The organism is Pilimelia anulata (assembly GCF_014647895.1).
Classification (GTDB): domain Bacteria; phylum Actinomycetota; class Actinomycetes; order Mycobacteriales; family Micromonosporaceae; genus Pilimelia; species Pilimelia anulata.
In genome coordinates this window covers 856,569-1,072,017 of sequence record NZ_BMQB01000001.1, presented here as the reverse complement: position 1 = coordinate 1,072,017, position 215,449 = coordinate 856,569, and the positions used below count along the sequence as shown (strand labels likewise).

Sequence of the window (215,449 nt, the reverse complement as noted above, 5' to 3'; positions counted from 1 at the left end):
GTGCAGGCCATCCTCGTCCTCCACACCGCCGAGGCCGACCGCTACTTACGATGAAAAGGGCTCAGTTTCCCGGCCTCCTCCGCACCACCGCCGCGACCTGCCTCACTGCGGGATGCCGATGCCGGGTATGGAGGTCAGGACCTCGGCAAGAGGGGTGCGCATCGAGCATCCTTTCGATAGTTACTGGGGGCGCACTGCGCCGCCAGCGTTCGGCCGTCCCCGGGGCGGCCACGCCCCGGTCGGGGCGTGGCCGCCAGATCATCGCCGTCGTCAGGCGTCGATTTTCGCCGGGGTGCCATTGACCGCCAGAGCGGGCGGCCGCGCGGCTTCCCGCAGGTCGTAGCCGAGGGCGGCGTGGCTGGTGATGTCGATGCCGGCGACCTCGTCGCGGACCGGGATCCGGAAGCCCATTACCCGGTCGATCACTTTCGCGATCGCCCACGCGGCGCCGAAGGCGTAGAGGCCGACCGCGAGCGGCCCGAGCAGTTGCAGCCCGAGCTGCTGCAGGCCGCCGCCGTACAGGAGGCCTTGGTGCTGCTGCGGGAGGAAGGTGTACCGGGCGAGGAAGCCGAGCGAGACCGCGCCGACCAGGCCGCCGACCAGGTGGACGCCGACCACGTCGAGTGAGTCGTCGTAGCCGAGCCGGTTCTTCAGCTCAACCGCCCATGCGCAGATCGCCCCGGCCGCCGCGCCGATCACCGCTGCGGCCCACGGGTCCACGAAGCCGCAGGCCGGGGTGATCGCCACCAGCCCGGCGACGGCGCCGGAGGCGATGCCGATCGCGCTGTAGTGATCGTGCCGGTACTTGTCCACGGCCAGCCACACCCCCGCGCCGACGGCGGAGGCGACCAGGGTGTTCATGAACGCCAGGGCGGTGGTGGAGTCGACCGCCAGCTCGGAGCCGGCGTTGAAGCCGAACCAGCCGAACCAGAGCAGTCCCGCGCCGAGCAGCACCAGTGGGACATTGTGCGGCCGCTGGTGGCCGGCCCGGTGCCGTCTGCCCAGCACCAGGGTCAGGGCGAGCGCCGCGGCGCCGGCGTTGATGTGTACGACGGTCCCGCCGGCGAAGTCCTCGATGCCGAGTTCGGCGAGCCAGCCGCCGCCCCATACCCAGTGCGCGACCGGGAAGTACACCACGGTGGCGTAGACCAGGGAGAACACTACCCAGGCGGTGAACCGGGCCCGGTCGACGACCGCCCCGCTGACCAGCGCCACCGTGATCACGGCGAAGGTCAGCTGAAAGGCGGAGAAGACGAGCTGGGGCAGGTTGTCTCCGGTCTCCGCTGACAGGCCCGGGTAGACGGTGCCGACCAGCCCCTGCAACCCGAGGTGGTCGAGGCCACCGACGACCGCGTTGACCGCTGCGTCGCCGGCCTGGTCGAAGGCCAGCGAGTGGCCGAACAGCACCCATGCCACGGTGACGGTGGCGATGCTGACGAACGACATCATCATCATGTTCAGGGCGCCGCGGACGCTGGTCAGGCCGCCGTAGAAGAAGGCCAGCCCGGGCGTCATCAGCAGCACGAGCGCGGTTGCGGCGAGCATCCAGGCCGTAGCTCCGGTGTCAATGGGCATTGCTGCGCTCCTTTCGCGTGGTGGGGGCCGTGGACGCGGCCGCGGCGGCGGCGCCCGTGGGCAGTGGCGCGTCGCCGGCGGCGAGCAGCGCCAGAACCTCGGTGTGGCCGCCGCGGCGGGCGTCGTCTGCCGGGGTGCCGCCCCAGCGGTCCACCGGGGTGGGCTGCCGCACCAGGCTGAGCAGGTGCGCCACCACGTCGGGGTGCCCCTCGGCGGCGGCCAGGTGCAGGGCGGTGCGTCCGTCGTAGTCGGCGGCGTCGGGGTCCACCCCGGAAGCGATGACCGCCCGGACCTCCTCCAGGTCGCCCTCGCTGGCGGCCCAGCACAGCCGGATCACTCCGTTGATCTCTGCTTCGCGCTTGCGCAGCCGGGGGTCGCGCTTGCCGCCCCGCCCGCCGGTGACCAGGCCGTCGTAGGTGTGGAAGTTGTATCGGGCGACGAGCTGTTCGCAGAACCGCACACCGCGGACCGAGTTGCCGATCGGGTCGAGCCGCGGCGACCAGACGCACACGCCCATCACCTGCGGTACCACCACCATCACGGCGCCGGAGACGCCGCTCTTGGCGGGCAGGCCGATCGAGAAGGCGAACTCGCCGGAGTAGTCGTACATGCCGCAGGAGGACATCAGCGACAGGCAGCGCTGCACGGTGCTGGTGGCGAGCACTTGCTCGCCGGTCACCGGGCACCGCCCCCCGTTGGCCAGCGTCCCGGCGACCATGCCCAGCGACCTGGCGTTGACCTCGATGGAGCAGCACTGGAAGTAGAACTCGAGCGCCTCAACCAGGTCGGTGCCCGGCGGGAAGGCGCGGTTCTCCCGCATCGAGTAGCCGAGCGCGAAGTTGCGGTCCGCGGTGGCCCGCTCGGAGAGGTAGACGGCGTTGTTGAAGCCGACCCGGCCGCCGCCGGCCAGCCGGCGCCAGGCGTCGGCGACGAAGTCGAACCGGTCGGCGACGTTGAGGTCGGGACGGATCAGGGCGCCGGACATGATCCCACCGGCGTTGATCAACGGGTTGTGCGGCAGCCCGTCGCGGTTGAAGGTCAGCTCGTTGAAGCCCTGCCCGCTTGGCTCCCGGCCCACGTGCTTGTGTACTCCGTCCGGCCCGTGCTCCTCCAGCGCCAAGCAGTAGTTGATTGCCTTGCTGATCGACTGGACGCAGAACGCCGCGTCCGAGTCGCCGAGCGCGAGCTGCTGACCGTCCACGGTGCACAGCGCGACCGCGAACAGGTCCGGCTCGACCCGGGCCAGTTGCGGGATGTAGTCGGCGACCCGCCCCGACCGGTCCTCGCGGGCGGCCTGGAAGATCCCCGTCAGCTCCCCGGTGAAGGTGGCGAAGTCGGGGATCACCAGCTCGCCGGCGGCGGCCCGGCTGATCAGGCCGCCGTCGCTGCCGCACAGGGCCACGAACTGATCCAGAGTCAACGGTTCGTCGCTGTCCCCCACTGTCAAAGTGCTGCCGCGCAGTCGCGGGTCGTCGGCGCTGATGCCGACCCGACGCAGTTGGCCGAGGACGGCGCCACGGGTGACCGTGCCGTCGAGCCGCCGCGGGAACGACTCGTAGATCCGCCGGTACGGGCCGGACCGGTCCGGGGCGTCGGTCGCCGCCGGTGTCGCCGACAGCGCGGCGGTCGCGGTGCGGTTCCTGGTCGAGGCCATCAGGTGTCTCCGTCCGGCTCAGATGTCGAAGTAGAGGGCGAACTCGTGCGGCGTGGGGCGCAGCCGGATCGGGTCCACCTCCAGCTCGCGCTTCATCGCGATCCAGGTCTCGACCAGGTCGGGGGTGAAGACGCCGCCCTCGAGCAGGTAGTCGTGGTCGGTCTCCAGCGCGTCCAGCACCTCCGGCAGCGAGCCCGGTACCCGGCGCACCTGCCGGGCCTCGGCCGGGGCGAGCTGGTAGAGGTCCCGGTCCATCGGCTCCGGCGGCTCGGTCTTGTTCTTGATGCCGTCCAGGCCGGCGAGCAGCATGGCGGAGAACGCCAGGTACGGGTTCGCCGACGGATCGGGTACCCGAAACTCGACCCGCTTGGCCGCCGGGTCGGACCCGGTGATCGGGATGCGGGTGCAGGCGGAGCGGTTGCGCTGCGAGTAGACGAGGTTCACCGGTGCTTCGTAGCCGGGCACGAGCCGGCGGTACGAGTTGACCGTCGGGTTGGTGAAGGCCAGCAACGACGGGGCGTGCTGGAGCAGGCCGCCGATGTACCACCGGGCCGTGTCCGACAGCCCCGCGTAGCAGGACTCGTCGTAGAACAGCGGCTCTCCCGCGACCCACAGGCTCTGGTGGGTGTGCATGCCGGAACCGTTGTCGCCGAAGATCGGCTTGGGCATGAACGTGGCCGTCTTGCCGGCCGCCCAGGCCGTGTTCTTCACGACGTACTTGAACGCCATCAGGTTGTCCGCCGCCCGCAGCAGCGTGGCGAACCGGTAGTTGATCTCGCCCTGGCCGGCGGTACCGACCTCGTGGTGCGCCCGCTCCACCCGCAGCCCCACGCCGGTCAGCTGCCGGACCATCTCATCGCGCAGGTCGGCGTGCTGGTCGGTCGGGCCGACCGGGAAGTACCCGCCCTTGTACCGGGTCTTGTAGCCGCGGTTGCCGCCGGGCTCGTCGCGGCCGGTGTTCCAGGCCGCCTCGTCGGAGTCCAGGTAGTAGAACCCGGCCTGCGCGCCGGTGTCGTACCGCACGGAGTCGAAGACGTAGAACTCGGCCTCCGCGCCGAAGTAGGCGGTGTCGGCGACGCCCGTCGTGCGCAGGTGCGCCTCTGCCTTGGCGGCGATGTGCCGCGGGTCCCGGCTGTACGGCTCCCCGGTGAGCGGGTCGTGAATGAAGAAGTTCAGCGCCAACGTCTTCTGCGCCCGGAACGGGTCGACGAAAGCGGTGCTCACGTCTGGGCGCAGCAGCATGTCCGACTCGTGGATCTCTTGGAAGCCCCGGATGGAGGAGCCGTCGAAGGCCAGCCCCTCACCGAGCAGCCCGGCGGTGCAGGCCGGCGCCGGTACCGTGAAGTGCTGCATCACTCCGGGCAGGTCGCAGAAGCGGACGTCGACGAACCGGACATCCTCGTCGCGCATGTACCGGATCAGGTCCTCGTGCGATGAGAACATGAATCTTCCTCCTGTTTAGTGGGCGCAGGTCGTACCGTCGCCTGCACGGTGGTGTGGATGGGACTGGTGACCTCGTCGGCGCTTGCGCTGCGCGACCCGGGTACCGCGTCGCCCCCCATACGGACGGCACCCGGGTCCGGTTCAAAGTTTTCCGGCGCGTCATTCGTCCGGCCTACCCGACGGTCACCTCGCCGCGTATGTCAACCGGCTTCCCCGCGCCGTTGCGGCCCCTTACCGTTGGCGCCATGCAGGCCACGTTCCCGCCGCCGTCGGACCGGCAGCGGCGCCGCTTCCGGCTGTCCGCCGCCGCGCTCGCCTTCACCCTCGTCGGCGGCACCGCGGCCTGGCTCGCCCGTGTCCCGGCGCCGGACTGGCCGGACTACGTGGACATCGGCCGGGTCAACCAGCTCACCTCGGCCTGGCCCCCCACTCCAGGCGACACCACGGGCACCGGCTCCTACACCTGGTCGTGCGGACGCAACGAGATCGGCCACCGCAACAGCGCCAACGTCGTCGTCGCGCCCGGCTTCGCCGGACCCACCCACCACACCCACGAGTACGTCGGCAACACCTCCACCGACATGGACTCCACCGACGCCAGCCTCGCCGTGGCGGACACCACCTGCGGCAACGGCGACCGGTCCACGTATTACTGGCCGGTCCTGCGCCTGGCGCCGTCCGACGGTGGGCCGGACGGCCAGCACGGGGCGATCCAGACGCCCGCCGCGGTGACGCTCACCATGTACGGCAGCCCGGTCGGACCCGTGGTCGCCCCGCCCGGCGGCCTGCGGGCCGCCGTCGGCGACGCCCTGGCCGTGACCGACGGCGGCCAGCACGCCGCTGCCACCTGGACCTGTGCGGGCAGTCCCCGGCGGCGCACCGACCGCTACCCTCGCTGCGGTCCGGGCCAGCGAGTCCTGCGGATCTTCGACTTCCCGAGCTGCTGGGACGGGCGTCGCATTGACAGCCGCGACCACCGCGAGCACCTCGTGCCGACCGCGGCCGACGGCCGCTGCCCACCCCGGACGTTCCCCGTCCCCCAGCTCCAGGTCATCGTCGCCTACGACCTGCCGCCCGGCCGGCGCTTCGTCATCGACGCCTTCGCCGACCAGAACCACAGCCCCCGCACCGACCACGCGTTCGCGCTCAATCTGATGCCCGCGCCGGTCCTCGCCGAGGCGGTGTCATGCGTCAACGGTGGCCGCACCTGCCGCGGCTGACGGCCGGGAATCGAGAAATGGTGAACCGGATCCGGGCGGCGTCCGTAGTGCGGGCGACCCCCGTGTCAGCAGCGCACAGGAGGCAGCCGGATGGTCAGACTGAAGGCCCGCTCGAGTCAGCGGGCCAGGGACGAGGCCCTGGTCCGCGCCCTCCACGAGGAGCACGGCGCGGCGATCCTCGCCTACGCCGGCCGGCTCACCGGGGACCGGGCCGCGGCCGAGGACATCCTCCAGGAGACCCTCATCCGGGCCTGGCGACACGCGGGCGACCTGTCCGCCGCGGCCGGCTCCATCCGCGGCTGGATGTTCACCGTCGCCCGCAACCTGGTCGCCGACCGGGGCCGCGCCCGCGGCGCCCGCCCGACCGAGGTGGCGCAGGCGCCGACGACCGTCCCCGTCGAGCGCGACCACGCGCAGTCGGTGGTGGACTCGCTGGTCGCCCTCGACGCGCTCGAGCGGCTTTCGGCAGAGCACCGAAGCGTCCTGGTGTCCATCTACTTCCACGGCCGCAGCGTCGCCGAGACCGCCGAGGCCCTGGGCATACCTGCCGGCACCGTCAAGTCGCGCTGCCACCACGCGCTCAGACAACTGCGACACTCGTCGCTGGGGCGCGCCATCGTTCTGGAAGGGGTGGCCTGATGACCATCGCCCCGCACGACAATCCACTGCTCGGCGCGTACGCCCTCGGTGCCCTCGACCAGTCCGAGCGAACCGAGGTGGATGCCCATCTGGCCGACTGCGTCGACTGCCGGGCCGAACTCGCCGAGCTGACCGCCGTCCGGGCCGCCCTGGGCGACCTGCCGCCCGAGGCGCTGCTGCACGGGCCGCCCGACGCCGACCTCGTCCTGCAGCGCACCCTGCGCCACGTCCGTAAGGAGAACACCGCCCGCCAGCGGTGGGGACTATTTGCGGTGGCCGCCGCGGCCGTCGTCGCCCTCGCCGGAGCAGTGCTGGCCGGCGCCGCCCTGACCGACCGGTCCGCGCCGCCACCGACCGCGGCACCGCCGGTCGTGACCGCCGAACCGCAGCCGCCCGGCACCCGCATCGCCACCACCCGGGACCCGCGCACCAACGTCCGGGTCACCGCGTCCATCGTCCCGGTGGCCAATTGGGTACGCATCAACGTGGCCGTCAACGGCATCGCGCAGGGCCAGGACTGCCGCCTGATCGTCGTCGACCGGCAAGGACGGCGCATGATCGCCGGCGGCTGGATCGTCTCCGAGAAAGGCGAGCGGGACGGCACCAACCTGGACGGCACCGCCGCGGTCGCGGTCGGCCAGGTCAGCGCGGTCGAAGTCGAGAACACTGCCGGCACCCGCCTAGTGTCGCTGCGTGTTTGAACGGCTCTCACCAACCCGGAAGCCATCTAAAGAATCCCGGCGGCCGGGGCGGTGACCGGTGTTCCCTTCCACGGGACCGCGCGGACCAGCACCGACGAGCAGCGCGGATCATTGCGTTCGCACGCGCGAGTGCAATGGCCGACCCGCCGGGGTTCAGCTATGCAGTGCCTTGGATCAGGTCGCCGGTCTGCTGAAGGATGTACCCCGCCTTGATGCCGAAGCTGGGCTCGGGGGCGCCGGTGCACTCCCCGCGGTTGAGAATCGCGACGATCTTTTGGGAGTCACGGCTGATGATCGGGCCACCGGAGCCCAGGCCGGACCCGTCGCATGACCAGGCCGCCCAAGCGGGTCCGGGGGTGCGCGCCGACGTGAGAACACACGGCTTGTCGCCACCGCTGCCACGGGGGTCCTGGAAGATGCCGAGCCGCTTGTAGTTGGTCTCCTGGTCGTCCGGAACCTCGTCGTTCTGCCCGTGGGTGGGACTGTAGATCCGCTCGCCGGCCGGCAGCTGCATCCGGTCGTCCAGCATCAAGTTCCCGTACTTCGTCACCTTCGGGAAGTCCTGCTCCTTGAGGCTGAACACCGCCCAGTCGGAAGACCCGGTGCCAGCCTCACCGACCTTGAGGATCTGGCCGACGCTCACTTTGAACGGCACCTTGGGATCAGCATCGCCGCAGTCCCGGCATTCGAAGTCGAACCACACCTCGGAGGTCTTCAGGTGCGGCGTGGTGTCGGTTGCGCCACAGTGCACCGCAGTCAGCATCCGGTTCTTCTTCCCGACCCGCGCGGTCGTGCAGTACGGGATGATGTGTGCAGCCGGGTTGTACAGCGCCGCGACAGCGGCGGACTTTGCCACCTCCACCGTGAAGTCCGGATCGTCGGCGTAGCACGCCACCGGCTCCCGGCCGTCCTTGGGCCGGCAGCCCACGAGCCGGCCCGCGTTGCGGGTCCGGTACTCGGCCCGGCTGAAGTTGCGCCACACCCGATCCACCCGAGCGCCGTACCCGGCCCGGTCCAGGGCGCTCGCCGGGACGGTGCGACCACCGGTGCGGTGCAACGCGATCACGGCGACATCGTCGCTGATCGACATCGCGGCGAACCCGACGCTGCGGTGCCGGGTGTAGGAACTGTCCGCAGCCGGTGCGGTGGTCCGGGTCGGGTCGCTGTGGTAGGTGTGTACCTCCCGGCCGTCCTCGCTACTCACGGTGATGTAGTCGCCCGGTGCGAGACGCAGACTGTTGAAGTGCACCTTCACCTGCGGCGCACCGGGATGACGGATGACGGTGCGCGGGTTCCGGTAGTCGACGGCGAGGTCAACGGCGACTTCCTCGGCCGCCCGCGGCTGACCCGCCGCCGGCGGCGGACCGAGGTCCACGCCGACGTCCATAGCGGATGCGGCGATGGACGGAGTAGGTGTGAGCAGCGCAGCGGCAAGGATGCCCGCGCCGATGGCAGCAAAATGCATGTGGGTCCCCCATGACATGAGATCGAGGTGCCCTACCCCGCTGGGTGGGTGCCCGTAAGGTAGCCAGCACCATCGACGCAGCTCCATGACATTGTCAGGAACCCGACTGGTCGACATCGCTCCACGGGTGAATCTTCGAGTGCACTGATCGGTTCCCGCCGCTCGAGGCAGGGCTCGCGTCTCGACAGTTCGTCAGGTGCCCAACACCGACACGTCGGACCACGGCGTCGTTGAAGCCCTGCATGCTCGTCGCCGCCGTCGCCGGCACGGACCTGGAGCTGACGGTGGAAAGCCAAATGCTGAAGGTACGCAAGCCGATATCTCGCGGTCCTTGGGCTCACAGCGGTCACAGACTTTCGAAAGAATGCTTGAGCGCGGCGAACGCAGTACGGTGCCGGAATCGCAACCTCCTCGACGGCGACATCTCGATACACGCCCTGCCGTGCCGCTCAGAACGGCAACCGACACATGGTCACGTACGCCCCGGTGCGGTCCGGCGCCTGACCGGTCGCCCTACGCCGTACGGCGCGCCCGCCAGGCGCGCCACCCCATCGCGACGAACCAGGCGTGGACATGCAGAACGCCAAGGCGCTGCACAAGGCCGGCGATGCCGTGTTCGGCCCCGTCGGGGGTGGGCCGGAACGTCAGGAAGTACGCGACCAGCAGGACAAGGGCCAGCGGACCGCCGAGCCGGAGCCACGTGCCGAACCGGTGCCACGACGGCACGGTGCGAAAATAGTGTCCGGCCACCGGGAAGCCGATGACGGGCGTCCCCACGGCCAGGAGGAAGCCCAGTAGGTGCGGCAGGAACGCCTCGAGGGTGAACAGGCCGCACAGGATCTGGCCCAGCCCGGTACAGGCCAGCAGCGTCAGGGCGCTGCGGCGCAGTGCCCGCGACCGCGGCGGAGTCGTCCGGGTCCCCCGTGCTGGCGCCTCCTCGTCGGTGAGTTGCACGACCCGGAAAACAGCGACCAGACCGACGACGAGGACCACGCCCGTCACGACGAACGCCGTGTTCATGTACGCGGCCGTGCCGCCCATGCCGAGCCCACTGATGGACTGGCTGATCGGCGAGTATTCGGTGAACTCGTGGCCGAACAGGGTATATCCGGTGCTCACGAAGCCCAGGACGAGCCAGGCGAGAGTGAAGGCGACCGGTCCCAGCACGGTGCCCAGGGACAGCCCGAAAGCCGGGTCCTCTGCGGGCTTCCGGCTGCCTCGGGCAGGCTGCGGTACAGTTATAGTCATATTATGACTATAACTGTACCGCCCTCCTCCCAGTCAAGCCCTAAGCTGGGCTAATGCCCGCACCACGCCGCTCGGTACTCGCCCTGGCCGTGCTGTCGATGCTCACCGAGGAGCCGATGCACGCTTACCGGATGCATCAGTTGATCAAAGAACGCCGCAAGGACGACGTGGTCAATGTCAGTCAGCGCAACAGCGTCTACCAGACGATCCAGCGACTGGTCCGCGACGGCCTCGCCGAAATCGCCGCCACCGAGCGGGCGGAGAACCGGCCGGAGCGGACCACCTACCGCATTACCGACCACGGCCGAACCACCCTCGAAGAATGGCTGCGCGCCATGCTCGCCACGCCCGCGCAGGAGTACAACGAGTTCCCCGCTGCGCTGTCATTCCTGCCCACCCTCACCCCGGCAGCTACGCTGACCGCCCTCGCCGAACGCTGTACCCGACTGGACGATCGCCTGGCCGCGCTCGACGCCGAGATCGCCGAGGTGACGAGCTTCCTCCCCCGGCTATTTGCCATCGAATCCGAGTTCCAGCGCCAGGTGGTCACGGCCGAACTCAGCTACGTCCGCAGTCTGATCGACGACCTTCGCACCGACCGGATCACCTGGCCTCAGGTGACCCCTAACAGCCGGGCACCCTCAAAGTCTGTCAACGACTCGTAGTGGATCTTCTCGTAGGTGTCGGGGCTGAGGTTATCCAGGCGGCTGTGCCGTCGGCGTGGGTTGTAGAAGCCCTCGATACAGGAGAACACCTCCAGCCCAACCGCCGCCGACACCAGCCCCGGCGCTCCCTCGTCGCCGGGGCCCAGCGTCTCCAGGAGTTCCCCGACGCCGTACTGTGCTGGCCACCTGCCTGTCACTGGGAGCTGGCTGTGCTGGTCGGGCTGCGGGACGGGCGGCTGATTCCCGGGCGCATGCCCGGCCCGGGCCGGCAAACTCGAAACTGCGCCACGACAGCCGACCGGCCCACCGGCCGACGACCAGCAGGAGGTAGCCATGCCGGCATCCCTGGACCGCAGCGCGATGATGGTCAAGCCCACCGCCCGCGACAAGGGCCTACAGCTCACCCTCAACGTCGTCGCCTACGACAACGGCATCATCCAGGTGGACGGCATCCCCATCGACGCAGGCGAGGGCTGGCTCGGCGCCACCGAAGTAATCATGACGACCCTCAACGAGTTCCACCGGCAGATCCGGGCCAGGCGAAACACAGCCCAGGTGCCCCCAACGGAAACGCCGGCCCAATCAGGGATGCCCTCCTGACGACCGCGGACGTTCCCGGGTGACCGTCGCCGCCGCTGCCGAACCGCCACGGTGGCCGCCGGGCCCGCGGCCGGCACCGACGAGCACATAGCCGGGCGGGTTGCTGGCACTCGGTACGCTGCCGAGCGTGCGGGAGCAGCAGCGCCCAGTAGCGTGGCCGCAGCCGGTGCACGCCGTACTGTCCCTCTTCTCGACGCTCGGCGGTCTCTTCATCTGGAGCGTCCTGCTCGGTCGGACCAGCGCCGGCTGGTCCGACCTGATCGACGCGTTCGTACTGTCGCCGCTGCTCAACGCAGCCGTCGGGTTCATGGCAACCGTCGCCGCGATCATTCTGATCCTCACGCCGAAGAAGCTGCGTGCACGTGCGTTCGCGCCGCTGGTGTCGATGCTGCGGGTACTACTCGCCGTGGTGGGGTCGATAGTGCTGCTGGCGGTCGGGGTGCCCGCCGCGGTTCTGGCCGGAGTTTGGTTCTGCAAGTGGTTGTGGGGCGTGAGCTGGTTAGCGGTGCTCGTTGTGATCGTCCTATGGGTACCGGTCGCTGCCTTCGTGGTTTACCTGCATGTGGTGAGCCTGGTGGTGCTGACCGGGACGTACGTCCGCGATCAGCTTCGGAGCTGGTTCGGCGCGGCTGACGTCCACCCGCTGCTGCCGGTCCACGCCAAGGCGCTGCTGGCGGTCATGCAGGTCGTTGTCGGTGCCGTCGCCATCCTCGGTGGTAAAGGTGGCGGCAACGTGTTCCTGGTGTGGCTGCTGGTCCTGGCGGTTGCGGGTCACTCCGGCATGTTCGCCCTCATGATGGTGGAGCTGCGCCAGCGTCTCTCCGGCCGGCTGCCGATCGATGGACGGACGCCGCCGCCACAGCCGTTGCGACCGCGGGAGAACCCGTTCACGTGGATTTGGGGCACTTCGGAAGACCATCGATACCGGTGACACCTGCGCGCCCCGGATGACCGGGGCGTGGATCTGTCGTCCGGAAAAGATTCGGTATCCGACCACCGCCTATCAGCACCGGCTCCGTCGCACCTCCGGGTGAATGTCCAAGCTCCCAACTAATGCCACGACCCGAGGTGCTCGACGCGCCCGGTCGACGGCCGACGCGACCGAACCGGGCGCTTCTATGGCCGCTACCTGCGCCGAAGCCAACAGGCGTCTGCCAAGGTCCCCGCCGGTGGCTCTGCCGACGCACCGGCACCGGGTCCCATGGGCTCAACGTTCCGGCCTGACGCTCGGCGCCGTCGTGTGCGGTCACGACCACGGCAAGGCCAGGCAGGGCTCGGCACCGTAGGGCTCGGCACGGCAGGGCAACGCTCGGCACCGCAGGGCAGGGGCTCGGCACCGCAGGGCTCGGCACGGCAGGGCGAGGCAGGGGCGCCGTACGGCGCAAGTAGCACAATCAGCCGGCCACAACGAGCACGCCGGAAACGACACCGCGGCCCCATCCCACACCAGGGATGGGGCCGCAGCGTTGTCCGTCAGGACGACTTACGGAGCACCTCGATCGCCTCCACCGGCGCCGGCCATGTCTGCACCCGGTACAACTCCGGCTCCCGACCCGCACTGACCACCACCCGGTACGTACGTACGTACCCGGACCGGCGGCGGCGAGGTTCGGCATGTCGTCGACCAGGTCGCCCATCAGGCCACAGACGGTCAGCTCGCCGTCGGACGTGATCGAGAACGCGACCGCCTCATCCCAGCCGTCCAGGTCGACCGGCTGCGCCTCGGTTGTTGGTTGCACGTCCACCTGGACCGTGCCGATCTGCGTCGCGGTGTACACAGTCGCCTGATCATCGGCGACGGCTACCAGCGAGCCGGGCTCGCGGTAGATGTCGTCCTCGGGTCCCGTACCGATATCGCGGATGATGAACTGGCTGTACGACAGCCCACACACCGAAGGTGCTCAATCCCAGCCTCCCCCTGCCGGTCAGGGCCGTCGGGTCAGATCGACCGCGACGTAAAACGGATCCTTCTCGATGATCCGGTCGGCGAGATAGAACGCGTTGAGTTCCTGACCGGCGATCTCGTTGTTGTCCTTGTCGATCATCCTGCGCGAGAAACTTACCGTGATAGCAGCGCCCTGCCAGGTCGACGCCATCGGGTACTCGTCGCACTGCTGCCCCGGCGGTCGGGGCAAGCTGGACGGGCACGCCACCCTGCTGTTCTCCGCCTGCTTGTCCTTGTCAGTGAGACGCGTCAACGGCGTCTTACCGACCGCTCCGGCAGTCCGGCCGCCTGCGCGTCGTACACGTGACGCACGTAGTCCGGCAGGGTCAGCTCTCGTACACGACCGCCGGCGTCCACTTGCATCGACTACTTCACGCAGTCAGATAGACACACGGAATTGCGGCCCGGATAGCTCGGCCAGCCGATTCGATCGTTGACTCTGCGGTGGCGGAAGCGCCCACCGAGGTGCGGGACAGCAGCACGCTCGGGTACCTCCGCGGCGCCACGGACGGGGCCGGCACGGCTCGGCGACGTTGAGCAGGCCAAGGGCTGGGAACCGATCGGCGAGCCAGTGCCACGGCCGCGCCCATACGGCACTGGGCGTCCCGGGACACCCGCGGAGTACCGGAAGCTGACCGCCTGCGACGCCCCGGACCGGCGAGCAGCCGCGACGACACTGCCGTGACCCGCCCGGCCGATGGTCGACTGCCACGACGCCGCACATCCACCTCTACCCGCGACGCGATCCCGGCCGACGACCGTGCAGTGCGGCGCGAGCCGCCCGCAGCCGTGAACCCGGTGGACCGTCGAGCAGGTACCAAGAAACTTCGGCCTGCACCCCTTGGTGACAGTCGCCCACAGCTCCACCCTCCCACGCGCCGTCGGGCGGCCGTAACGGACTATCCGGTCAGGATGATGGCGGTGCTCTCGGCGAGGCTGAGCATGGTGCGATGGGAATGGATTCGCCGAGGCGACCCGAGCCGCCGGACGGAGGCGCACAGTGACGACGCGCGACACCGAGTTCGAGCTGATCCTCCGGGGGCGGCCGGATCCGCTGATGCTCGCGCTCATCGCCGAATACGATCTGTTCGACTCCACGGCGGAGATGATCCTGCACAAGATCATTGTTGACCGCGAGACGCTCGACGGCATCCTGGTACGGGCGCAGGCCCTCGGCGTGGACATCGCCCGGCTCCGGATCCGGCAGCCGCGGCCGCACGCGGTGGGCGTCGGCGAACCCGCCGCGCAGCCGGCGCACGGGTAGGCCGCCTCGGTCGGCGGCGGCCCACCCGTGCCAGGGGCCGGCTCGGCCCCACCCGACCCGGCGCCACGAGTGTTCATCGGCGGGCTCCGCGGGCGCCTCATCCGGGGCGGGTGAACCGCGGCCGGGCCGGTCGCGCGGTGGCCGACGGCGGACGCCGCTCACCGAGCAAACTCCGCGAGGCGGCCGGCAGCCGCGCCGAGCCGTCCGCCCGGCGGTACCGGTGCAGTACCGCCGGGCGGACGGCTACCGCTTCCAGGCGGTCGGCTGGAACGGACCCAGCACGTCGAGGCCCCCGCGCACCACGCCGTACGTCGCCTCCGGCATCGGCCGCCACGCCCCGCGCAACGCCCCGACCGGCTCCGACACCACCACCCGCGTCTCGTCGGACAGCGTGCTCAGGCGGGCGTTGTCCGGGTGGGTCGCGCGCAGCGTGGCCACGTCCGCGCTGTAGTACAGGGACCGGCTGCGGCCCTCGCTGGAGTACCGGAAGATCCAGATGTCGCGGCCGGTCGTCGTCGCCACCGTCATCTGCAGCGGGTGCGCGATGCCGCGGGCGCGGGCCGTCGACTCGACGAAGCCGGCCATCCGCTCCACCGCCGCGACCGGGTCGTCGTCCAGGCCGAACGTCAGGGCAAGATAGAACATCAGCTCCGAGTCGGTCGAGCCCTCGATGCCCTCGTACAGCGCGGGGTCGACGCCCAGCATCAGGTCCCGCTTCAGCCGGCCGAAGCCCCGGATCGCGCCGTTGTGCATCCACAGCCAGGGGCCGTGCCGGAACGGGTGGCAGTTCGACTGCTGTACCGGCGTGCCCGTGCTCGCCCGGATGTGCGCCAGGAAGAGCGGCGAGCGGACCGCCAGGGCCACTTCCCGCAGGTTCACGTCGCTCCAGGCCGGACCGACCCCGCGCAGCAGCGCGGGCGGGTGGCCCGCGGTGCCGTCGTACCAGCCCAGCCCGAAGCCGTCACCGTTGGTCGTCTCGACCCCCTCGCGGCTGTGCAGCGCCTGATCGATGAGCGAGTGCTCGGGCCGGTACAGCAGCTCGTCCGGCTCGATCGGCGCACCCGAGTAGGCCAACCATCGGCACATCGCCGCCCCCTCTCCTCCGCCGCGCGACATCGTGCGGCCTCCATCCGATCAGCGTGGGCCACGCCGCCCGGCCGTACCTCATTCGCGGCGGACGAGGCGCGCACCCCGGCCCGACACGACGCTCGACAGCAGGCAATCACTGACCGGAAGGAGCACGGCATATGCTCACCGTGGGTGTCGAGGAAGAGTTCCTCCTGCTCGAACGGGACGGCGCGGTCGCGCCGGTGGCCGCCGAGGCGGTTCGCCGCGGCGGGGGCGAGGAGGGTGAACTCCAGCCGGAGTTCATGTCGTACCAGCTCGAGACGGCGACGCCGGTGTGCCGGAGTCTCGACGAACTGCGCGACCACCTGGGCCGGCTGCGCCGGCTCGCGGCGCGCGGCGCCGACCGGGCCGGCGCGCGGCTGGTGTCGGTCGGGGTGCCGCCGTTCCACAGCGGCCGGTACGACGAGGTGTCGGCGCAGCCGCGGTATCTGGAGCTGGCGCGGCGCTATCCGTTCGGCCCGCGGATGGGTGCCGCGTGCGCCTGCCAGGTCCACGTCGGCGTGCCCGACCCGGACGTCCGGGTGCAGGTGCTGGCGCGGCTGCGGCCGTGGCTGCCGACGCTGCTCGCGATGACGGCCAACTCGGTGATCAGCAACGGGGCGGACACGGGCTGGAGCAGCGACCGGTACCGGTCGCTGCTGCGCTGGCCGAGCTTTCGGCCGCCGCGCAACTGGCACGGTCAGCGCGGGTACGACCGGGCCGTGCGGCGGCTCATCAACCGCGGCGCCGCGATGGACCCGGCGAGCGTGTACCTGCTGGCGCGGCTCTCGGACCGGTACCCCACCGTGGAGGTGCGCGTCGCGGACGCCTGCCTGACCGTCGACGACGCGGTGTTGCTCGCCGCCCTGGTGCGCGGGCTGGTGACCAGCCTCGTCGAGGAGAGCCCCCAGCGACCGGAGCCGCAGCCGCGGCCGGCGGACGCGCGGCGGACCGGGGTCCGGTCCGGGCTCCTGCACGCCGCGCAGTACGGGCTGGGCGCCGGTGGCAAGCAGGTGGCGCTGGAGCGGCTCTACGCGAAGGTCCGCCCGGCGCTGGGCCCGGACGAGCTGCGGGAGGTCGAGCGGCGCCTCGACATCGTACGGCGGGAGGGCAACGGCGCCGACCGCCAGCGGAAGCTGTGGGCCGGCACCGGCCGCCCGAGCGACTTCGTCGAGGCGCTGGCCGACAGCGCGGTGGCCCTGGCCCCCGCCGCTTGACGCGATGGTCACCCGCCGGGGAGGAGGCGCCTGTCCGCGCCCCGGTGCGACCGTCGTCACGGAGGGGGCCACATGTTCGCGATCACGATCGACACCGTTCCCGGTTTCGACATCCTGCGGGTCGTCGGGGAGGTGCTCGGTACCACCGCCCGGAAGCAGAATCCGTTCATGGACGGGCTCGTCCGGGAGGGCGACGGTCCCGCGCTGCGGAAGTGGCGCGAGGACGCCATCGCGCGGATGGTCGCGCTGGCCCACGAGCGGGGGGCCAATGCTGTCGTGGGGGTCCGGTTCGACCACCGCGAGATCGGCCCGGAGTGGACCGAGATCTGCGCGTACGGCACGGCGGTGTTCATCGTGCCGGCCGCGGCGTGAGCCGGGCGGGCCCGATTTCCGAATCAGTGATCATGCCCTCACAAAGCGCACGGTGCCCGGGCACCCTAGAGTGGGCGCGCCTACCCCGTAACGAAATGACGCCGTCGCCGTGTGTGAGTCCGGGCGGACGTACGAAGCCGCTCAGCGCCGCACGTCAACCGCCTATTGTGGACAGAGGGTGATGGGGCTGCGCTCCGCCGTCGCACGGCCGACCGATCCCGCGCACGCAGTCGCCGGCGGCCCGGCAGGTCCCGCGCTGCCGCACGTGCCACCGACCAAGCTCGCGGTGCCGCCGCTGCCGCCGACGCACGGGCCCCGCCGCCGGTTGGCGGGCCTGTTCGCCGCAGCGGCGGGCCGCCGAGCGACCACGGTCCTCGGGCCGCCGGGGTCCGGTAAGACCACCGCGGTCGCCCACTGGGTCCACGGCGGCGGGGCGCCGGGCCCGGTCGCCTGGCTCACCCTCGACGAGGAGGACAACCGGTCGCCGACGTTCTGGACGCACGTACTCGCCGCGCTGCGCGGCCACCTCCCGGACGCGGTCCCGGCCCGGCCGGCCGCGGGGGACGTCGACGGGACGATCGCGGGCAGGCTGGCGACCGCGCTCTGCCACCGCGCCACCCCGGTGGTGCTGGTGCTGGACCGCGTCGACTTCATCACCGATCCCGCCGTGGCCCGCGAGCTGGACCTGCTGGTGGCATACGCCGGGCCCGGCCTGCATCTGGTCGTCTGCGGCCGCAGCGGCAGCGTGCCGTGGCTGCACCGGCACCGCCTGGCCGGGGACGTCGCGGAGATCGGGCCCGCCGACCTCGCGCTGGACGCCGACGAGTTGCCGGGGATCCTGCACGCGCACGGCGTGGACGTGCCGGAGGCCGACCTGCGCGCCCTGCACCGGTGCACAGAGGGCTGGCTCACCGGGGTGTGCCTGCACGCGCTCGCGCTGCGGTCCGGCGTGGGACCGGCGAGCCTGCCCCATCCGCTCGGCCGGCAGGCGGTCACCGACTTCCTACGGACCGAGGTGCTGGACGCGCAGCCGGCCCGGGTGCGCCACCTGCTCCTGCGGACGAGCCTGTTGGACCGGGTCCACCCCGACCTGGCGGACCGGCTCACCGGCCGGTCGGACGCCCGGGCGATCCTCGGCCGGCTGGCCGGGGCGAACAGCTTCGTCGCCCACGCCGACCCGACGCACTTCCGCTACCGGGAACCGTTCCGGGCCATGCTCCGCGACGCCCTCGTCGGCGACCGCCCCGACCTCGTCGGGCGATTGCACGCGATCGCCGCCCGCTGGTACGCGGACCGGGGCAGCGGCGGCACGGCGGTCGCGCACGCCGTCCGGGCCGGTGACTGGGCGTTCGCCTGCGCCGTCGCCATCGACCGCATCGGGGTGGCGGCGCTGCTCACCGCGCCCCGCGCGGGACCGGTGCGCGAGCGGCTGGCAGCGCTGCCCGACGCGCCGCGGGACGGCGCCGCCGAGCTGGTCCGCTGCGTCCTGGCGCTGGCCCGCCACGACGCCCCGCCGGCCCGGGCGGCACTGGAGCGGGCCGGCCGGGCAGCCGCTGGCCGCCCGCGCCGCCTCGCCGCCCTCGAGGTCGCCCGGGTGGCCCTGGCCCGGCTGACCGGGGACGCCGACGCCGCCGGGGCCGCGGCCGCCCGGTACGCGCAGACCCGGCCGGAGGCGCGGGTGGACGCGGTGCGCACCCAGCGCTTCGTCGACAGCAACGTCGGGGTGGCGGAGCTGTGGGCCGGTCGCCTGGACGCCGCCCGGAACACCCTCACCCGGGCCGCGACGGCGCCCGGCGCGGACGCCGAGTTCGGCGCCCACGACGCCCTCGGGCACCTCGGGCTGCTCAGCATGTACGAGGGGAACACCGCCGACGCCGACCTGCTGGCCGGGCAGGCGATCGCGCTGGCGGAGCGGGCCGGCGTCCGGCCGGCCGAGCGGATCGGGGCGGCGAGCGTGACGCTGGCGGCCACGGCGCTGGTGCGCAACGACCTGGCGGCGGTGCGGCAGCACGCCGCCGACGCCATGGCGACCGCGGGCGGGCGGCACGACCCGCCCACCGCGACGACGCTCGCGCTGATCCGCGCCTGGGCCGCGTGCGCGCGCAGGGACGGCCCGGCGGCGATCGCCGCCACCCGGGCCGCCCGGGCGCACCTGCGTCGGGCCCGGCCGCCGCGGCTGTTCAGCGACCGCATCGAGCTCACCGCGCTGTGGGCGTACCTGATCGTGGGCGATCTCGACGAGGCCCGCGGCTGCGTGGACCGGATCCAGGACCGCGCCGAGCGGACGGTCGCCGAGGGCTACCTGCTGGAGGCCCGCGGCGAGTACGCCGCGGCCCGGGCGACGCTGGCCCGGGTGGCCGGGCCGGACGCCAGCCCGAGCGCCCTGCAGTACGCCGCGCTGGCGCTCGGTCGGCTCGCCGCCGCGGCCGGCGACGTGGCGACCGCCACCCGGGCCCTCGGCGACGCGCTCGACTACGGCCGCCCCGACCGCCGGCGGCGCGCCGTGTCGGACTCGGGCAAGTGGGCGCCGCTGCTGCTGCGGGAGAACGCGACGATCGCGCGCGAGCACGGGTGGCTGACGGCGCGGGAGGCCGACCGCCCCGCGGCCGCTGACGGACCGCCGCGGCCACTGACCGACCGGGAGGCACAGGTGCTGCGCCACCTCGCCGACGCGGTGGCGATCCGCGACATCGCCGTTGCCATGGGCCTGTCGGTCAACACCGTGAAGACCCACCTCAAGAACATCTACCGCAAGCTCGGCACGTCCGGCCGCAGCGCCACGGCCCGGCGGGCGCGGGAGCTGAACCTGCTCGCGGACGGCCCCGAACCTGCGCCGTAGGGGGCCGCGTGGCGGGGGATCGGCCCATCATCACCCGTTATGGGTGAGCGGGGAGGCCGGCTCCTCGTTGACGCGCTCGGGGCGCCGTCCCTATAAAGCTCGCATGGCGGTCGAAAACAGCGAACGGGGCGCACCGATCGACCGGCTGGCGCCCCGCGCCAAGTTTCCGGGTCATCCACCCAGAGCGCAAGCGACATGCCGATATACCACGCCGGGGAGGCGAGCCGACGGCGACGGCCCTGCCGACGTCGATCCGGGCGGCGGGCTGATCTCGGCGAAGCTCGCCGTCCCGGACCTCCCCCGGGTGATGGTCGCCCGCCCGGAGCTGACCGCGCGGCTCCGCGCGGCCGAGCGCACCCCGGTGGTCGCCGTGACGGGCCCCGCGGGCTACGGCAAGACGACGCTCGTCGCGCACTGGACCCGGACGGCCGGCGCCGCCGCCCCGGTGTCCTGGCTCAGCCTGGACGAGCAGGACAACGCACCGGCGACCTTCTGGGCCTACCTCAGCCGGGCGCTCGGCGCCGGCCGCCCCGGCCCGCCGGGCGGCCCGACGCCGCTGGGCCGGATCGACCGGGCCGCGCTGCGGCGCCTGGCCGCCGAACTCGTGGCGGGCCGCGGCCGGCCGCCGACGGTGGTCCTCGACCGCGCGGAGGTCATCACCAACCGCGCGGTCGCGGCACAGCTCGACACGCTGCTCCGGTACGCGGCGCCGGGGCTGCGGGTCATCGTCGTCGGGCGGAGCGCGCCGCTGCTCCCGCTGTACCGGTACCGGCTCGCCGGGGAGCTGGTCGAGATCGGGGCGGAGGACCTGACCCTCACCGCCGGGGAGACCGCGGACATCGTGGCGGCGCACGGGCTGGACCTCTCCCCCGAGGACACCGCGGCGCTGCACGCCCGTACGGAGGGGTGGGTGACCGGCGTCCGCCTGCACGCCCTCGCCTCGCCCGACCCCGACTCCCACGCCGCCCCCGACGGTGCCCGCGGGGCCGGCGGGCGCGCGATGGCCGACTACCTGCGCGGCGGGGTCCTCGACGTGCAGGAGCCGCGGGCGCGGGAGGTGCTGCTGCGCACCAGCATCGTCGAGTGGATCGACGCCGACCTGGCGATCCGGCTCAGCCGCCGCGACGACGCGCGGGTCATCTTGGACGAGCTGGTGCGCGCCAACGCCTTCGTCCAGACCGTCGACGTCGGCGCGTTCCGCTGCCGGGCTCCGCTGCGGGCCATGCTGCACGAGGAGCTGACGACCCGGCACCCGGAGCTGGTCCGCCCGCTGCACCTCGACGCCGCGCGCTGGTACCGGGAGCAGGGCCGGGTCGCCGAGTCCCTGGAACACGCCGGCCGGGCCGGGGCATGGGCGCTGGCCGCGGACATCGCCGTGGTGGACATCGGCGTGCCCCGGCTGGTCGGGCCCGCGGGGGCGCCGTACCGGTCGGTGCTGGCCGGGCTGCCCGACGGCGAGGCGACGCCCGCCGCGCGGGTGCTGCGCCCGGTCCTCGCGCTGGCCGCGGGCGACCTCCCGGCCGCCCGGGCGGCGGCCGCCGCGGCCGGCTCGTGCGGCGACCCGGCCGGGGGCGGCGCCGCGCAGGTCGCGCTGCTCGCCGTCGAGGTCGTGCTGGCCCGCCACGCCGGCGACGCCGCGGCCGCGGGCCGGGCGGCGGCGGCCGCCGACCTGCTGCGCGGCCAGCTTCCCCCCGGCCGGGTGTCCGCCGACGCGGAGCTGCGGGCGCTGCTGCTGTGCCACACCGGCGTCGCGGAGCTGTGGCACGGCCGGTTCGGCGAGGCGCGGGCGACCCTCGGCCGCGCGGCCGCCATGGCCGAACCCGGCGCGGCGTACGTGGCGCACGACGCGCTGGCGCACCTGGCGCTACTGCACCTCGTGGACGGCACCCTGGAACAGACGGAGGCGTACGCCGAGCGGGCGCTGGCCGTGGCCGACGCGGCCGACCCGGTCCGGGCGGGCGCGGCCAGCGTCGCCCTCGCCGGCGCCGCGCTCGCCCGCAACGAGCTGCCCGCCGTCAGCCAGCACCTGGCGCGGGCGGCAGCGGCCGCCGCCGCCCGCGACGACCCGCCGACGGCCACCGCGCTCGACCTGCTGCGCGCGTGGACCGCGGCGGGGCGCGGCGACGTCCGCCGGGCCCTCGCGTCGGTGACGCACGCCCGGGACAACCTGCGCCGGTGGTGCGCGTCGCGGCCCGCCCGGGACTCGGTCGACCTCATGGCGGCGCGGGTGCACCTCGTGCGGGGCGACGGCGCGGCGGCCCGGCGGGAGCTGGCGGCGGTGTCCCACGGCCCGGAGCGGAGCCTCCTGCTCGCCTGCGCGCAGGCGGCCGACGGCGACCGGGCGGGCGCCCGCCGCGCTCTGGCCGAGCTGCGCGACGTCGCCGCCCGGCCGGCCCTGAAGCAGTGGGTCGCCCTGGCGTGCGGCCGGCTCGCGTTCGCCGCCGGCGACGTCGTGGCCGCGGCCCGCGCCCTGCGCGAGGCCCTGGACCACGGCCGGCCCGAGCAGCGGCGGCGGCCGGTCGTCGAGGAGGGCAACTGGGTGCGGCGGTTGCTCCAGGTCCGGCCGGACCTCCTGGCGGGGCACGGCTGGCTGGCCCTGCCCCGCCCCGACGCGGCCGCCGGCTCCGGCCCCGCGCCCATGATCGAGGCGCTCACCGAGCGGGAGACCGAGGTGCTGGACCGACTCGCGGCGGGCCTGTCCTCGGGCGACATCGCCGACGACATGTACCTGTCGGTCAACACCGTCAAGACCCACCTGAAGAACATCTACCGCAAGCTCGGTACGCCGGGGCGCAGCGCGGCGGCCCGGCGCGCGCGCGAGCTGAACCTGCTCTCCCGCCGGTGACGCGGCGCCCGGCCCGCCCCGGCCCGGGCGGCTCCCGCCGCGGCGTCAGTCGGCGATCCGGGCGAGTCGCACCAGCACGCCCGGGTCCTCGGCCGTCGGGCCGGACATCGCGCCGCGCTCGGCGACGCCGCCGGTCGGCTCCACCGGGTGGTCGGCGGGTGCCGCGGTCGCGTGGCCGGCGTCGTCCGCGGCGTCGGCGAGCAGCCGGAGCCGCCCCGGCGTACAGAGTCGGCGGACGCCCGGCGGCGGCGCCGCAGCGGCGGCGGAAACGGTCCCGGTGGGCGTCCGGTCGGACAGCAGCATCATCGTTCCTCCTCGGCAGGTGACGGAAATGTCGTACTGGTGACATCGTGGCTCGCGGCCGCGGCCGCACCATCATCCGGAGAGGGTGAGCGGTGCGGGGTGCCGCAACGACGAGGGCGGGTGGGTCGCCGCATCCCCGACGCCCCACCCGCCCAACCGGCACCCCCTCCGGTGCGCCAACTGTCCACCGGGGACGCCGCCGGCACCTCATCCGCCAGGGAGGAGAAGCGGCGCCGGCTCATCCGGCCGGGGTGATGAGCCGCCCCCGCGCGGGCCCGACGATGGAGCCCATGACGACATCCCCACTCGCCGACGCCCGGACCGCCGACATGGTCTGGATACCGGGCGGCACCTACCTGATGGGGGCCGACGATCACTACCCCGAGGAGGCGCCGGCGCACCCGGTGACCGTCGACGGGTTCTGGATCGACCGGCACCCGGTCACCAATCGCGACTTCGACCGGTTCGTCCGGGCGACCGCCTACCGGACGCTCGCCGAGCGGACGCCGGAGCGGGCCGCACCGGGGGTGCCCGCGGCGCTGAACGTCGCCGGGTCGGCGGTGTTCGTCCCCCCACCGGGGTCTGTCGACCTGGACGACATCGGCCGCTGGTGGCGGTACGTCCCCGGCGCGGACTGGCGGCACCCGGGCGGCCCCGGCTCGTCGGCGGCGGCGCTCCCCGAGCACCCCGTGGTGCACCTGGCGTGGGCCGACGTGGCCGCGTTCGCCACCCTGACCGGCAAGCAGCTGCCCACGGAGGCCGAGTGGGAGTTCGCCGCCCGCGGGGGCCTGGACGGCGCGACGTACGCGTGGGGCGCGGAGTTCGCCCCCGGCGGGGTCCACCTGGCGAACACCTGGCAGGGCGAGTTCCCGGTCGAGAACACCGCGGCGGACGGCTTCGTGGGGACCTCGCCGGTCGGCGCGTTCCCGCCGAACGACCACGGCCTCCACGACATGATCGGCAACGTCTGGGAGTGGACCGCCGACTGGTACGCCGGGTACGCGCCGGCCCGGGGGTGCTGCGCGGTGCGCAACCCGCGCGGCGGCGGCCCGGCCGACAGCCGGGACGTGGCCGACCCGCGGGACCCGGTGCCCCGCAAGGTGGTCAAGGGCGGCTCGCATCTGTGCGCGCCGAACTACTGCCGCCGCTACCGGCCGGCCGCCCGCATGCCGCACGCGGTCGACACCTCGACGTCGAACCTCGGATTCCGCTGCGTGGTGCGGCCCGGTCACCCCGCGGGGTGACCGGGCCGTCCGGGGTGGCGGCCGACGCGGGTGGCGGGCCGACCGGGGTGACCGCGCCGGCCCGGGGTGGGCCGGGCCGGCGCGGCGATCAGGCGGCCGCGGCCGGGCCGGACCTCGCCCCCGGCATCCCGGCGGCGTGCCGCGCCGTCGGGGCGAGGGGCGTGACGCCGCCGCTGTCCGGGGCCGCCCGGTTCACCCGCGGCGCCGCCGGCCGGTCGCCGCCGCTCCGGCTCGCGGTGATCGCGCCGGCCGCCGCGAGCACCGCGTCCGCCAGCTTGCGCCCGCCGCCCGGCCCGCCCTCCGGCCCGCGGCGGGCCACCCGGACGATCGTGCCGACCGCCGCCGCGGCCGCCAGTCCGACGACGACGCCGGCGGTCCCGTACTCCACCGGCGGGCGGGCGCAGGCGTAGCGCTCGCCCCGGTAGACGCGGAGGGCCACGTACGCCCGGCGACCCGAGTCGACCACGCCCTCCCAGGCGCGCCAGCCGATGTGGAGGCTGTGGTTCGCGATCCCCCGGCCCGCCGTGTACAGGCCCTCGCCGGCCCGACTGGCCGCCGTCTCCACCGCAGCGACGAGCCCGCGGAAAGCGCTCTGCCTCCTCCGGCGCATCATCGGGACCCCACTCGCACCGCCTCGGTGGCGATGGCCTCACCGTGCAGCGCCTCCTGCAACTCGGCCTCGACCTCGGTGGACAGCGAGGAGGTCAGCACCGTGCCGCCGAAGCGGCCCAGGCTCGCGATGGCCTTGTCCGGCGTGGCCCGCTCGATCACGAGGAACAGCGCCGAGGTACCGGGCTCCATCATCTCCTGCACCCGGCTCTCGAACTCGCGGTCGGTCACCCCCTTGCTCATCTTCCCCATCAGGGCGCCGAGCCCCGCTCCGACGGCCATGCCCAGAAACGGCACGAAGAACAGGATGCCGAACAGGAACCCCCAGAACATCCCCCACATGCTCCCGCTGCCGACCTCGTGGTGGCTCGTCGTCACATGGAACTTGCCCTCCCGGTCGCGGACGATGGACGCGATGGCGTCCGGCTCGATGATGAGGTCCTTCGCCAGCCGATGCGCCTCCGCGGCGGCCGTGGCGGCCGTGTGCTCATCGGGGTATCCGATGGCGACCAGCGTTGCCATTGTCTGCCTTCCCTTCGCAGTGCGGCCCGTGCTCTGCGGCACGCGCCGACGTCCCTCCCATTAGGTGCCGCGGGCCTGCCGCCGGGCCTCATCCCGGTCGGGTGAGCCGGGCCGGGCCCCCCGCCGCGATGGTGGTGGGGCACGCGATTCCCGCCGCCAACGCCGAGGAGCGACCATGCCCAGTCCCCCGCCGCCGGCCGACGCGGAACTCGAACGGCTGCGCCGCGAGGTCGCGGCCCTGCGCGTCCGGCTCGGGGCCCGCGGCCGCCGGACCGCGTTCGTCGGCGGGCTGCGCCGGGCGGCCGCCGCGGTCCTCGCCCCGGCGGTCGCGCTGGCCATCGTGGCCGGCACGGTCGGGCTGTGGGCGGCGGCGACGGCCCTCGACACCGACCGCTGGGTCCGGGCGGTGGCCCCGCTGCCGCGGCAGCCGGCGGTCGCCACCGCGGTCTCCCACTACGCCACCGCCGAGCTGTTCGGCGTGCTCGACGTGGAGCGGCGGCTGCGCGCGGTACTGCCCGACCGGGCCGCCTTCGTCGCCGGCCCGTTGACGTCGAAGGTGCGCGAGTCCGTCGCCGGTACCGTCGACGAGGTCGTCCGCAGCGACGCGTTCCAGCCGATCTGGGTGGGGGCGAACCGGCGGGTGCACGCGCACGCGATGGCGGTGCTGAACGGCACCAGCACGGTGGTGACGGCGGACGGCGACCGCGTCCGGATCGACCTCCTGCCGTTGATCAACCAGGTGCTGCGGCAGCTCAGTGCGCGGATGCCGACGCTGTTCGGCCACCGGCTCACGCTGCCGGACCTGGCCAGCGGCGAGGTACCCGAGAACCTGCGTCGGCGCGTCGAGGCCGCGCTCGGCATCTCGCTGCCGGCGAACTTCGCGCAGTTCACCGTGTACGACGCCGGGCGGCTGCGCGCCGCGCAGGAGGCGCTGGTGACACTGCGCCGCTCCGTCGCGGGGCTGGGCGTGGCTGCGGCCGGGCTGCTCGCGCTCGCCCTGCTGGTGTCCCCGGCGCGGCGCCGGACCCTCGCGCAGCTCGGCATCTGGCTGGTGCTGGCCGCCGTGGCGGTGACCGCCGGGCTGCGGGCCGTCCGGGGCGAGCTGCTGGCGGCCGTACCGGCCGGGATCTACCGGGACGGCGTCGCGGCCGCGCTCACCACGGTGACCGCGCTGCTGCGCGCGCGCGGCGAGCAGCTCGTCTGGCTGGGTGCCGGGCTGGCCCTGTGCATGTACGTCGTGGGGCCGGGCCGCGGGCCGGTCCGGCTGCGGCGCGCGGCGGTGCGCGGCGGCCGCGCGGTCGGCCGGAGCGGCCGGGCCGCCGGGCGCCGGCTGGCGGCGCACGGCCCGGGCTGGGTCCGGGGGCACCTCGACGCGCTGCGGGTCGGGGGCGTCGTCGCCGCCGCGATCGGGGCGCTGCTGCTCGGGTCCGGGCCCGCGCTGCTCGCGGTGGCTGCCGCGCTGCTCGCCTACGAGGTCGGGGTCACGGCCGTCGGGCGGGCCGGCCGGGCCTGAGCGGTCACGGGAGGACGCCGAGGGCGCGCGCCCGGTCGACGGCGTTGCGCCGCCGGGACACGTCCAGCTTGCGGTAGATCGAGCGGAGGTGGGCCTTCACGGTGTTCACCGATACGTGCAGCTCCCCCGCGATCTCGGCGGCGCTGAACATCGTCGGCAGGTACCCGAGGACCTCGCGCTCCCGCTCGCTCAGCTCCGGGCCCGCCGGCGGCGTCGCGCCGGCCGCCGGCGGCGCCGGCGCCAGCACCGCCACCAGCTCGGCGGCGAGGCCGTGGCCGGCCGGGCGCTGGACCAGGTGCCGCTCCAGCAGCGCCAGGACGTCCCGCCGGTCCGGGCCGAGGAACGGGCGGCGCAGGTCCTCGGAGGCGGCCAGCTCGACCGCGTTCGCGATGGCCTCCGCCGCCGCCCCGGTACGCCGCTGCCGGTGCGCCAGCAGGGCGTGGACGACCCACGCCCCGACGGTGGCCACCACGTCCGTCGCGGCGGCGCGGACCGGGGCGAGCAGCTCCTCCGCCCGGCTCCACCGGCCCAGCGCGGCCGCCGCCCGGGCGAGGCACACCCGCTCCCGCTGACCCGGCTCGCCCGGCCCGGCCGCGGTGAGGATCGCGGCCGCGCGCTCGGGTTCGCCGGTGCCGAGGTACAACTCCGCCTCGACCTGGGTCAGCCACCGGTCCAGCAGCCGCGGCAGCGGAGCGCCCGCGGCGCGGTGCCGGGTACGGGCGATCGCGGTCCGCGCCGCCGGCCACTCCCGGCGGGCCAGCAGCAACCGGATCCGGGCGACCCGCAGGGCGGTGCGCAGGGCCGGCTCCGGGGCGTCCCGGTGGGCGCCGCACGCCCGCTCCAGCGCGTCCCCGGCCTCGGCGAGCCGGTGCTGCTCCACCGCGACCAGCGCCAGGGCGAGGTGGGCCGGTACGGCGTGCCGGGTGCCGGCGACGCCCCGCCCATCGGCCAGCTCCAGCGCGGCGCCCGCCTGCTGCCGGCTCTCCCGCGGCGCGCCCCGGGCGAACTCGACGACGGCCAGGTGGCCGACCGCGTTCGCCGCCAGGACGTCCAGCTCCGCGGAGCGTGCGGTCATGGCCGCCGACCACAGGTACCGGTCGGCGCGCCCGGGGTCGTCGTTCCACAGCAGGCCGACGCCCCGGTTGTTCAGCGTGATGGCCCGGTGCTCCTGCGCCGCCGGCAGCCGCCGCGGCGCCGGGTCGGCCAGCCGGCCGAGCAGGTCCGTGGCCGCCGCCTCCAGGGCGGGCGCATCCCCCCGCAGGCGCGCCAGCTCGACCTCCAGGCCGCGCACCGCCATCTCGACGGTCTCGCGGTCGGCGGGCGGGCGGGCCGCGGCGAGCCGCCGCGCGTCGGCGAGCCACGGCGGCACCGCCTCCGGGTCGCCCCCGTGCAGGGCGCGCAGCGCGCCGCAGACCGCCAGCTCGGCGCTGCCCGGTAGCCGGTCGGCCGGGATCCGGGCCAGCACCGCGGCGTGGGCCGGCGCGTCGGCCGTGAGCCGCAGCGACGCGGCCGGCGCGGCCATCGCGAGCCGGCCGACGAGCGGCCAGTCGCCGGCGGCGGCGGCGTGCTCCGCCGCCGCCGGCCCCCGGCCGGGGCCGCGGGCGTACCACGCGGCCGCGCGGCGGTGCAGCCCGGGCACGGCGGCCGGGTCCTCGACCGCGAGCCGATGGCGCAGCAGGTCCCGCAGCAGCGGGTGGTACCGGAACCAGCCCGGGTCGTCCGGCAGGGCGACGACGAGCGCGTTGGCGCGCTGGAGCCGTTCGAGCACCGCCCGCCCGGTGCTGCCGCCGACGATCGCGTCGGCCAGCTCGCCGCTGACCCGCTCCGCGATGCTGGTGTACAGCAGGAAGCGGCGCACCGCGGGGGGCTGCCCGGCGAGCACCTCGCCGACCAGGTACTCCGCCACCGCCCCGCGGTCCCCGGCGAAGCCGTCCACGCCGCCCCGCCCCGCCCCGCGCAGGTGCAGCGCGGCGAGGGTCAGGCCGGCGGCCCACCCCTCGGTGCGCGCGACCAGGGTGCGCAGCTCGGCCGGGCCGGCGGCGACGCCGTGCAGCGCGAGCAGGGTCGCTGCCTCCTCGTCGGTGAACGCCAGGGCGTCGGAGTTGATCTCGCGGAGCAGGCCGTCCGCGCGCAGCCGGTGCAGGGGCAGCGTCGGGTCGGCGCGCGCGGCCAGCACGACCCGCAGCCCGTCCGACACGCACCGCAGCAGCAGGCCGACGCCGGCGAGCACGTCCGGGTCGGCCACCGCGTTCACGTTGTCCAGCACGAGGGCGACGGGCGGGGACAGCCGCTCGGTTGCCGCGAGGAGGCGCCGGATCCCGGCGGCGTCCGCCGCGGCGGCGGCGGGGGCAGCCGGGATGCCGGGCGTGCCGGCCCGGCGCAGGGCGGCCGCTACGTCGGACCAGAACCGGGCGGCGGTGTCTTCCTCGCGGTCGAGGCTCAGCCAGGCGACCGGCCCCGGCGCCCGGCCGCTGGCGGCCCACTCGGCGAGCAGCGCGGTCTTCCCGCTGCCGGCCGCCGCGCTGAGCAGGGTGACCGGGTACCGCAGGGCGGCGTCGAGCGTGCGCACCAGCCGCGGCCGCGGCAGGTGTGGCTCGGGCAGGCGCGGCCGGCCGAACCGGCTGCCGGGAGCAGCCGCCGCCGGTGCCGGCGGCTCGGCCGCCCCGCCGACGCCGGCCGGCCAGCCGGCGACCGATCCGCCGGGAGTCCCACCTGTTGCTGTGGCCACGCGTTCATGCACCCTGCATCTCCTTCGCTCACCGCCGCCCCGGCCTTCCCGGCGGGTCGGCCGATGTCGGTGGCCGGGCGCGGTCCGCCGCACCCGCACCTACGGAGCGAAGCCGTCCGCATCGGACAGCTCCGCTCCGTACGGCGTCGATCAGCGGTCGGACCCCTGCATCTCCCGTCCGTGGGCGGCGAGGGCGTACACCGTCAGCACGTCGATGGCGATCACGATGGCCGCCCACAGCGGGTACGCCGCGAAGAACGCCAGGTTCGCCGCGGCGCTGAGCACGGCGACGCAGATGCCCACCACCCGGGCCCAGGTCCGGCCCGACAGGACGCCGACACCGGTGGCGAGCGCCAGCGCGCCGAAGGCGAGGTGGATCCAGCCCCAGGCCGTGTAGTCGATCGAGATGGCCAGGCCACCCCCGGTGACCAGGTAGTAGCCCGGGTCGAGGATCGCTACCAGGCCCATGATGACGTGGAACGCCCCCAGCATCACGAACAGCGCCCCGGCGAACACGATCATGCCCGCCCACCCCGAGGACCGCTGCTCGACCGGATTCACGTAACCCGCGTCGAAGCGCCCTGTCGTTTTCATGTTCGGCGTATTCGTCATGTCCCGCTTCCCCATCGCATCGGTGTTGATCCTCATCGGCTCCAGGAAACGCCGCGCCCGGCGGCGGGGCGTCACCCCGGACGGATGAGCCGGCCCGGCGGGCGCGGCCGGGCCGCGCCGGCGGTCACTCCGGCCGGACGAGGCCGGCGCGGTACCAGCGGCCGACGCTGGTGGGGTACGCACCGTACGAGCCGAGGAGGAGGAGAGCATGGCCATCGGGCCTGTCCAGCTCGTCGTACTGGGGTTCAGGAATCCCGGGTTCACCGGGGAGGTCATCGCGGAACTGGAGCGGCTGCGCGAGAACAACGCGGTACGCGTCATCGACGCCCTCGCTGTCTACAAGGACGCGACCGGCCACATGGAGGTGGAGCACATGAGCAACCTCACCACCGCGGAGGCGGTCGAGTTGGGGAGCAAGGTCGGCGCGCTCGTCGGACTGGGCGTCAACGGCGAGGAGGGGGCGCTCGCGGGCGCCCGGGCCGGCGCCGAGGCGGCGGCGGGCGGCATCACCGTCTTCGACGAGAAGCAGGCGTGGGACGTCGTCGGCGAGATGCCGGACGACTCGGCCGCGGCCCTGCTGCTGCTGGAGCACCACTGGGCGGTACCGCTGCGCGACGCCATCGCCCGCGCGGGCGGCTGGCGCGTGGACGACGCGTTCGTCAGCCCGGTCGACCTCGTCGAGGTCGGGCTGCTGAGCGCCGACGACGCGGCGCGGCTGAACCGGTTCGAGACCGCCGGCGCGCGGTAGGGGGGAGGAGACGATGTTCAGGACCCGCAGGATCGCCCGGCGTAGCGGACGCCGGGCAGCCCGGCGCGTGGCTCGCCGCCGCGGCTGAATAGGGCGGCAGCGGTATCACCGGCTCCGGGCCGGTGATACCGCTGCCGCTTGCGCTACGCCCGACGCGGGCTCACAGCAGGCCGAGTTCGCGGGCCCGGCGGACCGCCTCGGTGCGCCGGGACGCCGCCAACTTGCGCAGGATGCTGCGCACATGGGTCTTCACGGTGTTGACCGACACGTACAGTGCGCCGGCGATCTCCTCGGTGGGCAGCATCGCCTCGACGTGGCGCAGCACCTCCAGTTCCCGGGCGCTCAGCTTCTCCACCAGCACCGCGGGCGGCCGGGCCGGCCGCACGGCCTCCGCGAGCGCGGTGCCGCCGCCGGCGCGGCGCCCCGCCGGCGGCCCGTCGCGCATCAACTTGCGAAGCTGCGGCCCGGCCTCGTGCAGCTGCCGCCGCAGCGCCTCGGGCTCCGCCAGCCGCAGCGCCCGCCGCAGCGCGCCCGAGGCGGCCTCCGCGTCGCCGTCGTCGGCGGCCAGCCCGGCCAGGGTCAGCCAGCCGTCGACCCGCACCGGCACGATCGCCCCCGCCCCGTCGATGACCGCCGCGGCCAGCCGGCGCGCGCCGTCCCGGTCGCCGCCCACCCGCAGCGCGCCGGCGCGCACGACGGCGCAGTCCGGCAGCTCGGGGTCCGACAGCTCGGCGACCGTCGCGGCGGCGTCGTCCGCCCGCCCCGCCGTGGCGAGGATGCGGGCGCGGCTCAGCGCCGCCTCCCGCCGCGCCCACTGCGGTACCCCGAGCTGTTCCAGGCTCGCCAGCGCGGCGAGCGCCTCCCGCGGTTCGCCGCGCGCGCGCAGCAGCCGCGACCGCACCAGCGCGGCCGCCGCGCCGGTGACGTCGAGGCCCGCCGCCGCGCCGGCCGGCTCGGCCGCCCGCAGGTGGCGCCAGCCGCGCTCGACGTCGTAGCGCTCGGTCGCCACCCAGGCGCGCACGATCTCGGCCAGCGCCGCGCCGCCGTCAGCCGCCGCCGGTACCGCCGGGGCGCCGGCCGCCATCTCGGCCGCTTCGTCGACCAGCCCGATCGCGGCGCTCAACCGCCCCCGGTGCGCGTGCAGCAGGGCCAGGTGGCGCAGGCACTCGGGGCGCAGCGCCGGCCACGCCTCCGTGGCGGCCGCCGCCTCGGTCAGCGTCGCCGCCGCGTCCTCGGCCGCGCCCGTCCAGCTCTGCCCGATGCCCGCCAGCAGCAGCGCGAGGGCGCGCGCCTCGACCGGCCGGTCGGCGGCCGGCAGGTCGTCGAGCAGCGCCCGCATCGTCGCGGCGGCCCGCTGCATCCGCGGGGCGTCCCCGGCCGCGCGGGCGAGCAGGCCGTCGAGCGCGGCCGCGCCGATCCGCAGCGCGGGCGTCGCTGCCGCGCCCGACCGCGCCCGGACGGCCACCGCCAGCCGGCCGGCTGCCGCGGCGGTCTCGGACCGGGCGTGGGCGAGGGCCGCCGCCGTCAGCGCGGCGGCCGGCGCGGCGGCGTCCGCCGGCTGGTCCCGGAACAGGTCGCGAAGGCGCTCGCCGGGGCCGCCCGCCAGCAGCCGCAGGACGGCGTGGCTGTCGACGGCGAGGCCGGCCGCCGCGTCCCAGTCCCCCGCCGCGGCCGCGTGACCCGCCGCCGCCAGCGGGTGGCCGGCGGCGGCGAGCCCGCGCGCCGCGCGCCGGTGCAGATCCGGCAGCCGGTCGGGCTGGTCGGCGGCCAGCGAGGCGCGCAGATACTCGCCGAACAGGCGGTGATAGCGGTACCCGGCGGGCTGCTCGGTGACCTGCTCCACGAACGCGCCCTCCCCGGCCAGCCGGGCGAGGAGGTTCCCGGCGTCGGGCCGGTCGGTGAGCTGCCGGGCCAGCTCGGAGGTCACGGCAGCCGGGATGCTGGTCCGGCGGAGGAACTCCCGAACCTCCCCGTCGTGCGCCCGCAGCACCTCCCGGGCGAAGTACTCGGCGATGCTGGGCTGGTCGCCCCGCGGCAGCGGCATGGTGCCGGTCCGGCCCTGCCACGCCAGCGCGGACAGCCGCAGCCCGACCGCCCACCCCTCGGTTCGGTGGACCAGTGACGCCAGCGCGCCCGGCGCCGGGGCGATCCCGTGCAGCGCGAGCAGCTCCGCTGCCTCCGGCTCGGTGAACGCGAGGTCGGCGCCGCGGATCGTGCTGAGCGTCCCCGCCAGCCGGTAGCGGTGCAGCGGCAGCGGCGGGTCGCCGCGACCGATCAGCACGACGCGCAGCAGCCCGTCGGCGTGCCGGATGAGGAAGTCGAGCCCGTCCGCCCAGGCGGTCCCCGCCCTGGCCGCGCCGTCGAGGACGAGGGTGACCGGCCGCGGCTGGCCGGACAGGTCGGCGGCGAGGCGCGCCACGGCCGTCGGGTGGCCATCCGCGGTGCCGAGCAGGTCCGTCGGCGTGCGGCGCAGCGTCAGCCCGGCCCGGCGCAGGCTCTCCACCAGGTACGTCCAGAAGACCGCGGGGTGGCTGTCGTCCTCCTCGAACGTCACCCACGCCGCGGGGTGGTCACCCGCGCCGGCGCGCACCCAGGCGGCGACGGCCTCGGTCTTGCCGCTGCCGGCGGGGCCGGTCACGACGGTGATCGGGCCGCCGGCGCAGCGGCCCACCCGCTCCACCACGCGCGGTCGTTTGACCAGCGGGCGCGGCGGCGCGGGAACGGCGAACGTGGCCGGCAGCACGGGCTGCCCCCCGGCCAGGGTCGGCTCCCCGGCCGGTTCGGCCCGGTCGGCGGAGCGAGTCGGGAGTGGAAGCGTACTGGTCACAGCAGACCCCGAGACAATAGGAAGCGATCCGAGGTCCACAGCTTGGCCGGCCGCGCCCCGCCCGCGCATCGCCCGAATCGGACGAGACAGCACGCATGTCGCGGACGCATACAGGTCAGCAATCTCACCCGATAAGGATGACGGTGGACGGTCACCCCGCCGCCGACCATGGGTGAACGCCGCGTCCACCCGGGACGGCGGCGGACACCCGACAGGTACGGGAGACTGCCATGTACTGGACGTTCGGCGACTTCTTCTGGGCGACGATCGTGTTCTTCTTCTGGGTGAGCGTGCTCTGGATGTTCATCGCGCTCTTCGTCAGCATCGTCCGCCGCGACGACATGTCCGGCTGGGCGAAGGCGGGGTGGATCGCCCTGATGGTCCTGTTGCCGCTGCTCGGCGTCCTCATCTACCTCATCGCCGCGCCGCGCGACGCCGCCTTCGAGATCGGCGAGTCGGCCGGCTACCCCGACGCCGAACGGCGCGCCGGACCCGGTCCCCGGCCGGCCGACGACATCGCTACCGCGGCCGTACTGCACGACCAGGGCCGGATCTCGGCCGACGAGTTCGAGCAGCTCAAGCAGCGGGCGCTGCGCAACTGAACCGCCGAGCCCATCGGAGCCGCGGCCGCAGCCGGCGCGTGGCCCGATGGGCTCGCGGCCCGCCGGTCAATGCAGGTGCGTCTTCAGCCCGACCAGGACGACGCCGAGCCCGCCCACGACCGCGGCGGCCGCCGCCCGCTCCGCCGTGCTGAGCCGGCCGGCGCCGCCGATCCGCCACCCCGCCCAACCCAGCAGAAGGGTGCTGCATGCCAGCGCGGCCGTCACCGCGGTCGCGACGGCGGCCCCCAGCAGCCGTACGGTCACCAGCACCGCGACCGGCAGCGCGGAGGCGGTGAGCAACTCCCAGCCGGTCGACAGCTGCGCCCGGATCACCGGCCACCGCGGTCGCCGGCCCTCGTGTATCCGGGCCGCCACGATCCGGGCGAACCGCTCCGCGGCCCAGTAGATGATCAGCGTCACGACCACCGACGCGACGACCGTCCGGGCCGAGTCCTGCGGGGCGGCCGCCATCACCGCGGCGCCGACGATGACGCCGTAGATGGCCGCCGCCGTGCCCTCCGCGCCGGCGTCCGGCCCCGTCACCGCGCGCCGGCCGCGGTCGCCGGGGCCGGCCGCGGCAGGAACAGGGCCGTCCCCAGCCCCGCCAGGCCCACGGCGCCGACGGCGGCCATCGCCACCGCGTACGAGGCGCCGGACGCCGACGGGCCGACGACGATGATCGTGCTGGCGAGAGCGGCGCCGAGGGACGAGCCGAGGTTCGACACGCTGCGCGACAGGCCGGAGATCTCCCCCTGCAGCCCCTCGCCGAAGCTCGACTGCACGAGATTCACCGACGGGGTCAGCATGGCGCCGATGCCCAGCCCGATGAGGAACAGGCCGCCCAGCATCGCCCACGTTGCGCTCGCCGCGGCGGCCAGCAGGAGCAGCACGGCGATGCCTGCGACGGTGGTGGCGAAGCCGGCCAGGACCAGCGTGCGCTGCGGTCGCCGCTTCGCCAGCCGCTCGGCGGCGAGCGAGGCGATCAGCAGGCCCACGGTCGCCGCCGTCATGATCAGCCCGGTCTCGATCGCGCTGCGGCCGAGGACGACCTGGAGGTATGCGGCGACGACGAAGGAGATGCCCATCAGCATCAGCCACTGGAGGTTCTGGGTGACCATGCCGAGGTTGGCGGTGCGGCTGCGGAACAGCGCGGTCGACAGCAGCGCCGCCCGCCCGGACCGCTCCCGGGCCCGGATCCGGACCACGAACGCCGCCAGCACCGCCGACCCGCAGCCCACGAGGGCCAGCGCCAGCCAGCCGCTGTCGTCGGCCGCCAGGATCCCCATGACGAGCAGCAGCAGGCCGAGCGCCGACAGCACCGCCCCGCCGGTGTCGAACGGCCGGTCCGGCTCCGCCGGCAGCGGGTCGCGGACGAAGCGCCGGCTGAGCCCGATGATGACCGCGACGATGAGCGCCTGGAACGCGAAGGCCCACCGCCAGCCGAGCGCGGAGGTGATGAAGCCGCCGATCAGCGGCCCGGCGGCGGCGCCGATGCCGGCCATGGCGCTGATCGCGCCGAACGCCCGGGCCCGCGACGCCACATCGGTGAACAGCAGCGTCGTGAGGATGTACACGGGCGGGATCAGCAGCGCCGTACCGACGCCCTGCAGGATGGAGTTGCCGAAGATCAGCAGCGGCAGCCCCGGCGCCACGACGCTCAGCAGCGTCCCGATCCCGTAGATCACCAGGCCCAGGGTGAAGCACCGCTTCCGGCCGTACCGGTCGGTGAGCTTCCCGCCCGGGATCATCAGCGCCGCCATCACCAGCAGGAAGATCGTGATCGCGAGCTGCACGCCCTGCACGGTCGTGTCGAGGTCGCGGCTGATGTCATTGATCATGACGTTCATGTTCGAGCCGGCGAAGCTGCAGACGAACTGCGCGAGCGCCAGCGGGAGGAGGGCCTTGCGCAGCGCCCGCGGGGGTCGCGCCGGGTCGTTCGTCGCCATGGGGAACTCCAACCTGCTGGCCGGGCGCGAGCCCGGTTCCGTGGTGGCGGGGCGTGCGTGGCCCCGGCGGCTCCGCCGGCCGCCGGGGCCACGCCTTTCCGGTGTGGTCCGTGCGCTCACGCCGCGCGGGCGGCCGGCGCGGGCATCGACCGGGCGACCTCGACCCGGCCGCGGCCGAAGGCGTCGACGCGCCCCCACCGGCCCGGGATGTCGAGCAGCTCCAGCCGGCCGATCCCCGTCGGCAGGGCCGGGTCCACGACGAGGTGCTCGCCGACCGGCTCCAGGCCGAGCATGGTGCGCAGCAGCAGCAGCGGCGCGCCGGTGGACCAGGCCTGGGGGCTACAGGCGGTGGGGTACTGCACCGGGTACCGGGTCAGCTCGCGGTCGTACCCGCCGAACGCCTCGGGCAGCCGGCCGTCGAAGAACTGGGTCGCGTCGAGGATGCCCGCGGCGATCCGCGCCGCCTCCTCCTTGAACCCGTAGCGGCGCAGCCCCCAGGCGATGATCGAGTTGTCGAACGGCCACACCGTGCCGACGTGGTACCCGATGGGGTTGTACCGGCCCTCCCCCCGGGCCAGCGTCCGCACGCCCCAGCCCGAGAACAGCTCCGGCCCGAGCAGGTGCTCCGCCACCGCCGCCGCCCGGTCCAGCGGCACGATGCCGCTCCACAGCAGGTGGCCGATGTTGGACGCGAGCGCGTCCACCCGGCTGCCGTCGGCGTCCAGGGCCAGCGCGTAGTACCCGCGGTCGGCGATCCAGAAGTCCCGGTTGAACCGCTCCTTCAGCGCCGCCGCCTCCCGCTCCAGCCGGTCCGCCCAGGCCGGGTCGCCCCAGACCGTGCGGGCCAGCCGCGCGCCGCGCATCTTGGCGTCGTAGGCGTAGCCCTGCAACTCGGCGGTCGCCCGCGGGAAGCCGGGCAGCCGGCCGTCCCGATACGAGATGGAGTCCCATGAGTCCTTCCAGCACTGGTTCTCCAGCCCGGTCTCCGCGTTCCGTCGCTCGTAGGCCACGTAGCCGCGGCCGGTCGGGTCGCCGTAGTCGTCGATCCAGTCGAGCGCGGCGCGGGCCACCCCCCGGAGCCGGTGGACCAGCGCCGTGTCGCCGGTCCACCGCTCGTACTCGTCGAGCAGGACCACGTACAGCGGCGTGGCGTCGGCCGTGCCGTAGTACGGCGTGTGCGGGCGCTCCTCGAAGGCGCTCAGCTCGCCGTAGCGCATCTCGTGCAGGATCCGCCCCGGGTCCTCGTCGCGGAAGTCGTCCCGCCGGCTGCCCTGCCAGTGGCCGAGCACCTCCAGCGTGGTGGCGGCCAGCTCCGGCGTGAACGGCAGCGCCTGGAGGCTGGTGAGGATGCTGTCCCGGCCGAACATCGTCATGAACCACGGCAGGCCCGCCGCCGGCAGGCTCCGCCCGCCGGCGATCACCGGGGAGAAGCGCAGCGCCGCCAGGTCCACGATGCTCTGCCGGTACGCCGCCTCCAGCGGGCCCCAGTCGCAGCTCACCTGCGGCGCACTGGCCTGCCACTCGCGCAGGTCCCGGCGCATCCGCTCGGCGTCGCGCACCGGCCGGTCGACGACGATCGGCTCGCCGTCCGCCCGGAGCATCCGGGGCACCACGTCGAGTTCGGTGCTCCACTCCTCCTGCGGCTCCAGCCGGACCTCGAACGTGAGGGCGTCGTCGGCGAGCACGGCCGGCTCGCTGGACGAGATCCGCACCTCCCGGCGGAAGGTCTCGCGCACGTAGCCGAGGACGAGCCGCCCCGACTCCGTGCGCGCGTAGTGGTCGCCGGCCTTCGGCAGCGCGTCCTTGATCTCGAACAGGTCGGCGAAGTCGCTGCCGACCTCCACCCGCACGGTGAACGTCACGGCGTCCCGGTCGTGGTTGAGTAGGGTCAGCCGCTCCCGGAAGCCGTCCGCGACGATCCGGTGCCGGATGACGGACAGCTTCGCGTCCACGTACACGGTCTGCGAGGACGGCACGAGGAAGAACCGGGTCTCGAAGTACTGCATGTCGTCGGTCGACAGCGGGCTGAGACGCCGCCCGTCGACCGTCAGGACCCACCGGGACAGGAACCGGGTGTCGTAGGAGAAGAGCCCGGCGGTGCTGGTCGGCGACGCGACGATGTCGCCGCTGCCGTCGCTGACCACGAAGGTGCTCCCGTCCAGGATGCGGACCTCCGCGGTCATGCGGCGGCCCCCACCGGCTCGGACGGCGGGCCGGGAAACAGCCGCTGCACGGCGACCAGCAGCTCCATGTCCCCGGTGATCGCGACCTGGCCGCGCAGGACCGCCGCCAGGGCGTTGGCGCGCCCGGTCAGCAGTGCGCGCAGGACCGGCTCGGACGCGGTGATGACGCAGCCGATGCCGTCCCGCGACGGCGGCGGCACCCACTGCCCGCAGTCTGCCCGGACGAGCCAGGTGCGCTCGCCGCCGGGGCCGGGAACCACGAACCGCACGGTCGTGCTCCGGCTGCCGGGCGCTGGCCGCAGCCGCCGGCGGCTCAGCTCCTGGAGGCTGGCTACCTTCGGCGGGCCGACTTCCCTCGGCGGGCCGGCTTCGTCCGGCAGGGCGGTGGCGCGGTTCTGCAGGGCGGTTTCGGGGTCCATCTGGTCGGCTCCACTCGGGTCGGGGCCGGACGGACTGTCCCGGCCGGGTCCCGATTGGATCCGACGCCGGCGGCGCCGGGCGCCATCCGCGGCGGATGGTTCACCCGCCTCGGCCCCGCGGGGCGGCCGATCGCCCGTGGCGGATGACGCGCGCCCCGCCGCGGGTGCCGAAGCTGGGGACCCGTGGTCGGTCCCATTCGACAACCGCCGCCCGGCGACGCCGGGTCCGCGCCCGCACCGAGGAGCAGTTGATGGCCATCGTCCAACCCATCGATCGCCCGCCGTCCCGCCCGCTGCGCATCGCCATGGTGGCGCCGCCGTGGTACGAGCTGCCGCCCGCCGGCTACGGCGGCATCGAGGCCATGTGTGCCGTACTGATCGACCGGCTCAGCGCGCGCGGGCACGACGTCGTCGTCCTCGGCGCCGGGAGCAGGTGCGGCACCGCGGGCACGTTCGTGAGCCTGCTGGGCGAGCCGCAGCACCCCCGGCTGGGCGAGGCCATGCCCGCCGCCCTGTACGCCGCCCGGGTGGGCGAGGTGCTGCGCCGCGGCGCCTTCGACGTGGTGCACGACCACTCCCCGGTCGGGCCGCTGACCGCGTACCAGTACGCGAGCCCGACGGTCGTGACGGTCCACGGTTCGCCGGTCGGCGAACTGGGCGACTTCCTCGCCGCCCTCGGCGAGCGCGTCCGGCCCGTCGCGATCTCCCGGTCCCAGCGGCAGTCGCGGCCGGACCTGGACTGGCTGGCGACCGTGCACAACGCGGTCGACCCGGCCGCGTTCACGCCGAGCCCGGCCACCGACGGGCCGGCCCTGTGGCTCGCCCGCATGTCGCCGGACAAGGGCGCCGACCTGGCGATCGAGGCGTGCCGCCGGGCCGGGGTACCGCTGGTCCTGGCGGGCAAGTGCAGCGAGCCCGGCGAGCGGCGGTACTTCGACTCCGTCATCCGGCCGATGCTGGGCGACGACGTCGAGGTGGTGCTGGACGCCGATCGCGAGACCAGCCTCCGGCTGCTCGCGCGGTCGCGCTGCCTGATCCTGCCGATCCGCTGGGAGGAGCCGTTCGGCATGGTGATGATCGAGGCGATGGCCTCCGGGCGGCCGGTCGTCGCGCTGCGCCGCGGCTCGGTCCCCGAGGTGGTGGTCGACGGCGTCACCGGCTGGATCTGCGACACGGCCGACGACCTACCCGCGGCCCTGCACCGCACAGCCGAACTGGACCCCGCGGCCTGCGTCGCCCGAGTGCGGGCCGCCTTCGGCGCCGACCTCATGGCCCACCGGTACGAGGCGGTCTACCGCCGAGCGATGGACCGGACCCGCCGCTTCGGCCCGCGGCGCCCGGCGATCGGCCGCGCGCCGATGCCGGCGGCGCACACGGTGCCGATCCAGTCCGCCTGAGCACCCCATCCCGTGGCAGCAATACCTGCACCCCGGTCATATTTCGTACGTACCTCCGCCTTTGGGTAAGGATTGATGTGCGTTGAAGTAATTCAATTTCTTGGGAAGGGTCTCCTCGGCCGGACTCGACTCGATCGAGGAGACCCCATGAAAGTCACTGAGGCAGCCTCCGCACCGGGCGTGCGGGTACAGGTGGTGGCTGGCCAGGGTGACCCGCGCCGTATTCGACAGGCCGGACTTGTCGGGCCGCGCGGCTACGGTGCGCAGATGGTCGCGCGTTCCCCGCGGCGCGGCGCCACGCGTTGGCAGCCGCCGCTCCAGCCCAGCATCCCCCTGTCCTACGCCCCTGCGGTGCTCCCGGAGCACGACCCGGATCATGAGGTGTCCTTCGACCGGGTCGACTTCGACGGCCTGGACCTGACCGGCCGCCGCGCCGGCAGCCACGACCTGATCGCCCTCTCCCACGCCCTCGCCGGCGCGCTCGGGATCCAGATCCGCGACTGACCGGCTCCGCCGCCCGCGACCGGGACCCTGCCATGTCACCTCGCGGGTCGGGGCTGGTCCCGGCCGCGGGGAGCCGGCCAATGGGTTCCAGGACAGGCGGGCGCACCTGTGCGGCTCAGCGTTGACCGACACCACGAGCCGCCGTAGTCGTCCGGCCGCGCGCAGGGTTCCTCGGGGTACGCCGTCGTTGGGGGCGGCATCGCGGCCCTCGCCGCGCCGGTGCCGGGCACCCTAACCTGGAAGCGTGATTCGAGACGCGTACCTCGCCGCCGCGGCCATCCTCACCGACTTCCTCGACGACCCGGCGATCGAGGCCGCGTGGAACGCGCCGAGCCGGCTGGCGAAGATGACCGTCGGGGGCGTCGCGGCGCATCTGGGCAGTGCGATCGGCCGGGTGCCGCTCACCCTCGACGCGCCGCTGCGGGACGTGGCGCCGATCTCGCTGGTGGAGCACTACACCCGGGCGACGTGGCGGGGCGGGAACATCGACAACGACGCGAACCGGATGCTCCGCGACGACGGCGAGGCCGCGGCGGGCGCGGGCGCGCAGGCCCTGGTCAAGCAGTGCCGCGGGCAGTTGGCCGCGCTGCGGGAGCGGCTTCCCGCCGAGCCGGCGGACCGGCTGGTGCACCACACCAGGGGCCCGTGGACGCTGACCCTGGACGACTTCCTGGTCACCCGGCTGGTGGAGATCGCGGTACACCTCGACGACCTGGCCGTCAGCGTCGGGCGGCAGGCGCCGGACCTGCCGGAGGCGGCACTCGCGCCGGTGTTCACCGTGCTGACCCGGCTCGCCGTGCACGAGCACGGCCCGACCGCGGTGCTGCGGGCGCTGACCCGCGCCGAGCGCGCGCCGGCCAGCATCGCGGTGCTGTGAAGACCGGCCTGGTCATTCCGGTACCCGAGGCGGATCCGCTGCTCGACCGGCTGCGCAGGCAGTTCCCGGCCCTGGTGCGGGAGATCCCGGCACACGTCTCGCTGCTGTACCCGTTCGTCCCGCTGGACGACGCGACCGTCGTGGCCGTCCAGCGGCTGGTTACCGGCACGCCGGCCTTCGAGCTGACGCTGGGGGCGCCGGAGGTCCGCGGCGACCTCGGCTACGCGCCGGTCGACTCACCGGGGCTGGCGCGCCTGGTCGGCCGGGTCCGCGAGCGCTGGCCCGACGTCGTGCCGTACGGCGGCCGGTTCGGCGAGGTGCCGCCGCACCTGACCCTCGCCATGGGTGCGGCGCGCCTGGACGCGCCCGAGTTGCCGCTGACGGTGACGGCGCGGGAGGCGTGGCTGGTCGCGTTCACCGAACGGTGGACGGTGCCAGCGCGCTTCCCCTTCGCGCCGCCGCCTGCGCCCACGCCCCACGATCTGCCCCGGTAACTCGACCGCGCCACGCCGCAATCCCGCGCGGCGCCGACGGGCGCCACCGGCCGCGCCGCCGGCACCGAGACGCCGACCGAGTGGCGTGGGCCTCCTGGTCACGCTGATGGGCTTCGTCCTTGTCGGTGGTGTCATCACCTGGCTCGTCCAGGACGTGGTGGAGCGGCGGCCGGCAGCGTGAAATGGAAGCGGCTGCCGCCGCCGGGGTTCTCGTCGACGAAGATACGGCCGCCATGCTTCTGGATGATGCGTTGGCAGATCGCCAGGCCCAGGCCTGTGCCGCGGTATCGACCGCTTCTGTGGGCACGGTGAAAGGAGTCGAAAACCCTCGCGCGCTGGTCGGCCGGAATGCCGATACCGCGATCAGCGATCACCACCTCGACAAGATCTTCCGTTGTGGATGGGGTCGTGATCTCCACGTGGGCGGGACGGTCGGGTGCGGTGTATTTCAGGGCGTTGCCCACGAGGTTGTCGAGGAGTTGGCGCAGCATGGCCCGATCGGCTCGTACGTCGTCGAGATTCTCGTGGGCGCTGATGGTGGGCACGCTGTGGGCTGCCTCCGTGATCGCCCCGGCGTGCAGGTGGGCGGTTCGTTCGCTGATCACGTCCTCGACCATGGCTCGGAGGTTCACGGTTTCGGGGTGCAGTGGGGCGTCCCTGGCGGTCGCGTAGCTGAGTAGGTCGTGGATGAGCCGCTGCATGCGGTCCACGCCGTTGAGGATCGATCTGGCGCTGGAGCGTCCGTCGCGCGGTTCGGTCCCATCCGGGGAGGAAGAAATGTCCTCCAGGAGCAGTTCGGCGTAGCCGGCCACTGACGCCAGCGGCGCCTGCAGGTCGTGTGCGACCACGCCGGCGAAGGCGTTCAGCTCATCGGTCTGCTCCAGCAGTTTGGCTTCTGTCCGCTTGCGCTGTTCCAACTCCTGTTCCAGGAGTGCGGTGGCCAGGGCGATCTGCGCTTCGTACTGCTTGCGTGCGGTGATGTCCCGCAGAACGACGACGGCGCCGCGGCGGGCGGACCTCCCGTGCAGTGGGCGGGCGCTCACACTCAGCACCGGCCCGCTGGCCGCGCCGCTCGGTCCGATGGTCATCTCCTCTCCGTCCACTGCCGTGCCGTCGCGGGCGGCGAGCGTCCAGGGCAGATCGTCCGGCGCGAACAGTGAGCCGTCGGGACGGCGGGCCGGCTGGTCGGCGAGCCACGGGGTGTCCCCGCTCCCGGCACCGGTGGTGGTCAGTGATGCTGCGGCGCTGTTGTAGTGCAGCAGCTTCCCGGTGCGGTCGACCACGACCACGGCCTCGCTGAGGCTGTCCATGATGACAGCGAGCAGATTGGCTTGCTCTCGGGCCGCGCGCTCGTGTGTTTGAAGTTCGGCGGTGGCGTCGGCGACCCGTTTCAGCGCTCGTGCCCGGGCGGTGAGCAGCATGAACGCCAGGAGCGCCAGCAGCGCGGCGATAGCGGACCCGGCCACGATCGCCCCGACCGCCAGGGACCGCCCGCCCCCTGGCATGCGCGTCGACGAGGCGGTTGTTCGCAGGGTCCATTGTTGCTGCGCGACGGGGATGTCGACCGAACGCTGCAGGTCCGCGGCGGGCACTTCCCCCAGGGAGGCCACGGCCACCTGTTCGCCGTTGTCACCGGTTGCCACGAGGGTTGCCCCGAGTCAAGGCAAAGCTCTCAGCCCCCAAGGGTCGGGCCACCTCCGGCTGATCCGAATTGGACGATCAACATTACGTAGAGTAGTGCTACTGTCGGGTAGCTGACACTTGCTTTTCCCTCCTTCATTCGCTGCCTAGCATCCCGCAAGTATGTCAGCAGCTCAGGAGAGGTAGGAACACGGTGAGAAGCGTGCGCGGGGTTCAGCTCGGCTGCATATCTGTACTGGGTCTAGGACTCACGGCGTCGGCCGCGCCAGCATCTGGCAGTGGCGCCGCCCATGGTGGTGGCCGAGTGCTGGTCCAGCAGTCGATGCCGTCCAAGTTGACGACCGATGACGATCCAGCTCATACGTCGGCGGGGTTCGTCCTCAGCGGCGTCCTGGTCGATGAGGGCGGCGCCCCCGTGCCTGGCGTACCATTGGCGTTCGCGCTGGACCCGAGCCCGGAGATGCAAATCGCGGCGGAGCAGGGCAAGGACGCGATCGGCTTCGAACTGGCCTCGGCTACGACCGACGGTGATGGCCGCTTCGCTGCCCCCATCCCCGCGCTCAAGGACACCAGCCAGTACGCCGACGAAAACGGCGCCAACCGGCTGTGGGTGAGCGGGTCGGGAACGAACCATGCCATCTCCCACCGGTTTGAGCTGATCTTCCCCAAGGATGAGGGGCAGCGACCGCGCACCACGTACAAGGATGAGCACACGGTGACCGCTGGCCGAGCCCGCAGCGCGGCGGAGGAGCGCCCCGAGGTGCTGAGCGTAAAGGTACCGGCTCACCCCGCCAAGGCCCTGCCCGTGGCTCTCCGCCCCGGCGACAACCCACACACGGCCTGTGTGATGTCGTGGCCGAAGCGCGAGTACACCCAGCAGTACAAGTGGAAGCAAATGGGCGGCGGCGTCAAGTCGATGGTCAACATCCAGACTTTGTGGACCAAGGGCAAGTCCAAGGCCAAGTTCGAGTGGTCCAACACCAAGGAGACACGGGTGTCGGTGGGTGTAGACGCCGCCTACCGGGACGCGAAGTTCAAGGCGAGTAGGGAGAAGGCGGCGAAGACCTCGTCCGGCGTCAACTTCTCCATCGACGCCAAGAAGAAGCTCGAAGCGCAGGTTCAGTACGAGTTCCGCGAGTATCGCGTGTACTGCCACTACCGCTCCGAGGGCTGGGACCTCGCTTTCTACACCGAGGTCAAGCCTTACATGTTCACCGGTGGTAACAAGAAGGGCAAGTCCTCAGCAAGGTTCGGATGCGCCAAGAGTGTGCCCCTGGAGAATGAGCTTTGGGTGTCGCGGGAGACTTCGCACACCGGTTCGCTGAGTGTCAGCCTATTCGGCGCTCTGGACTCGTCGCAGATCAACACAAAGATCCACAAGAAGACTTATACAGCTATCAAGCCCACGACGCTGTGTGGCGTCAAGGAATACCCAGTGATCGAAGACCGCGTTAGGGAAAAGTGATCAAGAAAACTTGCGCTCTCGGAGTCTTGTTGATTTTGACTTTGGGCGCCGTGACAGCGTGCGGACTCTTCGGTAAACAAGACCGTACCGAACCCGATGATGCACTAGACAACAGTGGTGGCTATGGTTTCAAGATTTCGAAGGATGCTGGATTCACGTTCACAAACGGTCTGACCGTTTTGAAGGTTCGCAAGGGTCCACTCACCATCAAGAAGGTAGAGCCGGTGATTGTTGGATCCACCCTGAGAATGCTCGGTGTGAAAGTTCGCCACATCCCACCCGAAGCACAGGGTGCCGTGTTTCAGACGAATCCTGGCTGGCCTTCGGTCAGAAGAAAGGACGAAACACCACGCGGAGCCTGGCAAACGCTCGCCGATCCGGGGGCCTTCCAGGTACCCGCTCCTGATCCTGCCAAGACCGATTCATCGTCGCCAGTGGTGCAGGTTTTGGTCGGATACGAGATCACCGGCAATGGCCGTGGGGTGATGCGTGGTATGCATGTGACGTTCAGCTATGAGGGCGACACACGGCGGGTTTTCGTCGGGAGCTACCTGGCGGTGTGCTCGCCCAGTACGGTGAAGTGCCAGCAAGAAGATCAAGACGGACCTGTAGCGGAGACGAACTAGGTAGGGGCTGGCGCGTACGGGGGCACGCCGCCCTGCTCAGTGGCGGTCACAACAAGCGGGAACCTCACGGAACTCCCATCAATCCAGCTCCAACGTGGGCTCTGTGCTTAGCGGCCCGACGGCGCGAAGCATTGAAGTGGGAGCGCGCAGCTTTCCGCCGGAGTGGATGATTGAGCCTAGCCAACCTCTTCGATTCTGCGACTTTCAACTTTCGTGCACGCGACGCATTAAGTGAAGTAAATTCACCGAGGACTACTGTGGTCCCGAGCGCCACTAAGAATGCCTTTTTTGTAGAGACCGAGCGTTCCAAGTGGGAATCCGACACCTGGAACAAATAGGTCCGTCATAGACGCGACAACAAATATGATAATTGACGCCATCAAGATATATGAGCGCCGCTGCGATCAAGTTTGCCAAAACATTAGCGAAGACTTCTCGACTGAACCGAACCGGCACGCCAATGCTGACGGCCTCATCCCCGTGCGGGACAACCCCGCCATTCGCGTGCCCAAACCTCGCCGTCATACCAACTCCCGACGAGCCCTCCTGGACAGCCAGCTTGCCCAGATCAACGCCGTCGTCCGCACCACCGGGGACGACCCCGATCTCGACACCCTCCTCCTGCGTCTCCACCTGGAGACGGCCTGTCGCCGCGGCGGAGCCTCCAGGCCCTGACCAGCGACAACGTCAAAGTCCTGGTGGAGAAGGCTACCAAGGAGCCGGCGGCACCATCCGGAGCCCGTTCAAACGCCGCACCAACCGCGGCGTCTGTCCCGACGGCAGAAGGCCGTCAACCGCTCCTACGCCCGTCACGTCAGCACCGAGCGCCAACTGAGCGCCGAGCACGGCAGCTACCGCAAGCGCGTCGATGCCGAAGCCGGGCGAACATCTCCCGGCAGCACCCAACGCTCGGGCCACCTACCCCCAGTGACGCCCACGATCGGCGGTCCACATGGCAACGGAACGCGTATGTCACGGCGAGGACTACACCCCTCAACGGGACCTGCTGGAGCTGTGACACTCCCGGCCGAAACAGCAGCAGGACGGTCGCCATCACAGCACCGACGACGAGGAGCAAGTAAAACGGCAGACGGACAGCCAGCGTCAGCCGGGGACCCGCGGCAATGAGCGCGAGCCGGTCGTCGGCAGGTCACCGGGCGCCGTGATCGGGCGCCGGTCGGCACGATCATGGGGACGGCGGCGAGGCTGGTGGTCACTGTGACCACCCCACGTCAGCGACCGCCGGCATCAGCCCGGAGGGCCCACCCCGAGCGGCCGTGTTCAAGTAGCCGATTTGAGGGGATTTGATAGGGCACAGATGCCACGTGTGAGTGTCCGAGGGGGGACTTGAACCCCCACGCCCTATACGGGCACTAGCACCTCAAGCTAGCGCGTCTGCCATTCCGCCACCCGGACCTGCTCCGACAGTCTACGACCGCCGCACGGGGGATCACACTACACCCCACCCGCGGGCGGGGAGGCGCGACATACCGGGGTGGCGCCGGGCCCGGTTCGGCGGCAGCATGGCGGCGTGTCCGAGCCGTACCGTGTCGATGCCGCAACCCTGGCCGCTGCCCGCGATCGGGCGCGTGAGCTGTACGGGCAGGGGGACGTGGCCGGGGCGACCGAGCTGCTGGCCGCCGCGACCGCCGCCGCCGGTGACGACTGGGGGCCGGGCCACCCGGACGTGCTGGACTGTGCCCGCGAGCTGGTGGGGATGTACCGGGCGGCGGACGAGCCGGTGGCCGCCCGGCGGGTGCTGGAGGAGCAGCTCGCCGAGGCGGTTCGGGTGCGCGGGGAGGCCGACGCCCTGGTCCTGCTGCTGACGGCCGACCTGGCCGACGTTGCGGAGGAGCTGGGAAACCGGCACGAAGCACGTAAACAGCACAGTACGGTACTCCGCCACGGACCGGCGGCACTCGGGCCGAGCCACCCGGCGGTGACCACGGCAGCGGCATACCTGGACGCTGCCGTCCCGCACGCGGTGCCGCCTTCCCCGACCGCGGGCGCGTCGCGGCCGCCCCACCCGGTCCCCCCGCTTGCCGCGCCGACGCCGGCGGAGCCGCCCGCACAGCGAGGAAACGATCGGGCCCTCCCGGCTGCCGCACCGCGCGACCGTCCCCTCGCTCCCGAAGGTGCTGAGGAACCCGCCCCGAGCGGCATCCCCTCAACCCTCACGTCGGCCGCACCGCCGACCACCACACCGACCGGCGCTCCTCCCGAATGGCCCCTCCCCTCCCTCGACGCCGCCCCATCCGCGCCAGCGCGGGCAGCAAGACATCGCGTACCTCTCACGGCCCCCGATACGTACGGGACCTCTTGGTCGGCTCCGGAACGCGAGCCGGCGCACGGGGAAGCAGTGCACGAGCCCGTCCCGCTCCGACCCACGACTCCACCGGCCGAGGTCGGGAGTGCAGCGGGGCTGCCGTCGGAACCCGCCCCCTCGACAGCCGCCTGGGCGACCCCCGATACCCCGGATCACCCCGCCCCGGAGCCGGATCCCCACACCTCGGCGGAGGTACCGAACCGAACCACCCGCATCGCCCCGGACCAGCCCGCGCCCCACCGCCCCACGCCCCCCAAGCCCGCCGCCCCACCCACCGGCAGCACTCCGCCATGGCTCCCGGCACCCCCCACTGCCCCCGCAGCAGGAACAGCACCGACTCCGGCCCAACCCGCCCGACACCCGACCGGACCGGCCAACGACCCTCACCCCGCCCGGCCGCCGGAGCCGAAGCCCAAGCCGGGGCCGGAGTCGAGGCCGGAGCCGGCGTGGCAGGCCGTACCCACCGCGCCCGTCGACCCGCTGCCGGACCTGACCGAACCACCCGCCGGCACCCCCGCCACCCCCCGCCGCGCCCGCGCCGGCGCCGGCTGGATCGTCGCCGCCGTCGCCGCCGCCCTGGCCCTGTGCGCCGCCGGCGTCGCCACCGTCGCCCTCCTCCGCCCGACCGCCCGCCCTGCTCCGTCGCCCACGGCCGCGCCCGTCCGGCTCACCGGTGCGCCCCCGACCGACGTACGGGTGGCCCGCGAGCCGGGCGCCGTCGTGCTGACCTGGGCTGACCCGTCCGGTGGGCGGGCGACGTACGTCGTCACCGGCGGGCAGGCCGGCGGGGAGTTGCGGCTGCTCGCGCAGTTGCCGGCCGGGTCGCCGGCGCGGTACACCGCGGCCGGGTTCCGGCCCGGCGTGGCCTACTGCTTCCAGGTGTCCGCCGTCTACTCCACGAGCGAGTTCGGGGTGGCGCCGCCGGTGTGCACCGACCGGGAGTGATCCGTCCGGTACCGACAGTCCGGGATCGACAGTGTTCGGGGGGTCGATGCGTACGGGGATTTTCCCTATGATGGCCAGGACCGCCCGCCCATCGACGATCGTGGCCCGCACGCGGGGTCCGGGTCGGCGAGCGGCGGGGCGGTCGGCAGTGACCGTCCGGCCCGGACCGCCCCGCGGGGCGCGCCCGGACGCATTCCCGGGGAGGCGAGGTGGCCATCGAGCGCGCCGCCCTGCGCGCCGTCGGGCGCGCCCTGCGGCGGCTGCGGCCGCGCAGCCGGTCGGGGGTCGTCACCGGGGTGACCGCCGCCGGGACCGTCGCCGCGATGAGCCTCACGCTGCTCGGGCTGAGCGCCGCGGACAACGCGGTGGCCAACTACGACGTCAGCTCCTGGCTGTGGAGCACGATGAAGGGCGAGGTCGCCCGGGTGAACGGGCTGACCGGGCGGATCGACACCCGGCTGGACGTCCGCGGCGGCGCCGGGCACGCGATGCAGGTGACCCAGACCGATCGGCTGCTGCTGCTGCGCGACCGCAGTACCGGGCTGGTCAGCGCGCTGGACCTGGCCACGCTGCGGGCGACCGCGACCACCCCGACCACCGCCGGGCTCGGCGTGACCGTGGCGCTGCGCGACGACGCGGCGTTCGTCGTCGACACCGTGCAGGGGCTGGTCCGGCAGCTCGACCCGCGGACGCTGCAGGGCGTGGGCGAGCCGGTGCGGTTCCCGCCGGGGATCACCGGCGGGGTGTTCGACGGGGACGGGCGGCTGTGGGTCGGGGTGCCGACCGAGGGCACGGTGGCCGCGGTCACCGCCGGCGACCCGGCCGGCGGGGCGGCGGGGCCGGTGCGGGTCCGGACGGCGGCCGTCGCCGAGCCGCAGCACGACCTGGCCGTGGCGGCGCTCGACGACGGGGTCGCCGTCCTCGACCGGACCGCGGCGCGGCTGACCACGATGCGCGGCGACCGGACGCACACCGCGGAGCTGCCCGGCGCCGGCGGCGGGCTGCTGCCGGGGCGGGTGGTCGGCGGCGAGGTGCCGGTGACGCTGCCGGACCGGCGGCAGGTGCTCGTCGTCGGTACCGGCGGGGACGTGCGCGCCCTCGACGTGCCCGGCGCCGGCGTGCTGGAGCAGCCGGCCGTGGCCTGGTCGGGGCGGTTCTACTGCGCCGACGGCGCCGGCAGCGTCCGGGTGATCGACGGCGCGGGGCGGTCGGCGGACAGCATCCGGCTGCCGGGCGGCGGCGGCGCGCTCGAGCTGGAGGTGCGGGAGAACCGGCTGTTCATCAACGCGCCCGGCTCGTCCGCGGCGCGGGTGGTCGACGACCGGCACGGGGTCCGGGCGGTGGACAAGTACGCCGACGGGGTCCTCGGCGGCGACCCGCCGCCGGCGCCGCCCCCGCCGCCGCGGCCGCGGGTCGGCCCGCCGGGCGCGCCGTTCGGGGTGTTCGCCACGGCCGGGAAGGCGCAGGCGCGGATCTCCTGGCGCGGCGCGCCGGAGCACGGCTCGCCGATCACGAGGTACGTCGTCACCGGCGCCGACCGGACGTTCACCGTCGGTGCCCGGCAGCGGCAGGTCACGGTGCCGGGGCTGACCAACGGGCGGACATACCGGTTCAGCGTGCACGCCGTCAACGCCAAGGGCGCCGGGCCGCCGACGCGCAGCAACCCGGTCGTCCCGACCGCGGACGTGCCGGCCGCGCCGACCGCCGTCACCGCCGTGCCGAAGCCGGACGGGACCGTCCACGTGAGCTGGCCGCGGGCCAACGGGCTGGGGCGGCGGATCATCCGGTACCAGGTCACCGCCACCAGCGAGGGCGAGTCGACCGCCGCCGGCACCAGCAAGGGCACCGCGCTCGTGGTGCGCGAGCTGGAGTACGGGCGGGCGTACGCGTTCACCGTCGTCGCCGTCAACGACCGTGGGGCCGGGTCGGTCCCGTCGCCGGTCAGCGAGTCGGTGACGCCGTTCACCGCGCCCGGCAAGCCGGTCGGCCTGAAGGCGGTCACCGCCACCGACAAGGCGGGTACGGTCCGGGTGAGCTGGCAGCCGGCCCCGGAGAACGGGCGGCCCGTCGACCGGTACCTGCTGGTCGCCAACGGCCGCACGTCCGAGGCGGAGCGGGCCGGGACCGTCGACATCGGCGGGTTCGGCGCCGGCGAGTCGGTGACCGTCCAGGTCCGCGCCCGCAACGCCGCGGGTCCGGGCGCGCCGGCCGCCGCCCGCGCCCGGACCGTGCCGAAGCCGGCGATGACCGCCGTGCGGACGACGACGACGTACAGCACGATGACCGTGGCGCTGCGGGCCACCGACGCCGCCCGCTGCGAGATCAGCGTCAACGGTGGCAAGCGGTCCCGGTTCCGCTGCACCGGCGACACGATCAAGAACCTGACGCCGGACACCGGGTACGCGTACACGGCGTACGCCGTCAACGCGGCCGGCGAGGCCAGCGACAAGGGCAGCGGCACCACCCGGCGGCTGGACGGCCGGGTGTCCTGCACCGACGACAACGGGCCCGACCGCGGGTACTGCGGCCGCGGCATCGGCGTCTACTCCGGCGTCCGGCAGCAGGAAGCCGAGGCGGTCGGGACGGCCCGGGCGGGGCAGACGTACAAGGCGTTCTGCAAGCGCAAGGGCAGCGACGGCGACCAGAGCAGCGGCGCGGTCCTGGACGCCACCACGTACAACAACAAGAAGCGCAGCGACATGTGGGTACAGATCACCTTCGGCGGCAAGCAGCGCTACATCCCGTTCATCTGGCTGAACCTCGCCAACGGCGACAAGATCAACGATCTCCCGAACTGCTGAAACAGGGGTACCACCGTGCACAACCCAGCCCCGGACACCGACCCCGCGGAGGCCGTCGCCGCCATCGGCAACCGCATTGCCGCCGAGGTGTCCCGCGTCGTGCTCGGCAAGCCGGCGGTCGTCCGGCTCGCCGTGACCGCGCTGCTCGCCGAGGGCCACCTGCTGCTGGAGGACGTACCCGGCGTCGGCAAGACCACGCTCGCCCGGGCGCTCGCGGCGACCGTGCGCGGCGCCTGGCGGCGGATCCAGTTCACCCCGGACCTGCTGCCCGCCGACGTCACCGGCGTCACGGTGTTCCACCAGGGGACGGGGGCGTTCGAGTTCCACCCGGGGCCGGTGTTCGGCAACATCGTCATCGCCGACGAGATCAACCGGGCGTCGCCGAAGACCCAGTCGGCGCTGCTGGAGGTCATGGAGGAGCGGCACGTCACCGTCGACGGCACCCGGCACCCCGTGCCGCGGCCGTTCCTCGTCGTGGCCACCCAGAACCCGATCGAGATGGACGGCACGTACCGGCTGCCCGAGGCGCAGCTAGACCGGTTCCTCATGCGGCTCGCGGTCGGCTACCCGGACGAGGACGTCGAGGTGGAGGTGCTGCGCGGCGCCGCCGCCCGCTCCCCCGACGACCTCGCCCCGGTCACCGACACCGCCGCGGTGGCCGAGGTGATCGCGCTGGCCCGGACCACGTACATCGCGGACCCGCTGTACACGTACGCGGTCCGGGTCGCCGCCGCCACCCGCACGCACCCGCGGGTGCGGCTCGGGGTGAGCCCGCGCGGGGTGATCGCGCTGACCCGGGCCGCGTCGGCGTACGCGCTGCTGGCCGGGCGGCGGTACGTCATCCCCGAGGACCTGCGCGACCTCATGCCGGCGGTGTTCACCCACCGGCTGATCCTCAGCCCGGAGGCGGAGCTGCGCGGGATCACCGCCGCCGCCGTACTGGCCGAGGCGATCGAGTCCGTGCCGGTGCCCGTGCCGGCGGCGGCGTAGCCGGCGTGCGGCTGACCGGCCGCGGGTACGGGCTCGCCGGCGCGGCCGCCGCGGCGGCCGGGGCGGGGCTCGGGCTGCGGTACCCCGAGCTGGTGCTGGTCGGGGCGGTGGCGGCGGCGCTGCTGCTGTACGGGCTGGTGAGCTGCCGAATCCGGCCGGCGCTGGCGGTCCGCCGGGAGATCGAACCGGACCGGGTGGACCGCGGGGACCCGTGCGCGGTGACGCTGCACGTGGCGAACCCGAGCCGGTGGCGCGGCGCGAACCTCGTCGCCACCGACCGGTGCGGCGCCGGCCGGGCCGAGGTGCCGGTGCGCAACCTGCGGCCGGGCGGCCGGACCGCGGTGCGGTACCCGGTGCCGACCGACCGGCGCGGCGTCGTCCCCGTCGGGCCGCTGCGGGTGCGCCGGCGGGACCCGTTCGACCTGGTCCGGGCCGACCGGGAGCACGGCGGGACCGGGCGGGTGCGGGTGTACCCGCGGCGGCACCCGCTGGCCGGCGGGCCGCCGGGGGTGACCCGCAGCCCGGACGGGCGGTTCGACCGGGTGCCCGCGGGGACCATCACGTTCGACGCGCTGCGCGGGTACGTCGTCGGCGACGACCTGCGCCGGGTGCACTGGCGGGCCAGCGCCCGGGCCGGCGAGCTGCTGGTCCGCGAGCACGTCGACACGAGCGTGCCGCACCCGGTGCTGCTGCTGGACGACCGGGCGGCCGCGTACGGCGACCCGGCGGACTTCGAGACGGCCTGCGAGGCGGTCGCGTCGATCGTCGCCGCCGCCTGCGCCGCCGGGCTGCCGATCACGCTGGCGCTGGTCGGCGGGGCGGGCGTGGACAGCGGGCCCCGGCGGCCGGCGGGCGCGGGGCCGTACCTGGACCTGCTCACCGAGGCGGCGCCCACCGCGGCGGGGCCGCTGACCGACGCGGCGCGGCGGGCCCGGGCGCTGCGGTACGGGGACACGCTGGTGCTGGTCACCGGCGGCGCGGCGCGCGGCGAGCTGGCGGAGGTGACGGCGCTGCGCGGGCGGTACGCGGCGGTGGCGTGCGTGGTGTGCGCGGCGGACGGCGCGGCCGGGCCGCCGGGCGTGCTGGTGGCCAGGGACGGGGCGGACTTCGCCGCGCAGTGGTCGGCGGTGCGCTGGTGAGCCCCCCGGACCCGCCGGCGGCGCACGGCGGGGTGGTCCTCGGCGGGGTCGGCGGGGTGGTGCGGCGGGTGCTCGTACCCGTGCTGCTCGTCGTGGTCGCCGGGGTCGTCGCCGACCGGATCTTCGACGGGACCGTCCTCACCCGGCTCGTGGCCGGCGCGGCCGGCGGCGCCGCGGCGATCAGCCTGCTGCTGGCGCGCGGGCGGGGCACGCTCGTCGCGCCGCTGTCCGTGGTGGCGCTGGCCGGGTACCTCGGCGGGGCGGTCGCGCTAACCGCGCACCGGGCCGGGCTGCCGGGGCCGCTGCCGCCGGTCGCCGCCGACGCGCTGGCCAACGGGCTGCCGCGGCTGCTCGGGGCGATGATCCCGGTCGAGCCGCAGCCGGACACCGTCGTGGTCCCGCTCGCGGCGGCGTGGCTGGCCACGATGGTCGCCGTCGAGGTGGCGCTGCGGACCGGGCGGATGCTGCTGGCGTACGCGGCGCCGGCGGCGCTGTTCGTGGGTGCGCTGTACCTCGTGGGGCCCAACGCCGGCCCGGCCGCGGGGGCGACCGTGGCGTTCCTGGTGGTCGCCGCGGCGGGCCTGGTCACGGTCCCGGGCCCGCGCCGCCCGGCCGACGCCGCACCGGGGGCCGCGGCCGGCGGGCCCGCCGCGGCCGGTGCGGGTGCGGCCGCCGTCGACACAGCGGGTGCGGCCGCCGGCGAGTCGGGGTGGGCGGGGCTGCGGCGGCTCGGCGCGGCCGGCGCCGCGGTGGCCGTCACCGGCGTCGTCGCGCTCGCCGGGGCGGCCGCGCTGGCGCCCGTCCTCACCGGGCGCCCGGCCGACCCGCGGGCCCACCTGATCCCGCCGCAGCTCGACACCCTGGACGAGAACCCGCTGGTCCGGCTGTCCGGGTGGGCGTTGCAGCCGCGGCAGAAGCTGTTCGACGTGCGGCTCGCCGGGAACCCGGTCGGGGCGCGGCTACGGCTGGCCGTGCTGTCGGCGTACGACGGGGTGACCTGGCGGGTCGGCGCCACCTACCGCAGCGCCGGCCGGGCCCTGCCCGCGGGCGCTCCCGCGCCGGGGGCGCGCCGGCCGGTGCGGCAGGAGGTGACGGTGGCCGGGCTGTCCGGGCGGCTGCTGCCCGCCGCCGACCGGGCGCGGCGGGTCGCCGGGGTGCGGGTGGCGTACGACCCGGACGGCGGGACGCTGCTCGGCCGCGAGCCGCTGCGGCCCGGCCTGCGGTACGCCGTCGACTCCACCGCCGCCGAGGAGCCGGCGAACCTGCTGGTCGACGCCGAGGTGCCCAGCGGCGCCGGCGTCGCCCGGCTGCTGGACACCGGGCCGGAGCCGCCCGCCGCGCTGGCGGGGCTGGCCGAGCGGCTGGCCGGGGAGGCGGTCGGCGCGTACGACCGGGCGGCCGCGTTGGAGGAGTACCTGCGCGCGCACTACCGGCTGGTCGCCGACGCGCCGAGCGGGCACGCGTACCCGAACCTGCGGTTCTTCCTGTTCGGCGCGCCGGGCGCCGGCGGGCAGCGGGGGACGTCCGAGCAGTTCGCCGCCGCGTACGCGGTGCTGGGCCGGCTGCTCGGCCTGCCCACCCGGATCGTCGTCGGGTTCCGGGTCGGCGCCGGCGGCGGGGCGGTCCGGGCCGGCGACGCGCTGGCCTGGCCCGAGGTGCTGTTCCGGGACCTGGGCTGGGTCGCGTTCGACCCGCTGCCGCGCGCCGACCAGCAGCCGCAGCCGATCGAGCCGGACGCCCGGCCCCGGCCGGACCCGTCGACGCCGCCGCCGGTCGTACCGGACGAGCCGACGCCGGGGCCGACCGCGACGCCGGCGGCCGTCGGCCCGCCCGCCGCGGCGCCCGGCCGGCGGGCGGGCACCGTGCTGCCGCTGGTCGCGGCCGCCGCGGTCCTGCTGCTGGCCGGCCCGGTGGCCGCGCTGGCGCTCGCCCGCCGGCGGCTGGACCGGCGGCGGCGCACCGCTCCGGAGCCGGCGCGGCGGATCGCCGGGGCGTGGCACGCGGTCCGGGACGCCCGCCGGCTGGCCGGGCGCCCGCTGCCGGCCCACCTGACCGCCACCGCCGTCGCCGACGCCGCCCGGGCGGAGGGGGCGCCGCCGCTGGACGCGCTCGCCGCGGCGGTGAACGCCGCCGCGTTCGCCCCCGCGGCCCCCGATCCCGCCGCCCCGGACACCGCCGCCGCGGACGCGGCGGTCGCCGCCGCCGGGGCGTACGCCGCCCACCTGCGGGCCGGGCGGGGCCGGTGGGGCCGCTGGTCGTGGCCGGTGCACCCGGGGCCGCTGCGCTGGGCGGCCGCCGACCGGACACCGCCGCGCCGGCCGCCGGGCCCGGGATTGTCGCACCCCGGTGGTAGACCGGGGGTATCAGTCGCGTCCCCCGGCGCACCTGTTCCCGAGGACCGCGCGACCGGGGCCTGACCCCGGCGGCGGGGCCGGGGGCGCGCCGGCTCTCCCCGCCGGCGGGCGCGACCGGGAACGTCGATCGGGGGTTCGGCGATGACGACCATGACGATCACCATCGAGGAGACCCGGGTCGAGGCGCTGTTCGCCTCACCCGTCCAGCGGTCGGAGCACCCGGCGGCCGACGCCGTCCGGGACGCGGTCGAGCACACGCTCGCCCGGCACGGCGAGCGCGGCTGCGCGGCGCTGATGGCCCGCGAGTTCGGCGAGCACCCGGAGACGGCGGTACCCCGGATGCGCTGGGCGCTGGCGATGATCCGGGACGTGTACCGGCCGTAAGACCGCCGCCGAACCGGGCCCGCGGACCGGTTCCTTAGCTGTGCCTTATCGATCGCCGAGAATTCTTGCGCCGGTCGTCCGGGGCGGCATACGTTCTGCGGGCTCCACTCCTCGCGGACGGGGGCAGCGGTCACGTGGGCCCGATGCGGCGCGCGCCCAGCGATCAGTGCAGTCATCGCCCCGGCCGGGTGCAGCGGCCGGGGACCGGCAGGTCCCCATGCCGGCGGCGCGCAGCCGCGCCCGCGACCGCTCCCCCGCCGCGCCCGGTACCGCCCTCGCCGAAACAGCGGCCCCGCCGCCGTCCCACCGACGGTCACCCCGGCGGGTGGGCGAGCCCGCGCCGGACAGCGACCGGTCCGACGCCCGGCGGTGCCGGGCGCCCCCGCGCCCTCCCCCGGGGCGCGGGGGCGGGGAGTGGCTTCAGCGGGCCAGTAGCGGGGCGTAGTCCGCCCTGGTCAGCGGCCCCTGGGACAGCGACGCGTCGGCCAGCGGCACGGCGATCGGGCGGCCGGCGCTGACGAACACCACCCCGCGCACGTCCGGGCGGGCGGTCAGCGTGCAGACGATCTGCGCGTACGCCAGCGTCTCGTCGCCCGGATTGCCCTCCACCGCCGCCCGGACCCGCACCTCCACGGTGGCCCGGCCGTTCTGCAGCCTGACGTCCCCGATCAGGTCGGTGCCGGCCAGCGGGCTGGACAGCCCGGCCGTGCTCTCAGCGTCGGTGGGCCCGGCGACCAGGCCGGCGAGCAGCGCGCGCGGCGCCGCCGTGGGCGGCACCCGCCGGTCCACGGCCACCAGCATCCCGTCCCGGACCAGGTACAGCAGGGCCGCGTCCGCGCCCGCGCTCGGCGTGGCGGCGGCCGGCGCGGGCAGCGCGAGCGGCGGCCGGATCGGGCGCGGCTCGCTCTCGGGCGGCACCCCGCACCCGCCGGCCAGCAGCACCCCGGCCAACGCCCCGGCCAGCAACGCCGCGGCCCGGCTCACGGCGCCGCCCCGGTCGGCGCGGCGGCGTCGGCGGGCCGGCGCGGCAGGATCACCCGGAAGCGGGCGCCGCCGCCGGGCCGGTCCACCACGTCCGCCCGGCCGCCGTGCGCCGCCACGTGCGCCGCGACCAGGGCCAGGCCCAGCCCCGTACCGTCGGTGTCGCCGCGCGCGGACGCCGCCCGGCCGCGCACGAACCGGTCGAACACCCGGCCCCGGTCCCCCGGCCGCACGCCGGGCCCGGCGTCGTCGATCTCGATCGTCCGCGCGTCGGCGGCGCTGCGCACGGTGATCGCGACCGGGCCGCCGCCGTGCCGGACGGCGTTCTCCAGCAGGTTGACCAGCACCCGCTCGAACCGCCGCGGGTCGACCTCCCACCGGTCGTCGCCGCCGGTGTCAGCGGCCACCAGGCCGGGGTCGACGGCGGCGTGGCCGCAGGCGTGCCGGGCCAGCGCCACCACGTCGGTCGGCGCGCACCGCGGCGCGGTGTCGCCGCGGGACAGGTCCAGCAGGTCGGTGACCAGCCGGCGGAACCGGTCCGACTCGGCCACCACGAGGTCCAGGGCGCGGCGGCTGCGCTCGTCCAGCGCGTCCCGGCGGCGGTTCAGCACGTCCACGGCGGCGACCAGCGTCTGCAACGGCGAGCGCAGCTCGTGGCTGACGTCGGCGGCGAACCGGCGGTCCAGCTCCATCCGGCGGGCGAGCTGGCCGACCATGTCGTTGAACGCCGTGGCCAGCTCCTCCACGTCCGGCTCGGTGGCCGGGTCCAGCCGGGCGGTCGGCTCGCCGGCCGCGATCTCCCGGGCCGCCGCGGTCACCCGGGCCAGTGGCCGGGTCACCCGCCGCGCGGCGTACGCGCCGACGCCGGCGCCGGCCACGGTGGTGCCGGCGGCCACCAGCGCGATGATCCAGGACAGGCCGCGCAGCGTACGGTCCAGCTCGCGCAGCGACTCGACCACGTAGAGCTGGTCGCCGTTGGGCAGCGGTACCCCGACGACCAGGCCGGGCGCGGCGGTCAGCCGCACCCGCTGGACGCTCGCCGTACCGTCGGCGACCCGGCGTTGCAGCGGCCGCGGCACGGCGGACGTCAGGCCGGTGTCGGCGCTGCGCGAGTACCAGCGGCCGTCCCGGCGCAGCAGCACCCGCCGGCTGCCGCCGGTGTCCAGCCAGCGCAGCACCTCGACCAGGTCCGGGTCCTCGGTGGACAGCCGGGCCACCACCACCCGGGCGTCGACCTGCGCGGCCCGGACCGCCACCCGCTCCCGGGCGGCGAGCTGGGTGCGCCGGGTCAGCTCGTACGACAGCGCGGCCATCGTGGCGCAGCTCGCCAGCGCGCCCACGCCGAACATCGCGACGATCCGGGTGCGCAGGCTGAGCCGGCTCATCGCTGCATCTTGTACCCGAGGCCGCGGACCGTGACCAGCAGCCGCGGGTCCGACGGGTCGTCCTCGATCTTCTGCCGGAGCCGGCCGACGTGGACGTCGACCAGCCGCTCGTCGCCGTGGGTGTACTGCCACACCCGCTCCAGCAACTGCTGCCGGGACAGCACCATGCCGGCGTGCTCGGCCAGCTCGCAGAGCAGCCGGAACTCCGTCCGCGTCACCGGTACGGCCAGTCCATCCCGGGTGACCTCGCCCGCGGCCGGCTTGATCGTGATCGCCCCGCAGACGATCTCGACGCCGCCGGTGCCGGCCACCCGGGCGGTGCGCCGGCGCAGCGCCCGCAGCCGGGCGCTCAGCTCCTTGACCTGGACCGGCTTGACCAGGTAGTCGTCGGCGCCGGCCTCCAGCGCGGCGACGATGTCGTGGGTGTCGGCGCGGGCGCTGATCACCACGATGGGCACGCCGTCGCGGCGGCGCAGCTCGCGGATCGCGTCGAAGCCGTCCAGGCCGGGCAGCATCAGGTCGATGAGGACGACGTCCGCCGGGATCCGGAACTGCTCGCGCAGGCCGTCCTCCGCGGTGGCCGCGCCGCGCGGCGCGTACCCCTCGTCCTCCAGTGCCAGCAGCAGGGACGCGCGGATGCGATCGTCGTCGTCGATTACCAGCACCGAGGTCACCCCGTCATGATGACGCACGCCGGACCGTTGTCACAGGACTGTCACGTCGCTGTGCGCGGGCTGCCATGACCGACAGCGACTGTGGTGTACCGGAAGGTGAGGTGAGCGTGCCATGGACCCACAGCAGTCCGCCCATCGGATTCCCGTCGTCGAGGTGGTCCTCGTCGAGGCGTACGGCGGCCCGCAGGCCGACCGGCTGCGCCGCCTGCTGGACGAGGCGCTCTCGCTGCGCCCCGGCCGCCTCGTCGTGGACCTGGCGCGCTGCCCGTCGCTGGACGCCGCCGCGATCGACGTCCTGCTCGACGCGCACCGCCGGGCCCGCCGGATGTCCGGCGCGCTGATCCTGCGCGGCCCGTCCGAGCGGCTGCGCCGCAACCTGGCCCTGGCGCACGCCGCCCGGGTACTCGAGGTGTGGCCGACCCGATCCGCCGCCGGCGCCCCCGCTGCCTGACCCCGCCGCCCGACCCGCCGGCCACCCGGCGGCGCCGCCCGACGGTTCCGGCCGGCGGCGCCGCCGGGCGCTCGGCCCCGGCCCGCGGTGATCGGCGTCCCCGTCCGCCGCGGGGCGCGCCGCCGCCGGGTGCGGTTGCGGCGGACGCCGTCCTCGACCGCGCCCGCGCGCTGGCCCCGCGCGGCGGCCGTCCGGCCAGGGTGGGCTTCCGGCCAGGGTGGGCGTCCGGTCAGGACAGTGTGACGATCACCCGGTCGACCGCGCCCGGCGCGGCCAGCGCCATCGCCGCGAGCAGCGAGGCCAGCACGAACAGCCCGCGCAGCGCCACCTCGCCCGGCCCGCCCGCGCGGACCGCGACCCCCTTCGGCAGCCCGATCATCCGCCAGGTCCGCCCGCCCAGCGGCAGCGGCCACAGAATGGGGATGCCGGCGCTGGTGATCAGGTCGCCGAGCAGGTGCACCAGGCAGCCGACGGCGACGGCGAACCCCAGCTCCGGGTACGAGCGCGCCCCCGGCAGCGTCAGGTACGCCGCGTACGCCCCGCCGGCGGCGATGACCGTCACGCCGAGCCACCCGGTCCGGTCGGCCCACCGGTCGAACAGGCCGCGCAGCGCCAGCCCGATCATGACGAACAGGATGCCGAGCACCGCCCACTTGCCGTACCGCACGCACAGCCACGTCGTACCCCAGCCGACCAGCGCGACGAACGGCAGCGTGTGGGTGAACGTCCGGTGCCCGTTGCGCCGCGACGGGTCCCGGCGCAGCTTGGTGGCGTGGTACACGAACAGGCTGAGCTTCTCGATCACCTCGGCGAGGAACAGCGTCGCGATGCCGAACGTCCGGGCCACGGTCGCCCCGCCCCTGTTGGCGGTGACCTTCCCGGACATGTCCAGATCGGGCAGCAGCGCCCCGCCCGCGCAGACGGCGGTGCCGATCGCCAGCGCGGCGGGCGTCTGGGCGTAGCCGTACCCGTGGTCGGCGATCCACGAGCCCACCAGCCAGACGGCCGCCCCGGACAGTGCGTGCGACGGGCCCATCATCCGGATCATCCACTCCCGAGGATCGAGCGGCGCCCCGCGCGCCGCGCGGGGGAACCCTCGCAGACGCCCGCCCCACGATCAACAACCGCCACGCCGCCGAACGCACCTCACCCAACACCGAACGCCCACCCACCCGACACCGACTCGACAAGCGAGCGACGCACGCCCCGACCCCCACGCGAAATCGCGTGACACCACCCGTGATCACAGGGTGATGCACCTTTCGCATGCCGCATCAGGTGTCTGATCCCATGATCGCTGGGGCCGGGCGCGCGCCGGCGGCGGGAGGTGTGGGAGTTATTGCGGGTCGGTGCGGGAGAGTTCCCAGAACGCCACCGCCGCCGCGGCCGCCGCGTTGAGCGAGTCCACGCCCCGGCGCATCGGGATCACCACCCGCCGGTCGCTCCCCCGCAGCGCCGCCTCGCTCAGCCCCGGCCCCTCCGCGCCGATCAGCAGCGCGGTCCGCTCCCGGTCCGCCGCCGGCAGCTCCTGGATCGGTACCGCGTCCGGCGCCGGCGTCATCGCCAGCGCGGTGAACCCCGCGTCCCGAACGGTCGCCAGCCCGGCGGGCCAGGCGTCGAGGGTGGCGTACGGGACGGCGAACACCTCGCCCATGCTCACCCGGACCGAGCGCCGGTACAGCGGGTCGGCGCAGCGCGGGGTGAGCAGCACCCCATCCACGCCGAGGGCCGCCGCGGCGCGGAAGACCGCGCCGATGTTGGTGTGGTTGACCAGGTCCTCCAGGACCACCACGCGCCGGCAGTCGGCGAGCAGCCGCGCGGCGGCGGGCAGCGGGCGGCGGTGGAAGGAGGCGAGGACGCCGCGGTGGACGTGGAAGCCGGTGACCGCCTCGAGGACGTCCGGCGGCGCGGTGTAGACCGGGGCGCCGGCGGCGTACAGGTCGGGGAATTGGTCGGCCCGCTTGGCGTCGAGCAGGAAGGAACGGGGGCGGTACCCGGCGCGCAGCGCCCGGCGCAGGACCAGCTCGCCCTCGGCGATGAACAGGCCGTGCGGCTGCTCCCACCGGGTGCGCAGGGCGACGTCGGTCAGCTCGCGGTAGTCGGCGAGCCGCTCGTCGTCCGCCCCGACCGGTACCGGTCCCCCGTGCTCCGCCACCCCGCCAGTCTCCCCGGCCGCGCGCGGCGACCGGCGGCCGGGGTACGGCCGCCGGTCGTGTCCCGGCCGCGGCGGCGGGGCCGCCCGGCCGGGCCGGTCAGATCGCCGGCGGGGCCGCCGGGCGGTTCGACGAGACCTGCGCCTCGGCCGCGCGGACCTCGGCGTTGACCTGCTGCGCCGCCCGGGTCGCCTCCTCCGCGGCCCGGGCCGCCTCGGCGGCGACGTCGGCGTCGGTGAGCGGCTCGACCGGGGCGTCGCCGACCATGTTGGCCAGCCCGCCGAGCGCGCCACCGATGCCCTCCAGCGCCCTGGACAGCTCCGCCGGCACGATCCAGACCTTGTTGGCCTGGCCGTTGGCGATCTGCGGGAGGGCCTGCAGGTACTGGTACGCCAGCACCTTCTGGCTCGGGTTCGCGGTGTGGATGGCGTCGAACACCGTCCGGATCGCCTTGGCCTGGCCCTCGGCCTGCAGGATGCGGGCCTGCCGGTCGCCGTCGGCGCGCAGTACCGCGGCCTGCTTCTCGCCCTCGGCGGTGAGGATCTGCGACTGCTTGAGTCCCTCGGCGTTGAGGATCGCGGCGCGGCGGTCCCGCTCGGCGCGCATCTGCTTCTCCATCGAGTCGCGGATGCTCGGCGGCGGCTCGATCGCCTTGATCTCCACCCGGGTGACCTTGATGCCCCACCGGCCGGTGGTCTCGTCGAGCACGCCGGACAGGTGCTGGTTGATCTGGTCCCGGCTGGTCAGCGCCCGCTCCAGGTCCAGCGAGCCGATGACGTTGCGCAGCGTGGTGACCGTGAGCTGCTCGATGGCCTGGAGGAAGTGGGCGATCTCGTACGTCGCCCGGACCGGGTCCACCACCTTGAAGTACAGGACCGTGTCGATGGAGACCACCAGGTTGTCCGAGGTGATCACGGGCTGCGGTTCGAAGCTGACGACCTGCTCGCGCATGTCCACCTTGGTGCGGACGGCCTCGATGAACGGGACCAGCAGGTTGAGCCCCGGCCCCAGCGTGCGCTGGTAGCGGCCGAGCCGCTCCACGACGTCCATCCGCTGCTGCGGCACGATCCGTACGGACCGGGCCAGGACGACGATCACGATCAGCGCGATGGCGCCGACGACGATGGCAGTAGTCACCGCTCCCCCTCTTCCCCCTCGGCCGCGTCCACCCATACGGTGGCTCCGTCGACCCCGACGACCCGGACCCGGGTTCCCGGCTCGTACCGGGCGGCCGCGGCCCTGGCGGACCACAGCTCGCCGTCGATCCGCACCTGGCCGGCCGCCTCGTTCACCACGGCGACGACGGCCGCCGTGGAGCCGACCAGGCTGTCCATGCCGATCCCCCGGTTGGGCTGCGGCGCGGGCCGCAGCCGCCGCCGCAGCAGCGGCCGGATGGCCACCAGGCTCAGCAGCGACACCAGGATGAACACCGCAATTTGGACGGGTACCGAGGCGCCGAGCCCCGCCGCCAGCGCCCCCGAGAACGCGCCCACCGAGAACATGGCGAGCACCAGTGTCACCGTCAGTACCTCGGCCACCGCCAGCACCACGCCCGCGGCCACCCAGATCAGCACGCTCATGCCACTGATCGTGACACGGCGGTTCCACCCCGGGGAAGCTACGGAACTGTCGGGTACGTGTCCGAGATCACGGTACGGTGACGAAATCGATCAACCGCTCCACGGCGCCGAGGAGCGGGGTCTCGACGTCCCGGTACGAATCCACACGGGACAGGATGTGCCGCCACATCGCCGCCGGCTCGGCGACGCCGAGCGCGGCGCACACCCCCTCCTTCCAGGGCTGCCCGCGCGGCACCACCGGCCAGGCGGCGATGCCCAGCCGCTCGGGCCTGACCGCCTGCCAGATGTCCACGTACGGGTGGCCGGTCACCAGGACGTGCGGCGAGGTCACCGCCGCGACCAGCCGGCTCTCCTTGCTGCCCGGCACGAGGTGGTCGACCAGCACGCCCAGCCGGGCGTCCGGGCCGGGCCCGAACGCGGCGACCTCGCCGGCCAGCGCGTCGACGCCGTCCAGCGGCTCCACCACCACGCCCTCGACCCGCAGGTCGTCGCCCCAGATCCGCTCGACCAGCGCCGCGTCGTGCAGCCCCTCGACCCAGATCCGGCTGGTCCGGGCCACCCGGGCGCGCTGCCCGGCGACCGCCACCGAGCCGGACGCGGTGCGCCGCCGGGCGGCGGGCGCGGCCGGCGCCGCGGGGCGGCGGAGGGTGACCGGGGCGCCGTCGAGCAGGAACGCCGCCGGCAGCAGCGGGAAGTGCCGCCGGCCGCCGTGCCGGTCCTCCAGCACGACCGCGCCGCCGGCCACGCCGACCACCGCGCCGCAGTAGCCGGAGTCGGCGTCCTCGACCACGAGGCCCGGCTCGGCGTCCACCTCCGGGACGCTGCGCCGCCGCCGGGCGCCGCCGGCCAGCACGTCGTCCGGGTACCGCTGGCTGCTCATCCCCGCACCCTACCGCCGGCGGGTGCACCCGCCGGCCACCCCGGTGTGGCGCGCGGGCCGTGGGCAGACAAGGGCGGTGCCGGGACGTACCCTAGCGGGCATGCCGGAACCCGCGGATCCCCCGGAGGTCGTCGGCGAGCGCTCGATCCGCTTCGTCGGCTGGGCCCGCGCGTGGCGGGCCGGGCTGGCGGCGTACGACGACATCGCCGACGCGATCGCCGACGGCGAGGAGCACCTCGTCGCCGACGCGCCGGGCACCTGGCGGGACGTCCCGCTGCGGCAGGGGCTGGCGATGCTCTCCAAAGTGGCCTGCGACGAGATCCGGCTGGTGCTGCCGGTGCCCGGCGACCCGATCGGGCTGCCCGGCCCCGGCGCCTTCACCACGGCCGCGGTGGCCGCCCGGGAGGCGGTGGTGGCCGGCGACTACGGGCTGGTGCCGGACGTCCGGGCGCACACCTCCGGCTCCGGCGACGAGTTCCACACGGTCGTCTGGCGGGCGCACCAGCTCCCCGGCGCGCGGCCGCCGGCGCCGCTGACCGCCGCGGACGCCGAGGCCGAACTGTCGACCGTGCTGGCCGACACGACCGTCCAGCTCACCCGGCTGGACATCGCCCGCTGGCGGCCGGGCCTGGCCAGCGCGCTGGAGCAGCTCCGCCGGCCGGGCAACGGGCACGACCTGCCGCCGGGATTCACCCCGCGCTCGCGCCGGCTGTACGCCAGGGCCAGGGTGCTGCACTCGGTGCTGGCGCTGGCCGCGGAGGACGCGCCGGGCGGGGCGGTGAACGCGTACGAGGCACAGCAGCGGGACGCGGCGCTGCGCCCGCTGACGACGGCCTGCCGGCGCGCCCTGGTCGCCGCCTGCAACGCCCCCCTCGCCACCTGAGGCCCCGGCCGGGCCCCGCCGGCCAGCGGTGGGTGGCGCCGCGCCGCCGCTGACAGGGCGGCCGGCGCCGCAGCGGCGCCGGTCAGCCCGCGCCCGCGGGGGCCGGGCGGCGTGGGGGTGGGCAGCAGCCGGCCGGGCAGTCCTGCCAGCCGGCCAGCGACCCCAGCCGGCACATCGGCGCCCCGCTCAGCCGCTCCACCACCAGCTCCCGGACCAGCGCGACAAACCGCGGGTCCGTCCCCGGGGTCGCCGCCCTGGCCCAGCCGAGGCCCAGGTCGCGGGCGGTGTCGGCGGCCTCGGTGTCCAGGTCCCAGACCACCTCCAGGTGGTCGGAGACGAAGCCGATCGGGCTCGCCACGACCGCCGGCACGCCCTCCTTGGCCAGGACCCGCAGGTGGTCGTTGACGTCCGGTTCCAGCCACGGCACGTGCGCCGGGCCGGACCGGGACTGCCACACCAGGTCGTACGCCAGCCCCGGCGCCGCCGCGGCGGCCACCAGCGCGGCGGTCTGCCGGAGCTGCGCCTCGTACAGCCCGCCGTCGGGGCCGGCGGTCGCCGCCATCGACACCGGGATGGAGTGCGCGGTGAACACCAGCCGCGCGGCCGCCCGGTCGGCCGGGTCCAGCGTCGCCAGCGCCGCCCGGACGGCGTCGGCGTGCGGCGCGACGAAGCCCGGGTGGTCGCCGAAGTGGCGCAGCTTCTCCACCACCGGGGCGTCGGCGCCGACCGCGGCGCGGGCGGCGTCGATGTCCTCGCGGTACTGCCGGCAGGAGGAGTAGCCGCCGTACGCGCTGGTGGCGAACGCCACCGCCCGGCGCACCCCGTCGTCGCGCATCCGGGCCAGCGTGTCGGTGAGCATCGGGTGCCAGTTGCGGTTGCCCCAGTACAGCGGCAGGTCCACCCCGTGCGCGGCGAAGTCGGCGCCGATCGCGGCGAGCAGCGCCCGGCACTGGTCGTTGATCGGCGAGACGCCGCCGAAGTGGTGGTAGTGCTCGGCGACGGCGGCGAGCCGCGGTTCGGGCACCCCCCGGCCCCGGACGACGTTGCGCAGGAACGGCAGCACGTCGTCGGGGCCCTCGGGGCCGCCGAAGGAGAGCAGCAGGAACGCGTCGTACGCCAACCGGCTACGCCCCCACCGCGTGGTATCCGCCGTCCACGTGCACGATCTCGCCCGTGGTGGCGGGGAACCAGTCCGAGAGCAGCGCCACGCAGGCTCGGGCCGCCGGCTCCGTGTCGGTCAGCTTCCAGCCCAGCGGCGCCCGCTGCACCCACGAGTCCTCGAACTGCTCGAAGCCCGGGATCGACTTGGCGGCCATCGTGCGCAGCGGCCCGGCCGAGACCAGGTTGCTGCGGATGCCGCGGCCGCCCAGGTGCAGGGCGAGGTACCGGGACGTCGACTCGAGCCCGGCCTTGGCCACGCCCATCCAGTCGTACACCGGCCAGGCCACGGTCGCGTCGAACGTCAGCCCGACCACCGCGCCGCCGGAGCGCAGCAGCGGCAGCGCGGCCATGGCCAGCGACTTGTACGAGTACGTGGAGACGTGCAGCGCGGTGGCCACGTCCTCCCACGGCGCGTCGAGGAACCCGCCGCCCAGGCAGCTCTGCGGGGCGAAGCCGACGGAGTGGACCACGCCGTCGAGGCCGTCCACGTGCTCGCGGACCCGGTCGGCCAGGCCGTCGAGCTGCGCGGCGTCGGTGACGTCCAGCTCGATCACCGGGGCGCCGGCGGGCAGCCGCTTGGCGATCCGCTCGACCAGGGACAGCCGCCCGTACCCGGTGAGGACGACCGTCGCGCCCTCCTCCTGGGCCAGCCTCGCGACCGCGAACGCGATCGACTGGTCGGTGATCACGCCCGTGATCAGCAGCCGCTTGCCGGCCAGCAGTCCAGACACAAGATTCTCCTTGTCGTGAGCCGTCAGTGTCCCATGCCCAGGCCGCCGTCCACCGGGATCACGGCGCCGGTGACGTACGCCGCGGCGTCGCCGGCCAGCCAGGTCACCACGCCGGCGACCTCGTCCGGCTCGGCGAACCGGCCGGCGGGGACGGACTTGCGGTACTGCGCGCGCAGCTCGTCGGTGAGCCCGGCGGTCATGTCGGTCTCGATGAAGCCCGGCGCGACCACGTTCGCGGTGATGTTGCGGCTGCCCAGCTCGCGGCTCATCGACCGGGCCAGGCCGATCAGCCCGGCCTTGCTGGCGGCGTAGTTGACCTGGCCGGTCTGGCCGGTCATCGCGACCACGGACGAGATGAGGATCACCCGCCCCCACCGGCCGCGGACCATCTTCGCGGTGGCCCGGCGGGCGCACCGCCAGGCGCCGGTGAGGTTGGTGTCCAGGACGCTGGTGAACTGCTCCTCGGACATCCGCATGAGCAGCGTGTCCGCGGTGATCCCGGCGTTGGCCACGAGCACCTCGACCGGGCCCAGCTCGGCCTCCACCGCGGTGAAGGCGGCGTCGACGGAGTCGGCGTCGGTGACGTCGCAGCGGACGCCGTACAGGCCCTCGGGGGCGTCGCCGGACCGGTGCGTCACGGCCACCCGGTCGCCCTGCTTCGCGAACGCGCGGGCTACCGCCAGCCCGATCCCCCGGTTACCGCCGGTAACCAGCACCGTGCGCGACATGGCGACCCCTCTCGTCCGCGATCCGCCGCAAAGCGTATGCGGCGCTCGCGGGCGAACCCGGCGCGGGGTCCGGCCCGGTCAGGGCAGCCGGGAGCCCGCGACCAGCGCCAGCGCGGCGGCGAGCAGGCCGAGCAGCAGGCCGGCGCCGGCGTACCAGCGGGTCAGGTCGCGGACCGCGGGCACGCTGCCCAGCGAGCTGCCCAGGTCCGCGTACACCCGGCCGAGGTCGGCTCCGGTGGCCGCCTCGTAGAAGTGGCCGCCGGTGGTGGCGGCCACCTCGGCCAGCGACCGGCGGTCCACCGAGACCGGCTGCGGGCGGCCCTCGATCTCGACCACTCCGGCGTCGGTGCCGAACGCGATCGTCGACACCGGCACGTTCGCCGCCGCGGCGGCGCTGGCGGCGCCGTCGACCGGTCGGCCGACGGTCCGGAAGCCGTCCGAGAGCAGCACGATCCGGGCCGGCGGGGCGCCCCCGGCGACGGCCGGGATGGCGGCGATGGCGTCCAGGCAGGTGTACACGGCCTCGCCGGTCGCGGTGGCCTCGGCCAGCCGCAGGCCGGCGACCGCGCGGGCGACGGCGTCCCGGTCCCGGCCGGGCGGGACGAGCACGTTCGCGGTCCCGGCGAACGACACCAGCCCCAGGTTGTACCGGGCCGGCAGCTCGGCGATGAACTGCGCCGCCGCGTCCTGCGCCGCGCGCAGCCGGGTCGGGCGGACGTCGTCGGCGGCCATCGACAGCGACGTGTCGACGGCCAGCATGACGGTGGCCCGCTCGAGCTTCGCGGTGCTGTCCAGCGCCGGCTTCGCCAGCGCCAGCGCCAGCACGGCCAGGCAGCCGAGCAGCGCGGCCGGGGCGAGGTGGCGGCGGGCGCCCAGGCCGCCGGGGATGAGGGTGCGCAGCAGGGCCACGTTGGTGAACCGGACCGCGGTGTCCGTGCGCCGGCGCTGCCGCCAGACGTACCCGGCGGCGACGGCCGCGACCGGCAGCAGCGCGAGCAGCCACCACGGCTCGAGGAAGCGGATCACCGGGCCACCCCGCGGGCCAGCGCGTGCCGCCGGCCGGCGACGTACCCGACCAGGTCGCGCAGCCAGTCGGAGTCGGTGCGCAGCCGCAGGTGCCCGCCGCCGGCCGCGCGGATCGCCGCGGCCACGGCCGTGCGGTGCGCGGCGGCCGCCTCGGCGTACCGGCGGCGCAGCCGGGCGCTGCCGGTCGGCACCTCGTGCCGGCGGCCGGTCTCCGGGTCGACCACGGTGAGGTCGCCGACGTCCGGCAGCTCCAGCTCCCGCGGGTCGAGGATCTCGACGACCAGCAGGTCGTGCCGGGTGCCGACGAGCCGCAGCGGCCGGGCCCACTCCGCCGGCGGGGCGAGCAGGTCGGCGACGAGCACGGCCAGCCCGCGCCGCCGGGCGGGCCGGTGCAGCGCGTCGACCAGCGCCGCGAGGTCGCCCGGCCCGGCGGGCACCGCGGCCGCGACGCGGCGCAGCAGCGCCTCCGCGCCCGGCCGGCCGGCCCGGGCCGGCAGCCGGACCAGCGGTCCGCCGACGTCCAGCACGGCGCCGACCCGGTTGCCGCCGCGCCCGGCCAGGTGGGCGACCGCGGCGGTCGCGGCGACGGCCAGCTCCCGCTTGGTCCGCAGCGCGGTGCCGAAGTCCAGGCTGGCGGTCAGGTCGACGGCGATCCGGGTCTCCAGCTCCCGGTCGGCGATGGTCTCCCGGACGTGCGGGACGGTGGTCCGGGCGGTCACCGGCCAGTCCATCCGGCGCACGTCGTCGCCGGGGGCGTACGGGCGGGCCTCGCCGGCCTCGCTGCCGGGGCCGGGCAGCAGGCCGGCGTGGTCGCCGTGCAGCAGCCCGTCCAGCCGCCGGGTGACCTGGAGGCGCAGCCGGGCCAGGACGGCCTCGATGCCGGGGTCGCCGGCCGCGCTCACCGCCCCGGCTCCCCGCCGCCCCACGCGCCGCCGCCGGCCGCGGCGCCGGGCTGGGCGCCGCCGTGGGGCGGGGCGGGCGGTGGCCCGCCGGCCGTCGGCGCCGGCCCGGCGGGGTACGGCGGGGCGTGGTGCAGCGGAGGGTGGTGCGGCGCGGTGGCGTGCGGCGCGGTGGCGTGCGGCGTCGTCGCGGTCGGCGGGGCGGTCGGGAGCGGTCCGGCGGCCTCCTGGCGCGGGGTCACGGTCGGCGGCGGTACCGCGGCCAGCAGCCGGGACACCAGGTACTCCGGCGGCACGTCGTCGGCCAGCGCCCCGTAGCTGAGCACCAGCCGGTGCCGCAGCACGTCCGGCGCGATGTCCTGCAGGTCGCCCGGCAGGACGTAGTCCCGGCCGCGCAGCAGCGCCAGCGCCCGGGCCGCCCGGACCAGGCCGAGCGAGGCGCGCGGCCCGGCGCCGTACTGGAGCAGCCCGGCGATGTCGGGCAGCCCGTGCGCCGCCGGCTCGCGGGTGGCGACCACCAGCCGGACGGCGAAGTCGACGAGTGCGTTGTGGACGAACACCCCGTCCGCCCGGGCCCGCAGCCCCACCACGTCGTCCGGGGTGAGCACCGGCTGCGGCCGGGGCGCGGCGGCGCCCATCCGGTAGACGATGTCGCGCTCCTCGGCGGCGCTCGGGTACCCGACGACCACCTTCAGCAGGAACCGGTCCCGCTGCGCCTCCGGCAGCGGGTACACGCCCTCCTGCTCGATCGGGTTCTGGGTGGCGAGCACGAGGTACGGGTCCGGCACCGGGTACGTGTGCCCGCCGATCGACACGTGCCCCTCCCCCATGACCTCCAGCAGCGCCGACTGCACCTTGGCCGGCGCCCGGTTGATCTCGTCGGCGAGCAGCACATTGACGAAGACCGGCCCCAGCTCCACGTCGAACCGCTCGGCGCCGGTCCGGTACACCCGGGTACCGACCAGGTCGGACGGCACCAGGTCCGGGGTGAACTGGATCCGGGCGAAGCTGCCGCCGACCACCGTGGCCAGCGTCTGTGCGGCCAGCGTCTTGGCCACGCCGGGCACGCCCTCGAGCAGGCAGTGGCCGCGGGCCAGGACGGCGACGAGCATCCGCTCGATCAGCTTGTCCTGCCCGACGATGACCCGCTTGACCTCGAACAACGCCCGTTCCAGGCCGGCGGCGTCGACGGCCGGCGGGACGGCGGCGGGGGCGGCGGGCGTGCTCAACGGGCTCCTCCTCGGCGCGGCGGCGGACCCGCCCAGCCTGTCACGCCGCGGGCGCCCGCGGAGCCGTCCCGGCCGAACGCCGGGCGGCCGGGGAACGGCCGCGGGGACCCGCACGGGGGGTGCGAAACCGCCGCACGGGGCCGTACCCGGCGATTCGGACTCCGTGATCCGTACAAACGGGCTACCCCGGGCGGCTGGACATTACCGCCCCGATGATGGGTACGATTTGGTCGTCGCCGGGCGGCTTCCCCCGTGGTCGCCCGGCGACCCATCGCCCGCATCCCCTTGCGGCACAGGCGAATCCGCGCCGGCCGATGCGCCCGCCCCGCCGCCGGCGCGGAGGCCGGGCCGGCGCGGTCGGGCGGTTCGAGCCCTCGCGATGATCTTCTAGACTCGTCGTCGTGCATGTGGAACCAGCAATCTGTTCAGCGAAGGGCTGCCGCGCCCTCGCCTGCTGGGAGTTGCGCTGGAACAACCCGAGGCTGCACGATCCGGGCCGGCGCAAGTCCTGGCTGGCGTGCGACGACCACCGGGTGTCCCTCGGCGACTTCCTGACCGCGCGCGGCTTCCTGCGCGAGGTCGCGCCGTACACCGAGAGCGTCCGGCACCGGTAGCGTCCGGCGCCGGGCGGCGGGTCGGCCGGGCAGCGGGTGGGGTGGGCGGCGGCGGACTAGGCTCGATGCGTGACCGTCGACGCACAGGACCCGTTCGCGCCCGGTGCGCTGACCTGGCGGCCCGTCTCCCCGCGCATGGTCTGGGTCTGCCTGACCCACCTCTGGCTCGGCGCGCTGCCGGTGCTGGCCGTCGCGATCGGGCTGCTGCTGATCCTCCCGGCCGGGCCGCTGGCCACCGTCCTGCTCGTCGCGGGCTGGGCGGTCCTCGGCGGGACGCTGGTGCGGACCTGGTCCACCTTCCGGGCCGTCCGCGCCTGGGGGTACGCCGAGCGCGAGCACGACCTGCTCGTCCGGCACGGCCTGCTGGTCCGCCGACTGTCCATCGTGCCCTACTCGCGGATGCAGTTCGTGGACGTCGCCGCCGGCCCGGTCGAGCGGGCGTTCGACCTCGCCACCGTCACCCTGCACACCGCCTCGGCGGCCAGCGACGCCCGGATCCCCGGCCTGCCGCCGGCCGAGGCGCGCCGGCTGCGCGACCGGCTGGCCGCGCTCGGCGCCGACCCGTCGGCGGGCCTGTGACCGCGCCCTGGCCACCACCACCGCCGCCGCCAGCGGCGCCCGCGGGGCCGCCCGGCGGCGGCGACCGGCGGCACCGGCTGCACCCGCTGAGCCCGCTGCTGCACAGCGCCAAGGCCCTCGCGGTGATCGTCGCCGCGCTCTCCTGGCAGGGGTACGCCCAGCTCGGCACCCTGCGCTGGCTGGTCGTCGTCGCGGCGCTGGTGGCGCTGGCCGGCGTCTGGTCGGTGATCAGTTGGTTCAGCACCGGGTACCGGCTCGCCGGCCGCGAGCTGCGCATCGACGAGGGCGTGCTGTGGCGGCGCAGCCGGGCGATCCCGCTGGAGCGGCTGCAGAGCGTCGAGGTCCGCCGCCCGCTGCTGGCCCAGCTCGCCGGCCTGGCCGAGCTGCGGCTGGAGGTCGCGGGCGGGGCGAAGACGGAGGCGCCGCTGGCGTACCTCGGGGTGGCCGAGGCGCACACACTGCGCGACCGGCTGCTCGCGATCAGCCACGCCGGCACGCCGGCCGCCGCGGCGGCCCCGCCGCCGGCGGCCGTCCTGCACACCGTGCGCAACGAGGACCTCGTGGTCGCCCAGCTCCTCAGCCCCGAGGTGTGGGCGGTGCCGCTGGGCGTGGCGGTGGTGCTGTACCAGGCGGTCGCCGGCCACGACTGGGGGTTCCTGGCGCTGGCCAGTACCGGGACCGCGATGCTCGCCGTATTCGCCCAGCCGATCCGGCGGGCGCTGCGGCACTGGCGGTTCACGGTCGCGTGGGCGCCGGTCGGGCTCGCGGTCACCCACGGGCTGCTGGACCACCGGCAGCAGGTCGTCCCGCTGGACCGGGTGCAGTCCGTCCGGGTGGTCTGGCCGCTGCTGTGGCGGCGCCGCCGCTGGCTGCGGCTGCACCTGGACGTCGCCGGGTACAGCCCCGGCGAGAACGGCGAGCAGACCGCCGACACGCTGCTGCCCGTCGGCACGGCGGACGTCGCCCGGCGGCTGCTGCCGGTGGTCCTGCCGGGTACCGACTGGGCCGCGCTGCCGAGCACGCCGCCGCCGGCCCGGGCCCGCTGGCTGGCCCCGCTGGCCGCGCCGTACCTCGGGGTGGGGGTCACGCCGTACGTCGTGGCGGTCCGCAGCGGGGTCCTCACCCGGCGGCTGACGCTGGTCGGCCGGGCCCGGATCCAGAGCGTGCGGGTCACCGCCGGACCGGTGCAGCGGCTGCTCGACCTGGCCACCGTGCACGTCGACACGGCCGCCGGCAGCGTCGCGATCGCGCACCGGTGCAGCGCCGACGCGCGGGCGCTGGTCACCGCCCTGGCCATGGTCCTGCCGTCCGGCCGGGTGGTGGCCCGCGGGGGTGCCGCCGAGTAATCTTCGGAGATGGACGAGCAGCCAGTTTCCGGACACTCCGCTCCGCCGTCCGGGCCGCCGCCCGCGGCCCCCGCCGACCGGCCCCCCGCCCCGCCCCGCGGCAACCGCGCCGCCCGCGGCCGGGTCTACCGGGCCGGCGGCTCCGTCGCCCCGTTCGAGGTCGGCCTCCAGGCCCGGGTGGGGCTCACGGTGAGCGACCGGGACACCGCGCAGGCGATCGGCTCCGGCGACGTGCCGGTGCTCGGTACCCCGCAGTTGCTGGCGCTCGCCGAGACCGCGACGGTGGCCGCCACCGCCCGGCAGCTCCCGTCGGGGATGACCACGGTCGGCGCCCGGGTGAGCATCGAGCACCTCGCGCCCGTGCCCGTCGGCCGGACGATCTCCGCGCACGCCAGCCTCACCGCCGTCCGGGGGCGGCGGCTGGACTTCGACGTGTCGGTGACGGCGGAGGCCACGGTGGTGGCCCGCGGCCGGATCGAGCGGGTCCTGCTGGACCGGCAGAGCTTCGTGGCCAGCGCCTTCGACCCCGACTGAGCACGCGGTCGCCCGGCGGCCTCGGGCTCAGCCCCCGGCGGCCGCGGCCGCCGCGTCGGCGCCGGCCGTGGCTGTCGCCGTGCCGTCCGCGGTGCCGTCGCCGTCCGGGGCGGTCCCGCCGCCGTCGGAGGGCGGGTCGGTCGGCTCGTCACCGGGCGGGGTCGACCCGGTCGGGGTGGCGTCCGGCGGCGGGGTGGAGTCGGTCGGGCTCGGGTCGTCCGTCGGGGCGGGCGCGGTCGGCGGCGCGCTGCCGGTCGGCGACGGGTCGCCGGTGGGCGTCGGCCCGGCGGTCGGGGTCGGGCCGCCACCGCCGCCGCAGGCCGGCTCGCCGCCGGCCGCCGGCACGCTGACCGCCGTCCACGCCTTCTTCACGGTGTCGCACTCCGGCCCGCCGGGGAACAGCTCCGCGGCCGCCGCGACCGACGCGGCGCGGGCCTTGGCGTGGTTCCAGCCGGACGTCTTGCGGTTCAGCGCGCCCATGAAGATCTTGCCGGCCTTCTGGATCCCGATCCCGGTGACCGTGCTGTTGTCGCAGGTCGGGGACTTCGGCTGGCCGCTGGTCGGGTTCGAGCCCTCGGCCAGCAGGTAGAACCAGTGGTTCTGCGGACCGGCCGCGGCGTGCACCTCGGTGTTCGGGATCTTGCTGGAGAAGCAGTTCGGGTCGCCGACCCTCGACGGGTCGCTCATCACCCGGATCGGGCCGCGCCCGGACAGGTTGCCCAGCTCGCCGACGTCGTAGTCCGGCTTGTCCCGGCTGTCGTTGGCGAAGAACTCGGTCAGCGCGCCGAAGATGTCGCCGGTGGACTCGTTCAGGCCGCCGGCCTCGTTGCCGCCGCCGGAGCCGCCCGGCGTGTTCTGGAAGATGCCGTGGCCGAACTCGTGCCCGACGATGTCGATGACGGTGAGCTGGCGCTTGTTGTCCGAGGAGTGGCCGAAGTTGGTGAACTGGCCGTTCCAGAACGCGTTCACCTGGTTCAGCCCGACCCGGATCGGGAAGCCGCGGCCCTTGCCGTCGATGCCGTCGCGGCCGAGCCACGCCTTGAGCATGTCCCACTCCTTGCCGGCGGCGTACATCGCGTCGACGCAGGCGGTCGGCAGGTCGGTGCCCGAGCCGGTGCCGATCGAGCCGCCGGAGACCCGCATCGGGCTGCCGTCCTGCCCGCCGCACTGGATGCCCTGCCGGGTGGTGTCGACCAGCGTCTCCTTGACCGGCAGGTCGACGTCGCCGTAGTAGAAGCCCTTGCCGGTGGCCTCGCGCACGTCGTCGTACGACATGCCCCTGACCGGCCGGCCGGAGGTCGCGTCGACGAACACGTGCTGCCGGCTCGGCCGCGGCCCGCCCTCGCCGTCGGCGACGCCGCTGAGCACCACCTCGTACGCGAGCCGCCCGCGCCCGGCGGCCACCACCAGCAGATTGGCGGACTCGACCGCGTCCACCCGGCTGAACCGCCGCCGGGCGACGGCGGTGGCGTCGACCGCGCTGATCCGCGGCGCGGTCGGCGCGTCGAGGCTGAGCCGCTGGGCGACGCTGGTGCTGCGCACGGCGCCGGAGCTGTCGGTGACGACGACGAAGTCGCCGCCCCACACCGGCATCCCCTTGTGCGTGCGGGTGTACGCGACGTACTGCAGGTCGTCCTGGAGAACGACGCTCGGCTCGCCGACGGCGTCGGCCGGGCCGAGGTGGAACCGGGTGGGCTCCGCCGCGACCAGCGAGTCGGCGGCGAACCGGGCGGTCGCGACCCGGGCGTTGGCCCGGTTGGCGGCCCGCTCGGCGACCGAGTCGCTGGCGGCGATGCTCACCGGCACGACGACGGCGGTCGCCAGTACGACGATGACCGCCGCGCCGAGCGCGACGCTGATGTTCTTCTGCAAACTGTGCTCCCTGGCTGTCCGCGACGACCACGACACCGTCGCCGGCACCCGGAGGCACGCGGGGTGGGCCGGGAGCAGTTCACCAAGGGATGTGGGCTGATCGTGCAGTTCCCGCCGCCGTTCGGCCGGCCGGGCGGGTCCGCGGCGCCGACACCGGGCGCCGCGGATCGCCCGGGCGGGCTCAAGCGACCATCGAGCCGACCACCGGCTTGGTGAGCAGGGCGCTGGCGTTGCGGCCGATGCCGGGGTCCAGCGTCCGGGCCACGAAGATGGCGTGCCAGACGCAGAACACCAGCACGGTCCAGACCTTGCGCGAGTGGTCGGCCTCGCCGCGCTGGTGGGCGTCCAGCAGCCGCAGCGCGTAGTCCAGGTCGAGCAGGTCGCCGGCGCCGGAGTCGCCGATGATCGACCGCGCCCACTGGTGCATCGGCCCGGCCAGCCATACCCGGGTCGGGGTGGGGAAGCCAAGCTTGGGCCGGTTCACGATGGGCGGCGGGACGACCTCGCGCAGCGCCTGGCGCAGCGCGTACTTGGTGGCGTCGGAGCGCGGCGGCAGGCGCAGCTCGACCGGGATCCGGGAGGCGACCGCGAACACCTCCCGGTCCAGGAACGGCACCCGCAGCTCCAGCGAGTGCGCCATCGACATCCGGTCGGCCTTGACCAGGATGTCGCCGCGCAGCCAGGTGAACAGGTCGATGTACTGCATCCGGGTCACCGGGTCGAGGTCGTCGCACTCGGCGAAGATCGAGGCGGTGACGTCGGTGTACCGGACGGACTCGTCGTACCGGCGCAGCAGCGCCCGCTTGTCCGCCTCGGTGAAGATCCGCGCATTGCCGAAGTACCGCTCCTCCAGCGGCGTGGTACCCCGCTCCAGGAAGCTCTTGCCCTTGACCCCCTCGGGGATGACCCTGGAGACCGCGCGCAGGCCGCGCTGGAGCGAGCCGGGCAGCCCGTTGACGGCGGCCAGCGACAGCGGCTCGCGGTAGATCGTGTACCCGCCGAAGAACTCGTCCGCGCCCTCGCCGGAGAGCACCACGGTGACGTGCTCGGCGGCCTTCTTCGCGACGAAGTACAGCGGCACCAGCGACGGGTCGGCCACCGGGTCGTCCAGGTGCCAGACGATCCGGGGCAGCGCCGCCATCATGTCCGCCGGCCCGATCTTGGTCGGGATCGTGGTGACGCCGAGGTGCCGGGCGGAGTCGCGGGCCACGTCGATCTCGGAGTAACCGGGCACGTCGAAGCCGACGGTGAAGGTCAGGATGTCCGGGTTGAACCTACGGGCCAGCGCCACCACCGCGGTGGAGTCGATGCCGGAGGACAGGAAGCAGCCCACCGGCACGTCGGCGCGCATGTGCATCCGGACGCTCTCCCGCAGCGTCTCCCGGATCTCCACGAACAGCTTCTCCGGGTCGGCCACCGGCGCCGGCCGGAACTCCGGCCGGAACCAGCGGCGGATCGCCATCCCGCCGGCCGGCGTCCAGGTGAAGCACTCGCCCGAGCCGATCCGGGAGATGCCCCGGTGCAGGGTGGTCGGCTCGGGCACGTACTGCATGGTCAGGTAGTGCGAGAGGTTGTCGGTGGCCACGCCCGCGTCGCCCGCGGTGGCCGACTCGGCGAACGGCAGCAGCGCCTTCTTCTCCGACGCCAGGTACACCCCGTCGGCGGTGGCCAGCCAGTGCAGCGGCTTGATCCCGAAGTGGTCCCGGGCGCCGAACGCCGTCCGGGTCTCGCGATCCCAGATGACGAACGCGAACATGCCGCGCAGCCGGTCCAGGACCGCCTCGCCCCAGTGGTGGTACCCGGCGACGATCGCCTCGCCGTCGCCGTCGGTGGCGAAGGCGGCGCCGAGCGCGGCCAGCTCCTCGCGCAGCTCCTTGTAGTTGTAGATCTCGCCGTTGAAGGTCAGCAGGTACCGGCCGTCGGCGTACGGCAGCGGCTCGTGGCTGCTCGGCACGTCGATGATCGCCAGCCGCTTGTGCGCGAACACCCCGTCGGCGGTGCCGCCCTCGCCGTGCACCAGCTCGGCGCCGGTGTCGTCCGGGCCGCGGTGGTGCAGGCATTCGAGGGCGTCGGTGATGGCGCCGAGCTGCTCGTCGGCCGCGCCCCGGCTGCTGAAGTACGCAAGGAGTCCGCACATGGTCACAAATTCTTCCACGGCGCCGAAACCCCGCCGCCGGCCGTGCGGCCGGCCGGGTCGGACCTCCGGGCCGACCCGCTCCTTCATCCGGGCCCGGTGCAGTGCTCGGCGGTGACGATCCACCGCGGGTGGATGAGCGCGGCGGCGGCGAGGTGGTGGGAGAGTGGCAGGACGAGGGCCCTCCTTCGGGACCTTTTGCATCGATGCTAATCCATATGTGATTTGAACTGTCGGTGTGTGAATGTCCCCGGTTGGGTCCCGTCGGCCGAGCCCCGCGACACCGGCGGGTGTGCCCGCGGCCCGCAGGCGGTACGGTCGTCGAGTACGACGACCGGGCGAACTGGGGAGGGGCGCAATGGCGGAGCAGCAGGACGCGGGGCGGGCCGGGGGCGACGGTACGGAGTCGCACGATCCGGCGTTCCCGAAGGCGTACCTGGAGTTCATGCGGACCGGCTGGGCGGACGCCGGGACCGCCCGCAACCCGCTCCCCCAGACCCCGCACTACGCCAAGCGCCGGGCCGCCCTGTCCGCCGCCTTCGCCGGCGAGACGCTGGTCATCCCCACCGGCGGGGAGAAGGTCCGGTCCAACGACACCGACCACCGGTTCCGGCCGGGCAGCGACTTCGCGTACCTGACCGGCGAGCACAGCCCCGAGGCCGTGCTGATCCTGCGGCCGTCCGCCAACGGCCACGACGCCGTCCTGTACGTGCTACCGCCCACCCCGCGCGACTCCGACGCCTTCTTCCGCAGCCGCAACGGCGAGCTGTGGGTCGGCCCGCGGATGTCGCTGCGCGAGCGCGCCGACCTGCTCGGCGCCGAGACCGCCGACCTGGCCGACCTGCCGGCCGCGCTCGCCGACTGCGCCCCCGGCCGGACCCGGGTGCTGCGCGGCTTCGACGCCGCCGTCGACCGCGACATCCGCGCGGTCAGCGCCGAGCGGGACGCCGAGCTGGCCCGGTTCCTGGCCGAGCTGAAGCTGGTCAAGGACGAGTGGGAGATCGCCCAGCTCCAGGACGCCGTCGACGCGACCGTCCGCGGCTTCGAGGACGTGGCCCGGGTGCTGCCGGCCGACCGGCCGGTCTCCGAGCGGCTGCTGGAGGGCGTGTTCGGGCTGCGCGCGCGGCACGACGGCAACGACGTCGGCTACTCGTCCATCGTGGGCGCCGGCGCGCACGCGACGATCCTGCACTGGGTGCACAACCACGGCCGGACCGCGCCCGGCGAGCTGCTGCTGATGGACATGGGCGTCGAGGGCGACCACCTCTACACCGCCGACGTCACCCGGGTCGTCCCGGTCAGCGGCACGTTCACGCCGTTGCAGCGCCAGGTGTACGACATCGTGTACCGGTCGCAGCAGGCGGGCATCGACGCGATCCGCCCCGGCGTGGCCTTCGACGACGTGCACCGGACCTGCATGCGGGTGCTCGCCGAGGGCCTGCACGACCTCGGCGTGCTGCCGGTGAGCGTCGACGAGGCGATGGACGCCGAGTCGCAGATCTACCGGCGCTGGAGCCTGCACGGCTTCGGCCACATGCTCGGCATCGACGTGCACGACTGCGCGCACGCCCGCAAGGACAAGTACCGCGAGGGCGAGCTGGGCGAGGGGTACGTGCTGACCGTCGAGCCGGGCCTGTACTTCCAGCCCGAGGACGAGCTGGTCCCGGCCGAGCTGCGCGGCATCGGCATCCGGATCGAGGACGACATCCTGGTCACCGCCGACGGCGCCCGCAACCTCTCGGCCGGGCTGCCGCGGACCGCCGACGAGGTGGAGACCTGGCTGGCCGCCCAGCGTGAGGCGGGTCCGCGACTGCCCGAACTGGACTGAGCCGCTGTCGGCCGCCCGGCCACCGGTGATCACCGGAACGGGCAGCTCAGCGGCCGCGCGTGGGACGCCGGTCGATGGCGGGTTCGGGTACGCTTCCCCGGTCGGCCGTCGCCCGGCGGCACCCCCCGGTGCCTGCGGTGGTCGGCCGGAAGGACGAGTCGTGTCTGCTCTGCCCCCCGCGCGCTGGCGCGCCGCGCTCGCCGGCGGCCTGCTCCTGGCCGTCACCGGCCTGCCGAGCCCGGCGTCGGCAGCCGCCCCGGACCCCGAGGGCGGCACCGCCAAGCTGCGCAAGGTGCTCGATGCCGCGAACAAGGGCTACGTCACCGCGAAGAACCAGCTCGACAACTCCAAGAAGCGCCAGCTCGCGCTCCAGCAGGACCTGCGTACCCTGGCCCGGCAGCAGGAGCGGCTGGCCGGCACGGTCAAGCAGGTGGCCGCCCGGTCGTACCGGTCCGGGCCGCTGACCAGCGTGTCGATGATGCTGGAGAGCGACACCGCGGACTCGTTCTGGGTCCGGGCGGCGGCGATGGACCGGCTGTACCAGCTCGACGCCGGCCGGCTCGACGACCTCACCGACTCCCGCCGGCGGATCGTCAACACCCGGGCCCAGCTCGACGCCGAGGTGGTCGCCCAGACCAAGCACGTGGCCCAGATGAAGCAGCGGGCCACCGACGCCGAGCGGGCGCTGATCGAGGCCGGCGGCGGTACGGCCACCGGCGGGTTCGTCTCGGCCAACTCGCCGCTGGCCAAGCCCGCCCCGCGCAACTCCGACGGCTCGTGGCCGAACGAGTCCTGCTCGGTCGACGACCCGACCACCGGCGGCTGCGTCAGCCCGCGCACGCTGCACGCGATGCGCCAGGCGCAGTCCGCCGGGTTCAACCACCACGTCTCGTGCCACCGCAGCGGCGGGGGCGGCGAGCACCCGAAGGGCCGGGCCTGCGACTTCGCCGCGGCGAAGAACGGCTTCGAGAACGTGGACGCCAGCGGCGCGGACAAGGGGTACGGCGACCGGCTGGCCGGCTACTTCATCAAGAACGCCGACCGGCTCGGCGTGATGTACGTGATCTGGTACCGGCAGATCTGGATGCCCAGCACGGGCTGGCGCTCGTACAGCGGCGGGGGCGGCCCGTCGGCCACCCACACCAACCACGTCCACCTGTCGATGCAGTAGCCCCCCGCGCAGCAGCGGCTCAGGCGCTGGCCGGGCGGTCGGCGAGCGCGCGGTAGCCGAGCCCGGCGACGGCCGCGCCGACCAGCGGCGCCACCCAGAACAGCCAGAGCTGGGACAGCGCCGCCCCGCCGGCGAACAGTGCCGGCCCGGTGGACCGGGCCGGGTTCACCGAGGTGTTGGTGACCGGGATGCTGACCAGGTGGATCAGCGTCAGCGCGAGGCCGATGGCCAGCGGCGCCAGCCCGGCCGGGGCGCGCAGGTCGGTGCTGCCGAGGATGACCAGCAGGAACAGGGCGGTCAGCACGACCTCGGTGACGAGCGCGGCGGCCAGCCCGTACCCGGCCGGCGAGTGCTCGCCCCAGCCGTTGGTGGCGAAGCCGGCGTCGGTGCTGAAGCCGGGGCGCCCGCCGGCGATGAGCCGCAGCACGCCGGCGCCCGCGACGCCGCCGACGAGCTGGGCGAGGACGAACGGCAGGATCTCGGTCGCCGGGACGCGGCCGGCGAGGTACGCGCCGAGGGTCACCGCCGGGTTGAAGTGGCCGCCGGAGATGTGCCCGACGGCGTACGCCATGGTGACGACGCTGAGGCCGAAGGCGAGCGCGACGCCGAGCGGGCCGATGCCGGTGCCGCCGAAGGAGGCGGCCAGCACGGCGGCGCCGCAGCCGCCGAGGACCAGCCAGAACGTACCGATGACCTCCGCCGCCAGCTTGCGCCCCAGCTCCATGCCCGCCCCCGCTCGCCCCGGCGCCACCGCGCGCGACGCCAGTCGATGTTAGGCAGATGATCAACTGGAATGGGACGGAATGCCCCGATCCTCCCCCGGCCACCCGGCCGACTTGCGATCTCAGCAAGACGGACGTACGGTTTGTAAGGAAGGCAGTACGCGACGGGTAAGGCTGGCCTAACCGAAACCGGGGCCCACCCGCTGCGCGAGACTGCACCACGAGGCCCCGCGGCGGGCCACCCCGCGCCGACGCGGCGGCACGGGCCAGACGTGAGGGAGTGGGTTGTGGCGAGCCTCGACACCTTCGGTGCCAAGAGTCAGCTTCGCGTCGGCGATGCCGGCTACGAGATCTTCCGGATCGACGCCGTGCCCGGGCACGAGCGGCTGCCGTACAGCCTGAAGATCCTCCTGGAGAACCTGCTGCGGACCGAGGACGGCGCCAACATCACGGCCGACCACATCCGCGCCCTGGGCTCCTGGGACCCGACCGCCGAGCCGAGCGTGGAGATCCAGTTCACCCCGGCCCGGGTACTCATGCAGGACTTCACCGGCGTCCCCTGCGTCGTCGACCTGGCCACCATGCGCGAGGCCGTGCGCGACCTGGGCGGCGACGCCGACCGGGTCAACCCGCTCGCCCCCGCCGAGCTGGTCATCGACCACTCGGTCATCGCCGACATCTTCGGCCGCGGCGACGCGCTGGCCCGCAACGTCGAGCTGGAGTACCAGCGCAACCGGGAGCGGTACCAGTTCCTGCGCTGGGGGCAGTCGGCGTTCGACGAGTTCAAGGTGGTCCCGCCGGGCACCGGCATCGTGCACCAGGTCAACATCGAGTACCTGGCCCGGACGATCATGGAGCGCAACGGGCAGGCGTACCCCGACACCGTCGTCGGCACCGACTCGCACACCACGATGGTCAACGGCCTCGGCGTGCTCGGCTGGGGCGTCGGCGGCATCGAGGCCGAGGCCGCGATGCTCGGCCAGCCGGTGTCGATGCTGATCCCCCGGGTGGTCGGCTTCAAGCTGAACGGCACGCTGCCGACCGGCGCGACCGCCACCGACCTGGTGCTGGTGATCACCGAGATGCTGCGCCAGCACGGCGTGGTCGGCAAGATCGTCGAGTTCTACGGCCCCGGCGTCGGCGCGGTGCCGCTGGCCAACCGGGCCACCATCGGCAACATGTCGCCGGAGTACGGCTCGACCGCGGCGATGTTCCCGATCGACGCCGAGACGATCACGTACCTGCGGCTCACCGGGCGCAGCGACCGGCAGGTCGCGCTCGTCGAGGCGTACGCCAGGGCCCAGGGCCTGTGGCACGACCCGGCCGGCGACCCGCAGTACTCGGAGCGGCTCGAGCTGGACCTGTCCACGGTGGAGCCGTCACTCGCCGGCCCGAAGCGCCCGCAGGACCGGGTCCCGCTGAGCGCGGCGAAGCCCATGTTCCGGGCCGCGCTCGGCAGCTACGTCGGCGGCGGCGTCGTCGGGCACGCCGACGAGGCCAGCGCCGAGTCGTTCCCGGCCAGCGACCCGCCCGCGGCCAACGCCGACGGCACCAACGGCGCCGGCGACCCGGCCGACAAGCCGCACGTGCTGATCTCCGCCGCCGCGGGCGCGCGCGGCCGCCCGTCCAAGCCGGTCCACGTCACCTGCGACGGGGCGGAGTTCGAGCTGGACCACGGCGCCGTGGTGATCGCCGCGATCACCTCGTGCACGAACACCTCGAACCCGCAGGTCATGATCGGCGCCGCGCTGCTGGCCCGCAACGCGGTCGAGCGGGGCCTGACCCGCAAGCCGTGGGTCAAGACCACGCTGGCGCCGGGCTCGAAGGTCGTCACCGGCTACTACGAGCGGTCGGGGCTGACGCCGTACCTGGAGAAGCTGGGCTTCCACACCGTCGGCTACGGCTGCACCACCTGCATCGGCAACTCCGGGCCGCTCCAGGACGAGATCTCGGCGGCGGTCAACGAGCACGACCTGACGGCCGTGTCGGTGCTGTCCGGCAACCGGAACTTCGAGGGCCGGATCAACCCCGACGTGAAGATGAACTACCTGGCCTCGCCGCCGCTGGTCGTGGCGTACGCGATCGCCGGCACGATGGACATCGACCTGGCCACCGAGCCGATCGGGATCGGCAGCGACGGGCAGCCGGTGTACCTGCGCGACATCTGGCCGGACAGCGAGGAGATCGACCGGGTCATCGGCAAGTCGATCGCCCGGGACATGTTCGCGGCCGACTACGCCGACGTCTTCGCCGGCGACGAGAACTGGCGGACGCTGCCGACGCCGACCGGGAACACCTTCGACTGGGACGCCGGGTCGACGTACGTGCGCAAGCCCCCGTACTTCGAGGGCATGGCCCGCACGCCCGAGCCGGTGACCGACATCGCCGACGCCCGGGTGCTGGCGAAGCTGGGCGACTCGGTGACCACCGACCACATCTCGCCGGCCGGCGCGATCAAGGCCGACTCCCCCGCCGGCCGGTACCTGGCGGAGCACGGGGTGGAGCGCCGGGACTTCAACTCGTACGGGTCGCGGCGCGGCAACCACGAGATCATGATCCGCGGCACGTTCGCCAACATCCGGCTGCGCAACCAGCTCGTGCCGGGCGTCGAGGGCGGGTTCACCGTCGACCACCGCACCGGCGAGCAGACGACGATCTACGACGCCTCGATGGCGTACCAGGCCGACGGGGTGCCGCTGGTCATCCTCGCCGGCAAGGAGTACGGGTCCGGCTCGTCCCGGGACTGGGCGGCCAAGGGCACGAAGCTGCTCGGGGTGCGCGCGGTGATCGCCGAGTCGTACGAGCGGATCCACCGGTCCAACCTCATCGGCATGGGCGTGCTGCCGTTGCAGTACCCGGCCGGGCAGAACGCGGAGACGCTGGGCCTGACCGGCACGGAGACGTTCGCGTTCGCCGGCGTGACCGAGCTGAACGAGGGGCGCACGCCGCGCACGGTCCGGGTCAGCACCGACAGCGGGGTGGCGTTCGACGCGGTCGTCCGCATCGACACGCCCGGCGAGGCGGACTACTACCGGCACGGCGGGATCCTCCAGTACGTGCTGCGGCGCATGCTCGACTCCTGACCCGCGTCGTTCGTGCGGGGCGGGCCCATGCCGGGCCCGCCCCGTTCTGTTCTGCACCGCTCATGCGGGGCGGACCCGGACCGGGCCCGCCCCGTTCCGCATCGCTCGTGCGGGGCGGACCCGGACCGGGCCCGCCCCGTTCCGTTCCACCGCGCCGGGGCGCGGCACCGGTCAGCGGGCGCAGCGCGGTTCGCGGGCGGCGACCGCCGGCGGTACCCCGTCGTCGCAGACCCGGGCGGTGCCGGCGTTGACCGCGCGCCAGGCGGCGCCGTCGGCCCGGAACACCGCGAACGCGCCGCCGTCGAGGTCGGCGAAGGCGTACCGGTCGACGCAGTGCACCGCGCCGACCCGGTCCGGGTTGCCGAACGCCGCCGCCAGGCCGGGGTTGCCGCGCAGCGCCGCGAGCAGCGCGTCGGCGCCAGGGCAGCCCGCGCCGGCGGCGGCGAGCCGGTCCGGGACGCCGCCGCTGCCGTCCCCCGCGGGCTCCCCGGCGCCCGCCGGGTCGCTCGCCGCCGGGTCGCCGGCCGCCGGGGGTGCCGGGGCGTCGCCCGGCAGGAGCCGGGCGGTGTCGTCGGTCGGGGCGTCCGCCGGCAGCGAGGCGCCCGCCGGCACCGGCAGGTCGCCGCGGCCGGGATCCGGCTCGCCGCCCACCTGCCCGCACCCGGCCGCCGCGGCCAGCCCGGCCGCCGCCAGCACCCACCCGGCCCGCCGCCGGCCGCCGCGCGGGGCCGGCGCACCCGGACCGGTCGCACCGCCCGCGCCGGCCGCCGGTGGGGCGGTCGGGACGGGTGTCGGGGCCGCCGTCACCGGGTGCCGCCGGGGCTCAGCGCGCGCGGGCGCTTGAACAGCGGGCGCCCCCACAGCGGCGCGATCCGCACGCCGCGGTAGTCGCCGGTGTGCACCACCCGGCCGCCGCCGAGGTAGATGCCGACGTGGTACACGTACCCGCCGGCCGACCAGAACACCAGGTCGTCGCGGCGCACCTGCGCCCGGCTGACCCGGCGCAGCCCGGCGCTGTGGTACATCGCGTCCGCGGTCCGCGGCAGCGCCAGCCCGTGCCGCCGGTACACCGTCCGGACCAGGCCCGAGCAGTCGAAGGCGTAGGGCCCCGCGGCGCCCCACACGTAGGGTCTGCCCTTGTACCGCAGCGCCAGCAGCGCCGACCCGTGCCGCACAGCCCCCGCCGCCGCCCGCACCGGGGTCACCGCGCCCACACAGGCCAGTGTCGCGGCCAGCACCGTCCACAGCAGTCGCCTCGTCATCGCTGTCTCTCCTCGCAGTCGTCCGACCGGACCCGCGCGCCGGGCGGTCGTCCGATCCGGACGGCCGCGCGGCGGCGGGCAACGCGGGACGACGCGCCGGGATCGACGCGCGTCGCCGCACTGGGAGAGGAAGCTAGGCGATGAATTGATCAAGTAGATAGATCAAAGTGAGCAGATCGCGGCCGGCAGCGGAACAGCTCATGCCGGGGAAAGCGTCCGACCAGGACTTTCAGCGGGTTACGGGTGACTCTTGTCTCAGCCGTCCGCGTCCGTCGCCGGGCCCGCCGGGCCCGCCTCCCGGGGCGGTTCGATGCCCAGGACGCTGTTGATCGCGCCGGGCAGGTCGACGGCCACCCGGGTCGGCGTGTACCGCCACTCCGACCACCAGCCGCCGCGGGACACCCACACGCTGCGCACCCCGAGCGTGACCGCCGCGGCGATGTCCAGCTCCGGGCTGGCGCCGATCACCCAGGCGTCGTCCAGCGACAGCCCCAGCCGGGTGGCGGCGGTGATGAAGATCCGCGGGTTGGGCTTGCTGACGCCCACCTCGTCGGCGATCACCCAGTCGGTCAGCAGGTAGTCCAGGCCGGTCCGGCGGATCACCTCGTCGATCTCCCGACCGACGCCGTTCTCCACCACCACCGGCGTGCAGCCGGCGTCGCGGGCCAGCCGCAGCGCGTCCGCCACCGCCGGGTCGAGTTGCAGCCGCAGCTGGGTGTTCGCGCGCATGTCGGCGGCGAGCACATCCGGCTGCGCGGCCAGGCCGTACCGGGCCACGAGCTGCTCCGCGACGTACTCCCGCGGGGTGAGCCCGTCGGCGTCCAGGCCGCAGACCCAGTACAGCTCGTCCGGGTCGACGAGGACCTCGCCGAGGAACTGCTCCGCCCAGGCACGGAAGGCCGCCGTCCGGTCCAGGACGGTGTTGTCCAGCGCGAGGAGCAGTAGGGGCACCGACGCACGATATGCCCGGGGATGGAACGGGCGGAAGCGGTCACGACCACGTCGATCCCGCCGGTCGAGGGACGCTCCGCCGAGGGGCCGAGCCGATTGCACGCGACCACGGACAACTGAGACGATCCTCCCGTGCCGAAAATCAGCCCCGACCAGCTCGACGCCCGCCGCCGCGACATCCTGCGTGCGGCGCGTGTCTGTTTCGCCCGGTACGGCTACGAAGGGGCCACGGTGCGGCGGTTGGAGGAGGCCACCGGCCTCTCCCGCGGGGCGATCTTCCACCACTTCCGGGACAAGGACTCGCTGTTCCTCGCCGTCGCCGAGGACGACGCCGCGACGATGGTCACCACCGTCGCCGCCAACGGACTCGTCCAGGTGATGCGCGACCTGCTCGACCGGGCCGCCGACCCGGCCTCGGAGACCGCCGGCTGGCTGGGCACCCAGCTCGAGGTGTCCCGCCGGCTGCGCACCGACCCCGACTTCGCGAAGCGGTGGGCGCAGCGCGCCGGCGCGGTCGGCGCGGCCACCCGGGACCGGCTGTCCCGGCAGCGGGAGGCGGGCGTACTGCGGGAGGACATCCCGCTGCCGGTGCTGGCGCAGTTCCTGGAGCTGGCGTACGACGGGCTGGTCCGCCAGCTCGCCGTCGGCCGCCCGGTCGACGACCTCGGTCGGGTACTCGACGTCATCGAGGAGGCGGTCCGCCGACCGGCCGGCTGACACCCCTTGCCCCGGTCCGGCACACTGGCCCGACACGGGGCGAACAAGGGGGTTGCCATGGTCGGGGCAGCGGTACTGGCGAGTGAGCGCGGCGGCGGCGCCGCGGGCCCGGTGATTCTCGGCCTGCTGGTGCTGCTCGTGGTGGGCGTCCTGGCCCACCGGCGGGCGGTACTGCGCCGGATCGACACCCCGGCGACGCTGCCGGACCCCGGCACGCTGGCCATGGTCGGCGGCGGCCCGCGCCGCGCGCTCGCCGCCGCGCTGGCCCGGCTGCGGGTGGACGGCGCGATCGGCGCCTCCGATGACGACGGCCGGCTGGGCACGTTCGGCGCGACCCCGGTCGGGCTGAGCGCGGTCGAGCGGGCGGTGCACGCCGCCGCCGGACGCGGCACGCGGATCGGCGAGCTGTGGCGCGACCCGGCCGTCGCCGCCGCGCTGGAGCAGAGCCGGCAGCGGGTGTACGAGCAGGGCCTGCTCCTCGACCCGCCCACCCGGCGCCGGCTGCGGCTCGCCGCCGCCCTGCCGATCGCCGCCGGGGTCGCCGCGGTCGCGGTGGCCGTCGCCACCGCCGGTGGCGGCCTGGCCACCGTCGGCCTGGTGCTGGCCGGCGCCCTGACGGCGATCGTCGGCGTCGTCCTGGTCGCCGGTACGCCCCGGGTCACCCGGGCCGGCCGGGAGCTGCTCGCCCGGGCCCGGACGAGCAACACGCACCTGCGGCCGGCGCTCACGCCGGCGTTCGACACCTACGGCGGCGCGGCGGCCGCCGTCGCGGTCGGCCTGTACGGCCCGGCCGCCCTGGTCGCCATCGACCCGACACTGGTGGGATTGGTGCCCCGGCAGGGCGCCGCCAACCCCGGCTACACCTACGGCGGTACCGGTTCGGGCTGCGGCGTGAGTAGCTGCGGCAGCTCGTCCGGCGGCGGCCACTCCGGCGGTCACTCCGGCGGCTGCGGGGGCGGCAGTAGCTGCGGCGGCGGGAGCTGCGGGGGCGGCGGCGGGTGCGGGGGCGGCGGGTCGTGACCGGCCCGGGCGTGCCGGGGTACGGGGTCGGCATCGGCTGGCGGCCCCCCATCGCCGGCTTCGTCGACGCGCTGCCCGGCCTGCGGATGGTCGAGGTGATCGCCGAGTCCGTCGACCCGGCCGCGCCGCCCGAGCCGCTGCTGGCCCTGCGCGGGCGCGGGGTGGCCGTCGTACCGCACGGCGTCCGGCTGTCGCTGGGCGGCGCCGAGCCGATCGACCCGAACCGGCTGCGCCGGTTCGCCGCGGTCGCCGCCGCGCTGGACGCGCCGTACGTCAGCGAGCACATCGCGTTCGTCCGGGCCGGCGGCGTCGAGGCCGGGCACCTGCTGCCGCTGCCGCGCAGCCGGGCCGCCGTCGCGGCGGTCGCGGCGAACGTGGCCCGGCTGCGCGCCGCGGTGGCGGTACCGGTGGCACTCGAACCCATCGCCGCGCTGCTGGACTGGCCGGACGACGAGCTGTCCGAGGCAGAGTTCCTCACCGCGATCCTGGCGGCGACCGACGCGCTGCTGCTGCTCGACATCGCCAACGTGTACGCCAACTGCCGCAACCGCGGCACCGACCCGCTGGCCCTGCTGGACGCACTGCCGCTGGACCGGGTGGCGTACGTGCACGTGGCGGGCGGGTCGGCCCACGACGGCGTGTACCACGACACGCACACCGACCCGGTCCCGGCGGAGGTGCTGGCGCTGCTGGCCGAGCTGCGCGCCCGGCGGCAGCCGCCGACGGTCCTGCTGGAGCGCGACGGCCACTACCCGCCGGCGGCCGCGCTGCGCACCGAGCTGGACGCGATCGCCGCCGCGGCCGGCCATCCGGCGATCACATGACTCCCCCGACCCCACCGGAGCCGGTCGCGGACCTGTTGGACGCGGACCCGATGGACGCCGAGCCGCCGGGGCTGCCCGACGCGGGGTCGGTCGACGCGGGGTCGGCGAACATGGGGCCGGCGGGCACCGGGCCGGCGGATACGGGGTGGGCGGATGCCGGGGCGGATGTCGGGTTGGTGGGCTCGGGGTTGGCGGCGCGGCAGGCCGCGCTGGTGGCCGCGCTGACCGGTACCGGGCCCGATCCGGCCGGCTTCGATCCCGCCCGGCTGGCCGCCGCCCGGGCCGCGCTGCTCGCCAAGCGGGCCGGCGAGGTCGCGCACGCCTGGCCGGCGCTGGCCCGCGAGTGCGGCGCCGACTGGCGGGCGACGTTCGCCGCGTGGGCCGCCGGCCGGGCGCCCGCGGGCGGGTACGCCGACGGCCTCGCCCTGGCCCGGCACCGGCTCGCGGCCGGCGCGCTGGGCCCGGCCGCGGCGGCCGAGCTGGCGCTCGCCCTGGCCCACGCCCGCCGCGGCCCGATCGGCGTCGGCCGCGCGGGCCGGGCACTCGCCCTCCGCCTCGGCCCCCACTCCCGCCTCCTCCGCCCCTGAACGCCCCGAGCCGCACCGGGCACCGGGCACCGGGCACCGGGCACCGGGCACCGGGCACCGGCGATGATGGGCGGATGGATCTCGGACTGCGCGACCGCGTGTACCTGCTCACCGGCGCCACCCGCGGCCTCGGTGCCGCCACCGCCCGCTGCCTCGCCGACGACGGCGCCAAGCTGCTCGTCGCCGGCCGCGACCCCGACCGGGCGGCGGCCGCCGCGGCCGCGCTCGGCGGCCCGGACCGCGCCGTCGGCGAAGCCGCCGACCTCGCCGACCCGGCCGCGCCGCAGCGCCTGGTCGACCGTGCGCTGGCGGCATTCGGCCGGCTGGACGGCGCGCTCGTCTCCGTCGGCGGCCCGCCGCCCGGCCCGGCCGGCGCCGCGGACGACGACGCGTGGCGGGCGGCGTTCGAGACGGTGTTCCTCGGCATGCTGCGCTGCGTCCGGACGGTCGCCGCGGCGCTGCCCGACGGCGGCGCGGTCGGGCTGGTGCTGTCCAGCTCGGCCCGCACCCCGATCCCGGGCCTGGGCATCTCCAACGGCCTGCGGCCGGGCCTCGCCGGCGTGGCCAAGGAGCTGGCCGACGCGTACGCCCCCCGCGGCGTGCGGGTGTTCAGCCTGCTGCCGCACCGGATCATGACCGACCGGAACCGGGACCTGTTCGCCGCGACCGGCGACCCCGAGCGGGCCCGGGCCGAGGCGGAGGCGGCGATCCCGCTGGGCCGGCTGGGCGAGCCGGCCGAGTTCGGCCGGGTGGCGGCGTTCCTGCTGTCGCCGGCGGCGAGCTACCTGACCGGGCTGGCCGTACCCGTGGACGGGGGCGCGCTGCGCTCCTGGTGAGCACCGCCGCCGGGCGGCGGGGAGTCGGTGTCGGCGAACTGGGTGCGGTACAGCTCCGCGTACGGGCCGCCGGCGGCCAGCAGCTCGGCGTGCGTACCGCGCTGGACGATCCGGCCGCGGTCCAGCACGAGGATCAGGTCGGCGTCGCGGACCGTGGCCAGCCGGTGCGCGATCACGAGCGCCGTCCGGCCGACCAGCGCCCCGGCCAGCGCCCGCTGCACGGCCGCCTCGGACTCCGAGTCCAGGTGCGCGGTCGCCTCGTCGAGCACCACGATCGACGGCGCCTTGAGCAGCAGCCGGGCCAGCGCGATGCGCTGCTTCTCGCCGCCGGAGAACCGGTACCCGCGCTCCCCCACCACGGTCGCCAGGCCGTCGGGCAGCGCCCGGACGACCTCGCCGACCCGGGCGGCGTCCAGCGCCGCCCAGAGCTGGGCGTCGGTGGCGTCGGGCTTGGCGTACCGCAGGTTCTCGGCCAGCGACTCGTGGAACAGGTGCGGGTCCTGGGCGACCACGCCGATCGTGTCCCGCAGCGACGCGGCCGTGGCGTCGCGCACGTCCACCCCGCCGACCCGGACGGCGCCGGCGGTCACGTCGTAGATGCGGTTGAGCAGCAGCGACGCCGTCGACTTGCCGGCGCCGGACGCGCCGACCAGCGCCACCACCCGCCCCGGCTCGACGGTGAAGGACAGCCCGCGCAGCACCGGCGCGGACGCCGCCCGGTCGAGGGCGGCCACCCCCTCCAGCGAGGCGAGCGAGGTCTCGCTGGCGGCCGGGTACCGGAAGTGCACGTCCTCGAACTCGATCCGCCCCGCGCCGGCCGGGATCGGCGTCGCGCCCGGCTTCTCGGTGATCGCCGGCACGAGGTCGAGCACCTCGAAGACCCGGTCGAACGACACCAGGGCGCTCATCACGTCGACCCGGACGTTGGACAGCGCGGTCAGCGGCCCGTACAGGCGGGTGAGCAGCAGCGCCAGCGTGACGACGGTGCCGGCGCTGACCGAGCCGGTGACCGCGAGCCAGCCGCCCACCCCGTACGTCAGGGCCTGGGCCAGCGCCGCGACCAGCACCATGGCGACGAAGAACACCCGCGAGTACATCGCCTGCCGGATGCCGATGTCCCGGATCCGCTCGGCCCGGTCGCCGAACCTGCGTGCCTCGGCCGCGGGCTGCCCGAACAGCTTGACCAGCAGCGCCCCGCTGACGCCGAACCGCTCGGTCATCGTCGCGTTCAGCTCGGCGTCCAGCCGGAACGACTCCTGCGTCATCGCGGCCAGCCGCCGCCCCACCCGCCGCGCCGGCAGGATGAACACCGGCAGCAGGACCAGCGACAGCGCGGTGATCTGCCAGGACAGCGTGAACATCACCACCGCGGTGAGGACGAGCTGGATCACGTTGCTGACCACGCCGGACAGCGTGGTGGTGAACGCCCGCTGCGCGCCGAGCACGTCGCCGTTGAGCCGGCTGACCAGGGCGCCGGTGCGGGTCCGGGTGAAGAACTGGAGCGGCATCCGCTGCACGTGGTCGTACACCCGGGTACGCAGCGTGAGGATGATGCCCTCGCCGATCCGGGACGAGTACCACCGCTGGACCAGCGACAGCCCGGCGTCGACGACCGCCAGCCCAGCGATGATCAGGGCAATCCGGACGATCGTGCCGGTGGCGCCCGGGCCGCCGCGGGTGATCGTGTTGACGACGTCGCCGGCGAGGACCGGGGTGGCGACGCCGATCACCGCGGCGACGACGACCGCGGCGAGGAACACGCTCATCTCGCGCCGGTACGGCCGGGCGAACGCGACGATGCGCCTGGCCGTGCCCCGGCTGAGCCGGTGCTCGCCCAGCTCGGCCTCGCGGCCCATCGCGCGCAGCATGCTCCAGCTTCCGCCCATGCCCATCGGGCTCGTCATCGGCGCCTCCCCCACTCGTCCGCCGGTCGCACCCGGCCGGGGTCACCCGCCGGCCGCTGCCGCGGTCAACGCCGCCGCCGGCCGATCTGTTCCCCGCCGCGCTCACGCAGCGTATGCGGCCGCGCGGCCGGATCGGGGCCGGGCGGCGTCGACCACCCTGCCCCGGGGGTACGACAGGCGGGGGTGCGGTGGGCGGGGGTGCGGCGGGTGGGTCAGTCGGCGCCGGCGAAGCGGTGGAAGAGGAGGCGGGCCTGGGCCTCGCGCTCGGCGCGCAACTGCGCGTCCGGGGACCGGTCCAGCGCGCCCGCGAGCAGCGCCTTCAGCTCGCCGGTCACGCCCCGGTCGGCCGCCAGCACGGCGGCGACGAGGTCGGCGGCGGCGGCGTCGAGTGCGTCCGGCGGGACGACGAGGGTGGCCAGGCCCAGCCGGTCGGCCTCGGCGGCGTCCACCCGCCGGCCGGTGAGGCACAGCTCCAGCGCCCGGCCGTACCCGACCAGCTCGACGAGCCGGCGGGTGCCGCCGAGGTCCGGGACGATGCCGTGGGTGACCTCGGCCATCGCCAGCACGGCGTCGGTGGCGAGCACCCGGAGGTCACACTGGAGGGCGAGCTGGAAGCCCGCGCCGAACGCGGGTCCGTGGACGGCCGCGACGCTGACCAGGTCGGGCCGGCGCAGCCAGGAGAACGCCTCCTGGAAGCCGGCGATCCGATCAGCACAGTCGTCCGGGCCGCCTGCGGTCAGCTCCGCGAGCAGCCCGGACGTACCGTCGAGCAGGCGCAGGTCGAGGCCGGAGCTGAACGCCCGGCCGGCGCCCCGCAGCACCACCACCCGGACGGCGCCGGGAAGGTCCCGCCCGATGTGCCGGAGCCGGGACCACGTCCGGGTGGTCTGTGCGTTGAGGACATCGGGGCGGTCCAGGGTGACCGTGGCAACCGCCCCGTCCACCCGCAGCCCCACGCCGTCCTGCGTCATATGCCGAGCCTAGCGGGGGATCTCAGACCTTCTTGCGGCGCCGCGCCCCGCCGCGCTGGCGGAGCTGGACGCCCGATTCGCTGAGCACGCGGTGCACGAAGCCGTACGACCGCCCGGTGGCGGCCGCGAGGGCGCGGATGCTCTCCCCGGAGGTGTACCTCTTGACGAGATCCTTGGAGAGCGACTGGCGCTCTGCTCCGACGATGCGACGACCCTTCTCCGTGGTGCTGGCTGAGGCGGTGGCTGCCATGTGGAATCCTCACGTCCGAGACTGCGGTTACCGAAATGCTGTGCCCTGGACTGCCGTGACGCGGGATCCCCGAAGGCTGACCGGCATCGGCGGGCGATGAACCGGGGCGGTCCCAGCCAGGGGGTCCGTGCCAGGCGCGGTGCCGTGGTCGTGCGTGGAGCGGACTGTCATGTGGACGGCGATCCCCGACGCGACACCGGTGGCACACTGCACCGCCGTGGCCCGGTGGCGCGGTGTGCCGTCGTGGCGCGGTGCCGCGCGACGACCCCACCCATTAGACCGTCTCGAACGATCATGCGCCAGGGATTGAATGTTCGCCAACCGACACGCACGCGTCTGTCAATTACCCGACGTTTGTCTGGCCAATTCAGGAAATCGCAGTTATACAGCGGCGCCGCTAGGCCAACTCGACCAACTCGAGCAGGTCGTCGCTCCAGGCGTCCTCGTCCCCGTCCGGCAGCAGGATCGCGCGGTCCGGACGCAGCGCCGCGACCGCCCCCGGATCGTGGCTGACCAGCACGATCGCCCCGGGATACCGAGAGATCGCCGCCAATACCTGCTCCCGGCTGACCGGGTCCAGATTGTTCGTCGGCTCATCGAGCAGAATGAGGTTCGCGCCGGAGCAGACCAGGGTCGCCAGGGCCAGCCGGGTCTTCTCCCCGCCCGATAGGACGCCCGCGGGCTTGTTCACGTCGTCACCCGAGAAGAGGAACGCGCCGAGGACCGTGCGCAGTTCGGTGTCACTCTGCTCGGTGGCGGCGGTGCGCATGTTCTCCAGTACCGTGCGGTCCAGGTCGAGCTGCTCGTGCTCCTGGGCGAAGTACCCCAGCCGCAGGCCGTGCCCCGGCCGCACCTCGCCGGTGTCCGCCGGGAGCAGCCCGCAGAGGATGCGCAGCAGCGTCGTCTTGCCGGCGCCGTTCAGGCCGAGGATGGCCACCCGGGAGCCGCGGTCCACCGCGAGGTCCACATCGGTGAAGACCTCGAGCGAGCCGTACGATTTGGACAGTGCGTGCGCGGTCAGCGGCGTCTTCCCGCACGGCGCGGGCTGCGGGAAGCGGACCTTCGCCGTCCGGTCGCCGGCGTGCTCGGCCTCCAGCCCGGACAGCAGCCGCTCGGCCCGCCGGGCCATGTTCTGCGCGGCGACCGTCTTGGTGGCCTTCGCCCGCATCTTGTCCGCCTGGGCCATCAGCGCGCCGGCCTTCTTCTCGGCGTTCGCCCGCTCCCGCTTGCGCCGCCGCTCGTCGGTCTCCCGCTGGGCGAGGTACGCGGTCCAGCCGAGGCTGTACATGTCGGCGACGGCCCGGTTGGCGTCCAGGTACCAGACCCGGTTCACCACCGCCTCCAGCAGCCCGGCGTCGTGGCTGATCACGATCAGGCCGCCCTTGTGCCCGGCCAGGAAGCCGCGCAGCCAGGCGATCGAGTCGGCGTCGAGGTGGTTGGTCGGCTCGTCCAGCAGCAGCGTCCCGCCGCCGTCGTCGGCGGTCTCCCGGAACAGCAGCCGGGCCAGCTCGACCCGCCGCCGCTGCCCGCCGGACAGCGTGCCGATCGACTGGGCGAGCACCCGGTCCGGCAGGCCGAGGTTGGCGCAGATGCGGGCCGCCTCGGCCTCGGCGCCGTACCCGCCGAGGGCCGCGAACCGGTCCTCCAGCGCCCCGTACCGGCGGATCAGCCGGTCCTCCGGTGACACGGCCAGCTCGCCCTCGACGGCCTTCATCTCGCTCAGCAGGTCGGCCAGCCCGCGCGCGGACAGCACCCGGTCACGCGCGGTGACGCTGAGGTCGCCGGTGCGCGGGTCCTGCGGCAGGTAGCCGACGGCCCCGCGCCGCTCGATCCGCCCGGCGTACGGCAGGCTCTCGCCGGCCAGCGCCCGCATCGTGGTGGTCTTGCCGGCGCCGTTGCGGCCGACCAGGCCGATCCGGTCGCCCGGCTGCACCCGCAGGGTGGTCTCGGACAGCAGGATCCGGGCGCCGGCGCGCAGTTCGAGCCCCGTGGCGGTGATCATGGAGGAGGTGCTCACTCTCGGCTGGCCGACCCGCCGGGGCGGGCCGCGCCGCCGCGGGCGCCGGTCGGGGTCGCGGTGCCCGCCCGTACGCTGCCCCCGGCACGACAGGCCGCGCGGGGCGCACCCGTACGGCGGGCGCGGAATCGCCCCCAGCTTACCCGCGCCCCGCGCCGACCCCGGGGTTGGCGCCCGGGCCGCCCGGGTACGACGACGGCGAACCGACGGATCGACAGGGATGGCCATGGAGCTGAACGACAAGGCGGAGATCGACACCAGCCAGGTGACGGACCAGCGCGGGTCCGGCGGCGGCGGGTCGCTGGCCGGCATCCCGCTGCCGAGCGGGCGGGGCGGCTGGGTCGGCCTGCTGATCGCCGTACTGGTGACGCTGGTCGGCGGCGGGACCTTCGGATACTCCCAGCTCGCCGACGACCCCGGCGGCACCGCGGCCGACGCGCCCGCGCTGCGGGAGCGGTGCAGCCAGCCGGACCGGCTGAAGAACCTCGACTGCCGCAACGCCCTCTACGTGAACTCGGTCCAGGACTACTGGCGCGACGCCCTGCCGCAGCGCTTCGGCCGCCCGTACAAGGCGGCGCAGACCACGTTCTTCAGCAGCGGCGTCCGCACCGGCTGCGGCGCCGCCGACTCCGGCGTCGGCCCGTTCTACTGCCCCGCCGACCAGCGCATCTACATCGACCTGACCTTCTACCGGACGCTCGCCGACCAGCTCGGGGCGCGCGGGGAGTTCGCCCAACCGTACGTGCTCGCCCACGAGTACGGCCACCACGTCCAGACCCTGCTCGGTACCGAGGGCCAGATGCGCCGGGCGCAGCAGCGCGACCCGGGCAACGCCAACCGATACTCGGTCATGCTGGAACTCCAGGCCGACTGCTACGCCGGGGCGTGGGCGCGCAACGCCACCGGTACCGACGACCGGGCCGGCCAGCCGCTGTTCACCAGCATCACCGCCACCGACATCCAGGAGGGCCTGGACACCGCGGCCCGGATCGGCGACGACGCGATCCAGCAGCGGATGGGCGGCCGGGTCAACGAATCGGCGTTCACCCACGGCTCGTCGGCGGACCGGCAGCGATGGTTCCGGACCGGCTACGACGCGGGCGACCCGACCCGCTGCGACACGTTCGCCGGCGCCCTCTGACCAAAGCCTGCGGCCCGCGGCCCGCGCGGCCGGCGTTGCCTCCGCCAGCGACGAGTTTTCGTCGGCGCCGGCCGAGGTTCGGCCCGCCGCATAGGGTGCGGATGCGAGTTCGGCTCAGGCTCCGGCGGGTGCCGCGGGGTCGGCCGACGCCGGCCGGGGCGCGTCATCCGACGGTTCCGGGCCGATCGGTGCCGGCGGCGGGTCGGTGACGCGGATGCGCACCGCGCGCGCCGCCGCCAGCGCCGCGACCAGCACCGCGTGCCGCGGCTCCGGGACATCCAGCCGCCGCGGGTGCCGCAGGGCCGCCAGGGCAGTCAGCCGCCGGTCCCGCATGATCCGGTCGAGCAGCTCCCGGTCGCCGCCGCAGACCACCGCAGCCAGTCGCGGCGCCTCCGGTACGAGCAGCCGCGCCACCACCTCCACCGCCGCCTCCACGACGGCGGTCGTCTGGTTGGCGCGACGGCGGGCGAACCGCTGCTGCGACCAACCGCCGGCGGCGGTGCGCCCCTGCACGTACCGGGTGTCGACCTTGGTTCGAGTGAGTGCGTCCCCGTCGGCTACCGCGACGGCGACCGCGCCCCGCCGGGCCAGGACCAGGCCGAGCGGACCCGGCGCGCGCAGCGCGGCGGAGAGGGCGTCGACGTCGGTCGGTACGGCGATGCCGGGCGGCGGGTACAGGGCGGCGGCGGCGCCGTCGGGGGCGCGCAGCAGCAGGGCGTCGGGGTCGGCAGCCGCGGCGGGGTCGGCGGGCGTCGCGGCGCCGCCGGTCGCAGCGACGTCGACAGGCATGGCGGGGTCGGCGGGCGTGATCGGGGTGCCGTGTCGGGCAGCGAAGCCGGCCAGCCAGCGGTCGAGGCGTGCGGGCGGAACCTCGACCCAGCGACTGCCGTCGGCGCCTGACTTTGCGGACATGCCCGCCACGCTACCGGCCGGGCCCGTTCCGAATGACTGTCGGGCGCTCGCGCGGCGGCGAACAGATGGACCGGCGTGTTGGGCGTTCGGGCCGGGTTCCGGGTGGGCGGGCGAGCCGGTCGACCAGCGCCCGGGGGCGGCGCGATGAGCGGCCGGGAGCCCAAGCGGAGCGCGGCCGGCGAGGTCCGGTTGGGTTGCGCCGCCCGGCGGACGATCCGATCCGGCCGGTCCCGGCCGTTACGAAGACGGGCCCGGCGACCATCCCCCGATCGCCGAGCCCGTCGCCCCGTACGGCCGCCCCATCCGGTTCAATGACGGCTCCATCGACGCTCATCGAAGAGTAAAAGTGATGCCGATCACTCGCGCAATAACCACATCGGCAAACCGGCAACGGTCGGTCCGTTCCGCGGACGGTGCTGCCCGATGGGCGTCAGCGGACCAGCCGGACGGCCAATACCACGATGACCACCACCGACAATCCCATCGCCCGGCTGGCGCCACCGCACCTGCTCATCGTGCGGTTCATGAGGGGTTCTCACCAACAGGTTCCGCAGTTGGGTCGCGGAACGGCCGTGTCGTCGTCAAAAGGCGGCCGCAGGCCCACCTGGCCGATCGGGACGGCGCGGGTCCCACCGCCCGCTACCGAGCGCGTGACTACGTACCAACAGTCGAGGGCCACCATCTCGGCGTGCAGGCACAATAGTTCATGTCCGGGCGTTCTCGAGGTATCGAAGACCAGGGTGAACCGCCGTACGAAGCGCTGACCCGGCGGGTATGCAGGGCTCATCGGTTCGACTCCGGAGACGCCCGGAAACTCGCGCATGTTGTGCCAGCCGAATGCCCAAGGTCGCGCACCCTCCGGTCCCGGCACTGAACGGCAGCGGCGCACCCAGCCCGAAAACTCCAGGTCATCGTTCCGGACCCGCACGTTGAGCTGGCCCGAGTTGCCCTCGCCGAGTCGACAGGGGGGCAACTCGGCAGCACTGGCGGGCATCGGTGCCACCGCCGACAGGAACATGACCACGATCACGGTCAAGGGCATGAGGATGCAGCGTTGTCCCATAAACATATGATATCGGTCGACGCCAATAGCGGCCTGCGGTCCACCGTGTCGACGCAGGTCGGATAGCCGACACTCCGTCCCGCCAACGCTCCCGCCCGATGCAAGCGGACCGAACTATCGGACCAGCCGGACGGCAAGCACCACGATAACTATGGCGGAGATCAGCCCGGTCGCGAGCCGCCCGCGCGGTCCGGACAGCGCCCGACCGACGAGGACTCCCCCACCGGCGAGCAGCAACTGCCAGCTCGCCGATGCCGCCGCCGCCCCTCCCACGAATGTCGCCGCAGCGGCGCCCGAGATGTCCTGCTCAGCCCGGCGCCCGAGGACCAACGCGGCGAAGTACACCACCGTTGCCGGGTTGAGTAGCGTCAGCGCCAGCACCCCGAGGTAGGCCCGCCCGAATGTCGTGAGACCGCCCCGCGTCACGGCAACGCGAGCGGCTACGACGCGGTCGCGCCAGGCCACCCATCCCGTACGAAGGCCGATAGCAGCGAGGACGGCGGCGGCCACCCAGCGGGTCGCGCCGGCAACAGGGGCGATGAGCGCGGCCAGAGCTGCGCCGCCGAGGACGGCGAGGACAGCGTACAGAGCATCAGCGGTGGCAGCTCCCAGTGCGGCGCCGGCGCCCACGCGGGGGGACTGTCGGGCGCTCAGACCGATGATCAGGACACCGATCGCGCCCACCGGCACCGCGACGCCGTAACCGGCGACGACACCCTCCCACAACGCACTCCACATCCCGCCAGTCTGGGTCCGACCGCCCTGGAGCGATACAGGTTTTCGGTACTCCCGTGGCCAGCACGGTCACCAACACGTGCCGCAGTTGGGGCGTGGATGATGCGTGTCTTTGTCATAGGGCGGACGCAGCCACATGCGCCCAACAGACATCACTTCTGGCTTGCCCTGAGCCGAGCGCATGACGATGTACCAGCAATCCAGGGTGACATTTCCGGCATGCAGACACACCAGACCCTTGGACCAGAATCCGTAGACGCCGACGTTGACCCCGGCGAACTTTCGGGCGAACTTCTTGCCCGGCGGGTAGGCCGGACTGGAGCTCGTCACCCAGCTTTCCCCGCTGCCGTCCATGGAGTGCACCACGAGAGCCGAGAGCAGTCGATCAGCCGGGCCGGGCAGGGGCCGGCAGCGACGCACCCAGCCCGCCACCGTCACGGTGTACGCCCGCTCACCACGTACCAGCGCGAGCTTGCCCGAGTTGCCCTCCCCCGGACGGCACGCGGCCAAACCCGTCGCCGCAGCCGAGGCGGGAACCGGCAGCGTGAAGCTCAACACAGCAAACAGGATCATGGCCAAGGCAAAGCAGCGGCGAGGTCGCATGCTGGAAGCATATCGGTCTGATGTCCACCGAGGACGCCGCTTGTGTCCGTAATCCGACAGCGACGAGGCGAAGCCGGCTGACCGGATTGGACTTGCGGGCAACCCGACCCGCCAGGGGCGCGCGCCACCGACGATCTGTGATACGAGCTACAGGATGGGCGGGCTCGACATGGAACGACCGCACCGGCCCCGAGTCGGGTCGATGCGGTCGCCCGCGTGTAAACCATCAGATCAGACGGTCTCCATGTTGGCCGGCGCCTGACCGCCGAGCTCCTTGATCGCATTCAGAACCTCGGTGCGCACAGCGGTAAGCTCAGCATAGTGACCGGGATAGTTGGGCCGCGCGCAACCCTCACCCCAACTCGTCATTCCCACGAGCACCCACTCGTCCGGCTTAACGTCCATCGAGCCGTTCTTCGGCGACAGCAGCGGGCCACCGGAGTCGCCTTGGCAGGTGTCGATGCCGCCCTTCTTAAGATCGCCTGCGCAGATTTCCGTGCTCGGCGACTTGCTGCAGGACCTGTCGGTGTCCGGAACGAGCGGGACATCGACGTAGAGCAGCGTCTTCGAGCCGGAGCCGCCCTCCTTGGTGGCTCCCCAGCCGGCCGCGCGGAACGTGGGTACCGCGTTGTACTTATCGGTCGCCGGGAAGACCGGGAACTGAGTCACCCCGCTGTACGGCTGATCCAGCTTCAACACTGCCCAGTCCTTGGGAGTCGGCTTGTTCGGCGGCGTTCCGATACGGAACTTGGTCGACTGGTTCTTCTGGCCCTTGGACCACTCGATGTCGCCATTGTATGTCGTCACCGACTTGGTCGAGGGCGAGAAACAGTGGGCAGCACTGATGACGATGTCCGGGGATACGAGCGTTCCACCGCAGCCCATGCTCAGCCGGACCATCCACGGGAACTGGCCCTGGGTGGCGGGCTTGCCGCCGACGATGCGGTTCTGACCGGGGGTGGGGTCGACCTCGGCGGCGTTCGCGACGAACGGGACGGAGGTGAGGGCAACGGTGACTGCGGCAGCGGCGGCGAGAAGGGTGGATCGCCTGGTCATGTGGATCTCCTCGGGTGCGTCGGCGCACACCGGCCACAGGATGATCGGGGGATCCCCGGGCGGCCGATCGCGCAGATATCGTCGACCTGGGTATCGACGAATCGAGACCAGTAGATGTGACAGCAGACACATCCGCAAGGTCTCCCGGCAAATTTGCCGGTCGGTGACGCGAAGTTCCACAAGATGCGACCAGCCGGTCACCCGAGGTCGCTACGGCCATCCGGCCGGGCCTGCTGGCCCGGCCGGATGATCAGACGTTGAAGCCGAGGGCGCGGAGTTGGTCCCGCCCCTCGTCCGAGATCTTGTCCGGGCCCCACGGCGGCAGCCACACCCAGTTGATCCGGATGTCCGACACCAGGCCGCCGCCCGGCCCCGTCGTCAGCGCCTGCCGCGTCTGGTCCTCGATGACGTCCGTCAGCGGGCAGGCCGCCGACGTCAGCGTCATGTCCAGCGTCGCCACGTGGTCGTCGTCGATGTGCACCCCATACAGCAGGCCGAGGTCCACGACGTTGATCCCCAGCTCGGGGTCGACGACGTCCTTCATCGCCTCCTCGACATCGCCGACGCTGGCCTTCGGCCGGTCGCCGACCGGGCCGGCCGCCGCGCCGCCGGCCGACGCCGACCCGTCGCCGGCCGCCGCACGCACCTCGGCGTCGGCGTCCACGTCCGAAGCCACCACCGCGTCCGAAGCCGCCGCGTCCGAAGCCACCACAGTGCCCGCAGCCACCGGATCCACCACAGCATCCGAAGCCGCCGCAGCGCCCGCAGCCGCCACCGCAGCCGCCGAGTTCACCGCAGCGTCCGCGTCGGCGGCAGCCGCCGCACCCGGCTCGTCGGGGCGCAGGTACGCCGCCGACCCCGTCCGCGCCGGCGCCGTCTCCGTCGACTCGCTCATCACATCGCCTCCCGCTCGTTCGTCGCCAGCGCCAGCCCCGACTCCCCCGCCGCGCGCAGCGCGGCGTCCTTGAACGCCATCCAGGACAGCAGCGCGCACTTCACCCGGGCCGGGTACCGCGCCACCCCCGCGAACGCCACCGCGTCGCCGAGGACGTCCTCGTCCGGCTCGACCGCCCCCCGGCCGGCCATCAGCTCGACGAACGCCGCGTGCACCGCCAGCGCGCCGTCCAGCGGGCGCCCGCTGCACAGCTCGTGCAGCACGCTCGCCGCCGCCTGGCTGATCGAGCAGCCCTGACCGTCGTACGAGACGTCCGCCAGCCGGTCGCCGTCCAGCGCGACCCGCAGCGTGATCTCGTCGCCGCACGTCGGGTTGACGTGGTGCACCTCGGCCGCGTACGGCTCGCGCAGCCCGCGGCCCTGTGGGTGCTTGTAGTGGTCCAGGATGATCTCCTGGTACAGCGTGTCGAGCTGCATCAGGCGAACACCTTCCGGACGTGCTCCAGGCCGCGCACCAGCGCGTCGACCTCCTCGGCGGTCGAGTAGAGGTGGAGCGAGGCGCGGGTCATCGCCGGCACGCCGTAGCGGACCATCAGCGGCCGGGCGCAGTGGTGCCCGACCCGGACCTGGACGCCGAGCGAGTCGAGCACCTGGCCGACGTCGTGCGGGTGGATGCCGTCCAGGGCGAACGACAGCGTGCCGCCGCGGCCGACCGGGGTGGCCGGGCCGAACAGCCGCAGGCCGGGCACGGTGCCCAGGGCGTCCAGGGCGTACGCCGTCAGCTCCTTCTCGTGCCAGGCCACGGCGTCCATGCCGACCGCGGACAGGTAGTCCACGGCGGCGCCGAGGCCGACGGCCTCGGCGATCGGCGGGGTGCCGGCCTCGAACCGGGCCGGCGGGGCGGCGAACGTGGTCCGCTCCAGCGTCACCGTCTCGATCATCGAGCCGCCGGCGAGGAACGGCGGCATCGCCGCCAGCAGCTCGCCGCGGCCCCAGAGCACGCCGATGCCGGTCGGGCCGCACATCTTGTGGCCGGTGAACGCCAGGAAGTCGGCGCCCAGGTCGGCCAGGTCGGTGGGCCGGTGCGGAACGGCCTGGGAGGCGTCCAGCAGGACCAGCGCGCCGACCTCGCGCGCCCGCGCGGTGATCGCCGAGGTCGGGTTGATCGTGCCGAGCACGTTGGACACCGCCGTATAGGCGATGATCTTCGTCCGCTCGTTGATCAGATCGTCGAGGTCGTCCAGGTGCAGCCGGCCGGCGTCGGTGACGCCGAACCAGCGCAGGGTCGCGCCCGTGCGCTCGCAGAGCAACTGCCACGGCACGATGTTGGAGTGGTGCTCCATTTCGGAGATCACCACCTCGTCGCCGGGGCCGAGCCGGAACCGCGGGTCGCCGTCCGGCCCGGGGTGGCCGAAGGCGTACGCCACCAGGTTGATCGCCTCGGTGGCGTTCTTGGTGAACACGATCTCGTCGGGGGTCGCGGCGCCGATGAACGCGGCCACCTTCGCCCGCGCCCCCTCGTACGCCTCGGTCGCCTCGGTGCCGAGGGTGTGCACGGAGCGGGCCACGTTGGCGTTGTGCTGCTCCAGGTGCTCGCGGATCGCGTCGATGACCTGCCGGGGCTTCTGCGCGGTGTTCGCGCTGTCCAGGTAGACCATCGGCTGCCCGTTGACCTCGCGGTCCAGGATCGGGAAGTCGGCGCGCAGGGCGTACGGGTCGAGTCGGGGCCGGTCGGCGTACTGCGGCATGCCCCGGGGGATCTCGATGGCGGTCATCGTCACTGCCCTCCGGCCTCAGTCGCGGGTGGCGGCGGCCGTGGTGTAGCGCTCGTACCCGTCGGCCTCCAGCTTGTCCGCCAGCTCCGGCCCGCCCTCCTCGACGATCCGGCCGCCGACGAAGACGTGCACGAAGTCCGGCTTGATGTAGCGCAGGATCCGGGTGTAGTGGGTGATCAGCAGCAGGCCGGTCTCGCCGGTGTCGCGGACCCGGTTCACGCCCTCGCTGACCACCCGCAGCGCGTCCACGTCGAGGCCGGAGTCGGTCTCGTCGAGGATCGCCACCTTCGGCTTGAGCAGCTCCATCTGGACGATCTCGTGCCGCTTCTTCTCGCCGCCGGAGAAGCCCTCGTTGACGTTGCGCTGGGCGAACGCCGGGTCCATGTGCAGCCGCTCCATGGCGCCGCGCAGCTCGCCGGCCCAGGTGCGCAGCTTCGGCGCCTCGCCGTCGATCGCGGTCTTCGCGGTCCGCAGGAAGTTCGCCACCGACACGCCCGGCACCTCGACCGGGTACTGCATCGCCAGGAACAGCCCGGCCCGGGCCCGCTCGTCCACGGCCAGTTCGAGCAGGTCCTGGCCGTCGAGCAGGACCTGGCCGCCGGTGATCTCGTACCGCGGGTGCCCGGCGATCGAGTAGGCGAGGGTGGACTTGCCGGAGCCGTTCGGCCCCATGATCGCGTGGGTCTCGCCGGACCGCACGGTGAGCGTGACCCCGGCCAGGATCGGCTTCGACTCACCCTCGGGCAGCCTCACCGACACCTGTAGGTCGCGGATCTCCAAGGTGCTCATGCGGTCACTCCGTTGCTCGGTGTCAGGTCGATGTACAGGTCGCCGTCGCGGATCTCGACGGGGTAGGTCGGTACCGGCGTGAGGGCCGGCGGGCCGCTCGGTGCCCCGGTGCGCAGGTCGAAGCGGGAGCCGTGCAGCCAGCACTCGATGGTGCAGCCGTCCACCTCGCCCTCGGACAGCGCGATCGCGGCGTGCGAGCACTCGTCGTGGATGGCGTAGAAGCCGTCGTCGTCGGCGTGCACGATGGCGACCGCGGTGCCGTCGATGTCGGCGGCCACCGCGGTGCCCTTCGCCACGTCGGCCGCGGCGCAGACCTTGATCATTGCGCCCCGGCCAGCCCCTCGGCCCGGGCCAGCCGGGCCTCGATGACCGCGCCGAGCCGGTCGCGCAGCTCCTCGACCGGGATCTTGCCGAGCAGCTCGGCGAAGAACCCGCGGACGACCAGCTTGCGCGCCTGGTCCTCGGGGATGCCCCGGGACATCAGGTAGAACAGGTGCTCGTCGTCGAACCGGCCGGTCGCGCTGGCGTGGCCGGCGCCGGCCACCTCGCCGGTCTCGATCTCCAGGTTCGGCACCGAGTCGGCCCGGGCGCCGTCGGTGAGCAGCAGGTTGCGGTTGATCTCGTACGTGTCGGTGCCGGTGGCCGCCGCCCGGATCAGCACGTCGCCGACCCAGACGGTGTGCGCGCCGGCGCCCTGCAGCGCCCCGCGGTAGCCGACGTTGCTGCGGCAGTCCGGCACCGTGTGGTCGACGAGCTGCCGGTGCTCCAGGTGCTGCCCGGCGTCGGCGAAGTACAGGCCGAACAGGTCGGCCTCGCCGCCGCGGCCCGCGTACGTCACGGTGGTGTACTGGCGGACCAGGTCCCCGCCCAGGGTGACCTGGACGTGGATGACCCGGGCGTCGCGGCCGACCTCGATCGCGACGCGCTGGGCCTGGACCGCGTCGGGCGCCCACTCGGCGACGGTGACCAGGGTGAGCTGCGCGCCGTCGGCCACCCGGACCTCGACGTTGTCGGCGAGCGTGGTCGAGCCGACCGACTCGAGCACCAGGGTGGCCCGGGCGAACCGGCCCACCTCGACGAACGTGTGCCCGAACGCGGCGCCGTCGGCGCCGGCCCCGGCCAGCCGCAGCAGCGCCGGCCCGGCCACGTCGGCGTCCGGCGCGACGCTGATCAGCGCGGCCTTGTCGAACCGCCCGTACGCCAGCGCGCTGACCCGGTCGGTCGGGGTGAGCACGCTGCCGATCCGCGGGTCGGCCCGGTCGATCGTGCCGACGGCGACCCCGGCGGGCAGCGCGTCATGGGTCAGCTCGGGGGCGGCGCCCAGCGGGCCGCCGTCCCCGGCGGCCAGGCCGCGCAGGCGCTTGAGCGGGGTGAACCGCCAGTCCTCCTCGCGGCCGGTCAGCGCCGGGAAGTCGGCCACGTCGTACGAGCGCAGCGCCTCGGCCTTCGTGCTGGCGGGGACCGTCGGAGTGGTCAGGGTATCGGTGGTCATGGGTCAGCCGACCGCGCCTTCCATCTGCAGTTCGATGAGCCGGTTGAGTTCGAGGGCGTACTCCATCGGCAGCTCCTTGGCGATCGGCTCGATGAAGCCCCGGACGATCATGGCCATCGCCTCGTCCTCGCTCAGACCGCGGCTCATCAGGTAGAAGAGCTGGTCGTCGCTCACCTTGGAGACCGTGGCCTCGTGGCCCATGTTGACGTCGTCCTCGCGGATGTCGACGTACGGGTAGGTGTCGGACCGGGAGATGGTATCGACCAGCAGCGCGTCGCACTTCACCGTGCTGGCGCTGTGGTGCGAGCCCTCCAGCACCTGCACCAGCCCCCGGTACGAGGTCCGGCCGCCGCCGCGGGCGATCGACTTGCTGACGATGGTCGAGGAGGTGTGCGGGGCGGCGTGCACCATCTTGGCGCCGGCGTCCTGGTGCTGGCCCTCGCCGGCCATGGCGACGCTGAGCACCTCGCCCTTGGCGTGCTCGCCGGTCATGAACACGGCCGGGTACTTCATCGTGACCTTGGAGCCGATGTTGCCGTCGATCCACTCCATCGTCGCGCCCTCGTGGCAGACCGCGCGCTTGGTGACGAGGTTGTAGACGTTGTTCGACCAGTTCTGGATGGTCGTGTACCGGCAGCGCGCGTTCTTCCGCACGATGATCTCGACGACCGCGCTGTGCAGCGAGTCGGACGAGTAGATCGGGGCGGTGCAGCCCTCGACGTAGTGCACGTACGCGCCCTCGTCGACGATGATCAGGGTCCGCTCGAACTGGCCCATGTTCTCGGTGTTGATCCGGAAGTACGCCTGGAGCGGGATCTCCACGTTGACGCCCTTGGGCACGTAGATGAACGAGCCGCCGGACCAGACCGCGGTGTTCAGCGCGGCGAACTTGTTGTCGCCGACCGGGATCACGGTGCCGAAGTACTCCCGGAAGATCTCCGGGTGCTCCTTGAGGGCGGTGTCGGTGTCGAGGAAGACGACGCCCTGCTCCTCCAGGTCCTCGCGGATCTTGTGGTAGACGACCTCGGACTCGTACTGGGCCGCCACGCCCGCGACCAGCCGCTGCTTCTCCGCCTCGGGGATGCCCAGCCGGTCGTAGGTGTTCTTGATGTCCTCGGGCAGGTCCTCCCACGAGGCCGCCTGCTTCTCGGTGGACCGGACGAAGTACTTGATGTTGTCGAAGTCGATCCCGGACAGGTCGGAGCCCCAGGTCGGCATCGGCTTGCGGCCGAACAGCCGCAGGCCCTTGAGCCGCAGGTCGAGCATCCACTCGGGCTCGCTCTTCTTGGCGGAGATGTCCCGGACGACGGCCTCGGACAGGCCGCGCTGGGCCGCGGCGCCGGCGATGTCGGCGTCGGCCCAGCCGTACTCGTACTTGCCCAGGGCGGCGAGCTGCTCCTCCTGCGTGGGCGGCACGATCTGCTCGGTCATCTCTCGGTCCTCACAGTGGTGACGGTGTCGATCCGTGCGCGCGGGCCGGTCGGCCCGGGCGCCGGGATGTGTGTCGTACACACCCCATCCCCGTGTGCGATGGTCGCCAACCGCTGCACGTGGGTGCCGATCAGTCGGGCGATGACCGCGGTCTCGGCCTCGCAGAGTTGGGGGAACTCCGCGGCCACCTGCGCGACCGGGCAGTGGTGCTGGCAGAGCTGCCCGCCGGAGGTGATGGCGGACGCGCTCGCAGCGTAACCCTCGGCCGTCAGCGCCCCGGCAAGAGCCTCCGCCCGGGCGATGAGGTCGTCGCCGGCGTCGTCCAGCGCGGTCCGGCACCGCTGCTCCAGGCCGACCACCTGGGCCGCGGCGAACGCCGTGACGGCGGCCGGCCCGCCCCGGGCGGCGATCCAGCGCAGGGCCGCGGCGGCGAGGTCGTCGTACATGTGCGGGCTCATCGCCTCGTGGCCCACGTCGGTGAGCGCGAACCGCCGCGCCGGCCGCCCCCGGCCCCGCTGGACCGTGCGGACGTCGTCACGCTGCGTGATCAAGCCGTCGGCGAGCAGGGCGTCGAGGTGCCGGCGGACGCCGGCCGGGCCGATCCCGAGCGCCGCGGCCAGTTCGGCGGCGGTGGCCGGGCCGCGGTCGCGCAGCAGCCGGGCGACCCGCTCCCGGGTCGGCCCGTCGGGCTCGCCGGGCAGCCCGCCGGTGCCCGGGATCGGGCCGACCGGGCGCGCGGGCGGGCCGGCCGCCGGGCCGCCGGAGCGCCGGGTGGCACCGGCCGGGAGCTCGTCGGGGCGCGCCGGATCGCCGGCCCGAAGGCCGACCACCAGCGCCACCGCGTTTTTCACTACACCAGTGTGACGTATTTCTTGACCCATCGGCAAACCGGGGTCGCGCACGTCACGGTCCGCCGGCCGTCAAGATCGACTCGCCGCGTACCATGGCCCGCGACCGAGCGAAGCGAGGTGCGCCCGATGACGACCGGTACGACCGTGGCGGCCCCCGCCGCGCCCCCCGCGCCGCCGCCCCCGCCGGACCGGCTGCGCCGCGTGCGCCGGTGGGCATGGGCGTCGATCGCCGTGAACGCCGGCATCGTCGTCACGGGCGGTGCCGTCCGGCTCACCAACTCCGGCCTCGGCTGCCCGACCTGGCCGCGCTGCACCGACGCCTCGTACGTCACCACTCCCGAGATGGGCATCCACGGGGCGATCGAGTTCGGCAACCGGACCCTGACCTTCGTCGTCGGCCTGGTCGCGCTCGGCGGGCTGATCGCCGCCTGGCGGCTGCGCCCGCGCCCGCGCGGGCTGCTCGGGCTGGCGCTGGCCGTCCTGGTCGGGATCGGCGTGCAGGGCGTGGTCGGCGGGATCACCGTGCACCTGGAGCTGCACCCGCTGGTCGTCGGCGGGCACTTCCTGCTGTCGATGGGGCTGCTGGCGCTGACGTACGCGTTCTGGTGGCGCAGCCGGCCGCCGGGGGCGGCGCCGGCCGGGGTGGGCACCGGCGCCCGCCGGCTGGGTGGTGCGCTCGCCGCCGCGACCCTGCTCGCGCTCGCGGTCGGCACGCTGGTGACCGGCAGCGGCCCGCACTCCGGCGACGCCGACGCCGCCCGCAACGGGCTCGACCCCGAGCTGATCTCCAAGGTGCACGCGGCGTCGGTGTACCTGCTGGTCGCGCTGACCGTGGCGCTGCTCGCGCTGCTGCGCCGGCGCGGCGCGCCGGCGGGCGCCGTCCGGGCCGCGTGGGCGCTGCTCGCCGTCGAGCTGGCGCAGGGCGTGCTGGGCTTCGTGCAGTACTACACCGGCCTGCCGGAGCTGCTGGTCGGGGCCCACCTGCTCGGCGCCTGCCTGGTCTGGCTGGCCGCCCTGCACGCGCGCGCGCACACCCGCACCGCCTGACCGGCGCCCGCCGGGTTCACTGTCCGGTTGCCGACAGTTCGCTGCCGGCCGCCCGCGACGGTGGAAGCCTTCCCACTACGCAGTGGGAGGAGACCACATGGGACCCGCACGAGTCCGCGCCGCCGCCGTCCTGGCCGGGACCGCCCTCGCCGTACCCGGCGTCGCCGCCGCGGCCCCCGCCCCGCCGGCCGCCCCGGCCGTGTCCGCCGCCGGGGCGCCCGGGTCGACCGCGTACCTGCGCGCGCGGTACGGCGTCAGCGAGCGGGAGGCCCTGCGCCGGCTGGCGTTGCAGGGCACCGCGCCGGCGCTCGACGCCGAGCTGCGCCGCCGCTTCCCCGACTCGTACGCCGGGCACCGGCTCGACCAGGCCGGCGGCGGGGTGCTGGTGGTCCACTCGACCGACCCGGCCGGCGCCCGGGCCGCGCTCGCCGGGCGCCCCGGCGTGCGGGTGGACCCGGCCCGCTGGTCGCACGCGGCGCTCGACCGCGAGCGGGACCGGCTGGACCGGGCGGTCAACGCGCGCGGCCGGGCGGCCGAGGTCGGCGTCGACGTCGCCGCCAACCGGGTCCTGCTGCTGACCCGCCCGGACACCCCCGCCGGGCAGCGGCTGGCCGCCCCCGCGGTCGACCCGGCGCTCGTCGCGGTCGGACGTTTCGACGCCGGCGCGCCGCGCTCGGCGGCGGCCGGGCCGCCGCTGTGCGAGGTGCGGGCCTGCCCGGCGCCGCTGCGCGGGGGGATGCGGCTGGACGTCAAGCGCAACCGCCCGGCGCCGGCGTACCCGCAGGACCCGACCTCGCCGCGGGCCAACCCCGACTGGGGGCAGTGCACGGTGGGCTTCCTGGGGTACGCGGCGAGGACGGCGACCGAGTACGTGCTGACGGCGGGCCACTGCACCGTCGGCCCGTACCTCAACGACGGCGGCAACCCGACGCTGACCTTCCGCCGGGACCTGCGGGACAAGCCGATCGGCACGGAGAAGGGCAGCTTCGAGAACGGCCCGGTCGGGCAGACGTCGTACCCGGCCGACTACGCCTTCCTCCCGTTCGCCGACAAGTCCGCCCGCGACTACTGGGTGAAGGGCCCGCGCAACCTGGTGCTCTCCCGCTGCGTGCCGTCGTCGGGCCCGTGCGCCCCGCGGGACGTGCCGATCCGCAGCGTCCGGCCGTTCTCCGCGATGGCCGTCGGCACGGTGGTGTGCGGTACCGGCACCGGCGACGACAGCCCGTCCTCGGGGTACGTGGTCAACACCGGGGTGGTGCCCGGCACCCGGTGCGGCGAGATCATCGCCCTGGACACGGGCATCAAGAGCAACATCTGTAGCCGGCCGGGCGACAGCGGCGGCCCGCTGTTCACCGAGGCCGACGGCGCGGCGCTCGGCCTGCTGAACAACGGCACCGTGACGCCCCACGACGGCAGGCCGCACCCCTGCCCGACCGACGGCACCGAGTGGACGATCTACAGCCCGCTGAGCACCGTGCTGGAGCACGTCAAGCGGCAGACCGCGGCGGAGCTGGGCGAGGACTACGGCTTCCGGGTGCTGACCGAGAAGTAGCCGCCCACGGCGACGGCGGCGGCCGCCCGGCACTCCGGGGGCCGCCGCCGTTCGACACGGGTGGGCGGGGTTCAGTGGGCCAGCAGCCGCCGGGACATCGAGCGCCACAGGTCGTTGGTCGGGGTCATCGACTCGACCAGCTCCCGCTCCCAACTGTTCTCGATCGGTACCTCGGCCAACTCGCAGGCCCGGCGGGCGACGTCGGTGTCGTCGGCGAACTGGTCGCCCCACACGCCGTCCTTGCCCACCAGCACGATCCGGGCGCCCCGGCGGCCGACGTACTCCACGACCGCGGTCGCGCCGCCGTGCCCGGCGGCGAACGCCTTGAGTGCGCTGACGATCCGATCCGGCGCCTCGATGGCCGGCGCATCGACCGTCAGCGTGCTACTGGAACCTTCAGTCATGACCGAAGAGTAAGGGGAACGCCGGGCGGCCAGGGGCGTATCACGGGGTGAATGTGATCCCAATTACTTCATGATTCCGCAACGTCACCAAACCGATACTGCCCTATTTCAGACCGATTTATCAGTACATATCTAGAAGCTTTTTCGCCCAACAGGACAGGAAGCGACTCGGTCGATTACGAATTGTCGGATATGACTACTCTATCGGACCGGTCCGGAAATAAGCGTGCTTCGATCAGAGGAGCGCGTCGACCGCGACCGCGATGAAGACCAGCGTCAGGTACGTGGTCGACCAGTGGAATAGCCGCATCGGCCGCAGCGCCTCACCCCGGCGGGCCCGCCGGTACAGGCCGTGCGCCTCCCAGACGAACAGGCCGCCCGTCACCGCGGCCGTCACCAGGTACACCGGGCCGGCGCCGACGGCGCCGAGCGCCAGCGAGGCGGCCAGCGTCAGCCACGCGTACACGACGCTCTCCGCGCCCACCCGGCGGGCGGAGGCGACCACCGGCAGCATGGGGATGCCGGCCCGGGCGTAGTCGTCCCGGAACTTGATCGCCAGCGCGTAGAAGTGCGGCGGCTGCCAGAGGAAGACCACCGCGAACAGCACCCACGCCGCGGGCGCCAGCCCGCCGGTGACGGCGGCCCAGCCGATCAGCACGGGCATCGCGCCGCAGACCCCGCCCCAGACGGTGTTCTGCCAGGTGGTCCGCTTGAGCCACAGCGTGTACACGACGTCGTAATAGACGATCGCCGCCGCGGTCAGCCCGGCCGCCAGCAGGTTGGTGAACGCCGCCATCAGCGCCACCGACGTCACGGCCAGCACCAGCCCGAAGCGCAGCGCGGCCACCGGCGAGACGGTGTGCGCGGGCAGCGGGCGGCGGGACGTGCGCTTCATGACCTGGTCGATGTCGCGGTCGATGTAGCAGTTCAGCGCGTTCGCCGCGCCGGCCGCCAGGGTGCCGCCGACCAGGACGACGGCGACCAGCCACAGCGACGGCAGCCGCCCGGCGGCCAGCACCATCGCCGGCACGGTGGTCACCAGCAGCAGTTCGATGATCCGGGGCTTGGTGAGGGCCACGTACGCCCGGAGCACGGCGCCCGCGCCGGTCCGGCGGCGGGGCTGCGCGTACGACCGCGGCGGGCGCGGCGTCAGGCGCGGCGCGGGCGCCGCCGGGCGGTCGCTGACCGTACTGGCAGTCGGCGTCACGGCGATGGGTCACCTTCCGGCGTCACGCGGGGCTCCGCGAGCGGGCGCCGCGCCGCGGGCCGGTGCCGCTCCCCCCGGGAGCGGCACGGACGGCACCGCCATCACCCGTCCGGGTCGCCGGGGGCAGACGCTCCGGCGGGCGGTTCACTCCGCGGCGCGCGGCCGGTCGGCCGGGCGCGCTCCCACAGGGTACGCGGCAGCCCGGCCGCAGCCCCGCACGGCCCGACCATCGCGTGCGCGGGCCCCGCGACCGGCCCGAACGGGCGGGCCGCGGCGGCCGCCCCGCCGGGCCCCGCGCGCGACGCGCCGGGACCACGTCCGCACCTGGTGATCCACCGCACGCCGTTCATGCCGGCTCGGTAATGTCATGCCTGCTGACGCCTTTTGCGCCCGCCGGGCGCCCCGCGTCGCTCCGGGATTACCGACTGTGGGGAGCACACCACCGTGTCCGACACCGCCAACGCCCTCAATTGGTCTGACCTCGACCGCCGGGCCGTGGACACCGTCCGGGTCCTGGCCATGGACGCCGTCGAGCACGCCGGCAACGGCCACCCCGGGACCGCGATGAGCCTCGCCCCCGCCGCGTACCTGCTGTTCCAGCGGGCCATGCGGCACGACCCCACCGACCCGCACTGGGCCGGGCGGGACCGGTTCGTGCTCTCCTGCGGCCACTCCAGCCTCACCCTGTACCTCCAGCTCTACCTGTCGGGGTACGGCCTGAGCCTGTCCGACCTGCAGCACCTGCGGCAGTGGGACTCGCAGACCCCCGGCCACCCCGAGCACGGCCACACCCCCGGCGTCGAGACCACCACCGGCCCGCTCGGGCAGGGCATCGGCAACGCGGTCGGGATGGCGATGGCCGCCCGCCGCGAGCGCGGCCTGTTCGACCCGGACGCCGCCGCCGGCGAGTCGATCTTCGACCACCACATCTGGTGCCTGGCCTCCGACGGCGACATCGAGGAGGGGATCAGCCACGAGGCGAGCGCGCTCGCCGGCCACCAGCGGCTGGGCAACCTCACGCTGATCTGGGACGACAACGAGATCTCGATCGAGGACGACACCCGGATCGCCAAGAGCGAGGACGTGGTGGCCCGGTACGCCGCGTACGGCTGGCACACCGAGGTCGTCGACTGGCGCGGCAACTACCGCGACGACAAGCAGTACGCCGAGGACATCGAGGCGCTGCACGCCGCGTTCGAGCGGGCCCGGGCCAGCACGGACCGGCCGACGTTCGTCGCGCTGCGCACGGTGATCGGCTGGCCGGCGCCGAAGAAGCAGAACACCGGCAAGATCCACGGCTCGGCGCTGGGCGCCGAGGAGGTCGCGGCGACCAAGAAGATCCTCGGCTTCGACGCGGCGGCGTCGTTCGCCGTCGAGGACACCGTGCTCAAACACGCCCGCCAGGTCGTCGACCGGGGCCGCGAGGCGCGGGCCAAGTGGCAGGCGGCGTTCGACGGCTGGGCGGCGGCGAACCCGCAGCGCAGGGCGCTGTTCGACCGGCTGGCCAGCCGCACCCTGCCGGCGGACTGGGCGGACGCGCTGCCGACGTTCCCGCCCGACGCCAAGGGCCTGGCCACCCGGGCGGCGTCCGGGCAGGTACTCAACGCGCTCGCCCCGGTGCTGCCGGAGCTGTGGGGCGGCTCGGCCGACCTGGCCGAGAGCAACAACACGACGATGAAGGGCGAGCCGTCGTTCATCCCGAGCGAGTTCGCCACGAAGGAGTTCCCCGGCAACCCGTACGGGCGGACCCTGCACTTCGGCATCCGCGAGCACGCGATGGGCGCGATCTGCAACGGCATCGCGCTGCACGGCGGCACCCGCCCGTACGGCGGCACCTTCCTGGTCTTCTCCGACTACATGCGCCCGGCCGTCCGGCTGGCCGCGCTGATGAAGCTGCCGGTGGTCTACGTCTGGACGCACGACTCGATCGGGCTCGGCGAGGACGGCCCGACCCACCAGCCGGTCGAGCACCTGACCGCGCTGCGGGCGATCCCCGGCCTGGACGTCGTCCGGCCGGCGGACGCCAACGAGACGGCGTGGGCGTGGCGGGCCGCGCTGGAGCACACCGACCGGCCGACCGCGCTGTGCCTCACCCGGCAGGCGCTGCCGACCGTGGACCGGGACAGCCACGGCGCGGCCGCGGGCACCCGGCGCGGCGGGTACGTGCTCGCCGACGCGGAGAACGGCCAGCCCAAGGTCATTCTCATCGGGACGGGCTCGGAGGTGGCGACCTGCCTCACCGCCCGGGCGCGTTTGGAGGCCGACGGGGTGCCCACCCGGGTAGTGTCGATGCCGTGCCTGGAGTGGTTCCTCGCCCAGGACGAGGCGTACCGCGAGGAGGTCATCCCGCGCGGCATCGCCGCCCGGGTGAGCGTGGAGGCCGGGGTGGGTATGTCCTGGCACCGGATCGTCGGCGAGTACGGCGAGTGCGTGAGCCTGGAGCACTTCGGGGCGAGCGCGCCGTACCAGGTGCTGTTCGAGCAGTTCGGGTTCACGCCGGACCACGTGATCGCCGCGGCGCGCGCGTCGCTCTCGCGGACCGGCGACATCAAGGGCACGACCACGGGCAACTGAATCCTAGGGAGCCGGTATGACCGACAGACTCGCTGCGCTGCAGTCCGCCGGAGTGGCGGTGTGGCTCGACGACCTATCCCGCGAGCGCCTCACGTCGGGCGGTCTCGACCGGCTGCGCCGGGAGCAGCACGTCGTCGGCGTCACCAGCAACCCGACGATCTTCGCCAAGGCCCTGTCCGACGCCGCGAGCTACGACCAGCAGGTCCGCGACCTCGCGACCCGCGGCGTCAGCGTGGACGAGGCGGCGCGGATGCTGACGACGTACGACGTGCGCTGGGCGTGTGACGTCATGCGCCCGGCGTACGACGCGTCGCAGGGCGTGGACGGGCGGGTGTCGATCGAGGTCGACCCCCGCCTGGCCCACGACACCGAGCAGACCGTCGCCGAGGCGAAGGCGCTGTGGTGGCTGGTGGACCGGCCGAACCTGTACATCAAGATCCCGGCGACCGAGCCCGGCCTGCCGGCGATCACCCGGACGCTCGGCGAGGGGATCAGCGTCAACGTCACGCTGATCTTCTCGCTGGACCGGTACGCCGCCGTGATGGAGGCGTTCCTGGCCGGGCTGGAGCAGGCGCGGGCGAACGGGCACGACCTGACCAAGATCGGCTCGGTGGCGTCGTTCTTCGTCTCCCGGGTGGACACCGAGGTGGACGCCCGGCTGGACAAGATCGGCTCGCCGGAGGCCGTGGCGCTGCGCGGGAAGGCGGCGGTCGCCAACGCCCGGCTGGCGTACCAGCTCTACGGCGAGGTGTTCAGCAGCGACCGGTGGCAGCGGCTCGCCGACGCCGGCGCGTTCCCGCAGCGCCCGCTGTGGGCGTCCACGTCGACCAAGAACCCCGACTACCGGGACGTGATCTACGTCGAGGAGCTGATCGCCCCCGGCATCGTCAACACGATGCCGGAGCCGGTCATCCACGCGTTCGCCGACCACGGCGAGGTCCCCGGCGACACCATCACCGGCACGTACACCGAGGCCCGGAAGGTCCTCGACGACCTGGGCAAGCTCGGCATCGGGTACGCCGACGTCGTCCGCGTGCTGGAGGAGGAGGGCGTCGAGAAGTTCGAGGCCAGCTACGCCGAGCTGCTCAGCGGCGTCGCGGAGCAACTGGGGGTCGGCCGATGAGCGACCTGCTGGACGACGTCGAGGCCGCGGGCGGCCTCACCGTGTACGGCGCCGGCGCGACCGCCGCCCGCGACGAACTGGTCGCCGACAACGTCGCCGGCCTGCTCGCCGCCAAGGACCCGACCCTGTGGGGGACGGACGCCGAGGACGTGGCGAAGATCCGGCTGGGCTGGGTGGACACGTTCCGGCGCAGCCGCGAACTCCTCCCCCAGCTCGCCGAGCTGCGCAGCGAGATCGCCGACCTGGACCGGGTGGTGCTGTGCGGCATGGGCGGCTCGTCGCTCGCGCCCGAGGTCATCTGCCGGACGCTGGGCGTGCCGCTGGCGGTGCTCGACACCACCGACCCGCAGCAGGTCCGGGCCACCGTGTACGGCGGCCACCCCGAGGGCTCGCCCGAGGCCACGGCGCTGCTGCGCCGCACGGTCGTGGTGGTGGCCAGCAAGTCCGGGTCGACGGTGGAGACCGACAGCCACCGGCGGGCGTTCGGCGCGGCGCTGCGCGGCGCCGGCCTGACCGACGCCGAGGCGGCCCGGCACTTCGTGGTCGTCACCGACCCCGGCTCGCCGCTGGAGGCGTCCGCCCGGGCCGACGGCATCGTCGTCATCCCGGCCGACCCGGAGGTGGGCGGCCGGTACTCGGCGCTGACCGCGTTCGGGCTGGTGCCGTCGGCGCTGGCCGGCGTGGACGTCGCCGAGCTGATCGACCAGGCCGAGGCGCTCGCGCACAGCCTGGGCGGGGACAAGGACAACCCGGCGCTCGCGCTGGGCGCCGCGCTCGGCGCCGCCGCGGCCGCCGGGCGGGACAAGCTGGCCCTGATCGACGACGGCACCGGCGTGGTCGGGCTGGGCGACTGGGCCGAGCAGCTCATCGCCGAGTCCACCGGCAAGGCCGGCGCCGGCATCCTGCCGGTCGTGCTGGAGCGCCCGGACGCCCCCGGCGGCACCGGCCCCGACGTGCTCGCCGCGAGCACCGGCGGGTCGCTGACCGCCGGCGCGGTGCCCGGCGGCGGCCGGCCGGTCGACCTGGCCGTCAACGGGCCGCTCGGCGCGCACTTCCTGGCCTGGGAGTTCGCCACCCCGGTGGCCAGCCGGGTCATCGGCGTGGAGCCGTTCGACCAGCCCAACGTCGCCGAGTCCAAGGACAACACCAACCGGATCCTCGCGGCCGGGCTGCCCGACGAGCGGCCCGCGTTCACCGAGGGGCCGCTGGACGTGTACGCCCCGGCGGACGCGGGCGGCAGTGCCGCCGAGGTGCTGCGCTGGCTGCTCGGCCGGATCGGCGACCGCGGGTACCTGGCCGTCATGGCGTACCTGGACCGGTTCGGCGACGCCGACGTCGCCGGCCTGCGCGCCCGGCTCGCCCTCGACTCCGGGCGGCCGGTCACGTTCGGCTGGGGGCCGCGGTTCCTGCACTCGACCGGCCAGTACCACAAGGGCGGGCCGCAGGTCGGCGCGTTCCTGCAGGTCACCGGCGCCGTGACCGCCGACCTGGCGATCCCGGGCCGGGACTACACGTTCGGGCAGCTCATCGCCGCCCAGGCCGCCGGCGACCGCAAGGCCATCGCCGACCGCGGCCGACCGCTCGTGCACATCCACCTCACCGACCGCGCCGCCGGCGTACCCGCGCTGCTGGCCGCGGCCGGGGGCCCGGCGAGCTGAGGAGGGCCATGCCCGATCCCGTGAGCGCGACCGCGGCGCCGGCCACCACCGGCGCCGCGCGGACCGGCAACCCGTTGCGCGACCCGCGGGACCGGCGACTGCCGCGCATTCCCGAGCCGTGCGCCGTGGTGATCTTCGGCGTGACCGGCGACCTGGCCCGGCGCAAACTCATCCCGGCCGTGTACGACCTGGCCAACCGCGGCCTGCTGCCGCCGCACTTCGCCCTGCTCGGGTTCGCCCGGCGGGACTGGGGCGACGGCGAGTTCCTGCCGATCGCCCGCGACGCCGCCCGCAACGGCGCCCGGACGGCGTGGCGGGAGGAGGTGTGGCAGCGGCTGGCCGACGGGTTCCGCTTCGTCGGCGGGTCGTTCGAGGACGACGGCGCGTTCGACGAGCTGGCCGCCGAGATGCGCAAGCTGCGCGCCGAGCGCGGCATCGGCGGCAACGCCGCGTTCTACTTCTCCATCCCGCCGGCGGCGTTCCCCGTCGTGCTCAAGCAGTTGGAGCGCACCGGGCTCGCCGACGGCGCCCGGGAGGGCGGCTGGCGCCGGGTCGTGGTGGAGAAGCCGTTCGGCAACGACCTGCCGTCGGCCCGGGCGCTGAACGAGCTGGTCGACTCGGTGTTCACGCCGGAGGGCGTGTTCCGGATCGACCACTACCTCGGCAAGGAGACCGTCCAGAACATCCTGGCGCTGCGCTTCGCGAACACGCTGTTCGAGCCGGTGTGGAGCGCCCGGTACGTCGACTCGGTGCAGATCACCATGGCCGAGGACCTGGGCATCGGCAGCCGGGCCGGCTTCTACGACGCCGCCGGCGCCGCCCGCGACGTGCTCCAGAACCACCTGCTGCAACTCCTCGCGCTGGTGGCGATGGAGGAGCCGACGTCGTTCGACGCCGAGGAGATCCGGGCCGAGAAGCTCAAGGTACTCAAGGCGATCAAGATGCCCGCCGACATCACCGCCGGGACCGTCCGCGGGCAGTACCTGGCCGGCTGGGTGGCCGGCGAGCGGGTCGGCGGGTACCTGGAGGAGCCCAAGGTGCCCGGCGACTCCACCACCGAGACGTACGTGGCCGTGGACCTCGCCATCCAGAACCGGCGCTGGGCCGGCGTGCCGTTCCACGTGCGCTGCGGCAAGCGGCTGCCGCGCCGGGTCACCGAGGTGGCGATCCTGTTCAAAAAGGCGCCGCACCTGCCGTTCCACCCCACCGACGTGGAGATGCTCGGCCACAACCAGCTCGTCATCCGGGTCCAGCCCGACGAGGGCGTGGTGCTCAAGTTCGGCTCCAAGGTGCCGGGCTCGACGATGGAGCTGCGGGACATCGCCATGGACTTCGGGTACGGCGAGACGTTCACCGAGACCAGCCCCGAGGCGTACGAGCGGCTCGTCCTGGACGTGCTGCTCGGCGACCGGACGCTGTTCCCGGACGCCGCCGAGGTCGAGGAGAGCTGGCGGGTCGTCGACCCGCTGGAGGAGGCGTGGGCGGGGACCAAGCCGGAGCCGTACCGGGCCGGCGAGTGGGGCCCGCACGCCGCCGACGAGATGCTGCGCCGCACCGGGCGGTCCTGGCGCCGCGCGTGAAGTGGCGTACGCCGCAATCGCCCCACCCCGCTGCCGGGCCCGACCCGGCCGGGCCGACCATCAGGAGGTGCGGATGATCTCCCTCTGGGACACCAGCGGCGCCCGGGTCGTCACGGCGCTCGCCGCCGAGCGGCGCAGCGCCGGCGGCGTGGCCAGCGGCATGGCCCTGTCGCTCATCGTCGTCGTGGACGAGGCCCAGGTACACGAGGCCGAGGCGGCGGCGACCATCGCGGCGGCGGCGCACCCGTGCCGGCTGCTCATGGTCGTGCGCTCGGACATCGAGCGGCCGACCAGCCGGCTGGACGCCGAGATCGTCGTCGGCGGCCGGCTGGGGCCGTGCGAGGCGATCGTCATGCGGATGTACGGCCGGCTGGCCCTGCACGCCGAGTCGGTGGTGATGCCGCTGCTCGTCCCGGACGTGCCGGTGGTCACCTGGTGGCACCGGGAGGCGCCGGAGCAGATCGCCACGGACTTCCTCGGCGTCGTCGCCGACCGGCGGATCACCGACGCTGCCCAGGCCAGCGACCCGACCGCGGCGCTGCGCCAGCGGGCGGCCGACTACGCCCCCGGCGACACCGACCTGATCTGGACCCGGATCACCCCGTGGCGCACGCTGGTCGCCGGGGCGCTGGACGCCCGCCCGGCCACCGTGATCGGCGCCCGGATCGTCGCGCCGATGGCCGACCCGACCGCCGCGGTGATGAGCGGCTGGCTGGGCGCCCGGCTGGGCGTGACCCCGACGCTGGAGCCGGCGGCGGACGCGCCGCGGATGCGTACGGTCGCGCTGACCTGCGCCAACGGCGACGAGCTGGTGCTCACCCGGGACGGCGACCGGGCGGTGTTCAGCCGCACCGGCCAGGCCGACCAGCACCTGCCGCTGACCCGCCGCCCGCTCGGCGAGGAGCTGGCCGAGGAACTGCGCCGGCTCGACGCCGACCAGGTGTACGCCGACGCGCTCGGCGCGCTGTCCGGGATCACCGGCCTGGACGACCGGGCCGGCCACCGGGTGCACGTCTGGCGCGACCCGGTCGCGCTGTCGGCCTCGGCGGTGGGGGCGTGAGCGTCGCCCCGATCAACGCCAACGGCACCGAGGCCGCCGTCGTCGTGCACGCCGACGCCGACGTGCTCGCCGAGGCGGCCGCGGCGCGGCTGGCCGTCCGGCTGGTCGACGCCCAGGCCGCCCGCGGCGCCGCCTGCGTGGTGCTGACCGGCGGCGGCGTGGCCGACCGGGTGTACCGGGCGCTGGGCCGCAGCCCGGCCCGCGAGGCCGTGGACTGGGCCCGGGTCGACGTGTGGTGGGGCGACGAGCGGTTCCTGCCCGCCGGCGACCCGGACCGCAACGAGACGCAGGCCCGGGCGGCGCTGCTGGACAGCCTGCCGCTGGACCCGGACCGGGTGCACCCCATGCCGGCCAGCGACGGCCCCGACGGCAACGACCCCGAGGCGGCCGCCGCCCGGTACGCCGCCGAGCTGGCCGCCGCGGCCGGGCCGGGGCACGCCACCCTCCCCCACTTCGACGTGCTGCTGCTCGGCATCGGCCCGGACGCGCACGTCGCCTCGGTGTTCCCCGAGCACCCGGTCACCTACGAGACGCGGCCGGTCAGCGCGGTGCGGGGCAGCCCGAAGCCGCCGCCGAACCGGATCACGCTGACCCTGCCGGCGCTGAACACCGCCGAGGAGATCTGGCTGATCGCCGCCGGGCGGGAGAAGGCCGCGGCGGTGCGGCTGGGGCTGTCGGGGGCCGGGCCGGTGCAGGTACCGGCGGCCGGCGTGCACGGGCTCAGCCGCACGCTGTGGCTGCTGGACCGGCACGCGGCGGCCGACGTGCCGCCGCGCCTGCGCAGCCTGCGCTGACCACCGCGCCGCGGTTCTCCCGCGGGTACGGATGGCGAACCAGCGGCGCGGCCGCGGCCCGACCAGCGAATCCGCGGCGCTGGCTCACGCCGGCGACGGACGCGCGAGCACCCGGCGCCGCGGGCGGCGGGCCGGGTGCGCGGGTGCGGCGGTCAGGAGATGTCGGCGAGCTTCAGCCAGAAGCCCAGGCCCACCACGCAGGCGAACCAGACCACGCCGACGAGGATCGTGTACCGGTCGAGGTTGCGCTCCGCCACCGAGGACCCGGCCAGGCTGGTGCTCACGCCGCCGCCGAACATGCTGGACATGCCGCCGCCCTTGCCGCGGTGCAGCAGGACCAGCAGGGTGAGCAGGATGCTGCTGAGCAGCAGCAGGCCCACCAGGATGTATGCGAACCAGATCGGCATGGCGTACGACGTCCTCTCAGCGAAAAGCACCGCAAGAATACCGGCCACCGGCGTGCCGCGGTTGCCCGGGCGCCACCTTACCGGCCGATGATCCCCGGATCGCGCCGAGGCGGGCACCGGGCACCGATCCGGGCGGAATCCCCCGGCGCCCCGGCGCGCCGCCCGGCGCCGCGCCGGGCCGACCCGATGTGCCCGGGCCGGCCCGACGGCGGTCAGCGGGTGATGTGCTCCGGGAACCGGGCGATCGTGGCGAACTCCTCGGCGTCGAGGCTGGCCCCGCCGACCAGCGCGCCGTCGATGTCCGGCTCGGCCATGATGGCCGCGATGTTGCCGGCCTTGACCGAGCCGCCGTACAGCAGCCGCACCCCGCCGGCGACGTCCGCGCCGTGCACCTCGGCCAGCCGGGCGCGCAGCGCCCCGATGACCTCCTGGGCGTCCGCCGGGGTGGCGGTGCGGCCGGTGCCGATGGCCCAGACCGGCTCGTACGCGACGACCAGCTTCGCCACCTGCGCCGCCGACAGCCCGGCGAGCGCCCCGTCGAGCTGGGCGACCGTGTGCGCGACGTGTTCGCCGGCCTCGCGGACGGACAGGCCCTCGCCGACGCAGACGATCGGCGTCAGCTCGTGCGTCAGCGCCGCCTTGATCTTGGCGTTGACCAGGGCGTCGTCCTCGGCGTGGTACTGCCGCCGCTCCGAGTGCCCGACCACCACGTACGCGCAGCCGAGCTTGGCCAGCAGCGCGCCGCTGACCTCGCCGGTGTACGCGCCGCCGGCGTGCGCCGACAGGTCCTGCGCGCCGTAGCCGAGCAGCAGCTTGTCGCCGTCGACCAGGGTCTGCACGCTGCGCAGGTCCACGTACGGCGGCAGCACCACGACCTCGACGTCGGTGAGCTGCTTCTCGCTGAGGCTGAAGGCCAGCTTCTGCACCAGCGCGATCGCCTCGAGGTGGTTGAGGTTCATCTTCCAGTTGCCGGCCATCAGCGGCCGGCGGGTCGGCGCGGTCACCGCTGCCCCTCCTCGTCGAGCACGGCCACGCCGGGCAGTACCCGGCCCTCCAGGTACTCCAGCGACGCACCGCCGCCGGTGGAGATGTGCCCGAACCGGTCCTCGCCGATGCCCAGCGCCCGGACCGCGGCGGCGGAGTCGCCGCCGCCGACCACGGTGAACGCGTCCAGCCCGGCGATGGCCTCGGCCACCCCGCGGGTGCCGGCCGCGAACGGGGCCAGCTCGAACACGCCCATCGGGCCGTTCCAGAACACCGTCCGGCTGCCGGCCAGCGCCGCCGCGAAGGCGGCCACGCTGGCGGGGCCGATGTCCAGGCCGAGCCGGTCGTCCGGGATCGCGTCGGCCGGTACGACGGCGTGCGCGGCGTCGGCGACGAACGCGGTGGCGGCGACGATGTCGGTGGGCAGCACGAGCTTGTCGCCGGCGCTGGCCAGCAGCTCGCGGCAGGTGTCCACCATCTCGTCCTCGACCAGCGACCTCCCGATGCCGTGACCCTGCGCGCGCAGGAACGTGAAGCACATCCCGCCGCCGACCAGCAGCTTGTCGACCCGGGGCAGCAGCGCCCGGATCACGGCCAGCTTGTCGGAGACCTTCGACCCGCCGAGCACGACCGCGTACGGCTGGGCCACGTCGGCGGTGAGCCGGCGCAGCACGGCCAGCTCGGTCAGCACCAGCCGGCCCGCGGCGGCCGGGCGGCGCCGGGCGACGTCCACCACGCTGGCGTGCTCGCGGTGCACGGCGCCGAACGCGTCGTCGACGTACCGGTCGGCGAGCGCGGCCAGGGCGTCGGCGAACGCGCCCCGCTCGGCGGCGTCCTTGCTGGTCTCGCCGGGGTTGAAGCGCAGGTTCTCCAGCAGCGCGACGCCGCCGGGGGCCAGCCCGGCGGCCGCCGCCCGGGCGGCCGGGCCGACGGTGTCGGCCGCGAACGCCACCTCGGCGTCGAGCAGCTCGCCGAGCCGCGCGGCCACCGGCGCGAGCGTGTACGCCGGGTCCGGCGCGCCCTTCGGCCGCCCCAGGTGGGAGCAGACGAGGACGGCGGCGCCCGCGGCGCGCAGCGCGTCGATGGTCGGCACGGCGGCGCGGATCCGGCCGTCGTCGGCGATGGCCCGGCTGCCGTCGGCGCCCTCGCGCAGCGGGACGTTCAGGTCGGCGCGCACGAGTACGCGCTGGCCCTTCACGCCCTCGGCGAGCAGGTCGTCGACCGAGCGCATCAGGCGCCGACCAGCTTGACCAGGTCGACGAGGCGGTTGCTGTAGCCCCACTCGTTGTCGTACCAGCCGACGACCTTGACCTGGTCGCCGATGACCTTGGTCAGCGGCGCGTCGAAGATGCAGGACGCCGGGTCGGTGACGATGTCGGTGGAGACGATCGGGTCCTCGCTGTACTGGAGGATGCCGCGCAGCGGGCCGTCGGCGGCGGCCCGGACCGCGGCGTTGACCTCCTCGATCGACGTCTCGCGGGACGCGGTGAACGTCAGGTCGGTGGCGGAGCCGGTCGGGATCGGCACGCGCAGGGCGAAGCCGTCCAGCTTGCCCTTCAGCTCCGGCAGGACCAGGCCGATCGCCTTGGCGGCGCCGGTCGAGGTCGGGACGATGTTCAGCGCGGCGGCGCGGGCCCGGCGCAGGTCGCTGTGCGGGCCGTCCTGCAGGTTCTGGTCCTGGGTGTACGCGTGGATCGTGGTCATCAGGCCGCGCTCGATGCCGATCGCGTCGTGCAGGGCCTTGGCCATCGGGGCGAGGCAGTTGGTGGTGCAGGACGCGTTCGAGATGATCGTGTGCCGCGCCGGGTCGTACGCGTCGTCGTTGACGCCGAGGACGATCGTGACGTCCTCGTTCTTGGCCGGGGCGGAGATGATGACCTTCTTGGCGCCGCCGTCGACGTGCGCCCGGGCCTTGTTCGCGTCGGTGAAGATGCCGGTGGACTCGATCACGATGTCGGCGCCCAGGTCGCCCCACGGCAGGGCGGCCGGGTTCCGCTCCGCGAGTGCCTTGAACGTCTGGCCGCCGACGCTGATCTCGTCGGCGCTGGCCTTCACGTCCTGGCCGAGCCGGCCGAGGATGCTGTCGTACTTGAGCAGGTGGGCGAGGGTCGCGTTGTCGGTGAGGTCGTTCACCCCGACGATCCGGATGTCCGCGCCCGACGCCAGTACGGCCCGGAAGAAGTTCCGCCCGATACGGCCGAAGCCGTTGATGCCAACCCGGATGGTCACAGATCCGTCTCCTCGCTCGTGGTCCGCCCGGCCCGTGGCCGGCCTCACCGCGACCCTATCGGAGCCGCCCCGCCGCAGCGCGCCGGAGGAGGACCGGCGTGCGGCCGGTCACCCGCGGGCGCCCGCCCGGTTCAGCAGGTGAGCATCTCCGGGGTGACGGCGGCCTCCGTGTCCGGGATGCCCAGCTCGCGGGCGCGCTTGTCGGCGAGCGCGAGCAGCCGCCGGATCCGGCCGGCGATGGCGTCCTTGGTCAGCGGCGGGTCGGCCAGCGCGCCCAGCTCCTCCAGCGACGCCTGCCGGTGCTCCAGCCGCAGCGCGCCCGCGGTGGTGAGGTGGCCGGGGGCCTCGTCGGCGAGGATCTCCAGCGCCCGGGTGACCCGGGCGGCGGCGGCCACGGCGGCCCGGGCGGACCGGCGCAGGTTCGCGTCGTCGAAGTTGGCCAGCCGGTTCGCCGTCGCCCGCACCTCGCGGCGGACCCGCCGCTCCTCCCAGGACAGCACCGAGGAGTGGGCGCCGATGCGGGTGAGCAGGGCGCTGATCGCGTCGCCGTCCTTGACCACCACCCGGTCGACGCCGCGGACCTCGCGGGCCTTGGCGGTGATGCCGATCCGCCGGGCGGAGCCGACGAGCGCGAGCGCCGCCTCCGGGCCGGGGCAGGTGATCTCCAGCGCGCAGGAGCGGCCGGGCTCGGTGAGCGAGCCGTGCGCGGTGAACGCGCCGCGCCAGGCGGCGACGGCGCAGCACACGTTCGCGGCCACGACGTGCGGCGGCAGTCCGCGCACGGGGCGCCCGCGGACGTCGAGCAGGCCGGTCTGCCGGGCCAGCGCTTCGCCGTCCTTGACCACCCGGACGATGTAGTGGCTGCCCTTGCGCAGCCCGCCGGAGGCGAGCACGTGGATCTCGCTGGAGTAGCCGTACACCTCGGCGATCTCCCGGCGCAGCCGTCGGGCGACCGCGCCGGTGTCCAGCTCGGCCTCGACGACCACGCGGCCGGAGACGATGTGCAGGCCGCCGGCGAAGCGCAGCAGGGCGGTCATCTCGGACTTGCGACAGCAGGGTTTGGGTACGTCGACCCTGCTCAACTCGTCCTTGACCGCAGCGGTCATCGCCATCTGGTAGTTCACCTCGCGGGGCCGGTGGGGATGCGGTTCACAGTCTTAACGAGCGGAAGCGAGCAGGGGAACCAGCGCGGCCCCCAGAGCGGCGGGATCGTGCCGCGGGTCACCGTCGGCGACCGCCACGGACGCGGTCACGAGCCGGGCGCCGAGCGACGCCGCGGCCCGGGCCACCGGGTCGGGGTCGCCGACCGCGCGGGTGTCGGCGAGGACGGTGTCGACCCGCAGCGCGGGCAGGTAGTGGCGCAGCGCGGCCAGGTGCCCGGCCAGCGACAGGCCGTCGGTCTCCCGGTCCGGGGCGAGGTTCAGCGTGACGATCCGGGCGGCCGGGCTGGCCACGATCGCCGCGGCCAGGTCCGGCACGAGCAGGTGCGGCAGCACGCTGGTGTACCAGCTCCCGGGGCCGAAGATCAGCACGTCGGCGGCGCGGACCGCGGCGACCGCCTCCGGGCAGGCGGCCGGGCCGGGCGGGGCCAGCCGCAGCGCGACCACCCGGCCGGGGGTGACGGCGACGGCGTGCTGGCCGCGGACGGTGGCGATCCGCTCCGGCTCGGCCGGGTCCCGGCCGACCACGTCGGCCTCGATCCCGACCGGCTCGCAGGACATCGGCAGCACCCGACCCTGCGCCCCGACCATGGCGCCGACGTGCTCCAGCGCGGCGACCGGGTCGCCGAGCATCTCCATCAGCCCGCACAGCACCAGGTTGCCGACGGCGTGGCCGGTGAGCGGGCCGGGGTCGCCGCCGTACCGGTACTCGAACAGGTCGATCGTGCGGGCGCTGTCCGGGTCGTCGGCGGCCAGCGCGGCCAGCGCCTTGCGCAGGTCGCCGGGGGGCAGGCCGCCGCGCTCGTCGCGCAGCCGGCCGCTGGACCCGCCGTCGTCGCCGACGGTGACCACCGCGGTGAGGTCGAGTTCGAGCTTGGCGGCGCTGGTGCGCAGTGCGCGCAGCGACGCGGACAGGCCGCGGCCGCCGCCGAAGGCGACCACCCGGCAGGGTGCGCCGCTCACTCGCGCCCCAGGTCCCGGTGCTGGGTGTGGGCGACCAGGCCGACCTGCTGGAGCCGGGTGGCCAGCTCCTCGGCCAGCGCCACGCTGCGGTGCTTGCCGCCGGTGCAGCCGACCGCGACGGTCACGTACCGCTTGCCCTCGCGGGCGAAGCCCGGCGCGGTCGCGTTGACCATCCGGGCGTACGTCTCGATGAACGAGCCGGCGCCGCGCTGGGTCAGCACGTACCGGCTCACCTCGGCCCGCTGGCCGGTGAAGTCGCGCAGCTCGGGCACCCAGTACGGGTTCGGCAGGAAGCGCGCGTCGACGACGAAGTCGGCGTCCTGCGGGATGCCGTACTTGAAGCCGAACGACAGGACGGTCACCTGCAGCGCCCGCGCCTCCTCGGCGCCGAACATCTCCTCCACCCGGGCGCGGAGCTGGTTGGGGTTCAGGTGGGTGGTGTCGATGAGGACGTCGGCCAGCTCGCGCGCCTCGGCGAGCATCGTGCGCTCGGTGGCGATGCCGTCGGAGAGCCGGCCGGAGCCCTGCAGCGGGTGCGCCCGGCGGACGCTCTCGAACCGGCGGATGAGCGTGTCGTCGGCGGCGTCCACGAAGACGACCTTGGGCTGGAAGCCGCGGGCCCGGAGCTGCCGGATCGCGCCGGTCATGTCGGTGGAGAAGGCGCTGCTGCGCACGTCCAGGACCATGGCGGTGTGCCGGGCGTTGCCGCCGGCGGCGTACGCCAGCTCGGCCATCTCCACCATCAGCGCCTGCGGGAGGTTGTCGACGACGTAGTAGCCGACGTTCTCCAGCGCCCGCGCCACGGTGCTGCGCCCGCCGCCGGAGAGCCCGGTGACCACGAGCAGCGCCATCGCCGACCGGGGCGGGACCCCGGCCGGGGGTACGTCACTGGACACGTGCTGGCTCCTCCCTCGGCCGGCGAGCGGCCACTGTTGGCGATCCTATGCGCTGGCCCCGGCGGGCGCCGGGCGGTGACGGGCCCGGCTAACCGGGGCCGGCGGCGACGGGCTCGGTGGGCGCGATGTCCGATTCGGCGGGCGGGGCGGACCCGGCGTGGCCGTCCGGGCCGGCGGGCGGGGCGGGGTCCGGTTCGGCGAGGACAGCGAGGATCGCCTCGGCGGTGCGGCGGCCGACGCCGGGCACCTCCATGATCTCCTCGGCGCCGGCCGCGGCCAGCCGCTTCAGCGAGCCGAAGTGCCGCAGCAGCGCCTTGCGCCGCGCGTCGCCCAGCCCGGCGATGCCGTCCAGCGCCGACTCGGTCATCCGGCGCGAACGCCGCTTGCGGTGGAACCGGATCGCGAAGTCGTGCGCCTCGTCGCGCAGGTGCTGGAGCAGGTACAGCGCGCCGGAGGTCCGCGGCAGGATCACCGGGAACGCCTCGCCCGGCAGCCACAGCTCCTCCATCCGCTTGGCCAGCCCGACCACGGTCAGGTCGGTCACGCCCCGCTCGGCCAGCGCGGCGGCGACGGCGTTGACCTGCGGCTGCCCGCCGTCGACGACGAAGAGCTGCGGCGGGTACGCGAACCGCCGCGGCCGCCCCACCGGCGCGGCACCGGCGGCCGGCTCGGCGGCCGCGGCGGCCTCCTCGGCGTCGCCCCGGGCGAACCGCCGCCGGACCACCTCGGCGAGCGCGGCGAGGTCGTCCACGCCGGCGTCGCCGCGGACGGCGAACGTGCGGTAGTCACTCCTGCGGGGGGCGCCGTCCTCGAACACGACCAGGCTGGCGACCACGTCGGTGCCGTGGAGCTGGGACACGTCCACGCACTCGATCCGCAGCGGCCCGCTGGCCATGCCCAGCGCCTCGGCCAGCTCCTCCAGCGCCCGGCTGCGGGCGGTCAGGTCGCCGACCCGGCGCAGCTTGTGCTGGGCGAGGGTCTGGCCGGCGTTGCGGGCGACGGTGTCCAGCAGCGCCCGCTTGGCGCCGCGCTGCGGCACCCGCAGGCCGACCCGGGAGCCGCGGTGCTCGCTCAGCCAGTCGGCGAGCGCGTCGGCGTCGCCGGGCAGCGCCGGGACGAGCAGCTCCCGGGGTACGTCGCCCTCGCCGGACCGCCCGCCGTACACCTGGGAGCAAAAGTGGTGCACCAGGTCGCCGGTGGTCAGCTCCTCGGTCTTCTCCACCACCCAGCCGCGCTGGCCGCGGACCCGCCCGTCCCGGACGTGGAAGACCTGGACGGCGGCCTGCAACTCGTCCTCGGCGAACGCGACCACGTCGGCCTCGGTGCCGTCGGTGAGCACGACCGCCTGCTTGGCCAGCGCCCGGCGCAGCGCGGCGAGGTCGTCGCGCAGCCGGGCGGCCCGCTCGAACTCCAGCTCGGCGGAGGCGGCCTGCATCTCGCGTTCGAGCCGCTTCTCCAGGCCGTGCGTGCGGCCCGCCATGAAGTCGACGAAGTCCTCGACGATCCCCCGGTGCTCGGCGGCGGACACCCGGTCGACGCAGGGCGCGGCGCACTTGCCGATGTCGCCGAGCAGGCAGGGGCGGCCGATCTGCCGCATCCGCCGGAACACCCCGGTCGAGCAGGTGCGGGCGGGGAAGACGCGCAGCAGCAGGTCCAGCGTCTCGCGGATGGCCCAGGCGTGCGAGTACGGCCCGAAGTAGCGGACGCCGGGCTTCTTCTCCCCCCGCATGACCTGTAGCCGCGGGTACTCCTCGAACAGCGTGACCGCGAGGTACGGGTAGGACTTGTCGTCCCGGTAGCGGACGTTGAACCGCGGGTCGTGCTCCTTGATCCAGGTGTACTCCAACTGGAGCGCCTCGACCTCGCTGGCCACGGTCACCCAGTCGACCCGGACGGCGGTGGTGACCATCTGCCGGGTGCGCTGGTGCAGGCCGGCGAGGTCGGCGAAGTACGAGTTCAGGCGGCTGCGCAGGCTCTTGGCCTTGCCCACGTAGATGACCCGGCCCGCGGCGTCGTGGAACCGGTACACCCCGGGCGCGTCCGGGATGGTGCCCGACGCGGGTCGGTAGGTCGCGGGGTCCGCCATACCGACAAGCGTACGCACGGGTACGACATCGACGGTCCGCCCCGATCCGGGCGGATGCCCGATTCCCGGCCGGGCGCGGCGGTAAGTGGTACCTTACGGTTCGTGGCCACTTACCGAGGACCCGGCGCGCGCCGGGTCGGCCCGCGCTCCCCCGCCGGCACGCACCACACCGTGCTGGAGGCCCTCGCCGACCCCACCCGCCGCGACGTCCTGGCCGCGCTGCGCGCCGGGCCGGCGTCGGTGGGCGAGCTGGCCCGGCGGCTGCCGGTCAGCCGGCCGGCGGTCTCCCAGCACCTGCGGGTGCTGCGCGACAGCGGCCTGGTCCGGTACGAGCCGGCCGGGACCCGCAACGTGTACCGCCTCGACCCCACCGGCCTCGGCCCGCTGCACTCGTGGCTGGACGGTTTCCGGTGCACCCCGTCCGCGCGGGAAGGGACATCGACATGACCCCTCGGCACACCCCGACGGCGCTCGCGCCGCTGCTGCACACGGTCCTGCTGCCGGTGCCGCCGGCCCGGGCGTTCCGGCTGTTCACGGCCGAGTACGGCGGCTGGTGGCCGCTGCGCACCCACTCCGTCGGCGGCGAGCGCAGCGGCGGCGTGCACTTCGGCGGCGCCGCCGGCGAGCAGATCATCGAGCAGCTCGCCGACGCCGAGCCGGTCACCTGGGGCACGCTCACGGTCTGGGACCCGCCGTACCGGGTGGCGTTCACCTGGCACCCCGGCCGCCCCGAGCCGGAGGCGACCCGGATCGAGGTCACGTTCATCGGCGTGGACGACCGCACCGAGGTGACGCTGCGGCACACCGGCTGGGTGAACCGCCCGGACGGCGACGCGGCCCGCGAGCGGTACGCCCGGGACTGGCCGGCGGTCCTCGACGCGTACGCCGCCAGCACCGACTGACCCGCCCGCGGCTGCCGCACCCGGCCGGGCCGAATCCGGCCGACCATCGGGCCACCCCGCGGTGCGGCCCGCGAGCTGCCGGCCGCACCGCGGCCGGGTCGGGTCGCTAGAGGCCGCCGGCCACCCGCAGGACCGCCCCGGTGGTGTACGACGCGCCGGGGTGGAGCAGGTGGGCGATGGCGTCCGCGACCTCCTCGACCAGCCCGGCGCGGCCCATCGGGATGCGCCCGGCGAGCCGGTCCGGCCGCCCCGGGTCGCCGGAGGCGGCGTGGATGTCGGTGCGGATGATGCCCGGCGCCACCGCGTTCACCCGGACCCCCTCGACGGCCAGCTCCCTGGCCAGGCCGAGGGTGAGCGCGTCGATGGCGGCCTTGGTGGCCGCGTAGTGCACGTACTCCCCCGGGCTGCCCAGCGTGGCCGCGACCGAGGAGACGTTGACGATCGCGCCGCCGGCGGTCAGCCGCCGGGCCGCCTCGCGGGCGCAGTACAGGTACCCGAGCAGGTTGACCTCCACCACCCGGCGCAGGTCGGCCAGGTCGGCGTCGGCCAGCCGGCCCATCGGCGAGGTGACGCCCGCGTTGTTGACCAGCCCGGCCAGCGGGCCGAGGGCGTCGGCGGCGGCGAACAGCGCGGCCACCCGGTCCGGGTCGGCGGTGTCGACGGCGCACGTCTCGGCCCGGCCGCCGGCGTCCCGGACGGCGTCGGCCACCGCGGCGGCCGCGGCGGCGTCCCGGCGGTACCCCAGCAGCAGGACCCGGTCGGGCGCGGCGAGGCGCAGCGCGGTCGCGGCGCCGATGCCGCGGCTGGCGCCGGTGATGATCGTGACGGGCGCGGACGACATCCCCGCAGCCTAGGCGCCGCTCCCCCGCGCGGGCTGTCGCCCGCGTCACTACTGAGCATGACTCACTATGTAGTATGCTCACTATCCCGACGGGAGGAGCGGCGATGGACAAGAGCGCACGCGCAGGGCAGGAGGAGGCGCGGTACCGCGCGCTGGACCGGCTGCTGGAGCTGGTGGTCCTGCTCAACGAGGACATGACCGGCCGGCTCGCCGCCGACGGCCTGACCGAGTCCCGCGCCCGGCTGCTCTGGGTCCTGCGGGCCGCCGGCCCGAGCACCCAGCGGGCGCTCGCCGACGCCCTCGGCGTCAGCGCCCGCACGGTCACCGGCCTGGTCGACGGGCTCGCCGGCACCGGGTTCGTCACCCGCGAGCCGCACCCCACCGACCGGCGGGCCGCGCTGGTCACGTTCACCGCGCGCGGCGCGGACGCGGTCGCGGCGCTGGAACGGGAGCGGGGCGGGTTCGCGGCGCTGCTGTTCGACGGCATGGCCCCGGACCGGTTCGCCGGCCTGCTCGCCGGCCTGGGGGAGCTGCTGGACCGGCTCCGCCCCCACCTGCCGGTGCGGTCGTGAGCGGGCGGCGCGGCCGGGCCGGTGCGGTCGCGAGGGGGCAGCGCGGCCGGGGCGGGGCGGTCGTGCGGGCGGTGTGGCGGGTGGCCGTCGCCGTCGTCCGGTACGAGCTGGCGCTCTGGCGCAACCTGTGGCGCTGGGCGCGGCGCCGGCCGCCGCTGCTGCCCGCGGGCGCGCACGGCTTCGGGTACGCGGCGGGCGTCGCCCCGACCCTGCGCGCCTTCGTGATCATCTCGGCGGTGGAGCTGCCGATCGTCCACTTCGTCGTACCGTGGTCCGGCGCCCGGCTCGCGCTCGACGTGCTCGGGGTGTACGGGCTGGTCTGGATGGTCGGGCTGCTCGCCACCACCCGGCAGGAGCCGCACCTGGTCGGCCCGGCCGGCATCCGCGTCCGGTACGGCATGACCGGGCGGCTGGCGATCCCCGCGGCGGACATCGCGTCGATCACCGCGCGCACCCGGACGCTGCCGCCCGGCACCGTGCTGGTCGAGGACGAGCCCGACGGCGGCCGGGCCGCGCACCTGGCGGTGGTCGGCCAGACCAACGTGGACGTCGTGCTGCGCGGGCCGCGGGTGCTGCCGCTGCGCCGCGCCGCCGGGCGCCCGCTCACGGCCGTCCGGTTCTACGCCGACGACCCGGCGGCCCTGGTCGCCCGGGCGCGGGAGCTGCTGGCCGACCGCCCGGCCGCCTGACCCCGCGCCGCCCGCCATGGGGCGCGTCGCGGGTCGCGGGCGGCCGCGGCGGGTGCGCGGCTCGACCCGGACGCCGGGCGCGGGCGGCTACGGCGCCGGGACGATCTCGTCGCCGTCCTTCTTCACCGTGCGCTCCGGCAGCGCCGCCCGGGCCGGGCCGCCCAGCACCGAGCCGTCGGTGATGGAGAAGTCGCTGTTGTGGCAGGCACAGTGGATCTTGCCGGCGGTGACCGCCTGGACCGTGCAGCCCTGGTGCGTGCACTTGGCGCTGAAGCCCTTGTACACGCCCGCCGTCGGCTGGGTCACCACGACCTCGCGGTCCTTGAGCACCACGCCGCCGCCGACCGGCACCTCGGCCGCCTTCACCAGCGCCGTCGGCGCCGCGGTCGTCGGCGCGCCGGTCGCCGGCCCGCCCTGCGTCGCGGTCGGCTCGGCCGCCGTGTCCTTGTCGCCGTCGCCGCAGCCGGCGAGCACCGTCGTCGCGCCGACCGCCCCCGCGCTGAACAGGACGGCCCGCCGGCCCGTCCGCGGGCTGGTCGCCGTGGTGTCCTCGGTCATCATCGGCCCCTCTCTCCGGTACGCCGGGCGCGGCGCCGGGCAGCGCCACCGCCACACGGTATGCGGTACGGCACAGACATACCTCCCGATCGAGGAGGTAAGGGCAGCCTATTCAGGCTTCCGGGCCTTCGTCCGGGTCGCCCGCGCCGGGCGCCGGGCGCCGTCCGCGCCGGCCGCCGCCGGGGCCACCCCGGCCAGTACCGGGCCGAGGAACCGGCCGGTGTGGCTGGCCGGGTTCGCCGCCACCTGCTCCGGGGTGCCGGCGGCGACGACCGTACCGCCCTTGTGGCCGCCCTCCGGGCCCATGTCGATGACCCAGTCCGCGGACTTCACGACGTCCAGGTTGTGCTCGATGACGATGACCGTGTTGCCCTTGTCGACCAGGCCGCCCAGCACCAGCAGGAGCTTGCGGATGTCCTCGAAGTGCAGGCCGGTGGTCGGCTCGTCGAGCACGTACACCGTCCGGCCGCTGGACCGCTTCTGCAGCTCGCTGGCCAGCTTCACCCGCTGCGCCTCGCCGCCGGACAGCGTCGGCGCCGGCTGGCCGAGCCGCACGTACCCGAGGCCGACGTCGTTGAGCGTGCGCAGGTGCCGGTGGATGCCGGGGATCGCGGCGAAGAAGTCGGCCGCCTCCTCGATCGGCATCTCCAGCACGTCCGAGATCGTCCGGCCCTTGTAGTGCACCTCCAGCGTCTCCCGGTTGTACCGGGCGCCCTTGCACACCTCGCACGGGACGTACACGTCCGGCAGGAAGTTCATCTCGATCTTGATGGTGCCGTCGCCGGAGCAGTTGTCGCAGCGGCCGCCCTTGACGTTGAACGAGAACCGGCCCGGCCCGTACCCGCGGACCTTCGCCTCGGTCGTCTCGGCGAACAGCCGCCGGACGTGGTCGAACACGCCCGTGTACGTCGCCGGGTTGGACCGCGGCGTGCGGCCGATCGGCGACTGGTCGACGCCGACGACCTTGTCCACATGGTCCAGCCCGCGCACCCGGGTGTGCCGGCCGGGGACCATCCGGGCGCCGTTGAGCTGGTTGGCCAGCACGGTGTACAGGATGTCGTTGACCAGCGTGGACTTGCCCGAGCCGCTCACCCCGGTGACCGCGACGAACTGGCCCAGCGGGAAGGCGACGCTGAGGTTGCGCAGGTTGTGCTCGCGCGCCCCCTCGACCACCAGCTCCCTGCCCTTCTCCCGCGGCCGCCGCTGCGCCGGCGTGGGGATGCGGGAGCGCCCGGACAGGTACGCGCCGGTCACCGACTCCTTGCTGCGCAGCAGGTCCCGGTACGTGCCGCTGTGCACGATCCGGCCGCCGTGCTCGCCGGCCCCCGGCCCGATGTCGACGATCCAGTCGGCGGTGCGGATCGTGTCCTCGTCGTGCTCGACGACGATCAGCGTGTTGCCGAGGTTCTTCAGCCGGACCAGCGTCTCGATCAGCCGGTGGTTGTCCCGCTGGTGCAGGCCGATCGACGGCTCGTCCAGCACGTACAGCACGCCGACCAGGCCCGAGCCGATCTGGGTGGCCAGCCGGATCCGCTGCGCCTCGCCGCCGGACAGCGTGCCCGCGGCCCGGTCCAGCGACAGGTAGTCCAGGCCGACATCGACGAGGAAGCGCAGCCGGGCGTTGATCTCCTTGAGCACCCGCTCGGCGATCATCCGCTGCCGGTCGTCGAGCTGCATCCCGGCCAGCAGCTCGGCGCACTCGCCGATGCTCAGCCCGCAGACCTCGGCGATGTTGCGCCCGTGCAGGGTGACCGCCAGCACCTCGGGCTTGAGCCGGGCGCCGCCGCAGGCCGGGCAGGGCACCTCGCGCATGTACCCCTCGTACTTCTCCCGCGACCACTCCGACTCGGTGTCGCCGTGCCGGCGCTCGATCCACTGCACCACGCCCTCGAAGCCGGTGTAGTAGGAGCGGCTGCGGCCGTACTTGTTGCGGTAGCGCACGTGCACCTGGTCGGCCGCGCCGTACAGGATCGTCTTCTGCGCCTTGCTCGGCAGCTTGCGCCACGGCGTGTCCAGGTCGAAGCCGGCGGCCTCGCCCAGCGCCTCCAGCAGGTGCAGGAAGTACTCCAGCGTGTGCCCGCCCGACCACGGGGCGATCGCGCCCTCGCGCAGCGACCGCTCGGGGTCGGGGATGATCAGCTCGGCGTCGACCTCCTTGCGGGTGCCGAGGCCGGTGCAGTCGACGCAGGCGCCGTACGGGGAGTTGAAGGAGAAGACCCGCGGCTCCAGGTCCTCGATGGCGAGCGGGTGGTCGTTCGGGCAGGCCAGGTGCTCGGAGAAGCGCCGCTCCCGGGTGCCCTCGGCGGTGGCGGTGGCGCCGGGGATCTCGACGCCGGCCGGGACGTCGACGAACTCGACAGTGATGATGCCGGCCGCGAGCGCCAGCGCCGACTCGACCGAGTCGGTGAGCCGCTGCTTGGACCCGGCCTTGACGGCGAGCCGGTCGACCACCACCTCGATGGTGTGCTTCTCCTGCTTCTTCAGCTTCGGCGGCTCGGTCAGCGGGTGCACCACGCCGTCGACCCGGACCCGGGCGTAGCCCTTGGTCTGGAGGTCGGCGAACAGGTCGACGTACTCGCCCTTGCGGCCGCGGACGACCGGCGCGAGCACCATGAACTTGGTGCCCTCGGGCGCGGCCAGCACCCGGTCGACGATCTGCTGCGGGCTCTGCCGGGAGATCCGCTCGCCGCAGGCCGGGCAGTGCGGCTCGCCGGCGCGGGCGAACAGCAGCCGCAGGTAGTCGTACACCTCGGTGATCGTGCCGACGGTCGAGCGCGGGTTGCGGGAGGTCGACTTCTGGTCGATCGAGACCGCCGGGGACAGGCCCTCGATGAAGTCGACGTCGGGCTTGTCCATCTGGCCGAGGAACTGCCGGGCGTACGCCGACAGCGACTCGACGTAGCGGCGCTGGCCCTCGGCGAAGATCGTGTCGAACGCGAGGCTGGACTTGCCCGAGCCGGACAGCCCGGTGAACACCACGAACGCGTCGCGCGGCAGGTCGAGGTGCACGTCGCGCAGGTTGTGCTCGCGCGCGCCACGGATGATCAGTCGGTCGCCCACTTGCCGTCCTCACCGGGTCGGGTCTGTGGTGGCCGGGAATCGTCTGCCGGGTTTGCGGGGGAATGCGCACCCAGCGGGGCCACCGCCGGCAACTGTAGCCCCGACCCCCGACACTTCTCATCCACCGAGCCCGCGCGGCGCGCGGCGGCACCGCGCCCGCCGGCCGACGTGCGGCGCGGCGGGCGCGGGCCCGGTTCAGCAGGGCTGGGTGACCAGGTCCCAGAGGGCGCCGTACCCGACGTCGATGCGGTTGCCGCCGGGGCCGCTGGCCCGGATGTTCTGCGTGATGATCAACTGGTCGAGGCCGCCGCAGCGGGAGCCCCAGAAGTCGTCCAGGGTGTGCGCCGCCTGCCACGAGCCGTCGTACGGGCCCTCGCCGCGCCAGCCCGGCAACTCCAGGGTGCGGCTGTCGCCCTGCCAGAAGTACTTGCTCTTGAACTGGGCCGTCGCGCCCGGCCGCAGGGTGGCCTCGCCGCTGTACGCGACCCGGCGCAGCCCGACCCGGTGGCCCTCGGCGGCGGTGAGCCGCAGCACCAGCGTGCAGGCCACGATCGCCGGGCTGTGCGGCGTCCGGGCGGTGAAGTCCCGGTACAGCGCGGTCAGCCCGCCGCCGGTCGGGTCGACGATCACCGACGTGCTGTCCTTGTCGCAGCCCGAGCCGGAGACGGCGACCAGTTCGACGCCGACCGGGCCGCGGCGCGGCTCCGGCGCCGCGGTGGCCGGCGGCGCCGCCAGCGGTACGGTGCAGGCGGCGATCAGGGTCGCCGCGGCGACCCGGTTGCGCGTGCTCATCGGTCTCCCCCATCCGGTCGGTTGCAGCTATCCAGCCGCCAGTCGATGCGCAGGGCCCAGTCCTCGTCCGGCCGGGTCATCCCGATCCGGTTGACGCCCGCGCCGTCCGCGCGCAGGGACTGGGTGAGGTTGAGCCGGTCCGTCCCGCAGTCCGACCACTGGCCGCGGTCGGGGTGCTGGGTGACCTGCCAGCGGTCGTTGAACCAGCCGCGCCGGGACCAGCCGGGGTGGACGACGGTGTCGCCGCCGGCCCACTGGTACTTGGCCTTGAACGTCACGTGGCCGCCGGTCAGCCTGGCGTCGCCGCGGTAGGTGACCTCGCCGATGCGGGCGCGGTACCCGGCCGGCGGCGTCACCTCCAGGACCAGCGTGCACGCCTTGAGGTCGGGGTCCGGCGGGGTGGCCGCGCGGAACCCGCCGAAGCTGACGGTGATGCCGGCGTCGTCCGGCTGCGGCGCGACGTACGCGCTGCCGCGCGGGCAGCCGGAGCCGGCGACGGTGACCAGCCGGACCCGTACGGGGTCGGTGGCGGGATCGTCGGGCGGGCCGGCCGCAGCCGGACCGCCCGGCACCGCGGCCAGCCCGGCGAGGGCGGCGGCGGCTATTCGGGTGGCGAGTCTCATGGGTGGTTGCCTCCTCGGCCGAGGGCATGGTTGGTGGGCCGCTGGCGGCCGCGCGCCGAGTGCGCGACCGCCAGCGGCCCCGGAGGGATTCAGGCGCGGGTGGTGCAGGGCTTGGTGTCCAGCTCCCAGATCGTCGAGTACCTGGAGTCGGCGGTCTCCATGTTCACGACGTTGGTGCCGGTACCGGTGGCCTTGAGGTTCTGGGTGATCACGAGCTGGTCGGTGCCGCCACAGCGGGAGCCCCAGAACTCGGTCAGCGTGTGCGTCGCCTGCCAGGACGAGTCGTACGGCCCGGTGCGCTTCCAGCCCGGCAGCTCCTCGGTCCGGGAGACGCCCTGCCAGAAGTACTTGGCCTTGAACTCGGCGCTGCCCCGGGCGACCAGCACGGCCTCGCCGCGGTAGTCCACCTTGCGGACGCCGAGCCGGTAGCCCGGGTCGAGCTTGACCTTGAAGGTGACGGTGCACGCCTTCACCGCCGGCGTCGTCGGGGTGCGCACCTCGAACGCCCCGTACAGGATGGTGAAGCCACTGCCGGCCGGGTTGATCTCCACGTGGGTGGTGCCGTCGTTCGGGCAGCCGGCGCCCGAGAGGCCGGCCAGCTCCAACTGGGGCGGCCCGGCGGACCGGGCCGCGGCCGCGGGCACCGCCACGCCGGCGCCGACGCAGGCGGCGACCAGCGCGCCGGCGAGGAGTCTGGACACGTACGTTTTCATGAGCGTTTCCCCTGTCTGTTGCGGTGCGGCACGGGTCGCTGGCGCAACCGGCGGCACCGCGCCCGCGAGGAGGGCGCGGCGCCGCCGGTGGCGGTCAGCACTCCTCGATGTCGAAGTCCCACTTGGACGAGTAGCTGGAGTCGGCCGTCTCCAGGTTGACGACGTTCGAGCCGCTGCCGCTGACCTTGAGGTTCTGCGTCACGTTGAGCCGGGTCTCGACGCCGCAGAGGGTGAAGTACTTCTCCTTGATCCGGTGCTCGGCGTCCCACGAGCCGTCGTACGGGCCGCGGTCCGCCCAGCCCGGGTGCTCCAGCGTGCGGGAGTTGCCCTGGTAGAAGTACTTGGCCTTGAACTCCGCCCGGGCACCCGTGCGCAGCACCGACTCGCCGCGGTAGGTGACCTTGCGGATGCCGACCTTCAGGCCCGCCGGGACCTTGATGTTGAGTACGAGGGTGCAGTTGCGCAGGGTCGGCGTCTGCGGGGTACGCGCCTCGAACGCGTCGTACAGCGCGGTGAAGCCGGTGCCGTCGAGGTTGGGCACGATCGTCGCGGTGTCCGCGGGGCAGCCGGAGCCGCCGTACGAGACGACCTCGATCTGCGGCGGGGTCGGGCGGGGCCCGGCCGCGGCGGGGACGCCGAGGCCGGCGGCGAAAAGCGCCCCGACGAGCGCGCCGGCCGGGATAGTGCGCGAGCTGGTCATGCTTCCCTCCATCGCGGGTGCCTCCGTGCGGCGCGCGCCGACCGGCGCACCGGCGGGCGCGGGCCCACCGCGGGGACGTGCCACCCGCCAGGCCGTCCCCGTCCGACCTGTGTAGATGAAGAGAACGCATCGGCCGGGTCGAATACCTGCACCCGGCCAACGGTGCACGAATTGCGAATACGACGAAATGCCGCCGGCCCCCGAAAAGGCGGGGTGACCGGCGGATTCCTGTATTCACTCACGTCTTTTCATGAGCCGGCCACGCGCACACCGGCCCCGATCGGACCGGGTCGGGGATTGACATCGGCCAATCGGTGCGGGGACCGGGTGCGTTCGGGCGATCACTCCACAGTGGAATCATGTCGTCGCGCAGGGTAGGCTCCGGGGTGGGAGAGCCCACTTCCGCGGGCTGTCACGGGGGCGCCGCTGCTACGGCGTATGCACCACAGCGGGAGTCGCCATGCCATCGCTCGATGCCCTGGTCCGTCCCACTCCGACCTGCGTACCGGCCCCGCCGGCGGGCGCCGCGCGCCCGGCCGCGCCGGCCGCCTCCCGACCGCCGCCCACGCCCCGCCGGCCCGGCGCCGGGCCGGCCGCGGGGGCGGGCGGTAGCGCCGGGCGGCACCCGATCGAACCGGGAATCCTCGCCGCGGCCGCGGCCGGCGACGAGCATTCCTGGGCGCGGCTGATCCGCGCGTACGGCCCGCTCGTACACGGCCTCACCCGGCGCTATCGACTCAATGACGCCGATACCCACGACGTCGCGCAAACCGTGTGGCTGTCGCTGATGGAGAATGCGCACACCATCCGCGAACCGGCGGCGCTCGCCTCCTGGCTCGGCCGGACGACGCGCAATGTCTGCCTGCAATTGCTGCGCCAGCACCGGCGGGTCCAGCCGGTCGCGCCGGACACGGTGGCGGCGCTGTCCGACCGCGGGCACGAGCCGATCGACGCGGCGCTCGGCGCCCTCACGGCGGCCCAGTGGGGCGAGGTGCTGCGGGCGGCGACGGCCGAGCTGCCGGCGCGCTGCCGGCGGCTGATCGGGCTGCTGCTGCGGGAGCCGGCGCTCAGCTACGGGGACATCGCGGCGGAGCTGGGGGTGCCGCCGGGGAGCCTGGGGCCGACCCGGGCCCGGTGCCTGGCCAAGCTGCGCCGGACGAAGGCGTTCGCGGCCGCCCTCGCCGCCGCCCGCGCCGCCGGCTGATCCCTCGCCGGTCACCGGCCGCGGGCGTGCCACTCCGCGAGGTGCGGGGCGAGCCACCCACCTGCGGGTGATCGCGCCGAGCGGCCCGCTCCGCGACGGGAACGGGCCGCTCGGCGCGGATCAGTGGTGAACCGAGAACCGGATGCGCTGCTGCCAGTAGTCGATGGCATAGATCACGATGTACTTCTTGCGATCCGGCACGTTGCGGGCCAGTACCGTCTCCCGGTCTCCGCACGCGGTAACCGGGTCGGTGTAGGTCAACGACCCATTGACCGCCGGGTAGAAGCCCAGCAGGAATGTCTGGCATCGGTCGGAGGGCTCGGCCGGATCCTTGATGTGGGACACGCTGATCGTCTTGCACCTGGACCGGGGTGTGGTCAACACCTTGCTACCGACCCGGCCGGCTTCGTAGAAGCCGTACTCCGGCTGCACCGACACGCAGGCCGTGCGGCCGCGGTCGGCGGCCCCGGCGGGTGCGGATGTGACTCCCAGCAGTGCGGCGGCAGCCACCATGCCGGTGAGGAGGGTGGTGGTTAGGAGTTTCACGATGGTCACTCCTGTTCGTCTCATTGATCAAGATTGGTGCGTACTGCCCGGTGAGGCTGACTATCCTCCGCCGGTGGCGCAAGCACACGTGAATCAGCCGATCATCGAGCGAGGTCGAGCTGTCCAGCCGCCGGACGCTGGTGACAGCCGTCCGGAGGTAGCCGGCCCGGCGGCGCCGCACCGTCGGCATTGAATGCCGGTTACTCCGCGGCTCCTTCGATGTTGGGACGCCTCGGCGGTTGTGCTCGTCCTCGTACGCGAACCAGCGCATGAGGTCGCGGACTGCGTGCCTACCAGCCGCGCGCTCGCCAGTCGGGGATGCTGGGCCGCTCGACCCCGAGCGTCGAATCCTTGCCGTGACCGGGGTAGAACCACGTTTCGTCGGGCAGTCGACCGAAAATCTTGGTTTCAAGATCGGTCATGAGGCTGGCGAACTCCTCTTCGCTTGTTGTCCGCCCGGGACCGCCCGGGAAGAGCGAGTCGCCGGTGAACAGGTGCGGGACGCCGGCCGGGTCGCGGTACAGCAGCGCCAGCGCGCCCGGCGTGTGCCCGGCCAGGTGGATCACCTCCAGCGCGCACTCCCCCACCGCGATCGCGTCGCCCTCGGCCACCGGCTCCGGCGGGCCGGGGATCGCCGGCGCGTCCGCGGCGTGGGCCAGGCTGCGCGCGCCGGTCGCGGCGACCACCTCGGCGAGCGCCCGGACGTGGTCCCAGTGCCGGTGCGTCGTCACCACCGTGCGCAGGCCGGCGGGGCCGGCCAGGTCGAGCAGGCGCTCCGGCTCGGCGGCGGCGTCGACGAGGAGCTGCTCCCCGGTCCGGCGGCAGCGCAGCAGGTACGCGTTGTTGTCGAAGTCGCTGACCGACACCTTCGTGATGACCAGCTCCGCCAGCTCGCGAACGGCCGGCGGGCCGCCCGGCCGGACCTCCCCGGTGTACGACATGGGTCCCCTCCCGTCCCCGTGACCCTTTCCCGTGCCCCCGCGACCCTATCCGCCGAAATTCGATTGGCGGTACCCCGCGGCGCCCCTACCGTGAAGTGGTCCACAGCGCGACGCCGACGCGGCGTCCGGGTCGAGGAGGGGGTGAGGGTCATGGGTCACGCGACCGCGCCGGGCCCCCGGCGCACGGCGGGGCAGTACCGCCGCACCTGATCACTCCCGCACTCCCGCGAAGGACACCGAAATGAGCATCGACCTCGCGTCCCTGGGCTGGGACGCCGGTTTCGCGTCGGCCCTACCGGCCGACGAACCCGAGCTGCGACCGGGCCGGATCACCCGGGTCGACCGCGGCATCGGCACCGTACTGACCGCCGACGGGCCGGTCCGCGCCTCGCTCGGCGGCGACCTGCTCGCCGCCGCGGCGCGCGACCCGGTGGCGCTGCCGTGCGCCGGCGACTGGGTGGCCGTGCGGCACTGGCCGGACGGCCGGCTCACCGCCGAGCTGGTCCTGCCCCGGCGCAGCGCCGTGGTGCGGCGGACGTCGGACAAGGACTCCACGGGCCAGGTGCTCGCGGCGAACCTGGACGTCGCCGCCGTGGTCGAGCCCGTCGACCCCGGGCCCGACCTCGGCCGGATCGAGCGGCTGCTCGCCCTGGCCTGGGAGTCCGGCGCGCAGCCGATGGTCGTACTGACCAAGGCCGACGCCGCGGCCGACCCGGCCGCGATCGCGGAGCAGGTCGCCGACCTCGCGCCGGGGGTGCCGGTCGCGCCGGTGAGCGGCCGGACCGGCGCCGGCCTGGACGCGCTGGCCCCGCTGGTCGCCCCCGGCCGGACGCTCGGCCTGCTCGGCCCCTCCGGGGCGGGCAAGTCGACGCTGGTCAACGCCCTGGCCGGGGTGGCGGCGATGGCGGTGCAGGAGGTCCGCCGGGTCGACGGCAAGGGGCGGCACACGACGACCTACCGGGCGCTGGTCACCGTGGCCGGCGGCGGGGCGATCATCGACACGCCGGGCATCCGGGCGGTCGGCATGTACGACGGGGCCGAGGGCGTCGACCGGACGTTCGCCGAGGTACTGGAGCTGGTGGCGCGGTGCCGGTTCGCCGACTGCGGGCACGAGTCCGAGCCGGGGTGCGCGGTGCGCGCGGCGCTGGAGTCGGGGGACCTGTCGCGGCGCCGGTACGAGAGCTGGCGGAAGCTGGAGCGCGAGGTCGCCTACGAGGCGCGGCGCCGGGACGTCCGGCTGGCGGCCGAGGAGCGGGCCAAGTGGAAGCGGATCCACAAGGAGCAGCGGACGCTGTACCGCAACCGCTGAGCGGACGCCGCCGCACGCGGCAGCCGGCCGCGCCGCGGACGACGTGGGCGCCGGACGATGGCGCGGCGGGAACAGTCGGCGCGGCGGAACGGATGGCGCGGCGGAACGGATGGCGCGGGCCGGCTCCTGGCGGGGAGCCGGCCCGCGGTGCGGTCGGGGGCGGTGAGGCGCCCCCGTGGATGGTTGACCGCAGTGCCACTCCCGGTCCGGCGCCGCGGGTGGTCCGCCCCCGCCACCGGGGCGAGGTGGCTCCGGGGGCGCGGTCGCGGCAGGACCGGCCGGGATGTGGTCTTGCTCGTGCATCCGTCGACCAACGTACCGATGCCCGCCAGCGCCGCCGACCACGGAACGTTTCACGGTGTACCGCGGACGCAACTTTCCGTTACCGACTCCGGAAATGCCTGCCCGGGGCCAAGAAATGAGCCGCGTACGGCACCGATTTCACGCTTGACCGACTTGCTCAAGTGAAAATGCAGCCGCGTTGCCGGCGGCGGGCGTCACAGCGTGGAGATGACGCCGAGCAGCCAGGCCAGCCCGATCGCCACCGCGGCGGCGAACTCCACCAGCATCGAGATGCCCGCGGCGAGCAGCGCCTCCTTGGTCGACGGCCAGGCCCGCGCGTGGTCGCCCAGCCGGGCCCACTCGGCCAGCCACACGCCGAGGACGAAGCCGAGGGCGAGGCCGATCACCGGTATGACGAAGAAGCCCACGACGCCGAGCGCCGCGCCGCACAGCAGGGTCCGGTTCGGCACGCCCACGTCCTGCAGGCGCTTGCCGGGCCAGAGGAACTTGATCACCGTGGCGGCCAGGGCGAGGACCGTGGCCAGGCCGAGGACCGCCCACCGCTGCCAGCCCTCGCCGGCGACCAGCGCCCAGAGCAGCACGCCGCCCCAGCACAGGGCCAGGCCCGGCAGCACGGGCACGACGACGCCCAGCGCGCCGACGGCGATGATCAGTCCGGCGACGATGGTGACGACGAGGTCGGTGTGATCCACGGGAACACTGTGCCGTACGGCGGCGGGCGCCGCCAGCGGTCAGCGGCGCACGTAGTGGTTGAGCACCAGGTCGTCGTACGGGTCGTACTCGACCGGGGCGCGCATCACCGGCATCTGGCCCCACTTGGAGCGGACCTCGCCGGTGCGGCCGACCTCGATGCCGCTGTGGTCGTCGTAGACCCAGGAGACCCGCATGCCGTCGCCGGCCGGCTGGTTGGTCTGCCAGCGGCGGTAGCTGCCGTCGTTCCAGTACGCGTCGTCGCCGGGCGAGTCGAGCCACACGTCGTTGGTCGGCGACTGGCTGTACCAGGCGAAGGAGTGGCAGTTGTACCGTCGGGTCGGGCTGGACTCCTGCACCGCCCGCGGGAACTGGCCGTCGATCTGGCGCTGCACGTACCGCATCTCCGACTCGGTCATCTCCGAGCCCTGCCGCTGCGCGGTGACGCCGGTGCCGCGGGGGGTGCGGATGGTGATCGGCTCGTCGCCGCGGCTCGGGGTGTCGTCCGGGTCGTCGGTGTCCGGGCGGTCGCCGTCGCCGTCGTTGTCGCCGGGCTCGGTGGGCCGGTCACCGCCGGTGTCCGGGTCGGTCGGCCGGTCGCCGCCGTCCCCCGGCTCCGTCGGGCGATCACCGCCGGTGCCCGGCTCCGTGGGCCGGTCGCCGTCGTCGTCGCCGGGCTCCGTGGGCCGGTCGCCGCCGGTGTCGCCGGGCTCCGTCGGGCGGTCGCCGTCGCCGGGCTCGGTGGGGCGGTCGCCGCCGGTGCCCGGCTCGGTGGGGCGGTCGCCGTCGCCCGGCGGGTCGGCCAGCGCGTGCCGGGCGCCCGGCGCCGCGCGGTGCGCCGCCGCCGCGGACCGGACCGCCGCCAGCGCCGCGTCCGAGGCGCTCGGCTCGCCGCGCAGCAGCGCGACGCCGCGCCAGTCCCAGCCCTCGCGCACGGCCAGCGCCCGGCCGAGCGTCACGGTCGTGGCCTCCAGGCCGCCGGTGCCGTACAGGGTGCGCTCGGCCGCCTTGCGGGCGAACGCCCGCTCGCCCACGGCCAGCGCCGCGTCGAGCTGCGCGGGTTGCAGCGTCGCCAGCACCGGGGGCTGGCCCAGCAGGGTCTCGAGCTGCCACAGCTCGACCCGGGTGCGGTCCTGCTCGTCCTGCGTCGCCGCGGCGAGGCCGCGCGCGGCGGCGGCGTCGGTGGCCGTGCCGTACCGGCGCAGCAGCTCCGTTCCGGCGTCGCCGCGGCGCAGCAGCTCGCGGGCGCCGGTGAACCGCTGGGCCAGCTTCTCGAAGCCCTGCTGCGGGTTGTTGTAGGCGAGGATGTTGCCGAACAGCGGGTACGCCAGCGTCGCCCGGACCAGCGCCGCGGTGGACAGCCGGCGGGCCGTCGCGGCGGGCATCTGGGTGGCGTCGACCATCTGCCGGTACGAGGTGAACGCGGCCCAGCGGGCCGTGCCCGGCTGGTTCCGGAACGCGAAGTCGTCGGCCGGCGCAGCGCCGGCCGGCGTGCCGGTGACGGCGACGGTCAGGACGACCGCGGCCCCCACGCCGCGCCACCACCGGGCCCGCTGCCGGGATGCCCGTCGGGACCATGCGCCCCGCGTGGATGTGCGTCGCATCGCCGCCACCCCCGTTTCCCCTCACGGCATCGAAAGACGCCGATCAGGTTACTGTCCCGGGTGGTCGATGCCGCTATCGTCCGGTTGGCCACATCAGCCGCAGGTGACCCGGCGGGCACGGGGAGTACACACCGCGCCCGCCGGGGCCCGCACGCCGGACTACTTGGCCGCGAGGATGTCCACCACGAAGCGCAGCGCGCCGCCGGGGCGGCCGCCGGCCGGGGTCTCGCCGTACGCCTGGTCGGCCGGGATGTCGAGCTGCACCCGGCTGCCGACCTTCTGCCCGACGAGGCCGGCGTCCCAGCCCTTGATGACCTGGCCGACGCCGATGGCGAACTCGGCCGGCTGGCCGCTGTCCCAGGACGCGTCGAACTGCTTGCCGTCCTTGTACGTCACGCCCACGTAGTGCACGGTGATCGTCTGGCCGGACTTGACCTCCGCGCCGGTGCCCGGCTTGAGGACGGTGACCTTGAGCTTGTCGACCGCGCCGGTACCGGCGGTCACCTTCGGCTTGTCGCCCGGCGCGACCGGCGGCGCGGCGGACGCGCTGGCGGAGGCGTCCACGGTCGGCGAGCCGGGCTTGTCGTCGTCGCCGGTCAGCGCCACGATGCCGACGACCGCGCCGATCACCACGAGGACGGCGATGCCGGAGCCGATCCAGGCCGTCCGCTTGCGCTTGGCCTCCGCCGCCTTCTTCGCGGCCATCTCCTCCGCGATCCGCCGGGCCGCGCCGGACATGGAGGGGCGCACCCTCTGCTCGTTCTCGCTCACGTTTCCGCCTCAGTCGTCGTTCGGAACCCGGTATCGGCCCCGCGCCGGCACCCACCGTACTAAACCGCCCGGGCCGCCGGAGCCCGGCCATCGCGGCCTTCGGGCAGGTCAACCGGTCAGCCGGCGCCCGCGGCGGCCGGGAACGTCACGTCGGCGACGCGGCGGCCGCGCAGGGTCAGCACGGCGGTGCGGGTGGCCCGGGGCACGTCGAAGACGAGCTGCCCGGAGAGCTGGGACAGCGGACGCAGCGTATCGCCCGGGAGGTCCACGCGGAACGGGGTGAACTGCGCGCCGTTCGCAGTGAGCGCGAACCGGTCCCCGGCGTACCGCAGGGCGGCGTCCGGGCCGGCGGCCAGCGTGAGGTCGAGGGTGACCCGGCGGCTGCCCGCGGGCGCGCCCGGACTGTCGGCCACCCGGTCCACCCGGATGCTCGACGTGGTCGGCAGCGCGCCGCGCACGGCCGTCCCGGTACCGCTGAGGGTCACCGCCAGCAGCCACACCCCCGCGGCGACCAGGACCAGGCCGACGATCACCCGCTTGTCCAGCCGGCGGATCGGGCCGGCGGGCGCGCGGCGGGCGAACCGGCTCCGGCCGCCCATCGCGGCGAGCAGGACCGCGCCGGGCGGCGGGGCCGGGCCGGGCCGGGGGGCCGGGCCGGGCCGGTCGGGCGGCGGCTCGCGGCGGACCGCCGGACCGCCGCGACCGTTGCTGCGCCGCTGCCCCCGCACGCCGCCCCCTCCCCGTCGATGGTGCAAGCCGCCGGGGAATCCACGGTCCGGCGGCTCGCCCGGCGAGCGTGCCACCCGGCCCTGAGCGCCGCGTGTGGCCCGCCCGGGGCCCGGCTGAGGCCGCGGGCGGGCCGGCCCGGCGCCGCGGGTTTCCTTCAGCCCCGGGCGGGGGCGCCGATGGGAGAACAACGGCGGCGCGGATGCCCGCTGCGGATAAAAGGGGACAACCAGTGCGCGTGACCGTACTCGGCCGGCTCAGCGTCGCCGACGCCGACGGCCGCGCCCTGCCCATCGAGGGCCTCCCCCGCCGCGCCCGCCAGGTGCTCTGCGTGCTCGCGGCCCGGCACGACCGGCCCCAGTCCAAGGACGCGCTGGCCGACGCCGTGTGGGGCGAGGACCTGCCCGGCAACCACGTCGCCGCGCTGGAGCACTACGTCTCGCTGATCCGGCGCACCCTGCAGCCGGGCCGGCCGACCGCCGAGTCGTTCATCGTGACCCGGGCCGGCGGGTACCTGTTCACCACGCAGCGCGCCGAGCTGGACCTGGCCGACCTGCGCGGCGCCGTCCGGGCCGCCGACGAGCACCCGGCCGGCGCCCCCGCCCGGCTCGCCCTGCGCCAGCGGGTGCTGGACCTGGCCGAGGACCTGCCGTTCGCCGACGACCAGTACGCCGAGTGGGCCGGCGGCCCGCGGGCCGAGGTCCGGGACGCGATGCTGCTCGCCCTCTGCGAGCTGGCCGAGGACGCCGCCCCCACCGACCCGGCCCGGTCGCTGCGGCTGGCCGGCGACGCCGTCGCCCTCGACCGGTACGCCGAGGCGCCGTACCGGCTGGCCATGCGCGCCGCCGCCGACCTGGGCCGCACCGACGACGCACTGCGCTGGTACGACCGCTGCCAGCAGGCGCTCGACGAGGAGCTGGGCGTGCCGCCGTCGGTGGAGACCGCCAACCTGCGCGCCGCGATCGTGGCCCGGCGGGGGCAGGCGTCCGCGCCCCGGCCGACCCCGGCGGCGCCCGCGGCCGAGCCGGACCGGCTGTTCCTCGGCCGGCGGGCCGAGCTGGACCTGCTGCTCGGCGACGCCGCCCCGCGCGTGGTGCACCTGGTCGGGCCGATCGGCTCGGGCAAGTCGGCGCTGCTCGCCGAGGTCGCCCGCCGCGCCCCCGCCCGGGTCGGCCCCGGCCGCGGGCCGGGCGCCGGCGCGACCGACACGCTGCGGCTGAGCTGGCTGCGCTCCGCGCTGGACGCCCTCGGCGCCGGCGCGGCCGCGCGGGCCGCCGTGGAGACGGCGATGGCCGAGCGGCGCGCGCTGTCGGTGGCCGAGCTGACCGCGATCGCCGACGCGCTGCGCGAGCTGGACCGCCCGGTGCTGACCGTGGACGACGCCACCGAGCTGGACGCGGACAGCGTCAACGAGCTGGGCTGGCTGCGCGACCACTGCCCCGGGCTGCGGCTGGCGCTGGCCTACCCGTACCCGTCGGCGCTGGCCGGGCGGCCGCTGGCCAACCTCGGCGCCGACCTGGTGCTGCGGCTGGAGCCGCTGACCGAGGCCGACCTGGAGCCCGTACCGGGCGGGTGGGTCGCCACCGGCGGCATCCCCGCGCTGGTCGGCGTCGTCGCCGCGCCGGACTCGGTGGCCGGTTCGGTGGCGATGCACGTGGCCCGGGTCCGGGTGCGGGCGCTGCCGCCGTCGGCGTGGGAGATCCTGCGGCTGTGCGCGACCGTCGGGCCGCTGGCCGTCGGCGAGCTGCGCGAGCTGACCGCGCTGGCGCTGCCCGAGGTGCTCTCGGGCGTGGACCAGCTCGTCCACGCGCACCTGCTCACCGAGGACGTCGAGGGCCGGGTGGCGCTGCGCGCCGAGCTGATCCGGGCGGCGATCGACGGGCAGGTCTCCGGCGCCCACCGGGCGCACCTGGTCGAGCGGCGGGACGCCGTCCGGGCGCGGACCGCGGTGCCGACCGCGCCGGCCGCGGCGCTGGACGCCCGGCCGCCGGTGCCGGGCCGGCGCCGGCGGATGACCCCGACGGACACCTGGAACCTGAACCTCAACCGCGGCTGACGCCGGGCTCAGTTGAAGCGGTACAGGTTGTACCGGCTCATGATCCGGATCAGGTTCCGCGCGTACACCGGCGAGGTCGCGTATCCGGCCCTGTGGATGGCGGCGGCGAACCGGCCCGGCGACAGGTAGTAGCGGAACGCGCCCCGGTACCGGGGCCGCTCGGCCAGCCACTTCGCGTGGTCCAGCATCGACCCGGCCAGGTTCCGGTACACCCGGAACGTCGCCCGCGTCCGCCAGCACTTGCCGCCGCCGCACTCGTGCGTGGCGTATCCGCGGCAGCCGATCGCGATCGTCCCCGGCGCGCCGAAGCACTTGATCCCGAAGTAGTTGTGGTCCCGCCGGGTCAGCAGGCTCTTGCCCCAGCCGGACTCCAGGATCGCCTGGGCGATCGTCACGGACGCGGGCACCCGGTACCGGGCCTGGCTCATCCGCGCGCCCGGCGCCACCCGGCGGATGAAGTTCGACGGCGTCGGCGGTACGGTCCAGCCGGCCTGGCCGCACCACGGCAGCGACGGCCGGCCGGGGCGCCACAGGGTGAGCGCGTCGGGCACCTGCCGGCCGGTGGCCAGCACGTTCCAGATCGGGCTGGTGGTCGCCGGCCCGCGGACCCGCTGCCCCCACTGCTGGCAGGCGACGCCGAACCGCTGCCGGTTGCTCAGCCGGCCCACGGCCGGGTGCCGGGTGTCGGGGCCGCGCCGGATGATCACCCCGGTGCCCCGGGTGTACGCGGTGGCGGTGGCCCGCACGCCGGTCGCGCTGCACCACGGCACGGCCCGGTTCGGCCGCCAGGCCACGAAGCCGTCCGAGATGAACGCGCCGGTGGTGAGCTTGTTCCAGTACCCGGTGGTGCGCACCCGCCCGGCCACGTTCTGGCCGAACATCTGGCACAGCACGCTCAGCCGCGCGCCGTGCGGCACCGACCCGACCACCCGGTTGAAGGCCGTCGTCGGCCCGCTGCGCAGCGCGACCACGCTGCCGCCGCTGGACACCGTCGCCGACCGCGCCACGGCCGCCGCCGGCGGCGCCGCCACCAGCGCAGCCGCCGCCGCGGTCACCATGATCGAAATACTCGCACCGAGCCGTCGCACGCGGTCCCCCTCCGCCGCCGGGTCCGCCCCCGCTGGGCCCGGCCGCATCGATGCTATGGGCGGTTCCGGGGCAACGTGAGGTTTCCGTCGATTACCACCGGACGGGGGTGGGTACCCCATCCGTCGGCCACCGGCGGCGGCCGCGGGGACCCGGGGGCCGCCCGGCCGCGGGGAGGCGGGAAGATGATGACCATGCAGACCCGATCGGATCTCCGCAACGTCGCCATCGTCGCCCACGTCGACCACGGCAAGACCACCCTCGTGGACGCCATGCTGCGCCAGGGCGGCGCCTTCTCCGCGCGGGCCGAGGTCGCCGACCGGGTCATGGACTCGATGGACCTGGAGCGGGAGAAGGGCATCACGATCCTGGCCAAGAACACGGCCATCGCGTACAACCCCGCCGACGGGTCCGCGCCCGTCACCATCAACATCATCGACACCCCCGGCCACGCCGACTTCGGCGGCGAGGTCGAGCGCGGCCTGACCATGGTCGACGGCGTCGTCCTGCTCGTCGACGCGAGCGAGGGGCCGCTGCCGCAGACCCGGTTCGTGCTGCGCAAGGCGCTCAAGGCCCGGCTGCCGATCATCCTGGTGATCAACAAGGTGGACCGGCCGGACGCCCGGATCAGCGAGGTCATCGACGAGACGTACGAGCTGTTCCTCGACCTCGACGCCGACGCCGACCAGATCGAGTTCCCGATCATCTATGCCTGCGCCCGCGACGGCGTCGCCTCGCTGACCAAGCCCGACGACGGCTCCGTGCCGGCCGACAGCGACTCGCTGGAGCCGCTGTTCCGCACGCTGCTCGACACGATCCCCGCCCCCGCGTACGACGAGGCCGCCCCGCTGCAGGCGCACGTCACCAACCTCGACGCCTCGCCGTTCCTCGGCCGGCTGGCGCTGTGCCGGGTGCGCCAGGGCACCATCCGCAAGGGCCAGACGGTCGCCTGGTGCCGGACCGACGGCAGCACCGCCAACGTGCGGATCTCCGAGCTGCTGATGACGTACGGCCTGGAGCGCAGGACCGCCGACTCGGCCGGCCCCGGCGACATCATCGCCATCGCCGGCATCCCCGACATCATGATCGGCGAGACCCTGGCCGACGCGGAGAACCCGGTGCCGCTGCCGCTGATCACCGTGGACGAGCCGGCCATCTCGATGGTCATCGGCACCAACACCTCGCCGCTGGTCGGCAAGGTCAAGGGCGGCAAGGTGACCGCCCGGATGGTCAAGGACCGGCTGGACAAGGAGCTGGTCGGCAACGTCTCGCTGCGGGTCCTGCCGACCGAGCGCCCGGACGCCTGGGAGGTGCAGGGCCGCGGCGAGCTGGCCCTGGCCATCCTGGTCGAGCAGATGCGCCGCGAGTCGTACGAGCTGACCATCGGCAAGCCGCAGGTCGTCACGCAGGAGATCGACGGCCGGACGTGCGAGCCGATGGAGCGGCTGACCATCGACGCGCCCGAGGAGTACATGGGCGCGATCACCCAGCTCCTGTCCACCCGCAAGGGGCGGATGGAGCAGTTCACCAACCACAACACCGGCTGGATCCGGATGGAGTGGCTGATCCCGGCGCGCGGGCTGATCGGCTTCCGCACCGAGTTCCTGACCGAGACCCGCGGCACCGGGATCGCCCACCACGTGTTCGAGGCGTACGAGCCGTGGCACGGCGACCTGCGCACCCGCAACAGCGGCTCGCTGGTCGCGGACCGGACCGGCGTGGTGACGCCGTTCGCGATGCTCAACCTGCAGGAGCGCGGGCAGCTCTTCGTCGAGCCGACCACCGAGGTGTACGAGGGCATGATCGTCGGGGAGAACTCCCGGGCCGACGACATGGACGTCAACATCACCAAGGAGAAGAAGCTGACGAACATGCGCTCGTCCACCGCCGAGGAGACCGAGAAGGTCATCCCGCCGCGGCGGCTGTCGCTGGAGCAGGCGCTGGAGTTCTGCCGCGACGACGAGTGCGTGGAGGTCACGCCGGTGGCGGTCCGGCTGCGCAAGGTGGTCCTGGACGCCACCCAGCGGGCCCGGCTCACGGCCCGCCGCAAGCACCAGGGCTGATCCCCGGATCCATCGCGCCGCCCGACCTCTGCGGGGTCGGGCGGCGCGCCGCGTCGGGGGGTGATCGCGGGGCGCTGGCCGGGCACGGTCCGGGTGGGGGCGCGGCCCGGGTGGGGGCACGGTCCGGGCCGGGCGCGGCCCGGATGGGGCGCGGCCCGGTCAGCGGTCGGGGTCGGCGGGCGGCGTGCCGGTGGGGTCCCCGGACGTACCGGCGGCGCCGGCCGATACCGCGCGGCGGGCGTCGCGGCGGGTCTTCCACAGGCTCGCGGCCGCCGCGATGGCGAGCGTGCCGATGATGACCGACAGCGACACCTTGATGTCGATGTGCGGCGCCCAGCCGATCGGCTCGCCGCCGTTGAGGAACGGCACGTTGTTGCCGTGCAGCGCCTCGAAGATCAGCTTCACGCCGATGAAGCCGAGGACGACCGCCAGGCCCAGCGACAGGTACACCAGCCGGTCGAGCAGCCCGCCGAGCAGGAAGTACAACTGGCGCAGGCCCATCAGCGCGAACACGTTCGCGGTGAACACCAGGTACGGCTCCTTGGTCAGCCCGAAAATCGCCGGGATCGAGTCCAGGGCGAAGATCAGGTCTGTGGTGCCGATGGCGATCATCACGAGCAGCATCGGGGTGAAGATCCGCCGCCCGGCCTCGGTGACCGTGGTCAGCCGCGCGCCGTGGTACTCCGGGCCGACCCGCAGCGCCCGGCGGGCCCAGCGGATGACGATGTTCTCCTTGTAGTCGCCGGCCTCGTCCTCGCCGTGCCGGGCCAGCCCGATCGCGGTGTAGATCAGGAACGCGCCGAACAGGTAGAACACCCAGACGAACTGGTCGATCAGCGCGGCGCCGGCGGCGATGAACACGCCGCGCAGCAGCAGCGCGAGGATGATGCCGATCATGAGCACGGTCTGCTGGTACGCCCGCGGCACCGCGAACCGGCTCATGATGATCACGAAGACGAACAGGTTGTCGATCGACAGGCTGTACTCGGTCAGCCAGCCGGCGTAGAACTCCTGCGCGGCGACGCCGCCGGAGGCCAGCCAGATGCCGCCGCCGAACAGCAGCGCCAGCGCGACGTAGAAGAGAACCCAGCTCGTCGACTCGCGCATGCTCGGCTCGTGCGGGCGGCGCCCGACGATGAGCAGGTCGACGGCCAACAGGGCCATGGTGGCGACGAGGGTGGCGACCCACACCCACACGGGCACGTTCAAAGCAGACCTCCGGCAGACACGGCTCGACATGGCCGTACCCCGGCGGGGCCGCCCACGCACCTCACAAACCTGACTGCGGAGGTCTCTCCCGCCGCCCGGCCGGAAGCGCCGGGCGACCGGCGGGGCCGGGTGGTCCGCCGGGAAACCCGGCCGCCACCGTGCTGACGACTCCGCCGCGAGGGAATACTCCCCTCCCTGTCGCGGCCAATTCTTACCCAGCAACCCAAGATCCGCACAGGGGGGCGGGCCCCGGCTCCACCTAACGGTGCGGAAGGTCACTATTCGCACCGCGGCCTAGGAAGCTAGGTGACCGGTTCCCGGCCCGCGGCGCGGCCGGCCCCGGGTGCGGTGGCGTGAGCACCCGGAGGGGTGGGTTACCGCGTGCCGGCGGCGGTGCGCGCGTACGTTGGGGGAAGGGATGCCGAGCACACACGGGGGTGCACGATGCGGCCTTGGCGCCTGCTGGCGGCCGCCGCCGCGATCCTGGTCGGTTCGACCTCGGTCGCTGCCGGCCCGGCCGCGCCCGCGCCGGCCGCCCGCGCAACCGGCTCGGCCTCCCCCGCGAGCGACCCGCCCACCCGCGGCACGGCCGCCGGGGCCACGGCTGCCCGCGCCGCGGCCGGCCGGGGTGCGGCCGGCTGGGGCACGGGCGGCTACGGGCCCGGCAACACCGGGTATCAGCCGGACGAGCGGCGGATCACCGCCCGCACCGTCGGCGGCCTCCGGCTCGCCTGGCAGCGCGGGCCCAGCCTCGACGACGCGGACTGCCGCCGGGTCGGCGAGCCGGTCGTCGCCGACGGCCACGCGTACGTCGGGGACGGCGGCGGGGTCCGGGCGATCCGGGTGGCCGGCGCCGGTACCGGGCGGTGGGCGTTCGGCTACGACCAGCCGTACGACGAGTACGCGCAGTTCCTGGCCGTCGCCGGGGACCTGCTGCTGGTGGGCCTCAACGACTGCGCGCAGTTCGAGCCGTACGGGCAGGTCCTCGGCCTGGACCGGGCCAGCGGGGAGCAGCGGTGGGCCGGGTTCACCGGTCCGCCGTCGACCGCGATGGTCGCCGACCGGGGCGTGGTCGTGCTCGCCGGCGGCGGCCGGGTGCGGGCGTTCGACGTCCGGGACGGCCGGCAGCGCTGGGCGACGGCCGGCGCCGACCTGTACCGCGGGGTGAGCGCCGGCGGCCGCCTGCTGCTGACCACCGCGACCGGCAGTACGGCGGTGGGGATCGCCGACGGCGGCGTCCGCTGGCGCAGCCGCACCCGGTGGCGCGCGCTGGCCGCCACGCCGGACGGCCGGCACCTGCTGGCCGCGGCGCCCGACGACGCCGTCGCCCTGCTCGACGCCCGGACCGGCGCGGTGCGCTGGCGGCGCGTCGCCGGCGCCGGCGACGCGGCCGTCGACGACCGCCGGGCGTACCTGGCCCGGGGCCGCACGCTGACCGCGCTGTGGCTGCACTCCGGCCGCCCGGACTGGCGCCGCGAGCTGCCCGGCGCCGTCGGCCGCCCGACCCGGGCCGCCGACCTGGTGTACGCGACGGTGGCCGGCCGGCCGCTGGCGGTGCTGCGGGCGGCGAACGGCGGCGCGACGGTCTCCCCCGTCGCCGCCGCCACCGGGTACGCGGTCGTGGCCGACGGCCGCCTCTACACCACCGACGGCACCACCCTGCGGGTCCACGCCCGCTGACGCCGGCCGCCGGAGCGGCGTCGGCCCGTGGGCGCCGCCCGCCGCGAGCGTCCCGTCGGGCGGCGGGCGGTCACGTGACGCCGGCGGTGTCCATCGCGCGCAGCTCCTTCTTCAGCTCGCCGATCTCGTCCCGGATCCGGGCGGCCAGCTCGAACTGCAGCTCGCGGGCCGCGCCGAGCATCTGCTCGTTCAGCTCCTGGATCAGCGCCGCGAGGTCCGCCCGGGCCATCCCGGCCGCGGACGGCGTGGTCACGCCGGCGCGCGCCCGCGACCGGGTCTCGGGCACCGGCGCCTTGCCGCGGCTCATCTGCCGGCCGGCGCCGCCGACGATCGCGCCGCCGGGGCCGTGGCCGCCCAGCGCCGACTCGGTGTCCGCCGCGTCGCGCCAGATGTCGTCGAGGATGTCGTGGATCTTCTTGCGCAGCGGCGCCGGCGTGATGCCGTTGGCCTCGTTGTGCGCGACCTGCTTGGCCCGGCGCCGGTCGGTCTCGTCGATCGCGTCGCGCATCGACGGCGTGATCTTGTCGGCGTACATGTGCACCTGGCCGGAGACGTTGCGGGCCGCGCGGCCGATCGTCTGGATCAGCGACCGGCCGCTGCGCAGGAAGCCCTCCTTGTCGGCGTCGAGGATCGCCACCAGCGACACCTCGGGCAGGTCCAGGCCCTCGCGCAGCAGGTTGATGCCGACCAGGACGTCGTAGTCGCCCTTGCGCAGCTCGCGCAGCAGCTCGACCCGGCGCAGGGTGTCGACCTCGGAGTGCAGGTACCGCACCCGGATGCCGTGCTCCAGCAGGTAGTCGGTGAGGTCCTCGGCCATCTTCTTGGTCAGCGTGGTGACCAGCACCCGCTCGTCCCGCTCGACCCGGCCGCGGATCTCGTGCATCAGGTCGTCGATCTGGCCCTTGGTCGGCTTGACCACGACCTCGGGGTCGACCAGGCCGGTCGGCCGGATGACCTGCTCGACGTACTCGCCCTGCGCGTGCTCCATCTCCCAGGAGCCCGGCGTCGCCGACAGCATCACCATCTGGCCGACCCGCTCGAGAAACTCGTCGAACCGCAGCGGCCGGTTGTCGGCGGCGCTGGGCAGCCGGAAGCCGTGGTCGACGAGGATCCGCTTGCGCGAGGCGTCGCCCTCGTACATGCCGCCGATCTGCGGGACGGTCACGTGCGACTCGTCGATGACGGTGAGGAAGTCGTCCGGGAAGTAGTCGAGCAGGCAGTGCGGCGCCTCGCCGGGCTGCCTGCCGTCGATGTGCAGCGAGTAGTTCTCGATGCCGGAGCAGAAGCCGATCTGCCGCATCATCTCGATGTCGTACGTGGTGCGCATCCGCAGCCGCTGCGACTCCAGCAGCTTCTGCTGGGTGTCCAGCTCGGCCAGCCGGGCCGCCAGCTCGACCTCGATGTCGCCGATCGCCCGCTCCATCCGCTCCGGGCCGGCGGCGTAGTGGCTGGCCGGGAAGATCAGCAACTGGTCGACCGCGCGGATGACGTCGCCGGTGAGCGGGTGCAGGTACGACAGCTTCTCGATCTCGTCGCCGAAGAACTCGATCCGGATCGCCAGCTCCTCGTACGCCGGGATGATCTCCAACGTGTCGCCCCGGACGCGGAACGTGCCGCGCTGGAACGCCATGTCGTTGCGGGTGTACTGGATCTCCACCAGGCGGCGCAGCAGCGCGTCCCGGTCGACCTCGGCGCCGACGGACACCCGGGCGGCCTGCTCCAGGTACTCCTGCGGGGTGCCCAGGCCGTAGATCGCGGAGACCGTCGCCACCACGATCACGTCGCGGCGGGTGAGCAGCGACATCGTCGCCGAGTGGCGCAGCCGCTCGACCTCCTCGTTGATCGAGGAGTCCTTCTCGATGTACGTGTCCGTCTGCGGGATGTACGCCTCGGGCTGGTAGTAGTCGTAGTACGACACGAAGTACTCGACGGCGTTGTGCGGCAGCAGCTCGCGGAACTCCTTGGCGAGCTGGGCGCAGAGCGTCTTGTTGGGCGCCAGCACCAGCGTGGGGCGCTGGAGCCGCTCGATCAGCCAGGCCGTCGTGGCGCTCTTGCCGGTGCCGGTGGCGCCGAGCAGGACCGTGTGCCGGTCGCCGCGGCGGACCCGGCGGGCCAGCTCGTCGATGGCCGCCGGCTGGTCGCCGGCCGGCTGGAACTCGCTGACGACGCGGAAGTCGCCGGCGACGCGGGGAATCTCGAGGCCCATGCCGACCAACCTACGCCGGGGGTCCGACAACCCGGCCGCGTACGGATGGCGCACGGCGGCCCGATATCGATTGTGCCGGCGGGTCGGCGTCGCTACCGTGTGCGTGGCCGCTCGCGGCGGCCATCGGGACGCCCGGCACCACCACGCTGTTATGACACTTTTGCGGCGTGCGGTGGGTGCCGCGGCCCGTCCCGTGGCGCGGTTGCTGCCCCGGTATCCACACCGGCGCGCGCACCCCCGGCCGCCGCGAGCGCGCACGTTCCGGCACAACCCCCGGGCGCCGGCGCGGACCGCGGCGATGAGGTCCGATGTCGGTGGGCGGCCGACGCCGGCACCACCGCCCCGCCGCCGCGCCCGGGTCGGTCAGGGGCGCACGGGGCGGACGTAGCGGAGCAGCGCCGGCTGGCCCGGGTCCGCCGACTCGCTGCCGGCCGCCGTCGGGACCAGCCCCGCCGCCCGCGCCGCCGCCGCGGCCTCGTCCGGCCGGTCGGTCGTCGCCACCAGTTCCAGCCACTCCCCCGTACCGCCGCCGACCACGGCGACGTCGGCCAGCAGCGGCCCGAGCGCGTACCGCAGCCGGCCGACCAGCCGCCCGGCCCGCGCCGCCCGGGCCGCGGCCGCCGCCCGGCCCGCCGCGGCGTGCTCCTCCGCGGTGCCGCCGTCCCGGCTCACGCCACCCGCCCCGGCGGTTCCCCGGTCCCGGCCGGACCCGCCGCCGCCCGGCCCGCCCGGCCGCGGCAGCGGGGCGCGGCGGGCCGGGCGGTCGGCGCGCAGGTTCGCCTCGAACGGCACCAGCCGGTCCGCCCACACGGCGTCCACCCGCTCGTACAGCGCGGCCAGCGTGCCCTCGTTGGGCAGCAGCACGTCCGCGGCCGCCCGCCGCTGCGCCGCCGGCGCCTGGGCCGCCATCCGGGCCGCCGCCTCGGCCGGGGTCAGCCCGCGCTCGGCGAGCCGGGCCAGCCGGACCGCCTCGCCGGCCTCGACGACGAGCACCAGCGGGTACGCGGCCGCCCGCCCGGTCTCCACCAGCAGCGGGATGTCGTGCACGACGATCGCGTCCGGGCGGGCGGCCGCGACCAGCGCAGCCGCGCGGTCGCGCACCCGCGGGTGGACGATCGCCTCCAGCCGGCCGCGGGCCGCGGCGTCGGCGAAGACGAGCCGGCCCAGCGCCGGGCGGTCCAGCGCGCCGGCCGGGTCGAGGACGGCCGGGCCGAACTCGGCGACGACGGCGGACAGGCCCGGCGTACCGGGGGCGACGGCCGCGCGGGCGAGCGCGTCGGCGTCGACGAGCGCGGCGCCGCGGGCGACCAGGCGCGCGGCCACGGCGCTCTTGCCCGCGCCGATCCCGCCGGTGAGAGCGATCTGCAGCACACGTCCAGTAAAGCGCACGACCCGCCGCAAGTACCCGATCGGGTGAGCGACCCGGACATCCCCGGCGTCGATGGGACGGTCCGGGATTAACTTCCCGGAAGGGCGGTCGGCCGCACCGTCGGCCGGCCACCGCCGCCGCACGTCGGAGGAGGCGCCGATGAGCCGCTCGTACCCGATCGAGAGCGACGACCCGATCGACCGCGACGACCCCGACCGGGAGCCGCGGGCCGGCGCCGAGGCGCTCGCGCTGGCGCTGGCCCGGCTGGTCGCGATCCGCGACGAGCTGCGCGCCCGGTGGCGGGCCGACGCGCCCCCCGGCCGGCACCACGCCGCGGCCGGGCGGCCGGCGCCGGAGCCCGAGCCGGGCCGGATCCGCTCGCACCGCGCCCCGGCCGACGGCTTCCCGGTGCTGCGGCTGGCGGTGGCCACCCTCGGCGCGATCACCCTGTGGGCGGCCTGGCAGGCGATCAGCGGCGCGCTGGTGCTGCTCACCGCGCTGAGCTGAGGTACGGACCGAGCTGGGGTACGGGCCCGAGCTGGGGTACGGGCCGAGCTGGGGGTACGGACGGCGAGAGGGGCGGGCCCGGCGGGCCCGCCCCTCTCGTTACGCGCTGGCGCCTACTTGTTGCCGGCGAGCTTCTCGCGCAGGGCGGCGAGCGCCTCGTCGGTCGCCAGGGTGCCACTCGGCTCCTGGGACGCCCGGGCGGGCCCGGACGACGACGAGGAGGTCGTCGCCGACGCCCCACCGGAGGACGAGGACGACGCGGCGGCCGGCGGAGCGGCCTCCGCCTCGGCCTCGGCAGCGCGGGACGCGACGACCTGCTTGGTGTGCGCCTCCCAGCGGTTGCGGGCCTCGGCGTACTGCCGCTCCCACTCCTCCCGCTGCTTCTCGAAGCCCTCGAGCCACTCGCCCGTCTCCGGGTCGAAGCCGTCCGGGTAGATGTAGTTGCCCTCGTTGTCGTACGTCGCGGCCATGCCGTAGAGGGTGGGGTCGAAGTGCTCCTCGCCCTCCTGGAAGCCCTCGTTCGCCTGCTTGAGCGACAGCGAGATCCGCCGGCGCTCCAGGTCGATGTCGATGACCTTGACCATGACGTCCGAGCCGACCTGGACGACCTGCTCCGGGATCTCCACGTGGCGCTCGGCCAGCTCGGAGATGTGCACCAGGCCCTCGATGCCGTCGTCCACGCGGACGAACGCGCCGAACGGCACCAGCTTGGTGACCTTGCCCGGCACGATCTGCTGGATCGCGTGGGTCCGGGCGAACTGGCGCCACGGGTCCTCCTGCGTCGCCTTCAGCGACAGCGAGACCCGCTCGCGGTCCAGGTCGACGTCCAGGACCTCGACCTCGACCTCCTGGCCCACCTCGACGACCTCGGACGGGTGGTCGATGTGCTTCCAGGACAGCTCGGACACGTGCACCAGGCCGTCCACGCCGCCGAGGTCGACGAACGCGCCGAAGTTGACGATCGACGAGACGACGCCCTTGCGGACCTGGCCCTTCTGCAGCTTGTTGAGGAACTCGGTGCGCACCTCGGACTGCGTCTGCTCCAGCCACGCCCGGCGGGACAGGACCACGTTGTTGCGGTTCTTGTCCAGCTCGATGATCTTGGCTTCGAGCTCCCGGCCGACGTACGGCTGCAGGTCGCGGACCCGGCGCATCTCGACCAGCGAGGCCGGCAGGAAGCCCCGCAGCCCGATGTCGAGGATGAGACCACCCTTGACCACCTCGATGACGGAGCCGCGCACGACGCCGTCCTCTTCCTTGATCTTCTCGATCGTGCCCCAGGCGCGCTCGTACTGCGCCCGCTTCTTCGAGAGGATCAGCCGGCCTTCCTTGTCCTCCTTCTGGAGGACCAGGGCCTCGATGTGGTCACCGACCGACACCACCTCGGCCGGGTCGACGTCGTGCTTGATCGACAACTCGCGCGAGGGGATGACGCCCTCGGTCTTGTAGCCGATGTCGAGCAGGACCTCGTCCCGGTCGACCTTGACGACGGTGCCTTCGACAATGTCGCCGTCGTTGAAGTACTTGATGGTCTCGTCGATCGCGGCGAGGAAAGCCTCCTCGGAACCGATATCGTCGATGGTGACCTTGTTGGCGCTCGAGGTGGCCTCGATGCTGCTCGTCATGTGGGCAATTGCTCCGAACGGAATGGTGTGCGGTGGCTTGACAACGCGGGCGGGCGGGTGACCGGACCGACGCGGCACCGCGGGGTACGCGTCTCCGGCACCGCCGGGCGGCACCGCGTTCCGGCTCGCGCGGCGCACCTACTCCCTGCCGAGGTACGCGTTCCGCAAGCGCACCGGACAGCTTACCGTGCCCCTTACCACAGCACGCAAGGCCCACCGCAACGCGCGGTCCGACCGGCCGCCCGTACGGTGACCGGATGACCAGCATCACCGGCGGCCCGGCCGCCCCCGTGACGGATGTGGTCGCCGGGGCCGGCGGGACGGTCAGCGATGCCGACAGTCGGCGGGCCAGCCGCGGCTGGTGGGACGGCGACGCCGATGACTACCAGGCCGAACACGGCGATTTCCTCGGCGACGCCGACTTCGTCTGGTGCCCCGAGCGGCTGCGCGAGGCCGACGCCCGGCTGCTCGGCCCCGTCGCCGGGCGGCGGGTGCTGGAGCTGGGCTGCGGCGCCGCCGCCGCGGCCCGCTGGCTCGCCGCCGAGGGCGCCGACGTCACCGCCCTGGACCTGTCCGCCGGGATGCTGCGGCACGCCGCCGCCGGCGCCGCCCGCACCGGCGTCCGGGTGCCGCTGGTGCAGGCCGACGCGCTGGCCCTGCCGCTGCGCGACGCCAGCTTCGACATCGTCTGCACGGCGTTCGGCGCGATCCCGTTCGTCGCGGACTCGGCCGCCGTGATGCGCGAGGTGTACCGGGTGCTGCGGCCGGGTGGCCGGTGGGTGTTCGCGGTGACTCATCCGTTCCGCTGGGTTTTCCGGGATGACCCCGGTGAAAACGGACTCACGGCGGTATATTCGTACTTCAACCGTCGGCCCTACGTCGAACGGGACCCGGCCGGGCGGGTCGCCTACGTCGAGCAGCACCGCACCGTCGGTGACCGGATCCGGGAGCTGATCGGCGCCGGATTCACCCTGACCGATCTGATCGAGCCCGAGTGGCCGGCCGGCCACACGGCCGAGTGGGGGCAGTGGAGCCCGTTGCGGGGGCGCCTCTTCCCCGGTACCGCCATCTTCCTGAGCGAAAAGCCACCATCCATGTGAGGCCGGGTGCGGTGCGTCCGACGTACACTTTTTCGGTGACTGCCGATCCGATTCCCGCCACCGCGCTGCTCGCGGGTGCGCTCTGGCAGCCGGATCCCCTCCGTCAGAGCCGCGCCGACCACACCCTCGAGGACTGGCTCGATCTGCCCTCCGACGCGCCGCGCGTCGAGCTCGTGGACGGAGTGCTGCGTGTGGCCCCCTCCCCCAGCGAAGACCACCAGGACATCTCCGCACTGCTCTGGTCCTGGCTGCGCGGCAACGCGCCGGCCGGGTACAAGGCCAGCCTGGCCGTCGGCGTCGCGCTGAGCGAGCGGGACGTCCGGATCCCGGACGTGCTGCTGCGCCAGGCCGGCGGCGACGGCAGCCGGCACTTCCTCACCGCCGACCAGGTCGTCATCGCCGTCGAGATCGTCTCGCCGGGCACCCGGCGGACCGACCGGTTCGCCAAGCCGGGCGAGTACGCGGCCGCGGGCATCCGGCACTACTGGCGGGTCGAGCAGGACCCGGTGCACGTGTACGCGTACCGGCTGAGCGACCAGCCGGGGCGCAGCGGCTTCCGCGAGTACGAGCTGATGGCCGACAGCGCGGACGTGCTCAAGCTGAGCGACCCGTTCGCGATCCGCCTGCCGATCGCCCGCATCACCCCCTGACCGGCCGCCGGCCGCCCGGGTGCTCCCGGCGGCCGGTGCGGCTGTCGGCCATCCGACGGAAGGCGTGCGCCCGCGGGCCGGGCGCGGCACGATCCGCTGCGTCCCGCCGGCGCACCGCCGGCCCCGGCCGCCCCGGAGTCCGCCTTGCCCACGCCCCGCACCGCCCTGGCCGCGCTCGCCGTCTGCGCCCTCGCCGTACCGGCCGCCGGGTGCGCCCGCATCGCCACCGCCCTCGGCCACGAGCCGGCCGTGCGCGCGCTGCAGCGGGGCGCGCCCGCGGCGGACACCGGCCCGTTCCGCTACACGATCCGCAGCGGGCCGTCCCTGCTGTCCGGCGTCGCCGACCCCCGCGAACCGGGCCGTGCTGATGGAGACGAGCGCGTCGGGCGTCACGATCAGCCAACTCGCCCGCGACGACGGGCGGTACCTGCGGATCGCATCCGCCGACCCCATCCCCGGCCTGCCGGCGATCCCGCGATGGTTCCGGCTCGACCCGGCCCGGGCGTCCGGCTCGGCGCTGGCAGCCGTGGCGGCGGCGGGTCTGGAGCCGGGCGACGCCGTCGGGCTGCTGAGCGCGGCCACGGTCACCGCGCACGGCCCGGCGGGGTACAGCGGGCACGATCGACCTGGCCGCCGTCCCCTTCTCGGCCGGCGTCGGCGCCGACGGACCGGCCGCGCTCGGCGAACGGGCGTCGGCCGTGCCCTTCACCTCGCGGCTCGGCGGCGACGGCCGGCTCGCCGCCCTGACGGTCGAGGTGCCGGCCGCGGACGGCCGGCCGGCGTACACCCACGCGCTGTCCTACGCCTACCGCGACACCGCGCTGCCGAACGTCCGCGCCGCCGGCCCGGCCCCGCGGTCGCCTATCGGATACTCGACGCCTGACCGACGGCGGCCCCGGCGGTGGCGGTGCCGGCCCGGTCGGCGCCCGGCACCCGCCCGGCGACCGGCGTGAACCGGACCGGCAGCCGGGTCAGGCCGCGGAAGTCCAGGTTGGGCAGCCACTCCAGCGGCCCGTCGTCCGCCCGGGCCAGGTCCGGCAGTCGGGTGAACAGGGCCCGCAGCGCGATCCCGCTCTCCAGCCGGGCCAGCCCCGCGCCCAGACAGAAGTGCGCCCCGTGGCCGAACGTCAGGTGCCGCGGCCCGGCCCGGTCGAAGTCCAGCCGGCCGGGCTCGGGGTACGCCGCCGGGTCCCGGTTCGCCGCCGCGGTCACCAGCAGCACCGGGTCCCCCGCGGCGACCCGCGCGCCGGCCAGGTCGAGGTCGGCCGCCGCCCGGCGCAGGATCAACTGCACCGGCGGGTCGTACCGCAGCAGCTCCTCCACCGCCGCGTCGACCACCTCCGGCTCGCCGACGAACCGCGCCCGGGCGGCCGGGTCGGCGAGCAGCGCGACGACGGCGTTGCCGAGGAAGTGGGTGGTCGTCTCGTGCCCGCCCAGGAAGATCAACAGAGTGTTGGCCAGCAGCTCCGGCCGGGTCATCCGCTCCGCCCGGGCGGCGGCGAGCAGGTCCGCGACCGGCCCGTCCGCGTCGTCGGCCCGGCCGGTGTAGAAGGCGTCGAGGTACGCCAGCACCCGGTCGGTCGCCTCGGCGCACGCCCGCCGCTGCTCCGCCGACATCCGGGCGCCGCCGATCACCGGCGCGAGCGTCCGCGACCACTCGACGACGTCCGGCAGGTCGGCCGCGGGCAGGTCGAGCAGCTCGCCGATCACCCGGGCGGGCAGCGCCTCGGCGATGTCGGCGACCACGTCGCACGCGCCGGCCGGCGCGACGTCGTCGACCAGCCCGTCGGCGATCGCGCCGATCCGCGGGCGCAGGGCCGCGATCGCGCGGGCGGCGAACGCCCGGCTGACCGGGCCGCGCAGCCGGGCGTGGTCGGGCGGGTCCCGGTACAGCATCTGCCGGGACAGCACGGCCGCGACGCCGCGCAGCTCCGCCGGCACGGCGTCGGGGTCCGGGTAGCGGACCGAGGACAGCCGCGGGTCGCGGGCCGCCCCGGCGACGGCGGCGTACCCGGTGACCACCCAGCTCCGCAGCGCCCGGTCCCACCGGCAGGGGGCGTCGGCGCGCAGCGCGTCGTACAGCTCGTACACCCGCGGCTGGACGGCCGGGCGCAGGGCGTGCAGCAGGCTCGGCGAGGACACGGTCAGTGCGCCGCCGTGTCCCAGTCGCGCCCGACGCCGACGGACACCTCCAGCGGCACCTCCAGCGCGATCGCCCCGGCCATCTCCCGCCGGACCAGCTCCTCCAGCGGCTCCCGCTCGCCCGGCCCGACCTCCAGGACGAGTTCGTCGTGCACCTGGAGCAGCATCCGCGAGGCCAGCCCAGCCGCGCGCAGCGCGGTGTCGACCCGCAGCATCGCCACCTTGATGATGTCGGCGGCCGACCCCTGGATCGGGGCGTTGAGGGCCATCCGCTCGGCCATCTCCCGGCGCTGCCGGTTGTCGCTGACCAGGTCGGGCAGGTACCGGCGGCGGCCGAGCATGGTGGCGGTGTAGCCGTCCTGGCGGGCCCGGGCGACGACGCTGTGCAGGTAGTCGCGGACGCCGCCGAACCGGGCGAAGTACTGGTCCATCAGCGCCCGGGCCTCGTCGGTGGCGATGCGGAGCTGGTTGGACAGCCCGAACGCGGACAGCCCGTACGCCAGCCCGTAGTTCATCGCCTTGATCTTGCGCCGCTGCTCCGCGGTCACCTCGGCCGTCGGCACCCCGAAGACGAACGACGCGGTGGTGGTGTGGAAGTCCTCGCCCGACCGGAACGCCTCGATCAGCGCCGCGTCCGCCGACAGGTGCGCCATGATCCGCATCTCGATCTGGCTGTAGTCGGCGGTCATCAGCGACTCGTACCCGCCCCCCACGATGAAGGCGCGGCGGATCCGCCGGCCCTCCTCGGTCCGGATCGGGACGTTCTGCAGGTTCGGGTCGGTCGACGACAGCCGGCCGGTCGCCGCGACGGTCTGGTAGAAGGTCGTGTGGATGCGGCCGTCGTCGGCGACGGACTTCAGCAGCCCGTCGACGGTGGACTTCAGCTTGGCCACGTCCCGGTGCCGCAGCAGGTGCGCCAGCACCGGGTGCTCGGTCTGGACGAACAGGTTCTGCAGCGCCTCGGCGTCCGTGGTGTACCCGGTCTTGATCCGCTTGGTCTTGGGCAGCCCCAGCTCGGTGAACAGGATCTCCTGGAGCTGCTTGGGCGAGCCGAGGTTGAACTCCCGCCCGACCACCCCGTACGCGGCCTGCGCGGCGGCCTTCACCTCGGCGGCGAAGTGCGCCTCCAGCCCCGACAGGTACTCGGTGTCGGCGGCGATGCCCACCCGCTCCAGCCCGCCGAGCACCGCCAGCAGCGGCTGCTCCACCTCGGCGAGCAGCCGGGCCGAGGCGTCGCCGTCGCGGCTCAGCTCCTCGTCCAGCGCCGCCGCCAGGTCCAGCGTCGCCCGCGCCCGCAGCATCAGCGCCTGCTCCGCCCGCCCCTCGTCGTCGCCGCCGAGGCCGTCGAGGGTGAGCTGCCCGTCGTCCGGGCCCTCCACCCGCAGCTCCCGGTGCAGGTACCGCAGGGCCAGGTCGGTGAGGTCGTAGGAGCGCTGGTCCGGCCGGGCCAGGTACGCCGCGAGCGCCGTGTCCCGGGCCAGCCCCGCCAGCGGCCAGCCGCGCGCGCCGAGGGCCAGCAGCACCGGCTTGGCGTCGTGCAGGATCTTCGGCCGCTCCGGGTCGGCCAGCCAGGCGGCGAGCGCGGCGTCGTCGGCCTGGTCCAGCGCCGCCGGGTCCAGCCAGGCGGCGGCGCCGTCGGCGGCGGCCAGGGCGAGGCCGGTGAGCGCACCGGTGCCGCGGCCGAACGTACCGGCGGCGGCGACGCCGACCGGCTCGTGGTCGGCGTGCGCGGCGAGCCAGCCGGTGGCCGCGCCGGCGGCGAGCACCTCGCCGGCCAGTTCGAACCCGGCCTCGGCCTCGGGCTCGACGGCGTCGAGGTACTGGTACAGCCGGTCGCGCAGGATCCGGAACTCCAGCGCGTCGAACACCGCGTGCACGGCCTCCCGGTCCCAGCCGACCCACCGGGTGTCGGGGGCGTGCAGCGGCAGTTCGAGGTCGTCGACGAGCTTGTTCAGGTCGTGGTTGCGCAGCACGTCGGCGAGCCGCTCGCGCAGGCTGTCGCCGGCCTTGCCCCTGATCTCGTCCACCCGGGCGACGATCCCGTCCAGCCCGTCGTACTGCGTGATCCACTTCGCCGCGGTCTTCGGGCCGACGCCGGGGACGCCGGGCAGGTTGTCGCTGGACTCGCCGACGAGGGCGGCCAGGTCGCGGTACCGGTCGGGGCCGACGCCGTACCGCTCGGTCACCGCCGCCGGGTCCATCCGGGCCAGGTCGGAGACGCCCTTGCGCGGGTACAGCACGGTGGTGCTGTCGGTGATGAGCTGGAAGGCGTCCCGGTCGCCGGTGCAGATCAGCACGTCCATGCCGGCGGCGCGGGCCTCCCGGGCCAGGGTGGCGATGACGTCGTCGGCCTCGTACCCGGCCTTCTCCACGACGGGGACGCGCAGCGCGGCCAGCACCTCCTTGACGAGGCTGACCTGCCCGCCGAACTCGTTCGGGGACTCGCTGCGGTTGGCCTTGTACTCCGCGTAGCGCTCGGTGCGGAACGACTGCCGGGAGACGTCGAAGGCGACCACGATGTGCGTGGGGCGCTCGTCCCGGAGGACGTTGATCAGCATCGAGGTGAAGCCGTAGACGGCGTTCGTGTGCTGGCCGGTGGTCGTGGAGAAGTTCTCCACGGGGAGGGCGAAGAAGGCGCGGTAGGCCAGTGAGTGTCCGTCGAGCAGCAGCAGGCGGGGAGTTTCCGTCACAGGTGGGGACTCTAACCGGCCCCTCCGACGTTCGGCGCGCGCCGCTCCCACCCCCGGTGCCCGGTCAGCTCGGGCCACGGAGTCGGGTATCCGACTCTGCCGTGCCCACCGGGCGGCGGGCGGGCGTATAACGGGCGACAGTGCTCGGACATCACGAACTCACGGGGGAACGATGAGGAAGAGTCACCACGCCCGCCGGCTGACGACGCTCGCCCTGACCGCCGCCGCGGTCCTGGCCGCCGCAACGCCGCCCGCAGCGGCCACCGAGCGGGCACCGCTGCCGGCGAGCTGCGTGCTCGACGGCAATCACCCGACGTGCGCCTCGGGCTACATCAGCTCCGGGCGTGACGGCAAGGTGACGATCACCGCGGACCGGATCCGGGGCACGGGCACGATCACCTGTCAGGCGAGCGGGCACGGCAGCAACTTCGGCGAGGTCACCTCCACCGGCAGCACGCGGTCGAAGACCCTCACGGTCGGCGCCGACGTCCAGGTGGCGGTGCTGGGCTTCAACGAGAACAACGACGAGGGCGTCTGCAAGATCAGCTGAACGCGCCGGGGGGCGGCGGTCGCCACCGCGACCGCCGCCCCCCGGACCCGCTCCGCCTAGGCGACGCCCAGGTAGGCCTCCTTGACCGAGGGGTCGTGGAGGAGGTGCTGTCCCGTGCCGGACTTGACGATCCGGCCGGTCTCCAGGACGTAGGCCCGGTGCGACCGGGACAGCGCCTGCTGCGCGTTCTGCTCCACCAGCAGGACCGTGGTGCCCTGCTGGTTGATCTCGACCACGATGTCGAAGATCTGCTGGATCAGCATCGGCGCCAGGCCCATCGACGGCTCGTCGAGCAGCAGCAGCTTCGGCCGGGCCATCAGCGCCCGCCCGACCGCGAGCATCTGCTGCTCGCCGCCGGACATCGTGCCCGACACCTGCTTGCGCCGCTCGGCCAACCGCGGGAACAGGCCGAACACCCGCTCCATGTCCTTCGCGATGGCCGCCCGGTCGCGCCGGGTGTAGGCGCCCATTTCCAGGTTCTCCAGCACCGTCATGCCGACGAAGCAGCCCCGGCCCTCGGGCGACTGGGCGATACCCATGACCACCCGCTTGTCGGCCCGAACCTTGGTGATGTCCTCGCCGTTGAAGCGGACGCTGCCGCTGGCGACCGGCCGGATGCCGGAGATCGCCCGCATGGTGGTCGTCTTGCCCGCGCCGTTGGCGCCGATCAGCGAGACGATCTCACCCTCACCGACCTGCAGGCTGATCGCGTGCAGGGCCTCGATCCGCCCGTACGCGACGGTCAGGTTATCGATCTCAAGCAGCATCGGACGGCACCCCCAGGTAGGCCGCGATCACCTTGGGGTCGTTCTGCACTTCCGCGGGCAGGCCCTCGGCGATCTTCTTGCCGAACTCCAGGACCACGATCCGGTCCGTGACCCCCATCACCAGCCGCATGTCGTGCTCGATGAGCAGCACCGTGACACCGGAGTCACGGATCTTGCGGATCAACTGGTTCAGCGCGTCCTTCTCCGACGGGTTGAAGCCAGCGGCGGGTTCGTCGAGGCAGAGCAGCTTGGGGTTGGTGGCCAACGCCCGGGCGATCTCCAACCGCCGCTGCTCGCCGTACGACAGGTTGCGCGCCTGCTCGCCCGGCCGGCTGATGCCGACGAAGCGCAGCAGGTCGTGCGCCCGGTCCCGGTTCGCTCGCTCCTCCCGCCAGTGCCGGGGCAGCCGCAGCATCGCCGACACCACGCTGGTCTTGCCGTGGGCGTCGCCGCCCACCATCACGTTCTCCAGCGCGGACATCTCGGGGAACAGCCGGATGTTCTGGAACGTCCGGGCGATCCCCATCTTGGTGATCTGGAACCGCTTGCGGCCGCTGACCCGCTGCCCGTCGAACCGGATCTCGCCCTCGGTCGGCCGGTAGACGCCGGTCATGGCGTTGAAGCAGGTCGTCTTGCCCGCGCCGTTCGGACCGATGAGGCCGAGGATCTCGCCCTTGTACAGCGTGAAGCTGACCTTGTTGAGCGCCACGACGCCGCCGAACCGCAGCGTGACGTCGTCCACCTCCAGCAGCGGCTCGCGGCCCGCGGCCGACGGCGGACCGCCCGCGGCGTGCTGCTTGCCGGCCGGCGCGTCGGGCGGGGTGCCCGGGCCGGGTACCCGGCCGTCGCCGGCGATGTCGCGCTCGCTGGTGACGTCGCGCTCGCTTTCCATTCTCGGCTCGCTCATGCCGGGGTCACCTCCTTGCGACGGTCGGCGAACTCCGCCGCCCGGCGCTTGCTCGGCCAGATGCCCTGCGGCCGGAAGATCATCATGACGATGAGCACCAGGCCGAAGACCAGCAGGCGGTACTCCGCCACGTTGACCTTCTCCCAGCCGAGCACCTTGCCGATGCCACGGATCCACTCCGGCAGGTACCAGGTGATCGCCGCCCCCAGGATCGCGCCGCCGATGTTGCCGGCGCCGCCCAGGATGACCGCGGCCAGGACCAGGATCGAGTACTCCAGCATGAAGCTGTCGGAGTTGATGAAGGTCAGCTTCCCGGCCCACATGGTTCCGGACAGGCCGCCGACGGCCGCGCCGATCGCGAACGCCCAGAGCTTGTACTTGAACGTCTGGACGCCCATGATCTCGGCCGCGTCCTCGTCCTCCCGGATCGCGATCCAAGCCCGGCCGACGCGGCTGCGCTCGAGGTTCCGCATCCCGATGACCACCACGATGATCACGGTCAGGACCAGCCAGTAGTACGGCTTGGCGTCGCCCACCCCGAACAGCGGGAGGTCGTCGCTGCCCTTGATGTCCGGCACCGGGTTGGGGATGTTGGAGATGCCCCGCTGGCCGCTGAGCAGGCCCTCGTTCTGCGAGGCGTAGATGCGGATCATCTCGGCGAAGCCGAGCGTGACGATCGCCAGATAGTCGCCGCGCAGCCGCAGGGTCGGCGTGCCGAGCAGCAGGCCGGAGACCAGCGCGACCCCGACGCCGATCGGTACCGCGTACAGCCACGGCAGCGGGCTCTCGAGCCAGTTGTACTCGAGGAGCGCCTTGCTCTCCGGCGAGGTCAGCAGCGCGACCGTGTAGGCGCCCACGGCGAAGAAGCCGAAGTAGCCCAGGTCGAGCAGTCCGGCGAAGCCGACCACGACGTTCAGGCCGACCGCCAGCAGGACGAAGAACGCGGTGTCGAAGAGCACCGTCGCCATGTCCGTGTTCTGGGTCGGGAAGTACCACAGGTACTCGTAGAACCAGCGGTTCGGCAGCAGGTAGAGGAAGACGATCAGTGCGCCGAGCGCCACCCAGCGGAACTGCGCCGGCATGTCGTCCCAGCGGCGCTTCATCGCGCTGCTCTGGTTTCGCATTTTCTCGATCATGCCCGGGCCCTCCCCAGCGACTCGCCCAGCAGGCCGGTCGGGCGGAACATGAGCAGGATGATCAGCAGGATGAAGCCGACGAAGTCCCGCCACTGGTCGCCGAACAGGCCGGAGGCGTAGTTCTCCGCGACCCCGAGCAGGAGGCCGCCCAGCAGGGCGCCCCGCAGGTTGCCGATACCGCCCAGCACCGCGGCGGCGAACGCCTTGAGCCCGAGCAGGAAGCCGACGTTGAACTTCGACGTGCCGAACCGGAGGTTGTACAGCAGCGCGGCGACGCCGGCCATCAGGCCGCCGATCACGAAGACCAGCAGGATGACCCGGTCCTTGTTCACGCCCATCAGCGCGGCGGTGTTGGGGTCCTGGGCCACGGCCCGGATGCCGCGGCCGAGCCGGCTGCGGTTCACGAAGAGGTCCAGCGCCACCAGCATGACCAGGGCGGAGATGATCAGGATCACCTGGAGGTTGGTGATCGAGGCGCCGAATACCTCGAACGCCTCTTTCTGCTGGATCGGCATGATCGAACTCACCGGGGCACGGTGGGTGAAGATGCCCACCGCCTCGGCGATGGCGAAGGAGGCGCCGATGGCGCTGATCAGGAACGCGAGGGGAGGGGCGTTGCGCCGCCGCAGCGGCCGGTACGCGGCCAGTTCGACCGTCACGGCGGTCAGCGCGGAGGCCGCGACGGCCGCGAGCAGGCCGGCGCCCACGATCACCAACACCATGCCGACCGACGGGGTTGGGCTGTTCTGGTCATAGCCCATCGCCCCCCAGGTCCACATCGCGGCGAAGGTGCCGATCATGAAGACCTCGGAGTGGGCGAAGTTGATCAGGCGCAACACGCCGTAGACCAGCGTGTAGCCGAGGGCCACCAGGGCGTAGATAGCGCCCTGTTCCAGCCCGGTAATCGTCAACTGCGGGAAGTCCCGCAGTAGTCCAGCGAAGTCCAAGTTGTTGCTCCAGGGGTGTGTACGAAGCGGGGTGCGGCCGGGAACTCACGCTCCCGGCCGCATCCGCGGTCATGTCGCTCGCCGACGTGAATCGGCGTTCGGATCAGGCCTTGGGGATCTCCTGGTCCTCGACGACCTTGCCGCCGGCCACCTTGTAGGCCCACACCACGACCTGCGCCGGGTCCAGGTTGCCGTTGGACTCGAACTTGTAGGTCACACCCGTGGCGTCGCCGACCTTGTCGGAGGCGTTGATGAAGTCCAGCATCGCCTTGCGGTCGCTCTTGCCATCCTTGATACCAGCAAGAATGATCTTCGTGATGTCGTACGACACGTCCGCGTAGGTACCCGGGTCGGCGTTGAACGCGCCCTTGTAGTCCGGCACGAACGACCCCTTGGCCTTGGTGGCCGGGGCGCACGGGCAGGTGAGGATCGTGCCCTCGGCCGCCGCCGAACCGGCCACGTCGACGAACTTCGGGTCATTCACGCCGTCGCCGGCGACCAGGGTGCCGTTCCAGCCGCCGCTCTTGAGCTGCTTGAGCAGCAGGCCGGCCTCGGTGTAGTAGCCGCCGAAGAACAGGACGGTCGCGCCGCTGCTCTTGACGGCGGTGACGACCGCGGAGAAGTTGGTCTGCTTCACGGCGACCTTGTTGGTGCCGACGACCGCCGAGCCGAGGACCTTCTTGACCTCGTCCACCAGGCCGGCGCCGTACGCCGACTGGTCGTCGACGACGTAGACCTTCTCGGCCTTCAGGACGTTCTTGATGTAGCGGCCGGCGGCCGGGCCCTGCGAGGTGTCGTTGCCGACCCCGCGGTGGAAGATCTTCCAGCCCTTGTCGGCCAGGCTCGGCCGGGTGGCCGACGGCGTGATGGCCGGCAGGCCCGCCTTCTCCAGGATCGGGTTGGCGACCTCGGACTCGCCGGAGAACGCCGGCCCGACCAGGGCGACGACCTTGGTGTCGCCGACCGCCTGGGCGGCGAGCGCGGACGCCTTGGTCGGGTCGCCCTGGGAGTCGTACTCCTCGATGGCGGCCTTGCAGTCCGCGTTGTCCTTGTTGTACTGGTCGATCGCGAGCTTGGTGCCGTTGCGCATGTGGATGCCGAGACCCGCCGCGTCGCCGGTGAGAGCGCCGAAGAAGCCGATCTTCAGGTCGCAGGCAGCGTTGCCGCTGCCCGAGTCGTTGTTGTCGCCGGCCTTGCAGGCCGCGCCGCCACCGAGCACCAGCGCGGCCACCGCCGCACCGCCGAGCGCCCGTACGAGCTTCTGCTTCACGCTCGAATCCCCTTCATTCATTGATTGCAGTCGAGAGTCGGGCGATGCACGCACCTGTCGGTACTGTTCGCACCCACGTCGCTGGCTGCTGAGGCACGATCGGACTACCGACCGTTTCGTGGCCTGCGCGGGGACGTTATCCCACCCTGATCAAGATCAGTACGACTCCCGGGCAGGCGTTGACCGAACCGTTACAACAGTCGCCAGTCGGGGTCAACCAGCCGGGAAGGGGCCCTGCCGGGCGGATTCGGGACCGCGGGGCCGGCTGTGGTGGGTGAACCGGGCAGTACGGCACATGTAGGCTGGGCGCGCCGCGCTCCACGGCCGTACCGGCCCGCCGGCGGCGCCCCTGTAGACCAACCGGCAGAGTCGGTGGACTCAAAATCCATACAGTGTGGGTTCGAATCCCACCGGGGGCACACCGTTCGTCATTCGATACCGATTCGTGCGCCAATCGTGACCCGAATCGGCTTGCTCACCCCTGCCAGCGGGCCGCCGGGACGCCCCCGGCCGGCGCCGACCGGGCCGCCGGGAGGATCGGGAAGGACACCGGGTACGGCAGCGCGGGCCGCCGGTGCGGGTCGACCGTGAGCCGCCCGCCGGCCGGCGGGCGGGCCCGCTGGGCGCAGTCGCGGCGCTCGCAGATCCGGCAGCCGAGCCCGATCGGGGTGGCGGCCCGCGGGTCGTCCAGGGCGATGCCCTCCGAGTAGACCAGCCGGGGCGCGTGCCGCAGCTCGCAGCCGAGCGCGACGGCGAAGGTGCTGCGCGGGGCGCGGTGGCCGTAGCCGCCGCGGGTGATCGTGCGGGCCAGCCAGAAGTACCGCTTGCCGTCCGGCATCTCCGCCACCTGGGTCAGCACCCGGCCCGGCGCCGCGAACGCCTCGTACACCGTCCACAGCGGGCAGGTCCCGCCCAGCCGGGAGAAGTGAAAATCGGTGGCCGAGTGGCGCTTGGAGATGTTGCCGGCGCGGTCGACCCGCAGGAAGGAGAACGGGATGCCCCGCCGGCCCGGCCGTTGCAGCGTGCTGAGCCGGTGGCAGACCGCCTCGAAGCCGACGCCGAACCGGGCGCCGAGCAGCTCGACGTCGTACCGCAGGTCGGCCGCGGCGGCGTGGAAGGCGGTGTACGGCATCAGCACCGCCGCCGCGTAGTAGCCGGCCAGGCCCAGCCGGGCCAGGGCGGCGGCCGTGTCGCCGAGCGCCGGGCCGGCGGCCAGCGCCGCGATCAGCTCGCCGTGCCGCAGGAACGCGAGCTGGGTGGCGAGCTGGAACGCCCGCTGGCCGTCGGTCTGGCCGCCGGCCAGGTACAGCACGCCGCTGTCCGGGTCGTACCGGCGCAGGTCCGCGCCCGGCCGCCCCGGCGCGGTCGCCACCACCCGGACGCCGTACTCGCGGGCCAGGTGGCGGGTCAGCGCGACCGCCGCCCGGCCGGGGACCGCGTCCAGGTCGCGGGCCAGCCGCTCGGCGGCGACGTCCAGGGCGTCGAAGTAGTTGTGGTGGGCGTAGAAGAAGTCCCGGACGTCGTCGTGCGGCTCGGTCAGCGCCTCCGGGGTGCTGCCGGCCGGGCCGGCCAGGGTGGCCACCCGCTCGGCGGCCTCCCGGTACCGGCGGTGCAGCGCGACCAGCGCCCGGGCCACGCCGGGGTGGTCGCGGACCAGCTCGCCCACCTCGATCGGGGAGATCCGCTCGCCGGTGGCCTCGTCGGCGAGCGCCGCCCGCAGGTCGGTGCCCAGCCGCTCCTCCTCGACGTCGGAGAAGAACTCGGGGTCCACCCCCAGCACCTCGGCGATGCGCAGCAGGACGGCGGCGGTCAGCGGGCGCTGGCTGTGCTCGATCTGGTTCAGGTAGCTGGTGGAGATGTCCAGCCGGCGGGCCAGCTCGGTCTGGCTCAGCCCGTGCTCGTCGCGGAGGCGGCGCAGCTTGGCCCGGGCGTAGATCTTCTTGTCCGCGGTCCGTGCCATCGACTCTCCTCACTGCCCCCGCGTGAACGTAGCACCCGGGTTCCGCAACTTTTACAGTTTCGTCACCCATGCGTGGCCGGATTTCGCAGTGCGGGGGTGTCGACCGGCGCACCGGGGCGGGGTCAGGGTGAACGCGACCCCCCGTACCCGGCCCCGGGAGCCCCTGTGATCGAACGTCCGGAGTCCGCCCCCCGCCCGGACCGGCTCGCCTGGCGGCTCGCCGCGCTGGCCGCCGCGCCGCGGCCCGTCGACCCGGCCGCCGCCGAGCTGGCGGCCAGCCGGGTGATCGACGCGGTCGGCGCCGCGGTCGCGGCGCTGCGGCTGCGGCCGGTCGCCGTCGCCCGGGCCCAGGCCAGGGCGCACCCCGGCTCGCCCGGCGCGTCGGTGTTCGGCGGGGCCGCCGGGCTGCGGGTGTCGCCGGAGTGGGCGGCGCTGGCCAACGGCGTCGCGGTCGCCGAACTCGACCTGCACGACGGGTACCCCGGCGCCGAGCCCGGCCACCCGGCCGGGGCGCTGCCCGCGCTGCTCGCCGTAGCCCAGCACACCGGCGCCGGGGGTGCGGACCTGCTGCGCGGGCTGCTGGTCGCGTACGAGGTGCAGGCGGCCCTGGCCACCGGCCCGCACCCGGTCGACCACGCCGCGCTGCTCGGCACCGCGGCCGCCTGCGGGCTGGGCGCGCTGCTCGGGCTGCCGACCGAGGTGACGTACGGGGCGGTGCAGCAGCTCGCCCGGGCCGCGCACCCCTGCGGCGCGCTCGCGGGCGCGCCGGCCTGCGCCGGCAAGGTCGCCGTCGAGCTGGTGGACCGGACGATGCGCGGCGGGATCGCGGCGCCGGACCCGAGCGGGGACGCACTCGCCGCCCGGCTCACCGGCGACCCGGCGGGCGGGGCCGCGGTGCCGCTGCCCGCGCCCGGCGAGCCGCTGCGCGGGATCCTCGCCAGCCGGGTCCGGGCGCACGCCGTCGACCACCGCGCGCAGGCCGCGATCGACCTGGCGCGGCGGCTGCGGCCGCGGCTGCCCGACATCGACACCCCGGCCGGGGTGGGCCGGATCGCGTCCGTGGTCCTGCACACCGACCGGGCCACCCACGACGCGCTGGGCTCCGGCATGGCGGCCGACCCGGCGGCGCCGGCCCGGTCGCTGCCGTACGTGCTGGCCGTGGCGCTCCAGGACGGTGGCTGGCACCACACGGACTCGACCGCCGCCGAGCGGGCCGCGCGGGCCGACACGGCCGCCCTGCGGCGGCGCACCCGCACGGCCGAGGACCCTGAATGGACCCGCCGGCAGCGCAGCCCCGACCCGGCCGAGCGGACCGGCGGCGGCCGGCTGGAGGTGACGTTCGCCGACGGCGGGCGCGTGACCGAGACGCTCGCCGTGCCCGACGCGCAGCCGGGCGGGGCGCGGCCGTTCGACCGGGCGGCGTACGAGCGCAAGTTCCGGACGCTCGCCGAGGGGGTCGTACCGCGGGACGCGCAGCGGGCCTTCCTGCACGCGGCCGGGCACCTGGGCGAGCTGCGGGCGGGCGAGCTGGCGGCGCTGTTCCCGACGGTGGACCACGAGGCGCTCGCGGCGACCGACGCGACGCTGCCCGCGGGCCTGTTCCGGTAGGGCCCGCGACCCTGCCCGCGCTGCCGCCGGCGGTCGCGGCTGCCCGGCGGTGGGTGGATCACGCGGTGCCGCCCGGTGGTCGGTGACCACACGGTGCCACCGGCTGCTGCGTTCGCGGCGCGCTGCCACTGGCCGGCGGTCGTGGCGAGGCACGGCCACCGGTATCGCGTCAGCGGGTGCGGGTGCGGCGGTCGGCTTCCGCCGGGAGGCCGGGCGGGGCGGCGCGGACGGCCGTCGGGTCGGGGCGGGCGGTGGGTCGGGGGCTGCCGCCGGGGGCCGGCGGGGCGGTGGGCGCGGGCCGGGGCCGGCCGGCGTTCGGGCCCAGCGGGATCGCCCGGGGCAGCGGCGGCACGGGCGCGCCCGGCGGCGCGCCGACGCCCAGGTCGGCGTACAGGGTCGGGAGGAGGTGCTCCAGCGCCGTCTTCACGAACCGCCAGGTGTGGCCGCCGTCGGCGATGACGGTCCGGGCGCGGATGCCGGCGGCCGTGCTCGCCGCGGCCAGCGCGCGGGCGGTGGTACGGCGGTGCGGGTCGGCGTTGCCGGCGGCGTACCAGCCGGTCATGCCGACGAAGCGGTGCGTGGCGAGGATCCGGGCGGGCCGGTACGCCCGCTGCTTCTGCACCGAGCCGCCGAACAGCTCGCGCAGCGTCTGCTCGGGCGTGCGCAGGGCCGGTTCGGGGTCACCGCCGATGCTGACGAAGTGGCCGAACCGGTCCGGGTGGCGCAGCGCGAGGTGCACGGCGCACGTCCCGCCGGCGGAGAAGCCGACCACGCCCCACCGGCGCGGGTCGTGCGGTACGTGCAGGGTGCGGGCGACCGCCGCCGGGACGTCCCGGGTCAGGTACGTCTCGGAGGTGCCCTGCGGCCCGTCCACGCACTCGGTGTCGTGGGTGGACCGGCCGTTCGGGTCGACGAAGATCAGCACCGCGCCCCGGCCGCCGTGCGCGGCGGCGTACCGGTCGGCCAGCTCGGCGGCCCGGCCCGAGCGGACGAAGTGCAGCGGGGCGCCCGGCGTGCCGGGGAGCATCAGCAGGACGGGCAGCCGGTCCCGCTCGCGGGTGAAGTAGGCCGGCGGCAGGTACGCGGCGCCGGGTCGGGCGACGAAGCCGGAGCGCTCCCCCGGCGCGGTGAACGCGACCATCGTCCCCCGGTGCCGGCGCGGCCGCTCGGGCAGCTCGGCGGTGGGCCCGGTCGGCAGGCGGTCCACCCCGGTCAGCGGGGTGCCGTGGCCGAGCAGGTCGCCGACGGAGACGTACAGGCCGTACTCGCGGTTCACGCAGAGTCCCGCGCCGAGCGCGGTCAGTGGTACGGCGAGGATCGCGGCGATCCGGGCGGCCCGGCGGTGGCCGCGCAGGGTGAACGGCAGCCCGGCCAGGGCGAGCAGCAGCGCGGCGGCGAGCAGCAGGAACAGCTCCGGGTACGGGTCGGTGACCGCGCCGGTGTGCCACAGCAGGAACTTCGTGACGTACACCAGCAGGGCGGCGCCGGCGAACAGGCCCGGCAGGATCCACCGCCGCCAGCGGCGGCCGGCGCGCAGCCAGGAGGTCGCCAGGGCGGCGAGCGCGAGGCCCTCGACGATCCAGCACAGCGCCGGGACCAGCAGCGACAGCCGGTCGGCCAGCCCGGAGTAGCCGGCGACGGCGGCCCCGCCGAGCGCGGCCCCCAGGGCGAATACCGCACAAAGGACGATCCGCCGCCGCAGGGTGGCCCGCCGGTCGGCGTGGGGGGCGCCAGCAGCGACCCGATCGACGCCGTCGCGGTCGGTGCTGTCCCGGTGGGGGCCGTCCCGGTGGGGGCCGTCGCTGGCCGGGATGCGGTCGTCCAGGGGCGGGCCGGCGAAGCCGCGGTCGGTGACATTCCGGGCGACGCGGTCCGCGGGCGGGCGCGGACGGGGAGCGCCGCCCGCGGCGGCGGGCGGTGCGGCGGCGGGGGTCTCCTCGACGGTCATCGTCGGCCCACCATACGACCGCCGCCATTCGCCGCGCGCGCCGCGTCGGGAAGCCGACAGGGACACCCCGGGCGGACCGGCGCGTGGTAGAACCGAACTCCCATGTCTACTACTTCCCCTCCGCCCGTACGCGCCAGCGCACACCGGCCGGGTCCACCCCCCGGCGAACCGGTCCCCGCGAGCGCGATCCCGCAGCAGGCCAACGCCCCCGGCCGCCGCGGGACCGGGGCGCCATCGGCCGGGGCGGCCGCTGCTGCTGCGCGACGCTGGCTGGAACACGCCAGGGTGGCACGCTGGACCGCGCGGCTCGTCGCGCTCGTCGGCGTGCTCACCGCCGCCAGCGCGGTGTGGCCCGCCGACATCCCGCGGCTGCGGCTGCTCTCCGGCGCCGTACCGCGCTCGGGCATCCTGGCCGCGCACATCACCGCCGCCGCGGTCGGCGTGCTCCTCGTGCTGCTCGCCGGCGGGCTGCGCCGGCGCAAGCGCAGCGCCTGGTGGGCGGTGCTGGTGCTCAGCGTCGCCGCCACCGTCCTGCACCTGCTCAAGGGGCTGGACTGGGAGGAGGCGGTGGTCACCGCGCTGCTCGTGGCGCTGCTGCTCGCCGTCCGGCGGCACTTCACCGCGCTGAACGACCCGCGCAGCCGGTGGCGGGCGCCGCTGTTCGGGCTCGGCATCGCCGGCAGCGGCGTGGCCTGCGGGGTGCTGTTCCTGGCCACCCGGCCCGAGCGGCTGCGCGGTACGCCGGGGCTGTACCACTTCGTCCGGGCCAGTCTCGCCGGGCTGATCGGGCAGGCGCCGGGGCTGCACTTCACCTCCGGCCGGACCGCACACGCGTTCGCGACGCTGACCGGTACGTTCGGCATCGCGGCGCTGGCCGTCGCCGTCCTGCTCGCGCTGCGCCCGATCGGCCGCGCGCCGGGCGCCCGCCCGGAGGACCTGGCCGCCGTCCGGAACCTGCTGCGGGCGCACGGCGACGCCGACTCGCTCGGCTACTTCGCCATCCGCCCGGACAAGGACGTGCTGCTCGCCGCGGGCGGCCGGGCGGCGATCGCGTACCGGGTGCTCAACGGCGTGAGCCTCGCCGCGGGCGACCCGATCGGCGAGCGGTCCTGCTGGCCCGAGGTGATCGACGCCTGGCTGACCGAGGCGCGGCTGCACGCCTGGGCGCCCGCGGTGATCGGGTGCAGCGAGGAGGCCGGCGAGGCGTACCGGCGGGCCGGGCTCGACGCGATCGAACTCGGCGACGAGGCCATCCTGGACACCGCGGAGTTCACCCTGGACGGGCGGCCCATGCGGGGCGTGCGGCAGGCGGTCGGGCGGATGCGCCGGGCCGGGTACCGGGTCGACGTCCGGCCGATCGCGGCGATGGGCCCGGCGGAGCTGGCCGAGGCGCTCACGGCGGCGAACGCGTTCCGGGTCGGCGGTACCGAGCGGGGCTTCTCGATGGCGCTGGGCCGGCTCGGCCGCCCGGACGACGACGGCTGCGTCCTCGTGCTCGCCCGCGACGGCGACGGCCGGGTGCGCGGCCTGCTGCACCTGGTGCCGTGGGGCGGCGCGGGCCTGTCGCTGGACCTCATGCGCGGCGACCGGACCGCCCCGAACGGGCTGGTCGAGCTGATGGTCAGCGAGCTGATGGCGTACGCGGGCGGCGCGGGGGTCCGCCGGGTGTCGCTGAACTTCGCGATGTTCCGGTCGGTGTTCGCCCGCGGCGAGCGGCTCGGCGCGGGGCCGGTGCTGCGGCTGTGGCGGCGGGCGCTGCTGTTCGCGTCGCGGTTCTGGCAGATCGAGTCGCTGTACCGGGCCAACGCCAAGTACCGGCCACAGTGGCGCCCGCGGTACCTGTGCTTCGCCGCCGGCCGCGACCTGCCCCGGATCGGCCTGGCCGCGCTGCGCGCCGAGGCGTTCGTGAACGTCAGCATGGCGTGGTTCACCGGCCGCCCGCGGCCGGCGACCCGGCGGGCGAACGGGCGGACGGGGACCCCGCCGGCCGGCTAGTCTCATCGCGCGCCGTCGATGTCCGCCGGCGCGCCCGGGCGGGCGTCGGGGGACGGGGGTGGGACCATGCGCTTGTCCGCCGCCGGCCGGCCGGACGCCGCACCGGTGGGCCGCGACGCGGAGCTGGCCCGGCTGCGCACGCTGCTCGCCCCGGACGTCCGGCACTGGGCGCTGGCCGTCTGCGGCGACCCCGGCATCGGCAAGAGCCGGCTGCTGGAGGCGCTCGCCGCCGAGGCGGCCGCCGCCGGCACGTGGGTGCTGCGCGGGGTGGCCGCCGAGTACGAACAGGACCTGCCGTTCGGCGTGCTCTGCGACGCCTGGCACGAGCAGCTCGGGCTGCTCTCCCCCGCCGTCGTCGGCCGGCTCGGCCCCGGCAACCTGGCCGTGCTGCGGGCGGCCTTCCCCGACCTGCCCGGCGGGCCGACCGAGCAGTTCGCCGGGATCGAGCGGTTCCGGCTGTTCCGGGCCACCCGGCGGCTGCTGGCCGCGCTCGCCGAGACCGCGCCGGCCGGGCTGCTGGTGGTCCTGGACGACCTGCACTGGTCGGACGCCGGGACGATCGAGCTGCTGGAGTACCTGCTGCGGCAGCTCCCCGACGCGCCGGTGCGGCTGGCGGTGGGGATGCGGGCGCGGCAGGCCGCGCCGCGGCTGATGACAGCGTGGGACGGGGCGGTCCGGCGCGGCGACGCGGAGCTGCTCACGCTGGGGCCGCTGGCGTACCCGGCGGCGCGGGAGCTGATGGACCGGTGGCGGGTGCCGCACCGGCGGCGGGCGGGGCTGTTCGCCGCGAGCGCGGGCAACCCGCTGTACCTGGAGCTGCTGCACCGGTCCGGGGCGGACCCCGACGACGAGCCGAGCGGCGACGCCGCCACGGTGGACGGTGCGCTGGTGGCGGAGCTGGGCGCGCTGCCCCCGCCGTACGCGACGGTGGCCGCGGCGGCGGCGGTGGCCGGTACGGTCGTCGACCCGGCGCTGGTGGAGGCGGTGAGCGAGCTGCCGGCGGCGACCGTCGAGGCGGGGCTGCGGGCGCTGGCCGCGCGGGACCTGATCCGGCCGGCGGGCGGCGGGTTGCAGTACCGGCACCCGCTGGTCCGCCGCGCGGCCTACTCCAGCGCCGACCCGGTGTGGCTGATCGGCGCGCACCGGCGGGCGGCGAACGCCGAGCGGTCCCGCGGCGCGCCCGGCGCCGTACTGGCCGGGCACGTCGCCCGGTCGGCCCGGCCGGGCGAGATGGGTGCGGTGTCCACGCTGGTCAACGCGGCCCGGGCGGCGCTGCCCAGCGCGCCCGCGTCGGCCGAGCGGTGGCTGGCGGCGGCGCTGCGGCTACTGCCGCACAACCTGTTCACGCTGGGCCAGCGGATCGAGCTGCTGGTGCTGCGGGCGCGGGCGCTCGGGGTCAGCGGCCGGCTCGCCGAGAGCCGGGACGCCGCGCACGAGGCGCTGCGGCTGCTGCCGCCGAGCGCGGTCGAGCACCGGCCGGCGCTGGTGGCGTTCTGCGCGATGCTGGAGCGGCTGCTCGGCCGGCACGCCCGGGCCCGGGCGCTGCTGCTGCGGGAGCTGGCCGACGCCGACCCGCACGGCGCGGTCGCGGTGACGCTGCGGATCGAGCTGATCGCCGCGTGGCTGACCCAGGGGCGGTTCGGCCGGGACCTGCCGCTGGCCGTCGAGGCGCTCGCGCTGGCCCGGCGGCTGGACGACCGGGCGCTGCTGGCGGCGGCGCTGGGGGTGTACGCGGCGGCGCACACCTGCGCGGGGCTGATCACCCCGGACGTGCGGGCGGCCGCCGACGAGGGTGCCCGCACGCTGGACGCGCTGCTCGACGCCGACCTGGCCCGGCACCTGGACGCGACGATCTGGGTGGCGATGGCCGAGCTGCACCTGGAGCGCTGGACCGCCGGCCGGGACCACCTCGCCCGCGGGCTGCGGCTGGCCCGGTCCACCGGGCAGAACCACCTGATCACGTACCTGCGGATGACCGAGGGGGCGCTGCTCAGCCTGCGCGGGCGGCTCGGCGAGGCGGCGGCGGCGTTCGACGACGCGCTGGAGGTCGCCACGCTCACCGGCAGCGACGAGCTGCGCACGATGGCGCTGTCCCAGCAGACGTGGATCACCACGTGGCTCGGCGACCTGCCGGCGGCCGCGGCGTACGCGGCGGAGGCGGTGGCGCTGGCCGGCAGCGACAGCGACTGGTACGGCGCCATCGCCCGGGCCATGGCCGCGCTGACCCGGGTGCACGCCGGGGACCCGCGCGGCGCGATCGACCTGCTGCTCACCGAGGGCCCGGAGCTGGCCAACATCGACGCGCTGACCCGGCCGGCGTTCTTCGAGGTGCTGGCCGGGGCGGAGGCGCTGCTGGGCAACGCCGCGCGGGCGCACGCCTGGGCCGACCGGGCGGCCGCGGCGACCGCCGGCTGGAACCTGCCGCTGCGCAGCGGCATGGCGCTGCTCGCCCGGGCGTACGCCGAGGGGGTCACCGACCCGGCCGCCGCGGCGGCGACGGCGCTGGCCGCGGCGGAGCTGTTCGAGCGGGCCGGCGCCGACGTGTTCACCGGCCGGGCGCACCTGATCGCGGGGATGGCGCTCGGCGCGGGCGGCGACGCCGCCGGGGCGCGGGCGCGGTTCGCCCGGGCCCGGGCGCTGTTCGCCGCGACCGGGGCGGAGCTGTTCCTGGAGCAGACCGTACGGGCGCAGCGGCAGATGGAGTCGCGGCGGCCGCGGCGGGCGCGCGGCGGGGCGACGGCGCCGGCCGGGTTGACGGCGCGGGAGCGGGAGGTGGCCGCGCTGGTCGGGTCGGGGTTGACGAACAAGGAGATCGCGGGGCGGCTGTTCGTCAGCCCGAAGACGGTGGAGGCGCACCTGAGCCGGGTGTTCGACAAGCTCGGGGTGGCCAGCCGGGCGGCGGTGGCGGCCCGGCTGGCCGGCGAGCGCCCGGACGCCTGAGCCGGACCCCGGCCGCGTCGGGGGTGGATCGGGCCGGGCCGGGCCGTCAGTGTCCGGGCGGGGGCGGCGGGGCGTGGTGCGGGGGCGCCGGGTGGTCGGTGGCGTGGTGGGCGGGGTCGGCCGCGGGGCCGTGGTGGGCCGGGCCGGCCGGCGGGCCGGGGTGACCGGCGGCGGCCGGGAGGCGGGACTCCAGGGCGGTGGTGATCCGGGACAGCTCGGCGAGCTGGGCGAGCCCGATCAGCGCGCTGGCCCGGGACAGGCGCAGGTGCTCCTCCTCCCAGGTCGGCAGTTGCGGGTGGTTGAGCAGGTCCCTGGCTTCCTGTACCAGCAGCTCCACGTTGGTCATGGCGTCCTCCAGTGGCTAGGCGCCGCTCCCTTACCCCACACCGCCACCCCCCGAACCACCCGCGCGACGGACGCCGACCCGAGGGTGTGGTTAGGGTACCCTTCCCCGGACGGGGGTCCGGTCGGACCGTCCCGGACTCGTTCGAGGAGCGTTCATGCCGCCACCCCCCACGGGCCGGTCCGTGCTGCGCGGCGCCGTCCGCCGGCACCGGCGCCCCCTCGCCCTCGGCGCGCTGCTCATCACCGCGCACCAGGCCGGCGAGGCGGCCGTGCCGCTGGTGATCGGGCGGATCATCGACCGGGCCGTGCAGCGCAACGACCTGCCCGCGCTGCTCGGCTGGGTCGGGGTGCTCGCGGCGGTGTTCCTCGGGTTCGCGTTCTGCTTCCGGTTCGGCGCGCGGTTCGCCGAGCGGGCCGCCGAGCTGACCGCGCACGACATCCGGCTGGACCTGGCCGCGCGGGTGGTCGCGCCCGCGGGCGGCGCCGAGCGGGGGCGGCTGGCCGGGGAGACCGTCAACATCGCCACCGACGACGCCGAGCGGGTCGGCGAGATCCACCGGGTGCTGCCGTTCGCCCTGGCCGCCGTCGCCGGGCTCGGCGTGGGCGGGGTGGCGCTGCTGCGGGTGTCCGTACCGCTGGGGCTGCTCGTGCTGCTCGCCGCGCCGCCGATGCTGTACCTGGCGTACCTGCTCAGCCGCCCGCTGGAGCGGCGCAGCGAGGCCCAGCAGGACCGCGCCGCGCACGCCTCCGGCGTCGCCGCCGATCTGGTCGGCGGGCTGCGCGTGCTGAAGGGGCTGCGGGCCGAGGGTACGGCCGTCGACCGGTACCGGCGGACCAGCCGCGACTCGCTCGCCGCCACCCTGCACGCCGCCCGGGCCCGGGCCGGGCAGGAGGGCGCGATGCTGACGGTGACCGGACTGCTGCTGGCCGCCGTCGCCCTGCTCGGCGGGCGGCTGGCGCTGCGCGGCGAGATCACCGTCGGCCAGCTCGTCGCGGCGGTCGGGCTGGCCCAGTACCTGCTCGGGCCGCTGGGCCTGTTCAGTTGGTTCGCCGCGGCGTTCGCGCAGGCCCGGGCGTCCGCCGGGCGGGTCGCCGCGCTGCTGGGCAGCCCGCCGGCCGCCGCCGGTACGGCCGCACCGGCGGAGCCGGCCGGGGAGCTGACGGTGACCGGCCTGGCCGCGGGCCCGCTGCGCGGCCTCGACCTGGCGCTCGCGCCGGGCGAGTGCGTCGCGCTGGCCACCCCCGACCCGGCCGCGGCGACCGCGCTGCTGGCCTGCCTGGCCCGGGAGCGGGACCCGGACGCCGGCACCATCCTGCTGGACGGGCGGCCGCTGGCCGACCTCGACCCGCTCGCGGCCCGCGGGCACCTGCTGGTGGCCGCGCACGCGGCGGCGCTGTTCGAGGAGACCGTCACCGCCAACATCGCCGCGGCCGGCGCGGGCGCGCCGGCGGTGGCCGCGGCGACCGGCGCGGCCGGGGTGGACGCGGTGGTCGCGGCGCTGCCGGACGGCGCGGCGACGGTGCTGGCCGAGCGGGGGCGGTCGCTGTCCGGCGGGCAGCGGCAGCGGATCGCGCTCGCCCGGGCGCTCGCCGCGGACCCGCCGGTGCTGGTCCTGCACGACCCGACCACCGCGGTCGACACGGTCACGGAGAGCCGGATCGCCGACGCGCTGCGCGGCGTCCGCGCCGGCCGCACCACGCTGCTGGTGGCGACCAGCCCGGCGCTGCTCGCCGCCGCCGACCGGGTGGTCCTGGTGGTGGACGGCGTGGCGGCCGACGCCGGGACCCACGCGGCGCTCGTCGCCCGCCGCCCCGACTACCGGACGCTGGTGTTCGCGTGACCGCCTCCCCGCCCCCGGCCGACCCGTCCCCCACCGACCCGCTGCCCACCACCGACCCGCCGCCCACCGCCGACCTGCTGCCCACCGCCGACGGGCGGGCCGCCGGGCGGGCCGTCGGCCGGCTGCTGCGGGCCCACCGCCGCCTGGCCGCGGGCGCGCTGCTGGCCCTCGTCGCCGGTACCGGGGTGTACCTACTCGCCGCGCCGCTGCTCGGCCGCATCGTCGACCTCGTCGCCGGCGGCGGCGACCCGGGCCGGCTGACCGGGTACGTGGTCGCGCTGCTCGGCGTGGCCGCCGGCCAGGGCCTGCTCGGCGCGTGGGGGCTGAGCCTGGTCGCCCGGCTGGGCGAGTCGATGCTGGCCGGGCTGCGCGAGCGGTTCGTGGCCCGGGCGCTGTACCTGCCGATGGACCGGCTGGAGCGGGCCGGCTCCGGCGACCTCACCGCCCGGGTGACCGAGGACGTGCGGGTGGTGGCGACCGCGGTCCGGGAGGCGTTCCCCGAGCTGACCCGGGCGGTGCTGACGATCGCGCTGACGATGGTCAGCCTGGGCGTGCTGGACTGGCGGTTCCTGGCGGCGGCGCTGCTGGCGGCGCCGGTGCAGGTGCTGACCGTGCGCTGGTACACCGGGCGGGCGGTGCCGCTGTACGCGGCGCAGCGGGTGGCGGCCGGGGCCCGGCAGCACCAGCTCCTGGACACCGTGGGCGGGGCGGCGACGGTCCGGGCGTTCCGGCTGCACGACCGGCACCTGGCCCGGGTGGACGAGCGGTCCCGGGCGGCGCTGGACCTGGCACTGCGCGCGGTACGGCTCCAGACCCGGTTCTGGTTCCGGCTCAACACGGCCGAGTTCGTCGGGCTGACGGCCGTGCTGCTGGCGGGGTTCTGGCTGGTCGGGGCCGGCGAGGTGACGCTGGGCGCGGCGACGGCGGCGGCGCTGTACTTCCACGGGCTGTTCAATCCGATCACCACGGCGCTGGGGCTGGCGGACGAGGCACAGTCGGCGGCGGCGAGCCTGGCCCGCCTGGTCGGCGTCGCCGACCTCCCGCCACCCGCCGGCCGGGCGCCCGCCGGCGCCGCGGCCGGACCGCGCGCCGCGGCACCGGGCGCGGCGGCCGGTGCGGATGGGCCGGGCGCGGCGGGCTCGGGCGGCAGCGCGGCGGGTGCCGGGGCGGTGCGGGTGGCCGGGGTCGGGTACGCGTACGTGGCCGGGCATCCGGTGCTGGCCGGCGTCGACCTCGACGTGGCGCCCGGCGAGACCGTGGCGCTGGTCGGCGCCAGCGGCGCCGGCAAGTCCACGCTGGCCAAGCTGATCGCCGGGGTGCACGGGCCGACCGCCGGTACGGTCGCCGTCGGCGGGGTGGACCCCGCGGCGGACCCCGGCCGCGCGGTGGTGCTGGTGACCCAGGAGGTGCACGTCTTCGCCGGGACGCTGGCCGACGACCTGCGGCTCGCCGACCCGGCCGCGGACGACGACGCGCTCCTCGGGGCGCTGGCCGCGGTCGGCGCGCTGGGCTGGGCGAGCGCCCTGCCCGACGGCCTCGGCACGGTCGTCGGCGACGGCGGGCACGAGCTGACCGCGACGCAGGCGCAGCAGGTGGCGCTGGCCCGGCTGGCGCTGGCCGACCCGCCGGTGGCGGTCCTGGACGAGGCGACCGCGGAGGCGGGCAGCGCGGGCGCGCGGGAGCTGGAGGCGGCGGCGGACACCGTCCTGGCCGGACGGACGGCGGTCGTCGTCGCGCACCGGCTGAGCCAGGCGGCGGCGGCCGACCGGATCGTGGTGCTGGACGCGGGCGCGGTGGTCGAGTCGGGTACGCACGACGCCCTGCTGTCGGCGGACGGCGCGTACGCCCGCCTGTGGGGTACGTGGTCGGGCCAGCGCACCCCGCCCCCGACCGGCGACGGACGGCCGTTCAGCCCCGGATACGACCGCTGGGACCCCGACCACTGACCCCACTGCGCGGCGGGCGCCGTCGGTCGGCTGGGGGTGGGTGCATCCGTGGTGGCGGGAACGACCGGGATGCACCCGCTCCGCCGATCGCGCGTCGGTCGCGGGTCAGGCGGTGAGGAGGATCGTCAGGCCGATGGCGATCAGGGCCACCGGCAGGACCGCGTGGCCCCAGCGGGCCATCGTCCGGGCGACCGCCCGGCGGGTGGCCAGCCAGTGCCCGGCCGCGCACCACACCCCCACCCCGACCAGGAACACCGCGGCGTAGCCGGCGACGGCGGCCGGACCGGCGGCGGCGAACACCGGGACGTACACGCCGACGTTGTCCCCGCCGTTGGCCAGCGTCACCCCGGCCACCGCGAGCACCCCGGGCCCGGCGGCCGCCCCGGCGCCCGCGCCCGGGTCGGGGTCGGCCGGCCCGGCCGGGGCGCGGCGCTCGCGCCACGCCGCCACCGCCGCGCGCAGGCCCAGCAGGATCGGCAGCAGGCCCGAGTACGGCACGGCGGACGGCGGGAGCAGGCCCGCGCCGAGGGCGCCCAGCACCGACGCCGCGAGGATCGCCAGGAACCCGAGGTACTGCCCGGCGACCACCCGGGCGACCCCGGCGCGGCCGGTGGCCCGGGCGAGGTACAGCGCCAGCAGCAGCAGGTCGTCGAGGTTGGTCACCGCGAACATCGCCGCCGCCCGCGCCGGTAGCGTCGGATCCACGCCGTCCCCCTCCGCCGGTCCCGGCGATCCTACGGACAGCGGTGCGCCCACGGGCGGCGGCGCGGCTACGGGCGGCGGTGCGGCAGCCGGACGGTGGCCGCGGTACCCCGGGCGGCCGGTTCGCGGCTGGTCAGCGCGAGCGTGCCGCCGTGCGCCTCGATGATCGCCCGGCTCATCGACAGGCCGAGGCCGGCGCCGGGGATGCCCCGCTCGACGGCCGTGGAGGCGCGGAAGAAGCGGCGGAACAGCCGGTCCCGCTCGTCCGGCGGGATGCCGACGCCGCCGTCCAGGATGGTCAGTTCGACGACGCCGGGGGGCTCGGCCCGGGCGAGGATCTCGACGGTGCCGCCGTCGGGGCTGTACTTGACGGCATTGGACAGCAGGTTGTGCACGAGCAGCCGCAGCCGGCCGGGGTCGCCGACGACGGGCAGCGCGTCGGGCAGCCGGTCGCGCAGGAGCACGTCGCTGTGCGCGGCCACCTCGGCGAGCGCGCCCACCTCGTCGCGGACGATGATGGCCAGGTCCACCGGTACGGCGGCCAGCTCGGCGTGCCCCGACTCCAGCGCGGCCAGGTCGAGCAGGCCGCCGATGATCGCGCGCAGGTTCTCGGCGTTGCGGGCGATCGCCGTCAGCATCTCCCGCTCGTCGCCGGTCCACCGCTGCGCGTCGGCGAGCAGCAGCTCGGCGTACGAGCCGATGGAGGTCAACGGGGTGCGCACGGCGTGGCCGACGAGCGCGATGAAGTCGTCCTTGCTGCGGCCCAGCTCGGTGCGCAGCGCGGCGGCGCGGCGGCGGGCGAGGAAGCCGGCGACGTGGCTGCACATCGCCTCGGCGAACGCGACGGCCACGTCGTCGGGCGGGTCGCCGGACGGCGTGAGCAGGGTGAGGACGCCGAGGACGGCGTTCTCCTCGCGGATCGGGACGGCGAGGGCGCGCTCGGCCGCGCTGTTGCGGCGCACCGGCGCGCGGGCGGCGCAGCACTCGGCGGCCAGCGCCCGGCCGAGCCAGGCGGTGCCGGCCGCGCCGTCGTCGGCCGCGCCGGTGCCGGCGGCGGGGGTCCAGGCGGCGGCCGGGCGGACCGAGTCGGTCACCGGGTCGCACAGCCACGCCTCGCCGCGGCGCCAGCCGAGCGCCCCGGCGATGGCGCGCAGCACGGCGCGCAGCGCGGTGGTCGCGTCGTCGGTGTACGCGAGCGCCTCCACGACCTCGAGCTGCCGGTCCCGGAAGGTCTCGTGCCGGAGCTGGGCGGTCATGTCGTGCAGGGCGGCGACGGCGCCGAGCGGGCGGCCCTCGGGGTCGGTGACCGGGTTGGCGTTGACCAGGACCGCGCGGCTGGCGCCGCCGCCGGGCGGCGGGATGCGCAGCAGCTCGTCCCGGACCACCTCGCCGCGCCAGGCGCGGATCAGCGGCAGGTCCGCGACGGCCAGTTCGGTGCCGTCCAGCGCGGTGGCGACGGCCGGGTTGTCCAGCAGGGAGAAGGGCTGCCAGTCCTCGGGGATGGCGTACCAGTCGCGCAGCGACCGGTTGGCGACGATCACCCGGCCGTCGGGGTCGCAGGCGGCGACGCCGGTGAGCAGGCTGTCCAGCAGCGCCTCGACGAACCGGGCGTGCCGGAGCGCGGCGCGGCGCAGCGTGACCCGCTCGGTGATGTCGAGCAGGAAGCCGCAGAGCAGCGGGCCGGCGGGCGACGGTACCCGGTTGAGGAACGCCTCGACCGGGAACTCGCGGCCGTCCCGGTGCCGGCCGACGCCCTGGACCCGCTGCCGGTGGACCGCGGGGTCGCCGAGCCGGGCGGCGCCGTCGGCGACGAACAGGTCGGCCAGGCGGCGGCCGAGCGCCTCGGCGACGGGCAGGCCGAACAGGTCGGCGGCGGCGAGGTTCCAGCCGACCACGGTGCCGTCGACGTCGGCGGCGACGAACGCCTCCGCGGTGGACTCGAGCAGCGGGCCGAGTTCGACGTCGGGCAGGCTGCTGCCGCGCACCGCGGCGGGCGGCCGGTCGGCCGGGACGAGCATGGTGCCGATCTCCAGCAGCGCGGAGATGTCCGCGTTGGACCAGCGGCGGACGACCCGGTCGAGGACGACGAGCGCGCCGACCGGGCGCCCGTCGGGGTCGGCCAGCGGTACGCCGAGGAAGGCCCGGACGCCGCACTCCCGGACCAGCCCGTGCCGGCGCAGGTCCGGGTCCTCGTCGACGTCCTCGACGACGGTGACCGGGCCGTCGCCCAGCACGTACTGGCCGACGGCGTACCGCAGGTCGAGGTGCCGGTCGGCGAACCGGTCGGGCAGCCCGTGCGCGCCGACCACCAGGTCCTCGTCGTCGCGGACGAGGCAGACGACGCCCATCGGGGCGGCGAGCAGCTTCGCGGCCAGCCCGGCCACCGCGTCGGTGGGCAGCGCCATGCCGCAGAGGACCCGGCGGGTGCGGTCGACCGCGGCGAGCCGGGTGGGCTCCGCCAGCAGGCGTCGATCGACGTGCGACATGGTCCTCCGGTGGCCGGGAGGTACCTGGTACCCCCACCGAACCCCGGCAAACCGCCGTAAAACGTCTGACCGCGCGGGTTCAGCCCTCGCGGCCGGCCATGGCGTCGATCAGCGACCGGGGCCGCATGTCCGTCCAGTGGGCGTCGACCCAGTCCAGGCACGCCTGCCGCACCCCGGGGCCGAACGCCGTCCGCCACCCGGCCGGGACGTCGATGAACTCCGGCCACAGGCTGTGCTGGTTCTCGTCGTTGACCAGCACGAGGAAGGTGCCGTCGGCGTCGTCGAAGGGATTGGTCGTCATGAGGCGCATAGTAAGGCTAGCCTCAGCTCATTCTCAACCGGGCCGTACGGGCCCGTTCCCCCCGCTGACCAGGCGAACCCGATCGTGGTGAGACATCCCACGTCCGGGTCCGCGTCGATGACCATCACCGGGTCCGGCGACTAAGGTACCGCTAACCTAACCCCGAGGAGCGCGGCCCATGACGAGCGACCGGCCGGATCCACCGGCACCCCCGCGAGCGGCGCGCCGGCGCGCCATCCCCGCTCTCGTGGTCGGCTCGGTCGTACTCATTGCCCTGTGCGTTCTCTCCGTCGCGGTGGGCAACCGCGGACTCAGCGTCGCCGACATCGCGTGCGCGATCGTCACTCCCGGTGATGACGAAATCACGGCCATCGTCCGCGGGCTGCGGATCCCGCGGACCGTCCTCGGCCTGCTCGCCGGCGTCGCCCTGGGCCTGGCCGGCACGCTCATGCAGGCGCTCACCCGCAACCCGCTCGCCGACCCCGGCATCTTCGGCGTCACCGCCGGCGCCGCGTTCGGCATCGCCGCGTCGATCGCGGGGCTCGGGCTGACCTCGCTGTACGGGTTCATCTGGTTCGCCCTGCTCGGCGCCCTCGCCGCCGGCCTGCTCGCCCAGCTCATCGGCAGCCTCGGCCGGGGCGGCGCGACCCCGGTCAAGCTGGCCCTGGCCGGCGTCGCCGTCAGCACGCTGCTCGGCTCGCTCACCGCCGCGATCGTGCTGACCGACCCGGCCGCGCTGAACCGGTACCGGTTCTGGGCCGCCGGCACGCTCACCGGCCAGACCGCCGACACACTGGTCCAGGTGACCCCGTTCGTCGCCGTCGGCGCCGTGCTGGCGCTGGCGCTCGCGCCGCAGCTCAACAGCCTGGCCCTCGGCGACGACGTGGCCGTCAGCCTCGGCCGGCACACCGGCCGGATCCGGGCGGTCGGCATCCTCGCCGTGACCCTGCTCACCGGCGCCGCGGTCGCCGTGGCCGGGCCGATCGTCTTCCTCGGCCTGGTCATCCCGCACATCGCCCGGTACTTCACCGGCCCCGACCACCGCTGGCTGCTGCCGCTGTCGGCGATCCTCGCCCCCGGCCTGCTGCTCGCCGCCGACGTCCTCGGGCGGGTCGTCGCCCGGCCGAGCGAGGTGCAGGTCGGCGTGCTGACCGCGGTCCTGGGCGGGCCGTTCTTCGTCGCGCTGGTCCGCCGGCGCCGGATCGCGGAGCTGTGAGCCGATGACCGTCCACCTCGCCCCGCGCGACGCCGCCGGCCGCCGGGTCACGCTGCGCCTCGGCCGGGCCTCCGGGGTCCTGCGGCCGCGCGCGGTCGTCGTGTGCCTGGCCCTGGGCCTGCTGACCTTCGCCGCGTTCTGCCTGGCCATCGCCACCGGCGACTACCCGGTGACGCTGAGCCTGGTACTGCGGGAGCTGTTCGGCGTCACCGACTACGACACCTGGATCGTGATCAACGAGATCCGGCTGCCCCGGGCGCTCACCGCCGTCGGCGTCGGGGCGACGTTCGGGCTGTCCGGCGCGATCTTCCAGACCATCACCCGCAACCCGCTCGCCGCGCCGGACATCATCGGCATCACCGAGGGCGCCACGGTGTTCGTGGTCGGCGGCGTCGTGTTCGGCGTCGGCGCCGGCCTCGGCATGCAGGGCCTGGCGCTGGTCGGCGCGCTCGGCACCGCCGCCGTCATCTACCTGCTGGCCCGGCAGCGCGGCAGCACCGGGTACCGGATCATCCTCATCGGCATCGGCGTCTCCGCCGTCTGCCTCGCCGTCACCGACTACCTGCTCTCGCGCAGCGAGATCTGGGAGGCGCAGGCGCTGATGGGCTGGCTCGTCGGCAACCTCAACCTGCGCGGCTGGGAGCACGCCCGGCCCGTCCTGATCGCGCTCGCGGTGCTCGGGCCGGCCGCGCTGGTCGCGCACCGCTGGATGGCCCTGCTCCAGCTCGGCGACGACGTCGCCACCGGGCTCGGGGTGCCGGCCAACCGGGCCCGGTTCACCCTGCTGCTCGTCGGGGTCGGCCTCGCCGCCGTCGGTACCGCGGCCGCCGGGCCGATCCTGTTCGTCGCGCTGGTGTCGCCGCAGATCGCCCAGCGGCTCGTCCGCCGGGCCACCCCGCCGCTGGTCGCGTCCGCGCTGACCGGCGCCGCGACCGTCCTGCTCGCCGACGTCATCGCCCAGCGCCTGCTCGACGGCGTGAACCTGCCGGTCGGGGTCATCACCGGCGTCCTCGGCGCACCGTGCCTGATCTGGCTGCTGGTGCGCGCCAACCGCACGGGCTCGGGAGGCTGAGCATGACCGCGTTGAACAACCCCGCCCCCGCCGCGACCGAGCCGGCCGCGACGCTGCCGCCGCGGCTGCGCGCCGAGGGCCTCACCCTCGGGTACGGCGACCGGACCATCGTCGACGGCCTCGACCTCGACCTGCCGCCCGGCCGGGTGACCACGATCGTCGGGGCCAACGCGTGCGGCAAGTCCACGCTGCTCAAGGCGCTCGCCCGGCTGCTGCCGCCGCGGGCCGGCGGCGTCCTGCTCGACGGCCGGGCCATCCACCGGCTGCGCGGCGCCGAGGTCGCCCGGCAGCTCGGCATCCTCCCCCAGTCCCCCGTCGCGCCGGACGGGCTGACCGTCGTCGACCTGGTCACCCGCGGCCGCGCGCCGCACCAGGCGTGGTGGCGGCAGTGGGGGCGCGGGGACGAGGAGGCCGTCACCGAGGCGCTCGCCGCCACCGGGATGACCGACCTGGCCGACCGGATGGTCGACGAGCTGTCCGGCGGGCAGCGGCAGCGGGCCTGGATCGCCATGGCGATCGCCCAGGACACCCCGATCCTGCTGCTGGACGAGCCGACCACCTTCCTCGACATCGCCCACCAGATCGACGTCCTCGACCTGGTCCTGGACCTGAACCGGCGGCGCGGCCGGACGGTGGCGATGGTGCTGCACGACATCAACCAGGCCTGCCGGTACGCCGACCACCTCGTCGCCATGAAGAACGGCGTGATCGTCGCCACCGGCGCCCCCGCCGACATCGTCACCACCGCGCTGATCGAGGAGGTCTTCGACCTGGACTGCCGGATCGTTCCCGACCCGGTCAGCCGGACCCCGCTGATCGTCCCGATCGGGCGGCACCACGCCCCCTGAAGCCCCTCCCCGCCGTTCCGGTGGAGCCCACCCCCTGGTGGAAAGGAAATGAGATATATGTCCAACAAGGACCGCACCGGTACCCTCCGGCGCACCATGATCTGCCTCGTCGGCGCCGCGCTCGGCGTCGCCGGCCTCGCCGCATGCGGCGAGAAGGCACCGGAGCCGGCGAAGAAGGTCGCCGCGAGCGCCGGTCCGTGGACGTACACGGACGCCGGCGGCAAGCCGGTCACCCTGCCCAAGCGGCCGGAGCGGATCGTCGCGTACGTCGGCTCCGCGGCCGCCCTGTGGGACCTCGGGATCAAGCCGGTGGGCGTGTTCGGGCCGCAGAAGCGCCCCGACGGCACCAAGGACCCGCAGGCGGGCAACGTCGACGTCGACGCGGTCACCTCGGTCGGCAACTCGTGGGACGACTTCAACATGGAGAAGTTCCTGGCCCTCAAGCCCGACCTGGTGGTCACCGGCAAGTTCGGCAAGGGACCGGACGACCTGTGGGCGCTGCCCGCCGAGTCGCTGGCCAAGATCCGGGCCACCGCGCCGGTGGTCGGCGTGAACGAGTACCGGGCGCCGCTGCTCACGGTCATCGAGGGCTACCGCGAGCTGGCCCGGTCCCTCGGCGCCGACCTGGACTCGCCGGAGCAGAAGGGCGCGGTCGACGCGTTCAACAAGGCCGGCGACGCGCTCAAGGCGGCGATCGCGGCGAAGCCGGGGCTCAAGGTCGAGGTCGCGTACGCGGACAAGGACAACTTCTACGTCGCCAAGCCCGACTTCTTCGGCGACCTGGCGTACTACAAGTCCCTCGGCCTGGACCTGGTCGCCGGCGGCGGCGCCGAGGACCACTGGGAGATGCTGAGCTGGGAGCAGGCGGGCAAGTACCCGGCTGACCTGATCATCACCGACTCCCGGTCGCACGCGCTCAGCCACGACCAGCTCGCCAAGGTGCCGACGTGGAAGACGCTGCCGGCGGTCAAGGCCAACCAGATCGGGCTGTGGCCGGGCGAGTCCCGGTTCAGCCACGTGCTGTCGACCAAGATCGTGCAGGACTTCACGGCGCTCATCGGGGCGTCGCGGGCCGACGTCGTCTGACGTCTCGCGCGCCGGGTGGGGTGGGGCCGGTACCGGCCCCACCCCACCCGCGTTCCCGGCGAGCGTCAGCCCAGGGCGACGTCGACGCCGCCGGAGAAGGGCGAGTCGTGCAGCTCGATTCGCGCCAGCTTCGTGCCCTTGGGTACGTCGAAGATGAGGTTCCCCTTGACCCGGTTGCCCGGGTTGATCTCCTCCAGGAAGGTCGGCGAGCCCTCGTTGGCGAACATCTCGGCCTTGCCGTCGTTGGAGAACTCGATCCCCTTGGCGTCGAATGCCTTCTGCGACGAGCCGCTGAACAACTGCGCCTCCTTGCCGATGTTCTTCACCGTCACGGCGACCAGGCAGTAGACGCCCTGCGCCCGGGCCCCGAACTGCGCCGGGCCGACCGACGTCCGGCCGCAGGTCGGCTTCGCGACGACGAACTCGAACTTGCCGTCCCGCACCGCCTGGCCGACCCTCGCGGCCTTCGCCGCCGCCTTCGGCGCGTCCCCGGTGGACCCGGCGGTGTCGGCGCCGCCGTCGCCGCCGGCGCCGCAGGCGAGGGCGGTCGCGGCGAGGGCGACGAGTCCGAGGGTGCTGGCGTAGCGCATGCTGGCCTCCGGGCCGCTCGGGCGGCGCCCCGTTGCGCCGCCGCTGCTGTCCACACCCGCCCGGGCGGGTCCCCGGTTACGGGGGACGAGGCGATGCTGGCCGCACGACCGACCCGCGGAGCGGGGCCGCGGTAGAGCATTCGGGGTCGGTCAACCTGCGCTTCACCGGCCGGCCACGCCGGGTCGACCGACGCCGCGGGCGAACCGTCCGGCCGGACGAGCCGACCGTGCGGCCGGGTGGGCGGCGTCGATCAGCGGGGCAGGAGTTCGAGTTCGCCGAGGGCCGGGCGGGCGCCGCGGCCGTACCCCGACCGGATCGTCACCCGCAGCGTCGTCACCCCGTCCGCGCGCACCGGCACCGACTGCGGCTCCGGCGCGTCGCGCAGCGTGTACTGCACCGTCGCGACCGCGCCGGCCGGGCCGGCGGCGGTGATCGTGATGTCCCGCGGCCGCCCCGCGGTGAGGAACGCCAGCGGGTCGCTGGAGGCACCCGGGCGCACACGCACGCCGCGCAGCGCCGTCGGCCGGGCGAGCCGCAGCTCGGCCCACTGCCCCGGCGCCGCGGAGGCGGGGGCCCAGAACCGGTCGGCCGTACCGTCGTACAGCAGGCCCGGCGTCACCCCCGGCGCCGAGCTGGACGCCCGGGCGCCCGCCGGCGCGATCGCGGCCGGCTCGGCGGCGACCACGGACCGGGCCAGTGCGGCGGGGCGCCAGCCACGGCGGCCGGCGTACGCGGCGGCCGCCGCGGCGGCCACGACGAGCACGCCGGCCGCGGCCAGCGCGGCGATCCACCGGCGGCGGCCGGCCCGCGCGGGGTGATCGGCAGCCGCCGGGTGGGCGGCCGGCGACCGCCGGCCCAGCGGGGCTGCCCGGTCGGGCGGCGCCGCGCGGTCGGCCCGGGTGGCGTGAGCGGCGCGGTCGGCCGGTGGCGGGGCGGCACCGGCGGGGGGTGGCGCGGGTGCGGCGGCGCGGCGGGCGGGGTCGGCGCCGTGGCGCGGGGCCGCGCCCGACCGCGCCGCCCACGGGCGGGTGCCGGCGGTGCCGGCGCGGTGCCGGGCCCGCCGCCGGCCGGCGGCCGGCGCCCGCGGGCTCATCCGACCGGACCGGGGTCCGCGACCCCGACGGCGGCCGCCTCCGCGGCGCGCGGCAGGACGCCCAGCGGGTACCGGGCGGCGCCCGGCGGCCCGTACGCCGGCGGGCCGTCCGCGCCGGGGGCCAGCCGCAGCGGCACGAACTCGGCCGGCCGCACCGGCGCCACGGCGACCCGGCAGGCGAGCCGGCCCGGTACGGCCGGGTCCGGTGCGCAGGCGACCGTGAACGCCTCGGCCAGGGTGAGCCCGACCAGCGCGCCGCGCCGCCACTGCGCGGTGAGGAACTCCTCGATCAGCAGCCGGGCCCGGGCGCACAGCGCCGGGTCGGCCGGGTGGCCGGCCAGCGGGGCGAGGCCGGCCACGATGGACCGTTCGAGGTGGGTGAACAGCCGGCGGACGTTCACGTACCGCCAGGCCGGGTCGTCGGCGAGCGTGCGCGCGCCCCACACCCGGATGCCGCGGCCGGGGAACGCGCGCAGGCAGTTCACCCCGACCGGCGCGAGCAGCTCCTGCTGCTGCCGGGTCAGCGGCGTCTCCGGCGCGACCGCGCCCCGGATGACCTCGTTGGTCGGCGCCCGGTGCACGCCGCGGGTGGCGTCGCTGCGGGCCCACACGCCGGCCAGGTGGCCGCTGGGCGGCACGTACCGGTTGGTGCCGGCGACCGGGTCGAATACCTTGATCCACGGGTAGTACAGCGCCGCGTACGCCGAGTCGTACGCCCCGGCGTCCCGCCGCCAGTCGCGCACCTGCTGCGGGGACCGGCCGGGCATCGCGTCGAGCAGCGCCATCCGGTCGCCGCGGGCCGCGCAGTGGGCGATCAGGCCGGCCCGGGCCGCCTCGACGGTGGCGGCGTCGAGCAGGCCGTGCTCGTACGCGGCCAGCACGTCGGGCGCGACCACCATCGTCACCTCGTCGACGTCGGCGAGGGCGGCGAGGCCGGCGGCGGCGGTGTCGTCGTCGGTCCGGACCACGTACGCGCGGGTGCCGCCGTTGAGGAAGTAGCCGAAGACGGCGTGCGCGAGGTACGAGCCGGCGGCGAACTCGCCGAACGTCCGGCCGAACCCGCTCCACCCGTCGACCGGCACGGGCCGGTGCAGCGGGCCGTCGGCGGCGCGGCCGACGAACGCGGCGACCGCGGTGGGCCGCTCCCCGATCGACGGGGCGGCGGGCTCGGCGGGTCCGGGCGGCGACAGGTACGTGGTCATGAAACCTCCTGCTTCGGACTGGTTCGCCCGCGACGGCGCCGGTGGGCCGTGGTGCGCGGTTCCAGCATGGGCGCGGCGGGCGGGCTGCGCGGGCGGGCGGGTGCGGGCGGCCCGGTCCGCCCGGTTCGCTGCCCCGACGGCCCGGTCCGTTCGGGCAGCCCGCGGGGCAATCCCGCGGCGGGCGGCGGTCCGGCCGGGCCGCGGGCGGCGGGGCGGGGACCGGCACGCCGGGCGGGGCGGTGCCCCTTCGGGTGCGGCCGGGCGGGCGGCGTGAACGGCGTCGAGCGAGCGGAGTGCCCGCCGCGACCCAAGCGGCCGGGCGGGTCAGGCGGAGCCGCGGCGGGCCAGCCAGAGGGTGTGCTCGCGGGAGACCGCCCGCTCGGCCCCCGCGACGAACGCCGCCCACGCCTCCTCGCCGCCCGCCCCCGCCCCGGCGTCCGCCCGGGCCCGGATGATCGACAGCTCGCGGCCGGTGACCGCGTACGACTCGGCGAGGTTCTGGTGGTCCCGGGTCTGGAGCCAGGCCGTACCGCTGGCGGCCAGCGCCGCCGCGATCCCCAGCACGTCGACGTCGACCCCGGCGAACGCCTTCACCCCCGCGGCCACCAGCCCGGCCGTCTGCGCGCCGATCGCCACCGCGAACCACAGCCGCACCCGGCGCTGGTTGAACCGGGCCTTGGCGCCGTACCAGCGGACCTGGTCGTCCACCCGCTCGGCCAGGTAGTGCGCCCGCCGGACCGGCAGCGGCTCGGCCCGCAGCGCCCGCATGCCGGGGGTGATCTGCTCGCCGCCGACGGCGGCCAGCACCCGGACCGCGCGCATCTCCCCCATGATCCCGGCGAGCCGGTCGACCAGCAGGGCGTCGGGGTCGGCGGCGGTGTCGACGCGGAACAGGCCGCCGCCGACGCTGTACTGCCAGGCGATCGTCTTGACCGACTCGGCGGCGGCCCGGCCCTCGTACCAACTCCGCATCGGGGTGGTACTGAGCAGGTAGGACGCCACCCCGATACCGGCGGCGAAGGCCAGCGCGGCGAGCAGCCCGCCGAGGTCGACGGGGTGGCCGTCGAGCCGCACCCCGTACGGGATCGCGCCGCCGGCCGCGGCCAGGCAGGCCAGCACCAGCCCGATCGCGGACAGCCGCAGGTACGCGGTCTGGCCGGCGACGGCGGCGTTCTCCGCGTCGGCCAGCACCGCCGGGAAGCGGGTGCCGGGTGGGGCCGGGAAACGCGGCCCGGGCCCGCCGTCGGCCGTCGCCGGGATCCGCCGTACGTCGCTCATCCCACCCCCACCGCCGGAGTCCACATGCTATCCGCCGGCCCTATGCTGACGGCCATGTCCGGCCGCCGACGGGTCTTCGTGTCGTACTCGCGCCACCAGTTCCACGCCGCCGAACACCTCGCCGCCGTGCTCGCCGCCGCCGGCCACGACGTGTGGCTCGACGTGCAGCGGCTCGGCCCCGGCGACGACTGGGCCGCCGCGATCGAGGCGGGGGTGGACGCCGCCGACGCCGTCGTGCTGCTGGCCTCGCCGGCCGCGCTGGCCTCGCCGTACGTCGGCGCGGAGTGGCGCCGGGCGCTGCGCCGCGGCACCCCGGTCGTGGTGGCGCTCGCGGCGACCACCGCGCTGCCGGCGGCGCTGCGCGGCGCGCCGGTGCTGGACCTGCGCCGCCGGTTCGCCGCCGGCGCCGCCGCCGTCGCCCGGCTGGTCGGCGGCGACGCCGCGGCCGCCGCGCCGCCCGGCCGGCTCGGCGTGCCGCTGCCGGTCGCCTGGCTCACCGCGACGCTCGCGCTGGGCATGGCGGCCACCGCGGGGAGCCTGCTGCTGTACGCCGTGGAGCTGGCCCGGCTGCCCGAGCGGGGCGGCGTGCCGGACCCGCTCACCGCCGGCCGGCTGCTGGTCGCGCCGGTGGTCGCGGGGGCGTTCCTGGCGTACCAGCGGGGGGTGCTGCGCCGGTTCCGGGCGCGGGCGGCGACCCGCGGCGCGCTGCTCGCGGCGGTGCTGCTCGGCGTGCCCGGCTACCAGGCGGCGGCGGACCTGCTCAACGCCGTCATGTTCGCCGCGCAGCACGGCGTGGAGTCGAACGTGGAGCTGGAGCGGACGCCGAGCGAGCTGACGGTCGCCTTCTTCGTGATCGCCACCCTGGTGCTGGTACCGGCGCACCTGGCGGCGCTGGGCTGCCTGCTGCTGTCCCGGTCGGTGCTGTACTGGCTGCCGGTCGGCGACCCGCCGCGCCGGCTGCGCCGCCGGGTACTCGGACCCGCCGCGCCCCGGCCGGACGGGACGACGCGGCCGGGCGGGACAGAGCGGCCGGACGCGGCGCCGCAGCGGCCGAGCGGCGGGACCGGGCGGCGGGACGCAGCGGCCGGGCGGCAGGACCGGGCGGCGGGGCGGCGGGACGCAGCGGCCGGGGAGCGGGGCCGGGCGGGCGGCGGGACGGTGCGGGTCGACCACGCCGACGCCGACGCGGGTGTGGCGGCGGCGATCGGACGGGCCTGCGCCGCCGCCGGCCTCGCGGTCACCGACGGGCCCGCCGACCGGCGGCTGGTGGTGATCTCCGCGCACACGTCCTGGCCGCGCGCGGCGGCCGCGCTGCGCGCCGGGCCGGCGGTCGCGGTGCTGGTGGCGAGCGTCCGGCCGCCGGCCGCGGCGGCGGAGTTGCAGCGGTTCCAGTGGGTCGACGCCCGCGACGGCGACCTCGCCGCGCTGCCCGGCCGGCTGGCCGCCGGGGCGGCCGACCCGTGGGCGATCGACCGGTTCACCGCGCCGCGGGCGGTCCGGCGGGTGCTGGCCGCGCTGCTCGTCCTGGCCGCGGTGCTGGGGGCGTCGGCGGCGCTGTCCACGACGGTGGTCGCCGGGCGGGTCGCCGACCGTACGGTGGACCACAGCGTGTTCCGCCCCGGCGGCCCGGTGCGGCGGGAGGTCGGGCCGCACGCCGACGTGCTGCTGCGGGTGCGCGCCGGGCTGGCCGGCGCGCTGAGCCTGCTCTGCCTCGGTACGGCGTGGCTGCTCGGCCGCCGCCGCCTCACGGCCGGCGGGCTGGGCGGGCTGGCCCTGGCCGGCGGGCTCGGGCTGATCGTGTGGATCATGCTCGGAATGGCGAGCCGCGAACCGCCGACCCGCCTGCTGGCCGGCTACGCGCTGGCCACACTGGCCGGCCTGGCGTGGCTGGCGACGTACGGCAACCGGGTGGTGGCCTGGCTCCCCACCGCCCCCGCACCCCGCCGCGGAACGGCCGGCGACCTCCTCCCGGCAGTGGGCGCACCCCTGCTGCACCCGGCCTTCCCGCTGGCCCTGACCATCCTCACCCCCCTCCACATCGCCGGCCTCCTCTTCTGACCCCGCACTCCCGTCAACATGGGCTGAGCGACGTCATGCGACGTGCATTCGAGGTCGGGCGGGGCGCGGCGACGGTCAGGGGGCGCGGGGTGGGAGGGTGCGGGGGCGGGGTTGGACCAGGAAGGCTGCCGCGGTGGGGGTGAAGGCGGCGGCGTCGGCCGGGGTGGCCACGAGTCGGCGGGGGCCGCGGACGTCGCGGTGCAGGACGAGCATCGGGGCGTGCAGGGTGCCGGTCGGGCCGGTCAGTACCGGGTCCGGGGTCGCCGTCACGCCGCGCTGCCAGATGAGCCGGACCGGGGTGTCCGGCGGGAAGTCCACGCCGGACACGTCGGCGACGAAACCGGGCGACCCGACCGCCGGCGTGATCGTGAGCTGCGGCCGGAGTACGCGCAGGGCCACCGCCGCCCGGTCGTCGGCGCGGTCCGGGTCGGGCCGGGTGCCGGTGACCGCGGCGGCGGCGCGGTGGTCGCCGGCGCGGGCGGGGCGCAGGACGTAGGTCAGCGTGCGGTCCGCGCCGGGCGGCAGCTCGCCCAGCGCGCAGGTGCGCCCGGCGCAGCCCGCCGGGGCGGCGGCGACGGGCAGCGGCAGGGCCACCGCGAGCGTCGCCGCGGCGGGTCCGGCGAAGCCGTTGTGGACGGTGAACCGGACGGTCAGGTCGCCGCCGCCGAGGTACCCGACCGCGGGCTCGGCGACGCCGGTCACGGACAGGCCGGGCCGGCCGAGCGAGCCGGCGCCGACGTCGAGGGCGGCGGTGGCGGCGTCGTTGTCCGGGCGCGGGTCGGCGACCGTACCGGCGACGGCTGCGCCCGCCCGGTACGCGCCGGCGGCCTCGCCCCGGACCTCGACCCGGCGCTCGACGGCGGCGCCCGGCGGGAGGTCGCCGAGCGGGCAGCGCGGGGTCGGCCCGGCGGCGCAGTCGGGGGCGCCGGTGACCGCGAGCCCGGCCGGCACGGCCGGGGTGGCCACGACGCCGCGGGCGGGCAGCGGGCCGAGGTTGGTCACCCGCAGGACCAGGGCGGCGGTACCGCCGACCGGCACGGCGGGCGGCTCGGCGCGCAGCTCGACCCGCAGGTCGGCGGTCGGCTGGTACGCGGGCTGCCCGTCGCCGGCCGGTCCGGCGGGGTCGAACAGCGGCGTCGCGGGCCCGTCCGCGACCGGCAGCGTGTGAATCCGCGCCCCGGCCGGGACCGGGTCGTCGCCGGCCGGCGGAGTGGTGCCCGCCGGCGGGTCGGCCGGGTTCGGGGGGAGGGCGGTGAAGGCGAGGGTGCCGCCGTCCGGGGACCAGGCCGGGTCGGCCGCGCGCAGCGGCGGGTCGTCGGCGCGCGGGTACCGCAGCGTCGGCGCGCTGCCGTCGGCGTTCATCAGCAGCAGCCGCCCGCCGCCGGTGTACGCGAGCCGGCGCCCGTCCGGCGACCAGGCGGGGCCGGCGCAGTCGCAGCCGTACCCGGCCGCCGCGGTCAGGTCGGCGGGCGGGTCCGCGCGCACGCCGCCGCCGTCGGTGTGGACCGCCGCCACCAGGACGTGCCGGGCGCCGTCGCCGGGCGGGCACGCGCCGGGCGCCGGCGTCCCGGGAGCCGAGAGCGCGGGCGTCGGCGATCCCGCGGGCGGCGCGGGGTAGCGGCGGGTGAGGGCCAGCCGGCTGCCGTCCGGGGACCAGGCCGGCTCGCCGTCGGCCCGGTCCGGGCACGCCCCGGCGTCGACCTCCACGGGCGCGTCGGCCGCCGGCCCGCCCGGCGTGTCGGTGAGCCGGGCCATCCACACCCGGGCGCGACCGTCGGCTTGCCGGGTGAAGGCCAGGAACCGCCCGTCCGGCGACCACGCCGGATCGTCCTCGTCGGACCCGGCGCTCGCCGCCGCCGGCAGCAACGGCCGCGGGCCCCGCCCGTCGACCCCCGCCACCACGATCCGCCGCCCACCGCCGGTGCCGACCGAGTATGCGATCCGCCGCCCGTCGGGCCGGTACGCCGGCGCTCGTGCCCCCGGCGCCCCCGCCGGCGGCGCGGCCAGCTCCCCCGCTGCCCGCCCGTCCGCGCCGACGTCCCAGACACCGCTGCCCGCGCCGACTCCCGCGCTCTGCCAGCGCACCCCGTCCGCCGTCCGGGCCGGGTGCGCCGCCGGCCGCCCGGGTACCGCCGCGCCGGGCACCGGCGTGCTCGCCGGCGGCGGCCCGGCCGCGACGAGCGGCTGGCGGTGGATGTCGCCGTACCGGTCCGACGCCCCACCGCGCACGGTGACCGCGAGCGCGGTGTCGTCCGGCGCCCACGCCGGCTCGCTCGCGTCGGCGCCGGGCGCGGTCCGCCGCACCTCCGCCCCGCCGGCCGCCGGGACCGTCGCGACGGCCGGTTCGCCGTACCGGGTGGTGGTGAACGCGACCAGCCCCGACCGCCGCCCCCACGCGGGCTCCCGCTCGTCGTACGGCGTGTCGGTCAGCCGCGCCGGCACCCCGCCGGTGCGCGCGACCGTGAACAGGTCGCCGGCGCCGCCCGCGGCGCCGCCGCGGTAGACCAGGCGGGTGCTGTCCGGCGCCCAGCTCGGCCACCGCTCGTCGCCGGGCCCCGCGGTGACCCGCACCGGGGTGCCGCCCGCGGCGGCCGCCACCCAGAGGTCGAAGTGGCCGGCCGCCCGGTCGGAGGCGAAGGCGACCCACCGGCCGTCCGGCGACAGGTCGGGCTCGCGGTCGGCGGCCGGGTGCGGGGCGACCGGCAGGTCGGGCGCGCCGGTGCGGCGCAGGACGACGTCCCCGGCCGGGTCGGCAAGGCTGTCGACCAGTACGAACGCCGACCCGACGGCGGCGGACGGGGCCGCGCCCGGCCGCGTCACCCCGGCCGGGCCCTCGATCACCGGCTGGCGGGTGCTGGCGAACGCCAGCCGCCCCGGCGCGGGCGCGGGGTCGGCGGGGGCGCGGGCCGGGGCGCTGCTCGGCACCAGCAGCCCCGCCAGCAGTACGGCGGCGCTGCCCGCGCCGATCGGCCCCCGACCGCGCACCGCACCTCCCCGGTCCCCCGCCGGCGTCCGCGGCCCCACCCGGGGGCCGCGGCTCAGATCAGGCCCTGCCGGACCGCGTACGCCACCGCGTGCGAGCGGTTGCGCAGTTGCAGCCGGCTGGTGATGTCGTGCAGGACGTTCTTCACCGTCCGCTGGGAGTAGCAGAGCTTCGCGGCGATCTCGGCGGTGTCCAGCCCGTCGGCGACCAGCCGGAGCACCTGGACCTCGCGCTCGGCGAGGCCGGAGAAGTGCAGCCCGCGCGGGCTGAGCACCTGCCGCTGGAGGCGGCCGACCTGGTCGAGCAGGCGGCCGAGCAGGTCCGGCGGCACGGTGCCCTCGCCGACGGCGGCCGACTGGATGACCGACACGAGCCGGTCCGCGCTGGCCTCCGCGCGGCGGACCAGGCCGGAGATGCCGGCCTCGACGGCCGAGACGAGGTCGGCGTCGGCGATGTGCGTGGCGACGAGGACGAGCCGGGCGGTGTGCGAGCGGCCGAGGGTGCGGAGCTGGCGCAGCGCGGCGTCGTCCACCGCCTCGCTGACCACCAGCGCGACCCGCGCGTCGGTGCTCTCGCCGGGTTCGAGCACGCGCACCTCCGGGCGCGGGCGCAGTTGCCCGGCCAGCCCGACCCGGGAGATCGGATCCTCGGCGAAGACTGTCACTGCAATCCGGTCCATTGCCGTTTGTCCCCTTTCACCCGCGTCCCGAATGCCCGGCCTGAGCGTACCCGGGGGCACCCGGACGGGTCCGGCTCTTTGCCCAAAGGGCGTGAATCCCGATCACATTCGCTGCCCCGACCGCAATCCGCGGGACTGCCCGCGGGGACCCCGGAAACGACCTACCTTGACGGAATGACGATGACCGCGCCGACCCGGGCGTCGTTGGAGCCCGCCGACCCGACGCTGCGGCCGGGCGGGGAGACGCAGTGTGCCCTGACGGTCCGCAACACCGGGGACGCGGTCGAGTCGTACCACCTGGACGTCGTCGGCCCCGCCGCCACCTGGGCCACTGTGGAGCCGCCCGACCTCACCGTCTTCCCCGGTACCGAGGGGCACGCGATGGTGACCTTCCGGCCGCCGCGCAGCGCCACCGCCCCGGCCGGGCCCGTCCCGTACGGCATCCGGGTCGCGCCGCGCGAGCACCCCGAGACGACGAGCGTGCCCGAGGGTACGGCGACGCTGCTGCCGTTCGCCGACACCACCGGCGAGGTGGTCCCGCGGCTGTCCCGGTCCCGGCGCACCGGGGTGCACCGGATCGTCATCGACAACCGCGGCAACGTCCCGCTCACGGTCGGCCTGTCCGCCGTGGACCCGGACAACGCGCTGCGCTTCCGCCTGCGCCCCACCGGCGTGGTGCTGCCGCCGGGCCGCTCGGTGCTGGCGACGCTGCACGCCCGGCACCGCGGGCTGCTCTGGCACGGGCAGCCGGTCAGCCGCCCGTTCCAGGTGATCGTCACCGGCGAGGACGGCACCCCGCCGACGATACTGCCGGCCACCGCGGTCCAGGAGCCGGTGCTCTCCCGGGCGCTGCTGCGGCCGCTGGCGCTGCTGCTGGCCGCGGTGCTGGCACTGGCGGCGCTGTGGGCGTTCGCCGTCCGGCCCGCGCTGGACGCCACGGCCCGCGACGCCGCGGCCGGCGCGGTGGCCGACGCCGAGCGGACCGCCGCCGACGCCGTCGCCCGGGCGACCGCCGCCGAGCAGCGGGCCGACGAGGCCCTGGCCGCCGCGGACAGCCCCGGCACCACCCCCGGTACGGCGACCCGGGCGGCACCCCGCCCGCTGCGCGAGCGGCTGGCGGGCGTCACGGCGCTCGGCGCCACGACCACGCAGACGTACACGGTGCCGGCGCGCCGGACGGTCACGGTCACGGACCTGGTGTTGCAGAACCCGCAGGGCGACCTGGGCCGGCTGGACGTGCTCGCCGCCGGGCAGCCGCTGCTGACCCTGTCCCTGGCGAACTTCCGCGACCTGGACTACCACTGGGTGTCGCCGATCGACGTGGCCGCGGGGCAGACGATCCAGCTCCGGGTGGTCTGCCAGCGGCCGGGGCCGACGCTGGGCGGGGAGAGCGGCGACGCCTGCCGCGAGTTCGTCACGCTGACCGGCACGTCCCGCGCCGCCCGCTGACCCTCACACGGCCGCTGACCCTCACACAGCCGCTGACCCCGCGCGGCGCGGCGATTCTCGCGCGGCCCGCTGATCCTCACGCGCCCGCTGATCCTCACGCGCCCGCTGACCCTCGCGCGGCTTCGGTGATCCTCCGGCGGCCGCCGGTTCTCCCGCGGCCGCTGGATCCCGTCGATCCTGCCACCCCGCCCGTCGATCCGCGGGCGGTCGCGGGCCACGCGACTGCGGGACAGCGTCAGGACCACCGCGCCATCCCGCAGCCGCAGCCCGATGGGAACCATCGGTCAGGGCGGTACCGCGGGGAGCGAGCCCGCCGACCACCGCATTGGTCGGCCGGACCCGGCCACGTCATGCCTCCCCGGGGGCGTGGCACCGCCGGGACCGCCCACGCGACCCAGCGACGCGGGGGCGGTCCGCTGAAGAGGTGATCACACGGTGCGGGGCGGGGGAACGCCGTACTGCCGTTTGGCAAGTTTCACCACTGGTCACAACGGCTGCTGAGCTGGTCATTCACTGACGGGGCGCAGAATTTCCGTTCGTTTCACGTCTTTGCGTTTACAGCCAGCCGGCTTCCTCGGCGATGGCGCAGACGGCGGTCAGGCGCAGCAGGTGCCACGGCGCCCGGGCCCAGTCGAGGTGCGCCGGCGCGGCCTCGCCCGGCTCGGGCAGGAACAGGCCCATCCGCTGCGCGGCCGCGGTCACCGAGGCGGCGTAGCTGGCCAGCGCCTCCGGGCCGAGCCGGCGGCCGGCGTCGTGCACCGCCTCGCGGACGTCCGCGGCGTGCTGGTCCAGCCGGGCCAGGCCGGCGGGGTCGGCCAGCGCGTGCGTGAGGCCGTCGACCCCCACGCGGGCCATCAGGTCGTCGAGGGCGTCCCGGGCCCGGCCGAGACTGCGCACGCACGGGGCGGGGCTCTCGGCGGTGCGGAGGTATTCGCTGGTCATGTCCAGAGACGCTAGGCGCTGTCGGCCAGCCGGGGAACCCGGGTAACCCAACGGCACCCCGGGCCGACCCGACTGACTCCCCCGCACGCACCGGAAACGGACATCCGCGTTGTTTCAGCAAGGAATCCGACTGACCAAACGGTGACTTTTCAGGTCCGCTTTCCCCCTTTGGAGCGACCCCCGGCCGTCGGTACGGTCGGATCCTCCGCCGCCCCTCACGGCGCGCCGCAACCGCGCCGCGGACCGGGTATCGGGGCGCCCCGCCGCCGGCCGGGGCGACACCGCACAGGGGACGGAGCGAGCCATGGCACAGCCCCCGGGCCGCCGGCGCCGCCCCGGCGACAGCCGCGGCCGGCACACCTCGTCGGGCCAGCCCGTCCGGCGACCCGACACCGACCGGGACGGGCGCCCGCCGCGCGCCGACCGCCCCGACCGCGAGCCGCCGGCCGACAACCGCCGGGGCGCCGCCGCCCCGCCGCCCGGCCACCGGGCCGCACCCGGCGGAGCCGACCACCGGGCCGCGACCGGCGGGGCCGGCCACCGGACGGGTTCGGCCGCCGGCACCGCCCGCGCCGGCCGGCCCGAGAGCCACCGCGCCGGTGACCCGGGCAACCCGCGCGCCGGGCGGCCCGAGGGCCACCGCGCCGGGCGCCGGGCCGCGCCGGGCCGGTCGTCCGAGCGCGCCGACGACCACGCCGGCAGCCACCGCACGCCCCGCCGGCTGCGCTCCCGCGGCGCCATGCTCGCCGCCGCGGCGGCCGCGGCGGTCGCCGTCGGCGCCCCGATCGCGGCCAAGTTCACCGCCGACCGCCCGGCGGCCCACATCGTCGGCGGAACCAGCCCCGCCGCGCTGCCCGGCTCCAGCGAGCCCGAGGCGCCGATCCCGGACGCGGTGGACGAGGCGCTGCGCCCCGGCGCGCCGATCCGCACCCCGTCCCCGTCGCCGTCGCCGTCGCGCAGCGCGACGCCGAAGCCCACCCGGGCGCCAGCGAAGAAGGCCAGCGAGCAGCGCACGTCCGCGCCGGCCGGGCTGAGCTTCGAGGCCGAGTCGTCGGGCAACACCCGTACCGGGTCGGCCCGGCTGCGCGGGGTCGACGGCGCGTCCGGCGGCGTGGTGGTCAGCAACCTGGGCGGCGGCAACACGCTGGCGCTGCGGGTACCGCTGTCGGCCGCCGGCACCCGGACGGTGACGATCCACTACGTCGCCGGCAGCACCCGGGCGGCCGCCCTGACGGTGAACGGGAGGTTCATCGGCAGCACGTCGTTCCCCGACACCGACGGGCGGGTGGGCTCGCTGAGCCTGCCGTTCCGGCTGGTCGCCGGCACCAACGTCATCGGCTTCGCCAACCCCGGCGGCCGCGCCCCCGACATCGACCGGGTCGTCGTCGACAACTGACCCCGGCTCGGGGTCAGCCGTGGGCGGTGCCCAGCGCCCTCCGCGGCTCGACCTGGTCCGCGGTGTCCCGGGTAAGGATGGTGGGCGGCGCCCAGCCGTCCACCGCCAGGCCGTGCGCGGCGGCGAACGCCGACCGGCGGGCCCGGATCTCCGCCGTCACCCGGCCGTGCGCCTCCGCCCGGCCGGCGCACAGGTGGTCGAGGGCGACGGTGTGCGGCGGGACGCCGATCTCGGCGACCCAGTTGTCCCCGGCGGGCCGGACCCGGCCGGTGGTCAGGTACGCGACGGGCGGCAGGTCGCCGGCGCCCGACGCGGCGACGGTCCGGTGGTCGTCCTCGATCGACAGGGATCTCCTTCATTGGCGGCAGCTCGCGGCGACGCGGTTCATCGTCGCCAGGTCCCGGTCCAGCCGCACGGAGCGCACGTTGTCGGCGAGCCGCGCCGTCCGGTCGTGGACATCGCGGGCGGCGTCCGCGTCGCCCGCCCGGTACAGATGTCCCGACGGGCCGCCCGGCGCGCCCGGCGCTCGGCCTCCTCCTGCTGCCACAGTGCCCGGAGCTCCCCCGCCGCGCGGAGTCGGTCGTCGAGCCGGCCGGCGGCGCATCACCTTCTGTTGCGCCAGCGTAGCGGTGAGTCTTGATCTCGTGCACGGGCGTTGTCCGGGCACACCACGCCGAGCAATCCCCCCGGCCCGGTACCGCTACGGCCATTGCTGCCGGACCGGGTGAGGCGTGGTCCCCACCGGGCAGGGCATCGGCACCCGACCCGATGCCCTGCCCTCCCGGCCGACGACAGGAGGCAACCCGTGTTCCGTACCGCGGCCGCACCCGGACAAGCACCGCGCCGCTGAAGCGGGGAGCTGCGCGGACGGCCCGGGAACGCGGACGGCCGTCGCTGTTGCGCGGTGTTCAGCCGCCGACGCGGCGCAGCAGGCCCTCCTGGACGGCCGTGGCCACGTGCCGCCCGTCCGCGGTGAAGACCCGCCCCGTGGCCAGGCCGCGGGCGCCGTGCGCCGACGGGCTCCAGCAGTCGTACAGCACCCACTCGTCGGCTCGGAACGGCCGGTGGAACCACAGCGCGTGGTCCAGGCTCGCCCCCACCACCCCGCCCGGCCCCCAGGACTCGCCGTGTACGGCCAGCACCGAGTCCAGCAGCGAGAGGTCCGAGGCGTACGTCAGCGCGCAGGCGTGCAGCAGCGGGTCGTCGGGCAGCCGCCCGTCCAGCTTCATCCAGACCCGCTGGTGCGCCTCGGCCGCCCGCTCCCCCGGCGGCACCCAGCCGGGCTCGCCGACGTACCGCACGTCCAGCGGCCGGGGCACCGACAGCCAGTACGCGGCCCGCTCCGGGTACGGGGCCAGGCGTTCCAGGAACGTCGGCAGGTCCTCGGGCCGGGGCACGTCCGGCGGGCCCGGCGCCTGGTGGTCCAGCCCGTGCTCGGCCCGCTGGAACGACGCCGACATGAAGAAGATCGGCCGCCCGCCCTGGACCGCGACCGAGCGGCGGACGGAGAACGAGCGCCCGTCGCGGACGTTCTCCACCCGGTACTCGACCGGCTCGGTCGGGTCGCCGCCGCGGACGAAGTACCCGTGCAGCGAGTGCACCGAGCGGCTCGGGTCGACGGTCCGGCCGGCGGCGACCAGCGCCTGCCCGGCGACCTGGCCGCCGTAGATCCGCTGCGGGCCGACCCGGGGCGACCGGCCGGTGAACGTGCAGTCGTCCACCCGCTCCAGGTCCAGCAGCGCGAGGAGCTGGTCCACGGCCGCCTGCCCACCGCCGGGCGGCGCGTCCGCCGGCCCACCCGACCCCGAACCGCCCGACGCCGGCCCGGCCGACCCAGAACCGGCCGACCCCGAACCGGCCGACCCCGGACCCGCGGACGCCGGGTCGGCGGATCCCGGGCCGGTGGAGCCCGCAGCGGCGGGCCCCGGGTCGGCGGCGGTCACGCGGGCGGCACCAGGGTGCCCACCCGGTGCACCCGCAGCGTGTTGGTCGAGCCGGGGGTGCCCGGCGGGCTGCCGGCGACCACCACGACGTAGTCGCCCGGCCGGGCCCGGCCCAGCCCGAGCATGGCCTGGTCGACCTGGGCGAACATGTCGTCGGTGTGCTCGACGAACGGCACCAGGAAGCTCTCCACCCCCCAGGACAGGGCGAGCTGCTGCCGGACGTCCTCCACCGGGGTGAACGCGAGCAGCGGCAGGTCGCAGTGCAGCCGGGACAGCCGCCGTACGGTGTCCCCGGTCTGGGTGAACGCCACCAGCGCCCGGGCGTCGATGCTGCGGGCGATCCGGGACGCCGCGACGGTGATCGCCCCGCCGTGGGTGCGCGGGTCGTGCTGGAGGCTCGGTACCCGGATCTCGCCGGCCTCGGTGGTCCGGACGATCCGGGCCATGGTCTCCACGGTCAGCCGCGGGTGCTTGCCGACGCTGGTCTCGCCGGAGAGCATGACCGCGTCTGCGCCGTCCAGGACGGCGTTGGCCACGTCCGACGCCTCGGCCCGGGTCGGCCGGGTGTTCTCGATCATCGAGTCGAGCATCTGGGTCGCTACGATCACCGGCTTGGCCAGCTCGCGGCAGAGCTGGACGGCCCGCTTCTGCACCAGCGGGACCTGGTCCAGCGCCAGCTCGACGCCGAGGTCGCCGCGGGCGACCATGATCCCGTCGAAGGCGTGGACGATCGCCTCCAGCTCGTCCACCGCCTCCGGCTTCTCCACCTTCGCCAGCACCGGCCGGTGCACGCCGACCTGGTCCATCACCCGGTGCACCAGGGTGATGTCGGCCGCCGCCCGGACGAACGACAGCGCCACCAGGTCGACCCCCAGGTTCAGGGCGAAGCGCAGGTCGTCGGTGTCCTTGGTCGACAGGGCCGGCACGCTGACCGCGACGTTGGGCAGCGAGACGCCCTTGTGGTTGGAGACCGGGCCGCCCTCGGTGACCAGGCAGCGGATGTCCGGGCCGGTCACCTCGCGCACCTCGACGGCCACCCGGCCGTCGTCGATGAGCAGCCGGTCGCCGACCTTCACCTCGTGCGGCAGCTCCCGGTACGTGCAGGACACCCGGTCCCGCACCCCCTCGACCTCCTCGCCGGTGATCACCACCGAGTCCCCGGTGTCCCACTGGGCGCCGCCGTCGGCGAACCGGCCCAGCCGGATCTTGGGACCCTGGAGGTCGGCCAGGATGCCGACCGCCCGGCCGGTGTCGGCGGCGGCCTGCCGGACGAGCCCGTACACCTGTTCGTGGTCCTCGCGGGTGCCGTGGCTGAAGTTGAGCCGGGCCACGTCCATCCCGGCGTCGACCAGGGCCCGTACCCCGTCGGCGCTGGCGGTCGCGGGGCCGATCGTGCAGACAATCTTCGCGCGTCGCGTCACGCCCCCAGGCTAGCCCCGCCCGGCGGCCCCCGCCGGTGGGCCCGGGGTGAACATCGGCCGGTCCGGCCGTACTTTCCCCGACCGGTGCATCAGGTCCGCGGTCGCGCTGCGGCGGGCCGGGCGGACTGCTAGGTTGACCTCCCGCACCGCGGCATCCGCCCCCGCGGTCCACTCGGGACACCCCGATCGTTCGCCCGCCGCGGCGGGCCGGGTCCGTCGCGCCGACATGCCGGGAGCAGCTTGATGGCACCGCTCGTCCTCGTCCACGGCGGCCTGTGGGACTCGCAGACCGCAGGCCGGTACTGGCACGACACCGGCGTGTCCGCCGCGCTGGCCGGGCACGGGCTGCGGGTCAGCGCGCCGGAGCGGCCGGACCGGGCGCCGTCCTGGGTGACCGAGGGGGTGCACCTGCTGGCCGCGCTGCCGGCGGAGCCGGTCACGCTGATCGCCGCCTCGCACGGCTGCTCGGCGGCGGTCCGGGCGGCGCTGATCGACCCCGGCCGGGTCCGCGGCCTGCTGCTGGCCTGGCCGGCCACGGCCGGCGACCCGGACGTGGACGCCTCCACCCACGCCCGGCTGGACAGCCTCGGCGCCCGTACCGCCGAGGTGTCCCAGCTCCTGGACGGGCAGACGCTGCGCGGGGTCACCCACGCCGAGCTGACCGCGCTGCGGATGCCGGTGGGCGTGCTGCCCGCGCTGCCGGAGAACCGGCAGCACCAGCGCCGGACGGTCGACGCCCTGCTGGCCCGCCTGCCGCACGCCCGCGAGCTGCCGGGCTGCCCGGAGCCGGTCCGGTCGGACTTCGCCGAGCACCTACCGCGGTTCGTCGGGACGATCATCAGCTTCGTCGACGACCTCGTCGGGCCGGGCTGACCCGGCCGGCACCGCGGCCGCCGGGGCGCCGGCGTCCGCCGCCGGGGCGGCGTCGGCCGCGGCCCGGTACGCCGCCGCGTCGACCACCCGGTACCCGCCGTTCGCCGCCGGGAGCACGTACTCGGCCGGGCCGCAGACCAGCACCAGGTACGCCACGGCGCCGAGGAACACCACCAGCGACGTCCACACGTTGAACCGCAGCCCCAGCAGCTCCGGCGCCGGGTCGGTGCGCATCAGCTCGATCCAGAACCGGCCGACGGTGTACCCGGCGACGTACAGGGCGAACGCCCGCCCCC

General features: G+C 75.1%; 186 protein-coding genes, 2 tRNA genes and 1 pseudogene (1 of these 189 running past the window's edge). 76 read left to right on the top strand and 113 right to left on the bottom strand.

What is annotated here, in order from left to right; genetic code table 11:
- Positions 1-270 precede the first annotated feature (270 nt).
- The 3 genes from IEY94_RS04770 to glnA are packed head-to-tail and all read right to left on the bottom strand — an operon-like array spanning position 271 to position 4,672.
- Positions 271-1,575, bottom strand: coding sequence for an ammonium transporter (locus IEY94_RS04770; protein ID WP_189168738.1), 1,305 nt, complete (start codon positions 1,573-1,575; stop codon positions 271-273).
- Positions 1,565-3,229: a glutaminase A gene (gene glsA, locus IEY94_RS04765; RefSeq protein WP_189168737.1), complete on the bottom strand. Its 1,665-nt coding sequence runs from the start codon at positions 3,227-3,229 to the stop codon at positions 1,565-1,567. Before glsA ends, IEY94_RS04770 begins: the two co-directional genes overlap by 11 nt.
- 18 nt (positions 3,230-3,247) lie before the next feature.
- The gene (glnA, locus tag IEY94_RS04760; protein ID WP_189168736.1) at positions 3,248-4,672 is read right to left on the bottom strand and encodes a type I glutamate--ammonia ligase; all 1,425 of its coding nucleotides are present in this window, start codon (positions 4,670-4,672) and stop codon (positions 3,248-3,250) included.
- A 245-nt stretch (positions 4,673-4,917) separates the two neighbouring features.
- On the opposite strand from glnA, the gene IEY94_RS04755 reads away from it, so the two are divergent.
- The 3 genes from IEY94_RS04755 to IEY94_RS04745 all read left to right on the top strand — a co-directional run bounded on the left by IEY94_RS04755 (position 4,918) and on the right by IEY94_RS04745 (position 7,232).
- Positions 4,918-5,892 carry a DUF1996 domain-containing protein gene (locus IEY94_RS04755; protein ID WP_189168735.1) on the top strand — a complete coding sequence of 325 codons (975 nt, stop codon included), beginning with the start codon at positions 4,918-4,920 and terminating at the stop codon, positions 5,890-5,892.
- Between the two features lie 90 nt (positions 5,893-5,982).
- Entirely contained in the window at positions 5,983-6,531 is a 549-nt protein-coding gene (locus IEY94_RS04750; protein WP_189168734.1) for a sigma-70 family RNA polymerase sigma factor, read from the top strand.
- A complete protein-coding gene (locus IEY94_RS04745; protein ID WP_229783297.1) occupies positions 6,531-7,232 on the top strand; it encodes an anti-sigma factor family protein in 702 nt (233 codons plus the stop codon). The genes IEY94_RS04750 and IEY94_RS04745 overlap by 1 nt, the downstream gene beginning before the upstream one ends.
- A 157-nt stretch (positions 7,233-7,389) precedes the next feature.
- Here the strand turns inward: IEY94_RS04745 and IEY94_RS04740 are convergent, their stop codons facing one another.
- Positions 7,390-8,697 (bottom strand): hypothetical protein, encoded by a 1,308-nt coding sequence (locus IEY94_RS04740; protein WP_189168733.1) that lies wholly within the window; start codon positions 8,695-8,697, stop codon positions 7,390-7,392.
- 513 nt (positions 8,698-9,210) lie between these two features.
- Positions 9,211-9,945 carry a DUF998 domain-containing protein gene (locus IEY94_RS04735; protein WP_189168732.1) on the bottom strand — a complete coding sequence of 245 codons (735 nt, stop codon included), beginning with the start codon at positions 9,943-9,945 and terminating at the stop codon, positions 9,211-9,213.
- Between the two features lie 53 nt (positions 9,946-9,998).
- On the opposite strand from IEY94_RS04735, the gene IEY94_RS04730 reads away from it, so the two are divergent.
- From IEY94_RS04730 to IEY94_RS04720, 3 genes are all read left to right on the top strand, one after another.
- Positions 9,999-10,610, top strand: coding sequence for a PadR family transcriptional regulator (locus IEY94_RS04730; RefSeq protein WP_189168731.1), 612 nt, complete (start codon positions 9,999-10,001; stop codon positions 10,608-10,610).
- Between the two features lie 333 nt (positions 10,611-10,943).
- Positions 10,944-11,210, top strand: coding sequence for a hypothetical protein (locus IEY94_RS04725; RefSeq protein ID WP_189168730.1), 267 nt, complete (start codon positions 10,944-10,946; stop codon positions 11,208-11,210).
- Positions 11,211-11,337: 127 nt separating this feature from the next.
- On the top strand, positions 11,338-12,141 hold the full coding sequence (locus tag IEY94_RS04720) for a hypothetical protein (protein WP_189168729.1): 804 nt from the start codon (positions 11,338-11,340) through the stop codon (positions 12,139-12,141).
- Positions 12,142-12,604: 463 nt separating this feature from the next.
- Here the strand turns inward: IEY94_RS04720 and IEY94_RS04715 are convergent, their stop codons facing one another.
- Together IEY94_RS04715 and IEY94_RS04710 are read right to left on the bottom strand one after the other, a co-directional pair.
- Positions 12,605-13,102 (bottom strand): hypothetical protein, encoded by a 498-nt coding sequence (locus tag IEY94_RS04715; RefSeq protein ID WP_189168728.1) that lies wholly within the window; start codon positions 13,100-13,102, stop codon positions 12,605-12,607.
- Between the two features lie 33 nt (positions 13,103-13,135).
- The gene (locus tag IEY94_RS04710) at positions 13,136-13,408 is read right to left on the bottom strand and encodes a NucA/NucB deoxyribonuclease domain-containing protein (RefSeq protein ID WP_189168727.1); all 273 of its coding nucleotides are present in this window, start codon (positions 13,406-13,408) and stop codon (positions 13,136-13,138) included.
- 747 nt (positions 13,409-14,155) lie between these two features.
- Here IEY94_RS04710 and IEY94_RS04705 point away from each other — a divergent pair.
- Positions 14,156-14,419 carry a hypothetical protein gene (locus IEY94_RS04705; protein ID WP_189168726.1) on the top strand — a complete coding sequence of 88 codons (264 nt, stop codon included), beginning with the start codon at positions 14,156-14,158 and terminating at the stop codon, positions 14,417-14,419.
- Between the two features lie 243 nt (positions 14,420-14,662).
- Here the strand turns inward: IEY94_RS04705 and IEY94_RS04700 are convergent, their stop codons facing one another.
- Positions 14,663-15,505, bottom strand: coding sequence for a class II glutamine amidotransferase (locus tag IEY94_RS04700; RefSeq protein WP_189168725.1), 843 nt, complete (start codon positions 15,503-15,505; stop codon positions 14,663-14,665).
- Between the two features lie 161 nt (positions 15,506-15,666).
- Here IEY94_RS04700 and IEY94_RS04695 point away from each other — a divergent pair, with 161 nt between their 5' ends.
- From IEY94_RS04695 to IEY94_RS04680, 4 genes are all read left to right on the top strand, one after another.
- Complete coding sequence (locus IEY94_RS04695; protein WP_189168724.1) at positions 15,667-16,743, top strand: carboxylate-amine ligase; 1,077 nt, start codon at positions 15,667-15,669, stop codon at positions 16,741-16,743.
- Positions 16,744-16,815: 72 nt separating this feature from the next.
- The gene (locus IEY94_RS04690) at positions 16,816-17,115 is read left to right on the top strand and encodes a YbjQ family protein (protein WP_189168723.1); all 300 of its coding nucleotides are present in this window, start codon (positions 16,816-16,818) and stop codon (positions 17,113-17,115) included.
- A 265-nt stretch (positions 17,116-17,380) separates the two neighbouring features.
- The gene (locus IEY94_RS04685; RefSeq protein ID WP_189168722.1) at positions 17,381-19,954 is read left to right on the top strand and encodes a winged helix-turn-helix domain-containing protein; all 2,574 of its coding nucleotides are present in this window, start codon (positions 17,381-17,383) and stop codon (positions 19,952-19,954) included.
- 307 nt (positions 19,955-20,261) lie between these two features.
- A complete protein-coding gene (locus IEY94_RS04680) occupies positions 20,262-22,799 on the top strand; it encodes a LuxR C-terminal-related transcriptional regulator (protein ID WP_189168721.1) in 2,538 nt (845 codons plus the stop codon).
- Positions 22,800-22,844: 45 nt separating this feature from the next.
- Here IEY94_RS04680 and IEY94_RS04675 read toward each other — a convergent pair whose 3' ends face one another.
- On the bottom strand, positions 22,845-23,105 hold the full coding sequence (locus IEY94_RS04675) for a hypothetical protein (RefSeq protein ID WP_189168720.1): 261 nt from the start codon (positions 23,103-23,105) through the stop codon (positions 22,845-22,847).
- A 278-nt stretch (positions 23,106-23,383) separates the two neighbouring features.
- Here IEY94_RS04675 and IEY94_RS04670 point away from each other — a divergent pair, with 278 nt between their 5' ends.
- The gene (locus tag IEY94_RS04670) at positions 23,384-24,346 is read left to right on the top strand and encodes a formylglycine-generating enzyme family protein (RefSeq protein ID WP_229783333.1); all 963 of its coding nucleotides are present in this window, start codon (positions 23,384-23,386) and stop codon (positions 24,344-24,346) included.
- Between the two features lie 88 nt (positions 24,347-24,434).
- On the opposite strand, the gene IEY94_RS04665 is transcribed toward IEY94_RS04670, so the two are convergent.
- Both IEY94_RS04665 and IEY94_RS04660 read right to left on the bottom strand, forming a co-directional pair.
- Positions 24,435-24,911: a hypothetical protein gene (locus tag IEY94_RS04665; protein ID WP_189168718.1), complete on the bottom strand. Its 477-nt coding sequence runs from the start codon at positions 24,909-24,911 to the stop codon at positions 24,435-24,437.
- Positions 24,912-24,955: 44 nt separating this feature from the next.
- Positions 24,956-25,477: a DUF1269 domain-containing protein gene (locus IEY94_RS04660; protein WP_189168717.1), complete on the bottom strand. Its 522-nt coding sequence runs from the start codon at positions 25,475-25,477 to the stop codon at positions 24,956-24,958.
- Positions 25,478-25,652: 175 nt separating this feature from the next.
- Here IEY94_RS04660 and IEY94_RS04655 point away from each other — a divergent pair, with 175 nt between their 5' ends.
- Positions 25,653-26,990: a hypothetical protein gene (locus IEY94_RS04655; RefSeq protein WP_189168716.1), complete on the top strand. Its 1,338-nt coding sequence runs from the start codon at positions 25,653-25,655 to the stop codon at positions 26,988-26,990.
- Positions 26,991-26,994: 4 nt separating this feature from the next.
- On the opposite strand, the gene IEY94_RS04650 is transcribed toward IEY94_RS04655, so the two are convergent.
- Positions 26,995-29,730 carry a winged helix-turn-helix domain-containing protein gene (locus IEY94_RS04650; protein WP_189168715.1) on the bottom strand — a complete coding sequence of 912 codons (2,736 nt, stop codon included), beginning with the start codon at positions 29,728-29,730 and terminating at the stop codon, positions 26,995-26,997.
- A gap of 138 nt (positions 29,731-29,868) precedes the next feature.
- Positions 29,869-30,240, bottom strand: coding sequence for a DUF7144 family membrane protein (locus tag IEY94_RS04645; protein ID WP_229783296.1), 372 nt, complete (start codon positions 30,238-30,240; stop codon positions 29,869-29,871).
- Between the two features lie 298 nt (positions 30,241-30,538).
- On the opposite strand from IEY94_RS04645, the gene IEY94_RS04640 reads away from it, so the two are divergent.
- The gene (locus IEY94_RS04640; RefSeq protein WP_189168713.1) at positions 30,539-31,078 is read left to right on the top strand and encodes a hypothetical protein; all 540 of its coding nucleotides are present in this window, start codon (positions 30,539-30,541) and stop codon (positions 31,076-31,078) included.
- Between the two features lie 160 nt (positions 31,079-31,238).
- Here IEY94_RS04640 and IEY94_RS04635 read toward each other — a convergent pair whose 3' ends face one another.
- Positions 31,239-33,905 carry a winged helix-turn-helix domain-containing protein gene (locus tag IEY94_RS04635; RefSeq protein WP_189168712.1) on the bottom strand — a complete coding sequence of 889 codons (2,667 nt, stop codon included), beginning with the start codon at positions 33,903-33,905 and terminating at the stop codon, positions 31,239-31,241.
- 230 nt (positions 33,906-34,135) lie between these two features.
- On the opposite strand from IEY94_RS04635, the gene IEY94_RS04630 reads away from it, so the two are divergent.
- The gene (locus IEY94_RS04630) at positions 34,136-34,507 is read left to right on the top strand and encodes an SHOCT domain-containing protein (protein ID WP_189168711.1); all 372 of its coding nucleotides are present in this window, start codon (positions 34,136-34,138) and stop codon (positions 34,505-34,507) included.
- A gap of 66 nt (positions 34,508-34,573) precedes the next feature.
- Here IEY94_RS04630 and IEY94_RS04625 read toward each other — a convergent pair whose 3' ends face one another.
- The 4 genes from IEY94_RS04625 to IEY94_RS04610 all read right to left on the bottom strand — a co-directional run bounded on the left by IEY94_RS04625 (position 34,574) and on the right by IEY94_RS04610 (position 39,055).
- Complete coding sequence (locus tag IEY94_RS04625) at positions 34,574-35,050, bottom strand: hypothetical protein (protein ID WP_189168710.1); 477 nt, start codon at positions 35,048-35,050, stop codon at positions 34,574-34,576.
- A complete protein-coding gene (locus IEY94_RS04620; RefSeq protein WP_189168709.1) occupies positions 35,047-36,453 on the bottom strand; it encodes an MFS transporter in 1,407 nt (468 codons plus the stop codon). Before IEY94_RS04620 ends, IEY94_RS04625 begins: the two co-directional genes overlap by 4 nt.
- A gap of 116 nt (positions 36,454-36,569) precedes the next feature.
- Positions 36,570-38,636, bottom strand: coding sequence for an amylo-alpha-1,6-glucosidase (locus tag IEY94_RS04615; RefSeq protein WP_189168708.1), 2,067 nt, complete (start codon positions 38,634-38,636; stop codon positions 36,570-36,572).
- Entirely contained in the window at positions 38,633-39,055 is a 423-nt protein-coding gene (locus IEY94_RS04610) for an SCP2 sterol-binding domain-containing protein (protein WP_189168707.1), read from the bottom strand. The genes IEY94_RS04615 and IEY94_RS04610 overlap by 4 nt, the downstream gene beginning before the upstream one ends.
- Before the next feature lie 251 nt (positions 39,056-39,306).
- Here IEY94_RS04610 and IEY94_RS04605 point away from each other — a divergent pair, with 251 nt between their 5' ends.
- The 4 genes from IEY94_RS04605 (at position 39,307) to IEY94_RS04590 (ending at position 42,327) form a co-directional block, all read left to right on the top strand.
- Positions 39,307-40,452: a glycosyltransferase family 4 protein gene (locus IEY94_RS04605; RefSeq protein WP_189168706.1), complete on the top strand. Its 1,146-nt coding sequence runs from the start codon at positions 39,307-39,309 to the stop codon at positions 40,450-40,452.
- A 267-nt stretch (positions 40,453-40,719) separates the two neighbouring features.
- The gene (locus IEY94_RS04600) at positions 40,720-40,956 is read left to right on the top strand and encodes a hypothetical protein (protein WP_189168705.1); all 237 of its coding nucleotides are present in this window, start codon (positions 40,720-40,722) and stop codon (positions 40,954-40,956) included.
- Positions 40,957-41,200: 244 nt separating this feature from the next.
- Entirely contained in the window at positions 41,201-41,833 is a 633-nt protein-coding gene (locus IEY94_RS04595; RefSeq protein WP_229783295.1) for a maleylpyruvate isomerase N-terminal domain-containing protein, read from the top strand.
- Positions 41,830-42,327, top strand: a complete 498-nt coding sequence (locus IEY94_RS04590; protein ID WP_189168704.1) for a 2'-5' RNA ligase family protein — start codon at positions 41,830-41,832, stop codon at positions 42,325-42,327. The genes IEY94_RS04595 and IEY94_RS04590 overlap by 4 nt, the downstream gene beginning before the upstream one ends.
- A gap of 134 nt (positions 42,328-42,461) precedes the next feature.
- Here IEY94_RS04590 and IEY94_RS04585 read toward each other — a convergent pair whose 3' ends face one another.
- Positions 42,462-43,970, bottom strand: a complete 1,509-nt coding sequence (locus IEY94_RS04585; RefSeq protein ID WP_189168703.1) for a sensor histidine kinase — start codon at positions 43,968-43,970, stop codon at positions 42,462-42,464.
- Between the two features lie 302 nt (positions 43,971-44,272).
- Between IEY94_RS04585 and IEY94_RS04580 the strand changes: the two genes are divergently transcribed.
- Together IEY94_RS04580 and IEY94_RS04575 are read left to right on the top strand one after the other, a co-directional pair.
- Positions 44,273-45,433: a hypothetical protein gene (locus IEY94_RS04580; protein ID WP_189168702.1), complete on the top strand. Its 1,161-nt coding sequence runs from the start codon at positions 44,273-44,275 to the stop codon at positions 45,431-45,433.
- A complete protein-coding gene (locus IEY94_RS04575) occupies positions 45,430-46,059 on the top strand; it encodes a hypothetical protein (protein WP_189168701.1) in 630 nt (209 codons plus the stop codon). Before IEY94_RS04580 ends, IEY94_RS04575 begins: the two co-directional genes overlap by 4 nt.
- Positions 46,060-47,391: 1,332 nt before the next feature.
- Here the strand turns inward: IEY94_RS04575 and IEY94_RS04570 are convergent.
- The 3 genes from IEY94_RS04570 to IEY94_RS04560 form a co-directional block, all read right to left on the bottom strand.
- A tRNA-Leu gene (locus IEY94_RS04570) sits at positions 47,392-47,475 on the bottom strand.
- 34 nt (positions 47,476-47,509) lie between these two features.
- Positions 47,510-47,947, bottom strand: a complete 438-nt coding sequence (locus IEY94_RS04565; RefSeq protein WP_189168700.1) for a hypothetical protein — start codon at positions 47,945-47,947, stop codon at positions 47,510-47,512.
- 821 nt (positions 47,948-48,768) lie between these two features.
- Positions 48,769-48,990 (bottom strand): hypothetical protein, encoded by a 222-nt coding sequence (locus IEY94_RS04560; protein ID WP_189168699.1) that lies wholly within the window; start codon positions 48,988-48,990, stop codon positions 48,769-48,771.
- 91 nt (positions 48,991-49,081) lie between these two features.
- Here IEY94_RS04560 and IEY94_RS04555 point away from each other — a divergent pair, with 91 nt between their 5' ends.
- The 6 genes from IEY94_RS04555 to IEY94_RS04530 all read left to right on the top strand — a co-directional run bounded on the left by IEY94_RS04555 (position 49,082) and on the right by IEY94_RS04530 (position 56,998).
- A complete protein-coding gene (locus tag IEY94_RS04555; protein ID WP_189168698.1) occupies positions 49,082-49,330 on the top strand; it encodes a fibronectin type III domain-containing protein in 249 nt (82 codons plus the stop codon).
- 209 nt (positions 49,331-49,539) lie between these two features.
- On the top strand, positions 49,540-52,131 hold the full coding sequence (locus IEY94_RS04550) for a fibronectin type III domain-containing protein (RefSeq protein ID WP_229783294.1): 2,592 nt from the start codon (positions 49,540-49,542) through the stop codon (positions 52,129-52,131).
- Positions 52,132-52,194: 63 nt separating this feature from the next.
- The gene (locus IEY94_RS04545; protein WP_373291210.1) at positions 52,195-53,121 is read left to right on the top strand and encodes an AAA family ATPase; all 927 of its coding nucleotides are present in this window, start codon (positions 52,195-52,197) and stop codon (positions 53,119-53,121) included.
- A 5-nt stretch (positions 53,122-53,126) separates the two neighbouring features.
- Positions 53,127-54,260 carry a DUF58 domain-containing protein gene (locus IEY94_RS04540; RefSeq protein WP_189168696.1) on the top strand — a complete coding sequence of 378 codons (1,134 nt, stop codon included), beginning with the start codon at positions 53,127-53,129 and terminating at the stop codon, positions 54,258-54,260.
- Positions 54,257-56,677: a transglutaminase domain-containing protein gene (locus IEY94_RS04535; protein WP_229783293.1), complete on the top strand. Its 2,421-nt coding sequence runs from the start codon at positions 54,257-54,259 to the stop codon at positions 56,675-56,677. Before IEY94_RS04540 ends, IEY94_RS04535 begins: the two co-directional genes overlap by 4 nt.
- Positions 56,678-56,755: 78 nt before the next feature.
- Positions 56,756-56,998: a hypothetical protein gene (locus IEY94_RS04530; RefSeq protein WP_229783292.1), complete on the top strand. Its 243-nt coding sequence runs from the start codon at positions 56,756-56,758 to the stop codon at positions 56,996-56,998.
- Positions 56,999-57,418: 420 nt separating this feature from the next.
- Here IEY94_RS04530 and IEY94_RS04525 read toward each other — a convergent pair whose 3' ends face one another.
- The 3 genes from IEY94_RS04525 to IEY94_RS04515 are packed head-to-tail and all read right to left on the bottom strand — an operon-like array spanning position 57,419 to position 60,038.
- A complete protein-coding gene (locus IEY94_RS04525) occupies positions 57,419-57,982 on the bottom strand; it encodes a GerMN domain-containing protein (RefSeq protein ID WP_189168695.1) in 564 nt (187 codons plus the stop codon).
- Entirely contained in the window at positions 57,979-59,364 is a 1,386-nt protein-coding gene (locus IEY94_RS04520; RefSeq protein WP_189168694.1) for a sensor histidine kinase, read from the bottom strand. The genes IEY94_RS04525 and IEY94_RS04520 overlap by 4 nt, the downstream gene beginning before the upstream one ends.
- Positions 59,361-60,038 (bottom strand): response regulator transcription factor, encoded by a 678-nt coding sequence (locus tag IEY94_RS04515; protein WP_189168693.1) that lies wholly within the window; start codon positions 60,036-60,038, stop codon positions 59,361-59,363. The genes IEY94_RS04520 and IEY94_RS04515 overlap by 4 nt, the downstream gene beginning before the upstream one ends.
- Positions 60,039-60,150: 112 nt before the next feature.
- Here IEY94_RS04515 and IEY94_RS04510 point away from each other — a divergent pair, with 112 nt between their 5' ends.
- On the top strand, positions 60,151-60,489 hold the full coding sequence (locus IEY94_RS04510) for an STAS domain-containing protein (RefSeq protein WP_189168692.1): 339 nt from the start codon (positions 60,151-60,153) through the stop codon (positions 60,487-60,489).
- Positions 60,490-60,718: 229 nt separating this feature from the next.
- On the opposite strand, the gene IEY94_RS04505 is transcribed toward IEY94_RS04510, so the two are convergent.
- The 5 genes from IEY94_RS04505 to IEY94_RS04485 form a co-directional block, all read right to left on the bottom strand.
- A complete protein-coding gene (locus tag IEY94_RS04505; protein WP_189168691.1) occupies positions 60,719-61,528 on the bottom strand; it encodes a metal-dependent hydrolase in 810 nt (269 codons plus the stop codon).
- 297 nt (positions 61,529-61,825) lie between these two features.
- Complete coding sequence (locus IEY94_RS04500; RefSeq protein WP_189168690.1) at positions 61,826-62,644, bottom strand: TrmH family RNA methyltransferase; 819 nt, start codon at positions 62,642-62,644, stop codon at positions 61,826-61,828.
- A gap of 97 nt (positions 62,645-62,741) precedes the next feature.
- Complete coding sequence (locus tag IEY94_RS04495; protein ID WP_189168689.1) at positions 62,742-63,815, bottom strand: SPFH domain-containing protein; 1,074 nt, start codon at positions 63,813-63,815, stop codon at positions 62,742-62,744.
- Entirely contained in the window at positions 63,776-64,222 is a 447-nt protein-coding gene (locus tag IEY94_RS04490; protein WP_189168688.1) for an NfeD family protein, read from the bottom strand. The genes IEY94_RS04495 and IEY94_RS04490 overlap by 40 nt, the downstream gene beginning before the upstream one ends.
- A gap of 67 nt (positions 64,223-64,289) precedes the next feature.
- Positions 64,290-65,102: a DUF3097 domain-containing protein gene (locus IEY94_RS04485; RefSeq protein ID WP_189168687.1), complete on the bottom strand. Its 813-nt coding sequence runs from the start codon at positions 65,100-65,102 to the stop codon at positions 64,290-64,292.
- 100 nt (positions 65,103-65,202) lie between these two features.
- Here IEY94_RS04485 and IEY94_RS04480 point away from each other — a divergent pair, with 100 nt between their 5' ends.
- The gene (locus IEY94_RS04480; protein ID WP_189168686.1) at positions 65,203-65,985 is read left to right on the top strand and encodes an Rv1486c family protein; all 783 of its coding nucleotides are present in this window, start codon (positions 65,203-65,205) and stop codon (positions 65,983-65,985) included.
- 82 nt (positions 65,986-66,067) lie between these two features.
- Here IEY94_RS04480 and IEY94_RS04475 read toward each other — a convergent pair whose 3' ends face one another.
- The 6 genes from IEY94_RS04475 to IEY94_RS04450 form a co-directional block, all read right to left on the bottom strand.
- Positions 66,068-67,105 (bottom strand): ferrochelatase, encoded by a 1,038-nt coding sequence (locus IEY94_RS04475; protein WP_189168685.1) that lies wholly within the window; start codon positions 67,103-67,105, stop codon positions 66,068-66,070.
- A gap of 4 nt (positions 67,106-67,109) precedes the next feature.
- Positions 67,110-67,877, bottom strand: coding sequence for an enoyl-ACP reductase FabI (gene fabI / locus IEY94_RS04470; protein ID WP_189168684.1), 768 nt, complete (start codon positions 67,875-67,877; stop codon positions 67,110-67,112).
- A gap of 23 nt (positions 67,878-67,900) precedes the next feature.
- Complete coding sequence (gene fabG, locus IEY94_RS04465) at positions 67,901-68,605, bottom strand: 3-oxoacyl-ACP reductase FabG (RefSeq protein WP_189168683.1); 705 nt, start codon at positions 68,603-68,605, stop codon at positions 67,901-67,903.
- A 78-nt stretch (positions 68,606-68,683) separates the two neighbouring features.
- Positions 68,684-69,631 (bottom strand): VWA domain-containing protein, encoded by a 948-nt coding sequence (locus IEY94_RS04460; RefSeq protein ID WP_189168682.1) that lies wholly within the window; start codon positions 69,629-69,631, stop codon positions 68,684-68,686.
- Positions 69,628-70,533, bottom strand: a complete 906-nt coding sequence (locus IEY94_RS04455) for a DUF58 domain-containing protein (protein WP_229783291.1) — start codon at positions 70,531-70,533, stop codon at positions 69,628-69,630. The genes IEY94_RS04460 and IEY94_RS04455 overlap by 4 nt, the downstream gene beginning before the upstream one ends.
- Positions 70,530-71,759: an AAA family ATPase gene (locus IEY94_RS04450; protein WP_229783290.1), complete on the bottom strand. Its 1,230-nt coding sequence runs from the start codon at positions 71,757-71,759 to the stop codon at positions 70,530-70,532. The genes IEY94_RS04455 and IEY94_RS04450 overlap by 4 nt, the downstream gene beginning before the upstream one ends.
- Before the next feature lie 401 nt (positions 71,760-72,160).
- On the opposite strand from IEY94_RS04450, the gene IEY94_RS04445 reads away from it, so the two are divergent.
- The 4 genes from IEY94_RS04445 to IEY94_RS04430 all read left to right on the top strand — a co-directional run bounded on the left by IEY94_RS04445 (position 72,161) and on the right by IEY94_RS04430 (position 74,832).
- Positions 72,161-72,373 carry a hypothetical protein gene (locus tag IEY94_RS04445; protein WP_373291197.1) on the top strand — a complete coding sequence of 71 codons (213 nt, stop codon included), beginning with the start codon at positions 72,161-72,163 and terminating at the stop codon, positions 72,371-72,373.
- 135 nt (positions 72,374-72,508) lie between these two features.
- Entirely contained in the window at positions 72,509-72,952 is a 444-nt protein-coding gene (locus IEY94_RS04440) for a PH domain-containing protein (protein ID WP_189168829.1), read from the top strand.
- Positions 72,949-74,298, top strand: coding sequence for a PH domain-containing protein (locus tag IEY94_RS04435; RefSeq protein WP_189168680.1), 1,350 nt, complete (start codon positions 72,949-72,951; stop codon positions 74,296-74,298). The genes IEY94_RS04440 and IEY94_RS04435 overlap by 4 nt, the downstream gene beginning before the upstream one ends.
- A gap of 177 nt (positions 74,299-74,475) precedes the next feature.
- The gene (locus IEY94_RS04430; protein WP_229783332.1) at positions 74,476-74,832 is read left to right on the top strand and encodes a thioesterase family protein; all 357 of its coding nucleotides are present in this window, start codon (positions 74,476-74,478) and stop codon (positions 74,830-74,832) included.
- Between the two features lie 27 nt (positions 74,833-74,859).
- Here IEY94_RS04430 and IEY94_RS04425 read toward each other — a convergent pair whose 3' ends face one another.
- The 3 genes from IEY94_RS04425 to IEY94_RS24240 form a co-directional block, all read right to left on the bottom strand.
- Positions 74,860-76,704, bottom strand: coding sequence for a M4 family metallopeptidase (locus IEY94_RS04425; RefSeq protein WP_229783289.1), 1,845 nt, complete (start codon positions 76,702-76,704; stop codon positions 74,860-74,862).
- 181 nt (positions 76,705-76,885) lie between these two features.
- On the bottom strand, positions 76,886-78,841 hold the full coding sequence (gene asnB, locus IEY94_RS04420; RefSeq protein ID WP_189168678.1) for an asparagine synthase (glutamine-hydrolyzing): 1,956 nt from the start codon (positions 78,839-78,841) through the stop codon (positions 76,886-76,888).
- An 83-nt stretch (positions 78,842-78,924) separates the two neighbouring features.
- Positions 78,925-79,011 carry a trypsin-like serine protease gene (locus IEY94_RS24240; protein ID WP_189168828.1) on the bottom strand — a complete coding sequence of 29 codons (87 nt, stop codon included), beginning with the start codon at positions 79,009-79,011 and terminating at the stop codon, positions 78,925-78,927.
- Between the two features lie 185 nt (positions 79,012-79,196).
- Between IEY94_RS24240 and IEY94_RS04410 the strand changes: the two genes are divergently transcribed.
- Both IEY94_RS04410 and IEY94_RS04405 read left to right on the top strand, forming a co-directional pair.
- A complete protein-coding gene (locus IEY94_RS04410; protein ID WP_189168677.1) occupies positions 79,197-80,666 on the top strand; it encodes an aminopeptidase P family protein in 1,470 nt (489 codons plus the stop codon).
- Positions 80,667-80,826: 160 nt separating this feature from the next.
- Positions 80,827-81,837 carry a coiled-coil domain-containing protein gene (locus IEY94_RS04405; protein ID WP_189168676.1) on the top strand — a complete coding sequence of 337 codons (1,011 nt, stop codon included), beginning with the start codon at positions 80,827-80,829 and terminating at the stop codon, positions 81,835-81,837.
- Between the two features lie 19 nt (positions 81,838-81,856).
- Here IEY94_RS04405 and aqpZ read toward each other — a convergent pair whose 3' ends face one another.
- On the bottom strand, positions 81,857-82,561 hold the full coding sequence (aqpZ, locus tag IEY94_RS04400; RefSeq protein ID WP_189168675.1) for an aquaporin Z: 705 nt from the start codon (positions 82,559-82,561) through the stop codon (positions 81,857-81,859).
- A gap of 270 nt (positions 82,562-82,831) precedes the next feature.
- On the opposite strand from aqpZ, the gene IEY94_RS04395 reads away from it, so the two are divergent.
- Complete coding sequence (locus IEY94_RS04395; protein ID WP_189168674.1) at positions 82,832-85,642, top strand: aconitate hydratase; 2,811 nt, start codon at positions 82,832-82,834, stop codon at positions 85,640-85,642.
- A 171-nt stretch (positions 85,643-85,813) separates the two neighbouring features.
- On the opposite strand, the gene IEY94_RS04390 is transcribed toward IEY94_RS04395, so the two are convergent.
- From IEY94_RS04390 to IEY94_RS04380, 3 genes are all read right to left on the bottom strand, one after another.
- On the bottom strand, positions 85,814-86,338 hold the full coding sequence (locus tag IEY94_RS04390; RefSeq protein WP_189168673.1) for a hypothetical protein: 525 nt from the start codon (positions 86,336-86,338) through the stop codon (positions 85,814-85,816).
- A gap of 107 nt (positions 86,339-86,445) precedes the next feature.
- Positions 86,446-86,904, bottom strand: a complete 459-nt coding sequence (locus IEY94_RS04385) for a C40 family peptidase (protein WP_189168672.1) — start codon at positions 86,902-86,904, stop codon at positions 86,446-86,448.
- A gap of 255 nt (positions 86,905-87,159) precedes the next feature.
- Positions 87,160-87,855: an HAD family hydrolase gene (locus IEY94_RS04380; RefSeq protein WP_189168671.1), complete on the bottom strand. Its 696-nt coding sequence runs from the start codon at positions 87,853-87,855 to the stop codon at positions 87,160-87,162.
- A 132-nt stretch (positions 87,856-87,987) separates the two neighbouring features.
- Here IEY94_RS04380 and IEY94_RS04375 point away from each other — a divergent pair, with 132 nt between their 5' ends.
- From IEY94_RS04375 to IEY94_RS04355, 5 genes are all read left to right on the top strand, one after another.
- Positions 87,988-88,572 carry a TetR/AcrR family transcriptional regulator gene (locus IEY94_RS04375; protein WP_189168670.1) on the top strand — a complete coding sequence of 195 codons (585 nt, stop codon included), beginning with the start codon at positions 87,988-87,990 and terminating at the stop codon, positions 88,570-88,572.
- Between the two features lie 57 nt (positions 88,573-88,629).
- Complete coding sequence (locus tag IEY94_RS04370; protein ID WP_189168669.1) at positions 88,630-89,592, top strand: TIGR04222 domain-containing membrane protein; 963 nt, start codon at positions 88,630-88,632, stop codon at positions 89,590-89,592.
- A complete protein-coding gene (locus IEY94_RS04365) occupies positions 89,589-90,416 on the top strand; it encodes a multinuclear nonheme iron-dependent oxidase (protein WP_189168668.1) in 828 nt (275 codons plus the stop codon). Before IEY94_RS04370 ends, IEY94_RS04365 begins: the two co-directional genes overlap by 4 nt.
- Positions 90,413-91,003 carry an SCO6045 C-terminal-like domain-containing protein gene (locus IEY94_RS04360; protein ID WP_229783288.1) on the top strand — a complete coding sequence of 197 codons (591 nt, stop codon included), beginning with the start codon at positions 90,413-90,415 and terminating at the stop codon, positions 91,001-91,003. The genes IEY94_RS04365 and IEY94_RS04360 overlap by 4 nt, the downstream gene beginning before the upstream one ends.
- 74 nt (positions 91,004-91,077) lie before the next feature.
- On the top strand, positions 91,078-91,839 hold the full coding sequence (locus tag IEY94_RS04355; RefSeq protein WP_189168667.1) for an SDR family oxidoreductase: 762 nt from the start codon (positions 91,078-91,080) through the stop codon (positions 91,837-91,839).
- On the opposite strand, the gene IEY94_RS04350 is transcribed toward IEY94_RS04355, so the two are convergent.
- The 4 genes from IEY94_RS04350 to IEY94_RS04335 all read right to left on the bottom strand — a co-directional run bounded on the left by IEY94_RS04350 (position 91,785) and on the right by IEY94_RS04335 (position 96,966).
- Positions 91,785-93,743, bottom strand: coding sequence for an ABC transporter ATP-binding protein (locus IEY94_RS04350; RefSeq protein ID WP_189168666.1), 1,959 nt, complete (start codon positions 93,741-93,743; stop codon positions 91,785-91,787). The two genes, IEY94_RS04355 and IEY94_RS04350, sit on opposite strands and share 55 nt — an antisense overlap.
- Positions 93,744-93,955: 212 nt before the next feature.
- Positions 93,956-94,714 (bottom strand): enoyl-CoA hydratase/isomerase family protein, encoded by a 759-nt coding sequence (locus IEY94_RS04345; RefSeq protein WP_189168665.1) that lies wholly within the window; start codon positions 94,712-94,714, stop codon positions 93,956-93,958.
- Between the two features lie 22 nt (positions 94,715-94,736).
- Positions 94,737-94,964 carry a helix-turn-helix domain-containing protein gene (locus IEY94_RS04340; protein WP_189168664.1) on the bottom strand — a complete coding sequence of 76 codons (228 nt, stop codon included), beginning with the start codon at positions 94,962-94,964 and terminating at the stop codon, positions 94,737-94,739.
- A 397-nt stretch (positions 94,965-95,361) separates the two neighbouring features.
- On the bottom strand, positions 95,362-96,966 hold the full coding sequence (locus IEY94_RS04335; protein WP_189168663.1) for an ABC-F family ATP-binding cassette domain-containing protein: 1,605 nt from the start codon (positions 96,964-96,966) through the stop codon (positions 95,362-95,364).
- Positions 96,967-97,207: 241 nt separating this feature from the next.
- Here IEY94_RS04335 and ypfJ point away from each other — a divergent pair, with 241 nt between their 5' ends.
- Positions 97,208-98,122 carry a KPN_02809 family neutral zinc metallopeptidase gene (ypfJ, locus tag IEY94_RS04330; protein WP_189168826.1) on the top strand — a complete coding sequence of 305 codons (915 nt, stop codon included), beginning with the start codon at positions 97,208-97,210 and terminating at the stop codon, positions 98,120-98,122.
- 114 nt (positions 98,123-98,236) lie between these two features.
- On the opposite strand, the gene IEY94_RS04325 is transcribed toward ypfJ, so the two are convergent.
- The 13 genes from IEY94_RS04325 to IEY94_RS04265 form a co-directional block, all read right to left on the bottom strand.
- Positions 98,237-99,034, bottom strand: a complete 798-nt coding sequence (locus tag IEY94_RS04325; protein WP_189168662.1) for an acVLRF1 family peptidyl-tRNA hydrolase — start codon at positions 99,032-99,034, stop codon at positions 98,237-98,239.
- Between the two features lie 535 nt (positions 99,035-99,569).
- Complete coding sequence (locus IEY94_RS04320) at positions 99,570-100,070, bottom strand: hypothetical protein (RefSeq protein WP_189168661.1); 501 nt, start codon at positions 100,068-100,070, stop codon at positions 99,570-99,572.
- Between the two features lie 141 nt (positions 100,071-100,211).
- The gene (locus IEY94_RS04315) at positions 100,212-100,835 is read right to left on the bottom strand and encodes a LysE family transporter (RefSeq protein WP_189168660.1); all 624 of its coding nucleotides are present in this window, start codon (positions 100,833-100,835) and stop codon (positions 100,212-100,214) included.
- Positions 100,836-100,901: 66 nt separating this feature from the next.
- On the bottom strand, positions 100,902-101,435 hold the full coding sequence (locus IEY94_RS04310; protein WP_189168659.1) for a hypothetical protein: 534 nt from the start codon (positions 101,433-101,435) through the stop codon (positions 100,902-100,904).
- 231 nt (positions 101,436-101,666) lie between these two features.
- Positions 101,667-102,692 carry a S1 family peptidase gene (locus tag IEY94_RS04305; RefSeq protein WP_229783287.1) on the bottom strand — a complete coding sequence of 342 codons (1,026 nt, stop codon included), beginning with the start codon at positions 102,690-102,692 and terminating at the stop codon, positions 101,667-101,669.
- A gap of 49 nt (positions 102,693-102,741) precedes the next feature.
- Complete coding sequence (locus IEY94_RS04300) at positions 102,742-103,155, bottom strand: metal-sulfur cluster assembly factor (protein ID WP_373291208.1); 414 nt, start codon at positions 103,153-103,155, stop codon at positions 102,742-102,744.
- Positions 103,156-103,385: 230 nt separating this feature from the next.
- On the bottom strand, positions 103,386-103,862 hold the full coding sequence (sufU, locus tag IEY94_RS04295) for a Fe-S cluster assembly sulfur transfer protein SufU (protein WP_189168658.1): 477 nt from the start codon (positions 103,860-103,862) through the stop codon (positions 103,386-103,388).
- Positions 103,862-105,160: a cysteine desulfurase gene (locus tag IEY94_RS04290; protein ID WP_189168657.1), complete on the bottom strand. Its 1,299-nt coding sequence runs from the start codon at positions 105,158-105,160 to the stop codon at positions 103,862-103,864. The genes sufU and IEY94_RS04290 overlap by 1 nt, the downstream gene beginning before the upstream one ends.
- An 18-nt stretch (positions 105,161-105,178) precedes the next feature.
- On the bottom strand, positions 105,179-105,949 hold the full coding sequence (gene sufC / locus IEY94_RS04285) for a Fe-S cluster assembly ATPase SufC (RefSeq protein WP_189168656.1): 771 nt from the start codon (positions 105,947-105,949) through the stop codon (positions 105,179-105,181).
- The gene (locus IEY94_RS04280) at positions 105,946-106,272 is read right to left on the bottom strand and encodes a non-heme iron oxygenase ferredoxin subunit (RefSeq protein ID WP_189168655.1); all 327 of its coding nucleotides are present in this window, start codon (positions 106,270-106,272) and stop codon (positions 105,946-105,948) included. The genes sufC and IEY94_RS04280 overlap by 4 nt, the downstream gene beginning before the upstream one ends.
- Positions 106,269-107,441, bottom strand: a complete 1,173-nt coding sequence (gene sufD, locus IEY94_RS04275; protein ID WP_189168654.1) for a Fe-S cluster assembly protein SufD — start codon at positions 107,439-107,441, stop codon at positions 106,269-106,271. Before sufD ends, IEY94_RS04280 begins: the two co-directional genes overlap by 4 nt.
- A 3-nt stretch (positions 107,442-107,444) precedes the next feature.
- A complete protein-coding gene (gene sufB / locus IEY94_RS04270) occupies positions 107,445-108,872 on the bottom strand; it encodes a Fe-S cluster assembly protein SufB (protein ID WP_189168653.1) in 1,428 nt (475 codons plus the stop codon).
- On the bottom strand, positions 108,869-109,591 hold the full coding sequence (locus IEY94_RS04265; protein WP_229783330.1) for a helix-turn-helix transcriptional regulator: 723 nt from the start codon (positions 109,589-109,591) through the stop codon (positions 108,869-108,871). The genes sufB and IEY94_RS04265 overlap by 4 nt, the downstream gene beginning before the upstream one ends.
- A gap of 258 nt (positions 109,592-109,849) precedes the next feature.
- Between IEY94_RS04265 and IEY94_RS04260 the strand changes: the two genes are divergently transcribed.
- Positions 109,850-110,770: a COX15/CtaA family protein gene (locus IEY94_RS04260; protein ID WP_189168652.1), complete on the top strand. Its 921-nt coding sequence runs from the start codon at positions 109,850-109,852 to the stop codon at positions 110,768-110,770.
- A gap of 97 nt (positions 110,771-110,867) precedes the next feature.
- The gene (locus IEY94_RS04255) at positions 110,868-112,322 is read left to right on the top strand and encodes a chymotrypsin family serine protease (RefSeq protein WP_189168651.1); all 1,455 of its coding nucleotides are present in this window, start codon (positions 110,868-110,870) and stop codon (positions 112,320-112,322) included.
- Between the two features lie 71 nt (positions 112,323-112,393).
- Here IEY94_RS04255 and IEY94_RS04250 read toward each other — a convergent pair whose 3' ends face one another.
- Both IEY94_RS04250 and IEY94_RS04245 read right to left on the bottom strand, forming a co-directional pair.
- Positions 112,394-112,726, bottom strand: a complete 333-nt coding sequence (locus IEY94_RS04250) for a hypothetical protein (RefSeq protein WP_189168650.1) — start codon at positions 112,724-112,726, stop codon at positions 112,394-112,396.
- Between the two features lie 235 nt (positions 112,727-112,961).
- Positions 112,962-113,933 carry a heme o synthase gene (locus IEY94_RS04245; protein ID WP_373291194.1) on the bottom strand — a complete coding sequence of 324 codons (972 nt, stop codon included), beginning with the start codon at positions 113,931-113,933 and terminating at the stop codon, positions 112,962-112,964.
- Between the two features lie 444 nt (positions 113,934-114,377).
- Between IEY94_RS04245 and tkt the strand changes: the two genes are divergently transcribed.
- The 6 genes from tkt to pgl all read left to right on the top strand — a co-directional run bounded on the left by tkt (position 114,378) and on the right by pgl (position 122,722).
- Positions 114,378-116,507 carry a transketolase gene (tkt, locus tag IEY94_RS04240; protein ID WP_189168649.1) on the top strand — a complete coding sequence of 710 codons (2,130 nt, stop codon included), beginning with the start codon at positions 114,378-114,380 and terminating at the stop codon, positions 116,505-116,507.
- Between the two features lie 16 nt (positions 116,508-116,523).
- Positions 116,524-117,630: a transaldolase gene (gene tal / locus IEY94_RS04235; RefSeq protein ID WP_189168648.1), complete on the top strand. Its 1,107-nt coding sequence runs from the start codon at positions 116,524-116,526 to the stop codon at positions 117,628-117,630.
- Positions 117,627-119,288 carry a phosphoglucose isomerase-related protein gene (locus IEY94_RS04230; RefSeq protein ID WP_189168647.1) on the top strand — a complete coding sequence of 554 codons (1,662 nt, stop codon included), beginning with the start codon at positions 117,627-117,629 and terminating at the stop codon, positions 119,286-119,288. The genes tal and IEY94_RS04230 overlap by 4 nt, the downstream gene beginning before the upstream one ends.
- Before the next feature lie 8 nt (positions 119,289-119,296).
- Positions 119,297-120,868 (top strand): glucose-6-phosphate dehydrogenase, encoded by a 1,572-nt coding sequence (zwf, locus tag IEY94_RS04225; protein ID WP_189168646.1) that lies wholly within the window; start codon positions 119,297-119,299, stop codon positions 120,866-120,868.
- A 73-nt stretch (positions 120,869-120,941) separates the two neighbouring features.
- Entirely contained in the window at positions 120,942-121,928 is a 987-nt protein-coding gene (locus IEY94_RS04220; RefSeq protein ID WP_189168645.1) for a glucose-6-phosphate dehydrogenase assembly protein OpcA, read from the top strand.
- Entirely contained in the window at positions 121,925-122,722 is a 798-nt protein-coding gene (gene pgl, locus IEY94_RS04215) for a 6-phosphogluconolactonase (protein WP_229783286.1), read from the top strand. The genes IEY94_RS04220 and pgl overlap by 4 nt, the downstream gene beginning before the upstream one ends.
- A gap of 152 nt (positions 122,723-122,874) precedes the next feature.
- On the opposite strand, the gene secG is transcribed toward pgl, so the two are convergent.
- The 8 genes from secG to uvrC form a co-directional block, all read right to left on the bottom strand.
- Positions 122,875-123,129 carry a preprotein translocase subunit SecG gene (secG, locus tag IEY94_RS04210; RefSeq protein ID WP_189168644.1) on the bottom strand — a complete coding sequence of 85 codons (255 nt, stop codon included), beginning with the start codon at positions 123,127-123,129 and terminating at the stop codon, positions 122,875-122,877.
- Between the two features lie 212 nt (positions 123,130-123,341).
- Complete coding sequence (gene tpiA / locus IEY94_RS04205) at positions 123,342-124,133, bottom strand: triose-phosphate isomerase (RefSeq protein ID WP_189168643.1); 792 nt, start codon at positions 124,131-124,133, stop codon at positions 123,342-123,344.
- A complete protein-coding gene (locus tag IEY94_RS04200) occupies positions 124,130-125,344 on the bottom strand; it encodes a phosphoglycerate kinase (RefSeq protein ID WP_189168642.1) in 1,215 nt (404 codons plus the stop codon). Before IEY94_RS04200 ends, tpiA begins: the two co-directional genes overlap by 4 nt.
- Complete coding sequence (gap, locus tag IEY94_RS04195) at positions 125,344-126,342, bottom strand: type I glyceraldehyde-3-phosphate dehydrogenase (RefSeq protein WP_189168641.1); 999 nt, start codon at positions 126,340-126,342, stop codon at positions 125,344-125,346. Before gap ends, IEY94_RS04200 begins: the two co-directional genes overlap by 1 nt.
- Before the next feature lie 131 nt (positions 126,343-126,473).
- A complete protein-coding gene (whiA, locus tag IEY94_RS04190; protein ID WP_189168640.1) occupies positions 126,474-127,454 on the bottom strand; it encodes a DNA-binding protein WhiA in 981 nt (326 codons plus the stop codon).
- A 45-nt stretch (positions 127,455-127,499) separates the two neighbouring features.
- Positions 127,500-128,465: a gluconeogenesis factor YvcK family protein gene (locus tag IEY94_RS04185; RefSeq protein WP_229783285.1), complete on the bottom strand. Its 966-nt coding sequence runs from the start codon at positions 128,463-128,465 to the stop codon at positions 127,500-127,502.
- Positions 128,462-129,316 carry an RNase adapter RapZ gene (gene rapZ, locus IEY94_RS04180; protein ID WP_189168820.1) on the bottom strand — a complete coding sequence of 285 codons (855 nt, stop codon included), beginning with the start codon at positions 129,314-129,316 and terminating at the stop codon, positions 128,462-128,464. Before rapZ ends, IEY94_RS04185 begins: the two co-directional genes overlap by 4 nt.
- A 133-nt stretch (positions 129,317-129,449) precedes the next feature.
- Positions 129,450-131,447, bottom strand: a complete 1,998-nt coding sequence (gene uvrC / locus IEY94_RS04175; RefSeq protein WP_189168639.1) for an excinuclease ABC subunit UvrC — start codon at positions 131,445-131,447, stop codon at positions 129,450-129,452.
- A 102-nt stretch (positions 131,448-131,549) separates the two neighbouring features.
- Between uvrC and IEY94_RS04170 the strand changes: the two genes are divergently transcribed.
- Together IEY94_RS04170 and IEY94_RS04165 are read left to right on the top strand one after the other, a co-directional pair.
- Positions 131,550-131,894 carry an ArsR/SmtB family transcription factor gene (locus IEY94_RS04170; protein ID WP_373291191.1) on the top strand — a complete coding sequence of 115 codons (345 nt, stop codon included), beginning with the start codon at positions 131,550-131,552 and terminating at the stop codon, positions 131,892-131,894.
- On the top strand, positions 131,891-132,349 hold the full coding sequence (locus tag IEY94_RS04165) for an SRPBCC domain-containing protein (RefSeq protein WP_189168637.1): 459 nt from the start codon (positions 131,891-131,893) through the stop codon (positions 132,347-132,349). Before IEY94_RS04170 ends, IEY94_RS04165 begins: the two co-directional genes overlap by 4 nt.
- A gap of 106 nt (positions 132,350-132,455) precedes the next feature.
- On the opposite strand, the gene IEY94_RS04160 is transcribed toward IEY94_RS04165, so the two are convergent.
- Positions 132,456-133,190 carry an SDR family oxidoreductase gene (locus IEY94_RS04160; RefSeq protein WP_189168636.1) on the bottom strand — a complete coding sequence of 245 codons (735 nt, stop codon included), beginning with the start codon at positions 133,188-133,190 and terminating at the stop codon, positions 132,456-132,458.
- 104 nt (positions 133,191-133,294) lie between these two features.
- Here IEY94_RS04160 and IEY94_RS04155 point away from each other — a divergent pair, with 104 nt between their 5' ends.
- Positions 133,295-133,762 (top strand): MarR family transcriptional regulator, encoded by a 468-nt coding sequence (locus tag IEY94_RS04155; protein WP_189168635.1) that lies wholly within the window; start codon positions 133,295-133,297, stop codon positions 133,760-133,762.
- Complete coding sequence (locus IEY94_RS04150; protein ID WP_189168634.1) at positions 133,759-134,451, top strand: hypothetical protein; 693 nt, start codon at positions 133,759-133,761, stop codon at positions 134,449-134,451. The genes IEY94_RS04155 and IEY94_RS04150 overlap by 4 nt, the downstream gene beginning before the upstream one ends.
- Positions 134,452-134,538: 87 nt before the next feature.
- Here IEY94_RS04150 and IEY94_RS04145 read toward each other — a convergent pair whose 3' ends face one another.
- The 6 genes from IEY94_RS04145 to IEY94_RS04120 form a co-directional block, all read right to left on the bottom strand.
- A complete protein-coding gene (locus IEY94_RS04145) occupies positions 134,539-135,009 on the bottom strand; it encodes a Rieske (2Fe-2S) protein (protein ID WP_189168633.1) in 471 nt (156 codons plus the stop codon).
- Positions 135,010-135,117: 108 nt separating this feature from the next.
- Entirely contained in the window at positions 135,118-138,069 is a 2,952-nt protein-coding gene (gene uvrA / locus IEY94_RS04140) for an excinuclease ABC subunit UvrA (RefSeq protein WP_189168632.1), read from the bottom strand.
- Positions 138,070-138,264: 195 nt separating this feature from the next.
- A complete protein-coding gene (locus tag IEY94_RS04135) occupies positions 138,265-138,861 on the bottom strand; it encodes a DUF4360 domain-containing protein (protein WP_189168631.1) in 597 nt (198 codons plus the stop codon).
- Positions 138,858-139,484, bottom strand: coding sequence for a DUF4360 domain-containing protein (locus IEY94_RS04130; protein WP_189168630.1), 627 nt, complete (start codon positions 139,482-139,484; stop codon positions 138,858-138,860). The genes IEY94_RS04135 and IEY94_RS04130 overlap by 4 nt, the downstream gene beginning before the upstream one ends.
- Positions 139,485-139,573: 89 nt before the next feature.
- The gene (locus IEY94_RS04125; protein ID WP_189168629.1) at positions 139,574-140,197 is read right to left on the bottom strand and encodes a DUF4360 domain-containing protein; all 624 of its coding nucleotides are present in this window, start codon (positions 140,195-140,197) and stop codon (positions 139,574-139,576) included.
- A 94-nt stretch (positions 140,198-140,291) separates the two neighbouring features.
- Positions 140,292-140,897: a DUF4360 domain-containing protein gene (locus IEY94_RS04120; RefSeq protein ID WP_189168628.1), complete on the bottom strand. Its 606-nt coding sequence runs from the start codon at positions 140,895-140,897 to the stop codon at positions 140,292-140,294.
- A 460-nt stretch (positions 140,898-141,357) separates the two neighbouring features.
- Between IEY94_RS04120 and IEY94_RS04115 the strand changes: the two genes are divergently transcribed.
- A complete protein-coding gene (locus tag IEY94_RS04115; RefSeq protein WP_189168627.1) occupies positions 141,358-142,101 on the top strand; it encodes an RNA polymerase sigma factor in 744 nt (247 codons plus the stop codon).
- Positions 142,102-142,221: 120 nt separating this feature from the next.
- On the opposite strand, the gene IEY94_RS04110 is transcribed toward IEY94_RS04115, so the two are convergent.
- The gene (locus IEY94_RS04110) at positions 142,222-142,656 is read right to left on the bottom strand and encodes a hypothetical protein (protein ID WP_189168626.1); all 435 of its coding nucleotides are present in this window, start codon (positions 142,654-142,656) and stop codon (positions 142,222-142,224) included.
- A 281-nt stretch (positions 142,657-142,937) separates the two neighbouring features.
- Positions 142,938-143,588 (bottom strand): MBL fold metallo-hydrolase, encoded by a 651-nt coding sequence (locus tag IEY94_RS04105; RefSeq protein WP_189168625.1) that lies wholly within the window; start codon positions 143,586-143,588, stop codon positions 142,938-142,940.
- A 241-nt stretch (positions 143,589-143,829) separates the two neighbouring features.
- Between IEY94_RS04105 and rsgA the strand changes: the two genes are divergently transcribed.
- Complete coding sequence (gene rsgA / locus IEY94_RS04100) at positions 143,830-144,897, top strand: ribosome small subunit-dependent GTPase A (RefSeq protein WP_189168624.1); 1,068 nt, start codon at positions 143,830-143,832, stop codon at positions 144,895-144,897.
- A 497-nt stretch (positions 144,898-145,394) separates the two neighbouring features.
- Here rsgA and IEY94_RS04095 read toward each other — a convergent pair whose 3' ends face one another.
- The 4 genes from IEY94_RS04095 to IEY94_RS04080 all read right to left on the bottom strand — a co-directional run bounded on the left by IEY94_RS04095 (position 145,395) and on the right by IEY94_RS04080 (position 148,993).
- A complete protein-coding gene (locus tag IEY94_RS04095; protein ID WP_189168623.1) occupies positions 145,395-145,892 on the bottom strand; it encodes a DUF456 domain-containing protein in 498 nt (165 codons plus the stop codon).
- A 39-nt stretch (positions 145,893-145,931) separates the two neighbouring features.
- Positions 145,932-147,422: a hypothetical protein gene (locus tag IEY94_RS04090; protein WP_189168622.1), complete on the bottom strand. Its 1,491-nt coding sequence runs from the start codon at positions 147,420-147,422 to the stop codon at positions 145,932-145,934.
- A gap of 231 nt (positions 147,423-147,653) precedes the next feature.
- On the bottom strand, positions 147,654-148,232 hold the full coding sequence (locus IEY94_RS04085) for an FKBP-type peptidyl-prolyl cis-trans isomerase (protein ID WP_189168818.1): 579 nt from the start codon (positions 148,230-148,232) through the stop codon (positions 147,654-147,656).
- 149 nt (positions 148,233-148,381) lie between these two features.
- Positions 148,382-148,993, bottom strand: a complete 612-nt coding sequence (locus tag IEY94_RS04080; RefSeq protein WP_189168621.1) for a hypothetical protein — start codon at positions 148,991-148,993, stop codon at positions 148,382-148,384.
- A gap of 230 nt (positions 148,994-149,223) precedes the next feature.
- On the opposite strand from IEY94_RS04080, the gene IEY94_RS04075 reads away from it, so the two are divergent.
- A complete protein-coding gene (locus IEY94_RS04075) occupies positions 149,224-151,047 on the top strand; it encodes an AfsR/SARP family transcriptional regulator (protein WP_189168620.1) in 1,824 nt (607 codons plus the stop codon).
- Between the two features lie 8 nt (positions 151,048-151,055).
- On the opposite strand, the gene gsmA is transcribed toward IEY94_RS04075, so the two are convergent.
- Positions 151,056-152,135 (bottom strand): sporangiospore maturation cell wall hydrolase GsmA, encoded by a 1,080-nt coding sequence (gsmA, locus tag IEY94_RS04070; RefSeq protein WP_189168619.1) that lies wholly within the window; start codon positions 152,133-152,135, stop codon positions 151,056-151,058.
- A 192-nt stretch (positions 152,136-152,327) separates the two neighbouring features.
- Here gsmA and typA point away from each other — a divergent pair, with 192 nt between their 5' ends.
- Positions 152,328-154,196: a translational GTPase TypA gene (gene typA, locus IEY94_RS04065; RefSeq protein ID WP_189168618.1), complete on the top strand. Its 1,869-nt coding sequence runs from the start codon at positions 152,328-152,330 to the stop codon at positions 154,194-154,196.
- 159 nt (positions 154,197-154,355) lie between these two features.
- On the opposite strand, the gene IEY94_RS04060 is transcribed toward typA, so the two are convergent.
- On the bottom strand, positions 154,356-155,435 hold the full coding sequence (locus IEY94_RS04060) for a TerC family protein (protein WP_373291189.1): 1,080 nt from the start codon (positions 155,433-155,435) through the stop codon (positions 154,356-154,358).
- Between the two features lie 414 nt (positions 155,436-155,849).
- On the opposite strand from IEY94_RS04060, the gene IEY94_RS04055 reads away from it, so the two are divergent.
- Positions 155,850-157,085: an outer membrane protein assembly factor BamB family protein gene (locus IEY94_RS04055; protein WP_189168616.1), complete on the top strand. Its 1,236-nt coding sequence runs from the start codon at positions 155,850-155,852 to the stop codon at positions 157,083-157,085.
- A gap of 70 nt (positions 157,086-157,155) precedes the next feature.
- Here the strand turns inward: IEY94_RS04055 and uvrB are convergent, their stop codons facing one another.
- Positions 157,156-159,291 (bottom strand): excinuclease ABC subunit UvrB, encoded by a 2,136-nt coding sequence (uvrB, locus tag IEY94_RS04050; protein ID WP_189168615.1) that lies wholly within the window; start codon positions 159,289-159,291, stop codon positions 157,156-157,158.
- 363 nt (positions 159,292-159,654) lie between these two features.
- Positions 159,655-160,662, bottom strand: a complete 1,008-nt coding sequence (gene coaE, locus IEY94_RS23305; protein WP_229783284.1) for a dephospho-CoA kinase — start codon at positions 160,660-160,662, stop codon at positions 159,655-159,657.
- A 157-nt stretch (positions 160,663-160,819) separates the two neighbouring features.
- Here coaE and IEY94_RS04040 point away from each other — a divergent pair, with 157 nt between their 5' ends.
- The gene (locus IEY94_RS04040; protein ID WP_189168614.1) at positions 160,820-161,167 is read left to right on the top strand and encodes a hypothetical protein; all 348 of its coding nucleotides are present in this window, start codon (positions 160,820-160,822) and stop codon (positions 161,165-161,167) included.
- A gap of 113 nt (positions 161,168-161,280) precedes the next feature.
- On the opposite strand, the gene rpsA is transcribed toward IEY94_RS04040, so the two are convergent.
- Positions 161,281-162,792 (bottom strand): 30S ribosomal protein S1, encoded by a 1,512-nt coding sequence (gene rpsA, locus IEY94_RS04035; protein ID WP_189168613.1) that lies wholly within the window; start codon positions 162,790-162,792, stop codon positions 161,281-161,283.
- A gap of 257 nt (positions 162,793-163,049) precedes the next feature.
- Between rpsA and IEY94_RS04030 the strand changes: the two genes are divergently transcribed.
- Positions 163,050-163,892: a class I SAM-dependent methyltransferase gene (locus tag IEY94_RS04030; RefSeq protein WP_189168612.1), complete on the top strand. Its 843-nt coding sequence runs from the start codon at positions 163,050-163,052 to the stop codon at positions 163,890-163,892.
- A 35-nt stretch (positions 163,893-163,927) separates the two neighbouring features.
- On the top strand, positions 163,928-164,542 hold the full coding sequence (locus IEY94_RS04025) for a Uma2 family endonuclease (RefSeq protein WP_229783283.1): 615 nt from the start codon (positions 163,928-163,930) through the stop codon (positions 164,540-164,542).
- 861 nt (positions 164,543-165,403) lie between these two features.
- Here IEY94_RS04025 and IEY94_RS04020 read toward each other — a convergent pair.
- Complete coding sequence (locus IEY94_RS04020; RefSeq protein WP_229783282.1) at positions 165,404-166,684, bottom strand: cytochrome P450; 1,281 nt, start codon at positions 166,682-166,684, stop codon at positions 165,404-165,406.
- A 2-nt stretch (positions 166,685-166,686) separates the two neighbouring features.
- The gene (gene polA / locus IEY94_RS04015) at positions 166,687-169,374 is read right to left on the bottom strand and encodes a DNA polymerase I (protein WP_189168611.1); all 2,688 of its coding nucleotides are present in this window, start codon (positions 169,372-169,374) and stop codon (positions 166,687-166,689) included.
- A gap of 172 nt (positions 169,375-169,546) precedes the next feature.
- Here polA and IEY94_RS04010 point away from each other — a divergent pair, with 172 nt between their 5' ends.
- On the top strand, positions 169,547-169,924 hold the full coding sequence (locus IEY94_RS04010) for a hypothetical protein (RefSeq protein WP_189168610.1): 378 nt from the start codon (positions 169,547-169,549) through the stop codon (positions 169,922-169,924).
- A 56-nt stretch (positions 169,925-169,980) separates the two neighbouring features.
- On the opposite strand, the gene IEY94_RS04005 is transcribed toward IEY94_RS04010, so the two are convergent.
- From IEY94_RS04005 to IEY94_RS03985, 5 genes are all read right to left on the bottom strand, one after another.
- Positions 169,981-170,691 (bottom strand): ABC transporter ATP-binding protein, encoded by a 711-nt coding sequence (locus tag IEY94_RS04005; RefSeq protein ID WP_189168609.1) that lies wholly within the window; start codon positions 170,689-170,691, stop codon positions 169,981-169,983.
- The gene (locus tag IEY94_RS04000; RefSeq protein ID WP_189168608.1) at positions 170,681-171,598 is read right to left on the bottom strand and encodes an ABC transporter ATP-binding protein; all 918 of its coding nucleotides are present in this window, start codon (positions 171,596-171,598) and stop codon (positions 170,681-170,683) included. The genes IEY94_RS04005 and IEY94_RS04000 overlap by 11 nt, the downstream gene beginning before the upstream one ends.
- The gene (locus tag IEY94_RS03995; protein WP_229783327.1) at positions 171,595-172,701 is read right to left on the bottom strand and encodes a branched-chain amino acid ABC transporter permease; all 1,107 of its coding nucleotides are present in this window, start codon (positions 172,699-172,701) and stop codon (positions 171,595-171,597) included. The genes IEY94_RS04000 and IEY94_RS03995 overlap by 4 nt, the downstream gene beginning before the upstream one ends.
- Before the next feature lie 29 nt (positions 172,702-172,730).
- Positions 172,731-173,681: a branched-chain amino acid ABC transporter permease gene (locus IEY94_RS03990; protein WP_189168606.1), complete on the bottom strand. Its 951-nt coding sequence runs from the start codon at positions 173,679-173,681 to the stop codon at positions 172,731-172,733.
- Positions 173,682-173,784: 103 nt separating this feature from the next.
- Positions 173,785-174,951, bottom strand: a complete 1,167-nt coding sequence (locus IEY94_RS03985) for a branched-chain amino acid ABC transporter substrate-binding protein (protein WP_189168605.1) — start codon at positions 174,949-174,951, stop codon at positions 173,785-173,787.
- 345 nt (positions 174,952-175,296) lie between these two features.
- On the opposite strand from IEY94_RS03985, the gene IEY94_RS03980 reads away from it, so the two are divergent.
- A tRNA-Leu gene (locus IEY94_RS03980) sits at positions 175,297-175,370 on the top strand.
- A 56-nt stretch (positions 175,371-175,426) separates the two neighbouring features.
- On the opposite strand, the gene IEY94_RS03975 is transcribed toward IEY94_RS03980, so the two are convergent.
- A complete protein-coding gene (locus tag IEY94_RS03975; protein WP_189168604.1) occupies positions 175,427-176,911 on the bottom strand; it encodes a short-chain fatty acyl-CoA regulator family protein in 1,485 nt (494 codons plus the stop codon).
- 165 nt (positions 176,912-177,076) lie between these two features.
- Here IEY94_RS03975 and IEY94_RS03970 point away from each other — a divergent pair, with 165 nt between their 5' ends.
- A complete protein-coding gene (locus IEY94_RS03970; RefSeq protein ID WP_189168603.1) occupies positions 177,077-178,519 on the top strand; it encodes an MmgE/PrpD family protein in 1,443 nt (480 codons plus the stop codon).
- Positions 178,520-178,688: 169 nt separating this feature from the next.
- Here the strand turns inward: IEY94_RS03970 and IEY94_RS03965 are convergent, their stop codons facing one another.
- Positions 178,689-180,467, bottom strand: coding sequence for an alpha/beta hydrolase (locus tag IEY94_RS03965; RefSeq protein WP_189168602.1), 1,779 nt, complete (start codon positions 180,465-180,467; stop codon positions 178,689-178,691).
- A 285-nt stretch (positions 180,468-180,752) separates the two neighbouring features.
- Between IEY94_RS03965 and IEY94_RS03960 the strand changes: the two genes are divergently transcribed.
- The gene (locus tag IEY94_RS03960) at positions 180,753-182,462 is read left to right on the top strand and encodes a phosphatidylglycerol lysyltransferase domain-containing protein (protein WP_189168601.1); all 1,710 of its coding nucleotides are present in this window, start codon (positions 180,753-180,755) and stop codon (positions 182,460-182,462) included.
- 66 nt (positions 182,463-182,528) lie between these two features.
- Positions 182,529-185,402, top strand: a complete 2,874-nt coding sequence (locus IEY94_RS03955; RefSeq protein WP_189168600.1) for a helix-turn-helix transcriptional regulator — start codon at positions 182,529-182,531, stop codon at positions 185,400-185,402.
- A 46-nt stretch (positions 185,403-185,448) separates the two neighbouring features.
- Here the strand turns inward: IEY94_RS03955 and IEY94_RS03950 are convergent, their stop codons facing one another.
- Positions 185,449-185,748 (bottom strand): hypothetical protein, encoded by a 300-nt coding sequence (locus tag IEY94_RS03950; protein WP_189168599.1) that lies wholly within the window; start codon positions 185,746-185,748, stop codon positions 185,449-185,451.
- Positions 185,749-185,902: 154 nt separating this feature from the next.
- On the opposite strand from IEY94_RS03950, the gene IEY94_RS03945 reads away from it, so the two are divergent.
- Together IEY94_RS03945 and IEY94_RS03940 are read left to right on the top strand one after the other, a co-directional pair.
- Positions 185,903-187,588 carry an ABC transporter transmembrane domain-containing protein gene (locus IEY94_RS03945; RefSeq protein ID WP_189168598.1) on the top strand — a complete coding sequence of 562 codons (1,686 nt, stop codon included), beginning with the start codon at positions 185,903-185,905 and terminating at the stop codon, positions 187,586-187,588.
- Complete coding sequence (locus tag IEY94_RS03940) at positions 187,585-189,534, top strand: ABC transporter ATP-binding protein (protein ID WP_268244815.1); 1,950 nt, start codon at positions 187,585-187,587, stop codon at positions 189,532-189,534. The genes IEY94_RS03945 and IEY94_RS03940 overlap by 4 nt, the downstream gene beginning before the upstream one ends.
- A gap of 105 nt (positions 189,535-189,639) precedes the next feature.
- Here IEY94_RS03940 and IEY94_RS03935 read toward each other — a convergent pair whose 3' ends face one another.
- From IEY94_RS03935 to IEY94_RS03925, 3 genes are all read right to left on the bottom strand, one after another.
- The gene (locus IEY94_RS03935; RefSeq protein ID WP_229783281.1) at positions 189,640-190,239 is read right to left on the bottom strand and encodes a cadmium resistance transporter; all 600 of its coding nucleotides are present in this window, start codon (positions 190,237-190,239) and stop codon (positions 189,640-189,642) included.
- 65 nt (positions 190,240-190,304) lie between these two features.
- Positions 190,305-192,722 (bottom strand): ATP-binding protein, encoded by a 2,418-nt coding sequence (locus tag IEY94_RS03930; protein ID WP_189168597.1) that lies wholly within the window; start codon positions 192,720-192,722, stop codon positions 190,305-190,307.
- A 79-nt stretch (positions 192,723-192,801) separates the two neighbouring features.
- A complete protein-coding gene (locus IEY94_RS03925; RefSeq protein ID WP_189168596.1) occupies positions 192,802-193,023 on the bottom strand; it encodes an MbtH family protein in 222 nt (73 codons plus the stop codon).
- A gap of 178 nt (positions 193,024-193,201) precedes the next feature.
- Between IEY94_RS03925 and IEY94_RS03920 the strand changes: the two genes are divergently transcribed.
- Genes IEY94_RS03920 through IEY94_RS03905 form a run of 4 tightly spaced genes read left to right on the top strand, consistent with a single transcriptional unit; the run spans position 193,202 to position 197,245 of the window.
- Entirely contained in the window at positions 193,202-194,239 is a 1,038-nt protein-coding gene (locus IEY94_RS03920; protein ID WP_189168595.1) for a FecCD family ABC transporter permease, read from the top strand.
- Positions 194,240-194,243: 4 nt separating this feature from the next.
- Complete coding sequence (locus tag IEY94_RS03915; RefSeq protein ID WP_189168594.1) at positions 194,244-195,311, top strand: FecCD family ABC transporter permease; 1,068 nt, start codon at positions 194,244-194,246, stop codon at positions 195,309-195,311.
- Positions 195,312-195,364: 53 nt separating this feature from the next.
- Positions 195,365-196,159 (top strand): ABC transporter ATP-binding protein, encoded by a 795-nt coding sequence (locus IEY94_RS03910; protein ID WP_306341589.1) that lies wholly within the window; start codon positions 195,365-195,367, stop codon positions 196,157-196,159.
- A gap of 57 nt (positions 196,160-196,216) precedes the next feature.
- Positions 196,217-197,245 (top strand): ABC transporter substrate-binding protein, encoded by a 1,029-nt coding sequence (locus IEY94_RS03905; protein ID WP_189168592.1) that lies wholly within the window; start codon positions 196,217-196,219, stop codon positions 197,243-197,245.
- Positions 197,246-197,310: 65 nt separating this feature from the next.
- On the opposite strand, the gene IEY94_RS03900 is transcribed toward IEY94_RS03905, so the two are convergent.
- The 4 genes from IEY94_RS03900 to IEY94_RS03885 form a co-directional block, all read right to left on the bottom strand.
- Positions 197,311-197,835, bottom strand: coding sequence for a DUF4352 domain-containing protein (locus tag IEY94_RS03900; protein WP_189168591.1), 525 nt, complete (start codon positions 197,833-197,835; stop codon positions 197,311-197,313).
- Between the two features lie 251 nt (positions 197,836-198,086).
- Entirely contained in the window at positions 198,087-198,929 is an 843-nt protein-coding gene (locus IEY94_RS03895) for an NADase-type glycan-binding domain-containing protein (RefSeq protein WP_189168590.1), read from the bottom strand.
- Positions 198,926-200,131 carry a phage tail sheath family protein gene (locus tag IEY94_RS03890; protein WP_189168589.1) on the bottom strand — a complete coding sequence of 402 codons (1,206 nt, stop codon included), beginning with the start codon at positions 200,129-200,131 and terminating at the stop codon, positions 198,926-198,928. Before IEY94_RS03890 ends, IEY94_RS03895 begins: the two co-directional genes overlap by 4 nt.
- 324 nt (positions 200,132-200,455) lie before the next feature.
- Positions 200,456-201,409: a DUF4231 domain-containing protein gene (locus IEY94_RS03885; protein ID WP_189168588.1), complete on the bottom strand. Its 954-nt coding sequence runs from the start codon at positions 201,407-201,409 to the stop codon at positions 200,456-200,458.
- 54 nt (positions 201,410-201,463) lie between these two features.
- On the opposite strand from IEY94_RS03885, the gene IEY94_RS03880 reads away from it, so the two are divergent.
- Positions 201,464-203,467, top strand: a complete 2,004-nt coding sequence (locus IEY94_RS03880; RefSeq protein ID WP_189168587.1) for a toll/interleukin-1 receptor domain-containing protein — start codon at positions 201,464-201,466, stop codon at positions 203,465-203,467.
- Positions 203,468-203,542: 75 nt separating this feature from the next.
- Here IEY94_RS03880 and IEY94_RS23920 read toward each other — a convergent pair whose 3' ends face one another.
- Positions 203,543-206,452 (bottom strand): DUF11 domain-containing protein, encoded by a 2,910-nt coding sequence (locus IEY94_RS23920; RefSeq protein ID WP_189168586.1) that lies wholly within the window; start codon positions 206,450-206,452, stop codon positions 203,543-203,545.
- 53 nt (positions 206,453-206,505) lie between these two features.
- Entirely contained in the window at positions 206,506-207,129 is a 624-nt protein-coding gene (locus IEY94_RS03870) for a response regulator transcription factor (protein WP_189168585.1), read from the bottom strand.
- Between the two features lie 174 nt (positions 207,130-207,303).
- Here IEY94_RS03870 and IEY94_RS03865 point away from each other — a divergent pair, with 174 nt between their 5' ends.
- On the top strand, positions 207,304-208,578 hold the full coding sequence (locus IEY94_RS03865) for a COG1470 family protein (RefSeq protein ID WP_189168584.1): 1,275 nt from the start codon (positions 207,304-207,306) through the stop codon (positions 208,576-208,578).
- A 555-nt stretch (positions 208,579-209,133) separates the two neighbouring features.
- On the opposite strand, the gene IEY94_RS03860 is transcribed toward IEY94_RS03865, so the two are convergent.
- Positions 209,134-209,520, bottom strand: a complete 387-nt coding sequence (locus IEY94_RS03860) for a DUF6401 family natural product biosynthesis protein (RefSeq protein ID WP_189168583.1) — start codon at positions 209,518-209,520, stop codon at positions 209,134-209,136.
- A 304-nt stretch (positions 209,521-209,824) separates the two neighbouring features.
- Between IEY94_RS03860 and IEY94_RS03855 the strand changes: the two genes are divergently transcribed.
- The gene (locus IEY94_RS03855) at positions 209,825-210,916 is read left to right on the top strand and encodes a hypothetical protein (protein WP_189168582.1); all 1,092 of its coding nucleotides are present in this window, start codon (positions 209,825-209,827) and stop codon (positions 210,914-210,916) included.
- Positions 210,917-210,929: 13 nt separating this feature from the next.
- Here the strand turns inward: IEY94_RS03855 and IEY94_RS03850 are convergent, their stop codons facing one another.
- The 5 genes and pseudogenes from IEY94_RS03850 to lgt all read right to left on the bottom strand — a co-directional run.
- Positions 210,930-211,076, bottom strand: coding sequence for a hypothetical protein (locus IEY94_RS03850; RefSeq protein ID WP_189168581.1), 147 nt, complete (start codon positions 211,074-211,076; stop codon positions 210,930-210,932).
- A 195-nt stretch (positions 211,077-211,271) separates the two neighbouring features.
- Positions 211,272-211,463, bottom strand: a complete 192-nt coding sequence (locus IEY94_RS03845; protein WP_189168580.1) for a hypothetical protein — start codon at positions 211,461-211,463, stop codon at positions 211,272-211,274.
- 361 nt (positions 211,464-211,824) lie between these two features.
- A complete protein-coding gene (locus IEY94_RS03840; protein ID WP_189168579.1) occupies positions 211,825-212,673 on the bottom strand; it encodes an acyl-CoA thioesterase in 849 nt (282 codons plus the stop codon).
- A gap of 182 nt (positions 212,674-212,855) precedes the next feature.
- A complete protein-coding gene (gene pyk, locus IEY94_RS03835) occupies positions 212,856-214,280 on the bottom strand; it encodes a pyruvate kinase (protein WP_189168578.1) in 1,425 nt (474 codons plus the stop codon).
- 722 nt (positions 214,281-215,002) lie between these two features.
- Positions 215,003-215,449, bottom strand: a pseudogene (lgt, locus tag IEY94_RS03825) (prolipoprotein diacylglyceryl transferase); its annotated part runs 652 nt beyond the window's last position; the annotation flags it as partial.

Bases quoted from the DNA above. Each gene is read 5' to 3' on its own strand.
- IEY94_RS04770 (WP_189168738.1), bottom strand. From the start codon at position 1,575: ATGCCCATTGACACCGGAGCTACGGCCTGGATGCTCGCCGCAACCGCG.
- glsA (WP_189168737.1), bottom strand. From the start codon at position 3,229: ATGGCCTCGACCAGGAACCGCACCGCGACCGCCGCGCTGTCGGCGACA.
- glnA (WP_189168736.1), bottom strand. From the start codon at position 4,672: ATGTTCTCATCGCACGAGGACCTGATCCGGTACATGCGCGACGAGGAT.
- IEY94_RS04755 (WP_189168735.1), top strand. From the start codon at position 4,918: ATGCAGGCCACGTTCCCGCCGCCGTCGGACCGGCAGCGGCGCCGCTTC.
- IEY94_RS04750 (WP_189168734.1), top strand. From the start codon at position 5,983: ATGGTCAGACTGAAGGCCCGCTCGAGTCAGCGGGCCAGGGACGAGGCC.
- IEY94_RS04745 (WP_229783297.1), top strand. From the start codon at position 6,531: ATGACCATCGCCCCGCACGACAATCCACTGCTCGGCGCGTACGCCCTC.
- IEY94_RS04740 (WP_189168733.1), bottom strand. From the start codon at position 8,697: ATGCATTTTGCTGCCATCGGCGCGGGCATCCTTGCCGCTGCGCTGCTC.
- IEY94_RS04735 (WP_189168732.1), bottom strand. From the start codon at position 9,945: ATGACTATAACTGTACCGCAGCCTGCCCGAGGCAGCCGGAAGCCCGCA.
- IEY94_RS04730 (WP_189168731.1), top strand. From the start codon at position 9,999: ATGCCCGCACCACGCCGCTCGGTACTCGCCCTGGCCGTGCTGTCGATG.
- IEY94_RS04725 (WP_189168730.1), top strand. From the start codon at position 10,944: ATGCCGGCATCCCTGGACCGCAGCGCGATGATGGTCAAGCCCACCGCC.
- IEY94_RS04700 (WP_189168725.1), bottom strand. From the start codon at position 15,505: ATGTGCCGATGGTTGGCCTACTCGGGTGCGCCGATCGAGCCGGACGAG.
- IEY94_RS04695 (WP_189168724.1), top strand. From the start codon at position 15,667: ATGCTCACCGTGGGTGTCGAGGAAGAGTTCCTCCTGCTCGAACGGGAC.
- IEY94_RS04690 (WP_189168723.1), top strand. From the start codon at position 16,816: ATGTTCGCGATCACGATCGACACCGTTCCCGGTTTCGACATCCTGCGG.
- IEY94_RS04680 (WP_189168721.1), top strand. From the start codon at position 20,262: ATGGTCGCCCGCCCGGAGCTGACCGCGCGGCTCCGCGCGGCCGAGCGC.
- IEY94_RS04675 (WP_189168720.1), bottom strand. From the start codon at position 23,105: ATGATGCTGCTGTCCGACCGGACGCCCACCGGGACCGTTTCCGCCGCC.
- IEY94_RS04670 (WP_229783333.1), top strand. From the start codon at position 23,384: ATGGAGCCCATGACGACATCCCCACTCGCCGACGCCCGGACCGCCGAC.
- IEY94_RS04660 (WP_189168717.1), bottom strand. From the start codon at position 25,477: ATGGCAACGCTGGTCGCCATCGGATACCCCGATGAGCACACGGCCGCC.
- IEY94_RS04655 (WP_189168716.1), top strand. From the start codon at position 25,653: ATGCCCAGTCCCCCGCCGCCGGCCGACGCGGAACTCGAACGGCTGCGC.
- IEY94_RS04645 (WP_229783296.1), bottom strand. From the start codon at position 30,240: ATGATCGTGTTCGCCGGGGCGCTGTTCGTGATGCTGGGGGCGTTCCAC.
- IEY94_RS04640 (WP_189168713.1), top strand. From the start codon at position 30,539: ATGGCCATCGGGCCTGTCCAGCTCGTCGTACTGGGGTTCAGGAATCCC.
- IEY94_RS04630 (WP_189168711.1), top strand. From the start codon at position 34,136: ATGTACTGGACGTTCGGCGACTTCTTCTGGGCGACGATCGTGTTCTTC.
- IEY94_RS04620 (WP_189168709.1), bottom strand. From the start codon at position 36,453: ATGGCGACGAACGACCCGGCGCGACCCCCGCGGGCGCTGCGCAAGGCC.
- IEY94_RS04615 (WP_189168708.1), bottom strand. From the start codon at position 38,636: ATGACCGCGGAGGTCCGCATCCTGGACGGGAGCACCTTCGTGGTCAGC.
- IEY94_RS04610 (WP_189168707.1), bottom strand. From the start codon at position 39,055: ATGGACCCCGAAACCGCCCTGCAGAACCGCGCCACCGCCCTGCCGGAC.
- IEY94_RS04605 (WP_189168706.1), top strand. From the start codon at position 39,307: ATGGCCATCGTCCAACCCATCGATCGCCCGCCGTCCCGCCCGCTGCGC.
- IEY94_RS04600 (WP_189168705.1), top strand. From the start codon at position 40,720: ATGGTCGCGCGTTCCCCGCGGCGCGGCGCCACGCGTTGGCAGCCGCCG.
- IEY94_RS04530 (WP_229783292.1), top strand. From the start codon at position 56,756: ATGACGACCATGACGATCACCATCGAGGAGACCCGGGTCGAGGCGCTG.
- IEY94_RS04520 (WP_189168694.1), bottom strand. From the start codon at position 59,364: ATGAGCCGGCTCAGCCTGCGCACCCGGATCGTCGCGATGTTCGGCGTG.
- IEY94_RS04510 (WP_189168692.1), top strand. From the start codon at position 60,151: ATGGACCCACAGCAGTCCGCCCATCGGATTCCCGTCGTCGAGGTGGTC.
- IEY94_RS04505 (WP_189168691.1), bottom strand. From the start codon at position 61,528: ATGATGGGCCCGTCGCACGCACTGTCCGGGGCGGCCGTCTGGCTGGTG.
- IEY94_RS04495 (WP_189168689.1), bottom strand. From the start codon at position 63,815: ATGGGTGGACGCGGCCGAGGGGGAAGAGGGGGAGCGGTGACTACTGCC.
- IEY94_RS04490 (WP_189168688.1), bottom strand. From the start codon at position 64,222: ATGAGCGTGCTGATCTGGGTGGCCGCGGGCGTGGTGCTGGCGGTGGCC.
- IEY94_RS04485 (WP_189168687.1), bottom strand. From the start codon at position 65,102: ATGAGCAGCCAGCGGTACCCGGACGACGTGCTGGCCGGCGGCGCCCGG.
- IEY94_RS04480 (WP_189168686.1), top strand. From the start codon at position 65,203: ATGCCGGAACCCGCGGATCCCCCGGAGGTCGTCGGCGAGCGCTCGATC.
- fabG (WP_189168683.1), bottom strand. From the start codon at position 68,605: ATGTCGCGCACGGTGCTGGTTACCGGCGGTAACCGGGGGATCGGGCTG.
- IEY94_RS04440 (WP_189168829.1), top strand. From the start codon at position 72,509: ATGGTCTGGGTCTGCCTGACCCACCTCTGGCTCGGCGCGCTGCCGGTG.
- asnB (WP_189168678.1), bottom strand. From the start codon at position 78,841: ATGTGCGGACTCCTTGCGTACTTCAGCAGCCGGGGCGCGGCCGACGAG.
- IEY94_RS04410 (WP_189168677.1), top strand. From the start codon at position 79,197: ATGGCGGAGCAGCAGGACGCGGGGCGGGCCGGGGGCGACGGTACGGAG.
- aqpZ (WP_189168675.1), bottom strand. From the start codon at position 82,561: ATGGAGCTGGGGCGCAAGCTGGCGGCGGAGGTCATCGGTACGTTCTGG.
- IEY94_RS04385 (WP_189168672.1), bottom strand. From the start codon at position 86,904: ATGACGAGGCGACTGCTGTGGACGGTGCTGGCCGCGACACTGGCCTGT.
- IEY94_RS04370 (WP_189168669.1), top strand. From the start codon at position 88,630: ATGGTCGGGGCAGCGGTACTGGCGAGTGAGCGCGGCGGCGGCGCCGCG.
- IEY94_RS04360 (WP_229783288.1), top strand. From the start codon at position 90,413: ATGACTCCCCCGACCCCACCGGAGCCGGTCGCGGACCTGTTGGACGCG.
- IEY94_RS04355 (WP_189168667.1), top strand. From the start codon at position 91,078: ATGGATCTCGGACTGCGCGACCGCGTGTACCTGCTCACCGGCGCCACC.
- IEY94_RS04350 (WP_189168666.1), bottom strand. From the start codon at position 93,743: ATGACGAGCCCGATGGGCATGGGCGGAAGCTGGAGCATGCTGCGCGCG.
- IEY94_RS04345 (WP_189168665.1), bottom strand. From the start codon at position 94,714: ATGACGCAGGACGGCGTGGGGCTGCGGGTGGACGGGGCGGTTGCCACG.
- IEY94_RS04340 (WP_189168664.1), bottom strand. From the start codon at position 94,964: ATGGCAGCCACCGCCTCAGCCAGCACCACGGAGAAGGGTCGTCGCATC.
- IEY94_RS04335 (WP_189168663.1), bottom strand. From the start codon at position 96,966: ATGATCACCGCCACGGGGCTCGAACTGCGCGCCGGCGCCCGGATCCTG.
- ypfJ (WP_189168826.1), top strand. From the start codon at position 97,208: ATGGAGCTGAACGACAAGGCGGAGATCGACACCAGCCAGGTGACGGAC.
- IEY94_RS04325 (WP_189168662.1), bottom strand. From the start codon at position 99,034: ATGTCCGCAAAGTCAGGCGCCGACGGCAGTCGCTGGGTCGAGGTTCCG.
- IEY94_RS04315 (WP_189168660.1), bottom strand. From the start codon at position 100,835: ATGTGGAGTGCGTTGTGGGAGGGTGTCGTCGCCGGTTACGGCGTCGCG.
- IEY94_RS04310 (WP_189168659.1), bottom strand. From the start codon at position 101,435: ATGCGACCTCGCCGCTGCTTTGCCTTGGCCATGATCCTGTTTGCTGTG.
- sufU (WP_189168658.1), bottom strand. From the start codon at position 103,862: ATGCAGCTCGACACGCTGTACCAGGAGATCATCCTGGACCACTACAAG.
- IEY94_RS04290 (WP_189168657.1), bottom strand. From the start codon at position 105,160: ATGACCGCCATCGAGATCCCCCGGGGCATGCCGCAGTACGCCGACCGG.
- sufC (WP_189168656.1), bottom strand. From the start codon at position 105,949: ATGAGCACCTTGGAGATCCGCGACCTACAGGTGTCGGTGAGGCTGCCC.
- IEY94_RS04280 (WP_189168655.1), bottom strand. From the start codon at position 106,272: ATGATCAAGGTCTGCGCCGCGGCCGACGTGGCGAAGGGCACCGCGGTG.
- sufD (WP_189168654.1), bottom strand. From the start codon at position 107,441: ATGACCACCGATACCCTGACCACTCCGACGGTCCCCGCCAGCACGAAG.
- sufB (WP_189168653.1), bottom strand. From the start codon at position 108,872: ATGACCGAGCAGATCGTGCCGCCCACGCAGGAGGAGCAGCTCGCCGCC.
- IEY94_RS04260 (WP_189168652.1), top strand. From the start codon at position 109,850: ATGACGACCGGTACGACCGTGGCGGCCCCCGCCGCGCCCCCCGCGCCG.
- IEY94_RS04255 (WP_189168651.1), top strand. From the start codon at position 110,868: ATGGGACCCGCACGAGTCCGCGCCGCCGCCGTCCTGGCCGGGACCGCC.
- IEY94_RS04250 (WP_189168650.1), bottom strand. From the start codon at position 112,726: ATGACTGAAGGTTCCAGTAGCACGCTGACGGTCGATGCGCCGGCCATC.
- tal (WP_189168648.1), top strand. From the start codon at position 116,524: ATGACCGACAGACTCGCTGCGCTGCAGTCCGCCGGAGTGGCGGTGTGG.
- IEY94_RS04230 (WP_189168647.1), top strand. From the start codon at position 117,627: ATGAGCGACCTGCTGGACGACGTCGAGGCCGCGGGCGGCCTCACCGTG.
- zwf (WP_189168646.1), top strand. From the start codon at position 119,297: ATGCCCGATCCCGTGAGCGCGACCGCGGCGCCGGCCACCACCGGCGCC.
- IEY94_RS04220 (WP_189168645.1), top strand. From the start codon at position 120,942: ATGATCTCCCTCTGGGACACCAGCGGCGCCCGGGTCGTCACGGCGCTC.
- secG (WP_189168644.1), bottom strand. From the start codon at position 123,129: ATGCCGATCTGGTTCGCATACATCCTGGTGGGCCTGCTGCTGCTCAGC.
- IEY94_RS04200 (WP_189168642.1), bottom strand. From the start codon at position 125,344: ATGCGCTCGGTCGACGACCTGCTCGCCGAGGGCGTGAAGGGCCAGCGC.
- whiA (WP_189168640.1), bottom strand. From the start codon at position 127,454: ATGGCGATGACCGCTGCGGTCAAGGACGAGTTGAGCAGGGTCGACGTA.
- rapZ (WP_189168820.1), bottom strand. From the start codon at position 129,316: ATGGCGCTGCTCGTGGTCACCGGGCTCTCCGGCGGCGGGCGCAGCACC.
- uvrC (WP_189168639.1), bottom strand. From the start codon at position 131,447: ATGGCGGACCCCGCGACCTACCGACCCGCGTCGGGCACCATCCCGGAC.
- IEY94_RS04165 (WP_189168637.1), top strand. From the start codon at position 131,891: ATGACCCCTCGGCACACCCCGACGGCGCTCGCGCCGCTGCTGCACACG.
- IEY94_RS04160 (WP_189168636.1), bottom strand. From the start codon at position 133,190: ATGTCGTCCGCGCCCGTCACGATCATCACCGGCGCCAGCCGCGGCATC.
- IEY94_RS04155 (WP_189168635.1), top strand. From the start codon at position 133,295: ATGGACAAGAGCGCACGCGCAGGGCAGGAGGAGGCGCGGTACCGCGCG.
- IEY94_RS04145 (WP_189168633.1), bottom strand. From the start codon at position 135,009: ATGACCGAGGACACCACGGCGACCAGCCCGCGGACGGGCCGGCGGGCC.
- IEY94_RS04135 (WP_189168631.1), bottom strand. From the start codon at position 138,861: ATGAGCACGCGCAACCGGGTCGCCGCGGCGACCCTGATCGCCGCCTGC.
- IEY94_RS04130 (WP_189168630.1), bottom strand. From the start codon at position 139,484: ATGAGACTCGCCACCCGAATAGCCGCCGCCGCCCTCGCCGGGCTGGCC.
- IEY94_RS04125 (WP_189168629.1), bottom strand. From the start codon at position 140,197: ATGAAAACGTACGTGTCCAGACTCCTCGCCGGCGCGCTGGTCGCCGCC.
- IEY94_RS04120 (WP_189168628.1), bottom strand. From the start codon at position 140,897: ATGACCAGCTCGCGCACTATCCCGGCCGGCGCGCTCGTCGGGGCGCTT.
- IEY94_RS04115 (WP_189168627.1), top strand. From the start codon at position 141,358: ATGCCATCGCTCGATGCCCTGGTCCGTCCCACTCCGACCTGCGTACCG.
- IEY94_RS04105 (WP_189168625.1), bottom strand. From the start codon at position 143,588: ATGTCGTACACCGGGGAGGTCCGGCCGGGCGGCCCGCCGGCCGTTCGC.
- rsgA (WP_189168624.1), top strand. From the start codon at position 143,830: ATGAGCATCGACCTCGCGTCCCTGGGCTGGGACGCCGGTTTCGCGTCG.
- IEY94_RS04085 (WP_189168818.1), bottom strand. From the start codon at position 148,232: ATGTCCGGCGCGGCCCGGCGGATCGCGGAGGAGATGGCCGCGAAGAAG.
- typA (WP_189168618.1), top strand. From the start codon at position 152,328: ATGCAGACCCGATCGGATCTCCGCAACGTCGCCATCGTCGCCCACGTC.
- IEY94_RS04060 (WP_373291189.1), bottom strand. From the start codon at position 155,435: ATGTCGAGCCGTGTCTGCCGGAGGTCTGCTTTGAACGTGCCCGTGTGG.
- IEY94_RS04055 (WP_189168616.1), top strand. From the start codon at position 155,850: ATGCGGCCTTGGCGCCTGCTGGCGGCCGCCGCCGCGATCCTGGTCGGT.
- uvrB (WP_189168615.1), bottom strand. From the start codon at position 159,291: ATGGGCCTCGAGATTCCCCGCGTCGCCGGCGACTTCCGCGTCGTCAGC.
- IEY94_RS04040 (WP_189168614.1), top strand. From the start codon at position 160,820: ATGAGCCGCTCGTACCCGATCGAGAGCGACGACCCGATCGACCGCGAC.
- rpsA (WP_189168613.1), bottom strand. From the start codon at position 162,792: ATGACGAGCAGCATCGAGGCCACCTCGAGCGCCAACAAGGTCACCATC.
- IEY94_RS04030 (WP_189168612.1), top strand. From the start codon at position 163,050: ATGACCAGCATCACCGGCGGCCCGGCCGCCCCCGTGACGGATGTGGTC.
- IEY94_RS04010 (WP_189168610.1), top strand. From the start codon at position 169,547: ATGAGGAAGAGTCACCACGCCCGCCGGCTGACGACGCTCGCCCTGACC.
- IEY94_RS04005 (WP_189168609.1), bottom strand. From the start codon at position 170,691: ATGCTGCTTGAGATCGATAACCTGACCGTCGCGTACGGGCGGATCGAG.
- IEY94_RS04000 (WP_189168608.1), bottom strand. From the start codon at position 171,598: ATGAGCGAGCCGAGAATGGAAAGCGAGCGCGACGTCACCAGCGAGCGC.
- IEY94_RS03995 (WP_229783327.1), bottom strand. From the start codon at position 172,701: ATGAAGCGCCGCTGGGACGACATGCCGGCGCAGTTCCGCTGGGTGGCG.
- IEY94_RS03975 (WP_189168604.1), bottom strand. From the start codon at position 176,911: ATGGCACGGACCGCGGACAAGAAGATCTACGCCCGGGCCAAGCTGCGC.
- IEY94_RS03965 (WP_189168602.1), bottom strand. From the start codon at position 180,467: ATGACCGTCGAGGAGACCCCCGCCGCCGCACCGCCCGCCGCCGCGGGC.
- IEY94_RS03955 (WP_189168600.1), top strand. From the start codon at position 182,529: ATGCGCTTGTCCGCCGCCGGCCGGCCGGACGCCGCACCGGTGGGCCGC.
- IEY94_RS03950 (WP_189168599.1), bottom strand. From the start codon at position 185,748: ATGACCAACGTGGAGCTGCTGGTACAGGAAGCCAGGGACCTGCTCAAC.
- IEY94_RS03945 (WP_189168598.1), top strand. From the start codon at position 185,903: ATGCCGCCACCCCCCACGGGCCGGTCCGTGCTGCGCGGCGCCGTCCGC.
- IEY94_RS03930 (WP_189168597.1), bottom strand. From the start codon at position 192,722: ATGTCGCACGTCGATCGACGCCTGCTGGCGGAGCCCACCCGGCTCGCC.
- IEY94_RS03925 (WP_189168596.1), bottom strand. From the start codon at position 193,023: ATGACGACCAATCCCTTCGACGACGCCGACGGCACCTTCCTCGTGCTG.
- IEY94_RS03920 (WP_189168595.1), top strand. From the start codon at position 193,202: ATGACGAGCGACCGGCCGGATCCACCGGCACCCCCGCGAGCGGCGCGC.
- IEY94_RS03915 (WP_189168594.1), top strand. From the start codon at position 194,244: ATGACCGTCCACCTCGCCCCGCGCGACGCCGCCGGCCGCCGGGTCACG.
- IEY94_RS03905 (WP_189168592.1), top strand. From the start codon at position 196,217: ATGTCCAACAAGGACCGCACCGGTACCCTCCGGCGCACCATGATCTGC.
- IEY94_RS03900 (WP_189168591.1), bottom strand. From the start codon at position 197,835: ATGCGCTACGCCAGCACCCTCGGACTCGTCGCCCTCGCCGCGACCGCC.
- IEY94_RS03895 (WP_189168590.1), bottom strand. From the start codon at position 198,929: ATGAGCCCGCGGGCGCCGGCCGCCGGCCGGCGGCGGGCCCGGCACCGC.
- IEY94_RS03890 (WP_189168589.1), bottom strand. From the start codon at position 200,131: ATGACCACGTACCTGTCGCCGCCCGGACCCGCCGAGCCCGCCGCCCCG.
- IEY94_RS03885 (WP_189168588.1), bottom strand. From the start codon at position 201,409: ATGAGCGACGTACGGCGGATCCCGGCGACGGCCGACGGCGGGCCCGGG.
- IEY94_RS03880 (WP_189168587.1), top strand. From the start codon at position 201,464: ATGTCCGGCCGCCGACGGGTCTTCGTGTCGTACTCGCGCCACCAGTTC.
- IEY94_RS03870 (WP_189168585.1), bottom strand. From the start codon at position 207,129: ATGGACCGGATTGCAGTGACAGTCTTCGCCGAGGATCCGATCTCCCGG.
- IEY94_RS03865 (WP_189168584.1), top strand. From the start codon at position 207,304: ATGACGATGACCGCGCCGACCCGGGCGTCGTTGGAGCCCGCCGACCCG.
- IEY94_RS03860 (WP_189168583.1), bottom strand. From the start codon at position 209,520: ATGACCAGCGAATACCTCCGCACCGCCGAGAGCCCCGCCCCGTGCGTG.
- IEY94_RS03855 (WP_189168582.1), top strand. From the start codon at position 209,825: ATGGCACAGCCCCCGGGCCGCCGGCGCCGCCCCGGCGACAGCCGCGGC.